The following is a 226404-nucleotide window of genomic DNA, read 5'->3' as shown; positions in this document are numbered from 1 at the left end:
TCGCCCATCATGGCGAAGCTCTCTCAGGACGACCTCCTCGCCCAGTTCGAGGAGATGACCCTCATCGAGCTCTCCGAGTTCGTGAAGGCCTTCGAGGAGAAGTTCGACGTCACCGCCGCCGCGGCCGTCGCCGTTGCCGCCCCGGGTCAGGGTGGTGGCGACGCCGCCGCCGCCGAGGAGGAGAAGGACGAGTTCGACGTCATCCTCACCGGTGCCGGCGACAAGAAGATCCAGGTCATCAAGGTCGTGCGCGAGCTGACCTCCCTGGGTCTGAAGGAGGCCAAGGACCTCGTCGACGGTGCGCCGAAGCCCGTCCTCGAGAAGGTCGCCAAGGACGCCGCCGAGAAGGCCGCCGAGGCCCTCAAGGGCGCCGGTGCGGCCGTCGAGGTCAAGTAACACCTCTGAGGCCCTCCTGGGGCCTCATCCAAGGGCGATCACCCGTAAGGGTGGTCGCCCTTTGGCGTACCCGCAGTGCCTGACTTGCCCTGGTCTCGTTGGGGAGTAGGGTGATCATCGTTGCCCCGCAGCCGGGTCCGGAGCTGATCCGCACGGAGCAGGGGGCCTTGACGAACGGCACGCGGCGCGCAATTCTCAGTCCCGTTGTGGGATCGATCGGCCCCGTGCGGGACCGGCCGAGATCCGCGGCACGGATCGAGGATCCGAGGCATGGATCGACTACGAAGAGGGCAGTACTGATACGCGCTCTGTGTGCGAGAGCCACGAGAGCCGCGTGTTGGACGCAGGGTCGCAGGGTTGGTTTAAACGACATGGGGAAGGCCTGTTGCCGGTTTCCGGAAACCTGGTCTGGACATCAGTGAGCCAAGTGGCTACACTGACCCTTTGCGCTGCCTGTTAGCTGCCCCCTGCCCGTCGCCAGGGGCATGCCCACGCTCGAGCACACTTGATCGATACGCCCTGACCAGGTCTTTTCGACCGAATCAGGCGGGCCGTCTTCTGTGTCAGCTGGGACCGGTACGCGCGTAGTGAGTCCGAGCCCTCGGAAGGACCCCCTCTTGGCCGCCTCGCGCAACGCCTCGACCAATACGAACACCGGTGCCAGCACCGCCCCGCTGCGCATCTCCTTTGCAAAGATCAAGGAGCCCCTCGAGGTTCCGAACCTCCTGGCGCTGCAGACCGAGAGCTTTGACTGGCTTCTCGGCAACGCCGCCTGGAAGTCTCGCGTCGAGTCGGCGCTTGAGAGTGGACAGGACGTCCCCACCAAGTCCGGTCTGGAAGAGATCTTCGAGGAGATCTCGCCGATCGAGGACTTCTCCGGGTCGATGTCGCTGACCTTCCGCGACCACCGTTTCGAGCCGGCGAAGAACTCCGTCGACGAGTGCAAGGAGCGCGACTTCACGTACGCGGCTCCGCTGTTCGTCACTGCCGAGTTCACGAACAACGAGACCGGAGAGATCAAGTCTCAGACGGTCTTCATGGGCGACTTCCCGCTCATGACCAACAAGGGCACCTTCGTCATCAACGGCACCGAGCGTGTCGTCGTGTCGCAGCTTGTCCGTTCCCCCGGTGTCTACTTCGACTCCTCCATCGACAAGACGTCCGACAAGGACATCTTCTCCGCCAAGATCATCCCGTCCCGGGGTGCCTGGCTGGAGATGGAGATCGACAAGCGCGACATGGTCGGTGTCCGCATCGACCGCAAGCGCAAGCAGTCCGTCACCGTTCTCCTGAAGGCTCTCGGCTGGACGACCGAGCAGATCCTCGAGGAGTTCGGCGAGTACGAGTCCATGCGCGCCACCCTGGAGAAGGACCACACCCAGGGCCAGGACGACGCGCTGCTCGACATCTACCGCAAGCTGCGTCCGGGCGAACCGCCGACCCGCGAGGCCGCTCAGACGCTGCTCGAGAACCTCTACTTCAACCCGAAGCGCTACGACCTCGCCAAGGTCGGCCGCTACAAGGTGAACAAGAAGCTCGGCGCCGACGAGCCGCTGGACGCCGGCGTGCTCACCACCGACGACATCATCGCGACGATCAAGTACCTCGTGAAGCTTCACGCGGGCGAGACCGACACGACCGGTGAGTCGGGCCGTTCGATCGTCGTCGAGACCGACGACATCGACCACTTCGGCAACCGTCGTCTGCGCAACGTCGGCGAGCTCATCCAGAACCAGGTCCGCACGGGTCTGGCTCGTATGGAGCGCGTCGTCCGCGAGCGGATGACCACGCAGGACGTCGAGGCGATCACGCCGCAGACCCTGATCAACATCCGGCCGGTCGTCGCCTCCATCAAGGAGTTCTTCGGCACCAGCCAGCTGTCGCAGTTCATGGACCAGAACAACCCGCTGTCGGGTCTGACGCACAAGCGTCGTCTCTCGGCTCTGGGTCCCGGTGGTCTGTCCCGTGAGCGGGCCGGCTTCGAGGTCCGTGACGTTCACCCGTCGCACTACGGCCGCATGTGCCCGATCGAGACCCCTGAAGGCCCGAACATCGGTCTGATCGGCTCGCTCGCCTCCTACGGCCGCGTCAACGCGTTCGGTTTCGTCGAGACCCCGTACCGCAAGGTCGTCGAGGGCGTCGTCACCGACGAGGTCGACTACCTGACCGCCGACGAGGAAGACCGCTTCGTCATCGCCCAGGCCAACGCCGGCCTGAACGACGAGATGCGCTTCACGGAGAACCGCGTACTGGTTCGCCGTCGTGGCGGCGAGATCGACTACATCGCCGGCGACGACGTCGACTACATGGACGTCTCCCCGCGCCAGATGGTGTCCGTCGCGACCGCGATGATCCCCTTCCTCGAGCACGACGACGCCAACCGCGCCCTCATGGGCGCGAACATGATGCGCCAGGCCGTTCCGCTCATCAAGGCGGAGGCCCCGCTCGTCGGCACCGGCATGGAGTACCGCTGTGCGGTCGACGCCGGCGACTCGATCAAGGCGGAGAAGGACGGTGTCGTCCAGGAGGTCTCGGCCGACTACATCACCGTCGCCAACGACGACGGCACGTACACCACGTACCGCGTCGCCAAGTTCTCCCGCTCGAACCAGGGCACCTCGGTCAACCAGAAGGTCATCGTCAACGAGGGCGACCGGATCGTCGAGGCCCAGGTCCTCGCCGACGGCCCGGCCACCGAAGAGGGCGAAATGGCCCTCGGCAAGAACCTGCTCGTCGCGTTCATGCCGTGGGAAGGCCACAACTACGAGGACGCGATCATCCTGTCGCAGCGCCTCGTGCAGGACGACGTCCTCTCCTCGATCCACATCGAGGAGCACGAGGTCGACGCCCGTGACACCAAGCTGGGCCCCGAGGAGATCACCCGGGACATCCCGAACGTCTCCGAGGAGGTCCTCGCCGACCTCGACGAGCGCGGCATCATCCGCATCGGTGCGGACGTCGTCGCCGGCGACATCCTCGTCGGCAAGGTCACGCCCAAGGGCGAGACCGAGCTGACCCCGGAGGAGCGCCTGCTCCGCGCGATCTTCGGTGAGAAGGCCCGCGAGGTGCGTGACACCTCGCTCAAGGTCCCTCACGGTGAGATCGGCAAGGTCATCGGTGTCCGCGTCTTCGACCGCGAGGAGGGCGACGAGCTTCCCCCGGGCGTGAACCAGCTGGTCCGCGTCTACGTCGCCCAGAAGCGCAAGATCACCGACGGTGACAAGCTCGCCGGCCGCCACGGCAACAAGGGTGTCATCTCCAAGATCCTTCCGATCGAGGACATGCCCTTCCTCGAGGACGGCACGCCGGTCGACATCATCCTGAACCCGCTGGGTGTCCCGTCCCGAATGAACCCGGGACAGGTCCTGGAGATCCACCTCGGCTGGCTCGCCAGCCGCGGCTGGGACGTCTCCGGCCTCGGCGAGGAATGGGCCGAGCGGCTGAAGGTCATCGGCGCCGACCGCGTCGAGCCCGGCACCAACGTCGCCACCCCCGTGTTCGACGGTGCCCGCGAGGACGAGCTCGCCGGCCTGTTCGAGCACACGATCCCGAACCGCGACGGGGACCGCCTGGTCCTCCCGTCCGGCAAGGCGCGCCTGTTCGACGGCCGCTCCGGCGAGCCGTTCCCGGACCCGATCTCGATCGGGTACATGTACATCCTCAAGCTCCACCACCTGGTCGACGACAAGCTCCACGCTCGGTCGACCGGTCCGTACTCGATGATCACGCAGCAGCCGCTGGGTGGTAAGGCGCAGTTCGGTGGCCAGCGCTTCGGTGAGATGGAGGTGTGGGCGCTCGAGGCTTATGGCGCCGCTTACGCCCTCCAGGAGCTGCTGACCATCAAGTCCGACGACGTCACCGGCCGCGTGAAGGTCTACGAGGCCATCGTCAAGGGCGAGAACATCCCCGAGCCGGGCATTCCCGAGTCCTTCAAGGTGCTCATCAAGGAAATGCAGTCGCTCTGCCTCAACGTGGAGGTGCTGTCCTCGGACGGCATGTCCATCGAGATGCGCGACACCGACGAGGACGTCTTCCGCGCGGCGGAGGAGCTCGGTATCGACCTGTCCCGGCGTGAGCCGAGCAGCGTCGAAGAGGTCTGACGGGCCTGACGGGGGGCTCGCTCAAGAGCCCCCCGTCATCCCCGGGACCGTTCAGACCATGATTGAGACTCGACCCCGAAAGAGGGATTGACGCACAGTGCTCGACGTCAACTTCTTCGACGAGCTGCGGATCGGCCTTGCCACCGCGGACGACATCCGAACCTGGTCGCACGGCGAGGTCAAGAAGCCGGAGACCATCAACTACCGCACCCTCAAGCCCGAGAAGGACGGACTCTTCTGCGAGAAGATCTTCGGTCCGACCCGGGACTGGGAGTGCTACTGCGGCAAGTACAAGCGTGTCCGCTTCAAGGGCATCATCTGTGAGCGCTGTGGCGTCGAGGTCACGCGCGCCAAGGTGCGTCGTGAGCGGATGGGCCACATCGAGCTTGCCGCTCCCGTCACCCACATCTGGTACTTCAAGGGCGTCCCGTCGCGCCTCGGCTACCTGCTGGACCTCGCGCCGAAGGACCTCGAGAAGGTCATCTACTTCGCCGCGTACATGATCACGTTCGTGGACGACGAGCGCCGCACCCGCGACCTCCCGTCGCTGGAGGCCCACGTCTCCGTCGAGCGCCAGCAGATCGAGAACCGCCGTGACGCGGACCTCGAAGGCCGTGCCAAGAAGCTCGAGACCGACCTGGCCGAGCTCGAGGCCGAGGGCGCCAAGGCCGACGTGCGCCGCAAGGTGCGCGAGGGTGCCGAGCGCGAGATGAAGCAGCTCCGTGACCGCGCCCAGCGCGAGATCGACCGCCTCGACGAGGTGTGGGCGCGCTTCAAGAACCTCAAGGTCCAGGACCTCGAGGGCGACGAGCTGCTCTACCGCGAGCTGCGCGACCGCTTCGGCACGTACTTCGACGGTTGCATGGGTGCCGCGGCGCTGCAGAAGCGCCTGGAGTCCTTCGACCTCGATGAAGAGGCCGAGCGCCTCCGCGAGATCATCCGTACCGGCAAGGGCCAGAAGAAGACCCGTGCGCTCAAGCGCCTCAAGGTCGTCTCCGCGTTCCTGCAGACCAGCAACAAGCCCAAGGGCATGGTTCTGGACTGCGTGCCGGTGATCCCGCCGGACCTCCGTCCGATGGTGCAGCTGGACGGTGGCCGCTTCGCGACCTCCGACCTGAACGACCTGTACCGCCGCGTGATCAACCGCAACAACCGCCTGAAGCGCCTTCTCGACCTCGGTGCCCCCGAGATCATCGTGAACAACGAGAAGCGCATGCTCCAGGAGGCCGTGGACGCCCTCTTCGACAACGGTCGTCGTGGTCGCCCGGTGACCGGTCCCGGCAACCGTCCGCTGAAGTCCCTGAGCGACATGCTCAAGGGCAAGCAGGGTCGATTCCGTCAGAACCTCCTCGGCAAGCGCGTGGACTACTCCGCGCGTTCCGTGATCGTCGTCGGTCCGCAGCTGAAGCTGCACCAGTGTGGTCTGCCCAAGGCCATGGCGCTGGAGCTCTTCAAGCCGTTCGTGATGAAGCGCCTGGTCGACCTGAACCACGCGCAGAACATCAAGAGCGCCAAGCGGATGGTCGAGCGCGGCCGCACGGTCGTGTACGACGTGCTCGAAGAGGTCATCGCCGAGCACCCGGTTCTGCTGAACCGTGCGCCCACGCTGCACCGCCTCGGCATCCAGGCCTTCGAGCCCCAGCTGGTCGAAGGCAAGGCCATCCAGATCCACCCGCTCGTCTGCACCGCGTTCAACGCGGACTTCGACGGTGACCAGATGGCCGTGCACCTGCCGCTCTCCGCGGAGGCGCAGGCCGAGGCCCGCATCCTGATGCTGTCCTCGAACAACATCCTCAAGCCGGCCGACGGCCGTCCGGTCACGATGCCGACCCAGGACATGGTCCTCGGTCTGTTCTTCCTGACCACCGACGGTGAGCTCCGTGACACCAAGGGCGAGGGCCGCGCGTTCGGCTCCACGGCCGAGGCGATCATGGCGTTCGACGCCGGCGAGCTCGCGCTGCAGTCGTCCGTCGACATCCGCTTCCCGGTGGGCACCATCCCGCCGCGCGGCTGGGTGGCGCCGGTCGCCGAGGAAGGCGAGCAGGAGTTCCAGCCGGGCGACAGCTTCCGTCTGAAGACCTCGCTGGGCCGCGCGCTCTTCAACGAGCTGCTGCCCGAGGACTACCCGTTCGTCGACTACTCGGTGGGCAAGAAGCAGCTCTCCGAGATCGTCAACGACCTGGCGGAGCGCTACCCCAAGGTCATCGTGGCGGCGACGCTCGACAACCTGAAGGCGGCCGGCTTCCACTGGGCGACCCGTTCGGGCGTCACCGTGGCCATCTCCGACGTCGTCGTGCCCGAGGCCAAGAAGGCCATCGTCGCGGGCTACGAGGCGATGGACGAGAAGGTCCAGAAGCAGTACGAGCGCGGTCTGATCACCAAGGACGAGCGCACGCAGGAGCTCATCGCGATCTGGACCAAGGCGACCAACGAGGTTGCCGAGGCGATGAACGCGAACTTCCCCAAGACGAACCCCATCTTCATGATGGTTGACTCGGGTGCCCGAGGAAACATGATGCAGATGCGACAGATCGCCGGTATGCGTGGTCTGGTGTCGAACGCGAAGAACGAGACCATCCCGCGTCCGATCAAGGCGTCCTTCCGTGAGGGCCTCACCGTTCTGGAGTACTTCATCTCCACGCACGGTGCCCGTAAGGGTCTGGCGGACACCGCCCTGCGTACCGCCGACTCGGGTTACCTGACCCGTCGTCTGGTGGACGTCTCGCAGGACGTGATCATCCGCGAGGAGGACTGCGGCACCGAGCGCGGCCTGAAGCTGAAGATCGCCGTTCGCGGCGAGGACGGCGTGCTGCGCAAGGCCGAGGACGTCGAGACCTCCGTCTACGCCCGCATGCTGGCCGAGGACGTCGTCATCGACGGCAAGGTCATCGCGCCGGCCAACGTCGACCTCGGTGACGTCCTGATCGACGCCCTGGTTGCCAACGGCGTCGAGGAGGTCAAGACCCGCTCGGTCCTGACCTGTGAGTCCGCGGTCGGCACCTGTGCCTTCTGCTACGGACGCTCGCTCGCCACCGGCAAGCTGGTCGACATCGGTGAGGCGGTCGGCATCATCGCCGCCCAGTCCATCGGTGAGCCCGGTACCCAGCTGACGATGCGTACCTTCCACACCGGTGGTGTGGCCGGTGACGACATCACGCAGGGTCTGCCGCGTGTCGTCGAGCTCTTCGAGGCCCGTACCCCGAAGGGTGTCGCCCCGATCTCCGAGGCCGCCGGCCGCGTGCGGATCGAGGAGACCGAGAAGACGAAGAAGATCGTCATCACGCCCGACGACGGCAGCGACGAGACGGCGTTCCCGATCTCGAAGCGCGCCAAGGTCATCGTGCACGAGGGCGACCACGTCGAGGTGGGCCAGAAGCTCACCGCGGGTGCCACCAACCCGCACGACGTGCTGCGCATCCTCGGCCAGCGTGCCGTCCAGGTCCACCTGGTCGGCGAAGTCCAGAAGGTCTACAACTCGCAGGGCGTGTCGATCCACGACAAGCACATCGAGATCATCATTCGGCAGATGCTCCGCCGCGTGACGATCATCGAGTCCGGCGACGCGGAGCTCCTGCCGGGCGAGCTCGTCGAGCGCTCGAAGTTCGAGACCGAGAACCGTCGTGTGGTCACCGAGGGCGGTCACCCCGCCTCCGGCCGTCCGCAGCTGATGGGTATCACCAAGGCCTCGCTGGCGACGGAATCCTGGCTGTCGGCCGCCTCCTTCCAGGAGACGACCCGAGTCCTGACGGATGCGGCGATCAACGCCAAGTCCGACAGCCTCATCGGCCTCAAGGAGAACGTCATCATCGGTAAGCTCATCCCGGCCGGTACGGGCCTCGCCCGCTACCGCAACATCCGGGTCGAGCCCACCGAGGAGGCGAAGGCCGCGATGTACTCGGCCGTCGGCTACGACGACATCGACTACTCCCCCTTCGGCACCGGCTCCGGCCAGGCTGTCCCGCTGGAGGACTACGACTACGGCCCGTACAACGGCTGACAGCTCGTATGAAGGAAGCCCCCCGCCGCTCCGAGAGGAGCGGCGGGGGGCTTCTTCGTGTTCCGGCCCCGGGGGACGGCCCCGGGGCCGGGGGCGACACCGTCAGGCGCGCCGGCGGCGGCGGTGGGTGGTGAGGGTGACCGAGGTGAGGGTCAGGAGGGCCAGGGCGGCTGCGGCGAGGCCGGGGGCGAGGCCCTTGGGGGTGAAGGTGCAGGAGACCTTGCCGGTGCCCGCGGGGAGGTCCACGGAGACCAGGCCGTGGAAGCTCTTCACCGGGGCCGTGCACTGCCAGCCCGGGACGGCCGTCATCGCGAAGACGGCCGTGCCCGTGGCGCCCTTCGGGAGGGCGGCCTCGATGGAGTGGCCGCCCGCGGTGACCTTCGTGGCGCCGGTGGACTTCAGCGAGGCGATCGCCGTGTCCAGGGCGGCCCGGTCCAGGCAGCCGACGGGGTGCTCGCCGGCCGTCGCGCCCTCGGTCCGGGTGTGGACCGTCACCGCCACCTTGCCGTCCGCGGGGACCTTGCCGAGGGGGACCACGCCCGTCATCCGGTCCTCCAGGGGACGGGACGTGCCGGCGTGGGCGAGGGTGCCGTAGAGCTCGGGGGAGTACCAGTACGCCTCGGAGCCCGGGGCGCACAGGGCGGCGTACGTCTGCTCGGTGGCCGTGCCCCCGCGGGTGACCTGCGGGACCTGGTGGACGGTGGCGCCGAGGACGTTCTCCTGCCTGGCGTAGACGCTGTCCGCCGGGTTGGGCGAGGTGTAGGGGCCGGAGCGGAGCGTCACCAGGGGAGGGGCCGCGAAGCGCGTGGAGGTCCAGCTGCCCGGATCGGCTCCCGGGCGGACCCGGGCGCCGATCGAGAAGATCGCGTCGAGCACCGGGTCGTCGGCGCCGAAGAAGGTCCGGCCGTCGTTCTTGAAGCCGTAGCCGAGGGGCTCCAGGGCCTGGTAGGTGGCCTCCGGCAGGTAGCTGCTGTAGTACTGCGGGCCTTCGGCGCGCAGGGCGAGGGCGTCGTTGTACGAGCTCTGCGGCGCCCCGGAGTCGGTCCGGTAGGCGGGCCAGCCGTCCACCTGCCGGACGGCGTCGACGTGCGCGTCGATCGAGCGGTTCGAGGTGGCGGCCGGCTTCGCCCAGCGTTCGCGGCTGCGGCGGGAGTCCGCACTGGCGGCCGCCACCGTGGACTCCGCGAAGACCACCCCGACCATGAGGACCGCGGCCACCGGGATCAGGTACCGCCGCTTCTCGCCCAGGGCGAGGAGGACCAGGGCCAGTACGGAGACGGCCCCGCCCACCAGCACCGCCGGCCAGGTCCAGCCGCCGAAGTCGTCGGCGCGGCGCAGTACGAAGGTGGCCGCGACCAACAGGGCGGCCGTCAGCCCGACGTGCAGCGGGCGCGGGCGGTGGGCCAGGGCCAGCCAGGCCAGGACCACCACCATGCCGCTGAAGACGAACGCCTCGCGGTACGGGTTGCCGTTCGGCACCGCCAGCCCGTGCCACACGTACTGGGTCGGCGGGAACTGGAACGAGGCGGCGACGAGCACGGTCGCCGCCGCCCACACCAGGCGGGTCCGGCGGGCGATGGCGGCGTTGAACAGGAACGATCCGGCGAGGATCAGGCCCAGCGAGGCCACGTACAGCCTGGGGCGGCCGCCCCACAGATGCGTGGCGGGGAGCATCCCGGCGAGGAACAGCTCGATCCGTACGGGCTCGAAGGCCCCGGCCCGGGTGGGCTGGGCGGCGCCGCTGGAGAGGAACGACGGAAGCAGGAGCGGGAGGGTCAGCAGGATGCCCGTCCCGGCGGCCGACCCGGCCCGCCACACGGCGCGCAGCCGCTGGCGGCCGGCCATGTCCCGGGTGACCAGGCGGATGGCGAGCAGTACGCAGGCGGCCATCGTGGCCATCATCGCGGTGTAGAAGTTGCCGAACCAGGCGAGCGCGACGAACAGCGCCGCGCCCGTCCAGCGGCGCTCCTCCAGGCACCACTCGACGGCGATGCCGAGCAGCGGGAGGGCGACCAGGCCCCACAGCCACATCGGGATGTACGAGGCGTCGCTGAGCGCCCAGCCGCAGAGCCCGTAGCAGGCGCCGAGCACCGCGCGCTGCCACCACGGCCCGGGGTGGAGCTTGCCGAGGTAGACCGTCATGACGGCGGCGGCGGTGCCCATGGTGATCGGGGTGATCGCGAAGACGGCGAGGTCGACGTGGTCGCGCGGGACCAGGACGGCCAGCCAGGAGAACGGGTTGCCGAGGTAGGTGTAGTAGTCCGACAGGAACTGCTGGCCGAAGCCTCCGCGCCAGGTGAAGAGCAGGTCACCGGCGGACTGCCCGTGGGCCAGGTCCCAGAGGGCGCGGTGGAAGGGCACGTACTGGTTGGCCTGGTCGTTGATGGCCCGGCCGGTGTTGCCGAAGGGGTAGGTCCCGCGGGCGGCCCAGGCCGAGCAGAACGCGGCCGAGGTGATCAGGAACGCCAGCAGGGGCCCGTACAGGCGGCCGCGCAGACGGGCGGGTACGCGGACGAGCCGCAGGGGTCCGCGGCGGGGAGACGGGAGGGCCGGACGGTCCGTCGCCGTCGTCTCCGGGGTGACCGTCCGCAATGTCCCGCTCCCTGGGTGCTCGTGGCTGCCGTGGATGCCCGTGGATGCCCGTGGACGTCAGTGGAAGCCCGTGGACGTCCGCGGACGCCTGTGCCGATTCGCTTGATTCGCGACGAATCAAGCGAATCGCTGGGGCAGTTTAGTTCGCGGGGGCGGCCGCCCGGTCCCGCTCCCCTTAGCACGCGTTTACCACATGCGCGAGTCGGCAGGGCCACACCGGGGCTTCGCCCAAGCGGCACATGACCGGCGGCGATATCGCGCCGGTCCCGCGCGGGCCTTTGTTTTGACCGGATGGGATGCGGTAGGTACGCTCAGACCTTGTGCCTGGGGTGTGCCTGGGCTCCTGTGCGTGTCCATCAACCGCATGAGAGCCGGATCAGCCACCGCGATCCATGCGTTTCCGTGCTTGCGCGGAGTCCCGCCGGATCCGACACACCCGACCGCGTGGGTCGGCAAAGTTCCAGGTTAGCTTCACTACACGGCACACAGAAACCGGAGAAGTAGTGCCTACGATCCAGCAGCTGGTCCGTAAGGGCCGGCAGGACAAGGTCGAGAAGACGAAGACGCCCGCGCTTGAGGCTTCGCCCCAGCGCCGTGGCGTCTGCACGCGTGTGTTCACGACCACCCCGAAGAAGCCGAACTCGGCGCTCCGTAAGGTCGCGCGTGTGCGTCTGACCTCCGGCATCGAGGTCACCGCTTACATTCCGGGTGAGGGACACAACCTGCAGGAGCACTCGATCGTGCTCGTGCGTGGTGGCCGTGTGAAGGACCTGCCGGGTGTTCGTTACAAGATCATCCGCGGTGCGCTTGACACCCAGGCTGTCAAGAACCGCAAGCAGGCCCGCAGCCGCTACGGCGCCAAGAAGGAGAAGTAAGAATGCCTCGTAAGGGCCCCGCCCCGAAGCGCCCGGTCATCATCGACCCGGTCTACGCATCTCCTCTGGTGACGTCGCTCATCAACAAGATCCTCCTGAACGGCAAGCGCTCCACCGCCGAGCGCATCGTTTACGGCGCCATGGAAGGCCTCCGCGAGAAGACCGGCAACGACCCGGTCATCACGCTGAAGCGCGCGCTCGAGAACGTCAAGCCGTCCCTCGAGGTCAAGTCCCGCCGTGTCGGTGGCGCGACCTACCAGGTCCCCGTCGAGGTCAAGCCGGGTCGCCAGTCGACCCTGGCCCTCCGCTGGCTCGTGGGTTACTCCCGCGCCCGTCGTGAGAAGACCATGACCGAGCGCCTCATGAACGAGCTGCTCGACGCCTCCAACGGTCTTGGCGCTGCCGTCAAGAAGCGCGAGGACACGCACAAGATGGCCGAGTCCAACAAGGCCTTCGCGCACTACCGCTGGTAGTCCCAACCCACATCGAGACCGAGAGAAGACTGAGCCGATATGGCTACCACTTCGCTTGACCTGGCCAAGGTGCGCAACATCGGCATCATGGCTCACATCGACGCGGGCAAGACGACCACCACCGAGCGCATCCTGTTCTACACCGGTGTGTCTTACAAGATCGGTGAAGTCCACGACGGCGCTGCCACGATGGACTGGATGGAGCAGGAGCAGGAGCGCGGCATCACGATCACGTCTGCCGCGACGACCTGCCACTGGCCGCTCGAGGACGTCGACCACACCATCAACATCATCGACACCCCGGGTCACGTTGACTTCACGGTCGAGGTGGAGCGTTCGCTCCGCGTCCTCGACGGTGCCGTCACCGTGTTCGACGGTGTCGCCGGTGTGGAGCCGCAGTCGGAGACGGTGTGGCGTCAGGCCGACCGTTACGGCGTGCCGCGCATCTGCTTCGTCAACAAGCTCGACCGCACCGGCGCCGAGTTCCACCGCTGCGTCGACATGATCAAGGACCGCCTCGGTGCGGTTCCGATCGTCATGCAGCTCCCCATCGGTGCCGAGGCCGACTTCCAGGGTGTCGTCGACCTCGTCACGATGAAGGCGTTCGTCTGGTCCGCCGAGGCGACCAAGGGCGAGATGTACGACATCGTCGACATCCCGGCCACGCACACCGAGGCTGCTGAAGAGTGGCGCGGCAAGCTGGTCGAGACCGTCGCCGAGAACGACGACGAGATCATGGAGCTCTTCCTGAACGGCGACGAGCCGTCCGTGGAGCAGCTGCACGCCGCCGTCCGTCGCATCATCCTCGGCTCCGGCAAGGGCAAGGGCGAGCCCACGATCACCGCGGTGTTCTGTGGCACGGCGTTCAAGAACAAGGGCGTTCAGCCCCTGCTCGACGCCGTCGTCCGCTACCTGCCGTCGCCGCTGGACATCGAGGCCATCGAGGGCCACGACGTCCGCGACGCCGAGGTGGTCGTGAAGCGCAAGCCGTCCGACGAGGAGCCCCTCGCGGCGCTGGCGTTCAAGATCATGAGCGACCCGCACCTCGGCAAGCTCACCTTCGTCCGGGTTTACTCGGGCCGCCTGGAGGCCGGCACCTCGGTGCTGAACTCCGTCAAGGGCAAGAAGGAGCGCATCGGCAAGATCTACCGCATGCACGCCAACAAGCGTGAAGAGATCGACGCGGTGGGCGCCGGTGACATCGTCGCCGTCATGGGCCTGAAGCAGACCACCACCGGTGAGACGCTGTGTGACGACAAGCAGCCCGTGATCCTGGAGTCCATGGACTTCCCGGCTCCGGTCATCCAGGTCGCCATCGAGCCCAAGTCCAAGGGTGACCAGGAGAAGCTGGGTGTCGCCATCCAGCGCCTGGCGGAGGAGGACCCCTCCTTCCACGTTCACTCGGACGAGGAGACGGGCCAGACCATCCTCGGCGGTATGGGCGAGCTGCACCTCGAGGTGCTGGTCGACCGTATGAAGCGTGAGTTCAAGGTCGAGGCCAACGTCGGCAAGCCGCAGGTCGCGTACCGCGAGACCATCCGCGGCACCGTCGAGCGCCACGACTACACGCACAAGAAGCAGACCGGTGGTACCGGTCAGTTCGCCAAGGTGCAGATCGCGATCGAGCCCATCACCGAGGCCGACGGCCCGGCGTACGAGTTCGTGAACAAGGTCACCGGTGGCCGCGTGCCGAAGGAGTACATCCCTTCGGTCGACGCCGGTGCGCAGGAGGCCATGCAGTTCGGCATCCTGGCCGGCTACGAGATGACGGGCGTTCGCGTCACGCTTCTCGACGGTGGCTACCACGAGGTCGACTCCTCCGAGCTCGCGTTCAAGATCGCCGGTTCGCAGGCCTTCAAGGAGGCCGCGCGCAAGGCGTCCCCCGTGCTCATGGAGCCGATGATGGCCGTCGAGGTCACCACCCCTGAGGACTACATGGGTGACGTCATCGGTGACATCAACTCCCGCCGTGGCCAGATCCAGGCCATGGAAGAGCGTCACGGTGCTCGCGTCGTGAAGGGCCTCGTGCCCCTTTCGGAGATGTTCGGCTACGTCGGAGACCTCCGCAGCAAGACCTCGGGTCGCGCCAGCTACTCGATGCAGTTCGACTCCTACGCCGAGGTTCCCCGGAACGTCGCCGAGGAGATCATCGCGAAGGCCAAGGGCGAGTAACTCTTCCGAGTACACGCTTTAGGCTTGTCACCGGAGCCTCTGGGGCAACAGGAGTAACCCTCCGTTGCCCCGGAGGGGCCGGCTTTCCAGCAAAGATCACCTGGCGCCGATGAGTAAGGCGTACAGAACCACTCTCCAGGAGGACCCCGTGGCGAAGGCGAAGTTCGAGCGGACTAAGCCGCACGTCAACATCGGCACCATCGGTCACATTGACCACGGTAAGACGACCCTCACGGCCGCCATTACCAAGGTGCTGCACGACGCGTACCCGGACCTGAACGAGGCCTCGGCCTTCGACCAGATCGACAAGGCTCCTGAGGAGCGCCAGCGCGGTATCACCATCTCCATCGCGCACGTCGAGTACCAGACCGAGGCGCGTCACTACGCCCACGTCGACTGCCCGGGTCACGCTGACTACATCAAGAACATGATCACCGGTGCCGCGCAGATGGACGGCGCCATCCTCGTGGTCGCCGCCACCGACGGCCCGATGCCGCAGACCAAGGAGCACGTGCTCCTGGCCCGCCAGGTCGGCGTTCCGTACATCGTCGTCGCCCTGAACAAGGCCGACATGGTGGACGACGAGGAGATCCTGGAGCTCGTCGAGCTCGAGGTCCGTGAGCTGCTCTCCGAGTACGAGTTCCCGGGCGACGACCTGCCGGTCGTCCGCGTCTCCGCGCTGAAGGCGCTCGAGGGCGACAAGGAGTGGGGCGAGAAGCTTCTCGGCCTCATGACCGCCGTCGACGAGTCGATCCCGACCCCGCCGCGTGACACCGAGAAGCCGTTCCTCATGCCCGTCGAGGACGTCTTCACGATCACCGGTCGCGGTACGGTCGTCACCGGCCGTATCGAGCGTGGTGTCCTGAAGGTCAACGAGACCGTCGACATCATCGGCATCAAGGAAGCCAAGACCACCACCACGGTCACCGGCATCGAGATGTTCCGCAAGCTGCTCGACGAGGGCCAGGCCGGTGAGAACGTCGGTCTGCTCCTCCGTGGCATCAAGCGCGAGGACGTCGAGCGCGGCCAGGTCATCATCAAGCCCGGTTCGGTCACGCCGCACACCGAGTTCGAGGCCCAGGCCTACATCCTGTCGAAGGACGAGGGTGGCCGTCACACCCCGTTCTTCAACAACTACCGCCCGCAGTTCTACTTCCGTACCACGGACGTCACGGGTGTCGTCACCCTGCCGGCCGGCACGGAGATGGTCATGCCGGGCGACAACACCGAGATGACGGTCGCGCTGATCCAGCCGGTCGCCATGGAGGAGGGCCTGAAGTTCGCCATCCGTGAGGGTGGTCGTACGGTCGGCGCCGGCCAGGTCATCAAGATCACGAAGTAATTCGTGCTCTGACCTGGTAGCTCGCGCGAGCGGGCACCATGTTTGACAGAAGGGCCCCTTCCCCACCGCTTCGGCGGCGGGGGAGGGGCCCTTCGTCGTACGGGCGTGCGCCATCGGTACGTACGGGAGTGCGCGCGGCACACGGAAGAGGGCCGCACCCCCGATCCGCGGGGTGCGGCCCTCTCGTGCTGCGGGGAGCCGTCAGCCGGTCACGCGCAGGGACTCGGTGAACTCCTTGCAGGCGGCGTAGTCCGGCAGCAGGCCCGACTCGATCGCCTCGGCCAGCGTCGGCGCGGCCTCGTCGCGGGCGGACAGCAGCGGCACGTCCGCCGGCCACTCGATGCCCAGGTCCGCGTCGAGCGGGTGAACCGAGTGCTCGCCGGTCGGGTTGTACGTCTCCGAGCACAGGTACGACAGCGTGGCGTCGTCGCTCAGGGCGCAGAAACCGTGGCCCAGGCCCTCCGGGATGTAGACCGCGCGGCGGTCCACGTCGTCCAGGCGGACACCCTCCCAGCGGCCGAAGGTCGGGGAGCCGACCCGCAGGTCCACGATGACGTCGAGCACGGCGCCGCGCACGCAGGTCACGTACTTGGCCTGGCCGCGCGGTACGTCGGCGAAGTGGATGCCGCGGACCACGCCGCGCGAGGACACCGAGAGGTTCGCCTGCGCCAGGTTCAGCGGGTGGCCGACGACCTCGGACAGCTTGTCGAAGCGGTACCACTCGGTGAACAGGCCGCGCGGGTCGCCGTGCAGCTGCGGGGTGATCTCGTAGGCGCCCTCCATCGAGAGCTGGCGGAACTTCACCGGGAGGACTCCTCTTCGAGCAGGGCGATCAGGTAGTCGCCGTAACCGCTCTTGAGGAGCGGCTGGGCCAGTTCGCGCAGCTGCGCGGAGTCGATCAGGCCGGCCCGCCAGGCCGCCTCCTCGATGCAGCCGATCTTGAAGCCCTGGCGCTCCTCGATCACGCGGACGAACTCCGAGGCCTGGACCATGGAGACGAAGGTCCCGGTGTCCAGCCAGGCGGTGCCGCGGTCGAGGATGGTGACATTCAGCTCACCGGCCTGGAGGTACGCGTCGTTGACCGCGGTGATCTCCAGTTCGCCGCGCGCGCTGGGCTTCAGGCCGCGGGCGATCTCCACGACGCGGTTGTCGTAGAAGTACAGACCCGGCACCGCGTAGCGGGACTTGGGCTTGACCGGCTTCTCCTCGATGGAGATGGCCTGGCCGTTCTCGTCGAACTCGACCACGCCGTACGCGGTCGGGTCGGCCACCGGATACGCGAAGACCCGGCCGCCCTTGGAGCCGGTGTGCTCCGCCAGGCGCGTGCCGAGGCCGCTGCCGTGGAAGATGTTGTCGCCGAGGATCAGGGCGACGGACTCGTCGCCGATGAAGTCGGCGCCGAGCACGAACGCCTGGGCGATGCCCTCGGGGCGCTCCTGGACCGCGTACTCCAGCCGGATGCCGAACTGGGAGCCGTCGCCGAGCAGTCGCTCGAACTGCGCACGGTCCTCCGGCGTGGTGATGACGAGAATCTCGCTGATTCCGGCCATGACCAGGGTGGAGAGCGGGTAGTAGATCATCGGCTTGTCGAAGACGGGGAGCAGCTGCTTCGAGACTGCCCGGGTCAGCGGCCAGAGTCGGGATCCGGTGCCACCGGCCAAGAGAATTCCACGCATGGCCCCAACCCTATGCGAGAGCGCGCAGGGCGCCGCGGCGCGGGCCGGGTGGGCGGTGTGCGAGCGGCTAGACTCTTCGTATTATGCGCATCCTTGTGACCGGCGGCGCCGGCTTCATCGGTTCAGAATTCGTCCGGCAGCAGCTCGGTGCGGACGCATCGGCCCAGATCACGGTCTTCGACAAGCTGACCTACTCGGGCGTCGAGGCGAACCTCGCGCCCGTCGCCGGCCACGCCGGTTACAAGTTCGTCAAGGGCGACATCTGCGACGCCGAGGCCGTCGACCAGGTGATGCCCGGGCACGACGTGGTGGTGCACTTCGCCGCCGAGTCCCACGTGGACCGCTCGATCGCCGGTGCCGGCCCGTTCGTGATGACCAACGTCGTGGGTACGCAGGTGCTCCTCGACGCCGCCCGCAAGCACGGCGTCGGCCGCTTCGTCCACATCTCCACCGACGAGGTGTACGGCTCGATCAGCGAGGGCTCCTGGACCGAGGAGTGGCCGCTGGTGCCGAACTCCCCGTACTCCGCCTCCAAGGCCTCGTCCGACCTGCTGGCCCTGGCCTACGCGCGGACGCACGGCATGGACGTCGTGGTCACGCGCTGCTCCAACAACTACGGGCACTACCAGTTCCCGGAGAAGGTCATCCCGCTGTTCGTCTCGAACCTGATGGACGGCAAGAAGGTCCCGCTGTACGGCAACGGCGGCAACGTGCGCGACTGGCTGCACGTCTCCGACCACTGCCGCGGCATCGACCTGGCGATGCGGAAGGGTCGCGCCGGCGAGGTCTACAACATCGGCGGCGGCACCGAGCTCACCAACAAGGAGCTCACCGGCGTGCTGCTCGAAGCGGCCGGGCTCGGCTGGGACATGGTCGAGCAGGTCGAGGACCGCAAGGGCCACGACCTCCGCTACTCCATCGACATCAGCAAGATCGGCTCGGAGCTCGGCTACGCCCCGCAGGTCACCTTCGAGGACGGCATCAAGGCCACCATCGACTGGTACCGCGAGAACCGCGCCTGGTGGGAGCCGCTGAAGGCGAAGGCGGCCCTGCAGAAGTGAGCACCAACCCGCTCGCCGGGCGCTGGCTCGTCACCGGTGCCGCCGGAATGCTCGGCCAGGACGTCCTGGCCGAGCTGAAGTCCGCCGGCATCGAGGCCGTGGGCCTGCGCCGCGCCGACCTCGACGTCACCGACCCCGCCGCGGTCCGCGCGGCGGTCGAGGGCGTCATCGTGGTCGTGAACTGCGCCGCGTGGACCGACGTCGACGGCGCCGAGACCGCCGAGGACGCCGCCACCGCCGTCAACGGCACCGGCGTGCGCGTCCTCGCCGAGGCCTGCGCCGCCGCCCGTGTGCGCCTGCTGCACGTCTCCACCGACTACGTGCTCCCCGGCGACGCCACGGAGCCGTACCGCGAGGACGCCGAGACCGGCCCGCTCAACGCGTACGGGCGCTCCAAGCTGCTCGGCGAGCAGGCCGTCGCCGAACTGCTGCCGCAGGACGGCTACATCGTCCGCACCGCGTGGCTGTACGGCGAGCACGGCCCGAACTTCGTCGCCACCATGCTCAAGCTGGCCGCCCAGCGCGAGACCCTCGACGTCGTCGACGACCAGCACGGCCAGCCCACCTGGTCCCGTGCGCTGGCCCGCCGGCTGGTCGAGCTCGGCCTGGCCGCGCTGGGGGGCCGGGCGATGGGCGGCATCTACCACGGCACCGCGAGCGGCCGCACCACCTGGATGGGGCTGGCCCGCGAGACGTACCGGCTGAGCGGTCTCGACCCGGAGCGCATCCGGCCGACCACCTCCGCCGCGTTCGTACGCCCCGCCGCCCGCCCCGCGTTCAGCGTGCTCGGGCACGACGCCTGGGAGGAAGAGGCGGGCCTCGCCCCGCTCGCCGACTGGCGCGAGCAGCTCGCCGAGGCGCTCGCCCGCCCCGCGTTCAGCGCTCTGGCCGCCGCGGCCAGGAACGGCAGTACGGGATGAAGTCCCTGCTGGGCAGGCTCACCGCGGCGCTGCCGCCGGGCACCGTCGCGGTGGCCGGCGGCACTGTCGTGCTCGGTGCGGCCTCGTACGTCCACCTGGGCGTGGCCGGCCACAGCCTGTCCACGGACGCCATGGCGAACGTCTCGGTGCTGTGGACGATCGTCATGGCGCTCGGCCTCGGCATCTTCTTCCCCATCGAGCAGGAGCTCACCCGGATCGTCGCCGCCCGCGTGGTGCACGGCCAGGGAGCGGCCCCCGTGCTGCGCCGGGCCACGCTGCTGACCGCCGGGATCCTGGGCGCGACCCTGCTCGTCCTCGCCCTCGGCGCGGGCCCGATCGCGGACCTGCTGTTCCGCGGCGACCGCGGCCTGGTGGCGGCGCTCGGCGGCGCGTTCACGGGCATGGCCGTCTGCTACCTGACCCGAGGGGTCCTGGCCGGCCTCGGCCGGTTCGGCGCGTACGGCACCCAGCTGGCCGTCGACGGCGGGCTGCGCATCGCCCTCGCCTTCGGCTGCGCGGTCGCCGGGCTGCACTCGGCGCTCGCCTTCAGCCTGGTCCTGGCCGTCGCGCCGATCGCCGCGACGCTGGTCACCCTGCCGGCGCTGCTGCGCGCCGTGGAGCCCGGCGAGGAGATCGCCTGGCGGGAACTGACCGCCGGACTCGGCCTGTTGATCTGCTCGACCCTGCTGTCCCAGGTCGTCGTCAACGCCGCGGTGATGAGCACCAAGCTGCTCGCCCCCACCGACAGCGTGCTGATCGCGGCGCTGCTCAACGCCCTGGTCCTGGCCCGGGTGCCGCTGTTCGTCTTCGGCTCGCTGCAGGCCTCGCTGCTCGGCGGACTGACCGCCGCCTACACGGCAGGCGACCGGGCGGCGTTCTCCGCGATGCTGCGCCGGATCGGCGTGGTCGTCGGGGCGCTCGGCCTGCTCGGGGGAGTGCCCGCGACCGTGCTCGGCCCGTGGCTGATCAAGGTCCTGTTCGACGCCGGACCCGTACTGGGCCGTCTCGACTTCTTCCTTTTGTCCGCCGGCACCGTGGCGTACATGTTCGCGATGGTCCTCGGTCAGGCGCTGATGGTATTCAAGCGGCACAACCTGCAACTGCTCTGCTGGGCCGCCGGCACCGTCGTCCTCGTCGGTGTCACCTTCGCACCGGGCGAAGTGGCCCTTCGGGTCATCCTGGCCTACGCTCTCGGCTCTCTCGCCACCGTGCTCGGTATGCTGGCCGTGCTGAGGCTGAGGTTCCCCGGAGCGGCTCCGGACGCGACCGAAGGAGCGGGGCACAAGGTCGCCGCAAGCCCACTGGGCGCCGGAGCGGTCGGGGAGTGACCATGCCGGCTTCCGACGTCCCACCGATCACCGCGCACGCGCACGTGCCACATTCCGCTGGAGCTACCGTGTCCCAATACGACGACGTCTGGCTGGTCATCCCGGCCTACAACGAGGGTCAGGTGATCGCCGATGTGGTCGAGGGAGCGCGTGAGACCTTCCCGAACATAGTCGTCGTGGACGACGGCAGCTCCGACAACTCGGCCGAGCACATCGCGACGACCGGCGCCCACCTCGTGCGCCACCCCGTCAACCTCGGCCAGGGCGCCGCCCTCCAGACCGGCCTCAAGTACGCCCTCTCGCAGCCCGGTGCCCGCTACTTCGCGACGTTCGACGCGGACGGCCAGCACCAGACGCACGACGTCGAGAAGATGGTCCAGGTGCTGCGCGACGACGAGGCCGACGTGGTCCTCGGCTCGCGCTTCATCGAGCAGAACGGCCAAGTGCCGTGGATCAAGCGCGTGGTGCTGCGTACGGCGGCGTCGGTCAGCCCGACCGCCCGCAAGCTGAAGCTCACCGACTCGCACAACGGTCTGCGCGTGCTCAGCCGCAAGGCCGCCGAGCAGCTGAACATCACCATGAACGGCATGGCGCACGCCTCGGAGATCGTCGGTTTCCTCGCCGGGTCCGGCCTGCGCGTCACAGAGGTCCCGGTGGACATCCTCTACACCGAGTACTCGCGCGCCAAGGGTCAGTCCCTGATCAACGGCGTCAACATCATCTTTGACATCACGATGCGGGAGCGAAGCCGCTGATGAAGTACTTCTGGATCCAGCTGCTGCTCATCGCGGGCTCGGTGTCGATGGCCCTCATGTTCATACGGACGTGGGGCCAGGCGAAGAACCGCGCCTGGAAGCGCATCGCGTTCTCCCTGTTCGTCATCGTCAACGTGTACGCGGTGCTCCGCCCGACGGACGTCACGTGGGTGGCGCACCAGCTCGGCGTCGGCCGCGGCACCGACCTCGTGCTGTACGTCATGGTGCTCGCGATGGGCTTCCTGACCCTCAACACCTTCCTCCGCTTCCGCTCGCTGGAGAAGAAGATCACCGACCTGGCCCGGACCGTGGCCCTGGCCGAGGGCACCCGCCACAACGACGCGCGCCTGGGTTCGGCCGTCGCCCCCGTCGTGACCGAGACCGTCGTGACCGAGACCGTCATCGCGGAGGCCGTCGTCGCCGAGGCGAAGTCCGAGCCCGCCGACTCCGACTCCGTGAAGGCCTGACGTCCCGTGGTGACCTTCGACTTCATGCTCCCCTACTACGGGGACGTGCAGCTGATGCAGGACGCCGTCCGCAGCGTCCTGGCCCAGACGGACCGGGACTTCCGCCTCGTCGTCATCGACGACGGCAAGGAGCCCGACGTCCCGGGCTGGTTCGAGGCCCTCGGCGACGAGCGGGTGCACTACACCCGCAACGAGCAGAACCTCGGCATCACCAAGAACTTCCAGAAGTGCGTACGGCTCTCCGAGGCCGACTACGTCGTCATCATGGGCTGCGACGACCTGCTGCACCCGCACTACCTGGAGACCGTCCGCGGCCTCATCGCCGACAACCCGGGCATCGGCATGGTCCAGCCCGGCGTCGAGGTGATCGACGGCACCGGCCAGGTCGCGTACGGGCTGGCCGACCAGACCAAGCGGCGGCTGTACGCGCCGCAGGTCAAGGGCCGGCGCCTGATGGGCGGCGAGGAGCTGGCCACCAGCGTGCTGCGCGGGAACTGGCTGTACTTCCCGTCCATCTGCTGGCGCGGCGAGGCCCTGCGCGGGGTCAACTTCCGCGACGAGTACTCCGTGATCCAGGACCTGGCCCTGGTGGTCGACCTCCTCGAACTCGGCGAGCAGATGCTGATCGACGAGTCCACGACGGTGTTCAAGTACCGCCGCCACGCCGTCAGCGAGTCCTCGGTGCAGGCCTTCTCCGGCACCCGCTTCACCGAGGCCGAGCGGTACTTCTCCGCGGTGGCCGACCGGATGGACGCCCGGGGCTGGCCCAAGGCCGCGCGCGCCGCCCGCTTCCACAGCGCCTCCCGCTTCCACGCCATCACGATGCTCCCCGGCGCACTGCTCCGGGGACACCGCGAGGGCCTCCGTACGCTCGCCAAGCACGCATTCACCGCAGGTCAGCGCGGAGACTGACCCCGGAGCACGACAGACAGCGGCCGACGGGCCCCGCCCCGCGGTGACACCCGCGACCCGAATTGGACTGAGATGACACACCTGGCCCCCGAGGTCGTCGGAACATCCGGCACGGCGCACAGCCGGACCGGTACCGGGACCCCGGACGCCGGACCGGTCGCCTCCTCTTCGACGGCCCGCCGCCCCTGGACGTCCCGGCGCCGCGTGCTCGCCATCGCCGAGGGCGTCGTCAGCCTCACGGCCGCCCTCGGCTACATGCTGCTGAGCCGCCGGATCGACGTGAACCCGATCGTGCGCCTCGGCCAGGTCAGCGGCCTCGCCACGCTCCAGATGTACGCCGCGGTCATCGGGCTGCCGCTGCTCGGGCTGCTCCTGTACACCGCCCACCGGGGCCCGGACCGGCGTCACCGGCTGGTCAAGCGCCTGGTCTGCGCCGCCCTGGCGGGCCTGGCCACCGGCGTGATCGCCGGCGGGGTCGTCGTCGCCCTGCACGGCACGCCGCACCCGCTCGGCGGCCAGGAGGGCGACCCGGGCGTCCTGATCGACATGGCCAACTCGTTCCTGCACCACGAGGGGATGTCGGGCATCTACCCGCCCGCCTTCCCGGCCCTGATGGCCCTGTGGGCGAAGATCCGCTACAACGGCCGCGGCGAGACCGGCTTCGCCCTGCACGACCTCCAGATCTTCTTCACCGCGGTGGCCGGCCCGATGGCCTACCTGGCCTGGCGGATACTGCTGCGGCCCTTCTGGGCGCTGCTGATCGCGGTCCCGGCCGCGGTGCTCTTCCTCGACCCGATCCGCCCGTACAGCCACATCGTCATGATCGTGCTGCTGCCGCTGCTCGGATACTGGCTGCGCGAGATGCGCCTGGCCGGGCGGCGCGGCACGCGGCACCTGGTGGTGCGCGCCCTCGTCCTCGGCGTGACCTTCGGCGCGCTGTTCCTCTGGTACTCCGGCTGGTACATCTGGGCAGCGCCGGGCGCGCTCGTGGCCGCGCTGTTCTTCTTCCCGTGGCGCCAGGGCGCGGCCACGGCCAGGAAGGCGGGCATCTACATAGGGGTCACGCTGCTCTCGGCCGCCGTGGTCGGAGCTCCGCTGCTCTACCAGATGGCCCGGCTGGGCTCGGAGAACCCCGACCGCTATGCCTTCCTGGCCGTGTACGCGGACCCCGGGTACGTCCTCGGCTGGGTCTCGGACCGCTCCGGGACGCTGACGTACCAGACCTGGCCGGTGGCCGGCGAGATGGCGGGCCAGAGCGGGTTCGCCCTGCTGCTGCTCTTCGGGGTGGGCCTCGGCCTGGGACTCGGGATGCGCAACATCATGGTGCGCACCGCGGCGGCGGTCCTGGCCGGCGCCTGGCTCGCCCGCTTCTGGTTCGCCGGGCACATGGCCCAGGACAAGGCCATCCAGCTCTACCCGCGCACCACGTGGATCATCATGTACTGCCTGATGATCCTGGCCGTCCTCGGCATGATGGCCGTGGTCGACCGGGGAGCCGGCTGGATCGAGCGCACGCTGCGCCCGCGGGTCGCCGGGGCGGGTTCCGCTTCTGATTCCGATTCCGGTTCCGTTCCCGCGGCCGGGCTCGCCCGGGTCATTCCGCAGCGGGTGGTCCGCCAGCTCGCCGCCGGGATGGTGTGCGTGGTCGCGCTCTTCGCCGCCATGGGCGCGTCCTGGTCGGTCAACCGCTACATGCCCTCGTCCGACGTCGACACGATGGGCATCGACGCCTACCGCGCCCACGTCATCAAGCAGCGGGACGGCAGCTGCCCGCGCTTCTCGCCGCGCGAGAACTGCTGGGACATCGAGAAGAACGACTGGAAGCCCGGCCCCATCCAGGACTTCATCTGGTGTGCCGGCATCGTGGCCGACGACTGGCCCGCCGTCTGCGGGATGGAGGCGCCCAAGCGGGTGCGCTCGCGGGCGGACATCGAGCGCGACGCCGAGGCCGAGCGGCAGGCCCGCAAGGAAGCCGACCGGACCGGGCAGGACGTCCGGAAGAAGTGACGGCGGGCGGCCGGCCGGCTCCCGGCCGGCCGTTTCCCGACGACCAGCCCGTACCCGCTGTCGGAACCGACCAGTAGCATCCGCTCCGAGGCCGTGTCACATTGCGCACGAGCCACAGGGGTGGGGAAAACAGACGTGAGACTGAGCCGTGTGCGCGGTACCGCTCTGGCGGCCGCGATCGGCGCCGCAGCGGTGCCGGGCATTCAGGGAATGGCCGGGGGAGCCGAACCGGCGGCCCCGGGTGGCGAGGGGGCGGCGAAGGCGTACGGCGCCGCCGCGAAGGAGACCGGGCCGGTCGAGGGCGAGGTGTACAAGCTCGCCCTCCAGCCCGAGGGCACCGGCGAGGCCGTGCTCTCCCGGCGGGGAACGCAGCCCTTCGGCCTGCTGGGCGTGTCCTGGACGGACCCCGCGGCCGAGGTGAAGGGCACCATCGAGGCCCGCGCCCGCGACGCGAAGACCGGCGCGTGGTCGAAGTGGATCGCCCTCGACCCGGTCAAGCCCGGCATGGACGGCGTACGCCCGGGCGCGCACGGCTCCACGGAGCCCGTCCGGGTCGGCGCCTGCGACGGTGCCGAGGTACGGATCAGCGGTGGCGGCGCGGTGCCCGCCGGGCTGGAGCTGAACCTGGTGGACCCGGGCGGCTCGGCGGCCCCCGCGAAGCGGAGCGGTACGAAGGAGAACGGTGCCCGGCAGGGCGGCGCCGCGCGTACCGCCGCCCTGAACGCGGCCCCGGCCGCGTCCGCCGCCACCACGATCGACCCGGGTCCGGCCTCCACGGTCCCCCGGCCGGACGTGGTCTCCCGCCTCGCGTGGGGCGCCGACGAGTCGCTGAACGACGAGGGCCCGGTCCACCTGCCCGGCGGCAAGGTCAAGGCGGTCTTCGTCCACCACACCGCCGACACGCAGACGGGCCGCACCTAGCAGCAACGTTTCAGCGGGACCCCCGGGACCTGTTCCCGGGGGCCCCGGACATTTCAGGGGTGGGACATGGGAAAGAACGACAACGACAACGGCGGACCGGAGCTCTCCGACGAGGAGTGGGCCCGGTTCATGGAGCAGGCCCAGGCGGGCGCCGGCCGGGCCCCGCGGGAGCCCTCCGCCCGCGCCCGCATGGTCACCGGGCGGCTGCGCGCCGAGTCAGCCGAGCCGCCGGGCTGGCGCACCGGACCGGCCTGGCAGGAGATGCAGGGGCGCGGCAGGGGCAAGCGGCGGGTCAAGGCCGCGGCGGCGGTGGTCTTCATCGCGGCCCTCGCGCTGATCGCCGTACGACCGGAGCTGGTCATCGACAAGATCACCGGGAAGGCCGGGCGGAACGACGCGGCCCGCGAGCCGCTGCCCGCCGAGACCGCCCGGCCCAGCGCCCCGCCCTCGGCCGTCGACCCGGACCGGCCGACGCTCAAGGAGCCCTTCAAGGGCTCCCCGGCCCTCCAGTGGGCCGACGGGGCGGCCGGGATCGAGGTCCCGGAGGCCCAGGCCGTCGGCGGGATGAGCAAGGAGCAGGTCGCCGACGCGCTGCAGAAGGCCAAGCAGTTCCTGGTCTCGGCCAACCTGGACCCGGCGACCCTGCGCGGGGAGCGGCCCGCGGCGGCGCTGGAGCTGCTCGACCCGAAGCTGGAGGACGAGCTGAGCCGCGTGGAGGGCTCGCTGACGGCTCCGACGAAGGAGAACGACCCGCTGCACCTGTTCACCCGGGTCAAGCCGACCGAGCTGAAGCCCGCGGGCGACGTGGTCAAGGTCCGCGGCCGGATGTGGGTGGAGCCCGGCAAGGAGGGCGGCCAGGCCAACGTGCTGGCCGACTACACGTTCGTCCACCCGTTCGTGAAGGCGAAGGCGGGTGCCGAGGAGGTGGAGCGCACGATCGTGCGGCGCGAGATCACCTTCTCGGTCGCCGACCCGCGCAAGTGGCAGGCCACCGCCGGCAAGATCTGGCTGGAGAAGTACAACGTCGACCTCGCCAACAGCGCCTGCGACGTCTACGACGGATACCTGCACCCCGTCTTCTCCGACGACGCGCGGACCGGTCCCGCGCCTTCCGGCTCGCCCGTGGACCCGTACGACCGGAGCAAGACCATCGACTCCGGTGCGCCGGAGGGCTGCGGGAGCCTTTCGCGTACCTGAGGCCCGTGGGACGGTCCGGGCGGACCCCAAGCGGGGCCCGGGCCGTCCCACTGCGTGGCGCAGTTTGACCACTCACCTGGGAGGGGTATTCTCTTCGGCCCGATTGGCGCAGTACGTGTCTTGTATGGCAGACTACTCAAGTTGCTCGGCTGAGTGCCGATGCTGCGCGCCTCCCGCCGGGAGGACCGGAAGCGAGTCCCACAGTACTCGTCGCCTTTATCTGCCTCTCGGGGCAGCAATGGGGCGGACGTACGGGAATCTTCTGGGAAGCGTCAGCACGGTGTTCGCCAGGCGCTCGGTGGGTGTTTCTCCCCCGAACCGCGGCCCAGGGCCGCACCCCCTTGGACGAGGGAATTTCCGTATGGGAATTTTCTGTAGAGGGAGTGCGACACGCCCGACCGCGTGGGTCGGAGAGAAGCGGTGGAGAGATCCACAGCCGCCCGAGGGCCAGAGCGTTTCCACAACAGACAGGACTACGGAGTAGCCATGGCGGGACAGAAGATCCGCATCCGGCTCAAGGCCTACGACCACGAGGTCATCGACTCCTCGGCGAAGAAGATCGTCGAGACGGTGACCCGCACTGGTGCGTCGGTCGCAGGCCCGGTGCCGCTGCCCACTGAGAAGAACGTGTACTGCGTCATCAAGTCGCCGCACAAGTACAAGGACTCGCGCGAGCACTTCGAGATGCGCACGCACAAGCGCCTGATCGACATCCTCGACCCGACGCCCAAGACCGTTGACTCGCTGATGCGCCTGGACCTTCCGGCCGGCGTTGACATCGAGATCAAGCTCTGAGAGGCGTCGAGAAGATGGCAAAGCAGATCAAGGGCGTCCTGGGCGAGAAGCTCGGCATGACCCAGGTCTGGGACGAGAACAACCGTGTCGTCCCGGTGACCGTCGTCAAGGCCGGGCCCTGCGTCGTTACCCAGGTCCGTACGAACGACATCGACGGCTACGAGTCGGTCCAGATCGCCTTCGGCGAGATCGACCCGCGCAAGGTGAACAAGCCCCTCAAGGGCCACTTCGCCAAGGCCGACGTGACCCCGCGCCGCCACCTGGTGGAGCTCCGCACCTCCGACGCCAGCGAGTACACGCTCGGCCAGGAGATCACCGCCCAGGTGTTCGAGTCCGGCGTCAAGGTTGACGTCACGGGCAACAGCAAGGGCAAGGGCTTCGCCGGTGTCATGAAGCGGCACAACTTCCGGGGCCTCGGCGCCGGTCACGGTGTGCAGCGCAAGCACCGCTCCCCCGGTTCGATCGGTGGCTGCGCCACCCCTGGGCGTGTCTTCAAGGGCATGCGCATGGCTGGTCGTATGGGCAACGAGCGCGTCACCACCCAGAACCTGACCATCCACGCGGTAGACGCGGAGAAGGGTCTGCTCCTCATCAAGGGCGCAGTCCCCGGTCCGAACGGCGGCCTCGTCCTGGTCCGTACCGCGGCCAAGGGGGCTTGAGGTTAATGAGCACCATTGACATCCTTTCGCCGGCAGGCGACAAGGCCGGTACCGTCGAGCTCCCCGCGGAGATCTTCGACGCGAAGACCAGCGTTCCGCTGATCCACCAGGTCGTCGTCGCACAGCTGGCCGCTGCCCGTCAGGGCACGCACAAGACGAAGACCCGTGGCGAAGTCCGTGGTGGTGGCCGCAAGCCGTACCGCCAGAAGGGCACCGGCCGCGCCCGTCAGGGTTCGACCCGCGCTCCGCAGTTCGCCGGCGGTGGCGTCGTCCACGGCCCGCAGCCGCGTGACTACTCGCAGCGGACCCCCAAGAAGATGAAGGTCGCCGCCCTCCGTGGTGCCCTCTCGGACCGTGCGCGTCACTCCCGCATCCACGTCGTCACCGGCGTGGTCGAGGGTGCCGTCTCCACGAAGGCCGCCAAGACGCTGTTCGGCAAGATCTCGGAGCGCAAGAACCTGCTCCTGGTCGTCGAGCGTGCCGACGAGGCCGCGTGGCTGTCCGCCCGCAACCTGCCCCAGGTTCACATCCTGGAGCCGGGCCAGCTGAACACGTACGACGTGATCGTCTCTGACGACGTGGTCTTCACCCAGGCCGCGCTCGAGTCCTTCGTGTCTGGCCCCAAGGCCGATGAGACCGAAGGGAGCGACGCCTGATGTCTGAGGCGACCGTTACCAGCAAGACCTTCACTGACCCGCGCGACCTGCTGATCAAGCCGGTTGTCTCGGAGAAGAGCTACGCGCTGCTGGACGAGAACAAGTACACGTTCATCGTCGCGCCCGGCTCCAACAAGACCCAGATCAAGCAGGCCGTCGAGGCGGTCTTCGGGGTCAAGGTCACCGGGGTCAACACGATCAACCGTCAGGGTAAGCGCAAGCGCACCAAGACCGGTTTCGGCAAGCGCGCTGACACCAAGCGCGCCATCGTGACCCTCGCTGAGGGCGACCGAATCGACATCTTCGGCGGCCAGGCCTCCTAACGGAGGTCTAGTCGTCCGGAATCGGACGAGGACTGAGAAATGGGTATCCGCAAGTACAAGCCGACGACCCCGGGCCGTCGTGGCTCCAGCGTCGCCGACTTTGTCGAGATCACGCGGTCCACGCCGGAGAAGTCGCTGGTTCGCCCGCTGCACAGCAAGGGCGGCCGTAACAACACCGGTCGGATCACCGTTCGCCACCAGGGTGGCGGACACAAGCGCGCCTACCGCGTGATCGACTTCCGTCGTCACGACAAGGACGGCGTGCCGGCCAAGGTCGCGCACATCGAGTACGACCCCAACCGCACGGCGCGCATCGCGCTCCTGCACTACGCGGACGGCGAGAAGCGCTACATCATCGCTCCCCGCGGTCTGTCCCAGGGCGACCGGATTGAGAACGGCCCCACGGCCGACATCAAGCCCGGCAACAACCTGGCCCTCCGCAACATCCCGGTCGGTACCACGATCCACGCGATCGAGCTCCGTCCCGGTGGTGGCGCCAAGTTCGCCCGTTCCGCGGGTGCCTCCGTGCAGCTGCTGGCGAAGGAGGGCACGATGGCCCACCTTCGTATGCCGTCCGGTGAGATCCGCCTGGTCGACGCGCGCTGCCGCGCGACGGTCGGCGAGGTCGGCAACGCCGAGCAGTCGAACATCAACTGGGGCAAGGCCGGCCGCATGCGCTGGAAGGGCGTTCGCCCCTCCGTCCGCGGTGTCGCGATGAACCCGGTTGACCACCCGCACGGTGGTGGTGAGGGCAAGACCAGCGGTGGTCGCCACCCGGTCTCCCCGTGGGGTCAGAAGGAGGGTCGTACTCGCTCGCCGAAGAAGGCTTCGAGCAAGTACATCGTCCGCCGCCGCAAGACGAACAAGAAGCGCTAGGAGCGGGTTTAGATGCCGCGCAGTCTCAAGAAGGGACCCTTCGTCGACGGACACCTCGTTAAGAAGGTGGACGCTCAGAACGAAGCTGGTACCAAGAACGTCATCAAGACCTGGTCCCGTCGCTCGATGATCATCCCGGCCATGCTGGGTCACACCATCGCGGTGCACAACGGCAAGACCCACGTCCCGGTGTTCGTCACCGAGTCGATGGTCGGCCACAAGCTCGGCGAGTTCTCGCCGACTCGCACCTTCCGCGGCCACGTCAAGGACGACCGGAAGTCGAAGCGCCGCTAAAGGCGGGGTGGTAACGACTATGACTTACACCGAAGGGACAACCATGGAAGCCAGGGCCCAGGCGCGGTACATCCGCGTCACGCCCATGAAGGCCCGCCGCGTGGTGGACCTTATCCGTGGCATGGATGCCACGGAGGCTCAGGCGGTCCTGCGTTTCGCCCCGCAGGCCGCGAGCGTGCCGGTCGGCAAGGTGCTGGACAGCGCCATTGCCAACGCCGCACACAACTACAACCACCCGGACGCCTCCACGCTGGTCATCAGCGAGGCGTACGTGGACGAGGGCCCGACCCTGAAGCGGTTCCGTCCGCGTGCCCAGGGCCGTGCCTACCGGATCCGCAAGCGGACCAGCCACATCACCGTGGTCGTCAGCAGCAAGGAAGGTTCCCGGTAATGGGCCAGAAGGTAAACCCGCACGGGTTCCGGCTCGGCATCACCACCGACTTCAAGTCGCGTTGGTACGCCGACAAGCTGTACAAGGACTACGTCAAGGAAGACGTCGCCATCCGTCGGATGATGACGTCCGGCATGGAGCGCGCCGGCATCTCGAAGGTTGAGATCGAGCGCACCCGTGACCGCGTGCGTGTGGACATCCACACCGCTCGTCCGGGCATCGTCATCGGCCGCCGTGGCGCCGAGGCCGACCGCATCCGCGGTGACCTCGAGAAGCTCACGGGCAAGCAGGTCCAGCTGAACATCCTCGAGGTCAAGAACCCCGAGCTCGACGCTCAGCTGGTTGCCCAGGCCGTTGCCGAGCAGCTCTCCTCCCGCGTCTCCTTCCGTCGTGCCATGCGCAAGAGCATGCAGGGCACGATGAAGGCCGGCGCCAAGGGCATCAAGATCCAGTGTGGCGGCCGTCTCGGCGGCGCCGAGATGTCCCGCTCCGAGTTCTACCGCGAGGGTCGTGTGCCGCTGCACACGCTGCGCGCGAACGTGGACTACGGCTTCTTCGAGGCCAAGACCACCTTCGGCCGTATCGGTGTGAAGGTCTGGATCTACAAGGGCGACGTCAAGAACATCGCCGAGGTTCGCGCCGAGAACGCTGCGGCCCGTGCGGGTAACCGCCCGGCCCGTGGCGCCGGCGCTGGCGACCGTCCCGCCGGCCGTGGTGGCCGTGGTGGCGAGCGCGGCGGCCGTGGTGGCCGCAAGCCGCAGCAGGCTGCTGGTGCCGAGGCCCCCAAGGCCGACGCTCCCGCCGCCGCTCCGGCTGAGAGCACCGGAACGGAGGCCTGACCGACATGCTGATCCCTCGTAGGGTCAAGCACCGCAAGCAGCACCACCCGAAGCGCCGCGGTATGGCCAAGGGCGGTACTGAGGTCTCGTTCGGCGAGTACGGCATCCAGGCGCTCACCCCCGCCTACGTGACGAACCGCCAGATCGAGGCGGCTCGTATCGCGATGACCCGCCACATCAAGCGTGGCGGCAAGGTCTGGATCAACATCTACCCGGACCGTCCGCTGACGAAGAAGCCGGCCGAAACCCGCATGGGTTCCGGTAAGGGTTCTCCCGAGTGGTGGATCGCGAACGTGCACCCGGGCCGGGTCATGTTCGAGCTGTCCTACCCGAACGAGAAGATTGCTCGTGAGGCGCTCACCCGCGCTGCTCACAAGCTTCCGATGAAGTGCCGGATTGTTCGGCGCGAGGCAGGTGAGTCGTGATGGCGACGGGAACCAAGGCGTCCGAGCTGCGTGAGCTCGGCAACGAGGAGCTCGTTGGCAAGCTGCGCGAGGCCAAGGAGGAGCTGTTCAAGCTCCGCTTCCAGGCGGCCACGGGTCAGCTGGAGAACAACGGCCGGCTCAAGTCCGTCCGTAAGGACATCGCTCGCATCTACACCCTGATGCACGAGCGTGAGCTCGGTATCGAGACGGTGGAGAGCGCCTGATGAGCGAGAAGAACGTGACTGAGACGAACGAGCGCGGCTTCCGCAAGACCCGTGAGGGTCTCGTCGTCAGCGACAAGATGGACAAGACCGTCGTCGTCGCCGTCGAGGACCGCGTCAAGCACGCGCTGTACGGCAAGGTCATCCGCCGTACGAACAAGCTCAAGGCTCACGACGAGCAGAACGCTGCCGGCGTCGGCGACCGCGTCCTCATCATGGAGACGCGTCCGCTGTCGGCGAGCAAGCGCTGGCGCATCGTCGAGATCCTCGAGAAGGCCAAGTAATCACCTGAGGGGTTTCCCTCAGGTCAGTTCCGCCAGGCTCGGTGGGGGCCTCGCTCCTCGGAGTGAAGCCCCCGCCGGGAACCGGCAGACAAACAGGAGATAGACGTGATCCAGCAGGAGTCGCGACTGCGTGTCGCCGACAACACTGGTGCCAAGGAGATCCTTTGCATCCGTGTTCTCGGTGGCTCCGGTCGCCGCTACGCGGGCATCGGTGACGTCATCGTCGCCACCGTCAAGGACGCGATCCCCGGTGGCAACGTGAAGAAGGGTGACGTCGTCAAGGCGGTCATCGTTCGCACCGTCAAGGAGCGCCGCCGCCAGGACGGCTCGTACATCCGCTTCGACGAGAACGCCGCTGTCATTCTCAAGAACGACGGCGACCCTCGTGGCACCCGTATCTTCGGCCCCGTGGGCCGTGAGCTGCGCGAGAAGAAGTTCATGAAGATCATCTCGCTCGCGCCGGAGGTGCTGTAAGCATGAAGATCAAGAAGGGCGACCTGGTCCAGGTCATCACCGGTAAGGACAAGGGCAAGCAGGGCAAGGTCATCGCGGCCATGCCCAGCGAGAACCGCGTCCTCGTCGAGGGTGTCAACCGGGTCAAGAAGCACACCAAGGCCGGTCAGACCGCTGGTGGTTCGCAGGCCGGTGGCATCGTGATCACCGAGGCGCCGATCCACGTCAGCAACGTTCAGCTGGTTGTGGAGAAGGACGGCCAGAAGGTCGTCACCCGCGTCGGTTTCCGCTTCGACGACGAGGGCAACAAGATCCGCGTTGCCAAGCGGACGGGTGAGGACATCTGATGGCTACCACTCCGCGTCTCAAGACGAAGTACCGCGAGGACATCGCGGGCAAGCTGCGTGAGGAGTTCTCGTACGAGAACGTCATGCAGATCCCCGGCCTCGTGAAGATCGTGGTCAACATGGGTGTGGGCGACGCCGCCCGCGACTCCAAGCTGATCGACGGCGCCATCCGCGACCTGACGACGATCACCGGTCAGAAGCCGGCCGTCACGAAGGCCCGCAAGTCCATCGCGCAGTTCAAGCTGCGTGAGGGTCAGCCGATCGGCTGCCACGTCACCCTCCGTGGTGACCGCATGTGGGAGTTCCTGGACCGTACGCTGTCGCTCGCGCTGCCGCGTATCCGTGACTTCCGTGGTCTGTCGCCGAAGCAGTTCGACGGCCGTGGCAACTACACCTTCGGTCTCACGGAGCAGGTCATGTTCCACGAGATCGACCAGGACAAGATCGACCGTACCCGGGGTATGGACATCACCGTGGTCACCACGGCGACCAACGACGCTGAGGGCCGCGCGCTCCTTCGTCACCTCGGCTTCCCCTTCAAGGAGGCGTAAGCGAGATGGCGAAGAAGGCTCTCATCGCGAAGGCTGCCCGCAAGCCCAAGTTCGGTGTGCGTGCGTACACCCGCTGCCAGCGCTGCGGTCGTCCCCACTCCGTGTACCGCAAGTTCGGCCTGTGCCGCGTGTGCCTTCGTGAGATGGCTCACCGTGGCGAGCTGCCGGGCGTGACCAAGAGCTCCTGGTAAATCACCCTCGTCCGCAAGGACTTGGGGGGTACCAGGCACTCTCGGTAAGCATCTGGACGGTGGGTGCCCGGCCGCGCATGCCTTAGGCTTGTGTGGTTGGGCGTCCGCCGCCCATAACGACTTACTACGCCGTAGGTCCCCGCACCGCACCCGTCCCGCCACTGAGTGGGGAGAGGGATGGTGCATACAGGAAACCCCGGCGAGAGAGGCCGAAGGCCACTTCATGACCATGACTGACCCGATCGCAGACATGCTGACCCGTCTGCGTAACGCTAACTCGGCGTACCACGACACTGTCGTGATGCCGCACAGCAAGATCAAGTCGCACATCGCGGAGATCCTCAAGCAGGAGGGTTTCATCACCGGCTGGAAGGTCGAGGACGCCGAGGTCGGCAAGAACCTCGTCCTCGAGCTGAAGTTCGGGCCGAACCGTGAGCGCTCCATCGCGGGCATCAAGCGGATCTCGAAGCCCGGTCTGCGCGTGTACGCAAAGTCCACCAACCTGCCGAAGGTCCTCGGCGGCCTGGGCGTGGCGATCATCTCCACGTCCCACGGTCTCCTGACCGGCCAGCAGGCAGGCAAGAAGGGCGTAGGTGGGGAAGTCCTCGCCTACGTCTGGTAGTCGGGAACGGAGGAAAAGCAATGTCGCGAATCGGCAAGCTCCCCATCCAGGTTCCCGCCGGTGTGGACGTCACCATCGATGGCCGCACGGTCGCGGTGAAGGGCCCCAAGGGTCTTCTCTCGCACACCGTCGCCGCGCCGATCGAGATCGTCAAGGGTGAGGACGGCGTTCTGAACGTCACCCGCCCGAACGACGAGCGTCAGAACAAGGCCCTGCACGGCCTGTCCCGCACGCTGGTGGCGAACATGATCACCGGTGTGACCACGGGGTACGTCAAGGCTCTCGAGATCAGCGGTGTCGGTTACCGCGTCGCCGCGAAGGGCTCCGCTCTGGAGTTCCAGCTTGGTTACAGCCACCCGATCCTGATCGAGGCGCCCGAGGGCATCTCCTTCAAGGTCGAGTCGCCCACCAAGTTCTCGGTCGAGGGCATCGACAAGCAGAAGGTCGGCGAGGTCGCCGCCAACATCCGCAAGCTGCGGAAGCCCGACCCGTACAAGGCCAAGGGTGTCAAGTACGCCGGCGAAGTCATCCGCCGCAAGGTCGGAAAGGCTGGTAAGTAGCCATGGCATACGGTGTGAAGATCGCCAAGGGCGACGCGTACAAGCGCGCTGCCAAGGCTCGCCGCCACATCCGCATCCGCAAGAACGTCTCGGGTACGGCGGAGCGTCCGCGCCTCGTCGTGACGCGTTCCAACCGCAACATCGTTGCTCAGGTCATCGACGACCTCCAGGGTCACACCCTGGCGTCCGCGTCGACCCTGGACGCTTCGATCCGCGGTGGCGAAGGCGACAAGAGCTCGCAGGCCCAGGCTGTCGGCGCGCTCGTCGCCGAGCGTGCCAAGGCCGCGGGTGTCGAGACCGTCGTGTTCGACCGCGGTGGCAACCGATACGCCGGGCGCATTGCCGCTCTGGCTGACGCCGCCCGCGAAGCCGGGCTGAAGTTCTAAGCCCCGGTTCCGGGACTCACGGACGTAACAGAGAGAGGTAATCCAATGGCTGGACCCCAGCGCCGCGGAAGCGGTGCCGGTGGCGGCGAGCGGCGGGACCGGAAGGGTCGCGACGGTGGCCCTGCCGCCGAGAAGACCGCTTACGTTGAGCGCGTTGTCGCGATCAACCGCGTCGCCAAGGTTGTCAAGGGTGGTCGCCGCTTCAGCTTCACCGCGCTGGTCGTGGTGGGCGACGGTGACGGCACTGTAGGTGTCGGTTACGGCAAGGCCAAGGAAGTTCCCGCGGCCATCGCCAAGGGTGTCGAGGAAGCCAAGAAGAACTTCTTCAAGGTTCCGCGCATCCAGGGCACCATCCCGCACCCGATCCAGGGCGAGAAGGCGGCCGGCGTTGTCCTGCTGAAGCCTGCTTCCCCCGGTACCGGTGTTATCGCCGGTGGCCCGGTGCGCGCCGTTCTGGAGTGCGCCGGCGTTCACGACATCCTGTCGAAGTCCCTGGGCTCCGACAACGCGATCAACATCGTGCACGCGACCGTGGCGGCCCTCAAGGGCCTGCAGCGTCCCGAGGAGATCGCGGCTCGCCGTGGTCTGCCCCTCGAGGACGTCGCCCCCGCGGCTCTCCTTCGTGCGCGTGCTGGGGCGGGTGTCTAATGGCCCGCCTCAAGATCACGCAGACGAAGTCGTACATCGGCAGCAAGCAGAACCACCGCGACACGCTGCGTTCGCTCGGGCTCAAGCGCCTGAACGACGTGGTCGTCAAGGAGGACCGCCCCGAGTTCCGCGGAATGGTTCACACCGTCCGCCACCTCGTGACGGTTGAGGAGGTTGACTAATCATGGCTGAGAACAGCCCGCTGAAGGCCCACAACCTCCGTCCCGCCCCCGGCGCCAAGACCGCGAAGACCCGTGTCGGTCGTGGTGAGGCGTCGAAGGGTAAGACGGCCGGTCGTGGTACGAAGGGCCAGAAGGCCCGTTACCAGATCCCGCAGCGCTTCGAGGGTGGGCAGATGCCCCTCCACATGCGTCTGCCGAAGCTCAAGGGCTTCAAGAACCCGTTCCGCACCGAGTTCCAGGTTGTCAACCTGGACAAGCTCGGCGCTCTCTACCCCGAGGGTGGAGAGGTCACGGTGGCCGACCTGGTCGCCAAGGGCGCGGTGCGCAAGAACAGCCTCGTCAAGGTCCTGGGCCAGGGCGAGATCTCCGTGGCGCTGACGGTTTCGGTTGACGCCGTTTCCGCCTCCGCCAAGGAGAAGATTGCCGCTGCCGGCGGCACCGTCACCGAGCTCGTCTAAGACGACCTTTGTGACAAATAGCGAGTAAAACCCGACCGGGGATGCCTCACATATGGGGCATCCCCGGTTGGTCGTTCCACGGGGGGCGCAGTCGCCGGTAAGGTGGCCTGCACCTTTGCTTGTACGTATTCGTCGATCCCTCAGACCGTCACCTCTGACGCAGTAGCGCGGGGGTCGCAGGAGGCACCGTGCTCACCGCGTTCGCCCGGGCGTTCAAGACGCCCGACCTGCGCAAGAAGCTGCTCTTCACGCTCGGCATCATCGTGCTGTTCCGGCTCGGGTCCCACATCCCGGTACCCGGCGTGAGCTACAAGAACGTTCAGATCTGTGTGGACCAGGCCGGGAGCAGCAACAGCCTCTTCGGTCTCGTCAACATGTTCAGCGGCGGTGCGCTGCTGCAGATCACGATCTTCGCGCTCGGCATCATGCCGTACATCACGGCGAGCATCATCCTGCAGCTGCTGACCGTGGTCATCCCGAAGCTGGAGAACCTCAAAAAAGAGGGTCAGTCCGGCACCGCGAAGATCACTCAGTACACGCGCTATCTGACGGTCGCACTCGCGATCCTGCAGGGCACCGGCCTCGTCGCCACCGCCCGCACTGGTGCCCTGTTCCAGGGCTGCCAGGTCGCCAGCCAGATCGTCCCGAACCGGTCGATCTTCACCACCATCGTCATGGTCATCACGATGACCGCCGGTACCTGCGTCGTCATGTGGCTCGGTGAGCTCGTGACCGACCGCGGCATCGGCAACGGCATGTCGATCCTGATGTTCATCTCGATCGCCGCCGGCTTCATCGGCGCCCTGTGGCAGATCAAGCTCCAGGGCAAGATCGCTGACGGCTGGGTCGAGTTCGGCGTGGTCATCCTCGTCGGCCTGGCCATGGTCGCGCTCGTCGTCTTCGTGGAGCAGGCGCAGCGTCGGATTCCGGTCCAGTACGCCAAGCGCATGATCGGCCGCCGCGCGTACGGGGGCACCTCGACGTACATCCCGCTCAAGGTGAACCAGGCCGGTGTCATCCCGGTCATCTTCGCCTCGTCGCTGCTGTACATCCCGGCGCTGATCGTGCAGTTCAGCGGTTCGACCGCCGGCTGGGCCGTCTGGATCCAGAAGCACTTCGTCAAGGGCGACCACCCGTACTACATCGCGGCCTACTTCCTCCTGATCGTCTTCTTCGCGTTCTTCTACGTGGCGATTTCTTTCAACCCCGAGGAAGTTGCAGACAACATGAAGAAGTATGGTGGGTTCATCCCGGGTATCCGTGCCGGTCGACCCACCGCCGAGTACCTGAGCTACGTGCTCAACCGGATCACCTGGCCGGGGTCGCTGTACCTGGGTCTCATCGCTCTTGTGCCGACGATGGCGTTGGCCGGCTTCGGAGCGAACCAGAACTTCCCGTTCGGCGGGACGAGCATCCTCATCATCGTGGGTGTGGGTCTGGAAACCGTGAAGCAGATCGAGAGCCAGCTCCAGCAGCGCAATTACGAAGGGTTCCTCCGCTGATGCGAATCGTCCTCGTCGGACCGCCCGGTGCGGGCAAGGGAACGCAGGCCGCGTTCCTTGCGAAGAACCTGTCGATCCCGCACATCTCCACGGGCGACCTCTTCCGCGCCAACATCAGCCAGAACACCGAGCTGGGCCAGCGCGCGAAGGCGTTCATGGACGCCGGTGACCTCGTCCCCGACGAGATCACCATCGGCATGGCCAAGGACCGGATGGAACAGCCGGACGCCGTGAACGGCTTCCTGCTGGACGGCTTCCCGCGCAACGTCTCCCAGGCGGAGGCGCTGGACGAGATGCTGCAGGCCGCGAGCATGAAGCTGGACGCCGTCCTCGACCTGGAGGTCGAGGAGGACGAGGTCGTCAAGCGCATCGCCGGCCGCCGGATCTGCCGGAACGACTCCGCGCACGTCTTCCACGTCGTGTACGCGGCCCCGAAGGCCGACGGCGTCTGCGACACCTGCGGCGGCGAGCTGTACCAGCGTGACGACGACTCCGAGGCCACGGTCCGCAACCGGCTCGAGGTCTACCACACGCAGACCGAGCCGATCATCGACTACTACAAGGCCCAGGGCCTGCTGGTGACGATCCCCGCCCTCGGTGAGGTCGCGGACGTCACGCAGCGTGCGATGGACGCGCTCAAGAAGTAGCGATCCTCGTGATGAGCAGTAAGGCCGCGGTGTCCCCAGGACCCCGCGGCCTTACTGTTGAGACGACCGGCACGCCGGAATGAACGCAGATCCGAAGTCCGAAGGTGGAAGGCACTACCCATGGTCCAGATCAAGACCCCCGAGCAGATCGCGAAGATGCGCGAGGCAGGGCTGGTCGTCGCCGCGATCCACGCGGCGACCCGTGAGGCGGCCGTGCCGGGCGCCACGACGCGGGATCTGGACATGGTGGCCCGCAAGGTCATCGCCGACGCCGGGGCCAAGTCGAACTTCCTCGGCTACGGCGGCTTCCCCGCGACGATCTGCACGTCCGTGAACGAGGTCGTCGTCCACGGCATCCCGGACGACAAGACCGTCCTCAAGGACGGGGACATCATCTCGATCGACGCCGGCGCGATCATCGACGGCTGGCACGGCGACGCGGCGTACACGGCGTTCGTCGGCACGGGTCACGCTCCGGAGCTCGTGGAGCTCTCCCGGGTGACCGAGGAGTCGATGTGGGCGGGCATCGCCGCGATGAAGCTCGGCAACCGCCTCGTGGACATCTCCAAGGCGATCGAGGGCTACATCAAGCGCCAGCCGCGGCCCGCGACCGGCGACCACAGCCTCGGCCGGTACGGGATCATCGAGGACTACGGCGGCCACGGCATCGGCTCCGAGATGCACATGGACCCGCACCTGCTGAACTACGTCTCGCGCAAGCGCGGCAAGGGCATCAAGCTGGTCCCGGGCGTCTGCCTGGCGATCGAGCCCATGGTCTCCCTGGGCACCCCGCAGACGGAGGTCCTGGCGGACGACTGGACGGTCATCACGACGGACGGCACCTGGTCCTCGCACTGGGAGCACTCCATCGCCCTGACCGAGGCCGGGCCCATCGTCCTGACGAGCCCGGACTGCGGCAAGGCGAAGCTGGCGGAGTACGGCGTGACCACTGCGCCGGATCCGCTTGGTTAATGATCTACGCTGTAGGGCAAACTTTCCGGATTCGTCTTTCTGGGTGCCCTGACGTAGACTGACTCGTCGGCTCCTTTGCACCCGCATGTCCTCATGCGAAGGCAGGGAGCTGATCAAGGTAGCCGATTCGAAGGGCGAAGCGTGGCCAAGAAGCAAGGTGCCATCGAAATCGAGGGCACCGTGATCGAGTCCCTCCCGAACGCGATGTTCAAGGTGGAACTGCAGAACGGTCACAAGGTCCTCGCGCACATCAGCGGCAAGATGCGTATGCACTACATCCGCATCCTCCCGGATGACCGGGTCGTTGTGGAGCTGTCTCCGTACGACCTGACGCGTGGCCGGATCGTCTACCGATACAAGTAGATCTTGTCTTCACTCCGGCCCGGACATCTCGTCCCGGCGCGGGTGGTGGCACTGACCCGGAGAACCTCACCAACATGAAGGTCAAGCCGAGCGTCAAGAAGATCTGCGACAAGTGCAAGGTGATCCGCCGTCACGGTCGGGTCATGGTCATCTGCGACAACCTGCGCCACAAGCAGCGCCAGGGCTGACGCACGCCGACCGACCTGCCTTCCGCAGTTCTTCGCGCGACGTAAGAAAACGTACATACGCAGAGCCCGCCCAGCCCTGAGAGGGGCCGGCGGCACCTCCGGCGGGGGCCGGGGACCCGGACGTACCACCACCCATCAGGTGTGGTCGGCGGTCGGGAGTGGTTCTGCGGAAGACCCCCGAACACACAGGAGCCATTGAATGGCACGCGTTTCCGGTGTTGACATCCCGCGCGAAAAGCGTGTGGAGATCGCACTCACCTACGTCTTCGGTATCGGGCGCACCCGGTCCAAGGAGATCCTCGCCTCCACCGGCGTGAACCCGAACACCCGCGTTCGTGACCTGGCCGAAGAGGACCTCGTCAAGATCCGCGAGTACGTGGACGCCAACCTCCGTACCGAGGGTGACCTCCGCCGCGAGATCCAGGGCGACATCCGCCGCAAGATCGAGATCCAGTGCTACCAGGGCATCCGCCACCGTCGTGGCCTGCCGGTGCACGGTCAGCGCACCAGCACGAACGCGCGTACCCGCAAGGGCCCGCGTCGCGCGATCGCCGGTAAGAAGAAGCCGGGCAAGAAGTAGTCCTGTTCAGCGGTCTTGCGCTGTAGGACCGACCACCTCCCGTAGGAGATTTAGATGCCCCCCAAGGGTCGTCAGGGCGCTGCCAAGAAGGTGCGCCGCAAGGAAAAGAAGAACGTCGCTCACGGGCACGCCCACATCAAGAGCACGTTCAACAACACGATCGTCTCGATCACGGACCCCTCGGGCAACGTGATCTCCTGGGCCTCCGCCGGCCACGTCGGCTTCAAGGGCTCGCGCAAGTCCACCCCCTTCGCCGCGCAGATGGCCGCCGAGTCGGCCGCCCGCCGCGCGCAGGAGCACGGCATGCGCAAGGTTGACGTCTTCGTCAAGGGTCCGGGCTCCGGCCGCGAGACCGCGATCCGCTCCCTCCAGGCCACCGGCCTCGAGGTCGGCTCGATCCAGGACGTCACCCCCACCCCGCACAACGGCTGCCGCCCGCCGAAGCGCCGCCGCGTCTGACGCAGCGGACGCACCTGTGCGTCTTTGAGTGTCCGGGCGGTACGAACCCCTTCGGGGGGACGTGCCGCCCGTACCCTTGCAGTACCTGGCTTTACCCGTCGGGCGTCAAATAGTGGGCGTCCACGACTGAAGGAACACACATGCTTATCGCTCAGCGTCCTTCGCTGACCGAAGAGGTCGTCGACGAGTACCGCTCGCGGTTCGTGATCGAGCCGCTCGAGCCGGGCTTCGGCTACACCCTCGGCAACTCGCTGCGCCGCACGCTCCTGTCCTCGATCCCGGGTGCCGCTGTCACCAGCATCCGCGTGGACGGCGTCCTGCACGAGTTCACCACCGTGCCCGGTGTCAAGGAAGACGTCACCGACATCATCCTCAACATCAAGCAGCTGGTCGTCTCCTCGGAGCACGACGAGCCGGTCGTGATGTACCTGCGCAAGCAGGGTCCCGGCCTGGTCACCGCTGCCGACATCGCGCCCCCGGCCGGTGTCGAGGTGCACAACCCGGACCTCGTCCTCGCCACGCTCAACGGCAAGGGCAAGCTGGAGATGGAGCTGACCGTCGAGCGCGGTCGCGGCTACGTCTCCGCCGTCCAGAACAAGCAGCTGGGCCAGGAGATCGGCCGCATCCCGGTCGACTCCATCTACAGCCCGGTCCTCAAGGTCACCTACAAGGTCGAGGCGACCCGAGTCGAGCAGCGCACCGACTTCGACAAGCTCATCGTCGACGTCGAGACCAAGCAGGCCATGCGCCCGCGCGACGCCATGGCGTCCGCCGGCAAGACCCTGGTCGAGCTGTTCGGTCTGGCGCGCGAGCTCAACATCGACGCCGAGGGCATCGACATGGGCCCGTCCCCGACGGACGCCGCCCTGGCCGCCGACCTGGCGCTGCCGATCGAGGAGCTCGAGCTCACCGTCCGGTCGTACAACTGCCTCAAGCGCGAGGGCATCCACTCCGTGGGTGAGCTCGTCGCCCGCTCCGAGGCCGACCTGCTCGACATCCGCAACTTCGGTGCGAAGTCGATCGACGAGGTCAAGGCGAAGCTGGCCGGCATGGGCCTGGCCCTCAAGGACAGCCCGCCCGGATTCGACCCGACCGCCGCCGCCGACGCCTTCGGCGCCGACGACGACGCGGACGCCGGTTTCGTGGAGACCGAGCAGTACTGAGCAGCACCCGTTGAACTTTCCCGCGGCAGCCGCCGCGGGGGAACTGACACCGGTACCTGACACGGCCGGTGCAGAAATGAAGGAGTAACACCATGCCGCGTCCCGCAAAGGGTGCCCGTCTGGGCGGCTCCGCCGCGCACGAGAAGCACCTTCTCGCGAACCTCGCGAAGGCGCTCTTCGAGCACGGCCGCATCACCACCACCGAGGCCAAGGCCCGCCGCCTGCGTCCCTACGCCGAGCGTCTGGTCACCAAGGCCAAGAAGGGCGACATCCACAACCGTCGCCTGGTGCTGCAGACGATCACGGACAAGAGCATCGTGCACACGCTGTTCACCGAGATCGCCCCGCGCTACGAGAACCGCCCCGGTGGTTACACGCGCATCACCAAGATCGGCAACCGTCGTGGCGACAACGCCCCGATGGCCGTGATCGAGCTGGTCGAGGCCCTCACGGTCGCCCAGCAGGCCACTGGTGAGGCCGAGGCCGCCACCAAGCGCGCCGCGAAGGACGCCGAGGCCGTGGCCGAGGCTCCCGCCGCCGAGGAGACCAAGGAGGCCTGATCCCGCTCCGGGATCGAGCTTGCTTGATCGGCTCTGAACGGGCCCGCCCCTTCCCGGGGCGGGCCCGTTCTGCGTTTTCCGACGTTCTTGAGCTTCTGAGAGGATCTGTCGCGTGAGTGACGAGGTGGAGCCCGGGCACGTCCGGGTACGGCTGGACCTGTCGTACGACGGGAAGGACTTCTCCGGCTGGGCGAAGCAGCGCGTGCTGCGCACCGTCCAGGGCGAGCTGGAGTCGGCCCTGCAGACCGTGATGCGGCTGCCGGACCCGGTCGAGCTGACCGTGGCCGGGCGGACCGACGCGGGCGTGCACGCGCGCGGGCAGGTCGCGCAGTTCGACGTACGCGACGAGGTGTGGGCCGAGCACCACGACAAGCTGCTGCGCCGCCTCGCGGGCCGGCTGCCGCACGACGTACGGGTGTGGAAGGCCGCCGAGGCACCCGAGGGCTTCAACGCCCGGTTCTCCGCCGTCTGGCGCCGCTACGCCTACCGCGTCGGCGACCACCAGGGCGGCGTGGACCCGCTGCGCCGCGGGCACGTGCTGTGGCACCAGTGGCCGCTCGACGTGGACGCCATGAACGAGGCCGCCGCCGCGCTCCTCGGCGAGCACGACTTCGCCGCGTACTGCAAGAAGCGCGAGGGCGCCACGACCATCCGCACCCTCCAGCAGCTCAGCTGGGAGCGCGCCGAGGACGGGATCGTCACCGCGACGGTCCGCGCCGACGCCTTCTGCCACAACATGGTCCGCTCGCTGGTCGGCGCCCTGCTGCACGTCGGGGACGGGCACCGGCCGACCGACTGGCCGGGGAAGGTCCTGCGGGCCGCCGTACGGGACTCCTCGGTGCACGTGGTGAAGCCGCACGGGCTCACCCTGGAGGAGGTCGGCTACCCCGCGGACGAGCTGCTCGCCGCCCGCAGCAAGGAGGCCCGCAACATGCGCACCCTCCCCGGCGCCGGCTGCTGCTGACCGGCGGGCGACCGCCGCCCGAATCCGTTTGGGCGTATCGGCGCCGGGCCTGGACAATGCCCCGCATGGGACATCTCGAAGCCAGCCACCTGGAGTACTACCTTCCCGACGGGCGGGTCCTGCTCCCCGACGTCTCCTTCCGCGTGGGGGAGGGGTCGGTCGTCGCCCTCGTCGGGGCGAACGGCGCCGGCAAGTCCACCCTGCTGAAGCTGATCTCCGGCGACCTCCAGCCGCACGGCGGCGGGACCACCGTCAGCGGCGGCCTCGGCGTGATGTCTCAGTTCGTGGGCTCCGTACGGGACGAGACGACCGTACGGGACCTGCTGGTCTCGGTGGCCCAGCCCCGGATCCGCGAGGCCGCGAAGGCCGTCGACCACGCCGAGCACCTGATCATGACGGTGGACGACGAGTCCGCCCAGATGGCGTACGCGCAGGCGCTCAGCGACTGGGCCGACGTGCAGGGCTACGAGGCCGAGACCCTGTGGGACGTCTGCACCATGGCCGCGCTGGCCATCCCGTACGACGCCGCGCAGTTCCGCGAGGTGCGCACGCTGTCGGGCGGTGAGCAGAAGCGGCTCGTGCTGGAGGCGCTGCTGCGCGGGCCGGACGAGGTGCTGCTGCTCGACGAGCCGGACAACTACCTGGACGTCCCGGGCAAGCGGTGGCTGGAGGAGCAGCTCAAGGCCACCCGCAAGACCGTGCTGTTCGTATCGCACGACCGGGAGCTGCTGTCCCGGGCCGCCGAGAAGATCATCAGCCTGGAGCCGAGCCCCACGGGCACGGACGTGTGGGTGCACGGCTCGGGCTTCGACACCTACCACGACGCCCGCAAGGAGCGCTTCGCGCGCTTCGAGGAGCTCAAGCGGCGCTGGGACGAGGAACACGCACGCCTGAAGGCGCTCGTGCTGCGGCTGCGCAACCAGGCGGCGAGCAGCCCCGACATGGCCTCGCGCTACCGGGCGATGCAGACGCGCTTCCAGAAGTTCGAGGAGGCCGGTCCGCCGCCGGAGCCGCCGCGCGAGCAGGACATCAAGATGCGTCTGAAGGGCGGGCGGACCGGCGTGCGCGCGCTGACCGTGGAGAACCTCGAACTCACGGGCCTGATGAAGCCGTTCTCGCTGGAGGTCTTCTACGGGGAGCGGGTCGCCGTGCTGGGCTCGAACGGCTCCGGGAAGTCGCACTTCCTGCGGCTGCTGGCCGGCGAGGACGTCAAGCACACGGGCGGGTTCAAGCTGGGCGCCCGGGTGGTCCCCGGTCACTTCGCGCAGACGCACGCGCACCCCGAGCTCTTCGGCCGCTCGCTCGTCGACATCCTGTGGACGGAGGCCGCGAAGCCGCTCGGCCCCGCCATGGCCGTCCTGCGCCGGTACGAGCTGGAGCGCCAGGGGGAGCAGCCCTTCGAGCGGCTGTCGGGCGGCCAGCAGGCGCGTTTCCAGATCCTGCTGCTGGAGCTGGCGGGCACCACGGCGCTGCTCCTGGACGAGCCGACCGACAACCTGGACCTGGAGTCCGCGGAAGCCCTCCAGGACGGTCTGGAGTCGTACGAGGGCACTGTGCTGTGCGTCACGCACGACCGGTGGTTCGCTCGGACATTTGACCGTTTCCTGGTCTTCGGTTCCGACGGTGTTGTGCGAGAGACTCAGGAACCCGTTTGGGACGAACGTAGGGTCGAGCGGAAGCGCTAGGGGGAGACCGGCCCCCCGGCGGGAGTGAGGGGGAGGCGTCGTGGGCCTGCGGCCTGGCATCTGGCTCGTGAAGCGGGAGAACGGCGGCCCCGGCAACCGGCTGCTCGACTGGCTGCTGCGCCCCGCGTCCCGGCCCTGGCAGCTCCTCTCCCTCGCGGTGGTGCTGGGGGTCTGCGTCTCCACGAGCCTGCGGGAGAACTGGGGCTCCGACAACGCGTTCGTGGTCAAGGCGGCGCAGACGCTGCTGGCCGGCGGGTCGCCGTACGAGGACAAGCGCTTCCTGTACCTGCCGAGCGCGGTCCTGATGGCCGTTCCCGAGGCGCTGCTGCCGACGCCGGTGCTGCGCTGGAGCCTGCCGGTGGCGATGTCGGGGCTGCTGGGCACCGGGTGGCTGGCCGCGCTGCGGATCTTCTCGGTGCCGCTGCGCTCGCGCTTCGCGGTCGTCGGGTTCCCGGTGCTGGCCCTGGCCTACAAGCCGTACGTGAACCTCGTGCTGATCGGCAACTGGACGGCGATCTCGGCGGCCGCGCTGCCGGTCGCGCTGCTCCTCGCGCACCGGCGGTCCTGGGCTGCGGCCGGGCTGGTGGTGGGGCTGGCCATCGCCTGCAAGCCCATGCTGGTGCCGATCGGGCTGGTCTTCGTACTGGCGCGGCAGTGGCGCGGGCTCGCGGTGGCCGTGCTGGTGCCGCTCGGGGTGTCGCTGCTCGGGGCGCTGATGATGCCGAGCCCGACGCTGTTCTTCACCAAGACCCTGCCGTTCCTGCTCCAGGGGCAGGACGCGTACGCGCTGCCCTGGGACGCCTCGCCCATAGCGGTGCTGCCCCGGCTGGGGGTGCCGGAGCCGGTGGCGGTGCTGGTGGCCTTCGCGGGGGCCGGGGCGGGGCTGTGGGCCGCCTGGACGCGGTGGCGGCGCACGGGGGACGAGACGGACGCGGGGGAGCTGCGGCTCGTCGAGACGGCCTGCATGGTGATGCTCACCGCATTCCTGGTCTCGCGTCCGTCCTTCGACCACTACCTGCTGGTGGTGCTCCCGCTGCTGCTGGCCTCGGCGGTGAGGCCGGGGTCGATGCCCCGCTCGCCCTGGTTCTGGCTGGCCCTGACGCCCCAGGTGGCACTGGTCCCGTGGCCCTCCGAGCTGGCCCACAAGCGGCGCGCGTTCAAGGACTGCGCCACCCTGTGCGGGCTCGCGATCCTGCTGGTGCGTCGTGCGCTGCGCTCCGGTCGGGTTACTCTTGGGCAAGTAACAACTGCGGGGTCCCCACCCAGGACCGAACCGGAGTGCGCCGCGACGCCAGCAGAATCGGCATCGCGGACCGCGTTTTGACCCGTACGGGTCTGCTTGGGTATCCTGCTGGTTTGTTATGCGTATTGGCTTTCTCATTCTCACGTGAAAGGGCCTTGCGCCGGTCCACCGGACCGATGACCAGCGGTTCACACGGGATGCGTCCCCGGCGTGAACGAGGGCTGTCGTGATCGTCCGTGGTGACCCTGTCAGGACCTTCCCGTGGGGGCTTGCGCCCTTGGGATACCACCACTGAAGAAGCGAAGGCATACGCGTGCGTACGTTCAGCCCCAAGCCCGGCGACATCTCGCGCCAGTGGCTCGTCATCGACGCCCAGGACGTTGTCCTCGGCCGTCTGGCGACCCAGGCCGCTGCCCTCCTGCGGGGCAAGCACAAGCCGACCTATGCGCCTCACATGGACATGGGCGACTTCGTCGTCATCATCAACGCCGACAAGGTTCACCTGTCCGGCAACAAGGCGACCCAGAAGATGGCGTACCGCCACTCCGGTTTCCCGGGCGGTCTGCGTTCCGTGCGCTACGACGACCTCCTGGCGAACAACCCGGAGAAGGCCGTCGAGAAGGCCATCAAGGGCATGCTCCCCAAGAACACCCTGGGCCGTCAGATGCTCTCGAAGCTGAAGGTCTACTCGGGCGACCAGCACCCGCACGCTGCCCAGCAGCCGGTGCCGTTCGAGATCACCCAGGTCGCGCAGTAGTTCCGGCCACCCCCTAAGACGTAGAAAATTCTGAGGAGCATCGTGGCCGAGACCACCGCCGAGACCCCCGTCGAAGAGTTCGAGGGCGTCGAGGAGTACACCACCGAGTCTGAGGTCGTCGTCGAGGGCGACTACACCTCCGAGTCCCTTGCCGGCCGCTTCGGCGACCCCCAGCCGGCCGCCGGCCTGGGCCGTCGCAAGAACGCCATCGCCCGCGTCCGGATCGTTCCGGGCACCGGCAAGTGGAAGATCAACGGTCGCACCCTTGAGGACTACTTCCCCAACAAGGTGCACCAGCAGGAAGTCAACGAGCCGTTCAAGCTCCTCGAGCTGGACAACCGCTACGACATCATCGCCCGCATCTCGGGTGGCGGCGTCTCCGGCCAGGCCGGCGCCCTGCGCCTCGGTGTGGCGCGCGCCCTGAACGAGGCGGACGTCGACAACAACCGCCCGGCGCTGAAGAAGGCCGGCTTCCTTTCCCGCGACGACCGTGCGGTCGAGCGCAAGAAGGCCGGTCTCAAGAAGGCCCGTAAGGCTCCGCAGTACAGCAAGCGTTAATCTGCGCCTGCTGTTCAGCAACAACCGCCCCGGCAGCACTCTCCGTGCTGCCGGGGCGGTTCGTTTACCGCCACAAGCGGCAAATACATGTCACAAGCGGTCACAAACGAAGTGTGAACTCGGGAGGACAACAGTGGGACAACTCTTCGGGACGGACGGTGTACGCGGCGTCGCCAACGCGGATCTGACGGCTGAGCTCGCGCTCGGCCTCTCCGTGGCAGCTGCCCACGTACTCGCCGAGGCGGGCACCTTCGCGGGCCACCGCGCGACCGCGGTCGTCGGCCGCGACCCGCGCGCCTCCGGCGAATTCCTGGAGGCGGCGGTCGTCGCAGGCCTCGCGAGCGCGGGCGTGGACGTCCTGCGCGTCGGTGTGCTGCCCACCCCGGCGGTGGCGTATCTCACCGGTGCGCTGGGTGCCGACCTCGGCGTGATGCTCTCCGCCAGCCACAACGCGATGCCCGACAACGGCATCAAGTTCTTCGCCCGCGGCGGCCACAAGCTCGCCGACGAGCTCGAGGACCGCATCGAGGCCGTCTACGAGGAGCACCGCACGGGCGCCCCCTGGGACCGGCCCACCGGCGCCGGCGTCGGCCGCGTCTCCGACTACGACGAGGGGTTCGACAAGTACGTCGCCCACCTCATCGGGGTCCTCCCGAACCGCCTCGAAGGACTCAAGATCGTCCTGGACGAGGCGCACGGCGCGGCCGCCCGCGTCTCGCCCGAGGCCTTCACCCGGGCGGGAGCCGAGATCGTCACCATCGGCGCCGAGCCGGACGGCCTCAACATCAACGACGGCTGCGGCTCCACCCACCTGGAGCTCCTCAAGCAGGCCGTGGTCGAGCACGCCGCCGACTTCGGCATCGCGCACGACGGCGACGCGGACCGCTGCCTCGCGGTCGACGCCACCGGCGCCGAGATCGACGGCGACCAGATCCTCGCGGTGCTGGCCCTGGCCATGCGCGAGGCCGGCCGGCTGCGCGGCAACACCGTCGTCGGCACCGTGATGTCCAACCTCGGCTTCAAGCTGGCCATGGAGGGCGAGGGCATCGAGGTCGTGCAGACCGGTGTCGGCGACCGCTACGTGCTGGAGTCGATGAAGGAGCACGGCTACGCGCTCGGCGGCGAGCAGTCGGGCCACGTGATCATCCTCGACCACGCCACGACCGGCGACGGCACGCTCACCGGCCTGCTGCTGGCGGCGCGCGTCGCGGCCACGGGCCGCTCGCTCGCCGAGCTCGCGGGCGTCATGCGGCGGCTGCCGCAGGTGCTGATCAACGTTCCCGACGTGGACAAGTCCCGGGTGGCGACCTCCGGCGAGCTGGCCGCGGCCGTCGCCGACGCCGAGCGGGAGCTGGGCACCACCGGGCGCGTACTGCTCCGTCCGTCCGGTACCGAGCCGCTCGTGCGGGTGATGGTCGAGGCCGCCGACATCGAGCAGGCCCGCGCCGTCGCCGGCCGGCTGGCGGACGCCGTGAAGTCGGCGCTCGGCTAGAGCGGCCCCGGTTCCCGTACGTCGGCCCCGTCCCGCGGCTCCCTCCGCAGGACGGGGCCGGCGGCGTTCGGGGCCGGTCCGCTCAGCTCTGCGGCCTGCGGGCCCAGCGGCCGCGCTGGGTCCGCCACAGCGCCTTCTGCCCGTACAGGGTCAGTACGCCGGCCAGCATGATGCCGCACAGGTTGATCAGAAGCTGCTCCGCCGAGCCCCACATCTGGGCGAGGTCCCCGTAGCTGAGGGCCACGGCCGCGTTCGCGCCGGCCGGAACGGTGGTCACGGAGATCGCCACGCCGACCAGCGCGCCGGACTTGGCCGAGGTCAGGGACAGGACGCCCGCCACGCCGGCGAGCAGTGACACCACGAAGGACAGCGGGTCCGGCCGCCAGATGAAGCCGGTGTTCGGGCGGGGCTGCTCCAGCATCTGCGCGTGGAACTGCCCGATCGCGTCCATCCCCAGGCTGAAGACGGTGGTGGCGAAGATCGCCAGGGCGAAGCCGGCCAGCAGGGCGCCGAGGGACCGCAGGGCGAGCCGCGGCCGCCGCTGCACCACGCCGGTGCAGACTCCGGCGAGCGGCCCGAACTCCGGGCCGACCGCCATCGCGCCCACGATCAGGATGGCGTTGTCGAGCACCACGCCGCAGGCCGCGATCATCGTCGCGAGGATCATGAACGCGACGTACGTGATGGTGAGGGTGGACTCCTCGTGGGTGGCCTCGGTCAGCTGCTCCCACAGCACCGCGTCGGCCGCCTCGCCCGGTGCCTCCTCCTCGGCCGCCTCGGCCCTCCGGGACAGCGACAGGTCGATGTTCTCGACGGCGATCGAGCCGTCCTCCTCGATGCCCAGCCCCCGGAGCTCGTTCAGCAGCTCGTCGCCCGCCTCGCGCGCCACGTCGCACAGCACCACGTCGCCCCGGGGCTCGAGGGCGGTGCCCGGCAGCACGACCAGGTGGGTGGTGCCGACCGTCGACTCGATGGCCGAGATCACGGCCTTGGTCCGGTCGGCCGGGGTGATCAACCGCAGGTGCAGCATGGCCGCACCCTAGCCGCCGGGGGATCAGAGCTTGCGGAGGCTGAGTTTCTGGACCTTGTGGTCCGGGCCCTTGCGGACGACGAGCGTGGCACGGCCGCGGGTCGGGGCGACGTTCTCCAGGAGGTTGGGCTTGTTGATCGTGCGCCACATGGTCTGCGCGTACTCCATGGCCTCCTCCTCGGAGACCTGGGTGTACTTGCGGAAGTAGGAGAACGGGTTCTGGAACGCGGTCTCGCGCAGCTTCCGGAACCGGTTGAGGTACCAGCGCTCGATGTCCTCGGGCCGGGCGTCCACGTACACGCTGAAGTCGAAGTAGTCGGCGAGCGCGACGCGCGTACGGCCGTCCGTGCCGGGCAGGGCCGGCTGCAGGACGTTGAGCCCCTCGACGATCAGGATGTCCGGGCGGCGTACGACGAGCTGCTCGCCGGGGACGATGTCGTAGATCAGGTGCGAGTAGACCGGGGCGCTGACCTCGTCCTTGCCCGCCTTGATGTCCGCGACGAAGCGGGTGAGCGCGCGCCGGTCGTACGACTCCGGGAAGCCCTTGCGGGAGGTTAGCCCGCGGCGCTGGAGCTCCTTCATGGGGTAGAGGAAGCCGTCGGTGGTGACCAGCTCGACACGGGGGTGCTCGGGCCAGCGGGCGAGCAGGGCCTGGAGCAGGCGGGCCACGGTGGACTTGCCGACGGCGACGGAGCCGGCGACCCCTATGACGAAGGGCGTGCCCTGCTGGGCGCCGTGGCCGTTGCCGGCGTCGCCGAGGAAGGTGTTGAGGGTGCCGCGGAGGTTGCTCGTGGCGCCGACGTAGAGGTTGAGGAGGCGGGAGAGCGGCAGGTAGACGTCCCGGACCTCGTCGAGGTCGATGACGTCGCCGAGGCCGCGCAGCCGCTCGACCTCCTCGGCCGTGAGGGGGAGCGGGGTCCGCTCGCGCAGAGCGCTCCACTCGTCGCGGGTGAGGTCGACGTACGGGGAGACCTCGGCCCGGCGGTGGGGTCGCTCGGGACGTCCGGGGCGCTCCGTCGCGCTGTCCGGCTGCGTGCTTCGTGGCGGCGAAGTGATCACAGGGCCATTGTCGTGGCTCGGGGGCGGTTGTGGGTGGTGGGGTCGGTCACGTGGCGGACGACCGCGGGCGGTGATCGTTTCCGCGGTGTCCCTGGCGCTGCTGTCCACCGCCTGCGGTTCCGGCAAGGCGGACGACAAGGGGGGCGGCGCCACGCCGCCCCCCTCCGGCGCGGCGGCGAAGGCGAAGACCGACGCCGAGCTGGCCGCGCTCCTGGTGACGCAGGCCGAGCTGCCGACCCACGCGGTCCGCGCGGCCACCCCGGCCGAACTCGCGGCGGCGGCCGGCGCCGACGCGGCCTTCGCCTCCGTCAAGGCCGCGGCCACGGCCTGCGCCGGCGGTTACACGGGCAGCGAGTCCGGCGACTCCCTCAAGATCTCCAAGGTGGTCCCGGGCGCCCCGGTCACCGCGGGCGACGAGGCGCTCGCCTACACCGCGCTGGCCGACGTGGACGGCGAGAGGGCTTCCACGGAGCTCGTGGTCGTGCGCAAGGGCAACATCATCGCCACCTTCTCGGCCGTGAGCCCGAGCGGCTCCGCCGAGCAGCCGAAGGCCGTCGTCGAGATCCAGGCCAAGAAGCTCGGCTGACCGTTCGAAACAGGCGTCAACCCGCTCCGGCGCATTCGCCGGGGCGGGTTTTTCGTCTTGTTCAGGTACGGGGCACGGAGCCGACATCCGCGTACGCTGCGCCGTATGTGCGGAATTGTGGGTTACGTGGGAGCGCAGTCGGCGCTCGATGTGGTCATCGCCGGACTCAAGCGGCTGGAGTACCGCGGCTACGACTCGGCGGGCGTCGCCGTGCTCGCGGACGGGGGGCTGGTCTGCGCCAAGAAGGCCGGAAAGCTGGTCAATCTGGAGAAGGAGCTGGTCGGGCATCCGCTGCCGGCCGGTTCCACGGGACTCGGGCACACCCGCTGGGCCACCCACGGCGGGCCCACCGACGTCAACGCCCACCCGCACCTCGACAACGCGGGCAAGGTGGCCGTCGTACACAACGGCATCATCGAGAACTTCGCCGAGCTGCGCGCCGAACTGGCCGAGCGCGGGCACCGGCTGGAGTCGGAGACGGACACCGAGGTCGTCGCCCACCTGCTGGCCGAGCGCTTCGGGGCCGGCGGGGACCTCGCGGAGGCCATGCGGCAGGTGTGCCGGCGGCTGGAGGGTGCGTTCACCCTGGTCGCGGTGCACGCCGACGCCCCGGACGTGGTGGTCGGGGCCCGCCGGAACTCCCCTCTGGTGGTGGGCGTCGGCGAGGGCGAGAACTTCCTCGCCTCGGACGTGGCCGCGTTCATCGCCCACACCCGGTCCGCGATCGAGCTGGGGCAGGACCAGGTCGTCGAGCTCCGCCGCGACGGGGTCACGGTCACCGACTTCGCGGGTGCGCCCGCGTCGGTGCGGGCGTACCACGTGGACTGGGACGCCTCGGCGGCCGAGAAGGGGGGGTACGACTACTTCATGCTCAAGGAGATCGCCGAGCAGCCGAAGGCCGTCGCCGACACCCTCCTGGGCAGGATCGACGGGAGCGGCACGCTGAGCCTGGACGAGGTGCGCATCCCCGTCTCGGTGCTCAGGGAGGTCGACAAGGTCGTGATCGTGGCCTGCGGTACGGCCTACCACGCGGGCATGATCGCGAAGCTGGCCATCGAGCACTGGACCCGCATCCCGTGCGAGACGGAGCTGGCGAGCGAGTTCCGCTACCGCGATCCGATCCTGGACCAGCGGACGCTGGTGGTCGCGATCTCGCAGAGCGGCGAGACCATGGACACCCTGATGGCGCTGCGCCACGCGCGCGAGCAGGGCGCCAAGGTGCTGGCCATCTGCAACACGAACGGGTCGACGATCCCGCGCGAATCGGACGCGGTGCTGTACACGCACGCCGGTCCGGAGGTGGCCGTCGCCTCGACCAAGGCGTTCCTGACGCAGCTGGTGGCCTGCTATCTGGTCGCGCTGTACCTGGGGCAGGTGCGGGGTACGAAGTGGGGCGACGAGATCGAGGCGGTGATCCGCGAACTGTCCGACATCGCCGGGGCCGTGGACACCGTACTGGAGACGATGGAGCCGGTCCGGGCGCTGGCGCGCTCCCTGGCGGACAAGAACACCGTGCTGTTCCTGGGCCGGCACGTCGGCTACCCGGTGGCGCTGGAGGGCGCGCTCAAGCTCAAGGAGCTGGCGTACATGCACGCCGAGGGCTTCGCCGCGGGCGAGCTCAAGCACGGCCCGATCGCCCTGATCGAGAAGGACCTGCCGGTGGTGGTGGTCGTGCCGTCGCCGCGCGGACGCTCCGTGCTGCACGACAAGATCGTGTCGAACATCCAGGAGATCCGGGCGCGCGGGGCGCGGACCATCGTCATCGCGGAGGAGGGCGACGACGCGGTCGTCCCGTACGCCGACCACCTGATCCGGATCCCGGCGACGCCGACGCTGCTCCAGCCCCTGGTGGCGACGGTGCCGCTGCAGGTCTTCGCCTGCGAGCTGGCGACCGCGCGGGGCAACGAGGTGGACCAGCCGCGTAACCTCGCAAAGTCCGTGACGGTGGAGTGAGAGAAGCGAGTTGGCGCCCGTGATCATCGGAGTGGGGATCGACGTTGCCGAGATCGAGCGGTTCGGTGAGTCGCTGGCCCGGACGCCGCAACTGGCGCAGCGGCTGTTCGTCGACTCCGAGCTGACGCTGCCGAGCGGCGAGCGGCGCGGCATCGCCTCGCTCGCCGCCCGGTTCGCCGCCAAGGAGGCCCTCGCCAAGGCGCTCGGCGCGCCCGGCGGGATGCTCTGGACCGACGCCGAGGTGTACGTCGAGGAGACCGGGCAGCCGCGGGTTCGGGTGTCCGGGACGGTCGAGGCCAGGGCGGTGGCACTGGGCGTGAAGTCCTGGCACATCTCCCTGAGCCACGACGCGGGCATCGCCTCGGCCGTGGTGATCGCCGAGGGCTGAGCCGCCTTTTCGGGCAGGCTGGTCCCATGCGTACTGCTTACAGCGTGGAGACCGTGCGGGCCGCCGAGCGCGAGCTGATGGCCCGGCTGCCCGAAGGCGCCCTGATGCAGCGGGCGGCGGCCGGGCTGGCCGCCGTCTGCGCGGGACTGCTGCGCCGCGTGTACGGCGCGCGCGTCGTGCTGCTCGTCGGCCCCGGGGACAACGGCGGCGACGCGCTGTACGCGGGCGCCCGCCTGGCCCGGCGCGGCGCCGGGGTGACGGCCGTCCCGATGGATCCCGAGCGGGTGCACGCGGGCGGGCTGGCCGCCCTGCTGGCCGCCGGGGGCCGGCTCGCGCGGGCCGTCCCCGGCCGGGCGGACCTCGTACTGGACGGGCTCGTCGGCATCGGCGGCCGCGGCGGGCTCCGGCCGGCCGCGGCGGCGCTGGTGGAGCGGATCCCGGACGGCGCCGTCGTCGTCGCGGTGGACCTCCCGAGCGGGGTCGACGCGGACACCGGCGAGGTGGCCGGAGCCGCCGTCCGCGCCGATGTCACGGTGACCTTCGGGGCGTACAAGCCGGGACTGCTCGTCGACCCGGGGGCCTCGCGCACCGGCGCGCTGCGCCTGGTGGACATCGGGCTGTCGCTGCCGGACCCGGACGCCGAGGCCCTCCAGCACGCCGACGTGGCGGCGCTGCTGCCGGCTCCGACGGCGTCGAGCGACAAGTACCGGCGGGGCGTGGTCGGCATCGTCGCCGGGTCGGTGCAGTACCCGGGCGCGGCGGTGCTCGCCGTCGCGGGGGCGCTGCACGGCGGCGCGGGAGCCGTGCGGTACGTCGGCCCGGCGGCGGACGCGGTGCTGGCGCGCTACCCGGAGACGCTGATCGGGCGGGGCCGGGTGCAGGCGTGGGTGGTCGGTCCGGGGCTGGGCGAGGGCCGGGCGGCGGAGGTCGCCGAGGCCCTGGCAGACCCGGTGCCGGTGCTGGTGGACGCGGACGGGCTGCGCGGGCTGGACCCGGCGGTGCTGCGGGCCCGGCCGGCCGGGACCCTGCTGACCCCGCACGCCGGGGAGGCGGCGGCGCTGCTGGGGACGGACCGGGCGGCGGTGGAGTCGGGCCGGCTGTCCTCCGTACGGTCCCTCGCGGCGCGGTACGGGGCGACGGCCCTGCTGAAGGGGTCGACGACGCTGGTGGCGCACCCGGGGGGCGGCCCGGTCCGGGTCAACCCGACGGGGACCCCGTGGCTGGCCACCGCGGGCAGCGGCGACGTCCTTTCGGGGCTGGCGGGATCCCTGCTCGCCTCGGGCCTGGCGGCCTCGGACGCCGCGTCGGTGGCGGCGTACGTGCACGGCCTGGCGGGGCGCCGGGCCGCCGGCGGAGCCCCGCTCCTCGCCCAGCGGATCGCGGAGTCCCTGCCGGAGGCCTGGCGCGACATCCGCGAGGAGGCCGACCGCCCTTGATACGTCATCAGGGGTGAAAAACATCCAATATGTCGCCGTATGAACGGCGGTCGCGCAGGCCACGGCCTCGCTCTGAGAGACTGGGGGCGATGAACGAGACACCGACGCGCGTGTACGCCGAGATCGATCTTGACGCCGTACGGGCGAACGTACGCGCCCTGCGCGCGCGGGCACCCCGGGCCGAGCTGATGGCCGTCGTCAAGGCGGACGCCTATGGCCACGGCGCCGTCCGCTGCGCCCGCGCGGCCCAGGACGCCGGTGCCACCTGGCTCGGAACCGCCACCCCCAAGGAGGCGCTCGCCCTGCGCGCCGCCGGGATCGCCGGACCGATCCTGTGCTGGCTGTGGACCCCCGGCGGGCCCTGGCAGGCGGCCGTCGAAGCCGATGTGGACATCTCCGTCAGCGCCGTCTGGGCCCTCGACGAAGCGCGCAAGGCGGCCCTCGCCGCCGGCCGCACCGCCAGGGTCCAGCTCAAGGCCGACACCGGCCTCGGCCGCGGCGGCTGCCAGCCCGCGGAATGGGCCGAGCTCGTCGGCGCGGCCGTCGCCGCCCAGGCCGAGGGCACCGTCAAGATCACCGGACTCTGGTCGCACTTCGCCTGCGCCGACGAGCCGGGCCACCCCTCCATCCCGCTCCAGCTGGCGTCCTTCCGCGAGATGCTGGCGTACGCCGAGAAGGAGGGCGTGGAGCCCGAGGTCCGGCACATCGCCAACTCGCCCGCGACCCTGACCCTGCCCGAGAGCCACTTCGACCTCGTGCGCTGCGGCCTCGCCGTCTACGGGGTCTCCCCGGCCCCCGAGCTCGGCACCGCCGCGGAGCTGGGCCTGCGCCCCGCCATGACCCTCAAGGCCTCGGTGGCGCTGGTCAAGACCGTGCCCGCCGGCCACGGCGTGAGCTACGGGCACCACTACGTCACCGAGGCCGAGACGAACCTGGCCCTCATTCCCGCCGGGTACGCCGACGGCATCCCCCGGCACGCCTCCGGCAGGGGCCCCGTCTCCGTCGGCGGCAGGATCCGCCGCGTCGCCGGCCGCGTGGCCATGGACCAGTTCGTCGTCGATCTGGGCGCCGACCTGGTGCGCGCCGGGGACGAGGCCGTCCTCTTCGGCACCGGCGAGCACGGCGAGCCCACCGCCGAGGACTGGGCTCAAGCGGCACACACGATCGCCTATGAGATCGTCACGCGTATCGGGGCACGCGTGCCCCGGGTCTACCTGGGCGGCTGACGGCTGAGTGAGGACGGCGTGAGCGAGAACTGGCGCAAGGCGGGCTGGGCCGGCGCCGCGATCGGCGTGATAGCCGCTGGCGCGGCGGCCGGGGTCGCGGTCGAACGGATCACGGTCGGGCGCGGCATGCGCCGCAAGGCGCGTCTCGCGCTGGACGCCACCGGCGACTTCGGCTCCCTGCGCGGGACGCCGGGAGCCTGCTACGCCGAGGACGGCACCGAGCTCTACTACGAGGTCGACGAGCCGCCCGAGGGCCCCAAGAAGCGGGGCCGGCTGCGCCGCAAGGACCCGGCCGCGCCGACCGTCGTGTTCTGCCACGGCTACTGCCTCGCCCAGGACTCCTGGCACTTCCAGCGCTCCGCCCTGCGCGGACTGGTCCGCACCGTGTACTGGGACCAGCGCAGCCACGGCCGCAGCGCGCGCGGCTTCGCCCAGGCCGACGGCGAGCGCGTGACCATCGACCAGCTCGGCCGGGACCTGAAGACCGTCATCGACGCCGCCGCGCCCGAGGGACCGCTGGTCCTCGTGGGCCACTCGATGGGCGGCATGACGATCATGGCGCTGGCCGAGCAGTTCCCCGAGCTGATCCGCGACCGGGTGATCGGCGTGGCCCTGGTCGGCACCTCCAGCGGCCACCTCGACCAGGTGACGTACGGGCTGCCCTCGGTCGGCATGGGCGCCGTACGCCGCATCCTGCCGCCGGTGCTCAAGGCGCTCGGCTCGCAGGTGGAGCTCGTCGAGAAGGGCCGCCGGGCCACCGCCGACCTCTTCGCGGGCATGATCAAGATGTACTCGTTCGGGGCTCCCCGCGAGGTGGACCCGGGGGTCGCGCGCTTCGCCGAGCGGCTCATCGAGGCCACCCCGATCGACGTGGTCGCCGAGTTCTATCCGGCCTTCCAGATCCACGACAAGAGCGCCGCCCTGCAGCGGTTCGCCGACATCCCCGTCACCGTCATCGCCGGCGACCGCGACATGGTCACCCCGGCCGCGCACAGCCAGGCCATCAAGGACGCGCTGCCGGCCGCGGAGCTCGTGGTCCTGGAGTCCGCCGGGCACCTGATGATGCTCGAATACCCCGACACCGTGACCGGGCTGCTGACGGACCTGCTGGCGCGCACGGGTGCGGTGCCCGCAGCGACTAACGTTGGCGGGCATGGAAGAAGTACCGCTGGAAGCGCCACGAGCGGCGCACCGTCAGGCACCGCAGCAGGGAACTGAGGCGGCCGCCGCCGAGGCGCGCATCACCGTCGGCTCGCCCGAGGCCATGCAGGAGCTGGGCCGTACCCTCGCCGGCCTGCTCCGCCCGGGCGACCTCGTCCTGCTGACCGGGGAGCTCGGCGCGGGCAAGACCACGCTGACCCGGGGCCTGGGCGAGGGGCTGGGCGTACGGGGCGCCGTGACCTCGCCGACCTTCGTGATCGCCCGGGTCCACCCCTCGCTGCGCGGCGGCCCGGCCCTGGTCCACGTGGACGCGTACCGGCTCGGCGGCGGCCTGGACGAGATGGAGGACCTGGACCTCGACGTCTCGCTGCCCGAGTCCGTGGTCGTCGTGGAATGGGGCGACGGCAAGGTCGAGGAGCTCTCCGACGACCGGCTGCACGTGGTGATCGCGCGGGCGGTCGGCCACGAGGAGGTCCTGGACGACGTACGTGAGGTCTCGGTGCGCGGGATCGGGGCGCGCTGGTCGGCGCCCGGCGCGCTGGCGGCGCTGTAGCCCGCCGGATCGGAGCGGCGGGCCCGGAGCCGCGGGCCGGAGTCACGGGCCCGGAGCCGCGGGCCGGAGCTGATGCCCGGACCCGCTGTCCCGGAAAACGTACCGACAACTCGTCGGCAAGATATTGCGCCGATGGAGTCCGGCGTGGTCACATGGTACAGAGGCTGGTTAGGTTTACCTAAGTACGGGCCGGCCCGAGCCAGGAGGAGCCATGTCCGCAGCAGGAGTGCAGCGCGACCCCCGCCCGTCCGTCGTGTCCATGGGGGCGCTGCTCGCCGCGGGCGCGGCCGCCACCGCCGTCTCGACGCCTCCCGTGCGGGAGGTCCCGGAGGCACCCGAGGCCGACCCGTCGGCCGTACGCGAACAGGCCGCCCCGGAGTCCGAGGCGGCCTGAGAGACCTGCGCGCCGATGGGGCCCTGCCCGGCGCGGTAGCCCGTACGGGTGAATCCGCGGTGTCGGTCGGGCCGACCGGCTCGACCGGCTCCACCGGCCCGGTCGGTCAGTCGGTCAGGGGACGACGACGACCTTCGAGTTGATCGTCGCGAAGCCCCACATGGCATCGCCGTCGGTCCGCGCCATCCGGATGCCGCCGGTCTTCTTGCTCTGGTCCGGCTCCGGCATCTGGCCGTCCACCCGGGCGCTGAACCCGACGACGACCCCGTCCGCCGTCGCGAACCGCACGACGTGCTCGATCGGCACCCCGTCCGAGCCGGTGACGGCGCCCGAGCGCGAGTTCACCAGGTACGTGCCCGGCTTCGGGTGCGCCGTGCTGGGCTTGACCGCGAACGACTTCGGCTCCCCGCTCTCGCCGACCAGCCACACCCGCTTCTGGCCCACCGAGTACACGACGCGCGCACCGGTGCCCGATTCGGCCGGCACGGCCACCGGCTTCGCCGGGTCGGCCGCGTGCGCGGAAGCGGCGGGGGAGGGGGCCGCGGGCTGCTGGGCCGAAGCCTTCGGGGGATGCGCGGGCGCGGTCGCCGAGGCCTGGTAACCGAGGAAGCCGACGGCGGCGATCGCCACCACGGTGAGCCCGGCCACGATTCCCGAGCTGCTGCGTGCCACCTTGCTCCACCTCTCCCGTGCTTCCCCTTGGCCGGAGCGCCTGCCGGGCAGCGCCTGCGCGCCCTGGCCCGTAGCTCGGCCGATACCTGGGTCGAAGGTAGCAGCCGGGGTGCCCCGCGACCGGCCGCGAGGGCCCGGGCCCCCGGAGTCGTAGGCTGTTCGCGTGCTCTTGCTCGCTGTAGATACCGCCACGCCCGCCGTCACCGTCGCCCTGCACGACGGCGAGTCCGTCCTCGCCGAGTCGAACCAGGTCGACGCCCGCCGCCACGGGGAGCTCCTGCTGCCCTCCGTCGACAAGGTCCTCGCGGAGGCCGGGCTGAAGCTCGAAGCCCTCACGGGCATCGTCGTCGGCGTCGGCCCCGGCCCCTACACCGGGCTGCGCGTCGGACTCGTCACCGCCTCCACCTTCGCCACCGTGCTCGGCATCCCCGTGCACGGCCTGTGCACCCTCGACGGGCTCGCGTACGCCGCGGGCGCCGCCGGGATCGAGGGCCCCTTCACCGTCGCCACCGACGCGCGGCGCAAGGAGGTCTACTGGGCCCGGTACGAGGACCCGCGCACGCGCGTCGGCGAGCCCGCCGTCGACCGGCCGGCCGACATCGCCGAGCGGGTCGCGGGCGTGCCCGCGGTGGGCCAGGGCGCGCGCCTGTACCCCGAGGTCTTCCCGGACGCCCGCGAGCCCGAGCACCAGTCGGCGGCCGCGCTCGCGGCCCTGGCCGCCGAGCGGCTCGCCGCCGGGGCGGAGTTCCTGCCAGCGACCCCGCTCTACCTGCGCCGGCCCGACGCGCAGGTGCCCAAGAACTACAAGGTGGTCACCCCGCAGTGACGGCACCGACAGCGGTACTGCGCGAGATGCGCTGGTGGGACATCGAGCCGGTGCTGGAGCTGGAACACGAGCTGTTCCCCGAGGACGCCTGGTCCGCGGGCATGTTCTGGTCCGAGCTCGCCCACGCCCGCGGCCCGCACGCCACTCGCCGCTACGTGGTCGCCGAAATCCCGCCCGACGGCGGCTCCGCCGCGGGCGGGCCGGGCCGCCTCGTCGGCTACGCCGGACTGGCCGCCGCCGGCGACCTGGCCGACGTACAGACCATCGCGGCCGCGCGCGACCAGTGGGGGACCGGGCTCGGCGCCCGGCTCCTCACCGACCTGCTGCGCGCCGCCACCGCCTTCGAGTGCGCCGAGGTGCTGCTGGAGGTGCGGGTGGACAACACCCGTGCCCAGAAGCTCTACGAGCGCTTCGGCTTCGAGCCGATCGGCTTCCGGCGGGGCTACTACCAGCCCGGCAACGTGGACGCCCTCGTGATGCGCCTGACCGACCCCGCACAAGCGACGACTGAAAGCACTGAGAGCAATGGCTGACGAACCGCTCGTCCTCGGCATCGAGACCTCCTGCGACGAGACCGGCGTCGGCGTGGTCCGCGGCACCACCCTGCTGGCCGACGCGATCGCCTCCAGCGTCGACGAGCACGCCCGCTTCGGCGGCGTCGTGCCCGAGGTGGCCTCCCGGGCGCACCTGGAGGCGATGGTCCCGACCATCGAGCGCGCCCTGAAGGAGGCCGGGGTCAGCGCCCGCGACCTCGACGGCATCGCCGTCACCGCGGGTCCCGGCCTCGCGGGAGCCCTGCTGGTGGGCGTCTCGGCGGCCAAGGCGTACGCGTACGCGCTCGGCAAGCCGCTGTACGGGGTGAACCACCTGGCCTCGCACATCTGCGTGGACCAGCTGGAGCACGGGCCGCTGCCGGAGCCCACCATGGCGCTGCTGGTGTCCGGCGGCCACTCCTCGCTGCTGCTCGCCCCGGACATCACCTCCGACGTACGGCCGCTGGGCGCGACCATCGACGACGCGGCGGGCGAGGCCTTCGACAAGATCGCGCGCGTGCTGCAGCTGGGCTTCCCCGGCGGACCGGTCATCGACCGGCTCGCCCGCGAGGGCGACCCGAAGGCGATCAACTTCCCGCGCGGGCTGACGGGGCCGCGCGACGCGGCGTACGACTTCTCCTTCTCCGGGCTCAAGACGGCGGTCGCCCGCTGGATCGAGGCGAAGCGGAACGCCGGCGAGGAGGTGCCGGTGCGCGATGTGGCGGCGTCCTTCCAGGAGGCCGTGGTGGACGTGCTGACCCGCAAGGCGATCCGTGCATGCAAGGACGAGGGCGTCGACCACCTGATGATCGGCGGCGGTGTGGCGGCCAACTCCCGGCTGCGCTCGCTGGCGCAGGAGCGCTGCGACGACGCGGGGATCATCCTGCGGGTGCCGCGGCCGAAGCTGTGCACGGACAACGGCGCGATGGTGGCGGCACTGGGCGCGGAGATGGTCAAGCGGAACCGGCCGGCCTCGGACTGGGACCTGTCGGCGGACTCCTCGCTGCCGGTGACGGACCCGCACGTGCCGGGCTCCGCCCCCGCGCACGCACACTCCCACGACCACGACCACGTGCACGAGTTGAGCAAGGACAACCTCTACTGATGAGCACCGTCGCACTGATGTGGGAGGCCCGGGCCGCCACCGGGCGGGGCAACGAGCTGCTGGAGTGGGCCCGTTCGCAGGTGCTGGAGCGCGAGCCGGTCCGCCGCGAGCTGCTGCGCGCCCCGCAGGACCGGGTGCTGGTCGTCACCTGGTGGGAGGCGGCCGAGGGCGTGGCGGCGGAGCTGCCCGAACTCCCGGAGCCCGCAGCAGATCTGATCACCCGTCCGGTGCACCGCTGGCGGTTCGAGTCGGTGGAGACCAGCGGAACCTGACATGCGCGAGGCGTGCTCCAGAGATGCGTGAGCGGGGCTGGGGCCCGCTGCCGTTATCGTCATGAGCATGCCTCGCCGTGACCTGCCGCCTCCACCGCCTCCGGCCCACTTGCGCGACTGGCTGGACGAGAACGCCGTGCGCGCCGACCGGGCCCGCTTCCTGAAGGACCTGGGCCGGCGCAGCCTGGGCCTGGGGCGGCTGCTGCTGCTCTGGGCCGTCGCCGCCGTCTTCGCGCTCGGCTGGTCCTTCGTGGCCATGGCCCTGATGTCCTTCGAGACGCCGGGCGACCCGCTCTCGTACGTCTTCGGCCTCATCTTCGGCCTGCTCGGCGCGGGCGTGCTGATCCCGGCGGGGTTCTGGTTCGCCCGCGGCGCCCGGCGGGACCGGCTGGTCCACCACCTGCTGTGCGCCTGGGCCGAATCGGACCGCGATCCGGCCGCCGACGCCCGGGTCCGCGCCCCGGGGCTGAGCCTGACCTGGCTGCTCGCCTCCTTCGCACTGGGCGCGCTCGGGCTGTACGTGACCTTCGGCACGGCGGCCTCGGCCCGCCCGGGGGCCACCACGTACGGGGAGGTCACGTACTTCATGGGCCTCGGCATGATCCTGTGGATCACCGGCCTGCTGGGCCTCGGCAAGGCCGGCGCGCACTACCGGTGGGCGGTGCGCGCCTTCCGGGGCGGCGCCGGCGGCGCTACGGCGCGCTGACGGGCGAGCCGATCAGCATCGACGGGGCTCCGGCGACCCGGGTCAGGAAGACGGTCGCGGAGTTCGGCCCCTGCGGCTTGACCTTCTTGCGCAGCTCCTCGGGCTCGATGGCCGACCCGCGCTTCTTGACGGTCAGGATGCCGACCCCGCGCTCGCGCAGCAGGGCCTTCAGCTTCTTGAGGCCGAACGGCAGCACGTCGGTGATCTCGTACGCGGTGGCGTACGGCGTCGCGCGCAGCTCGTCGGCGGTGACGTACGCGATGGTCGGGTCGATGAGCCGGCCGCCCAGCTGCTCGGCGACCTCGGCGACGAGGTGGGCGCGGATCACGGCGCCGTCGGGCTCGTAGAGGTAGCGGCCGACCGGCCCGGCCCCGGGATCGGGCAGCGGATCGGCGGTGTGCAGGGTGCGCGGTCCCGGCAGCAGGGTGGCGCGTACGGTGCCGGGCGCGGTCCCGAACCACAGCACGGCCTCCTTCACGTCCCCCTGGTCCGAGATCCACTCGGCCTCGGCCTCGGCCGGCACGGCCTCGTGCGGGATCCCGGGGGCGATCTTGACGGCGGCGTACTTGGCCGTGCGCGCGGCCTCCACGGCCCACGACAGCGGCGGCGAGTAGCCCTCGGGGTCGAAGATCCGGCCGCGGCCCCCTCGCCGGGCCGGGTCGAGGAAGACGGCGTCGTACCCGGAGGTGTCGATGTCGGTCACGTCCGCCTCGCGGACCTCGATCAGCTCCGCCAGCCCCAGCGCCCGGGCGTTGGCGCGGGCGACGGCGACGGTCAGCGGGTCGCGGTCCACGGCCAGGACGCGGATGCCGAGCCGGGCCAGGGCGAGGGCGTCCCCGCCGATCCCGCAGCAGAGGTCCGCGACGCTGCGCACGCCGAGGTCCGCGAGCCGTCCGGCGCGGTACGAGGCCACCGTGGCGCGGGTGGCCATCTCGCCGCCACCGGGCGTGAAGTACATCCGGAAGGCGTCCTCGGCCCCGAACTTCGCCACCGCGCGCTGCCGCAGCCGGGCCTGCCCGAGGGCGGCGGAGACCAGTGCGGCGGGGTGCTCGCGGCGCAGCCGGGTGGCGACGGCGAGCTCCCGGGCCGGGTCGTGGTCGCGGAGCGAGTCGAGGAGGGCGCTGCCCTCGGGGGTGAGGAGCGCGGCGAAGTCTTCGGGGGTCACGCCTCCATTGTCGGTTCCCCGGCCGGCGGGGGTGCGTGTGGGCCGGTCGGAGGAACGTGGCGGCGCGGTGCGCGGTGTCGTCCGGGCGGCGCGCGTGGCGGGTGCCAGGATGCGCTGCTATGCAGCTAGTCGGACAAACGGAACATAAGACGCTTCATGGTCACCGGTCCGCGGCGGGTCCGCGCGGCCGCGTCGGGGTGGCACTGGCCGCACTGCTGGTCGCCGCCCTCGGAACGGGATGCGGCTCCGCCGCCGACTCGGCTCCCGCCCGCAAGGGCGGCAAGGCCGCGGACGCACCCGCGGGCGCCGCGGGCGCGGTCGCGAACCCGGCCGAGCAGCAGAAGGCCGCCCAGCAGGCCCGGATCGCCGCGGCGAAGAAGTGGCGGCTGGCCAAGCCGCCGCTGGCCGCACCGGCCGCCCCGAAGACGAAGCCGGAGATCACCACCCGCGAGGGCTTCGAGGTGGAGGGCCAGGACGAGCTCCCGCCCGTCTTCACCACCGTCCCCACGGAGGACAAGGTCGTCTTCCTGACGATCGACGACGGCGCGGAGAAGGACCCCGAGTTCCTGAAGATGATGCAGGAGCTGAAGATCCCGTACACGGCGTTCCTCAGCGACTACCTCGTCCGCGACAACTACCCGTACTTCAAGCAGATGCAGGCCGCCGGCGTCTCGCTGAACAACCACACGCTCAACCACCGCTACATGCCGGCGCTCTCGTACGACGAGCAGCGCGAGGAGATCTGCGGGCAGCAGGACACGATCCAGAAGCAGTTCGGCAAGCGCCCGACCCTGTTCCGGCCGCCGTACGGCAACTACAACCAGGACACGCTGCGCGCGGCGAAGTCCTGCGGCATCAAGGCGGTCCCGCTGTGGAACGCGGAGGCCTTCGTGAACCGCATGGACTGGCGGGAATGGGACCGCGACCTCCACCCTGGAGACATCATCCTGACTCATTTCCGAGGGCGGGAGGACTGGAAGGGCACGATGCCTGACATGATCCGTCATGTCATGAAGACCGTCACGGACAAGGGGTACGCCGTGGCCCGCCTGGAGGACTACTTGTGAGGTACGCGCGCCGGTTGACAGTCGCAACGCTGGCGGCCGGCGCGCTCGCGCTGTCCCTGACGGGGTGCGGGGGCGGCGCGGACCCGGCCGGGAGGCTGGGCGGCAAGACGCCGGAGGCGACGCCGTCGCCCCCGGCGAGCGGGAAGCAGTCGGCGGCCGCCACCCCGTCGGGGGACGAGGCGTACAAGAAGTGGGGCCTGAAGGCCCCCCTGGAATTCGCCCCGAAGCCGGACCGGAAGCCCTCCCTGCCCCCGGCGGCCCCGGGCAAGGCCCAGGTGGTGAACCGAATACCCGTCGCGCCCGCCGACAAGGTCGTCTTCCTCACCTTCGACGACGGCGCGGAGAAGGACCCCGAGTTCCTCAAGATGGCGGCCGACCTCAAGCTGCCGATCAGCATGTTCCTGACGGACAACATCGCCTCGTCGGACTACGGGCACTTCGAGAAGCTCCGCGACAACGGCTCCGGCAGCACGATCAACAACCACACCCTGTCGCACCCGAACCTCCGGACCCTGCCCTTCGCGGCGCAGAAGAAGGAGATATGCGGCCAGCAGGAACACCTGGAGAAGCGCTTCGGCACCAAGCCGGTCCGCTTCCGCCCGCCGTACGGCAACTACAACGACGACACCCTGAAGGCCGCCTCCGAATGCGGCATCTCGCAGGTGATCCTGTGGCGCGTGTCGATGCAGATCAACAACTTCCAGTACGCCGAGGGCTCCGCCCTCAAGCCGGGCGACATCATCCTGGCCCACTTCCGCGGCCCCTCCGAGCTCAAGGGCTCGACGGAAATCCAGATGACCACCCGCATGCTCCAGCGCATCCAGGAGCAGGGCTACCGCATAGGCCGCCTGGAGGACTACCTCTGACCCGTCACCCGACGCGCCGCAGGGTCCACCGGCGCGAGGGGTGGTGCCGGCGGAGTGTCCGGCCGGCTCCGGGGCTCCTCCACCATCGGAGCGGGGGTCCGCTCCCGCAAGCGGCGGGCGCCGACCCTACCGCTGGTTCCCGCCCGGCAGCGCGTTCTCGGGGTTCTGAGGTACGACCATTGGAGTGATCGTGGTCTCCACCGGACCGCGGGCGTCGGCCTCGCGCTGGCGTTCCGCGCTGTCGCTGATGCGCAGCAGGAGGGCGATCATGATCCAGTTGGCCAGGAGGGACGAGCCGCCCTTCGCCAGGAACGGCAGCGCCTTGCCCGTCAGCGGGATCAGGCCCGTCACGCCGCCCGCCACCACGAAGACCTGGAGCGCCAGCGCCGCCGACAGGCCCACCGCCAGCAGTTTCCCGAACGGGTCCCGTGCGCCCAGCGCCATCCGCAGCCCCCGCTGGACCAGCAGCGCGTACAGGAGCAGCACCGCCATGACCCCGGCCAGCCCGAGCTCCTCGCCCACCGTGGTCAGGATGAAGTCGCTGCGCCCCGCGAAGCCGATCAACTCCGGGTGCCCCATCCCCAGACCCGTCCCGGAGATGCCGCCCGTGCCGAAGCTGAACAGCGCCTGCGCGGACTGGTCCGAGATGACCCCCGGCGGCCGCTCCTTCCAGTAGTACGACAGCGGCTCCAGCCACGCGGCCACGCGCCCCTTGACGTGCGGTTCCGTCGAGCCGACCACGAAGGCCCCGACCCCCGCCATGAGCAGGCCCGTCACGATCCAGCTCGTGCGCTCGGTGGCGACGTACAGCATCACCACGAACACGCCGAAGAAGATCAGCGACGTGCCCAGGTCCCGCTCGAAGACCAGCACGAGCAGCGACACGATCCACACCGTGATGATCGGCCCGAGCTGGCGCATCGGCGGCAGCCGCATCCCCAGGAACTTCCGTCCCGTCAGGGCCAGCGAATCGCGGTGGATGACCAGATAGCCCGCGAAGAAGATCGCGATCATGATCTTCACGAACTCGCCCGGCTGGAGCGAGAACCCGAACAGGATGATCCAGCGCTTCGCCCCGTAGGTGTCCGCGCCGAAGAACGCCGGCGCGATCAGCAGCACCAGCGCGACCGCCATCGTGATGTAGATGAACCGCTGGAGCAGCCGGTGGTCCCGCAGCAGCGCCACCACCGCCAGGCACGCGGCCACGCCGATGACCGTCCACTGCAACTGCCCCGGCGCGTTGGCCTCGCCGCCGTACCGCGCGATGTACGACTGGTCCAGCCGGTGCAGCAGCACCAGCCCCAGCCCCGACAGCAGCATGGCGAGCGGGAAGATCAGCGGATCCGCGTACGCCGCGAACCGGCGCACGCCCAGGTGCCCCACCAGCGCCAGCAGCGTCATGCTGATCGTGAAGCCGGTGAGGTTGGCGGGCAGCTCGCCGTTCATCGCCAGGCCGGCGCTCGCGTGGCCGAAGACGGTGAGGGCGACGACGAAGACGAGGAGCAGCGCCTCGGTCCGGCGGCGTGCGCCGGCCGTCGTGAGGGGCCTCAGTCCACGCACGGGATGCCGCCACCGTCGATGGCGGGGCCGCCGCTCGCGGCCGGGGCCGGGGCGGCGCCGCCCGGTTCCGGAGACGCCCCCGGCGCCTCGCCCGGGCTCGCGCCCGGGCTCGGAGCGGACGCGGAGGCGGAGGCCCCCGGTCCGATCTGCTCGGCAATGAGGCGCTTTATCTTCATATCGTCTACGACGTTTATGTCCTCGCCATGGTTCCTTCCGAACCGCTCCACGGGCAGTGTCGTGAACGCCACTTTCCCGCCGGACAGGTTCTTCGCCTGCTTCACGAACGACAGCAGGTCCCAGCCCTCGTCCGTCACCACGTCCTGCTTCGCGGCGTCGATCAGCTTCATCAGCTTGACCGGATCGGTGAAGGTCCCGGCCGAGTTCAGCTTCTGCGTGGCACCCGCCAGGAAGGCCTGCTGGCGCTTGGTCCGGTCCAGATCGCCCATGTCCAGGCCGTGCCTCTGGCGCACGAAGGCCAGGGACTGCCGACCGTTCAGGGTCTGACGGCCCGCCGGGAAGTCGGCGCCCGAGTACGTGTCGCGCACCGGCTTCTTCAGGCACACCGGCACGCCGCCCAGCGCGTCCGCCAGGTGGTGGAAACCGGCCAGGTTGAGCTCGGCGAAGTGATCGACCGGGACGCCCAGGAAGTTCCGGACCGTCTCGATCTGCGCCGCGCGGCCGGCCTCCCGCCCCTCGCGCTCCAGCTGTCGCCGGTCCTTGACCCCCCGGGCCGAGAGCCGCTCCTCCTCCTTGGCCTTCGCCAGCCCGTACGCCTTCTTGATCTTGTCCTTCCCCAGGCCGCCGGCCAGCTCGACGTAGTCGTCGCGCGGGACCGAGAAGGCCTTCGCCCGGCTGCCGTCGCCGGGAACGTGGAGCAGGATCAGCGTGTTCGCGTTGTAGCCGCCGATGTCGGAGCTGCCGGCGTGCAGTTCGTCGAGGACCTCCTCCGGCAGCTTCTCGCCGTTCTGGTCGCGGCGGCTGTCCAGGCCCATCAGCAGGATGTTGGTGTCCCCGTACCTCGACTTCTCGGCCCCCTGCAGGGCCTTGGAGCTGCCGATGCTGCCGGCGAGGTCCCGGTACGCGTACCAGGCGCCGGCGGCGGCCGTGACCGCCAGCGCGCAGGCGGTCACGAGCAGGGTGCGGGCGATGCGGCGGGGCCGGCGCCCCCGGCGGGGCCGGCGGACGGGGTGGCTGGTCTTCCTCCGGTGCGCGCTCATGCCAGTCGATGGTGCGGGAGGTGCGCTGAAGGAGTCCTGAGGGTCCTGAAAGGGCCTTCAGGACTCCCGGCCCGGGACTGCGGAGTCGCGGGCCACCGGTACGCGCAGGACGAGGCGGACGCCCCCGCCCGCCCCCGACGGCAGCGCACGCGCCTCGCCGCCGTGCGCGCGGGCGATCTCGCGCACGATGGCCAGGCCCAGCCCCGTACCGCCGCCCGCGCGCCCGCGGTCCGGGTCCAGGCGGACGAAGCGCTCGAAGACCCGGTCGCGGTCCGCCGCCGGGATGCCGGGGCCGTCGTCCTCGACCTCCAGCACCGCCCAGTCGCAGCCGCCGGCCGGCGGCGCCGGCTCGGTGGCCGCCCGTACGACCACCCCCGTACGGGCGTGCCGCAGCGCGTTGTCCACCAGGTTGGCCAGCGCCCGCTCCAGCCGCGCCGGATCCCCGGACGCCGGTACGGGCGCCCGCGCGTCCAGCCGCAGCGGAACCCGGGGGGCCGGGCGCCGGGCCAGGTCCTCCGCTGCCAGCAGCGCCAGGTCCACCGGCTCGGTCCGGGGCGCGGGGCAGCCGTCGAGGCGGGCCAGCAGCAGCAGGTCCGCCGCGATGCGCTGGAGCCGCTCGGTGTCGGCCAGCGCGGCCGCGACCGACTCCCGGTCGGGGCGGCCCTGGGCCAGCGCCACCTCCAGCCGGGAGCGGACCGCGGCCAGCGGGTTGCGCAGTTCGTGCGAGGCGTCCGCGGTGAACTGCCGCTGCCGGGCGTCGGACCGCTCCAGCCGGTCGAGCGTGTCGTTGACGGTCCGGGCCAGCTGGGCGATCTCGTCCGCCCCGCCGGGGTCCGGCACACGGCGGTCCAGCTCGCTGGAGGTGACCGCCGCGAGCTCGGTCCGGATCGCGGTGACGGGGCGCAGGGCGTGCCCCGTCACCCACCAGGCGAGGGCCGCCGCGAAGCCGATCAGCGGGGGTGCGCCGGCCAGCAGGCCGAGGGCGATGGCGCGGGTCGCGTCGTCCACGTCGCCGAGCACGGTGACGGCGTACACCTCGTGCCCGCCCGGCGCCTCGACCGCGACCACCGCACGGCGTTCCGCGCCGGGGCGCGCGGGCGGGAGCACGGCGGAGCGGGAGTCCTCGCCGGAGGCGCCGGGCCCACCGGACGCGCCCGGTGCGGGCGGGCGCAGGCCGCCGAGGTCGGGGGCGTCCCCGAGGTCCCCGGTGGAGGCGACGGTCCGCCCCTGCGCGTCCCGTACGAGGACCAGGTCCACCCCGCTCTCCGGCGCGGGCAGCCGCCCGCCGGGGAAGGCGTGGCCGCCGAGCTGGGCGGCGACCTTGCGGGCGGCGAGCTCGGTGCGGCCGGTGGTGTTGTCGAGGAGGTTGGCCCGGAGCAGGGTGTACAGCCAGAGCCCGCCGGCCCCGAGCACGGTGGCCATGGCGAGCGCGGCGGCCAGTGCGGCCCGCCGGCGCAGCGGTCCCCGGCTCGTCCCGGGGGGTGCCTTGCGCGGCGTGCCGGGGCGGCCCGCGGGGCGTCCCCTAACCGCCATCGGGGGCCATGCGGTAGCCGGTGCCGTGGACGGTGAGGATCGAGCGGCGGCCGAAGGGGGCGTCGATCTTCTTGCGCAGCGAGGAGACGTACACCTCGACGATGTTCGGGTCGATGGCGTGCGGGGTGTCCCAGACCTCGTCCAGGATGTCCTGCTTGGAGACGGCCCGGCCGGGCTGCTCCATGAGGCACGCGAGGACGCCGAGCTCGCGGGCGGTGAGCTCGATGTCCTGCGCGCCGCGGCGGCAGCGGCGCCCGGCGGGTTCGAGGACGAGGTCGCCGGCCTGGAGGGTGGGGTGGGGGTCGGCGGTGGCGGCCGCCCGCCGGGCCAGGGCGCGGAGCCGGGCGGCCAGAACCACGAACGAGAACGGCTTGGTGAGGTAGTCGTCGGCGCCGGAGTCGAGGCCTTCGGCCTCGTCGTGCTCGCCGTCCCTGGCGGTCAGCATGAGGACGGGCGTGGGGTCGCCGTCGGCCCGCAGCCGGGCGCAGATCTCGTACCCGCCGAGTCCGGGCAGCATCAGGTCGAGCAGGACGGCGTCGTAGGAGCCGGTGCGGGCGAGCTCCAGCCCGCGGTGGCCGTCGTGGGCGAGGTCGACCCAGTGCCCGTCGGCGCAGAGGCCGCGCCGCAGTGACTCGGCGAGGCCCTCTTCGTCTTCGACCACGAGTATCCGCACGCCCCCAACTGTCACATACCGCCCACCCGGGGCCCCGGACGGCGCCCGGGGAGGGGGTCGCGGAGCTCCGGGGAGCCCCCCGATCCGGACGACCCGGTGGCGTGTGTTGGCACTCCGCTTGACCGAGTGCTAATCGCCGGAATAGTCTCGCACCTGGCACTCGCCACCGGTGAGTGCCAACACAGCGACGGGCAGGTCCGGCACCCGCGACGACGGATCCACCTGGTCGCCACCTCAGACAGTTAGCCCCGTGAGATCTCCGAAGGGGGAGGTCGGATCGTGACGACCACCAGCTCCAAGGTTGCCATCAAGCCGCTCGAGGACCGCATCGTGGTCCAGCCGCTCGACGCCGAGCAGACCACGGCTTCCGGCCTGGTCATCCCGGACACCGCGAAGGAGAAGCCCCAGGAGGGCGTCGTCCTCGCCGTGGGCCCGGGCCGCTTCGAGGACGGCCAGCGTCTTCCGCTGGACGTCAGCGTCGGCGACATCGTGCTGTACAGCAAGTACGGCGGCACCGAAGTGAAGTACAGCGGCGAGGAGTACCTCGTCCTCTCGGCTCGCGACGTGCTCGCGATCATCGAGAAGTAATTCACCGAAGCATTGCTTTGAGCTGCGCCCCTGGTCACCCCGCTGATTGCCGGGCGGCAAGGGGCGCAGTTCGTTAAACCCGAGTTTTCGAGAGGGCTGAACCGCTCCCATGGCGAAGATCCTGAAGTTCGACGAGGACGCCCGTCGCGCCCTCGAGCGCGGCGTCAACAAGCTGGCCGACACGGTGAAGGTGACGATCGGCCCCAAGGGCCGCAACGTCGTCATCGACAAGAAGTTCGGCGCCCCCACCATCACCAACGACGGTGTCACCATCGCCCGCGAGGTCGAGCTGGACGACCCGTACGAGAACCTGGGCGCGCAGCTCGTGAAGGAGGTGGCGACCAAGACCAACGACATCGCGGGTGACGGCACCACCACCGCCACCGTGCTGGCCCAGGCGCTGGTCCGCGAGGGCCTGCGCAACGTCGCCGCCGGCGCCTCCCCGGCCGCCCTGAAGAAGGGCATCGACGCCGCGGTCAAGGCCGTGTCCGAGGAGCTCCTCGCGACCGCCCGTCCGATCGAGGACAAGTCCGACATCGCCGCCGTGGCCGCGCTCTCCGCGCAGGACCAGCAGGTCGGCGAGCTCATCGCCGAGGCGATGGACAAGGTCGGCAAGGACGGTGTCATCACCGTCGAGGAGTCCAACGCCTTCGGCCTGGAGCTGGAGTTCACCGAGGGCATGGCCTTCGACAAGGGCTACCTCTCGCCGTACATGGTCACCGACCAGGAGCGTATGGAGGCCGTCCTCGACGACCCGTACATCCTGATCAACCAGGGCAAGATCTCCTCCATCCAGGACCTCCTGCCGCTGCTCGAGAAGGTCATCCAGGCCGGCGCCTCGAAGCCGCTGCTGATCATCGCCGAGGACGTCGAGGGCGAGGCGCTCTCCACCCTCGTCGTCAACAAGATCCGCGGCACCTTCAACGCGGTCGCCGTCAAGGCCCCCGGCTTCGGCGACCGCCGCAAGGCGATGCTCCAGGACATGGCCACCCTCACCGGTGCCACCGTCATCGCCGAGGAGGTCGGCCTCAAGCTCGACCAGGCCGGTCTGGACGTACTCGGTTCCGCGCGCCGCGTGACCATCTCCAAGGACGACACGACCATCGTCGACGGTGGCGGCAGCCACGACGAGGTCGTCGGCCGCGTCAACCAGATCAAGGCCGAGATCGAGTCCACGGACTCGGACTGGGACCGCGAGAAGCTGCAGGAGCGCCTGGCGAAGCTCGCCGGCGGCGTCTGCGTCATCAAGGTCGGCGCCGCCACCGAGGTGGAGCTCAAGGAGAAGAAGCACCGTCTCGAGGACGCCATCTCGGCGACCCGCGCCGCGGTCGAGGAGGGCATCGTCTCCGGCGGTGGCTCCGCGCTCGTCCACGCCGTGAAGGTGCTCGAGGGCAACCTCGGCCTGTCGGGCGACGAGGCCACCGGTGTCGCGGTCGTGCGCCGCGCCGCCGTCGAGCCGCTGCGCTGGATCGCCGAGAACGCCGGCCTCGAGGGCTACGTCATCACCTCGAAGGTCGCCGAGCTCGACAAGGGCCAGGGCTTCAACGCCGCCACCGGCGAGTACGGCGACCTGGTCAAGGCCGGCGTCATCGACCCGGTCAAGGTCACCCGCTCCGCGCTGGAGAACGCCGCTTCCATCGCCTCCCTGCTGCTCACGACCGAGACCCTGGTCGTCGAGAAGCCGGCCGAGGACGAGGGCGACGCCGGTCACGGCCACGGCGGTCACGGCCACAGCCACTGATCGCGCCCCACATCGAGAAGGCCCCGTTCCGCATCGGCGGAACGGGGCCTTCCCGCGAGCGGGGTGCCGTCACATCGCGCCCAGTTCCCTCATCAGGCGCATGGCGTCGTAGTGCCACCAGCCTTCCTTGATCATTCCGTCCTCGCACCGGAAGACCGTCGTGCCGGTCATCGTGCAGTCCTTGCCGGTCGGTGCGATCCCCATGAACTCGCCCTTGTGCTTGCCCTTGAAGGTCCACATCGTGGTGACGTAGTCCTCCTGGGCCATCTGGGCGTCCCGCGTGAAGGTGATGTCGAAGGCGCCGCGCCACATCTGCACGTCCTCGCGGATGCCGTCGCGGCCGACCTTGTCCTCGGGCCGGCTGATGTCGTGGTCCCGGTAGTCCGCCGCGAAGATCTCGTCGATCACGGACATGTCGCCCTTCATCGCGACCTCTTCGTACATGCGGTTCGCGAGCAGCGCGTTGAGGTGCTCGTCGCGGACGACGTCCAGGTTGGTGAACCGGGGCATCCCGTCGCAGAGGGCCATCATCTCCTGGAACATCCTGTCCGTCTCCGGCAGGTGAGAGTTCTTCATGGCCGCTTCGTACGACGGGAATTCGACGACGTCCACGTAGCGCGTGTCGGATTCCCGGTCCTTGCCCACCACGGTGTGGGCCACGGTGCGCTTGCCCTTCGTCTCCGCCAGGTACCGGTCGATGACCTCGTTGACGGCCTCGGGCCTGCTGGTCTCGTAATCGACTATTTGTACGAATGTCATGGCGTACTCCCGCGCTGGATGGGACGTATCCAGTTTAGGGAGATTTCACCCGTTCGGCCGGTTCGGGGACCGGCCTACCCGCGAGTCACTCGGACTACTGGGGGCCGTACTTGCGGCCCGTGCGCGAGGACACCCCGCCCAGCAGCCCGCGCGGCGTCAGCTTCACCAGGCCCATCAGCGCCTTGTACCGCGGATCCGGGACCGAGACCGTCTTCCCGCGCGCCAGGTCGTCCAGGGCCGCCGCCACCAGCTTGTCCGCGTCCAGCCACATCCAGTTGGGGATGTTGTCCGTGCCCATGCCGGCCCGCTGGTGGAACTCGGTGCGGACGAAGCCCGGGCACAGTGCCATCAGCCGCACGCCCGATCCGGACAGGTCCCGCGCCGCACCCTGCGTGAACTGCACGACCCAGGCCTTGCTCGCCCCGTACGTCCCGCGCGGTACGAACGCCGCCACCGAGGCCACGTTGACGACTCCGCCGCGGCCGCGCGAGCGCATCGATCCGGTGGCCGCCGAGGTCAGCCGCAGGACCGCCTCGACGTGCACCTTCAGCATGGTCAGCTCGTCGGCCATGGAGACTTCGAGGTAGCGGCCCTTGTTGCCGAAGCCCGCGTTGTTGACCAGCAGGTCCACCGGGTGCGTACGGTCGCCCAGGCGCCGCTCGACCGCCGCGATGCCCTCGTCGGCGGACAGGTCGGCGGCCAGCACCTCGGCCTCGATGCCGTGCCGGTCGTGCAGCTCGGTGGCCTGCTCGGCGAGCCGCTTCGTGTCCCGGGCCACCAGCACGAGGTTGTGGCCCTGGGCGGCGAGCCGCCGGGCGAATGCGGCGCCGATGCCCGCCGTGGATCCCGTAATCAACGCAGTCGTCATGAACGCAACCTAGCCGCCCCCGGCGACAGCTCAAGGGGAGCCCGCCGGGCGGTACACCTTCGTGATCGTCGGGCCCGCGAACCGTCGCTTCCCGCTGCGGAACGGCTACTTCCGGCTACGAACGCCCTGCTCCCGGCCGTGTGCGCCCTTACTTCCCTACTACTGCCCGTACTTCTCCAGATGCGCGAGAGCCGTCTCGTGCCACTGCGCAGCCATCGCCGGGCCCGCCGCCCGCGTGCGCGCGAGGAGCGACCGGTCGGTGGTGAAGGCCCGGAACCAGAGCTCCACCGTCACGTCGTGGTCGGGGCGGTGGAGGATCTCGACGGGGTCGCCGGGGGAGACCGGCCCCTCCCGGAGCACGCGCAGGTACGCACCCGGCCGCGCGGCCAGCGTGTACCGCTTGACCCAGCCCTTCTCGCCGAGCGCGCCCTGGAAGGTGCGGCACGGGATGCGCGCCGACGCCACCTCGAGGACGAGCCCGCCCGTACCGACCCGCCAGCGCTCGCCGAGCAGCGCGCCCGTCAGCTCCAGGCCGGAGGTGGTGAGGTTCTCGCCGAAGAGCCCGGCGGGCAGTTCGCGGTCCAGCTCGCCCTCCCACCAGTCGAGGTCCTCGCGCGCGTAGGCGTACACGGCCTGGTCGTCCCCGCCGTGGTGGCGCAGGTCGCAGACGGCGTCGCCCTCGAGGCCGCTCGCGCCGACGCCCTTGGGGCCGGGCGGGAACACGTGGACCGGACCGGGTACGGGCCGCTTGCCGATGCCGGTCATCCCGCCTTCCGCGTCGGTGTGGTCGACGGCCGTCGCGCGGCCGAGGTTCACGGAGGCGACGTGCGGGGGAGCCGCGGGGAACAGAGCCATGGGGAGCACGGTAACCCAGCCGCCTCAAAGGGGCGTGGGAATATTGGCGCCGGGCTCAAAGTCGGGCTTATGCTCGAAGGATGATCGAGGCACGTCATCTCCGGGTGCTGCGCGCCGTCGCCGGCACCGGGTCCTTCTCCGCCGCCGCCCGCGAGCTCGGCTGCACCCAGCCCGCCGTCTCCCAGCAGATGAAGGCGCTGGAGCAGTCGGCCGGCACCCCGCTGCTCGTCCGGGCCGGCCGCGAGATGCGGCTGACGCAGGCCGGTACGGCCCTGGTCCGGCACGCCGCCGGCATCCTCGCCGGGCTGACCGCCGCAGAGGAGGAGGTCGCGGCCATCGCCGGGCTGCGCGCGGGCCGGGTCCGGCTGGTGTCCTTCCCCAGCGGCAGCTCCACGCTGGTGCCGACCGCGCTGGCCGCGATGCGCGCCGAGCACCCCGGCACCCGGATCTCGCTGGTCGAGGCGGAGCCGCCGCGGTCGGTGGAGATGCTGCGCGAGGGTGACTGCGACCTGGCGCTGGCCTTCCGGTACGGCTCGGCCTCCCCCTCGGGCGGCGGCTCGGCCGCCGAGGGCGAGTGGGAGGACCTCGTCGTGCGGCCGCTGCTCACGGACCGGCTCGTCGGGCTGGTCCCCGAGGGGCACCGGCTGGCGGGGGCCGAGCGGGTGGGCATGGCGGAACTGGCCGACGAGCCCTGGATCGCCGGCTGCCCGCGCTGCCGGCGCCATCTGGTGGAGGTGTGCGAGGAGGTGGGCTTCACCCCGCGCATCGACTTCGCGACCGACGACTACCCGGCCGTGGTCGGCCTGGTCGGCGCCGGGCTGGGCGTCGCCGTACTGCCGGAGCTGGCGGTGGAGTCCGTACGGGCCAAGGGCGTGAGCACGGTGGCCGTGGAGCCCGCGGTGGAGCGGGAGGTCGTCGCGCTGACCCTGCCCGACCTGGCGCGCGTACCGGCCGTGGCGGCGACCCTGGCCGAACTGGAGCGGGCCGCCACGCGTTGACCGCACCCTGTACGACGTCGGCTCGACGTACGGCGGTACGGCCAATCGCGTGACGTTCCGGGCCGGGTCCGGTCCGCGTGCAGGCTGGGGAAACGTTCCTTCGAACGTTTCGGCGAACCGTGGATCAGTGCGGCGGAAGGGGTCCGATCGTGCTCGACGCGGGGATCAGGCGGTGGCGCGCGCGTCCCATCAGTTCTTCGCGCTCGTCTTCGGTGAGGCCGCCCCACACCCCGTAGGGCTCGCGGACGGCCAGTGCGTGCGCGGCGCATTCCGAGCGCACCGGGCATCTCATGCAGACCTCTTTAGCCGAGGCCTCGCGCGCACTCCTCGCCGCGCCCCGCTCGCCTTCCGGGTGGAAGAAGAGGGAGCTGTCGACCCCCCGGCAGGCGGCCAGCAGCTGCCAGTCCCAGAGGTCGGCGTTCGGTCCGGGGAGGCGGGAGAAATCTGCCATGGGTAGTCCTCTTGGTGCCGGTACTGAGACGGATACGGTCCAAGTCTCCACACCTACTGTCGTAGTAGATGTAAATATGACTCATTGGGAATCTAGCCTCAGACACGTGCCAAACGGAAGAAAAGCCGCCAAATAGGGCATAGCTCCAGATGGAGGACACGCCGAGAGTGGCACCCGCGTCGTGATCGCTTCCTCACGTAGAGTGCCGAAGGTGTCCGTCCGACCCGTAACTCTTTCGAGTGACCATCGTTGAGAGTGCGAAGGCGGTTGAACCAAGAAGTTCTCGGACAGGTGTCCGGGGGCATCGACCGCACAGGTGACGATACGTACCAGCCTGGAGGCTCAAGGTGACGCGCATCAGCAGCTGCGGAGGGCGGTCATGACTTCCGTCCTCGTCTGCGACGACTCCCCGCTTGCCCGAGAGGCGCTCCGTCGCGCGGTTGCCACCGTGCCCGGCGTCGAGCGTGTGACGACGGCTGCCAACGGCGAGGAAGTCCTCCGCCGCTGGGGTGCCGACCGCTCCGACCTGATTCTGATGGATGTACGGATGCCGGGGCTGGGCGGTGTGGAGACGGTGCGCCGGCTGCTCTCGGCCGATCCGGGCGCCCGCATCATCATGCTGACGGTCGCCGAGGACCTGGACGGGGTGGCCCTCGCGGTCGCCGCCGGCGCCCGGGGCTATCTGCACAAGGACGCCTCGCGCGCCGAACTGCGGGCCACGGTCACCCAGGCACTCGCCGACCCGACCTGGCGACTGGCCCCGCGCCGGCTCCGCTCGGCCGAGATGGGCGCCGCGCCCACGCTCACCGCGCGCGAGATCCAGGTGCTGGAGGGCATGAGTCACGGCCGGTCCAACGCGGAGATCGGGCGCGAGCTCTTCCTCTCCGAGGACACGGTCAAGACGCACGCCCGCCGGCTGTTCAAGAAGCTGGGCGCCTCGGACCGGGCGCACGCCGTGGCGCTCGGATTCCGCTGGGGCCTGGTCCGCTGACCGCGAGGCCGCAGGCCGGACGCTGAGAGCGGTCCCGTCCGCCACCGGCGGGCGGGGCGGCAGGCCGCGCTAGCGGCCGTCCCCGGCCCTCCCGGCGCCCCTGGCCGTCCTCGCGCATGCCCGTCGTGCGCCCGTCGCGGCGTCGTCCGTTCCCGTCCCCCCGTACCCGGTGCGCACCCGGGGATGGGCGGGGCACAATCGGGGGACGTGTCGCTTCGCGCGCGATGCCGCATGCTTGAGGTGTGGCGCATTTTCTGGGATGGGGCCTCGGGGAGTATTCGGTCGAGCGGGAGGGGAGGGCGCAGTGATGAGCTCAGGCGCACCCGCTCATAACGCTTCGACGCACAACACGGGCCGTGGCGGCGCGAATGCTCCGGCGCCAAGGCACCATGGATTGATGCGCGACGACGAGGCCCAGGGGTCACCCACGGCCACAGGCTCCACCGGCGCCGCCAAAAGCGGCAGCGCCGGGGCCGTCAGCGCGCTCGTACGCAGAGCGGTCGAGGGCGACGAGCAGGCGACGCACGATCTGCTCGCCTTCGTGCACCCGCTGGCCATCCGCTACTGCAGGACCCGGCTCTCGCGGCTCCCGGGCGACGCCCGCCACTTCGTGGAGGACCTCGCGCAGGAGGTCTGCGTCGCCGTCCTGATGGCGCTGCCGCGGTACCGGGACACCGGCCGCCCCTTCGAGGCCTTCGTCTTCGCCATCGCCGCACACAAGGTCGCCGACCTGCAGCGGGCCGCCATGCGGCACCCCGGCAGCACGGCCGTGCCCTCCGACGAGATGCCGGAGCGGCCGGACGACTCGCTGGGTCCGGAGGAGCGGGCGCTGCTGAGCAGTGACGCCGCCTGGGCCAAGAAGCTGCTGGCCAACCTTCCGGAGAACCAGCGCGAGCTGCTCGTCCTGCGGGTGGCGGTCGGCCTGACGGCCGAGGAGACCGGGCAGATGCTCGGCATGTCCCCCGGTGCGGTGCGGGTGGCCCAGCACCGCGCGCTCAGCCGGTTGCGGGCGCTCGCCGAGCAGTGAGTTTCGTAGGAACAGACGAAACTTCTCCTTGACCTTGGTCGTGGAATGAGACGCGTCGGGATCCCGTTAGCATGGACATCCGCGCTGAGCAAGACCATTTGGGAAGGTGTCATGACCGCCGACGGAGTGCCCGACAAATTCGCCACGCTCGGACTGACCTACGACGACGTGCTGCTGCTGCCGGGCGCGTCGGACATGTCGCCTGACGCGATCGACACCTCTTCCCTCATCTCGCGCAACGTCCGCGTGAACGTGCCGCTGCTCTCGGCCGCCATGGACAAGGTCACCGAGGCCCGCATGGCCATCGCGATGGCCCGCCAGGGCGGCGTCGGCGTCCTGCACCGCAACCTGTCGATCGCCGACCAGGCCAACCAGGTCGACCTGGTCAAGCGCTCCGAGTCCGGCATGGTCACCGACCCGATCACGGTGCACCCGGACGCGACGCTGGGCGAGGCCGACCAGCTGTGCGCGAAGTTCCGCATCTCCGGCGTCCCCGTCACCGACGCGGCCGGCAAGCTGCTCGGCATCGTGACCAACCGCGACATGGCCTTCGAGTCGGACCGCAGCCGCCAGGTGCGCGAGGTCATGACCCCGATGCCGCTGGTCACGGGCAAGGTGGGGATCTCCGGCGTGGACGCCATGGAGCTGCTGCGCCGCCACAAGATCGAGAAGCTGCCGCTGGTCGACGACGCGGGCATCCTCAAGGGCCTGATCACGGTCAAGGACTTCGTCAAGGCCGAGAAGTACCCGAACGCCGCCAAGGACAAGGACGGCCGCCTCCTGGTCGGCGCCGCGGTCGGCGTCGCCGGTGACGCGTACGACCGCGCCCAGGCGCTGATCGAGGCCGGCGCCGACTTCATCGTCGTCGACACCGCCCACGGCCACTCCCGCCTGGTCGGCGACATGGTCGCCAAGATCAAGTCGAACTCCTCCGTCGACGTCATCGGCGGCAACGTCGCCACCCGCGACGGCGCCCAGGCGCTGATCGACGCCGGCTGCGACGGCATCAAGGTCGGTGTCGGCCCCGGCTCCATCTGCACCACCCGCGTCGTCGCCGGCATCGGCGTCCCGCAGGTCACCGCCATCTACGAGGCCTCCCTCGCCGCGAAGGCGGCCGGCGTCCCGGTCATCGGCGACGGCGGCCTGCAGTACTCCGGCGACATCGCGAAGGCGCTGGTCGCCGGCGCCGACACGGTGATGCTCGGCTCGCTGCTCGCGGGCTGCGAGGAGTCCCCGGGCGAGCTGCTCTTCATCAACGGCAAGCAGTTCAAGTCGTACCGCGGCATGGGCTCGCTCGGCGCGATGCAGTCCCGCGGCGACCAGCGCTCCTTCTCCAAGGACCGCTACTTCCAGGAGGGCGTGGGCGGCGACGACAAGCTCATCCCCGAGGGCATCGAGGGCCAGGTCCCCTACCGCGGCCCGCTCTCCGCGGTCGTGCACCAGCTCGTCGGCGGCCTGCGCCAGTCGATGTTCTACGTCGGCGGCCGCACGGTGCCGGAGCTCCAGGACCGCGGCCGCTTCGTCCGCATCACGTCGGCGGGCCTCAAGGAGAGCCACCCGCACGACATCCAGATGACCGTCGAGGCGCCGAACTACAGCCGCAAGGGCTGAGTCCACAGCGCGTGAAGGGGGCGGGTCCGGCCGGACCCGCCCCCTTGGCGTCGCGTCCGTACGGCGGTCACCGGAACGCGGGGCGCCGGGGTTCGGGGATACTGGACGGGCAGACCCAGAGGAAAGGCCACCACACGTGACTGAGATCGAGATCGGGCGCGGCAAGCGCGGCCGCAGGGCGTACGCGTTCGACGACATCGCCATCGTCCCGAGCCGGCGTACGCGGGACCCGAAGGAGGTCTCGATCGCCTGGCAGATCGACGCCTACCGCTTCGAGCTCCCGTTCCTCGCCGCCCCCATGGACTCGGTCGTCTCCCCGCAGACCGCGATCCGCATCGGCGAGCTCGGCGGCCTCGGCGTGCTGAACCTCGAAGGCCTGTGGACCCGCTACGAGGACCCGCAGCCGCTGCTCGACGAGATCACGGAGCTGGACGAGGAGGCCGCCACCCGCCGCCTCCAGGAGATCTACTCCGCCCCGATCCAGGCGGACCTGATCCGGCAGCGCATCAAGGAGGTCCGCGACTCCGGTGTCGTCACCGCCGCCGCGCTCTCCCCGCAGCGCACCGCCGAGTTCTCCAAGGCCGTCGTGGACGCGGGCGTGGACATCTTCGTGATCCGCGGCACCACCGTGTCGGCGGAGCACGTCTCCGGCGCCGCCGAGCCGCTGAACCTCAAGCAGTTCATCTACGAGCTCGACGTCCCGGTCATCGTCGGCGGCTGCGCCACGTACACCGCGGCCCTGCACCTGATGCGCACCGGCGCGGCGGGCGTCCTGGTCGGCTTCGGCGGCGGCGCCGCGCACACCACGCGCAACGTGCTCGGCATCCAGGTCCCGATGGCGACCGCCGTCGCGGACGTGGCCGCGGCCCGACGCGACTACATGGACGAGTCCGGCGGCCGGTACGTGCACGTCATCGCCGACGGCGGCGTGGGCTGGTCGGGCGACATCCCGAAGGCCGTCGCCTGCGGCGCGGACGCCGTGATGATGGGCTCCCCGCTGGCCCGCGCCACCGACGCGCCCGGCAAGGGCAACCACTGGGGCATGGAGGCCGTCCACGAGGACGTACCGCGCGGCAAGAAGGTCGACCTGGGCACGGTCGGCACCACCGAGGAGATCCTCACCGGCCCGTCGCACACCCCGGACGGCTCGATGAACATCTTCGGCGCCCTGCGCCGTTCGATGGCCACCACGGGCTACAGCGAGCTCAAGGAGTTCCAGCGCGTGGAGGTCACGGTCGCGGACTCCCAGCACCGCCGCTGACCCGCCGCACGTACGCGAGCACGAAGGGCCGGCTCCCCGCATCGGGGAGCCGGCCCTTCGGCGTCGGCTCAGGCCTTGCCCGCGGCGCCGAAGGCCGCGAAGCCGCCGATGGCGAGGAAGACGTAGTCCATCGCGCCCGCGCCCTCCTGCCAGATGCCGCTCAGGCCGCCGACGCCCGCCCCGCCGAAGACCTCGCCGAGGCCGACGTGGCTTTGGTCGGCCAGGGCCAGCGCGATGAAGAACAGCTGGCCGAGGTGGACGGCGCAGAGGGAGAAGGCCGCGCCGACCACCGGGAGCGCCGGGTGCCTGCCGCCGGCCTTGCCGGCGGCGAAGCCGACCAGCAGGCCGACGCCGACCGCCGCGTAGCCGGCCTGGCGGTCGATCGCGTTCATGATCCCGCCGTAGGCGGCGGCCGCGGCCAGGGCGGCGACCACGGCCGCGGCGATGCCCAGGCCGATGTTGCCGGTGCGGGTGGGCCCGGCGGGGTGCGGGACGGCGGGGGCCGCGACGGGTGCGCCGGACCCGGACCCGGGCGCGGGCGGCTGGATGGGCCGGCTCATGTGGTCGGCGGCGTCAGAGCCGGTGCGCCGCACCCGCGGGGCTGGCCCCGCGGGTGTCCAGCAGCAACTGCGCCTTGACCGCGAGGCCTTGGAGGTCGTACGTGCGGTGGTGCTGGAGCAGGATCGTCAGATCGGCGTTGGCGGCGGCCTCGTACAGCGATTCGGCACGGGGCACGGGCCGGTCCCTGACGCGCCATCCGGCGACGTACGGGTCGTGGTAGCTGACCAGTGCGCCGAGGTCGAGCAGTCGGCTGGCGATCTCGCGGGCCGGCGAGCCCTCCTGGTCGGCGAGGTCGGGCTTGTACGTGACGCCGAGCAGCAGGACCCGGGCGCCGCGGGCCGATTTCCCGTGTTCGTTCAGCAGGGTGGCCGAGCGCTGGATGACGTACTGGGGCATCCGGCCGTTGATCTCCTGCGCCAGGCCGACCATGCGCAGGGGGTGGCCCGGGGTGCGGGTGGTGTGGGGGAGGTAGTTGGGGTCGAGGGGGACGCTGCGGCCGCCGACTCCCGGGCCGGGCCGGAAGGCCTGGAATCCGTACGGCTTGGTCTCGGCGCAGCGGATGACGTCCCAGAGGTCGACGCCGAGGTCGTGGCAGAGCACCGCCATCTCGTTCATGAGGGCGATGTTGACGTGCCGGTAGTTGGTCTCCAGCAGCTGCACGGTCTCGGCCTCGCGCAGGCCGCGGGCCCGGACCACCTTCTCGGTGAGGCGGGCGTAGAAGGCGTGCGCGGACTCGGTGCAGGCGGGGGTGAGGCCGCCGATCACCTTGGGGGTGTTGGCGATGCCGTGCGTCCGGTTGCCGGGGTCGAGGCGGCTGGGGGAGTAGGCGAGGTGGAAGTCCCGGCCGGCGCGCAGCCCGGAGCCGGACTCCAGGATGGGGCGCAGGTAGTCCTCGGTGACGCCGGGGTGGGCGGCGGATTCGAGGATGACGGTGGTGTGCGGGCGCAGCCGGGCGGCGAGCGTGCGGCCCGCCTCGCCGACGGCGGAGAGGTCGAGCGCGCGGTCGGCGCCGAGTTGGGTGGGGGCGCAGATGACGGCGGTGCGGACCCGGCCGAGTTCGGCGGGGTTGGTGGTGATCCGGAAGCCGGCGGCCGACATGCGGCGGATCTCGGCGGCGGTGAGGGTGGAGTCCGTGGCGGTGGCCGGGGCCCCGGTGGATCCCGTGGCTGCGGCCGTCGCCGGACCGCTGTCGTAGCCGACCGTCTCGATTCCGGCGGCGACGGCCGCCTGGGCCAGCGGCAGGCCGAGGTGGCCGAGTCCGATGACGGCGAGATCTGCGGGCATGGGGTGCCGTCCCTTCCCTGACATGCATGAGGGGGCTGGGTGCGCAACTCCTGTGGACCGTGCAGGTGGAGTGTGGAGCTGGCGCGATGTCAGACTAGGCGTATATATGACCGATGTGTCGTATTACGGGGTGATGGTCGCCGTTGTGTTGTCCACAGGCGGTGGCTGATGTCGGTGCGGCGGGTCAGAATCGTGAGCGGGGGATGTGAGCGGGGTCACCCGCACCGAGCGGGAACGACCCGCACCGACGGGAGGCAGCCGTGAGGACAGCGACACTGGGGCCGGTCCAGCGTGAAGAGGCGCTCGCCCGGATGGCCGAGCGGGAACTGGACCTGCTGGTGGTGGGCGCGGGCGTGGTGGGCGCCGGTACCGCGCTCGACGCCGCGACCAGAGGCCTCTCCACGGGGCTGGTGGAGGCCAGGGACTGGGCGTCCGGCACCTCCAGCCGGTCCAGCAAGCTGATCCACGGCGGCCTGCGCTATCTGGAGATGCTCGACTTCGCCCTCGTACGGGAGGCCCTGAAGGAGCGCGGACTGCTGCTGGAGCGGCTGGCTCCGCACCTGGTGAAGCCCGTGCCGTTCCTGTACCCGCTCCAGCACAAGGGCTGGGAGCGGTTCTACGCCGGATCGGGCGTCGCGCTGTACGACGCGATGTCGGTCTCCAGCGGGCACGGGCGGGGGCTGCCGGTCCACCGGCACCTGTCGCGGGGGCGCGCGCTGCGGGTCGCGCCGGCGCTGCGCAAGGACGCGCTGGTGGGCGCGCTGCAGTACTACGACGCCCAGATGGACGATGCGCGGTACGTGGCCACGCTGGTGCGGACGGCGGCGGTGTACGGGGCCCAGTGCGCCAACCGGGCGAGGGTGGTCGGCTTCCTGCGGGAGGGCGAGCGGGTCGTCGGGGCGCGCGTGCAGGACGTGGAGGGCGGCGGCGAGTACGAGATCCGCGCGCGGCAGATCGTGAACGCGACCGGGGTGTGGACGGACGACACGCAGGCGCTGATCGGAGAGCGGGGGCAGTTCCACGTCCGGGCGTCGAAGGGCATCCATCTGGTCGTACCGAAGGACCGGATCCACTCCTCGACGGGCCTGATCCTGCGCACCGAGAAGTCCGTGCTCTTCGTCATCCCCTGGGGCCGCAGCTGGATCGTGGGCACCACGGACACGGACTGGGACCTGGACAAGGCGCATCCGGCGGCGTCGAGCGCGGATATCGACTACCTGCTGGAGCACGTCAACTCGGTGCTGGCGGTGCCGCTGACGAGGGACGACGTACAAGGGGTGTACGCGGGCCTGCGGCCGCTGCTGGCCGGCGAGTCGGACGCGACGAGCAAGCTCTCGCGCGAGCACACGGTGGCGCATCCCGTGCCGGGGCTGGTGGTGGTGGCGGGCGGCAAGTACACGACGTACCGGGTGATGGCGAAGGACGCGGTCGACGAGGCGGTGCACGGGCTGGACCAGCGGGTCGCGGAGTGCGTGACGGAGGACGTGCCGCTGGTGGGGGCGGAGGGGTACCGGGCCCTGTGGAACGGGCGGGCCGGGATCGCGGCCCGGACGGGTCTTCACGTGGCGCGGGTGGAACACCTGTTGAACCGGTACGGCTCGATGACGGACGAACTGCTGGACCTGATCGCGGCGGACCCGGGGCTGGGGCAGCCGCTGGGCGGGGCGGACGACTACCTGCGGGCCGAGGTGGTGTACGCGGCCTCGCACGAGGGGGCACGGCACCTGGACGACGTACTGACGCGGCGGACGCGGATCTCGATCGAGACGTTCGACCGGGGGACGCGGTCGGCGCGTGAGTGCGCGGAGCTGATGGCTCCGGTCCTGGGGTGGGACAAGCAGCAGATCGAGAAGGAAGTGGAACACTACGAGAAGCGGGTGCAGGCGGAACGGGAATCGCAGCGTCAGCCGGACGACCAGACGGCGGATGCGGCGCGGTTGGGGGCTCCCGACATCGTTCCGTTGTAACTCCGGGATGCGGAGGGGGGAACCGCGGACCCGGGGCGCCCGTCCGTTGCGGAGTGAGGAACAATGAGGGTTCTGCCGGGGCGGGTTACCGCACGGGTTCTCCCGGAGCGGGCCACCGGGGATACCGGGGGCAGCAGGCGGCACGATCGCAGAGGGGACGCATGTCGAAGCCGGAGCACACCGAGTCGCCCGCCGAGTCGCCTGCGGCGAAGCAGGAGGCTCCGCGTGCGGCGAAGCCTGCCGCCGCGCCCGTGGCGGAGTCGGCTGTTCCGTCGGCGGTGAAGCCGGGCACTGCGAAGCCTGCCGCCCCGCCCGCGGCGGAGCCTGACGGCGCGAAGCCCGAACCGGGCGCGGACGCGGCGGCGATCGAGGACGCCGAGCCTGCGGCGGGTGCCGCCGCCGGTGACGGCGCGTCGCCTTCGGACGCGAAGCCGGCCGACGCGAAGCCGGTGAGCCCGTCCGCGGCGAAGGCCGGCCCGTCCGCGGCGAAGGCCGGTCCGGGCAAGTCCGCAGCGTCGGCCGCCGTGTCGGCGGAGCCGAAGGCCAAGGAGCCGGCCGCGGCCAAGGCCGACACGGCGAAGTCCGACCCGGCCAAGATCGACATGGGCAAGACCGACCCGGCCGAGGCCGGCGGCGTCGCGGAGCCGGCGGCGGGTGCGGGCAGGGCCGCCGCGTCGCAAGAAGCGGAGCCTGCCCGCCCGGCCGCGGCGAAGCCGGACCTCGGCAAGCCCGCCGTGGCGGCGGACGAGAAGAAGGCCCCCGCGGCCAACCCCGTCGTCGAGAAGGCCGACGCCGTCGCCGCTGCCGTCAAGGCAGCCGCCGCCAAGGCCGCCGAAGGCGGGCAGGACGAGGGACGCCTGCTCGCGCGGCGCTACCGGCTGCGCGAGGTGCTCGGCAAGGGCGGCATGGGCACCGTCTGGCGCGCCGAGGACGAGACCCTCGGCCGGACCGTCGCGGTCAAGGAACTCCGCTTCAGCACCGGCGTCGACGAGGACGAGAAGCGCCGCCTCATCACCCGGACGCTGCGCGAGGCCAAGGCCATCGCCCGCATCCGCAGCGGCGGCGCCGTCACCGTCTTCGACGTCGTCGACGAGGACGGCCGCCCGTGGATCGTCATGGAGCTCATCGAGGGCCCCTCGCTGGCCGAGTTCATCCGTGAGAACGGCCCGCTGACCCCCCACCGCGCCGCCGAGGTCGGCCTCGCCGTCCTCGACGTCCTGCGCGCCGCGCACGGCCAGGGCATCCTGCACCGGGACGTCAAGCCGTCCAACGTGCTCATCGCCCGCACCGGTCGCGTCGTCCTCACCGACTTCGGCATCGCCCAGGTCGAGGGCGACCCCTCCGTCACCTCGACCGGCATGCTCGTCGGCGCCCCCTCCTACATCTCCCCCGAGCGCGCCCGCGGTCAGAAGCCCGGCCCGCCCGCCGACATGTGGTCCCTCGGCGGCCTGCTGTACGCCGCCGTCGAAGGCGTTCCCCCGTACGACAAGGGGTCCGCGCTCGCCACCCTCACCGCCGTGATGACCGAGCCGGTGGAGCCGCCCAAGAACGCCGGTCCGCTGACCGAGGTCATCTACGGCCTGCTCGCCAAGGACCCGGCCCACCGCCTCGACGACGACCGTGCGCGGGCGATGCTCACCGCCGTCGTCAACGCGCCGGAGCCGGTGCCCGCCCCGGTCCTCGCCCCGGCCGTCGAGGAGACCCGGCAGATCTCCCTGGCCGACGCCAAGGAGGCCGCGGCGAAGGCCGCCGCCGAGAAGGCGGCCGAACGGGCCGCCGAAAAGGCGGAGAAGAAGGAGCGCGACCGGCTCGAGCGCGAGCAGCGCGAACGGGCCCGCGCCGCGCTGAAGGCGACCCGCAAGGCGGCTGCCGCCGCGGCGGCGACCACGGCGGCCTCGGCGGCCGAGTCCCCGGTCCCCGCGCCGGTTTCGGGCCGGCCCTCGCCGGTCCCGGCGCCGCTGACCGACGTCATGTCCCGCCGTACGATCGCCCTCGCGATAGCGGGCGTGGTCGTCGCGCTCGCCGTGATCGGTTTGCTCATCGCGTACGCGTTCAGCGGTGACGACGCGGCGGACAAGAAGAAGCAGGAGGGCAAGGGCGGCCCGGGTACGACGGTCTCCGGCAGCCCGAACCCCACCCCGTCCCCCAAGAGCGGCGAGACCAACGCCACGTCGGGCAAGGGCGGCACCGGCAGTGCCGGTGGCGAGCCGAGCCAGGGCCAGTCCCCGGGCGGCCAGCAGGGCCAGGGCCAAGGGCAGGGACAGAGCCAGGGACAAGGCCAGAGCCAGGGGCAGGGCTCCACTCCGGGCGGTCCCGGAGCAGCGCTCCCCGACGGCTACGCGAAGGTGACGGACCCGGGCTTCCACTTCTCGATGGCGATGCCGTCGGGCTTCAAGGTGACGGGCATAGCCGGCGAGAACTCCGGCGCGATATACAGCCGCGACGGCGGCTTCCCGCGCATCCAGGTCGACTACACCAACAGCCCCGGCAACGACGCCCGCGCCGCATGGGCCGAGGCGGTCGCCGGAACGGCGGGCTCCAGCACCAACTACCGCACGCTCCGGATCGACACGGTGGAGTACAACGGCTACCCGACCGTCGCGGACTGGGAGTTCGAGCGGGAGCAGAAGGGCATGAAGGTCCGCGTGCTCAACCGCGGCTTCAAGGTGGACGCGAAGCACGGCTACGCCATCATGATCAGCTGTCCGGCCGACCAGTGGGACGGCCCGGAGTGCACCACGATGCGCAACACGGCGTTCGCGACCTTCCAGCCCCTCGGCTGAACCGGCCTCGCCGGGCCGGCGGGTGACGCACCGGCGGGTCCACCGGGACGACGGCCCTCGCACTGACGGGTGACGAGCCTTTCCAGCCCCGGGACGCGGGCGCCCTGCGCGACGTATCGTGGCAGTGGGGCCATGGGGGACGTGCGCCCCGGCACTCGGGGGAGGCGAAGTGGAGGACTACGCGGGCCGGATCCTGGCCGACCGCTACCGTCTGCCGCTGCCGCCGTCGGACGAGTACGAACTGGTCGAGACCCGCGCCTTCGACACGCGCAGCGGACAGGAAGTCCTGGTACGGCAGGTGCCGTTACCCGAGATCGTGGACGCCGAGCTGCTGGACGGGCAGACGCCGAGGCCTCCGGCGGCCGCCCTGGGGGAACTCCCGGCCGTGCGCCGTGCGATCGCCGCCGCACAGGCGGCCGCGTCCGTACCGGACCATCCCCGGCTGGACCAGGTCTTCGACGTGTTCGCCGAGGGCGGGTCGCTCTGGATAGTGAGCGAGTTGGTGCCGGCGCGCCCGCTGGCCGCACTCATCGCCGAGGAACCGCTGAGCCCGTACCGGGCGGCGGAGGTGGCGGCGGACGTCCTGACCGCCCTGCGGGTGCTGCACGCGCACGGCTGGACGCACCGGAACATCACGGTCCGGACCGTGTTGATATGCGATGACGGCCGGGTCGTCCTGACGGGCCTGGCGGCGGGCGCCGCGGAGGACGCCCTGTGCGGCTACGACCCGGTGCCCGCGGAGTCCGCGCGGCCCCGTGCCGAGACCTGGGACCCCCCGCCACCGGCCAAGGGCTGGAGCACGGTCCGGAGTTCCGGTGCCGCGCCGGACCCGACCGCGGACCCGGCCGCGGACCCGACCGCGGACCCGACCGCGGTGCCGGGCGTGGAGCCGCGCCCCGGCGGGGCGGAGGGGCGGGACGCGCCGCCCGCCGCGGGGTTGGCCGTACGGGGTGGCGAGCCGGCGGGCGACGGGGCGGACGGCGTTCCGGGCGGGGGCGGTTACGCGCCGCTCGTGGCGCCCGGGTACGACACGGGCCCGCGGTACTCCGACCACATCACCCCCGGCGCGACGGGGGAGCGGCCCGACCTCAAGGCGGCCGCCCGCGCCGGGGCCATCGCCGCGTACCGGGCGGGGGCGCAGGCCGCCGCGCGGGTCACCGAGCAGCGCAGGGGCGGGTCCGATCCGGCGCCGGAGCCGAGGCCGCAGGGGTCGAACCTCCCGCAGGGGTACTCGTACCCGTACGGGGGGCCGGAGAGCGGTACGGGCACGCCGTGGCACGGGGCGACGCCGCGCCGGCAGGCCGCACTTCCGCCTGCCGGGCCGTCGCAGCCGGAGCGGGAGCCGGACCGGGAGCCGCGGCCCGAGCCGGAGCCGCGGCCCGAGCCGCGGCCCGAGCCGCGGCCCGAGTCCGCGCCGGGCCGTCCCGCGCTGCCCGCGCAACTGGCCCTGCCCGAGGGCTACCGCCAGGCCGAGGCCCCGGACCCGGCCGCCCACCTCCGCACGAGCGAGCACGGCGGACCCGGTGGGCACGGCGGCCCCCGCTCCCCGCGGACCGAAGTCCCGCTCCCGTCCCTCCTCGCCGGCCGGACCCCGCCGCACGGCACCGGTGTGGCGGGCCCGAACATGGCCTCGTACCTGCCGTCCGGCGAGCCCGGCCCGCCCCGGCCGAACGGGTCCGACGCCCCGGACCCGACCGCGCACCCGCTCCCGCGGCGGCCCGGGGCCGAGGAGCCGGGCGCGGCCCCGTACGGGATCCCCGGGCAGCCGGACGACCGGCTCCGGTCAGGGAACGCCGTGCCGGACGGGGGCCCGCGGGCCGGGGCGCCGGCCGCGGGATGGGGCGAGGGCGGGCTTCGGGGACTGGGGGCCGAGCGGGCCCGGTTGACCCGGATGGCCGTCGTCGGGGCCGTCACCGAGCGGTGGGCTCCCGAGCAGGCCGGGTCCGTCACCGGGCCCTGGCAGCTGGCCGCGCCCGTCGGGCCCGCCACCGACCTCTGGGGGCTCGGCGCGCTGCTGTACCGCGCCGTCCAGGGGCACGCGCCGTACCCCGAGGACAGCGTCACCGAGCTCGTCGACATGGTCTGCGCCGAGCCCCCGGCCTTCGCCGAGGAGTGCGGTCCGCTGCGCCCCGTCGTGGAGTCGCTGCTGCGCCAGGACCCCACCGAGCGGCCCGACTTCGAGGAGCTCCGCGGCTGGCTGCGCTCGCTCGTACGGTCGGCTCCCGAGCCGGACGGCGGCGCGACGGCCCTCCCGATGCCGGAGCCGGATCCCGCACGGCTGCCCGTCGTACGCCGGCGCGGCGACCTGCACGGCCGCCACCGCAATCCCGCCGCCGCCCGAAAGCCCCGCTCCCTCGGGCGGAGCCTGCTCCTCGGCGTCCTCGTCCTGCTCTCCGGAGCGGTCGCCTACGCCCTCCTCTTCCTGCCCGAGAAGTCCGGGCAGGAGCCCGCCGCCGTCGCCAAGTCACCCACGCAGGCCCCCTCCCGCGAGCCCTCGGCCCCCGCGTCGCCGAAGCCCTCGCCCAGCCAGAGCCCCGCCGCCCCCGCCTCGGCTCCCCCCGGATACACCACCCAGCAGGATCCCGAGCACTTCGAGATCGCCGTTCCGGGCGGCTGGGAGCGGCGCGGGATGAACGAGGCGGGGCAGGTCCGGTACACCGACGGCCAGTACGTCCTGACCGTCGTCCCCGGTCGCGACAAGGTCGACGGCAATCCCGACCCGGCGACCTACCAGAAGGACAAGGAGCCGGAGCTGGCCCCCTACCGGTCCTCCACCTGGGCCAGCGGCGGCGACGTCAAGACCACCAAGGTCGGCGACCAGCTCCGCGTCACCGGCCGGTACACCTGGATCGACGGCACCGGCCGCAACGTCGTTGCCCGGAATTTCGTCGTGGCGCTCGGCGGCAGCTACCACGTCGTCATGGTGAGCGGTCCGCAGGACGGCGAAGGCAAGGTCACCGAGGTCTTCGAAAAGGCCACGGGGAGTTACAAATCGGGTGGTTGAGGCCGACTGACGGTGACTCAGTACGGCGATTGCGTCACAGTGCTGCCGGAACCGCGCCTTCACGGTTCCAGGAGCCCCAAGCGCTCCGTAATCTGGCCCGAAGTGCACAGAGTGGCGGGGTTTCGTGGAACAGCAGACAGGTGCGGGCGCGGTGCTCGCTGGCCGGTACCGGCTCGTGGAGCCCATCGGCAGCGGCGGCATGGGCAAAGTGTGGCGCGCGCATGACGAGCTGCTGCACAGGACCGTCGCCGTCAAGGAACTGACGGCGGGTCTGTACGTGGCCCAGGCCGACCGGGAGGTGCTGCACGCCCGGACCCAGAAGGAGGCCCGGGCCGCGGCCCGGATCCAGCATCCGGCGGTCGTGGTCGTCCACGACGTACTGGAGCACGACGACCGGCCGTGGATCGTCATGGAGTACATCGACGGGCCCTCCCTCGCGGACGCGGCCAAGGCGGCCGGGCGGATCGAGCCCCCCGAGGCGGCCCGGATCGGCCTCCACGTACTGGGCGCGCTGCGCGCCGCGCACGCGGTCGGCGTCCTGCACCGGGACGTCAAGCCCGGCAACGTGCTGCTCGCCAAGGACGGCCGGGTCCTGCTCACGGACTTCGGGATCGCCGCGATCGAGGGCGACTCCTCCATCACGCGGACCGGCGAGATCGTCGGCTCCATCGACTACCTGGCCCCGGAGCGGGTCACCGGCGGAACGCCCGGCACCGCGTCGGACCTGTGGTCGCTCGGCGCGACCCTGTACACGGCGGTCGAGGCGCGCTCGCCCTTCCGCCGCACCTCGCCCATCTCCAGCCTCCAGGCCGTCGTCAACGACGAGCCGCCGGCGCTGCGCCAGTCGGGCGCGCTGGGCCCGGTCATCACCGCCCTGCTGCGCAAGGACCCCGACGAGCGGCCCTCGGCGCAGGAGACCGAGCGGATGCTGATCGAGGCCATGGAGGGCCGCCAGCCGAGGGCGGCGCAGGCGTACGTACCCACGCGCGCGGTGACCCCCGAGGAGCTCGCCGACGCCGAGGCCGAGGAAGCGGAGCCGGAAGCGGCCCCCGCACCCGCCCCGGCCCCCGCGCCCGATCCGGCGCGCACCGCCGCCCTGCCCGAACAGGCCGGCCCCGCACCCGCGGCCCCGGGCGGCGGGTGGATCAAGCGGGCCGCCGCCATCGCCCTCGTGGCGGCGCTGGTCGGCGGCGGCGCCGTATTCGGCGTCCTGAAGTTCACCGGGGATGACGCGGGGGGCGGCGGCGACAAGAACGCGAGCGCCCCCGACCGGCAGGACGGGGTCGCCGATGCCGCTCCGCCCGCCGGGTACACCAAGGTCGTCGACCCCCTGGCGGGCTTCACGCTGTTCGTCCCCGAGGGCTGGACCCGCCAGGCGAACGGCGACCAGATCGACTACACGCCCGACGACGGGAAGCACTTCATCCGCATCGCCTCCGACTCCACCCCGGACTACCGGGACCCGTACGCGCACCTGCTCGACCTGGAGACGAAGGTCTCGGTGCGGATGAACTACAAGAAGGTGCGGCTGAACCAGAACACCTTCCGGGACAGCACTCGGGCCGCGCTCTGGGAATTCACCTATACGGAGAAGCAGAACCACCCGGGTCCGCGCCGGGCGAAGGAGCAGATGTACATCGCCCCGGACGGCACGGAGTACGCGATCTACATGTCGAGCCCGGCCGCGGACTGGGCCACGACCGAGCAGCAGTTCGACGTCGTGCTGAGCGGCTGGAAGCCGCCCGCCGCGAAGCCCTGATTCCGGCACCCTGCCAGCGATCGCTGGCAGAAATGGCAAAATCCGGTTACCGACGGGTACCCAAAGGCCTCCGGGCGGAATACGCTCACCGCCATGACGGACTCGCAGGCCCCGGCCCCCCTCCGCAGCGCACCGCAGCCCACCAACCCGGTCGCCCCGGCCCCGGCCGGTGCCCGCACCGCCGCCGACGTGGTGACCCCCGACCTGGTCACCCGGCTCACCCGCGGAGTGATCGGCTCCGGCCGGACCGCCAACCACAGCCCCTTCACCGGGGCGAAGCTGGCGGACCTCCCCGAGGCCACCCCCGAGGACGTCGCCGGGGCCTTCGACCGGGCCCGCGCCGCCCAGGGCGCCTGGGCCGCCGTCCCCGTACGCAAGCGGGCCGCCGTACTGCTCCGCTTCCACGACCTGGTCCTGGCCCGCCAGGCCGAGGTGCTCGACCTCATCCAGCTGGAGACCGGCAAGGCCCGTCTGCACGCCCACGAGGAGGTCCAGGCGGTCGCCGTCGCCGCCCGCCACTACGGCCGCAAGGCCCCCTCGTACCTGCGCCCCAAGGGCCACACGGGCGCCATCCCCACCCTCACCAAGGTCACCGAGCTGCGCCAGCCGCGCGGGGTCGTCGGCCAGATCGCCCCCTGGAACTACCCCCTCGAACTCTCCGTCGGCGACGCGCTGCCCGCCTTCGTCTCCGGCAACGCCGTCGTCATGAAGCCCGACACCGAGACCGCGCTCACCGCCCTGTGGGCCCGCGACCTGCTGATCGAGGCCGGACTGCCCGCCGAGGTCTTCCAGATCGTCCTCGGTGACGGACCCGTCGTCGGCCCCGAGGTGGTCCGGCACGCCGACTACGTCTCCTTCACCGGCTCCACCCGCACCGGCCGCGAGGTCGCCCGGGGCGCGGCCGCCCGCCTGGTCGGGGTCACCCTCGAACTCGGCGGCAAGAACGCCATGCTCGTCCTCGCCGACGCCGACGTCGAGAAGGCCGCGGCGGGAGCCGTCCGTGCCTGCTTCTCCTCCGCCGGCCAGCTGTGCATCTCCATCGAGCGGCTGTACGTCCACGCCTCGGTCGCCGACGCGTTCGTCGAGCGGTTCGCCGCCCGTACGAAGGCCATGCGGCTCGGCGCCTCCCTCGCGTACGGCGCCGACATGGGCTCGCTCGTCGGCGAGCGCCAGCTGGAGACCGTGCAGCGGCACGTGGACGAGGCCGTCGCCAAGGGCGCGACCCTGGTCGCGGGCGGCACCGCCCGCCCCGACATCGGCCCGCTCTTCTACGAGCCCACCATCCTGGACGGCGTCGAGGCGCCGATGGCGGTCTGCGGCGAGGAGACGTTCGGCCCGGTCGTCTCGATCTACCGGTTCACCGACGAGGACGCGGCGATCGCGCAGGCCAACTCCACCGCGTACGGGCTCAACTCCAGCGTCTGGACCAAGGACGCCCGCCGCGGCCACGCCGTCGCCGCCCGCCTGCGCACCGGCACCGTCAACATCAACGAGGGCTACGCACCCGCCTACGGCAGCGCCCAGGCGCCCATGGGCGGCATGAAGGACTCCGGCCTCGGCCGCCGGCACGGCTCCGAGGGCATCCTCAAGTACACCGAGGCCCAGACCGTCGCCCACCAGCGGCTGCTCCCGATGGCGCCCTCGCTGGGCATGGACGACGAGAAGTACGCGGCGTTCATGACCCGCAGCCTCAAGGTCATGAAGACGCTCCGATTCCGTTAGGCACCACCGCCCGGGAGGCACCGCAGTGTCGGACAACACCGACGAGTACGACAGCGAGAACGCGTACGACTACGACGTCATCGTCATCGGATCGGGCTTCGGAGGATCGGTCTCGGCGCTGCGGCTGACCGAGAAGGGGTACCGGGTCGGCGTCCTGGAGGCGGGGCGCCGGTTCACCCGCGAGAGCCTGCCCCGCAACAGCTGGGACCTGCGGAACTACCTGTGGGCCCCGGCCCTCGGGCTGTACGGGATCCAGCGGATCCACCTGCTCGGCAACGTGATGGTGCTCGCGGGCGCCGGTGTGGGCGGCGGCTCGCTCAACTACGCCAACACCCTGTACGTGCCGCCCACCGCCTTCTTCGAGGACCGGCAGTGGGCCTCCATCACCGACTGGCGCGAGGAACTCGCCCCGTACTACGACCAGGCCAAGCGGATGCTGGGCGTACGCCTCAACCCGACGATGACCGCCTCCGACGTCCACCTGAAGGCCGCCGCCGAGAAGATGGGCGTCGGGGACTCCTTCCACATGGCCCCGGTCGGCGTCTTCTTCGGCGACGGCGCGGACGCCGAGGCCGGGAGCGGACCCACGGCCCGCCCCGGCGAGGAGGTCCCCGACCCCTACTTCGGAGGCGTCGGCCCCGCCCGCAAGGCCTGCACCGAGTGCGGCGAGTGCATGACCGGCTGCCGGCACGGCGCGAAGAACACGCTGAACGAGAACTACCTCCACCTCGCCGAGCGCGCCGGAGCCGTCATCCACCCGATGACCACCGTCACCGCGCTCGCCGAGCACGCAAAGGGCGGGTACCGCGTCCGCACCGTCCCCACCGACGCCCGCCGCCGGGGCGCCTCCAAGGAGCTGCGCGCCCGGTACGTGGTCGTCGCGGCGGGCACGTACGGCACCCAGACCCTGCTGCACACCATGAAGGACAACGGGCTGCTCCCGCGCCTCTCGGCCCGGCTCGGCGAGCTGACCCGGACCAACTCCGAGGGGCTGGTCGGCGCGCAGACCGACGACCGCCGCTACCGCAGGCGCCACGGCCGCGGCCCCGGTACGCAGCAGCGGGCCGACTTCACCCGGGGCGTCGCGATCACCTCGTCCGTGCACCCCGACGCCGACACCCACATCGAGCCCGTCCGCTACGGCAAGGGCTCCAACGCGATGGGGTTCATGACCGTCCTCCAGGTGCCGTACGCCAGGCACCGGGTGCGGGCCTGGTTCGCCCGGACGGCCAGGCACCCGGTCCAGCTCGCGCGCTCGCTCTCCAACCGGCGCTGGTCGGAGCGGACGATCATCGGGCTCGTCATGCAGTCGCTGGACAACTCGCTGACGACGTACCGCAGGCCCGGCGGGCTCGGCAAGGGGCTGCTCACCGCCCGCCAGGGGCACGGCGCCCCGAACCCGGTGCAGATCAAGGAGGCCACCGAGGCCGCCACCCTGCTGGCCGAGGAGATCAACGGCTTCCCCGGCAGCAACATCGGGGAGCTGATGGGCACCCCGCTGACCGCGCACTTCCTCGGCGGGTGCCCGATCGGCGCCTCCGCGGAGGAGGGCGTGGTGGACCCGTACCACCGGCTGTACGGGCACCCGGGCATCTCGGTGGTGGACGGCTCGGCGGTCTCCGCGAACCTCGGCGTCAATCCGTCGCTGACGATCACGGCGCAGGCTGAGCGGGCGATGTCGTACTGGCCGAACAAGGGCGATCGGGACCCGCGGCCGGAGCAGGGCGCGGCCTACACCCGCCTGGCTGCGGTGGAACCGGCCCGTCCGGCGGTCCCGAAGGAAGCCTTCGGCGCGCTGCGGCTGCCGTTGCTGCTGCCGGTACCGGAGGTTCCGAAGAAGGCCTGACGGCCGCCCCGCGGGCCCGCCCGGCGCGTACATAAGTGACAGGTGATCAGTCCGGATGGTTGCATGTGATGCCCGTCACCCTCCGAAGGGGGCAACCGAGACCCGTACTCGGCGGTCTCGATCTTCATGGACAAGCGCATCTCCCTTTTGGCCGCTACGGGCTTGGCGGCGCTGAGCCTCGGCGCGGCCGCCCCCGCGCTCGCCGCGGAACCGGTCTTCCCCCTGAACGGCCCCTCCGCCCTGGTGCTCCAGCCGTACCCGGATTCGGGCGCGTCGAAGGAGCGCAGCCTCCGCTACGAGCTGGACTACGTGGGCCCCGGGAACAGCTTCCCGGGCGAGTTCACCGTTACCGTCGACCTGACCAAGGCCGCCGGGGCGGCTTCGGTCCGGCTCGACCCGGCCAAGCCCCGGCCGAACTGCACGACGAGCGCCACCGCGATCGTCTGCAAGCAGCAGGGCCTGTCGGTCGGGGGCGCCGCGAACGCCAACGCCTTCGACCTGCTGGTCTCCGCCGCCAAGGGCAGCAAGAACGGCGCGAGCGGCGAGATCGCGGTCAGCGGCCAGGTGGCGGGCGCGAGCGTCACGACGGTCACCACCAGGCTGACCGTCGGCGGCCCCGACCTGCACCTGGGTGAGCTGAGCCTCAAGTCCGAGGTGACGGCCGGCGAGCAGCAGGACCTCCCGCTGGCCTTCGCGAACCGGGGCACGCTCGCCGCCCGGTCGGTCGCGCTGGAGCTGGACGCCTCGGCCGGCGTGGAGCCGGCGGAGGCGTACGACAACTGCCGGCGCGCGGACCACGGCGGCAGGGGCGCCACCACGGTCTGCCGCGTCGAGGGCGAGTTCCTGCCGGGCGAGTCCTACCGGCTCGCCCCCGAGACCCCGCTGCACCTCAAGACCACCGAGCGCGCCCACCAGGACCGGCTGCGGTACGGGGTCGTCCCCGACCCGGCGCCGGCCAAGGACGCGAACGACGGCAAGCCGGCCACCGGCAAGACGCTGAAGCTGGTCAAGGCCTCGGCCGCGGTGCCGGTCACGGACTCCAACATGGCCCCCGGCACCGCCCGGCGCGCCGAGGACACCGACCTCGACCCCGCCGACAACGAGCGCAGCTTCGAGTTCACCGCCAAGGGCGCCCGGGCCGACTTCGAGGCGGTCACCGCCTCGCCCTCGGGCAAGGTGGGCGACACGGTCGCGGCCGAGCTCGGCTTCCGCAACAAGGGCCCGGCCGTGATCAGCAACCTGCGCTCGGGCCAGAGCGTGGCCCGTACCGACATCGTCGTGCCGGCCGGCGTGCAGGTCACCGGCGTGCCCCTGAACTGCCGCGCGGTCAACGCCGACGGCAGTGACCGCACGGACCGGCTGGGCGCGCCGCGCTACTTCTGCGACGGCGGGCTGTTCGCGGACGCCCCCGGTACGTACACCGGCCGGTTCACGATGAAGATCGAGAAGGCCGTGGCGGACGCCAAGGGCTCGGTCACCGTCGGCGAGCCGGTCGCGGGCGGCACCAAGCCGCTCTCCTTCGACCCGGTCGCGGCCAACGCCAAGGCCGTGTTCGCGGTCGAGGTCAAGGGCGGTACGGGCCCGAGCCCGTCCGGCTCGGCCTCCGCGTCGCCGTCCCCGTCGGCCAGCGCCTCCGCCTCGGCTTCGGCGTCGGCCTCGCCGAGCACGTCCGTGTCCGCCGCCGGCGGTACGGGCGGCAACCTGGCCTCGACCGGCAGCTCCGTCGGCCCGATCGCGCTGGGCGCGCTGGGTGCGGTGGCCGTCGGCGGTGCGCTGTACGTGGGGGTGCGCCGCCGCTCCGGCGGGCACGCGTAAGCACGCGGGCACGCGGGCACGCGGCCGTGCGGCCGCGCGCAGCAGCGGAAGATGCAGAACGGCCGGTCCGGGGCGTCCCCCGGGCCGGCCGTTTTTTTGGGGTGACCGGGCTGCTGTCCCCTGCCGTCCGGTCACGCGAAGGAGCGAGGTCCCACGACGTACCTCCCGAAGGGCCGTACGTCTCATCGCTCCCGAAGAGCCACGCGTGGTGCTGCGGTCCCGCGCCTGGCTGACGCGGCCATCCACACCAACGAAGGGCGCCGGGGCCGGTCACGGTCCGGACGAGTGACGAACAGGCGTAAGGCCCGGCGAGGGACCCGGACCGGGCGCGGGCCTCGGACCGGGCGCGGGCCTCAGACCCGGCCGCGGCACAGCTCCAGCAGGGTCATCGCGAGGGTGGTACCCGGCTTGCCGAGGGCGTCGCTCCAGTGCGCGAGCACCTCCATCTCGCGCGAGAGGTGCACCCGGCGGCCGCCCGAGGAGATGCGGGCCTCCTGGATGACGGTCGAGACGGCCATCCGCTCCTGGATCAGTCCGATGATCCGGTCGTCGATGGCGTCGATCCGCTCGCGGGACTCGGCGATCAGCTGCGCGGGGGTGGTGGTCACGGTCATGTTCTTACTCCTGTGGTTCGTACCGGCAGGAGCGGAAACGCCAGAGCGCCCCGGTCCTGTCGGACCGGGGCGCTCTGGGAAGTCAGCGGCTCAAGCGAGCATCACACGGACCCATGGCGACCGGACCGGCCGGTGCCATAGGTAAAGAGGAAGCTCAGCTGCTTGCGCATGAACCGGATTATGGCCCCCCGCCCCGTTCCGGACCAACCCGGCCCGGATCGTGAGACGCCCCGTCCGCCGCCCGCGTGACGTGGGCCTCGGATGGTGCGACAAAGTGGCAGCCGGCGCCACCGGTAGAATCGACAAAACAGCCACCCTCTTCCGCCGGAAGGCCGCCCCGTGCCAGAAGCACCCTCCGCCGCCCACGACAGCGCCCCGGACACGGTTCTCGTCGTCGACTTCGGCGCCCAGTACGCCCAGCTCATCGCCCGCCGCGTCCGCGAGGCACGGGTCTACAGCGAGATCGTCCCCAGCACGATGCCGGTGGCCGAGATGCTCGCCAAGGACCCGAAGGCGATCATCCTCTCCGGCGGCCCGTCCTCCGTGTACGAGGAGGGTGCCCCGCGCCTGGACGACGCGAAGGCGCTCTTCGGTGCCGGGGTCCCCGTCTTCGGCATGTGCTACGGCTTCCAGCTGATGGCGACCACCCTCGGCGGCACCGTCGACAACACCGGCGCCCGCGAGTACGGCCGTACGCCGCTCGCCGTCTCCAAGACCGGCTCCACCCTCTTCGAGGGCACCCCCGAGAACCAGTCGGTGTGGATGTCCCACGGCGACGCCTGCTCCGCCGCCCCCGAGGGCTTCAGCGTCACCGCGTCGACGAACGTCGTCCCGGTCGCGGCCTTCGAGAACGACGAGAAGAAGCTGTACGGCGTGCAGTACCACCCCGAGGTGATGCACTCCACGCACGGCCAGCAGGTCCTGGAGCACTTCCTCTACCGCGGCGCCGGCCTGGAGCCCACCTGGACCACCGGCAACATCGTCGAGGAGCAGGTCGCGGCCATCCGCGAGCAGGTCGGCGACAAGCGCGCCATCTGCGGCCTCTCCGGCGGCGTGGACTCCGCGGTCGCCGCGGCCCTCGTCCAGAAGGCCATCGGCTCCCAGCTGACCTGCGTCTACGTCGACCACGGTCTGATGCGCAAGGGCGAGACCGAGCAGGTCGAGAAGGACTTCGTCGCCGCCACCGGCGTGCAGCTGAAGGTCGTCGACGCGCAGGAGCGCTTCCTGAACGCGCTCGCCGGCGTCTCCGACCCGGAGACCAAGCGGAAGATCATCGGCCGCGAGTTCATCCGCGTCTTCGAGCAGGCCCAGCTGGAGATCCTCCAGGAGGACGGCCCCGCGGTCGCCTTCCTGGTCCAGGGCACCCTGTACCCGGACGTCGTCGAGTCCGGCGGCGGCACCGGCACCGCCAACATCAAGTCCCACCACAACGTGGGCGGCCTGCCCGACGACATCGAGTTCGAGCTCGTCGAGCCGCTGCGCCAGCTGTTCAAGGACGAGGTCCGGATGGTCGGCCAGGAGCTCGGCCTGCCCGACGAGATCGTCCAGCGCCAGCCCTTCCCGGGCCCGGGCCTCGGCATCCGCATCGTCGGCGAGGTCACCAAGGAGCGCCTGGACCTGCTCCGCGAGGCCGACGCCATCGCCCGCCACGAGCTGACCGCGGCCGGCCTGGACCGCGAGATCTGGCAGTGCCCGGTCGTCCTGCTCGCGGACGTCCGCAGCGTCGGCGTCCAGGGCGACGGCCGCACCTACGGCCACCCGATCGTGCTGCGCCCCGTCTCGTCCGAGGACGCGATGACCGCGGACTGGACGCGCATGCCGTACGAGGTGCTCGCGCGGATCTCCACCCGCATCACCAACGAGGTGCCCGACGTGAACCGCGTCGTCCTCGACTGCACGAGCAAGCCCCCGGGCACCATCGAGTGGGAGTAGTCCCCACCCTTTGCGCGCACGTGGCCGAAGCCGCCGTTCCCCCGGGGAGCGGCGGCTTCGCCGCGTGTATGGCCACTTGGCGCGGCCGCCGGTACCTTGCGCGGCGAGCCGAAGGAGGGGGTCATGCCGGATCAGCCCGCGCCCGGACCGGTGCCCGCACCCGGACCGGTGCCCGCGCGCACCCCGGCGCCCGCGCCCGTACCGGTGGACCGGCTGCGCTTCGCGCTGCCGCCCGTCCACACCGACCCGGCCGAGGAGCGCGCGTACCGCAAGGAGCGGCTCGCCGGGGCGCTGCGGCTGTTCGGCCGCCTCGGGTACGAGGACGGGGTCGCCGGGCACATCACGGTGCGGGACCCGGAGTTCGCGGACTGCCACTGGGTGAACCCGTTCGGGCAGGCCCTGTCCGCGCTCGGCGCCGACGACCTGCTGCTCGTCGACGGGGACGGGCGCGTGCGCCGGGGCGCGCGCCGGGTCAACGAGCTGGCCTTCGCCGTGCACGCGGCCGTGCACCGGGCCCGCCCCGACGCGGTCGCGGTGGTGCACGCGCACGCCCCGTACGGCAGGGCGCTGGCCGCGCTCGGCGAGCTGCTCGCCCCGATCAGCGAGGAGGCCTGCGCCTTCTACGAGGACCACGCGCTCCTGGACGGGTTCGCCGGGCCGCAGGACGCCGTGCGGATCGCCCTCGCGCTGGGCCCGTACAAGGCGCTCGTCCTGCGCAACCGGGGGATGCTGACGGTCGGCGACTCGGTGGACGCGGCGGCCTGGTGGTTCGTCGCGGCGGAGCGCGCGGCGCAGGTGCAGCTGATCGCGCGGGCCGCCGGGAAGCCGGCGGCGATCGACCACCGCGCCGCCCTCGCCGCGCGGGAGCGTTTCGGCTCGGATCTCGCCGCCTGGGTCAGCTACCAGCCGCTCTGGCAGACCGTCGCACCCTGAAAACACCGGGCCGGGCGGGTGGCGTCAACATCATGAACGGTTTATCACCTGCTCTGACATCGTGCGCAATCCGGAGCACTGCCGCAGTGGTGCACAATTCGCTGGCATTGCACCGTAGTTCAGAGAGGCGGCACGCACGTGGCTGTCCAAGAGATGTCCCGAAGCACCCACGGCGGCGCCTGCACCTGCGACGACTGCCCGCACGGCGCGCAGGAGGGGCACCGGCGCGCCGTCGTCGCGTTCACCGAGAAGCGCGACGAGTTCGCCGCCGGCCAGGGGCTGCCGGCCGCGGTGGCCCGCTCCGCCGGGGCCTCCCGGCAGTGGGTCTCCGACGAGCTGACCCTGTCGGCCCGTACGGTCGCCGACCGGGGCCGGGAGGCCGGCAACTCCTGGCTGTACCTGTTCTCGCGGCGGGCCGTGCTCGCCGTGTGGATCGCCGCCGGGATGCTGCTGCTGGTGCAGGTCGGCACCGCGCTCGGCACCGGCTGGTCCACGGCGCGCACCGCCGGACTGCTCGCGGCGGTGGTCCTGGCCGGGCTGCTCACGGTCGCCGCCCGCGCCCAGTCCCTGCGCGGCGGGCTGCTCGCCCCGCTGGTCGGCGAGGACAACCGGCTGTCCACTTCGAAGGCGGTGCCGAGCGCCTGGGTGGTGCTGACGGCGTTCGCCGCGCTGCTGCCCGCGCTGCGCCTGGCCGCCTCGCCGCCCGGCCCGGAGCGCCAGGCCCTGTACGCGGGGCTCGCGCTCGGCCGGGCGCTGCCGCTGCTGGCGGTGGTCGCGCTGACCTCGGCCGTGGCGGTGCTGGTGCGCCGGGTGGTCACCGTGAGGATCATGGGACAGCGGATGCAGAAGCTGCCGGCGGACCGGCCGCGCGGGGCGGACCTGCTGACGGACGACGCGGGCCGGGGGAGTTTCCCGGACGCGCAGTACGTGCTGGTCTCCACGGTGGTGCTGGCCTTCGCGGCGGTGTCGATGGCCCGGTTCCCGGACCGGCTGCCGCGGCTGCCGTGGGCGCTGGCCCTGTTGGTGGCCCTGTCGGCGGCGGTGTACCTGGCGGCGAAGTACGCGGAGGTCACCCGTCCGCTGATCCTGTCGGTGGTGCGCAGACGCGAGCCGGGCGACCTCGACGCGGCCATCCGGCCGGGCGACGACATCGAGATCCGCGGGGTGGGCTTCGTGCCGCCCGGGGCACAGACCCCCGAGATGCTCGCCCGGCTGGTCGTACGGGTCGGGGCCGTCCACGTGCACGTGCCGCTGGTGCCGGTCGCGGGCGGGTTCACCAACCCCTCGGACGCGACCCTGACCGTGCCGGTCCCGGCGGAAGTGGAACCCGGGCGCATCGAGGTGCAGGTGGTGACGGCCGCCGGAGTGGAATCCAACCGCTGCACCATCGACGTGGCCGAGTGAACCGGGGTACACATGGGACGTGACCCGAACTGACGTCCCTTCCGCCGGCCCTTCCGGCGCTTCCGGCCCCGCCGGTCCTTCCGGCCCGTCCGGACTGCGGGAGCAGGCCGCCCGGTACGCCCTGCTGCCGCTGCGGATCTTCCTCGGCGTGACCTTCACCTACGCGGGCCTGGACAAGCTGACCGACTCCGCGTTCCTGCACGCCTCCGGCACCGGCTCCATCGGCGAGCAGATGCACGGCGTGCGCGACACCTCCGCCATCCCCGCCCTGGTGGACTGGGCGCTGCTCTCGCCCGTCGGCTTCGGGGCGCTGCTGGCCATCGGGGAGCTCCTGGTGGGACTCGGCGTCCTGGCCGGGCTGCTGACCCGGGTCGCGGCCGCCGGCGGAGCGCTGATCTCGCTCAGCCTGTGGCTCACGGTGTCCTGGGCGGTGAGCCCGTACTACTACGGCAACGACCTGGTGTACCTGATGGCCTGGATCCCGATGGTCATGGCCGGGGCGCCCTATCTCTCGCTGGACTCGCTGATCCGGTCGCGCCGGTCCCGCCGGATCGCATAGGTCACGATCCCCACCAGCGCGGCCAGGCACAGCCCGCCCATGGTCATCGGGATGACCAGGAACCAGGGCAGGTCCGCCTCCCCGGTCGCGTCGAGCAGATACAGCACGCCCGCGGCCACCAGGATCAGGCCGGCCAGCAGCCGCCCGGGCTGGAACTCATGACGCGGCACGGGCCACCTCCACCTGTCCGTAACCTGCACTCAGGTCCAGCTCGATCGTGCCCCCGGCCTCCGTGCCGGCGGACGGTTTCAAGGTCGCCTGCCGGGTTTCCCCGCCGCTCTTGACCCGGACGTCCTGGCTGGTCTCCCCGGGCATGTGGATGTCGCCCAGCTTCACCGAGACATCGGCCTGCGCGGTGACCTCGCGGGGCACGATCACCTTGAGCCGGCCGGCCTCGACGGAGGCCCGGACGGACAGCGTGGTGCCCTTCGGCACGTCCAGCCGGCTCAGGTCCAGCGTGGCCAGCCCGGTGCCCGCCGCGTAGACGGGCCTGACGTCGGCCACCGCGGCCGGCCGCCACTCCACGGACTTCCAGTCGGTGCCGATCTGGCGCGGCAGCGCGGAGGCGCCGGCCAGCAGCCCGGCCGTGATCACCGCCAGCAGGATGGTGCCGAAGCCGGTGCGGCCCCTGACCGAGCTGACCGCGAGGCCGAGCCCGAACACGGCGAGCGCCGATGCCAGGCCCAACTGCAGCGCGTGCGAGAGGGTGCTGCCCTGCCAGACCGCGGCGGTGACACCGCCCCCGGCCAGCAGGGCCAGGACGAACACCCGGCCGCCGATGCCGCCGCGCGGGACCCTCGGGGCGGCGGCCCGCGCGGGGGCGTCCACGCCGCGGCCGCCCCCGATGTTCCGGGCGGCGTTGGCATCGGCCGAATCGTCCGGCCCCCACAGGTAGCCGGTGGATCCCACGGGGCCGGTCGTACCGTCCTTGACCAGCGGGTCCCGCCACCAGGACGGGCTGGCGGGCACGGGCGGAGCCTGGGTCTCCGGCGGGGCGGGGGCCGGCCGGTGCACCGCCTGCGGCTCGGCCTCGGGGGCGGAGCCCTTCCGGCGCCGCTGCGACCAGTACCCCGCGCCGCCGAGGGCCAGGATGACCAGGACGGAGAACACGGCCAGCCCGCCGTTGTCCAGCATCGACAGGAACAGCGCGCAGCCCACCAGGGCCGCGAACACCGCGGCGAGGGTGGCCCCCTCGACCCGGCCGGTCAGCAGCTTCTTGGCCTCGCTGTCCTCCTCGCCCTCCACCGGCAGCAGCAGCCACGCGAAGCCGTAGAAGATCAGGCCGACCCCGCCGGTGACCGCGAGGACGCCGAGCACGATCCGGAAGATCACCGGGTCCAGGTCGAAGTACCGGCCGAGGCCGCCGCACACGCCCGCGAGGACCTTGTCGCGCTTGCCGCGGCGCAGCGGCGGCCGGTCGGCGGCGCGGTCCGCGGGCCGGTCTGCGGGCCGGTCGCCGGGCGGCGGTGCCGTGGTGGCACCGGCCGGCGAAGGCGGGGAGTCGTGCTTGGTCATGGCTCCATGGTGACAACCCGCCGCGCCCCGCGGCACCGGGCCCGACCCTGGCGCAACCCTGATATCCCCCCGACGGAACTGGGGGGCTGCCCTGATGTCCCCTACCCCGCCCGCATGTGACCATCAATGGCATGCCCGTCTCCACCGCCCCCCGTCCCCCGCTCACGGCGGACGCCGACGAACCGCCGCAGCGCAAGCTCTACCGCAGCGCCGACGGACGGATGCTCGGCGGTGTCGCGCGCGGTCTCGCAGGGCACCTCGGGCTGCCGGTCGTCTGGGTCCGGCTCGCCTTCCTCGGCCTCTTCATGTGGGGCGACGGACTGGGCGTACTGCTGTATGCCGCGTTCTGGGTCTTCGTACCGCTGGGCGTCGGCGGCCGCACCGGCCACCGCTCCTTCTTCGAGACCCTCGCCGACGGCAGCCGCCGCCTGCGCAAACCGGACCGGGGGCAGATCACCGCCCTCGTCGCCCTGTGCATCGGTGCCGGCATCTTCATCTCCAAGGTCCAGCTCGGCGGCACCTCCGGCCGGTACGTGTGGCCGACGCTGCTGGTCGGCGCCGGCGTGGTCCTCGTATGGCGCCAGGCCGACAACGCCCGCCGCGCCCACTGGGGCGCCGCCGCCGGGCGCAACGCGCGGCTGCTCCAGATCGCCCGCGGCTTCGCCGGGGTCGCCCTGGTCGGCGTGGGCCTGACCGTCTTCATCGTCGTACGCGGCTCGGCGGCCCAGCTCGGCAACGTGCTGACCGCCGCCCTCGCCGTCCTCGTCGGCATAGCCCTGCTCGCCGGCCCCTGGCTGATCCGGATGACCCAGGACCTCTCCGAGGAGCGCCTGATGCGCATCCGCGCCCAGGAGCGCGCCGAGGTCGCCGCCCACGTGCACGATTCGGTGCTGCACACCCTGACCCTGATCCAGCGCAACGCGGAGGACGTCGGCGAAGTCCGCCGGCTCGCCCGCGCACAGGAGCGGGAGCTGCGGAACTGGCTCTACAAGCCGGAGGGGACCGGCAAGGACGAGGCCGAGGAGCCCGCCACCCTCGCGGAGGCCGTCAAGAAGACGGCCGCCGAGGTCGAGGACCACCACGGGGTCCCGATCGAGGTCGTCGTGGTCGGGGACTGCCCGCTCGACGAGAGGCTGGGCGCACAGGTCCAGGCCGCGCGCGAGGCGATGGTCAACGCCGCCAAGTACGGTGGCGAGGGCGGACCGGTGCAGGTGTACGCCGAGGTGGAGGGGCAGACGGTGTTCGTGTCCGTGAGGGACCGGGGGCCGGGGTTCGACATCGACGCGGTACCGGACGACCGCATGGGCGTACGAGAATCGATCATCGGCCGGATGCAGCGCAACGGCGGGACCGCACGGCTGCGGTCCGCGCCCGACGGCGGCACGGAAGTCGAGCTGGAGATGGAGAGGGCGGCGAACGCAGCATGACCGAGGAGACGACCGGCAGCGCGGCAGTGGGCAGGCACGTCCGGGTGGTGCTCGTCGACGACCACCGGATGTTCCGCACGGGCGTGCAGGCCGAGATCGGCGAGACCGCCCGGACCGGGGTCGAGGTCGTCGGGGAGGCCGCCGATGTGGACCAGGCCGTCACCGTGATCACCGCCACCCGGCCCGAGGTGGTCCTGCTCGACGTGCACCTTCCCGGCGGCGGCGGGGTCGAGGTGCTGCGGCGCTGCGCCCCGCTGATGGCGGCCGCCGAGAACCCGGTGCGGTTCCTGGCCCTGTCGGTGTCGGACGCCGCCGAGGACGTCATCGGGGTCATCCGGGGCGGCGCGCGCGGGTACGTCACCAAGACCATCACCGGGACCGACCTGGTGAACTCGGTCTTCCGGGTGCAGGAGGGGGACGCGGTGTTCTCCCCGCGGCTGGCGGGCTTCGTGCTCGACGCCTTCGCCTCGACGGACGCACCCCCGGTCGACGAGGACCTGGACCGCCTCACCCAGCGCGAGCGCGAGGTGCTGCGGCTGATCGCGCGCGGGTACGCGTACAAGGAGATCGCCAAGCAGCTCTTCATCTCCGTGAAGACCGTGGAGTCCCACGTCTCGGCGGTGCTCAGGAAGCTCCAGCTCTCCAACCGGCACGAGTTGACCCGCTGGGCGACGGCGCGTCGCCTGGTGTGACGTCTCCCATGACGTCTGATCAGGTGTGATGCGCGCGCAGGTGTGACCGACGCCGCAGGGGGCGGGGGCAACCGCGCGGTGCCGCCGCGCCCTCTTGGGTGGCGTGATGAGCTTGACGGGGTTCCCCCTGTTCGCGACGGCGATCGCCCTCACGGCGATCGCCGTTCTCCTGCCGCTGGCCGTGTGGAGCAAGGTGCGCGGCCCCGCCGTCGTACGCGTGTCGACCCGGGCCCTGATGGTGGTGTTCGCCCAGGTCACCGCAGTCGCGCTGGTGTTCGTCTCGGTGAACCGCGAGGAGAATTTCTACGCCTCGTGGGGCGATCTGCTCGGCACCGGCAAGTACGTCACGGCCGCCCCCGACCTCGGTGCGGACGGACTCGGCGGGAAGAAGGCCGCGGAGGTCAAGGCGGAGCCGAAGGTGCTCCAGGACTTCCAGCCGGTCGAGGGCCTCGGCGGCCGGGTCAAGAAGACCGAGCTCGACGGCAAGATCTCCGGGGTCAAGGGCGACGTCATGGTGTGGCTCCCGCCCCAGTACGACGACCCGGCGTTCAAGAACAAGAAGTTCCCGGTGGTCGAGCTGATCCCGGGCATACCGGGGACGGGCAAGTCCTGGTTCCAGGGGCTCAAGGCGGCCGAGGTGCTGGAGCCGCTGATGAAGAGCGGCAAGGTGCAGCCCTTCATCCTGGTCTCGCCGCGCGCCATGCTGCTGGGCAACGGCGACACCGGGTGCGCGAACATTCCGGGCAAGGTCAACGCGGACAGCTGGTTCAGCGTCGACGTCCGCAAGATGGTCACCGACAACTTCCGGGCCTCCGACGAGGCCCGCACCTGGGGCGTGGCCGGCTACTCGGCGGGCGCGTACTGCGCCGCCAAGCTGGCGATCCTGCACCCCGACCGCTACAGCGCGGCCGTCTCCCTCTCCGGCTACAACGACCCGGGCCAGGAGCCCACCTCGCTGGTCGCGCAGGACCCGGAGATGCGGCGCACCCACAACCTGAAGGCGCTGCTCAAGGGCGCGCCCACCCCGCCGGCGGTCTCGCTGTGGATGTCGGGTGCCGAGCAGGACGGCTACCTTTCCGGCACGGACCTCAAGGCCATCGCCCAGACCCCGACCGCGGTGCACGCGGAGAAGGTCACCGGCGGGCACAACCTCGACTCGTGGTCGAAGCAGCTCCCGGCGGTGTTCGCCTGGCTGACCACGCAGGTCAAGGCGCCGTAGGGCGCTCGGGCCGCCGCCTCGCGGCTCGCGGCTCGCGGCTCACGGCTCACGGCTCACGCGGGGCGGGAGGCGCCCGCCCACGGCATCGAGTCGATCGGGGCCACGCGGACCGTCGACCCGGGGCGCGGGGCGTGGATCATCTGGCCGTTGCCGACGTACATCCCGACGTGGGTGACCCCGGAGTAGAAGAACACCAGGTCACCGGGGGCCAGCTGATCGCGCGAGACCCGCTGCCCGGCGTTGATCTGGGTGTACGTGGTGCGGGGGAGGGAGACCCCGGCCGAGCGCCAGGCCGCCTGGGTCAGGCCGGAGCAGTCGAAGGAGCCGGGTCCCGTCGCGCCCCACACGTACGGCTTGCCGATCGCCCCGTACGCGAACGCCACCGCGCGGGCGGCGCGCGTGCCGTCCGACGGCGGCGGCGGGGGGGTCGTGGCGCGCGGACCGGCCGGGGCCGCGCCGCCTGACTGGGCCTCGTACGCGGCCCTTTCCTCGGCGGTGAGCTTGGCCAGCAGCCGCTTGGCGGTGTCGAGCTTGCCCTCGACGGCGGCCTTGTACCCGGCGAGCTCGCTCTCGCGGGCGCGCAGGTCGGCGACCCGGCCGGAGGCCTTGTCCCTGAGCTGCCCGACCTCGTCGAGCCCGCGTCGTACGGAGGCGACCTCGGCGGCGCTGCGGTCGCCGGTCCGGGTGAGGAAAGAGGCCTGGTCCAGGTAGTCCTGGGGGTTCTCGGCCAGGGCCAGCCGCATCGCGGGGCCCAGGCCGCCGGTGCGGTACTGGCCGGCGGCCAGGGAACCGAGCGCCCGGCGCGCGGTGTTGAGCCGGTCGGTCTTGCGGGCGGTCTCGTCGCGCAGTGCGTCGAGCCCGCGCTGGGCCTCGTCGGCCTGCTCCTTCGCCCCGTTGTACCGCTCCGCCGTCTCCTCGGCCTCCTCGTAGAGCCGGTCCACCTCCGCCTTCACCTGGGAGGGCGTCTGCTGGGGGTCGGCCTGCGAGGTGCCTTCGAAGGCGGTGGCGGTGGCAGCGCCCGCGAGGGCGAGCGTCGCTGCGGTCCGCACGGTGCCGCGGGAGAGCGGATGGAGCGGGCGCTGCCTGGGCTTTCGGTGACTGGCCACGAGGGCCTCACGTCCTTCCTCGACCGGGGGCTCGGTGCTTGGAGGAGGACGCTAGACCCGAAGGTAACGGTCGGATGACGAGATGATCGCAAGTGCCCCGACGTGAACTGATGTGGCCGGATGTGGCCGTTGTGGTTCGCTGCCGGGATCAGTGCCAGAGGACGGCGATGAAGATATTGATCACGGTCAGCCCGCCGACCGCGCCGAACAGTGCCTTCTCCACGTGCTCCTCGTCCCGCTTCACGTAGACGAGCGCGAGGATCACGAAGAGGACGGCGAGCTTCACGCCGATCTTGATGTTGTTGACGTGGCCGCCGTCCATCTCGTGGAAGCCGACCAGCAGGACGCCGGTGACGAGCATCGTCAGCGCGCCGTGCAGCATCGCGGGCACGAAGCGGGCGGTGCCGGCGCTCATCGCCTTCATCTGCGTCAGGAAACCGCCCAGGAGGGAGGCGATGCCGATGATGTGCAGGCCCACGAAGACATTGATGAGTACGTCCATGGCGCCGAGCGTACGGGGGCTCCCGGCCGGCCCCGGCGGCGGGTCCGCCCCCGTCGTACGAGAGCTTCGTATGGTCTGGCCTGGTCCGTACGAGATCTGCGTACAGTGAGGACATGCCTGCCGCCGCCGAGCCGACCCACCCCCGCGCCGAGGACCTCGACCTGGCCGAGGTCCTCGCGGCCCTGGGGCACCCCGTCCGTCTCGAGATCGTCCGCAAGCTCGCCTCCGGCGAGCGGACGTTCTGCGGCGAGGTGGTGCCTGACCTGCCCCGATCCAGCGTCACGCACCACCTCAAAACGCTCCGGGAGGGTGGGGTGATCCGCCGGCGCCCGCAAGGACGCAAGCTCTACCTCTCGCTGCGCCGCGACGATCTGGAGCTCCGCTTCCCCGGTCTCCTGGAACTCGTACTGGCGTGTCGGTCCCGACCTCTAGACTCGGAAAGCGATGAGCAGCCTCTTTGACGACAGTTTCCTGGCGGACCTCAACCCCTCCGACGAGGTCCCCCCGCCGCCCGAGGATCACCCCGCGCCGGACGAAGGCGCGGACGATCTGTTCGGGGGGCGGTTCGACGTGCCCATGAGCGGTGACGCGTACTACCGGGACGGCGCCCCCAAGCCCGTCATCGACCCCGCGACGCTCCTGGACGGGCTGAACGAGCAGCAGGCCGCGGCCGTCGTGCACGCCGGCTCCCCGCTGCTCATCGTGGCCGGCGCCGGCTCCGGCAAGACCCGGGTGCTGACCCACCGCATCGGCCACCTGCTGGCCGCCCGGGGCGTCCACCCCGGCCAGATCCTGGCGATCACCTTCACCAACAAGGCCGCCGGCGAGATGAAGGAGCGCGTCGAGGGCCTGGTCGGCCCGCGCGCCAACGCCATGTGGGTCTCGACGTTCCACAGCGCGTGCGTACGGATCCTGCGCCGCGAGTCGAAGCGCCTCGGTTTCACCTCGTCCTTCTCGATCTACGACGCGGCCGACTCGAAGCGCCTGATGGCGCTCGTCTGCCGCGACCTGGACCTGGACCCGAAGAAGTTCCCGCCCAAGGCCTTCAACGCCAAGATCTCGAACCTCAAGAACGAGCTCATCGACGAGGACGCCTTCGCCGGTCAGGCCGCCGACGGATTCGAGAAGACGCTCGCCCAGGCGTACGCGATGTACCAGGGGCGGCTGCGCGAGGCCAACGCGCTCGACTTCGACGACATCATCATGACGACCGTCCACCTGCTCCAGGCGTTCCCGGAGGTCGCCGAGCACTACCGGCGCCGCTTCCGCCACGTCCTGGTGGACGAGTACCAGGACACCAACCACGCCCAGTACACGCTGGTGCGCGAGCTGGTCGGCACCGGCTACCCGGACCTGCCGCCGGCCGAGCTGTGCGTGGTGGGCGACGCCGACCAGTCGATCTACGCCTTCCGCGGCGCGACCATCCGCAACATCCTCCAGTTCGAGGAGGACTACAAGGACGCGACGACGATCCTGCTGGAGCAGAACTACCGCTCCACGCAGACGATCCTCTCCGCCGCCAACGCGGTCATCGAGCGCAACGAGAACCGCCGCGCCAAGAACCTGTGGACCCAGGCCGGCACCGGCGCCGTCATCACCGGATACGTCGCGGACACCGAGCACGACGAGGCGCAGTTCGTCGCCGACGAGATCGACCGGCTGACGGACGCCGGGGACGCCAAGGCGGGCGACGTCGCGATCTTCTACCGGACGAACGCGCAGTCGCGTGTGTTCGAGGAGATCTTCATCCGCGTCGGACTCCCCTACAAGGTGGTCGGCGGCGTCCGCTTCTACGAGCGCAAGGAGGTCCGCGACATCCTCGCGTACCTGCGCGTGCTCGCGAACCCCGAGGACAACGTCCCGCTCCGCCGGATCCTGAACGTGCCCAAGCGCGGCATCGGCGAGCGCGCCGAAGCGATGATCGACGCGCTCGCGATGCGCGAGAAGATCACCTTCCCGCAGGCGCTGCGGCGCGTGGACGAGGCGTTCGGCATGGCCGCCCGCTCGACCAACGCGGTGAAGCGGTTCAACGTGCTGATGGAGGAGCTCCGCACGATCGTCGACTCGGGCGCGGGCCCGGCGGTGGTGCTGGAGGCGGTGCTGGAGCGTACGGGCTACCTCGCCGAGCTCCAGGCCTCGACCGACCCGCAGGACGAGACGCGCATCGAGAACCTCCAGGAACTCGCGGCCGTGGCCCTGGAGTTCGAGCAGGCGCGCGGCGAGGACGCCGGGACGTCAGGGGCTGCCGCCGCGGGCGGCACGCTCGCGGAGTTCCTGGAGCAGGTCGCGCTCGTCGCCGACTCCGACCAGATCCCCGACGAGGACGAGGACGGCTCCGGCGTCATCACCCTGATGACCCTGCACACCGCCAAGGGCCTCGAGTTCCCGGTGGTCTTCCTGACCGGCATGGAGGACGGGGTCTTCCCGCACATGCGCGCGCTGGGCCAGACCAAGGAGCTGGAGGAGGAGCGCCGCCTCGCGTACGTGGGCATCACGCGGGCGCGCGAGCGGCTGTACCTGACCCGCTCCGGCATGCGCAGCGCGTGGGGCACCCCCTCGTACAACCCGCCCTCGCGGTTCCTCGAGGAGATCCCGGCCGAGTACCTGCAGTGGAAGCGGACGGGCGCCGCGCAGAAGCCGGCGGGCCCGATGCGCAGTTCCGGCTCCGGGTACGGATCCTCCGGCTCGGGCGGCGGCAAGGCCACGTTCGGGACCTCGCCCGAGGCGTTCCTGTCCTCGTCGCGTACGAAGTCGGGGCCGTCCGGGTTCGCGACGCGCCGGGCCGCCGACAAGCCGGTCATCGCGCTGGCGGTCGGGGACCGGGTCACGCACGACCAGTTCGGACTGGGCACGGTCATGGAGGTGCGGGGCGCCGGCGCGGACGCGCAGGCCACCGTCGACTTCGGGGACGACAAGCCGAAGCGCCTGCTCCTGCGCTACGCGCCGGTGCAGAAGCTGTAACGGGGGGTGTGTGCCGGGCCCGGGCTCACGCCCGGGCCTTCACCGGGGAGGCTCAGGTCGGGTCCAGACCGTGGCTGCGGAGCCACGGCAGGGGGTCGATCGCCGAGCCGCCGCCGGGCCGGACCTCGAAGTGGAGGTGCGGGCCGGTGGAGTTGCCGGAGTTGCCGGAGTAGGCGATGACGTCGCCCGCCTTGACCTTGCCGGACCGGATCTTGGTGCTGCTGAGGTGGCAGTACCAGGTCTCGGTGCCGTCGGGCGAGGTCACTATGGCCATGTTGCCGTACGCGCTGTTCCACTGGGTGCGCACGGTGCCGTCGGTGGCGGACATGACCGGGGTGCCGTACGAGACCGGGAAGTCGATGCCGGTGTGCACGGACATCCACATGCCGCCGGCCTGGCCGAAGCTGGCGCTCAGGCCGTGCTGTTCGACCGGGATCGCGAACTTGGGGCGGGCCGCTTCCTTGGCCGCCTCCTCCTCCGCCTTCCGCTTCTTCTCGTCCTCCTGGCGCTGGCGCAGGTCGATGCGCTCCTGCGTGCGGCTCGCGCGGTCGGCGAAGTCGCCCGCGTCGGCGCTGAGCGCCGTCAGCTGGGTGTCGAGCTTGCTGTTGGCCGCCACGGGCTTCACCGAGGCCGGGTCGGGCGCGGCCATCGTGGTGGTGCCCTCGGCGGGCTTGTCCGTGCCGGTCAGCCCGCCCACGGAGGCGGCCGCGACACCGGCGACGCCCATCACGCAGGCGGAGGGAACGGCCACGGTCAGCAGGGCGGAACGCTTCGCCGGGGTGCGGCGCCGGGATGCGGCGGCAGCGGCGGGGGCCGACTTCGTCTTGGCGCCGGCGCGGCGCGAGGCGCGGGGCGCGGGCGCGGCGTCCAGGGTGACCGGCATGGCCTGGGTGGGCAGGTCGTGCACGGGCTCGGGCGCGAGGTCGAAGCCGGACTCGGACCCGGCGTCCTCGATGCCTTGGGCGCCTTCGATGCCTTCGATGCCTTCGGTGTCGAGGACTTCGAAGACGGCGGTCTCGCTGTACCCCTCGGCGGCCGGCGCCTCGTAGGCGTAAGCCGTCGCCTGCTGCTGCTCCTGGTGCTGCTGCTCCTGGTACTCGTACTGGTGGTGGTCGTACGAGAAGGTCTGGGTCTGCTGCTCGTGCTGCGGGACGGTGTTCCAGGCGGTGGCGTCGTACGCACCGGTCTCGGTGCCCGTCGTGCCGTAACCCGGCATCGCCCACTGGCCGGTCTGCTCGTAGCCGAGCGCGGTGGCCTGGTAGTCGGCGGCGCCGCCCTGCTGGTTCCAGGCGCTCGTGTCCCACTGTCCGGTGCCGGTGTCCTCGGGGACGCCGCCCTGGGCGGGGATCGTCGAGAGGTAGCCGGCGTCCTGCGCGTAACCGTCCTGCGCGGACCAGGCGGTGGAGTCGTAGGCGCCGGTCTCGTACGAGGCGTAGGAGGAGGCGTAGTCGTACCCCTGACCCTGCGTTTCATAGGAAACGTAGGCCGAGTCACCATCGAAAGTGGTGTTGGAAAGGCCGTCGTACCCGGAATCGGAGTACAGGCCCGACGAGGGGCGGTCGTTCACCAACTTCTCTTTCGCCTCGGCAGTGGGGGGCCTGGGTGGCCAGGGAACGGGAGGTTCCTTGGGGAGAGCAGTGGCGTGACTGTACCCGGCGGTTACTGGCAACGACAATCTTCCAGGGGTTTCCGGCTTTCCGGAACCGGGCATTCGGCCGTCTTTCGGTCGCGGCGAGGCCGAGCCTTGGCCTTGAGTTCGAAATCCGTTCGAGTTTCGACGGGTTGGCGTTCACGCGACGGAAGCGGTGTCCCCCAGGCTCGCCACGGCAACCGGAACGGGGCCGTCGAGGGCGCGCCGGACCGCCGCCGTGACGGCCGGGTGCGCGGGCAGGGCGAGATGTCCGATGCCGGTGACCTGCACGTTCTCCGCCCGGAGGTCCGGGTGTTCGATGCGCGCCGTCTCGGTCGGGTCCATCAGTTCGTCGAACTCGCTCCAGAACGCCACGCATCGGGTCCGGCAGCCGGGCGCGGGCGCCCGCAGCTCGGTCATCACCTCGGAGTCCGGCCGCATCTGCCGGACCAGCGGGTGGGCGTCCATGAAGGGGGCGACCCGCGTACCGGAATGCGGAGTGCCGAGCGTGACGAGCGTGCGGACGCGGGCCTCGCCGCCGAGGCGCTGGACGTAGTACCGCCCGACCAGCCCGCCCAGACTGTGCCCGACCAGGTCCACCCGCTCCTGCCCGGTGCGCTCGCACAGCTCCTCGACGCGACGGGCGAGGTGGCGGGCGGTCACCCGCAGGTCGAGCGTGAAGGGGGAGTAGTTGTACGCCTCCACGTGCCGCCGCCCGCCGGCGGCGAGGGTGCGGCGCAGCAGGACGAAGACGGACCGGTTGTCGGTGAACCCGTGCAGCAGAAGTACGGGCGGCCGGCCGAGGTCCTTTCCGCCTGTCGAGGCGGGCTTCTCGGGCCGTATCCCCGTCGGGTAGAGCAGCAGGTGGCCGCCGAGGACCACCGCCTCCAGCACGCCCGCCCGCAGCGCGGCCCCGGAAACGGGTACGGGTATCGACACCCCCATGGACGGCCCCCCTCAGCCTTCGGGGACGGAGCCTTCGGGCATGGCCCGCGGGCCGCGGCCGGCCGCGCCACCGTGCCGTGCGGCTGTCGGTACGGTGGCGCGGCGCCCCCGATGCGGCTCCCCTGGCGGTGAATCAACGCCGTCCCACGTGTGATTTCCCCCTCCTGGTTGACCGTGAAACGGGGGTGTGCGCGATGCTGTACTTAACGTTCGTTCACTCGGGAGGCAGTGCGATGGGTGTGACCGGTCCGATCCGTGTGGTGGTGGCCAAGCCGGGTCTCGACGGCCACGACCGTGGGGCCAAGGTGATCGCGCGTGCGCTGCGGGACGCGGGCATGGAGGTCATCTACACGGGCCTCCACCAGACGCCCGAGCAGATCGTGGACACCGCCATTCAGGAAGACGCCGACGCGATCGGCCTCTCGATCCTCTCGGGCGCCCACAACACGCTGTTCGCGCGTGTTCTGGAACTCCTCAAGGAGCGCGAGGCGGAGGACATCAAGGTCTTCGGCGGCGGCATCATCCCGGAGGACGACATCGCCCCCCTGAAGGCCAAGGGCGTGGCCGAGATCTTCACCCCGGGCGCCACCACCACCGCCATCGTCGACTGGGTCCGCACCCACGTCCGCCAGTAGCCCCGCAGGCGGCCGGGGCCGCCGCTGCCGATGCGCCGGCGCCCCGGGGCCGTTGCCGAAACGCCCGGGACCCGGGCCGCTGCCGATGCGCCGGCGCCCCGGGCCACCCGAGGCGCCCGGGGTGTCGGCGGCCGCGTCCCGGCGGGCGCGGCCGTGCGCGCGCCACGGTCAGACGGGGGTCAGTTCCGACAGCATCACGGCGCGCAGGCGCAGGGTGGCGACCAGGCGCTGGAAGGCCTCGGCCCAGTACGCGGCGGCGCCGGACGCGGCCTCCGCCGGGTCGCCGCAACCGGCGCCCCGCGCCAGCGCCGCCTCCAGGTGCTCCGCCTCTTCGGGATCCAGGCAGCGCTCGGCCAGTCCCATCACCCCGCTGAAGCTCCACGGGTAGCTGCCCGCCTCCCGCGCGGCGTCCAGTGCGTCGACCACCGCCCGCCCCAGCGTCCCCGCCCACGGCACCACGCACACCCCGAGCAGCTGGAAGGCCTCCGAAAGGCCGTGGGCCCGTATGAACTCCGCGACCCACCGCGCCCGTTCCCCGTCCGGCAGGACCGACAGCAGCTTCGCCCGTTCCGCGAGCGACGCGGTGCCCGGGGCCGTCGCGGGCGGCGCCGACGCCGAGCCGAGCAGCGCCTTCGACCACTCGGGATCGCGCTGGCGCACCGCCGCCCGGCACCACGCCGCGTGCAGTTCCTCCCGCCAGCTCTCACCCCCGGCCACCGGCAGCGCCACCATCTCCTCCGGGCCGAGCCCCCCGAACCGCTCGCGCCAGCAGGACAGCGGCGCCGCCTCCACGAGCTGGCCCAGCCACCAGGCCCGTTCCCCGCGTCCGGCGGGCGGCCGTTCGACCACCCCGTCGCGGAGCATCCCCGCATCGCATGCGGCCGGCGGAACCACCCCGTCCGGCCCCACGCAGGCCAGCGCCCGCTCCGCCATCCGTCCGGCCAGGGCCGACTCCGGCAGTGCGGACAGCAACTCGGCCGCCGTCGCCCGGACGTTGCGGCTCCGGTCGCCCAGGGCCGCCTCCAGGAAGGGCTCGTCCCCTCCTGACAGCCCCACCCTCAGCGAGTCGAGGAACATCAGCCGGTCCTCGGCGCGCTCCGTGGCCCAGGTCGTCGACAGCAGCCGCGTCGCAGCCGCCGCCTCGTGCGCCCGTACGGCGCCCAGGAGGGCCGCGCGCTCGGCGAACAGGCCCTCCTGCCACAGTCTTTCCACCCCCACCCGGTCCTCGGGGCCGGGCAGTTCCCCGGCGCCGCCCGCCCCGCCGCGCAGGGCGAACCGCCAGTCCGGATTCAGCCGGGCCAGCCACAGCCCCCGCGCCCCGGCCAGGGCCAGCGCGGGGGCGCGCAGGTCCGTACGGGCCCGCGCCGCGTCCAGCAGCGCGGGCACCAGAGCGTGCGGCGCCCGGTACCCGTGCCGGCCGGCAGCGGCCAGCCACTGCGGGAGCAGCTCCGTCAGGTCCGGGGCGGCCCCGCGCCGCCCGCCCCCGCTGCCCACGCCCGTCCGGCCGGACAGCAGCTGCGCGAGCCGCCGCCGGGCCGCGGCGGGCGGAGCCGGGCGCGGATCCCGCGGCGCGGGACCGGGCCGCGGCCCCGCCTCGGCGGGCCGCAGTCCGGCCCGCCGCCGTACCGTCTGCACGGCCGCCGCATCGAGCAGTGCCCCCGGACTCTCCTGCCGCCGCCCGGTCCCCAACACCGCGAGCCGGACCAGCTCCTCCCACTCCCCGTAGCGGCCCCCCGCCGCCACGACCTCGTCCGTGGCCGTCTCCTCGGGCGCGGACGTGCCCCTGGCGGCCGGGCACGTACCCGCGGCCGTGCCCGTCGTCGTCTCCGTCGTGGTCACCGTGCCCCTCCCTCTCGTCGTGCAGTGCTCCGGTCCCGCCCCCTCCGCGGGACCGGAGCCGCTTCGTGCCCCGTCTGTCGACCCTTCAGCTTGCGTGGTTGTCGTTCACAAAAGCCCCCCGGCTTCGTCGTTCGTGCACGTCGGCGCCCCCGCGCCGACGCTCCCTCCCTCAGGGGTTTCCGGTGAGGCCCCCCGGCCCCGTCACCCCAGGACGACCGGTTCCGGGCAGCCCGGATGCCATGCCGTCAACGGAGTGAATCCGCGGTGTCCGCATTCGCCGAAGACCGTGACCGGGCCGCCGCCCGAAAGCGCCGCCAGCTGCCACAGCCCCGACCGCGGGCCGCCACCGACCGGTGTGACCGGCAGTGCGGAGGTGCCCTCCGCGTCCGCCAGCTGCCAGCCCAGCTCTCCCGGTATCGGGATCACCGGGCCCAGCACCACCGGCCACGCGTCGAGCCACGGGTCCTCCCGCAGCGCCGCCCCGTACGCCTCCAGTGCCGCCCCCGTCCCGACCCCGGCCGGGGCCCGGTCCGGTGCGGCCGCAGCGGATCTCTCCCCGAGATCTGCGCGCAGCCCCGCCGTGCCGGGCCGGAAGCGGGCTTCCGCCTCCACCACCAGCCCCACGGGCAGTGCCAGAGCCGGAGGCCGCCCCGGCGGTCCGAAGTCCAGTACCAGGGCCGGGCGCTCGCTCCCCAGCCCCCGCAGCCACGTCCGGCGGGTGGTGAGCCTGCCGTCCGGTGACACCGAGTCGTACTGCGCCAGCACGAGCCAGCGGTCCCGTACGACCTCCCCCTCCGCGGCGGTACCCGGTAGCCCCACCCGACTCCGGACCGTCGCGGCGAGCGGCTGCGGCAGGCCCGCCAAACCGAGCCAACCCCGGTTCAGCAGGTGCAGCAGCGCGCCCTCCTCCAGCATCCGGGCGGGCCATCCGGGACCGCAACTGGGTATCGTCCCCAACTCCCGCACCCGCGCCGCCAGTCCCGGCGCCTGGGCGTCGACCATCCGGGCGGCCGTCTCCTCCCAGGGCGCGTACCCCGCCTGCTGCCGGCCCGCCAGGCCGCCGCGCACCGCGTCCTCCAGCCGCTGCTCCAGCTCGACCACCCCCGCGCCGATCCGGGCCGCCCTCCGTTCGGCCCGGCGCTTCGCCGCCTCCCCGTCCGCCGGGCCGCCCGCCGCGGCCGCCGGGCGCGCGGCCCTCGCCGCCTGCCCCGCCGACCACGCGGCCGCCCAGTCCGGCGCCTCGGCCGGCTCGCCGAACCCCTCCGCCGACCAGAGCAGCAGCAGCCCGAGGGCGTGCTTGCACGGGAACTTCCGGCTCGGGCAGGAGCACGTGTACGCCGGGCCGTTCACCTCCACGGCCGTCCGGTACGGCGTGCTGCCGCTGCCCTCGCACAGACCCCACACCAGACCGGAAGCGGAACCTCCGGTCTGCGACCACGGACCCGCCCTGCCCAGCTTGGCCCCCGCCGTGCGCGACGCATCGTCAGGAGCCAGGGCCAGTACCTGTTCCGCTGTTCGGCGGACCCCCTGCTCAGTCATGTGTTCCACCGTAGAGACCCCCACTGACAATCGCTCTGACCTGCAACAACGGTGCGAGGGAGGGGTGTTGTCAGTGGCGTGGTGCACGGTTGTTCCAGCAGTCGGGAACGGCTGCCGAGCATTGGAGGGGGACCATGACCATGCCCGGGAACGACAAGGGCGCGGACGCGCTGCGGCCGCACGCCGAAGACGCCTTCGCGGAAGAACTGAAAGCCCTCGCGGCCGCCGACGACAAGCCCCGCCCGACGCGTTGGAGGCTCTCCCCGTGGGCCGTCGCGACCTACCTCCTGGGCGGCACCCTCGCCGACGGCACCGTCATCACGCCCAAGTACGTCGGCCCGCGCCGCATCGTCGAGGTCGCCGTCACCACCCTCGCCACCGACCGCGCCCTGCTCCTGCTCGGCGTCCCCGGCACCGCCAAGACCTGGGTGTCCGAACACCTGGCCGCCGCCGTCAGCGGCGACTCCACGCTCCTCGTCCAGGGCACCGCCGGCACCCCCGAGGAGGCGATGCGGTACGGCTGGAACTACGCCCGCCTCCTCGCCCACGGGCCCGGCCGCGAAGCCCTCGTCCCGAGCCCCGTCATGCGCGCCATGGCCGAGGGCTCCACCGTCCGGGTCGAGGAGCTCACCCGCATCCCGGCCGACGTCCAGGACAGCCTCATCACCGTCCTGTCCGAGAAGACGCTCCCGATACCGGAGCTCGGCCAGGAGGTGCAGGCCGTGCGCGGCTTCAACCTCATCGCCACCGCCAACGACCGCGACCGCGGGGTCAACGAGCTCTCCAGCGCACTGCGCCGCCGCTTCAACACCGTCGTCCTGCCACTGCCCGCCACCGCCGACGCCGAGGTCGACATCGTCGCCCGCCGCGTCGACCAGATGGGCCGCGCCCTCGACCTGCCGGCCGTGCCCGAGGGGCTGGAGGAGATCCGCCGCGTCGTCACCGTCTTCCGCGAGCTGCGCGACGGGGTCACCGCCGACGGCCGTACGAAGGTGAAGTCGCCGAGCGGCACGCTCTCCACCGCCGAGGCCATATCGGTCGTCACCGGAGGCCTCGCGCTGGCCGCCCACTTCGGGGACGGCGTCCTGCGCCCCTCCGACGTGGCCGCCGGGATCCTCGGCGCCGTGGTCCGGGATCCGGCCGCCGACCAGGTCGTCTGGCAGGAGTACCTGGAGGCCGTGGTGCGCGAGCGGGACGGCTGGAAGGACTTCTACCGCGCCTGCCGGGAGGTGACGGCATGAGCGGGCCGGCCGCCCGGCGGCCGGGGCCGCTGCTGCTGGGCGTACGGCACCACGGGCCTGGCTCGGCCCGCGCGGTGCGGGCCGCCCTGGACGCGGTCCGGCCGGCGGCCGTACTGATCGAGGGCCCGCCGGAGGGGGACGCGCTGCTCGCGCTGGCCGCCGACCCCGGAATGCGGCCCCCCGTCGCCCTGCTCGCGCACGCCGCCGACGATCCGGGCAGAGCGGCGTTCTGGCCGCTGGCCGCGTTCTCGCCGGAGTGGGTCGCCATCCGCTGGGCGCAGGAGCAGGACGTACCGGTTCCGGTCCGCTTCATCGACCTGCCGGCCGCGCACACGCTGGCCGCGGAGACCGGCCCCGATCCGGACGAGGCCGGTTCCGTACGGCTGGACCCCCTCGCGGCGCTGGCCGGGACCGCCGGGTACGACGACCCCGAGCGCTGGTGGGAGGACGTGGTCGAACACCGCGGTCCGGGGGCGGCGGACCCGCTCGGCGCGTTCGAGGCGCTCGGGGAGGCCATGGGGGCCCTGCGCGAGGCGTACGGGGACGGCGGCCACGCCCGGGACCGGGTGCGCGAGGCGTACATGCGGCAGCGGATGCGGGCGGCCCGCCGGGAGTTCGGCGACGCGTACGCCGTGGTGTGCGGGGCCTGGCACGTGCCGGCGCTGGCCGCGCGGACCACGGCGGCCGCGGACAAGGCGCTGCTGACCGGGCTGCCGAAGGTCAAGGTGGAGACCGCGTGGGTCCCCTGGACCCACCGGCGGCTCGCCCGGGCCGGCGGGTACGGCGCCGGCATCACCTCGCCCGGCTGGTACGCGCACCTGTTCGCGGCCCGGGACCGGCCGGTCGAGCGGTGGCTGGCCAAGGTCGCCGGGCTGCTCCGGGCGGAGGACCGGCAGGTCTCCCCGGCGCACGTCATCGAGGCCGTCCGGCTGGCCGGGACGCTCGCCGCGCTGCGGGGGAGACCGCTGCCCGGGCTGACGGAGACCCTGGAGGCGGTCCGGGCGGTGATGTGCGACGGCTCCGACGTACCGCTCGCGCTGATCGAGGACCGCCTGGTCGTCGGGGACGTGCTCGGCGAAGTCCCCGACGCGGCCCCCGCGGTCCCGCTGCAGCGGGACCTGACCCGCCGGCAGCGCTCGCTGCGGCTCAAGGCCGAGGCGCAGGAGCGCGAGCTGGAGCTGGACCTGCGCAAGGACACCGACGCGGCGAAGTCCGTGCTGCTGCACCGGCTGCGGCTGCTCGGGATCGACTGGGGCACGCCGACCGCCTCGCGGGGGAGTACGGGGACCTTCCGCGAGACCTGGCGGCTGAGATGGGAGCCGGAGCTGTCGGTGCGGGTCGCCGAGGCCGGGATCTGGGGCACCACGGTGGCGGCGGCCGCCACCGCCAAGGCCGAGTCGGACGCGGCCGGGGCGACGGAGCTCGGCGAGGTGACGGCGCTGGCCGAACGGTGCCTGCAGGCCGGGCTCTCCGATGCCCTGCCCGCCGTCCTGCGGGCCCTCGCGGACCGGGCCGCCCTGGACACCGACGTGGCACGGCTGGCCAGGGCCCTGCCGGCGCTGGCCCGTGCGCTGCGGTACGGGGACGTGCGGGGTACGGACGCGTCGGCGCTGGCCACGGTCGCCGGAGGGCTCGCGGAGCGGATATGCGTGGCGCTGCCGCCCGCCTGCGCGGGTCTGGACGCGGAGGCGGCGGCGGAGCTGCGGGGCCATGTGGACGCCGTGCACGGCGCGATCGGGCTGCTGGAGGGAGAGGGCCTGCGGGAGCGCTGGGCGGCGGTGCTCCGGGTGCTGGCCGGCCGGGACAGGGTGCCGGGGCTGATCCGCGGCCGTGCGGCGCGGCTGCTCCTGGACGAAGGGCGCCTGCCGGCCGACGAGACGGCGCGCCTGATGGGCCTGGCCCTGTCCCAGGCGGCGCCGCCGTCCGACGCGGCGGGCTGGATCGAGGGCTTCGCGGCGGACGGCACGCTCCTCGTCCACGACGAGCGGCTGCTGACGCTGATCGACACCTGGCTGGTCGGGGTTGCGGAGCAGGCCTTCACGGACGTACTGCCGCTGCTGCGGCGGACGTTCGGGGCGTACGAGCCGGGCGTCAAACGGAGCCTGGGCGAGCTCGTCCGCCGCGGCGGTTCGCCGAAGCCGGTCCCGGGCGGCGCCCCCGAGGGCTTCGCCCCCGCCCTGGACCCGGCCCGCGCCGACGCGGTCCTCCCGGTCCTCGGCCTCCTCCTCTGCGGCCCGCCGCCATGACCGCCGCGGGGGCCGGGGCGGTCGGCGGCGGACAGGACGAGCAGCGGAAGGGGACGGGGAGATGACAGGTACGGAGAACCCGGCGGCGGGGAACGCCCGCGCACAGGCGCGGCTGCGGAGGTGGCGGATGGTGCTCGGAGGGGAGGAGGACGGGACCGGCTGCGCGCTCGGCGCGCGGGACGCCGGGATGGACGCCGCGCTCTCGGCGCTCTACGGGAAGAGCGGGCGGCGCGGCGCCGGGCTCGGGGGCTCCGCCCCGCACGTGGCCCGCTGGCTCGGGGACATCCGTACGTACTTCCCCGGCTCCGTCGTCCAGATCATGCAGCGGGACGCCATCGAGCGGCTCGGCCTCTCCTCCCTCCTCCTGGAGCCCGAGATGCTGGAGGCCGTCGAGCCCGACGTGCACCTCGTCGGCACGCTGCTCTCCCTCCGCGAGGCCATGCCCGAGACCACCCGCGAAACGGCCCGTGCCGTCGTCCGCAAGGTGGTCGCGCAGCTGGAGGAGCGGCTCGCGTCCCGCACCCGCGCCACCCTCGCCGGAGCCCTCGACCGCTCCGCCCGCACCAGCCGCCCCCGGCACGCGGACATCGACTGGAACCGGACCATCCGGGCGAATCTGAAGAACTACCTGCCCGAGCACCGCACCGTCGTTCCCGAGCGGCTCATCGGCCACGGGCGCGCCGCCCGGGCGGTGGAGAAGGAGGTGATCCTCTGCATCGACCAGTCCGGCTCGATGGCGGCGTCCGTCGTGCACGCCTCCGTCTTCGGAGCGGTGCTCGCCTCGATGCGCACGATCGCGACCCGGCTCGTCGTGTTCGACACCGCCGTCGTGGACTTGACGGATCAGCTGGCGGATCCGGTCGACGTTCTCTTCGGCACGCAGCTCGGCGGCGGCACCGACATCAACCGCGCCCTGGCCCACTGCCAGTCCAGGATCACCCGTCCCGCCGACACCGTCGTCGTCCTCATCAGTGATCTCTACGAGGGCGGCATACGCAACGAGATGCTGGGCCGTGTCGCGGCGATGAAGGCGTCCGGCGTCGAGTTCGTGACCCTGCTCGCGCTGTCCGACGAGGGGGCTCCCGCCTACGACCGCGAGCACGCCGCAGCCCTTGCGGCACTTGGGGTTCCGGCCTTCGCCTGCACCCCCGACCTGTTCCCGGAGGTGATGGCCGCGGCCCTGGAGAAGCGCCCCCTGCCCGTCCCCTGACCACCCCGCGGACACCCCGTCGGCCCCCTCCCGGCGCGCCCCGCCTCCCCCTCCGCCGGGCGGTCGGGAACCCTCCCGAGACGGGGTCGCGATCCACCCCCGCCGCGCCCCGCCACGCCTGGCGGATCACACGAACATCCAGCTCAACCGTGAGGGGATCTGTGACAGGTATCACCGCTCAGGTGTGATCTGCGATTTAGGGACCCACGTCCCACGGGGATAACCTGCGGGACGGACATGCCGCGTCCACGGTCACCGTGTGCGCCTCCCTAGTGACAGCGCCGTCACGTTGCCCTCCGCGGCACGCCCACGCAGACAACCGCGAATCACTGCGAATCTTTGAAGACAAGGGACGGACGCGCGTGGACCTGTTCGAGTACCAGGCGAGGGACCTCTTCGCCAAGCACGGTGTACCGGTGCTGGCCGGTGAAGTCATCGACACGCCTGAGGCGGCTCGCGAGGCCACCGAGCGGCTGGGCGGCAAGTCGGTCGTCAAGGCGCAGGTGAAGGTCGGTGGCCGCGGCAAGGCCGGCGGCGTCAAGCTCGCCGCCACCCCGGACGAGGCCGTCGCCCGCGCGACGGACATCCTGGGCATGGACATCAAGGGCCACACGGTCCACAAGGTGATGATCGCCGAGACCGCTCCCGAGATCCTCGAGGAGTACTACGTCTCGTACCTGCTGGACCGTACCAACCGCACCTTCCTGGCCATGGCCTCGGTCGCGGGCGGCATGGACATCGAGCAGGTCGCCGAGGAGACCCCGGAGAAGCTCGCCAAGGTCCCGGTGAACGCCAACGAGGGCGTGACCATCGAGAAGGCCCGCGAGATCGTCGCGCTGGCGCAGTTCCCGGCCGAGGTCGCCGAGAAGGTCGCCGAGGTCCTCGTGACCCTGTGGGCGACCTTCATCGCCGAGGACGCGCTCCTCGTCGAGGTCAACCCGCTCGCGAAGGTCGCCTCCGGCGACGTCATCGCCCTCGACGGCAAGGTCTCGCTCGACGAGAACGCCGAGTTCCGCCAGCCGGGCCACGAGGAGTTCGTGGACCACGCGGCCGCGAACCCGCTCGAGGCCGCCGCCAAGGCGAAGAACCTCAACTACGTGAAGCTCGACGGCGAGGTCGGCATCATCGGCAACGGCGCGGGTCTCGTCATGAGCACCCTCGACGTCGTCGCGTACGCCGGTGAGAACCACGGCGGCGTCAAGCCCGCCAACTTCCTGGACATCGGCGGCGGCGCCTCCGCCGCCGTCATGGCCAACGGTCTCGAGATCATCCTCGGCGACCCGGACGTCAAGTCCGTCTTCGTCAACGTCTTCGGTGGCATCACCGCCTGCGACGAGGTCGCCAACGGCATCGTCCAGGCGCTGCAGCTGCTGAAGGACAAGGGCGAAGAGGTCACCAAGCCCCTCGTCGTCCGCCTCGACGGCAACAACGCCGAGCTGGGTCGCAAGATCCTCTCGGACGCCAACCACCCGCTGGTCCAGCGCGTGGACACCATGGACGGCGCGGCCGACAAGGCCGCCGAGCTCGCGGCTGCGAAGTAAGGGCAGAGGTCACAGACTCACATGGCTATCTTCCTCAACAAGGACAGCAAGGTCATCGTCCAGGGCATGACCGGTGCCACGGGCATGAAGCACACCAAGCTGATGCTGGCTGACGGCACCAACATCGTCGGTGGCGTGAACCCGCGCAAGGCCGGCACCACCGTCGACTTCGACGGCACCGAGGTCCCGGTCTTCGGCTCCGTCGCCGAGGCGATGAAGGAGACGGGCGCCAACGTCTCCGTCCTCTTCGTCCCGCCGGCCTTCGCCAAGGCCGCCGTCGTCGAGGCGATCGACGCCGAGATCCCGCTCGCCGTCGTCATCACCGAGGGCATCGCGGTGCACGACTCCGCCGCCTTCTGGGCGTACGCGACCGCCAAGGGCAACAAGACCCGGATCATCGGCCCGAACTGCCCGGGTCTGATCACCCCCGGCCAGTCCAACGCCGGCATCATCCCGGGCGACATCACCAAGCCCGGCAAGATCGGTCTCGTGTCCAAGTCCGGCACGCTGACCTACCAGATGATGTACGAGCTCCGTGACATCGGCTTCACCTCCGCCGTCGGCATCGGTGGCGACCCGGTCATCGGCACCACGCACATCGACGCCCTGGAGGCCTTCGAGGCCGACCCGGACACCGAGCTGATCGTCATGATCGGCGAGATCGGCGGCGACGCCGAGGAGCGTGCGGCGGACTTCATCGCGAAGAACGTCACCAAGCCGGTCGTCGGCTACGTCGCGGGCTTCACCGCCCCCGAGGGCAAGACCATGGGCCACGCCGGCGCCATCGTCTCCGGCTCCTCCGGCACCGCGCAGGCCAAGAAGGAGGCCCTCGAGGCCGCCGGCGTCAAGGTCGGCAAGACGCCGACCGAGACCGCCAAGCTGGCGCGCGAGATCCTGAACGCCGCGAAGTAAAGCTTGCCGCCGCCGTACGTACGCGTACGGCTGTACGGGCGTGGCCCGCATCCCCGAGTGGGGTGCGGGCCACGCCCGTTCGCGTTGTCACTCCAGGCTGGGGGCGATCCGCTCGGGCCGGTGGGCCGGGTGCGAGCGGAGTTTCTCGCGCAGCTGCCGGGTCTCGTCGGTGAGCCGCTGGGGGCCGGCGAGCGGGGGGACCCCGGAGACGCTCGCGCCGGGCGCGATGGGGGGCTCGTACTGACGGGGCGCGGTGGCGGTGGTGTAGGCGGTCGCCACGGCGATCACGGCGGTCAGGCCGAGGAACGCGCGGGTCCAGCGCGTGGCCCGGTACTCGGCGGCCATGCGCACGGTGGCGGCCGGGCGGGGTTCCAGCGGCACGGCCGGAGTGACCGCGCCGAGCCGCTCGCGCAGCACCGCGGACTGCTTCTCGGGGGGCGCGGCGGCCAGCTCCGGGATGCGGTCGGCGAGGGCGTCGTGCGCGTGCAGGAGGCGGTTGCCGGCGGTGGGCGTGCTGGCCTCGGTCTCGGCGGCGGTGTCCGGGAGGTCGAGGCCGACGCCGTCGTAGAGCAGGACCGTACGGCGGTGGGCCGGCGGGAGCGCCAGCATGGCGTCCATCAGGATCCGGTCGGCGGGGGCGGCGGGAGCCTTGTCGGGGTGCTTGTGGGCGCGGCGGAACCCGTGCCAGGGGGAGAGGGCGTACTCGTACACGGCCGCGCGCACCCAGCCGACGGGGTCGGGATCCGCGGCCACCTCGGGCCACCGCACCCAGGCCTGCTGGAAGGCCCGCTCGACGGCCTCCTCGGCGAGCCGGCGGCGGCCGGTGAGCAGGTACGCCTGCCGCGCGAGGGCGGGCGCGGAGTACCGGTACAGCGCGTCGAACACGGCCCCGGGCCCGGGCGGCGCGGGCGCCGGCCCGGCGGTCGTGTCCCCGGTCGGGGCCGGCCCGGCGGCTTCGGCAACCGCCGGCCCGACCGAGTCGGCTCCGTCGGCCGCGGCTCCCGCAGGGACCGTCCCGGCCGCTGTTCCGGCAAGGCCCGTCCCGGCCGCGGCTTCCTCGGTGACCGGCCCGGCCGCGGCTTCCTGCGTGACCGGCCCGGCCGCCTCGCCGGGCGCGGGCCCGGCCGGGTGCGCCGGGTGCCCGCCGGCCCCGGTCGTGGTCGCTCCGGTGGGCGCCCGTCCGCCCCCGGGGCCGGACGTGTGCCCCTGGCCCTCCGGGCCGGACGGGGGCTGCTCGCACCCTCCGGGGGAGACCGCCGGGCCTTCGGCGGGCGGGTGGTCGGGCGCCGGTGGCTCCGCTTCGGCGGCGGCGCTGCGCCCGAACGTCGCGCGGCCGGGCGTGCCGATGGCCCGGGCGGTGGCCTTCACGGTGTACCTCGCCTCGTGGCGCGGCACGGCCTTGGGCGGCTTCGCGGCCCGTTTGGCCGCGACCGGCGGCCGGGTCCGCAGCCCGGCCCCGCTCATGCCGAAGGGCCGCAGCCCCAGGGGCAGCCCCACCGGGGCCCCGCCCCGGGCCCCGCCTCCGGCGCCCCGGTCGACCTCGTGGCCCGGACGACCCGCGGGCGTACCGCCGGGGGCCGCTCCGGCGGAGGCGTCCCGCGTTCCGGCGCAGGCCGCGGCTGAGGGCGCCGCGTCCTCGCCCTCGTCCTCGTCCGGGGGCGTCGGGGCAAGAGAGCTCAGGAGGGCGGCGTAGGCATCGAGCTTGCGGCCCCGGGGGTGGGTGCGGTCCGATTCCCAGGAGCGGACCGTGCTGGCCCGGACGCCCACCGCCGTCGCGACGGCCTCGTACGTCAGGCCCGCCGCCTCGCGCAGCCTGCGGCGCTCCTTGGGCGAGGGGAGCTTCGGCTCCTCGACGCTCTCTGTCATGCCTCGCTCCCGGTGACCTGCCGACGGACCTGGGCGAAAAAGTACATAAAACGTATATTGAGCGACACCACGGACATTCGCCTGTTACCCGCCCATAGCGCGTGTCGTTGGCACCATGGCGGGGTGACCCAAGTGACCGAACGCGGGACCCCGTTGCCGGCGGCCCCCCGGGCCGCCGCCGGGCGGCGCCGTTCGCCGGCCGCCGCCGCCTGCGTGCTGGGCGGGGCCGTCGCCGCCGGGCTCGGGCTCGGCTTCCTCGCCGTGCTCGTCATCGTGCTCTGGATCAGCTCCCCCTACCCCGACAGCGGCCCCGGCGGCGCCCTGCACCTGGCCGCCGGGCTCTGGCTGCTCGCCCACGGGACCGAGCTCGTCCGGTACGACACCCTCTCCGGGGTGCCGGCTCCCGTGGGCGTGATCCCGCTGCTGCTCGTCGCGCTGCCCGCACTGCTCATGCGCCGGGCGGCGCGGCTCGGCAGCGCCTCGGGGGACGGCGGGGACGGGGATGAAGTGCTGCCCGCCTCCGCCGTCTTCTCCGCCGTGACCTGCGGATATCTCACCGTCGGCTCCCTGGCGACCGTCTACGCGGCCGCCGGGCCGATGCCCGCCGACCCGCTCAGTGCCGCTTGGCACGTACCGCTCGTCGCCGTGCTCGCCGCCGCCGGCGGGGTCTGGGCGGCCAAGGGGCGCCCCGTCGGGCCGCTGCCGCACTGGGTCCCCGGTGCCGTACGCCGGGCCGCCGCCCGCCCCCGGTACCCCCTCGCGCTGCGCGCCGGAGCCGCGGGAGCCCTCGTGCTGCTGGGCGGCGGCGCGCTGCTCGTCGGGGCCTCGCTCGCCTGGCACGCCGCCGAGGTGCAGGCGTCCTTCCTGGCGCTGACCGGGGTCTGGTCGGGCCGCTTCGCGGTCCTGCTCCTGTCCCTCGCGCTGCTCCCGAACGCCATGGTGTGGGGCGCCGCCTACTCCCTCGGCCCCGGCTTCGCCCTCGGCGCCGGTGCGACCGCGACCCCGCTCGGCTTCGCCGGCTCGCCCGCGCTCCCGAGGTTCCCGCTGCTGGCGGCGCTGCCCCCGGAGGGCCCCGGAACCCTGCTGACCTGCGCGACCACCGGCGTGCCGCTGCTGGCCGGGCTGGCGGTCGGGTGGTTCGCCGTACGCCGGGCGCGTGAAGTCTCGTACAAGGAAACCGCCCTGACGGCGGCTCTGGGCGCCCTGGTGTGCGCGCTGCTGCTGGCCGGGCTCGCGGCGGCCTCCTCGGGGCCGCTCGGCTCCCGGGGGCTGGCGAGCTTCGGCCCGGTGTGGTGGGCGGTCGGCGGGGCGGCCTTCGCCTGGACCCTGCTTCCGGCGGTCCCGGTCGCGGTGGCGGTGCACTCCTGGCGGACCCGGCCCGCCCGGCAGGCGGGCGCCCTCGCGCCGGACGCGGACGACGAGTGGCACGACAGCGGCGTACGGGAACTGCGCTGGGAGGCCCTGCGCCGGGCGGCGGGCGCCCTCGTACCGGACCTGCCCCAGGACCCGCCCCGGGCCCAGGCTCCGGCCGAAGCGGTCCCGGCCGAACCGTTCCGGGCTCCGGCCGAACCGGTCCCCGCGCCGGCCGAACCGGTTCCGGCCGCCGCGTCCAAACCGCCCCGACGGCTCACCGTCGTGACGGGGATTCACCTGGACCTGACGCCCGTTCCGGTTCCGCTCCCGACGGCCCCCACGGCTCCGGCGGAGGCGGCGCCGCGGCCCCTCGTCGCGCCCGTGGCCGGCGCCCGCGTACTGCCCCGCCGCAAGCCGCAGGACTGAACCGGCGCCGCCGGTCCTACTGCTGCACCTTCAGGATCTTGCCCAGCACGTTGTCCGGCAGCAGGTTGTTGCACTGCAGTTCCGCCGACTTCGTGAGGGCGTCCTCACGGCAGACGTAGAAGTCCTTGTAGGCCAGCTGGAGGCCGTACGAGCTCAGCGCCAGCAGGATCGCCAGCGAGGCCGTGACCAGCCCGCCGATCGCCGCCGTCCGCTGCGGGCGCGCCGCCGGCCCGAGGGCGGCCAGGCCCCCCTGGGGAGCGGGGGCGGGAGCGGGGGCACGGCCCGTCAGGGCGTCCACCGCGGACGCGGGGTCCGGCGCCGCGGGCTTCGCGCGAAGCCCGCTGATCCCCCAGTACATGGCGAGCGCACCGAGCAGCAGCCCCACCGACGGGATCCCGAAGATCCCGAAGAAGAAGCCCCACATGCCGGCCAGCAGCGCGTACCGGGCCCGCCGCTGGATCGGGTCCGTCGGGTCCCAGCGCGCCGGCCCGCCGGGGCCGGATCCGGGGTCCTGGCCCGGGCGGCCGTCACCGCCGCCGCCGTCGCCGTTGCCGCGCGGCTGCCACGGCTGGTCGGGCCGGCCTTCCGGGGGAGCCGCGAAGGGGTTGTCGTCGGTGGAGGAGTCGGGCTGGCGGCGATCCGGCATCGAGTGCGTTACTTCCCCTGTGTCGTGGACGTCCTCGGGACGTCGCGGGCCTCGTGAGCGGCGTGCGTCGAAGGGCTGTTGACGTGTGGCACGGTGCGGCGCACCGTGCCGTATGCGGCTTGTACGCCAGACGCTACCTCTCGCCCGTCCCCCCGTCCCTCGGGGGCGGTCCGGTGTGCCGGTATCGTTGCAGGCGGTCGGCGGCTTCGTAGGGTCACCCGTATTCAGGGGCACCTCGCTTTCGTCCGATCACACAAGATGTACGCCCGGTGCGTGACACCACGTGACGTGCGTATGGACGCATTCCCGCAGAAAGGGCCTCCCATGGCCGCCTCCCGCCTGGTCGTGCTGGTCTCCGGTTCCGGCACCAACCTCCAGGCCCTGCTCGACGCCATCGACGCCCACCCCGGCGGATCCGAGGGCTTCGGTGCCGAAGTCGTCGCCGTGGGGGCCGACCGCGAGGGCATCGCCGGCCTGGAGCGGGCCGAGAAGGCCGGGATCCCCACCTTCGTGTGCCCGGTCAAGGCGTACGCGACCCGCGAGGAGTGGGACGCCGCCCTCACCGAGGCGACCGCCGCCCACGCGCCGGACCTCGTCGTGTCCGCCGGGTTCATGAAGATCGTGGGCGCCTCGTTCATCGGCCGCTTCGGCGGCCGCTTCGTCAACACCCACCCCGCCCTCCTCCCGGCCTTCCCGGGAGCGCACGGCGTACGGGACGCCCTCGCCTACGGCGCGAAGGTCACCGGCTGCACGGTCCACTTCGTGGACGCCGGCGTGGACACCGGTCCGATCATCGCCCAGGGTGTGGTCGAGGTCCGGGACGGGGACGACGAAGCCGCTCTGCACGAGCGCATCAAGGAAGTCGAGCGCCAGCTGCTCGTCGATGTCGTGGGGCGCCTGGCCCGGCACGGCTACCGCATTGAGGGACGAAAGGTAACAATCCAGTGACCGCCGTAGAGAGCAGCACCACCTCGTCGAGCTCGTCGAAGCGACCGATCCGGCGCGCGCTCGTCAGTGTCTACGACAAGACGGGACTGGAGGAGCTGGCACGCGGCCTGCACGAGGCGGGCGTCGCGCTCGTCTCCACCGGCTCCACCGCCTCCAGGATCGCCGCGGCCGGCGTGCCCGTCACCAAGGTCGAGGAGCTCACCGGCTTCCCCGAGTGCCTGGACGGCCGGGTCAAGACCCTGCACCCGCGCGTGCACGCCGGCATCCTCGCCGACCTGCGCCTGGAGGACCACCGCAACCAGCTCACCGAGCTCGGCATCGAGCCCTTCGACCTGGTGATCGTCAACCTCTACCCCTTCCGGGAGACCGTCGCCTCCGGCGCCACCCCCGACGAGTGCGTCGAGCAGATCGACATCGGCGGCCCGTCGATGGTCCGCGCCGCCGCCAAGAACCACCCCTCGGTCGCCGTCGTCACCAGCCCCGCCCGGTATGCCGACGTCCTCGCCGCGGCCCAGGGCGGCGGCTTCGACCTCACCGCGCGCAAGCGGCTGGCCGCCGAGGCCTTCCAGCACACCGCCGCGTACGACGTCGCCGTGGCCTCCTGGTTCACGAATGCGTACGCCCCGGAGCCGGAGGCCGTGCTCCCCGAGTTCCTGGCCGGCGCCTGGGACCGCAAGTCCACCCTGCGCTACGGCGAGAACCCGCACCAGGCCGCGGCCCTCTACACCGACGGCCAGCCGGGCGGGCTCGCCAACGCCGAGCAGCTGCACGGCAAGGAGATGTCCTTCAACAACTACGTGGACACCGAGGCCGCCCGCCGCGCCGCGTACGACCACGAAGAGCCCTGCGTCGCGATCATCAAGCACGCCAACCCGTGCGGCATCGCCGTCGGCGCGGACGTCGCCGCCGCGCACCGCAAGGCGCACGCCTGCGACCCGCTGTCGGCCTTCGGCGGCGTCATCGCCGTCAACCGCCCGGTGACCGTCGAGCTCGCCGAGCAGGTCGCGGAGATCTTCACCGAGGTCATCGCGGCCCCCGCGTACGAGGACGGCGCGGTCGAGATCCTGGCCAAGAAGAAGAACATCCGCGTCCTGAAGGTCGACGGCACCCCGCACCAGCCGGGCGACCTGAAGCCGATCTCCGGCGGCGCGCTGCTCCAGCAGTCCGACCTCTTCCAGGCCGAGGGCGACGACCCGGCGAACTGGACCCTCGCCACCGGCGACGCCCTCTCCGCGGAGGAACTCGCCGAGCTCGCCTTCGCGTGGAAGGCCTGCCGGGCCGTCAAGTCCAACGCGATCCTGCTCGCCAAGGACGGCGCCTCGGTCGGCGTCGGCATGGGCCAGGTCAACCGCGTGGACTCGGCGAAGCTGGCCGTCGAGCGGGCGGGCGCCGAGCGCGCGCAGGGCTCGTACGCCGCCTCCGACGCCTTCTTCCCGTTCCCGGACGGGCTGGAGATCCTGACCGCCGCCGGCATCAAGGCCGTGGTCCAGCCGGGCGGTTCGGTCCGTGACGAGCAGGTCGTCGAGGCCGCGAAGGCGGCCGGCGTGACCATGTACTTCACCGGGACCCGGCACTTCTTCCACTGAGTCCGGCTCCCCGCACACGGCGAAGGCCGCCACCCCTCACGGGTGGCGGCCTTCGCCGCATCTCCTGTGGCCCTGCGCGGATCAGTAGCGCGGGCGGTTGAACCAGGCCACCGAGTCCTTGTTGACCGCGGCGATCAGGATGACCACGCCGATGGCGAGGCCGATCACGCCGCCCGCAGCCGCGCCCGCGGTGCCGTTGCTGCTGACGTTCGCGAAGTTGGCGAGGCTGCTGAGCAGGAAGAGGACGGCGTACACGATCGTCGTGATCCGGGTGGCGTTGCCGCCCTTGCCGAACTTCACGCCGAGGACGATCGCCCACACGGCGAAGCCGATGGCGATCAGGGCGATGACGGCGATCAGGCCGGCGGCCATCTGGCCCGAGTCGCTGCTGCCCAGGCCGCTGGCGGAGTCCGCGCTGGAGAGGAACGCCGCCCCCAGCAGGGCGAACGCGCCGACGATCAGCTGAATGGCCGCGATGATGAAGAGGAGCACGCGCGCGGTCTTCAGCACACCCGGCATCTGCATGGGCATGCCCGGGTAGCCGCCGGGGCCGGCCGGGTAGGCCTGGTTCGGGTATCCGTAGCCTGGCTGGCCCTGCGGGGCCTGCTGCGGGTAGGCGTAGCCGCCCTGCGGCGGAATGCCCTGCGGGGCCTGGTTCGGGTATCCGTAGCCGGGCTGGCCCTGCGGGGCCGGCGGCTGCTGCTGCCCGTACGGGTTGTTCGGGTCGCCGAAGCTCATCTTGGGGTGTTCCTCCGTGGAAGTGCGGGGACGCACGGCACGCACGGAGGAATCACTGCTGTGTGCGGTACGCCCCCCGGCACTGCCCGCGGCACTCTTTACGCCATCGTGGTCCGCCCGGACCGGAGTTGTCCAGCGACGGCGCGCCGGGCCGGTGACTTGTTGTGCAAGTGCAATGAACGGGTCAAGCCCGTTGCGGAGCGCCCGCCCGGGCCCGGGACCGGGCGCCCGGCCGGGCCCGCGACTGGAAGCGAAGCCGGTCCATCCGGGAGGATGGGGCCATGACCGCCCAGATTCTCGATGGCAAGGCCACCGCCGCCGCGATCAAGTCCGAACTGACCGCCCGCGTGGCGGCGCTCAAGGCCCGGGGCATCACCCCCGGCCTCGGCACCCTGCTGGTCGGCGACGACCCGGGCAGCCGCTGGTACGTCAACGGCAAGCACAAGGACTGCGCCGAGGTCGGCATCGCGTCCATCCAGCGCGAACTGCCCGCGACGGCCTCCCAGGAGGACATCGAGGCGGTCGTACGGGAACTCAACGCGAACCCGGAGTGCACCGGCTACATCGTCCAACTCCCGCTCCCCAAGGGCATCGACACCAACCGGGTCCTGGAGCTGATGGACCCGGCCAAGGACGCCGACGGCCTGCACCCGATGTCCCTCGGGCGGCTGGTGCTGAACGAGCCGGGCCCGCTGCCCTGCACCCCGTACGGGATCGTGCAGCTGCTGCGCCACCACGGCATCGAGATCAACGGAGCGCACGTGGTGCTCCTCGGCCGCGGCATCACCGTCGGGCGCTCCATGGGCCTGCTGCTGACCCGCAAGTCGGAGAACGCCACCGTCACCCTGTGCCACACCGGCACCCGCGACCTGGCGGCCCAGCTGCGCCAGGCGGACATCATCGTGGCGGCCGCGGGCGTCCCGCACCTGGTCAAGCCGGAGGACGTGAAGCCCGGCGCGGCCGTCGTGGACGTGGGCGTCAGCCGCGACGAGAACGGCAAGATCGTCGGCGACGTGCACCCGGGCGTCGCCGAGGTGGCCGGCTGGATCTCCCCGAACCCGGGCGGTGTCGGCCCGATGACGCGGGCGCAGCTGCTCGTGAACGTCGTCGAGGCGGCGGAACGGACGTCGACCAGTGCGGGCTGAGCACGAGGCGGAGGCGACCGGCGCGGAGTCCGGCCCCGGCGCCGGGCCCGCCGGCGCCGAAGCCGGGCCCGCGGATGCCGCGGTCGGCGCCGGCTCCGGGCCCGCGGGCCCCGGAGCCGGGCCCGATGCCGCCAAGTCGCGCCGCTTCCCCTCCATCACCAAGGACACCGCCCGCCCCGAGGGGCACGGCCGTGCCGCGCCCGGTGACGCCCTCGCGGCCCGCCAGTGGCCGATGCTCAGCGTGCTCGCGGCCACCGCGGTCGGACTGCTCCTGACCGCGCTGAACCACCCCCGCTTCGGCGTCCTGGTGATCGGCGTGGCCCTGATCGCGGCCTCCGTGCTGCGGCGCGTACTGCCGCAGGTGGGGATGCTCGCGGTGCGCTCCCGGTTCACCGACATGGTCACGTACGGGCTGCTGGGCGTGGCCATCACGCTGCTCGCGCTGGTGATGGAACCCAAACCGTGGCTGGACATCCCGTTCCTGGAGGACGCGGTCCGCTTCACGGTGCGCTGACCCGGCCGCCGCCGGGGCGCCCGGCGGGGTGCCCGGCGGGGCCGCGGCACCTGACGTACTCGCACCCGCTCGTACACCCGTCCGGCGGTGTCCGGCGGTCGAAAAGAGCGGGGAAATCCCCCTCCGCGCCTTCGAACTCCCGGTCCGTGTGCCCTGCACCACACGGACCGGGGGATTGGGCCGCCGGAAGGTCGGATAGCCTGACGCCGGATGTCTCTTCACGTCAAGATTCGCAGGGGAGCGGCGTCCGCCAGCACATGGGGCAGCGACGCCCCACCGCCAGCTGTCTAACGGAGAAGGCCATGACCCGCACTCCCGTGAATGTCACCGTCACCGGCGCCGCCGGCCAGATCGGCTACGCGCTGCTCTTCCGCATCGCGTCCGGTCACCTGCTCGGCGCGGACGTGCCGGTCAAGCTCCGCCTCCTGGAGATCCCCCAGGGGATGAAGGCCGCCGAGGGCACCGCCATGGAGCTCGACGACTGCGCCTTCCCGCTGCTCAAGGGCATCGACATCTTCGACGACCCGAACGCGGGCTTCGAGGGTGCGAACGTCGCCCTGCTCGTGGGCGCCCGCCCGCGCACCAAGGGCATGGAGCGCGGCGACCTGCTCTCCGCCAACGGCGGCATCTTCAAGCCGCAGGGCAAGGCCATCAACGACCACGCCGCGGACGACATCAAGGTCCTCGTCGTCGGCAACCCGGCCAACACCAACGCGCTCATCGCGCAGGCCGCGGCCCCGGACGTACCGGCCGAGCGCTTCACCGCGATGACCCGCCTCGACCACAACCGCGCGATCTCGCAGCTGGCCGCCAAGACCGGCGCCGCCGTCTCCGACATCAAGCGCCTCACCATCTGGGGCAACCACTCGGCGACCCAGTACCCGGACATCTTCCACGCGGAGATCGCCGGCAAGAACGCCGCCGAGGTCGTCAGCGACGAGCTGTGGCTCGCCGACACCTTCATCCCGACCGTCGCCAAGCGCGGCGCCGCGATCATCGAGGCCCGCGGCGCGTCCTCGGCCGCCTCGGCCGCGAACGCCGCCATCGACCACGTCCACACGTGGGTCAACGGCACCGCCGCGGGCGACTGGACCTCCATGGGCATCCCGTCGGACGGCTCCTACGGCGTCCCGGAGGGCATCATCTCCTCCTTCCCCGTCACCACCAAGGACGGCAAGTACGAGATCGTCCAGGGCCTGGACATCAACGAGTTCTCCCGCACGCGCATCGACGCGTCCGTGGCGGAGCTCGTCGAGGAGCGCGACGCGGTCCGCGAGCTCGGCCTGATCTGACCGGTCGGACGGGACCCGGCCGGCCCTGCGAAGGGCCGGCCGGCCCGGCCGAACGCGATCCTGCGACATCTGAAAGGCCCCGGCGTGCGCGCCGGGGCTTTTTGGCGTGAAGCACCCTGTTTACGCGCGCCCCGCGCGCCGTACGGTTGCCCTCCTCCCGAGCGAGGAGAACGCGTGAGTGGCACACCCGACGGCAGGGCCCCCGTGGACCCGGCGGCGACGGAGGCGGGACGCCTCCTGTGCGCAGGCACCTACCTCGACCCCGCCTACCGCGACCGGGTGATCGAGGAGCTCTACGTCCACGAGGAGCGGTTCCCCGCACCCTCCTACGGGTTCGACGCCTCCCGCGTCCTCGCCCACGCCCTGCGCGCCCTGCGCACCGAGGTGGCCTGGTCGGCGGGGATCGTCGCGGCGTGGGCGCTCGGCCTCCTCCTCACCCGCTCGTTCTTCTTCTTCCTGCTCGTCCCGGCGCTGCTCCTGAGCGGGGCCGGCCGGATCAAGAAGCGCCGCGAGCGGACCGGCCGCGGCGGCCGGATCTTCGAGTGGATCCTGCGCGGCTGCGCAGCCTTCCTCCTCGGCAGGATCCTGTGGGGCGTGCTCCGCGGCTTGTTCACGGACGACATCAGCGGCTTCCCGGTCGAGATGGGCGGCAGGGGGAACCCCGACCTGAGCTTCCTCGGCGACTACGTGGGATACCTCTTCGAGCACGACCCGCTCGGCATCCTCATGCTGCTGCCCAGGATCGGCCAGTACTACGGGGAGGTCTACTCGTGGTCGCTCGTGCTGGTCGGCGTGCTGGTCACGGTGCTCGTCTACTTCCAGCGCGGGCACTTCGCGCAGACCATCGGCACCAAGCTCGGCCGCGCGCACTACGCGGACCAGGAGGCCGATCCGGTCGGAGGCCCGCGCTTCCACCGGGCCCAGGACCGGATCGCGCGCATGCAGCACGCGCAGGTGGTCCTGTACGACGTCGACAACCCGTTCTGCGGGGCCGGCCAGGCCCGTCTGCCGTGGCAGCTGACGGTGGAGCTGCGCGCGCGGGCCGGAGAGGAGGCCCGCCGCCTCGACAACGCGGGCATCATCGAGCGGATCCGGCCCAGGCTGGAGGCCCTGCGCGTGCCCTCGCCGGGCGGCTCCGAGGGTGCGGAGGCGAGCGTCCTGGACCGGCTGCGCGAGCTGGTCATCGACGAGTGCGTGTACCTTCCGGCCGCCGGACTGCCCGACGTGGACGCGGTCGACGTCTCGCAGGAGGCGTTCGCCGGGCACCGCGCCGCCGCGGTCGAGGAAGGCGGCGAGCGGCGCCGGCACTTCCTGCGCGTCCGGATCGGCGGCTGGGACGAGAACCTCGTCATCACCGTGTTCATCCGCGTCCACACGCAGGGCGGCATGCTCATGCTGGAGGTCGCGCCGCACGTGCTGCTGCCGGTGCGGCCCGATTTCCAGCGGGCCGACGACATCGCCCGGCGCCGCCGCCGCAACACCCCCCTCGCCAAGGTGCTGCTGGCCCTCAGCAACGCCCCCGGCTCGCTCGGCGTGGCCCTCGCCACCCTGGGCGGGGCCTGCCGGGTCCCGTGGCGGCTGGCGACCGCCGGGCACGGGGTCGCGTACGCGGCGGGACCGGCCGCGTCCGTACGCGAACTCGCCTCGCAGAGCGACCTGTCGCTGTTCCAGCTGATGGACATGGACCGGTACGTGAAGACGATCCAGGAGCGCATCGTGGGCGGTGTGACGCAGGCGCTGCACGACGCGGGCTGGCTCACCGAGGAGTTCGCGGAGCGCGCGGTCAACGTCGCGGAGGGCGGGGTGTTCATCCAGTCGGTGAGCAACAGCGCCTTCGGCATCAACGGAGTGAGCCACAACAGCACGGTGAACCAGGGCAAGGACGGCACGGACCGGAAGGACGGGCGCGTGCGTGCGGGCAAGGGGAGCAGAAGTGGCCAATAGCGAAGGCGCCGGGCCGCCCTCGGTGCGGATCGGCGACGTACGCGGGAGCGCCTTCAGCATCGGCGGCACGGACGTCAGCAACAGCACGGTCAACCAAGGCGGTTCGGGGGCTGACGCCGCCGTCGCCGGGCCGACCGCCGAGGAGCTGCTGGAGGCGGTACGGGACCTCCGCGCGGCCCTCGTACGTCTGCCCCGCAGCGACGGGAGGGCTGCCCTCGACGCCGAACTGGACGCGGCGGCAGAGGAGTTGGAGTCGGCTGGCGAGGAGGTCCGGCCGGGGCTGCCCGCCCGGCTGCGCGGGGCGCTGGAGCGGTGGGCGCCACTGGTGGACTCGGTGAGCGCGGCCACCGCGCTGGCCGCCCTGCTGACCTCGTTCGGGGGGTGATCCGTGGCCCCGGGGAGCGGCCCCGTCCGGTGGAACCCGCGGACGCAGCAGTGGGAGGGCCCGGGAGGGCCGGAAGGCCCGGAGCGGCGCCGGCGAGGGCGTCCGGAGCCCGGAACCGGGTCCGGACGTGAGGAGCCGGGGCCCGGGGGGCCGCAGCTCCCGCCGATGCCGGCCCATCCGCCGGGCACTCATCCGCCGGGCACTCATCCCCCGGACGCACACCCGCGGGGCACCGGGCCGCGGAACCCGTGGGCCGCTCCGGCGGACGGGGAGCCCCGGGACACCCCGCCCGCGCGGCGCACCGCACGCCGGTGGCGGCTGCGGCTGGGCATCGCCGCCGGCGTGGCGGTGGCCCTGGGCGGGGCCGCGCTGGCGGCCTCGTACCTGAGGGCGGATCCGGCGGAGCTGCCCGACGGGTACAAGGTGCTGCGCAGCGCCGGGGCGGGCTTCCAGGTCGCCGTCCCGGACGACTGGCAGCTCAGCACGTCCGTGGCCTCGACCGCGGCCGGCACGGTGTTCCGGCCCGAGCAGGGCCGGGACAGCCTGCTCCAGGTCCTCCCGGTCACCGGTGGCCCCGCCAACCCGTGCGAGGTCCTGGTCGAGACCACCAAGGAACTGAGCACCCGGGAGGGCTACCGGCGGATCTCCCTCGAATCGAAGGACACCACCGGCTGCGAGATCGTGTACGAGATCCCCGACGGGGACGGCGGGACCGTGTACGCCGTCGGGCGGCTGACCGTCGCGTCCGGCGGCAGCCGCTGGGTGCTGATGGGCTTCGGCCCGGCCGCCGACAAGAAGGCCGTCCGCGCGCGGATGGCGGCGGCCCTGGGCTCGTTCCGGACGGGCTGAGGCGGGACCGGGGCCGGGCGGGGGCCGGACCGGGGTCGATCCCCGGTCCGGCTGCCCGTTACTTGAACATGCCCGGGGTGTAGTGGCCCGGGACCATGCGGGTGGTGACCGCGAAACGGTTCCAGACGTTGATCGTCGAGATCACGGCGATCAGGTGGGCGAGCTCCTTCTCCTCGAAGTGCTTCGCGGCCTTCTCGTACACCTCGTCGGGAACGAATCCCTCGGTCAGGACGGTCACGGCCTCGGTCAGTTCGAGCGCGGCCACTTCCTTCTCGGTGTAGAAGTGGCGCGACTCCTCCAGGGCGGTCAGCTGCACGATCCGCTCGACGCTCTCGCCGCCGGCGATGGCGTCCTTGGTGTGCATGTCCAGGCAGAAGGCGCAGTGGTTGAGCTGCGAGGCGCGGATCTTGACCAGTTCGATCAGGGCCGGGTCCAGGCCCTTCCTCGCGGCCATCTCCAGGCTCACGATCGCCTTGTAGACCTCGGGTGCGTGCTTGGCCCAGCCCATGCGGGGGGTGTGCTCGGGTGCGTGTGCGGTGGTGTCTTCGTACGTGGTGGTCATGCGTCCACTTTAAGAAGCAGGCGGCCCGCCCGTATGGTCCATATCCATGAAGGAATCTTGGGCCACTTCCGATGCCGGGGCGGGTGGCGGGGGCGGTGCTCCCGGTGCCGATTTCGGCGCCGACCTGCACTTGGACCTCTCCGCCGGGCGCGGCCTGCGCGCCGGGCTCGTCGAAGCGCTGCGCGAGGCCGCGCGCAGCGGGCGGCTGGCGCCGGGGACCCGGCTGCCGTCCTCGCGCTCCTTCGCCGCGGACCTCGGGATCGCGCGGAACACGGTCGCGGAGGCGTACGCCGAGCTCGTCGCCGAGGGCTGGCTGACGGCCCGCCAGGGCTCGGGCACCCGGGTCGCGGAACGTGCCCGGCCGCTCCGGCCCGCGGGGTCCGCCCGCGTCCGGCACCCCTCGCCGAAGCGGCACTCGTACAGCCTGGTGCCCGGCACCCCGGACCTGGGGGCCTTCCCGCGCGCCGCCTGGCTGACGGCGGCCCGGCGGGCGCTGACGGACGCGCCGAGCGACGCCTTCGGGTACCAGGTCGACGCGCGCGGCCGGGTGGAGCTGCGGGAGGCGCTCGCCGGGTACCTGGCACGGGCGCGCGGGGTGTACGCGGACCCGGAGCGGATCGTGCTGTGCGCGGGGTTCGCGCACGCGCTGATGCTGCTGGCCGGGGTGTTGCGGGCGCGCCGGGTCCGGGACGTGGCGGTGGAGGGGTACGGCCTTTACATGCACCGGGAGACGCTGACGCGGGCGGGGCTGCGGACGCGGCCGCTCGCGGTGGACGACGCGGGCGCGCGGACGCCGGACCTGTCCGGACCGGCGGGCGCGGGCGCCGGAGCGGTGCTGCTGACCCCCGCGCACCAGTTCCCCACCGGGGCGGCGCTGACCCCGGCCCGCCGGGCGGCGGCGGTCGACTGGGCCCGGAGCACGGGCGGGATCATCGTGGAGGACGACTACGACGGGGAGTTCCGCTACGACGGCCAGTCGGTGGGCGCGCTGCAGGGACTCGACCCGGACCGGGTGGTCTACCTCGGTACGGCGAGCAAGTCGCTCGCCCCGGGGCTGCGGATGGGGTGGATGGTGGTGCCGCCGGGGCTGCTGGACGAGGTCGTCGCGGCGAAGGGGCGGACCGACTGGACGTCGAGCGCGGTGGACCAGCTGACGCTGGCGGAGTTCATCCGGTCCGGGGCGTACGACCGGCACGTGCGCGGCATGCGGCTGCGGTACCGGCGCCGCCGGGACGAGCTGGTCGAGGCCGTCTCCGGCCGGGTGGCGGTGTCGGGCATCGCGGCGGGCCTGCACGCGGTGCTGGACCTCCCGGAGGGCACCGAGGCCGCGGCCCTGCGGTCCGCGGCCTGGCAGGACCTGGCGGTGGTGCCGCTGTCCTTCTTCGCCCACCCGGACGCGGAACTCCCGCGGCGGGAGGCCCTGGTGGTCGGCTACGGAACCCCGCCGACGAGCGCCTGGTCGGCGACGCTGACGGCCCTGCTGGCCGCCCTGCCCTGAGCCGTGCCGGTCCCGCCCGGGCGGCGTCAGGCTCCGGCGGGGTCCGGGGTGCCGGGTCGCGGGGTCGCCGGCGGTTCGCCGAAGCGGGCCAGGGCCAGGGCTCCGGCCACCGCCACCGCGAAGCCGAGCACGGCCAGCCAGGTCAGGCCCGCACGGGTGGTGTCGCCGAGCCAGGCCACGCCCACCGCCGCCGGGCCGATCGTCTCGCCGAGCACCATGCCCGCCGTGGCCGTCGTCACCGAGCCGCGCTGGAGCGCCGAGGTGAGCAGCAGGAACCCGGCGGCCCCGCCCAGCAGCAGTGCGTACAGAGCCGGGTTCGCGAGCGTCGCGGGCGAGACGTCGTCGATCAGCCGGACCGACACCTCGACCACCCCGAAGCCCGTCCCCGACGCGAGGCCGAGGACCAGTGCGCGCGAGCGGTCCGGGAGCCCGCCCGCCACCACCCCCACCAGCAGCACCAGCACCGCCACCCCCAGCAGCCCCAGTTTCAGCGCGAACGACCCCGTCCCCGAGCCCTCCTCGCCCGACGACAGCGCCAGCATCGCCAGCCCCGCGCACACCGTCCCCACCGCGCCCCACTCGGCCCCGCTCAGCGGTACGTGCAGCAGCCGCGCCGAGACCACGGCCGTCACCGCGAGGCTCGCCGCCAGCGCCGCCCCCACCGTGTAGATCGGGATGTTGCGCAGCGCCACGATCTGGAGGACGAAACCGGCCGCGTCCAGCCCCAGGCCCACCACGTACCGCCACTGCCGGGCCGCCCGCAGCAGCAGCGCCGCGTCCACGCCGGACCCGGTCCCCGGCTCCGCCGCCCGCGCGGCCATCGCCTGCAGTACCGACGCCGTACCGAAACAGACCGCCGCACCGAGTGCGCAAACCATCCCAAGGAGCACGAAAAGACTCTAGGTCATGGAGGTCATGAGGGGGTTTCGACGGCCGGATTCCATCGGTTCGCCGCCCCGTTCTAGTCTGTCCGCCATGGACGACAGCAGTACGGGCAGCAGAACAGGCGACAACACCACCACGCGACGACGCATGCGCTCCGGCGGCGTCGCCCTCGGCGGCATGGGCCTGCTCGCCGCCGCCCTCGTGGCGTGCGGCAGCAGCAACGAGCCCGACAAGCGCTGCGCGGACCGCGTCACCCTGGAGAAGCTGAACACCAAGGAGTGCAAGAGCGGCGGCCGCGGCTCGTACTACTACGGCGGATCCGTGGCGAGCAACAACAGCATCAGCGGCGGCAGCTTCGACAAGTCCGCCGTCACCCGCGGCGGCATCGGCGGCAGCCACAAGAGCTCCTCGGGCGGCTGATCCAGCGTGCAGCGCCACACGATCGAGCCGCGCCCCGACTGGCAGAAGAAGGTCGAGGAGCAGGGGTTGATCTACCCCCTCACCCGCTACCCCGACGACTCCCTGCGGCCCTACTGGGACGAGAGCGCGTACTACTCCTTCACCCTCCCCGAGGTGGAGGCGCTGGAGAACGTCGTCGAGGAGCTGCACGCCATGTGCCTGGCCGCGGCCGCGCACATCGTCGAGCACGACCGCTTCGCCGACCTGGGCATCACCGACCCGAAGCTGGCCGCCCTCATCGCCGAGTCCTGGCGCCGGCGGGCCGAACAGCCCTCCCTCTACGGCCGGTTCGACCTGCGCTACGACGGAGCCGGCGGTCCGGCCAAGATGCTGGAGTACAACGCCGACACCCCCACGTCCCTCGTGGAGGCGGCCAGTCCGCAGTGGTTCTGGATGGAGGAGCGCTTCCCCGGCGCCGACCAGTGGAACTCCCTCCACGAGCGGCTCGTCGAAGCCTGGCGCCGGCAGGCGGAACTGCTGCCGCCCGGCCCGGTCCACTTCGCGCACTCCGAGACGGACGAGCTCGGCGAGGACCTGATGACGGTCGCCTACCTCCAGGAGACCGCCGAGCAGGCGGGCCTGGCGACCGTGGAGCTGTCCGTCGAGCAGATCGGCTGGGACAGCCTGTCGGGCCGGTTCGTCGACCGGGGGCTCGGCTTCATCCGCAGCTGCTTCAAGCTCTACCCGTGGGAATGGCTGGTCACCGACCCCTTCGCCCCGCAGGTCCTCGGCACGTACGACCACGGCGGCGGCTCGGGGACCACCACGTGGATCGAGCCGCTGTGGAAGATGCTGCTCTCCAACAAGGCGCTGCTGGCGATCTTGTGGGAGCTCTTCCCGGAGCACCCGAACCTGCTGCCCGCCTACCTCGACGGCCCGCGCGAGCTCGCGCGGACCACCGGGTACGCGGCGAAGCCGCTGCTGGGCCGCGAGGGCGCCGGGGTCACCCTGCACCCGGCCGGCGGCGACGAGCCGTTCACGCCGGACGAGGGGGAGACGTACGTCTTCCAGGGCCTGGCCCCGCTCCCCGACTTCGACGGCAACCGCGTGGTGCTCGGCGCCTGGGTCGTCGAGGAGGAGGCCGCGGGCCTGGGCATCCGCGAATCGGCGGGCCCGGTCACGGACGAGTACGCCCGCTTCCTGCCCCACGTCATCCTGTAGCGCCGTCCCGCCGTGGGGGGGGGGCCCCCCCCCCGGCCCCCCCCCCCCGCCGCGGGCCCCCCCCGCCGGGGGGGGGGGGGGGCGGCCCGCCCGCCCCCCCCCACGGCCGAGGCGTCAGCCCGCGGCCAGCACCTCGCGCAGCTGGTCCAGGCCCCAGTCCAGGTCCTCCTTGCCGATCACCAGCGGCGGCGCGATCCGGATCGTCGACCCGTGCGTGTCCTTGACCAGCACGCCCCGCTCCATCAGCGCCTCGGAGATCTCCCGGCCCGTGCCGTGCGCCGGGTCGATGTCGACGCCCGCCCACAGCCCCCGCCCGCGTACGGCGGTCACGGCGCCCCCGCCGACCAGCAGGTTCAGCTCCCGGTGCAGGTGGTCGCCGAGCTCGGCGGCGTGCTGCTGGTGCTCGCCGGAGCGCAGCATCGCGATCACCTCCAGGGCGACCGCGCAGGCCAGCGGGTTGCCGCCGAAGGTGGAGCCGTGCTCGCCGGGCCGGAACACCCCGAGCACGTCCCGGTCGGCGACGACGGCCGAGACCGGGACCACGCCGCCGCCCAGCGCCTTGCCGAGGATGTACACGTCCGGTACGACGTCCTCGTGCTCGCACGCGAAGGTCTTCCCGGTCCGGCCCAGCCCCGACTGGATCTCGTCCGCCATGAACAGGACGTTCCGCTCGCGCGTGAGCTCCCGTACGCCCTGCAGGTAGCCGGGCGGCGGCACGAGGACCCCGGCCTCGCCCTGGATCGGCTCCAGCAGCACGGCCACGGTGTTCGCCGTGACGGCAGCCGCCAGCGCGGTGAGGTCCCCGTACGGAACGATCTCGAACCCGGGGGTGTAGGGCCCGTAGTGGTCGCGCGCCTCGTGGTCCGTCGAGAAGCTCACGATGGTCGTCGTACGGCCGTGGAAGTTGTTGGCCGCGACCACGATCTTGGCCTGGCCGTCGGGCACGCCCTTGACCTCGTAACCCCACTTGCGGGCGGTCTTCACCGCCGTCTCCACGGCCTCCGCGCCGGTGTTCATCGGCAGCACCATCTCCTTGCCGCACAGCGCGGCGAGTTCACGGCAGAAGTCGGCGAACCGGTCGTGGTGGAAGGCCCGCGAGGTGAGGGTGACCCGCTCCAGCTGCGCCTTGGCCGCATCGAGCAGACGGCGGTTGCCGTGGCCGAAGTTGAGCGCCGAGTAGCCCGCGAGCATGTCCAGGAACCGGCGGCCCTCGACGTCGGTCATCCACGCGCCTTCCGCGGACGCCACGACGACGGGCAGCGGGTGGTAGTTGTGCGCGCTGTGCGCCTCGGCGGAACGCAGCGCTTCAGCAGTTGTCGACACGGGGTCTCCGATCGTCGGTGCGGGCGTGATGGACGTGACGAGGGCGATGGAGGTGACGGGGGTGGCGTCACCTGCGTCACGTCACCTTGTATACGGCTATACGTCGCTCGTATACCGGACGGGGAAACCTTTCTTGTGGACCGCCCGCTAAGGTGAGCGGTACGCACGGCGACTGGCGTACGGAGAACCAACTCCGGGGGAGTCGTGCGCGCACGACCGCATACAGGGCCGCTCGCCTGGGCCTCGCGGGGACGAGAACTGACATCGACCCCGGAGGAGCCGCCATGAGCGCGAGCCGCCACCCCGCCCTGACCGCAGTCGACCCCGAGCTGGCGTCCTTCGTCGCCGACGAGGAGACCCTGCAGGCGCAGACCCTGCGCCTGATCCCGAGCGAGAACTACGTGTCCGCCGCCGTGCTCGAGGCCTCCGGCACGGTGCTGCAGAACAAGTACAGCGAGGGCTACCCGGGCCGCCGCTACTACGAGGGCCAGCAGAACATCGACCGCGTCGAGGCGCTGGCCGTCGAGCGGGCGAAGGGCCTGTTCGGGGTGGATCACGCCAACGTCCAGCCGTACTCCGGCTCCCCGGCGAACCTCGCCGTGTACCTGGCCTTCGCGAAGCCGGGCGACACGGTGATGGGCATGGCCCTGCCGATGGGCGGGCACCTGACGCACGGCTGGGGGGTCTCGGCGACGGGGTCCTGGTTCCGCGGCGTGCAGTACGGGGTGTCCGCCGGGACCGGCCTGATCGACTACGACGCCGTGCGCGAGCTCGCACTGGCGGAGCGCCCGAAGATCATCTTCTGCGGCGGTACGGCGCTCCCGCGCACGATCGACTTCGAGGCGTTCTCCTCGATCGCCCGGGAGGCCGGCTCGGTCCTCGTCGCGGACGTCGCGCACATCGCCGGCCTGATCGCGGGCGGGGCGCACCCCTCGCCGGTCGGGCACGTGGACGTGGTCTCCACGACCACGCACAAGACGCTGCGCGGGCCGCGCGGCGCGATGCTGATGTGCCGGGAGGAGCACGCGAAGGCCATCGACAAGGCGGTCTTCCCGGGCCTCCAGGGCGGCCCGCACAACCAGACGACGGCGGGCATCGCGGTGGCCCTGCACGAGGCGGCGCAGCCGTCCTTCGTGACGTACGCGCACGCCGTGGTCGCCAATGCCAAGGCCCTGGCGGCGGCGCTGCTGGACCGGGGCTTCGACCTCGTGTCGGGCGGTACGGACAACCACCTGATCCTGATGGACCTGACCTCGCGGGGGGTCCCGGGGAAGGTGGCGGCCAAGGCGCTGGACCGCGCCGGGATCGTCGTGAACTACAACACGGTCCCGTTCGACCCGCGCAAGCCCTTCGACCCGTCGGGCATCCGCATCGGCACCCCGTCCCTGACCTCGCGGGGCCTGGGGACGGACCACATGCCGCTGGTGGCGGAGTGGATCTCCCGCGCCGTGGACGCCGCCGCCAAGTCGGACGAGCAGGCCCTCGCGGCGGTCCGCGCCGAGGTCGCGGACCTGATGGCGGCCTTCCCCGCCCCGGGCCTCCCGCTCTCCTGACCGGTCCCCTCCCCGGGGCCCCGGCCCCGGGGGATTTCCGGACGGGTGCGGACCGCCGCGGCCGCCGTACCTGAGAGAATGAAGCCATGGCTTCTGATCGTCCTCGCGCGCTCTCCGGCATCCAGCCCACCTCCGGCTCGTTCCACCTCGGGAACTACCTCGGAGCCATCCGCCAGTACGTCGCCCTGCAGGAGACGCACGACGCGTTCTACATGGTCGTCGACCTGCACGCGATCACCATGCCGCAGGATCCGAAGGACCTGCGCGCCAACACCCGCCTCTCCGCGGCCCAGCTCCTCGCCGCCGGCCTCGACCCGGACCGCTGCACGCTCTTCATCCAGAGCCACGTCCCCGAGCACGCACAGCTCGGCTGGGTCATGAACTGCATCACCGGCTTCGGCGAGGCCAGCCGGATGACCCAGTTCAAGGACAAGTCCGCCAAGGGCGGTGTCAACAGCGCCAGCGTCGGGCTCTTCACGTACCCGATCCTCCAGGTCGCCGACATCCTGCTCTACCAGGCGAACGCCGTTCCGGTCGGAGAGGACCAGCGCCAGCACATCGAGCTGACCCGCGACCTGGCGGAGCGCTTCAACCAGCGCTACGGCCAGACCTTCACGGTTCCCGCCGCGCACATCGTCAAGGAGGTCGCGAAGATCTACGACCTCCAGGACCCGTCGATCAAGATGTCGAAGTCCGCGTCCTCGCCCAAGGGCCTGATCAACCTCCTCGACGAGCCCAAGGCCACCGAGAAGAAGATCAAGAGCGCGGTCACCGACACCGAGGCCGAGGTCCGCTTCGACACCGAGAACAAGCCCGGCGTCAGCAACCTGCTCACGATCTACTCCACCCTGACGGGCGAGTCGATCCCGGCCCTGGAGGCCTCGTACGAGGGCAAGGGCTACGGCGCGCTGAAGACCGACCTGGCGGCCGTGATGGTCGATTTCGTCACACCGTTCAAGCAGCGCACCCAGGAGTACCTGGACGACCCTGAGACCCTGGATTCCATCCTGGCCAAGGGCGCGGAGAAGGCCCGCGCGGTCGCCGCCGAGACCCTGGCACAGGCCTACGACCGCCTCGGTCTGGTGCCCGCGAAGCACTGACCGCCGGAGGCCCTGGCAATCCGGGGGGTGCTGGCCCCACACTGGGTCGGCAGGACCCGTACGCAACCCGTACACACCAGACGACGGAGGAGACATACGTGGGGACCGTAACGCTCGGCGTTTCGATCGCGGTCCCGGAGCCGTACGGCAGCCGGCTGCAGCAGCTGCGCGCCGGCTTCGGGGACGCTGCCGCGCACGGCATCCCCACGCACGTCACCCTCGTCCCGCCCACCGAGGTGGAGGCGGACCGGCTGCCGGAGATCAGGGCCCACCTGGCCGAGGTCGCGGCCGCCTTCGGCCCCTTCGGGATGCGGCTGGAGGGGACGGGAACCTTCCGCCCGGTCTCGCCGGTCGTCTTCGTCCAGGTCGTCGAGGGCGGTACGGGCTGCACCCGGCTCCAGGGCCTGGTCCGCGACCCGGACGGGCCGCTCAGCCGCGAGCTGGCGTTCCCGTACCACCCGCACGTCACGGTCGCCCACGGGATCTCCGAGGAGGCGATGGACCTGGCGTTCGACGCCCTCGCCGACTACGCGGCGCAGTGGACCTGCACCGGCTTCGCGCTCTACGAGCAGGGCTCGGACGGGGTCTGGCGCAAGCTGCGTGAATACCCTTTCGGCGCGGGCCCGATCGCCGGGGTCCCGGCGCAGCCGGGCTCACGGGCCGATGAGGCGGCGCCCGCCGCGGGGGCTTCCGGCGACGGCGCCGCGGCGCGCTCCTGACGCAGTGGCCTGAGGGTCTTGCGGGCGTGGAAGCGGAGCGTACGTAGGACCAGAGTGGGGAATGAACAGCCCGTCGGAAGCACTTCGCGAAAAGTCACAATCGACGACCGTAGCGCCCGAACCGGGCAATCCCGGCTATTTCCGCCCCCTCATTTACCGTGACCCCATGGACTGGCTGAAGAAACTCCCGGTGATCGGCCCGCTCGTGGTCCGCCTGATGCGGACCCACGCCTGGCGTGCCTACGAACGCCTCGACCGGGTCCACTGGAGCCGCCTCGCCTCCGCGATCACCTTCATCAGCTTCCTCGCGCTCTTCCCGCTGATCACCGTGGCCGCCGCCATCGGCGCGGCGCTGCTCAGCCAGGAGCAGCTGGACCGGCTCCAGAAGAACCTCGCCGAGCAGGTCCCCGGCATCTCGGACCAGCTCGACATCAACGGCCTCGTCGCCAACGCGGGCACGATCGGTCTCGTCGCTGGCGCCCTGCTGCTCGTCACCGGCATCGGGTGGGTCGGCTCGATGCGGGACTGCCTGCGCGCGGTGTGGGAGAAGGACGACGAGGACCTGGGCAACCCCGTCCTGCGCAAGGGCAAGGACGCGCTCGTCCTCGTCGGACTCGGCGGCGTGGGCCTGGCCTCGGCGGCCGCCTCGATCCTCGGCTCCAGCGCGGTCGGCAAGTTCGGCGGCTGGCTGGGCGTGCCGCAGCACGGCGCGGGCGGCGCGCTCCTGCGCACCGGAGCCTTCCTCGTCGGCGTCCTCGCCGCCTTCCTGATCCTGCTGTACGTGCTGACCCTGCTGCCCGGCGTCGAACCGCCGCGCCGCAGCCTCGTCCAGGCCGCCCTCCTCGGCGCGGCCGGCTTCGAGCTGCTGAAACTGCTGCTCAGCGGCTATATGCGCGGGGTCGCCGCGAAGAGCATGTACGGGGCCTTCGGCGTGCCGGTCGCCCTGCTGATCTGGATCAACCTCATGGCGAAGCTGCTGCTGTACTGCTCCGCCTGGACGGCCACCCGCGCCGACGCCGGCGGCCGTCCGCAGGAGCCCGCGGGGCCCGCGGAGCCCGAAGAGCCCGGGAACCGGGCGGCGGCCCGGACTCCCTAGGCGGTGCCCCGGGGCATCCCGGGGCACCGCCTAGGACACCTGGTCGCCGCCGCCGGTGCGGCGGCCGCGCGGGCCGCGCGGCCAGCGCCGGTTGACGGCGTACGCCCCGCCCGCGATCACGGCCAGCGCTCCGCCCGCGACCCCGAGCGCGGTGCCGACACCGCCGCCCGCGCCCTCACCGGACGCCGAGGAGTTGTGCTCGTGCGACTGGGCGGGGGAGCCCAGCGAGGAGGTGTCCGCGCTCTTCGGCGGGACCAGCTCGCCCACCGGCTTGACCTTGCCGATCGCGGCGAACCCCCAGTCGAAGAGGTCGGCGGTCTCCTCGTAGACCGAGTTCAGCCCGCCCGAGGCCGGATTCATCACCGTGACCAGCAGCTTCTTGTTGCCCTGCTGCGCCGCGCCGGTGAAGGTCGACCCGGCCATGGTCGTGTTGCCGTTCTTCACACCCGCGATGCCCTTGTACGGGGAGAGCCCGCTGGAGCCCGTCATCAGCCGGTTGGTGTTCTGGATCTCGAAGTACTCGCGCGGCTTCCCGGCCTCCTGACGCCCCGGGAACTTCGCCTCCGCCGTCCCGCAGTACTCCCGGAAGTCCTGCTTCTGCAGTCCGGAGCGGGCGATGAGGGTGAGGTCGTACGCGCTCGACACCTGCTCCGGGGCGTCGTACCCGTCCGGGGACACCACGTGCGTGTCGAGGGCCTGGAGCTCCTCGGCGTGCGCCTGCATGTCCTTGACGGTCTTGTCGATGCCGCCGTTCATGGCGGCCAGCACGTGCACGGCGTCGTTCCCGGACCGCAGGAACACCCCGAGCCACAGGTCGTGCACCGAGTACTCGTGGTCCTCCTTGACCCCGACCAGGCTGGAGCCCGCGCCGACGCCCGCCATCTCCTGCTCGGTGACCTTGTGGACCTGGTCCTTCGGCAGGCTCGGCAGCACCGTGTCCGCGAAGAGCATCTTCAGGGTGGAGGCCGGGGGCAGCCGCCAGTGCGCGTTGTTGGCGGCCAGCACCTCGCCGGTCTCGGCGTCGGCGACGATCCACGAACGCCCCGTCAGACTCGTCGGCAGCGCGGGGGCCCCGGCGAGCAGGTTGACCTGCACCCCCGGCTTGCCGAGCAGGGCTCCTCCGACGGTGGACATCGACGCCGGCGGCGCGGCCGCGGCCGGCGCCTTGGGCGGCTGCCCCTTCGCGTCCGTCGGCGGCGTGGGCGCGGCGTGCGCGGGCACCACGAGCATGGCGGGGACGAGCAGCCCGGCGGAAAGGACCGTCAGCGCGGTCTTCTTTGCAGACACGCAGGTGAAAGTACATCCCGATCGGCGTTCGACCGCCAGGGACCGGCCAACGCGGCCGAACCACCGCCGGTACAGCCCACCCCGACGCGTCCGTCCTGGGGACCAAACCGATACTGGGGGCATGAAACTCAGCCGCGCCGTCTCCTGGTTCCTGCTCGCCTTCGGAGTGTGGAGCTGGTTCATCTGGGCAACTTTCGTCCGGAACCTGTGGAAGGACGCCAGTGGTCTGGCATTCGACGCGGCGGGCGAGCCGACGGCCTACTTCTGGGTACACCTTCTCCTGGCCATCGCCTCCTTTCTCCTGGGGACGGCCGTTGGTGTGATCGGGTTGCGCGGAGTCCTCGCGCTGCGGCGTGAATCACGCCGGGGCCCGGACGCATGAGAATCGTGCTCTTCGCGGGGATCGGGCTGACGGTCCTGGCCCTGCTGGTCCTGGTCCACCGCTGGCTGTGGATCCGGCTGGTCCGCGATACGACGCGCCCGCGCGGCACGGCGCGCCGCATCGGCACCGCCCTCGCCTTCGCACTCCCGCTCCTCTCGCTGGCCGCCCTCACGGCGGGCCGCGCCGGTGCCCCCTTCCGGCTCCAACAGTCGGTGGCCTGGCCGGGTTACATGTGGCTGGCGATCCTGCTGTACCTGAGCCTGGCGATGCTGGTCGCGGAGCCGGTACGGGCGTTCCTGCTCCGCCGGGAGCCGCGTACGGCGCATGCCGCCACCGGCACCGCCGCCCCCGCCGGCGACCGCGCCACCCCCGTCGCCGCCGCCTCCGCCGCCCGGCCGGCCCCTCGGGCCCCGGCGGCGCAGGCCCCCGCGGAAGCGGCCGGGCCGACCGGAGCCCCCGGCGGAGCCACCCGCCGCCAGTTCGTCGCGCGTGCGGTCGGCGGTGCGGCCGCCCTCGCGGCGACCGCCACGGTCGCCCAGGGCACGTACGGGGTGCTGCGCGGCCCCCGCGTCAAGCGCGTCCAGGTCCCCCTGGCCAAACTCCCCCGGGCCGCCCACGGCTTCCGCATCGCCGTCGTCAGCGACATCCACCTCGGCCCCGTCCTCGGCCGCGCCCACACCACCCGCATCGTCGAGACGATCAACCGGACGCAGCCCGACCTCATCGCCGTCGTCGGCGACCTCGTCGACGGCAGCGTCCACGACCTCGGCCCCGCCGCCGAGCCCCTGCGCCGGCTCTCCGCCCGCCACGGCGCGTTCTTCGTCACCGGCAACCACGAGTACTTCTCCGGCGCCGCGCAGTGGATCGACCACGTCCGCGAGCTCGGCCTCACCCCGCTGGAGAACGCCCGCCGGCCCCTGCCGTACTTCGACCTCGCCGGTGTCAACGACGTGGCGGGCGAGACGGAGGGCCACGGTCCGGACTTCACGGCCGCCCTCGGCGACCGCGACCCGTCCCGCGCGGCCGTGCTCATGGCCCACCAGCCGGTCGTCATCCACGACGCCGTCCGCCACGGCGTCGACCTCCAGCTCTCCGGCCACACCCACGGCGGCCAGCTCTGGCCCGGCAACTACCTCGCCGAGCTCGCCAACCCGACCGTCGCCGGGCTGGAGCGCTACGGCGACACCCAGCTCTACGTCTCGCGCGGCGCGGGCGCCTGGGGGCCACCGGTCCGGGTCGGGGCCCCGTCCGACATCACGGTCGTCGAACTCGCCTCATACCAGGCGTGACCGGGCGCAACCGGTAACGACCCGCCGTGAATCGGCCTTCCCGAGGCTGAAATTCCGTGATGGGATGACCGTTAATCGGACATGGGGATCCGGTGAGCGAGTCAAACCATGGCATTTTCATGGGTGGGGTGGGGTCAAGGGTGAAGTCTGTCCGCTCGAAGGTCATCGCGGCGGGGCTGGTGATCGGCGTGGCCGGTGTCGGCGCCTGGCAGCTGCTTCCGGAGGAGGGCCGCGGCAGCGGCACCGCCCTGCGGGTCGGGACGAGCGACGTGGTCTCGTCCCTCGACCCCGCCGGGGCGTACGACGCGGGCTCCTGGGCCCTCTTCAGCAACGTCTACCAGTCGCTCCTGACCATCAAGACCGGCTCCGACACCCCGGTCCCGGACGCGGCCTCCGCCTGCAAGTTCACCGGCGCGCAGCTCACCACGTACCAGTGCGAGCTCCGCCCCGACCTGAAGTTCTCGAACGGGCGGGCCATCACCGCGGAGGACGTCAAGCACTCCTTCGACCGGATCAAGGCGATCAACTCGGACCAGGGTCCGGCGCCCCTGTTCAACACCCTGCAGTCGGTCAAGGCCGACGGCCGCACCGTCACCTTCACGCTGTCCGCGCCGGACGCCACCTTCCCCTTCAAGATCGCGACGGGCGCCGCCTCGATCGTCGACAAGGAGAAGTACCCGGCGAAGTCCCTCCGTGCGGACGGCAAGGTCGACGGCTCCGGCCCCTTCACGCTCGGCGCGTACGAGGCCGGCGCCAGTGCCGAGCTGAAGCCGAACCAGGCCTACCGCGGCCAGTCCAAGCAGCCCGCCAAGACGGCCGTCACCGTCCGGTACTACAAGGACTCGGCCCAGCTCAACCAGGCCTGGACCGACCACGAGGTCGAGGTCGCCCACCGCGACATGCCGCCCGAGGTGCTCGCGGGCCTCAACCCGGGCCTGAAGGACACGAAGTACCAGGCCTCCGGCGGCTCCGAGACCCGCAGCGTGGTCTTCAACGTCCGCCCCGGCTCCACGACCGCGCCGCTCGCCGTGCGCCAGGCCATCGCCGCGGTCATCGACCGGTCCAAGGTGGCCGCCGAGATCCACCACGGCACGGTGACCCCGCTCTACTCCCTCGTCCCGGCCGGCATCTCCTCGCACAGCACGCCGTTCTTCGACACCAACCCGACGCCGAACGGCGCGGCCGCGAAGAAGCTGCTCAAGGACGCCGGGATCACCGCCCCGGTCTCCCTCACCCTCGGGGTGAACACGCGCGGCCCGAACGTGGCGGAGGCCGACGAGATCGCGAAGCAGCTCACGGCCACCGGGCTCTTCCAGATCAAGATCAAGGCCGTCGACGAGTGGGCCGACTTCCAGAAGGCGTACGCGGCCGGCGAGTTCGACGCCTACACGATCGGCTGGATCGCCGACTTCCCGGACGCGGACAACTTCCTCGCCCCGCTCGTCGGCGCCGACTCCAGCATGAACAACGGCTTCTCCGACAAGGCCGTCGACGGCCTCATCGCCCGGACCCAGTCCTTCTCGGACCGCGGCCAGGCCGCCGCCGACTTCCGCGAGCTCCAGAAGCTGGTCTCCCAGCAGGTCCCGATGCTGCCCATCTGGCAGAAGAAGGACTACGTGATGTCCCGCGACTCCGTCTCCGGAGCCCAGTACCTCTCCGACGGGACCGGCGTCTGGCGCCTGTGGGAGCTCAACTGGCTGTAGCCGCTCCGTCGGCGCCGGCCGTGGGGTCGAAGTCGGCATCCGGGTCGGACGCCCTCTTCTTCTTGGACACCGCCGCCTGTGCCATGCCCGGCAGGAAGTCCGCGAACAGCTCGTGGACCTCGCGCACCAGCGGCCGCAGCACCCGGAACCGGGCCAGGACGATGCCCCGCGTCGTCAGCTGCGCGCCGCGCTCCGCGAGCCGCCGCGTCTTCTCGCTGTTCGGGGACCGGTCGAAGACCCAGTACAGGACGAGCCCCATCTGCGAGAGCCACATCAGCTCCGGCAGTACGTCGGCCAGTTCGGCCGGGACCTTCGTCTTCGCGCCGCCCAGCACCTCGCGGTGCATCTCGATCGCCGCCTTGCGGGCGGGTTCCGATTCGGGGGAGAAGGGGCTGAGCGGGCTCTCCGGGTCCGCGGCGTTCTTGAAGAACTGCGAGGCGAACTCGTGGTACGGCGCCGCGATGTCGAGCCAGCTCGTCAGTACGCCCGCCAGCCGCTTCTGCAGATCGGTCTCGCTGTCCAGGATGGGCCGGACCGCCGCCTGGTGAGCGGCGCCGATCCGGTCGTAGAAACCCTGGACCAGGTGTTCCTTCGACTCGAAGTAGTAGTAGGCGTTGCCGACCGAGACCCCTGCCTCCTTGGCGATGGCCCGCATGGTCGTCTTGTCGAAGCCGCGCTCCTGGAAGAGACGGAGCGCGGTCTCGAGGATGAGCGTGCGGGTCTGCTCGCTCTTGGGAGCCTTCTGATCAGTCACGGTGCACGAGCCTAGCCGGGTGCGGAGCACTGGTCGCCACAGGCCGGGGCCTCCGGCTCCACTTCGCCGTCCGCGCCGGGTCCGGTCCGCACCGCCTGGCGCCATGCGGAGGCCGTGTACATGGCGGCCCGGGCGAAGGGCCGGCCCGCCGGGGTGGCGAGCCAGTTCGCCTTCGGCCGGTGCTCCGCCAGCGCCCACAGGCACACGATGAACGCGTCCGTCCCGGTCCACACCTGCCCCGAGTCCCCGATGACGGTGATCTCGCGGAGCGTCGACGCGTGGTCCAGCTGCGGGAACTTCCCCTGCGCCGCGAAGGACCCGGCCGGGATCAGCCGGAGCGGCACCAGCCAGCGCTGCCCGAGGAGCCAGTGCCGGATGTGGACGCAGAGCGGACAGTCGGCGTCGTACAGCACGGTCAGGTGCCGGGTCGCGTGCGCCGTCGTCGCCGTCGTCGCAGTCGCCGTAGTCGCCGTGGTCATCGCTCAGGCCCCGGCCGGAGCGGTCCAGGCCGTCGGGGCGACCGGCGGGGTCTGCTGGCGCTCCATGATCCCGCGACGGCGCATCTTGTTCAGCACCCAGACGTTGCCGAGGTGCATGACGCCGAGGACGAGCAGGGCGACACCGAGCTTGACCGACAGGGCCTCGAAGAGCTGGCGGGCCGAGCCGATGCCGGCGTCCGAGCGCAGGTAGAGGGTCACGAAGCCGATGTTGACGAGGTAGAACCCCACCACCAGGAGGTGGTTCACGGCGTCCGCGAGCTTCTCGTTCCCGTGCAGGACGTCGGCGATGAAGACGCGGCCGTTGCGGCTGAGCGTGCGGGCGACCCAGACGGTCAGTCCGATGCTGATGAGCAGGTAGATGACGTATGCGACGACGGTGAGGTCCATTGCCTCTGCCCCCTTGAACGTGTTCAACTCGTTGGCAGGACTGACTGTAGACCTCTTTTTGAACAGGTTCAAGCGTTCTTGGTTCCACTGGTTCCACTGGTTCCGACGCGGGCGGAGCCGCTGCGCTCAGCAGGGCGGACGGAGGCCGTTGCGGTCGGTGTGGTCCGGGTCGGCCGAGAGGACCGCGGCCTCGGGGCGGGGCAGCGGGGTGCCGTCGGGGTAGAGGAGGGGGCCGCGGTCCAAGACGATGCCGGCGTCGGCGCCGCGGCGCGTGGTGTTGGCGGCGGTGACGCGGTTCAGGGGGGCCGGGGTGAGGGTCTGGGCCTCGCGGACGTACGCGACGAAGCTCTCGAAGTCGCGCTGGTGGCGGTACGGTGCCTCGAAGCCGCTCAGCGCTCCGTAGCCGTCGTTCGCCAGGAAGGTGTACGAGGGGGCGGCGAGGCGGTAGGTGCCGGTGAGGCTGAGCGCGACGCCGTCGATGAACACGTCGGCCGGGTCCACGCGGTCGCCGACGCCGCCCAGGGTGTCGAAGGTGTAGCGGACGTTCCCGGACACGGCCAGCGGCGCGAAGAGGAGTTCACCGCTGGCCGCGGTCGTCCACTGCTGCTCCAGCGCGTCGTGGATCTGATGCCCGGTGACCGTGGCGCTGACGATCGGGTCGCCGAAGCCGACGGCCCTCCAGCAGCGGCCGAAGGTGACGGCGCCGCCGGAGGCCGCGTCCCGTACGAGATCCCCCGCGATCACGCTCACGCCGACGCGCGGAGCCACGGCCACCAGGGCGAGCTGGGCGGCGACGTTGGGATGGACGTTGGCGTCGTTCTCCGGGTCGGTCGGGCGGCTGCCCGCCCACAGGGCCCAGTCGGCGACGAGGTCGCCCATCGTGCTCTCGCCCGCGGTGTTGCGCGTACGGACGAACGAGCCGGTCTGCTTGCCGATCCTGCTGGTGTCGCGGGCCGCTGCCTGGCCGGCCCAGTGGTCGACGACCGCCTTGAGGGCGGGGTCGGGGGTGACGTCGCGGGTGTTGGGGTGGTTCGTGGACACCGTCAGCTCGCGGACCACCCTGCCGGTGGCGGGGTCGAGGCGGAGGCTGATCTCGTTGATCAGCTGGCCGTGACAGCCCGCCTCGACGAACGGCCGCGGGACGCCGTTCGGGTCCGGGAGCATCATGTTGAACCGGGTGTGCCAGTGGCCGGTGACGATGGCGTCGATGTCGGGGGAGACGCGCAGCGCCAGGTCGAGGGCGGGGCCGGAGGGGTCGGCGCCGCTGTTGAAATCGGCTCCGGCGACGGCTCCGTCGTGCATGCTCAGGACGATCGCGTTGACGCCCTGGGCCTTGAGCTCGGCCGCGTACCGGTCGGCGGTGGCGACCTCGGCGAGGGTGGCGAGGCCGGGCTGGTAGGAGCCGGGGAAGAGTTCGGTGCCGAGGGCGGTGAGGTGGATGAACCCGATCCGCAGCTCCTGGCCGGCGGCCGTCCGTACCGTCTCGATGTTGTACGGGGGAAGGACGGTGCCGCCCTGTTCGCCCGTCCGGACCACGTTGGCGCTGTGGAAGCGGAAGTCGGCGCCGTGGAAGGGGGCGCCGGAGGAGTCGGTGAAGGTGGCGTCGCGCCCCTCGACGGGGAAGGCGACTCCCTGCTCCATGTGGCGTTGGAGGAAGGCCGGGGACTTGTCGAACTCGTGGTTGCCGGCGGTCGCGAAGTCGAGGCCCAGGCGGTTGAGGGCCTCGATGGTGGGCTCGTCGGCGAAGGCTGCGGCGTCGAACTCCCAGCCCGAGAAGGCGTCGCCGGGGGTGAAGAAGAACGAGTTGGCGCGGCCGGCGCGCAACCGGGCCAGATGGGTGGCCATGTAGGCCACGCCCCCGACGGTGTAGGTGCTCCCCCCGTTCCCGCTGATGGTTGCGGTGGTGCCGGGGGCGGCCTGGAGGTAGCCGTGCAGGTCGGTGATGTTGAGGAGCTGGACGTCGACGTATTCGACGGCGGAGGCGGCGTCGCGCGCGTGCCCGGTGGCGTGGGCGGGGACCCCGGTGGCGAAGGTGGCCGCGACGGTCCCCAGGGCGGTGAGGAAACTCCGCCGCCCGAGCCGAGGTGAAATCCGGTCCGGACAGGTGGTCGTGGAGTGCGGATGCCTCGTCACGCGTGCATGTTCCCGCTCCCGGCCCCCCCTGTCGACACACCCCGCCGGGCCCGCGATGGCCGGGCGGGGCCGCGCGTGCGCGCGTTCTCAGCCGTGCGGGTGGTGGAGGAAGTCCAGGAGGAGGGGCGTGGTCTCCTCGGGGCGTTCCAGGGTGGGGAGGTGGCCGGCCCAGGGGAGTTCCGTGTGGCGGGCGCCCGGGATCCGGTGGGGGAGGGCGGCGGCGATGGTGCGGAAGTCCTCCACGTCGTGGGCGCCGCCCACCACGAGGGTCGGGGCCGTTATGGACCCCAGGTCGGCCTCGTGCTCCGGGAGTTCGTGGTCGGCGGCCGGGTGCCGGGCCTCCTCGAAGATCCGGCGCTGCATCGTGCGGACCAGTGCGCGGGCCCCCTCGTCCGCCGAGGGGCCGAGCCAGGTGTCCACCATCAGCTCCACCGCCCCCGCGATGTCCCCGGCCTCCAGCAGCGCGTCCTCCGCGTCGACGACCGCCTGCAGGGCCGGTCCGCGCCGCTGGGCCGGGACGGCCGGGCAGAGCAGGGCCAGCGCCGCCACCCGCTGCGGATGCCGGGACGCGATCAGCAGCGCGACCCGGCCGCCGTAGGAGGACCCGGCGAAGGCGGCCCGTTCGATGCCGAGGGAGTCCAGCAGGTCCAGTACGTCCTCCTCGTCGCGGTAGGGCGCGACGGCCGCCGGCGAGTCCCCGCAGGTGCGGAAGTCGGCCCGGACGACCCGGAATCCGGCGTCGGCCAGCGGTCGCCACTGCGGCTCCCACATGCGGCGGTCGCAGACCGAGGAGTGGAGCAGGACCAGGGCCGGGCCGTCCGCCGGGCCGGCCACGTCGTGCGCGAGGAGGGGGTTCACAGGGTTCATGGGGAGAGCTTCCACGACGTGGGCGCCGCGGCGCCTCCGGTTATCCGGGGGCCGGGCGCTGTCAGAGGGGGCTCGTACGCTTTCGGACATGGCAATGGTGACGTTTGTCGACGAGACGACCTCCGGCGGCCGCGCCGACGGCTGGGGGGTCGAGGTGGCCGAGGAGCGCCTCGCACTGCGCGAGTTGATCCGCCGCCGGGTGTTCCTGGAAGTGGCCGAGCGGCGCGCCGCCGGCCTGGTCCGGTCGGCCGCCCGGCCCGACCCCGAAGCGCAGACCGAGACGGCGCTCGCCGCCTTCCGGCGCAACGGGTTCCTCGTGCTCGTCGGGGACCGCCAGGTCACCGATCTCGACGAGGTGGTCGATCTGCCGCCCGGCACCGAGGTCACCTTCCTGAAGCTCGTCGCCCTGGTGGGTGGCTGACATGGCGAACCGCAGCCACGCCGAAGCCGCGTACCGCGCACTGGAGGAGGAGAACGCCCAGGAGCTCGGGACCGCGCTGCTGAAGGCGGCCCTCCAGTACAGCGGCCACTGGCGGAACAACAAGGACGCGGCGGCCCTCCTCGCCGCCGTGAACGCCCGGCCCGCCGCATTCAGGCAGCGGCTCGCGGACTCGTTCGACGCGCTCCTGCCCTCCCTGGCGGACGACTCCCCGGCCCGGGCGAACGCGCTGGCCGTCACCGCCGCCGTCGGGCGGGACCTGGCCTGGGGCGAACCGCTCACCGCCGCCCGGCGCGAGAAGCTCGCCGAGATCGGCCGCAAGGGCGAGGTCCATTACCTCGGGTGGGTGCCGGAGCTGGTCCGCGCCGAGCTCGACGCGGGCCGTCCGGTCGCGCCGGCCGTCGTCGCCACCCTGCGCCGCAGCGCCATGAGCACGTACCCCTACGCGCCGCTCACGGAGCTCGTCCCCAGGCTGACGGAGCCCGTGCTCAACGTCGGCGAGGCCTGGGCGGACCGGGCCCTGGCGGACGGGGAGCGCTGGCACGCCCTCCTCGCGCACGCCGTGACCGCGACGGCCGCGAAGCCGACGGCCAAGTGGGAGAAGAGGGGCCGGGCACTGGTCGGGGAGGCCGGGGAGGAGGCGGTGCGCGAGCGGCTGCTCGGCTGGCTCCGGCTCGTCGGCGCGCCCCGCACCCTCGCCCTCGACGGGGAGCGGTACGGGCCGAACCCGAACGACACGTACGACGCCCACAACGCCAACGCCCTGCGCGGCCTGGCCTGGCTGCTCTCCCTCCTGCCCCCGCACCCGGACACCGCGCGGGCGCTCGGCGCCCTCGTCGAGACCTCGCTGCGCAAGGTCGCGGGGCTCGGCCCGCGCGGTCCCAAGGTGGCCAACGCGGGCGTCACCGCCCTCTCCCGCATCGACGGCGAGGCCGCCCTGGCCGAGCTGGCCCGGCTGGCCACCCGCGTGACCTTCAAGGGCACCCTCAAGATGCTGGACTCCGCCCTGGAGGCGCGGGCCGCAGCGCTCGGGCTCGGCCGCGAGGAGATCGAGGAGCTCGCCGTACCGGCGTACGGACTGACCGGCGTCGGCCGCGCCGAGCACCTGCTGGGCGAGACCACCGCCCTGGTGGAGGTCCGCGGCTCCAGGGCGGTGCTCTCCTGGCGCAGCGCCGCCGGCAAGGCGGTCAAGAGCGTCCCCGCCGCCGTGCGCCGGGACCACGCCGAAGAGCTCAAGGAGCTCAAGGCCGCCGTCAAGGACATCGACAAGATGCTCGGGGCGCAGGCCGAGCGACTGGACCGGCAGTTCCTCGCCCGCCGCACCTGGTCGTACGGGAAGTGGCGCGAACGGTACGTCGACCACCCCCTGGTCGGGACCCTGGCCCGGCGCCTGCTGTGGGTCGTGGACGGCACCCCGGTCGGCTTCGCCGACGGCGAGCTGCGCACCCTCGCCGACACCCCGGTCACCGAGGGCGCCGAGGTGACCCTCTGGCACCCCGTCGACCGCGAGCCGGCCGAGGCCGCCGCCTGGCGGGACTGGATCGAACGGCACGGCATCACCCAGCCGTTCAAGCAGGCCCACCGCGAGGTGTACCCGCTGACCGACGCCGAGCTGCGCACCGGCACGTACTCGAACCGGTTCGCCGCGCACTACCTGCGCCAGCACCAGTTCCACTCGCTGGCCGCCGTCCGCGGCTGGCACAACAAGCTGCGCCTCGCCGTGGACGATTCCGTGCCGCCCGCCGTGCGCGAGCTGCCGCAGTGGGGGCTGCGCGCCGAGTACTGGATCGAGGGGGACACCGGGGACGGCGAGTACGAGGACATCACCCACTCGGGCAGCTTCCTGCGGCTGCGCACCGACCAGGTGCGCTTCTACCCGATCGGCGCCCCGCAGAACCGGGCGCACGCCTGCGGCGGCGAGTACACCATGTACCTGCGGGGCGGCGAGGACCCGGTGGACCCGGTGCCGCTGGCCGAGGTGCCGGCGCTCGTGCTCAGCGAAGTCCTGCGCGACGTGGACCTGTTCGTCGGCGTGGCCAGCGTCGGCAACGACCCGACGTGGCAGGACGGCGGACCCGAGGGCCGCTACCGCGAGTACTGGGCCTCGTACGGCTTCGGCGAGCTGGGCCAGGGCGCCGAGACCCGCCGGCTCCTGCTGGAGCGGCTGGTCCCCAGGCTGGCCATCGCCGACCGGTGCCGGATCGAGGGCCGGTTCCTGCACGTGCGCGGCGAGCTGCACGGGTACCGGATCCACCTCGGGTCGGGGAACATCCTCATGGACCCGGGCGACCAGTACCTGTGCATCGTCCCGGCGGGGCGCACGGCCCCCGGGACGGAGACCGGGTACCTGCCCTTCGAGGGGGACCGGACGCTCGCGCTGATCCTCAGCAAGGCGATGATGCTGGCTGCCGACACCGGCATCACCGACCCGACGATCACCCGTCAGATACTGAGGGAACGGGCGTAGTTGATCTGGTTCATGACCCAGTGGTAGGTGCTCGCGTCGACGGCCGGGATCATCGTGGAGTGGTGCCGGCCGCCGCTGGTGACCGTGACCTGGATGTAGCCGGTGGTGGTCTTCTCCTTCATGAGGAGGAAGAGCAGACCGAGCAGGCAGAACAGGAAGAAGATGACGGCGAGCACGATGGCGTGCGCCGGGATCTTCGTCTCGGTGCGGGACAGGTCCGAGGCGTTCCACATGGCGCCCCTGAGGGGCATCGGTCCCGAGGGGGTCATGATCTGGTCCCCGGCGATGGTGATGTCGCCGAGGGCGAATCCGGACCCGCCGCCGTACGTCTGGGGCTGCCCGGGGGCCGGCATGCCGGCGCCGCCCATGGTCGGCTGGTATCCGGGCGCGGCCGGAGTGTCCTGCGGGTATCCGTAGCCCGGCGCGGGCGGCGTGGCCGGGTACCCGTACCCGGGGGTCCCCGGCGTCGCCGGATACCCCTGCGGATAGCCATAACCGGGGCCGCCCGGAGCCCCGTTGTCGCCTGAGTACGGATTCGGCTTCTGCTCGCTCATGCGCTCGATCTTTCCACAGCGACCCCCGGCCGAGTACCCCGGTCGGAGTAGCCGCCTATTCGCTCTCGGGCTTGCGCCGCGCCGCGGCGAGGACGGCTTCGACGTCCAGGGTCACCTTGGCGCCGATGGACTCGGGGAGGGTGACGAGCTCACCGGGGGCGTGGACGCGGTGGGTGGCGTACTCGTCCTGGACCGGATCGGTGAGGACGTGCAGGCGGCTGTGCCGGCGATCCACGATCACGTAGATGGGGACCTTGGCGTTGGCGTAGGCGGTGACCTTGGTGCGGAGGTCGGTCTGGTAATTGCTGGAGGTGACTTCCAGCACCAGGCGGAAGGCGACGGGGTCGTAGCAGTTGTTCTCGACGAGGTGGTCTTCGAAATCGGCGTCTACCACGGAGAGGTCCGGGATGGCGTAGTCCTCGCGTCCGTCCGGGAGCCAGATGCCGACTCCCTGGAGGAGTTCCGTTGGCTCGTCGGCGAGCCCGGCCGTGATGAACGGGCGCATGAGCGTGGTCAGGCCCCGTGCGTGGGCGCCGTCTGCCGGTGGGGACACGAGGATCTGCCCTCCGATGATCTCGACTCGGTACCCCGGGCGCTGATCCACGATCTGGTTGGCCAGATCGATCAGTGGCCATTCACTGTGGGGACGCTCAGCGGGTGCTGCGGACATCACGTGCCTCCCGTGGGCTGCTGTCGAGAGCATCATCGTAGGACGGGACCGGGGCGTGCGGACGGAAGCCGCGCGTTCACCTGAAAGGGCGAGGCCCCGCCCCCCGGTCGGACCGGGGAGCGGGGCCTCGTACGGCGGCTGACTGCCGGGCGGTCAGAAGCGGCGCGTGATCAGGGCGCGCTTGACTTCCTGGATCGCCTTCGTGACCTCGATGCCGCGGGGGCACGCGTCGGTGCAGTTGAAGGTCGTGCGGCAGCGCCACACGCCGTCCTTGTCGTTCAGGATCTCCAGCCGCTGCTCGCCGGCCTCGTCACGCGAGTCGAAGATGAAGCGGTGGGCGTTGACGATCGCCGCCGGGCCGAAGTACTGCCCGTCGTTCCAGAACACCGGGCACGACGAGGTGCACGCCGCGCACAGGATGCACTTCGTGGTGTCGTCGAACCGCTCGCGGTCCTCCGCCGACTGCAGGCGCTCACGCGTCGGCTCGTTCCCCTTGGTGACGAGGAACGGCATGACGTCGCGGTACGCCTGGAAGAAGGGCTCCATGTCGACGACAAGGTCCTTCATCACCGTGAGGCCCTTGATGGCCTCGACGGTGATCGGCTTCTCCGGGTTGATGTCCTTGATCAGCGTCTTGCAGGCGAGCCTGTTCTTGCCGTTGATCCGCATCGCGTCGGAGCCGCAGATGCCGTGCGCGCACGACCGGCGGAAGGTCAGCGTGCCGTCGAGGTCCCACTTGATCTTGTGGAGACCGTCGAGCACGCGCTCCTTCGGGTCGATCTCGATCTGGAAGTCCTGCCACTGCGCCTCGTCCGAGATCTCGGGGTTGAAGCGGCGGATCCGGAAAGTGACCGTGATGTACGGGGAGGCCGCAGCCGCCTCTTCCATCTTTTCCAGGGTGGGGGTAGCCATCAGTACTTACGCTCCATCGGCTGGTAGCGGGTCGTCACGACCGGCTTGTAGTCGAGCCGGACCGAGTCCGAGCCATCGGCTCCGACCTCGCGGTACGCCATGGTGTGGCGCATGAAGTTGACGTCGTCGCGGTTCGGGTAGTCCTCGCGGTAGTGACCGCCGCGGGACTCCTTGCGCGCGAGCGCGGACACGGCCATGACCTCGGCCAGGTCGAGCAGGTTGCCCAGCTCGATGGCCTCCAGCAGGTCCGTGTTGAAGCGCTTGCCCTTGTCCTGGACGGACACGTTCTTGTAGCGCTCGCGCAGCTCCGCGATCTTCTCGACCGCGGTCTTGATGGTCTGCTCCGTACGGAACACCATCACGCAGGCGTCCATCGTCTCCTGGAGCTCCAGGCGCAGGTCGGCGACCCGCTCCTTGCCCGTGGAGTTGCGCAGGTGCTCGACCAGGTCGACGACCTGCTGCGCCGGGTTCTCGGGGAGCTCGACGTAGTCGTTCTCCTGCGAGTACTTCGCCGCGGCGATGCCGGAGCGCTTGCCGAACACGTTGATGTCCAGCAGCGAGTTGGTGCCGAGGCGGTTGGCGCCGTGCACGGAGACGCAGGCGACCTCGCCGGCCGCGTACAGGCCCGGGACGACGGTGGTGTTGTCCGCCAGGACCTCACCCTCGACGTTCGTCGGGATGCCGCCCATGGCGTAGTGCGCGGTGGGCTGGATCGGGATCGGGTCCGTGTACGGCTCGATGCCCAGGTACGTGCGCGCGAACTCGGTGATGTCCGGGAGCTTCGCGTCGAGCTGCTCCGGCGGCAGGTGCGTCAGGTCCAGGTACACGTGGTCGCCGGCCGGACCGCAGCCGCGGCCCTCGCGGATCTCGGTGTAGATGGAGCGCGAGACGACGTCACGGGACGCGAGGTCCTTCATGACCGGCGCGTACTTCTCCATGAAGCGCTCGCCGTCCTTGTTGCGGAGGATGCCGCCCTCACCGCGGGCGCCCTCCGTCAGCAGGATGCCCATGCGCCAGATGCCCGTCGGGTGGAACTGGAAGAACTCCATGTCCTCGAGCGGCAGGCCGCGGCGGTAGCAGGCCGCCTGGCCGTCACCCGTGAGGGTGTGCGCGTTGGAGGTCACCTTGAAGAACTTGCCGGTGCCGCCGGAGGCGTAGATGACGGCCTTCGCCTGGAACACGTGGATCTCGCCGGTGGCGAGCTCGTACGCGACCACGCCGGCCGACTTCTTGACACCGTCCTCCTCGACCAGCAGCTGGTCCAGGACGTAGAACTCGTTGAAGAACTCCACGCCCTCCTTGACGCAGTTCTGGTACAGCGTCTGGAGGATCATGTGGCCGGTGCGGTCCGCGGCGTAGCAGGACCGGCGGACCGGCGCCTCGCCGTGGTTGCGCGAGTGGCCGCCGAAGCGGCGCTGGTCGATGGTGCCGTCCGGGGTGCGGTTGAACGGCAGGCCCATCTTCTCCAGGTCGAGGACGGCGTCGATGGCCTCCTTCGCCAGGATCTCGGCGGCGTCCTGGTCGACCAGGTAGTCACCGCCCTTGACCGTGTCGAAGGTGTGCCACTCCCAGTTGTCCTCCTCCACGTTCGCCAGCGCGGCGGCCATGCCGCCCTGCGCCGCGCCCGTGTGGGAGCGGGTGGGGTAGAGCTTCGTCAGCACGGCGGTGCGGCTGCGCTTCGTCGACTCGATGGCGGCGCGCATGCCCGCGCCACCCGCGCCGACGATGACGGTGTCGTACTTGTGGATCTTCATTGGTTTCGCCTCAGCCCCGTTGCCTAGCGGATGTTCGGGTCGAAGGTGAAGATCACCAGCGTGCCCAGAATGATGGTGAACACCGTGGCGGTGTAGAGCAGGCCCTTCAGCCACAGCCGCGTGTTGGCGCGCTCCGCGTAGTCGTTGATCACGGTACGCAGACCGTTGGTGCCGTGCAGCATGGCGAGCCACAGCATCAGCAGGTCCCAGACCTGCCAGAACGGGGACGCCCAGCGGCCGGCCACGAAGGCGAAGCCGATCTTGGACACGCCGCCGTCCAGCACCAGCTGGATGAGGAGGTGGCCGATGACGAGGACGACGAGGACGATGCCCGAGAGGCGCATGAACAGCCAGGCGGCCATCTCGAAGTTGCCGCGGGTCGAGCGGGGCGTCTTGCCCGTGCGCTTGCGCGGGGCCTCGATGTACGGCGCCGGGTTGTCGACGTCGTAGAGGCTTACGCCCTCCACGTCGCCGATGGCCTGGGCGGAAGAAGTGTCAGAAGACATGGGTGTCACTTCCCGAACAGTTCGGCAGCTGCGTGGCCCAGGACGGGGTACAGGGCACCGATCATCAGGATGATCCAGATGATCATGACGCCCCAGAGCATCTGCTTCTGGAGACGGGGGCCCTTGGACCAGAAGTCCACGGCGATCACACGGAGACCGTTGAGCGCGTGGAACAGGATGGCGGCCACGAGGCCGTACTCCAGCAGCGCGACGATCGGAGTCTTGTAGGTAGCCACGACATCGTCGTACGCCTCGGGAGAGACGCGGACGAGAGCGGTGTCGAGGACGTGTACGAACAGGAAGAAGAAGATGAGGACGCCGGTGACTCGATGAGCCACCCAGGACCACATTCCTTCCCGGCCGCGGTACAACGTTCCAGCCGGCACGGAAAACCCTCCGGAAGCGGGGCGGGGGCCAGCCGGCTTCTTTGTCGGTCGGGCCCGGCCGGGTACGGTCCTCCGGCCCCGGACATCGTAGCGACGCTTTGTCGGTTCCCTCGCGCCGGGTCCATCGGTGTGATCAAACAGGCACGGACGGGCTATCCCACAGGGGCGAATAGCCCTGAATCCTCGGCGTTTACCCCGTCCTGGGAGGTCAGCCAGTGTGTCAGGTCGGCGAGCCGCACCTGGGCGAGGCGGCGCAGCTCGTCCGCGGAGATCGACCGCTCCTCGTCCGCCTCCAGTCCCATCCGCCGCCGGATCGCGGCGAGCAGCTGGTCCGCCTGCTCCTCAGGGGGGTGCCCGTCCAGGCAGATCACGAAGACGTGGCCGAAGTTGCGCTCGTACTCGGCGTGCGCGGCGTCGAGCGCCAGCAGCGCGGCGTACGGGGCCCCGTGGCCCAGCTCGACCGGGACCTCCGAGGCCAGCGCCTCGCTCAGGTCCGCCTGGGAGAGGTCGTACGAGGCCTCGTCGGCGGCGGCCAGCATCGCGTCCGGGTCCGGGTACGGGCGGTGCGCGGCCACCCGCTGCGCCCAGCGCCGGCTCCCGCAGCAGTGCAGCAGCACGGCCTCGGCGGCTTCGGGGGAGAGGGCGTTGAACCGCGCCAGTCCGGAGCCGGGGAGGGGATCGGAGCTGCCGCGGGCCTGTGCCGGAAGGTGGCTGGACAGCGGGGGGCTCCTCGGGGCGTGGCGTGGGTGCACCGCCACGCTAGCGACGCCTGGCCGGGTGTGTCGTACCGATCCGAGGTTTTCACCCGGAAGTGAGCCGAAAGGATGACGGGCGTGGCGGGGGAACGGCCTGGTGGAGGAGGGAGGAAGACGACCGAGGCCGCCACCCCCCACAGGAGAGGCCCCGGTCGCCGTCCGTACGGGCTCGTGCGACAAGCCCGTACCCCTGTCAGCGCCGCGAGTGCGTTTTGTGTCACACCCCGCTTCGCGCACGATTGGTTGCTCCCCGTACAACTCGTGGACGAAGGTACTTGAAAGCCGTAACGTGCTGATTTGCGCCACAGGTACAGGACAGTGAAACGGTTGGGGACTTTGCTGGGGGACGACGCGGAGCTGACCGCCGCGGTGCTCGCGGCACAGGGCGGCGACGAGAGCGCGTTCCGGTCTGTGTACCGCGCCGTGCACCCGCGCCTGCTCGGTTACGTACGCACGCTCGTCGGAGACGGCGACGCGGAGGACGTGACCTCGGAGGCGTGGCTGCAGATCGCCCGCGACCTCGACTCCTTCACAGGCGACGCCGACCGCTTCCGCGGCTGGGCCGCCCGCATCGGCCGCAATCGCGCGCTCGACCACATCCGCATGCGCGGACGCCGTCCCGCCATCGGCGGCGACGAGACCGAGCTGACGGGGCGCGCCGCCGACAGCGACACCGCCGGCGAGGCGATGGAGGCCCTGTCCACCGGCCGGACCATGGCACTGATCGCCCAGCTTCCGCAGGACCAGGCCGAGGCCGTGGTGCTGCGGGTCGTCGTCGGGCTCGACGCGAAGACCGCGGCCGAGACCCTGGGCAAGCGGCCCGGGGCCGTGCGCACCGCGGCCCATCGGGGCCTGAAGAAACTGGCCGAGCTGCTCGGCGCGGAGGGCGGCTTCGCGCCGGAGTCGGATCCGGGCTCGGATCCGGCGGACCCGGTCGGTCATAATGCCGGTGGCCAGGCGCGGGACGGCGGGGGCGGGAGGGATCTCGACGCGGTGCCCGCACAACGCGGCCGGGGCGGCGGTCTCGTACGGCAAACCGGTGTGACGCATTCACGTTGGCGGACGCAGAAGGACATGTGATGGCCGACGAGCGCAACAGGTGGCTGGACCGGGCCGCGGCGGAACGACTGCTCAGCGGCGGCCAGGCCGTACCCGGCGGCGACCGGAGCGCCCGCGAAGCGGAGGCCCGGCTCAGGGCCGCCCTCGACATGCTGGCCGCGCAGCCGTGCGCCGGTGCGGAACTGCCCGGCGAGGCCGCCGCGGTGGCCGCCTTCCGGGCGGCGCGCGGCGGGGCCGGAGTCCCCGAGGCCTCCGGTGCGCCGGCGACGTCGTTCGGCGGCGACACCTCCCCCCTCGTGGAACTCGGCAGGATCCTTCCTCTCGCCGCCCCCGTGTCCCCGGCCCGGCGCGGCCGCCCGGTGCGTTTCGGGCTCGTCGCCGCACTGGCGGGCGTCGCCGTCGGAGGCCTCGCGGTCGCCGCGGGGGCCGGGCTGCTGGACCGGAGCACGCACGACTCGGCGGGTCCCGTACCGGCGGTCTCCCTCAGTGCCGACGAGAACCCCTCGCCGCCCGGCGACACCGGTGGCCCGACCCCGGGCCCGCAGCTGCGCCCCACCCCGTTCCGCGGCGCCGACGGAGTGCAGCCCAGCCCGGGCGGCGGGCAGACGCCCGGCGGCCTGGACTCGGGCGCGCTGCAGGGGTTCGGAACCGGAACGGTGACGGGCCCCGACGCGGCGTCCGGCGGCGGCGCCGACCCGGACGGCCCGGACGGCAAGAGCACGAGGGACGGCAAGGACGCGCTCGCCGGCGGGACCACCTCGCTGAAGGACGGGGACCGGCAGACCCGCCTCAAGGCGGTGGACCTGTGCGAGGCCTACCGCTCGGGGGAGATGAACTCGGACCGCCGGGACAAGCTCTCGAAGCTGGCGAAGGGCCTCGCGCGCATCCCGCACTTCTGCGAGGAACTGCTCGACGGGCCGGTCCGGAGCACCACTCCGACCGTGCCGCGCGGTTCGGACATCGGGGGCGACGTGCTCAAGGCCCCGACGCTGGCTCCGGCCAGCCCGGGGATCTCTGCACCCGCCCGCCTGCCGTCGCGCTGAGGCTCCGGACGACCGGACGGCTGTTTTCGGCCACCTTTCGGGTGGTCCGTACGAGCGCACCGGGAAGGTTTCGGACGACGTCACGAGCGGGCTGTAACACTTTTCGAACCTGCGGCGCAGTACATATCGAGCCGACTGGTCATCGGCCGCGCATGAGCCGGGGTTCCCCCCGTACCCCTGGGCTCTGCGCACCCGGCGCGGGCGGGGTTCGTTCCCCCGGCCCTGCCCGCGCCCTTTACTTCACAGACCGGATCACCGGGGACACCGGGATCACCGGCGCAGCCCGGACACCGGGGATCACCAGTAGACGACGACCTTGTCGCCGACCTGCACCTGCTCGAACAGCGATGCGAGCTTGCCCTTGTCCCGGACGTTCACGCAGCCGTGCGAGGCGCCGGCGTAGCCGCGGGCCGCGAAATCGGCGGAGTAGTGCACCGCCTGGCCCTGGCTGAAGAACATCGAGTACGGCATCGGCGTGTGGTAGATCGTCGACGTCCAGTCCTTGGCCTTCCACTCCACCTTGAACTGGCCCTCACGGGTCGGGGTGTTCTCGGAGCCGAAGCGGACGTCCATCGTGGAGACGATCTTGCCGTCGATCATCCAGGCGAGCGTGCGGCTCTCCTTGCTGATGCACATGACGCGGCCCGTCATGCAGCGCGGGTCCGGGGCGTCGACCTCGTTGACGGTCGGCGGGCGCAGCTCGTCGGCGGTGGGCTTCTTGCTGACGCTCTGGATCTTCTTCCAGGTGGCGTCGTCGACCGCGCCCGAGGCCGTCAGGCCGCTCTTGGACTGGAAGGACTTGACCGCGGCGGTCGTCTTCGAGCCGTAGAAGCCGGTGGGCGCGACCGTCATGTACTTGAGCTGCTTCAGGCGGGCCTGGAGCTCGCGCACCTGCTCGCTCTCGTCCCCGTTCGCCATGACGGCCTTGACCGTCGGCGAGGGGGACGCGGACGGCGAAGCCGACTGCGAGGCGGACGCCGAGGGCGAGGGCGAGGCGTCGGCGGGCTTGTTGTCCGTGGACGGGGAGGTCTCGGGGGTGGAACCCGCCGCGGACGCGGACGGAACCTTCGAAGCGGAGCCGGCCGGCTCCGTCTTCTGGGGCCCGCAGGCGGTCGCGGCGAGCGCGACGGCGGTGGCCACCCCGAGCGTGCGGATTATGACTCTCTGGCGAAGCATTGCAGTCCCCCGATTTCTACGTCGTGTATGTAGGTGATGCCTGGCGGGCGTGGACAGTTGCAGACGGTCCAGGGATGTTGCGCCATTGTGACCAGCGGCCGTCGGACGACGGCCGGAGCCGCCGCGGGGAGTTGTATCAGCCCCGAGCCCGTTTGCTCCATGGAGGGTTTGGTCACATGGCGAGTACCGAGAGCGGGATTCCGATCGAACCCGTGTACGGGCCGGGCGATCTGACGGGGTGGGATCCAGAGGTCAAACTGGGTGAACCAGGGGCGTATCCGTACACGCGAGGTGTCTACCCGACCATGTACACGGGCAAGCCGTGGACCATGCGGCAGTACGCCGGTTTCGGGACGGCGGCCGAATCCAACGCGCGGTACCGGCAGCTCATCGAGGGCGGCGGCACCGGACTCTCGGTCGCCTTCGACCTCCCGACGCAGATGGGACACGACTCCGACGCACCCCTCGCCCACGGGGAGGTCGGCAAGGTCGGCGTCGCCGTCGACTCCGTCGACGACATGCGGGTGCTCTTCGACGGGATCCCGCTCGACCGGGTCTCCACGTCCATGACGATCAACGCGCCGGCGGCGCTGCTGCTCCTCATGTACCAGCTCGTCGCCGAGGAGCAGGGGATCACGGGTGCCCGGCTGACCGGCACCGTGCAGAACGACGTGCTCAAGGAGTACATCGCGCGGGGCACCTACATCTTCCCGCCCGGGCCTTCGCTGCGGCTTACCGCGGACACCTTCCGGTACTGCAAGGCCGAGATCCCCCGCTGGAACACCATCTCCATCTCCGGCTACCACATGGCCGAGGCCGGGGCCTCGCCCGCGCAGGAGATCGCCTTCACGCTGGCGGACGGGATCGCCTACGTCCGGACCGCCCTGGCCGCCGGGATGGAGATCGACGAGTTCGCCCCGCGCCTGTCCTTCTTCTTCGTCGCCCGCACCGCGCTGCTGGAGGAGGTCGCGAAGTTCCGGGCCGCGCGGCGGATCTGGGCCCGCATCATGCGCGAGGAGTTCGGGGCCCGGAACCCGAAGTCGCTGATGCTGCGCTTCCACACCCAGACGGCCGGGGTCCAGCTGACGGCGCAGCAGCCCGAGCTGAACCTCGTACGGGTGGCCGTACAGGCACTGGCGGCGGTGCTGGGCGGCACCCAGTCGCTGCACACCAACTCCTTCGACGAGGCGATCGCCCTGCCGACGGAGAAATCGGCGCGCCTCGCGCTGCGCACCCAGCAGGTGCTCGCGTACGAGACGGACGTGCCGCACACCGTCGACCCCTTCGCCGGCTCGTACGCGGTGGAGCGGATGACGGACGAGGTGGAGGAGGCGGCGCTCGCTCTGATGCGGCGGGTCGAGGACCTGGGCGGGGCGGTGGCCGCGATCGAGGCCGGCTTCCAGAAGGGGGAGATCGAGCGGAACGCCTACCGCATCGCGCGCGAGACGGACGGCGGCGAGCGCGTCGTGGTCGGCGTCAACCGCTTCGCGCTGGAGCAGGAGGAGCGGTACGAGCCGCTGCGCGTCGACCCGGAGATCGAGAACCGGCAGCGGCAGGCCCTGGCGGTGCTGCGCTCGGAGCGCGACGGCGAGGCGGTGGCGGCGGCGCTGGACGCCCTGCGCGAGGCGGCGGCGGGCACGGCGAACGTGCTGTACCCGATGAAGGAGGCCCTGCGCGCCCGGGCCACGGTGGGCGAGGTCTGCAACGCGCTGCGGGAGGTGTGGGGGACGTACGAGCCGACGGATTCCACATGGTGACGCATTTAATGGAAAACGTCGGACACGACAGGAGCAACCCTATGGGACACTCCTGCTCATGCTGGGAGTCACCGATCTGCCGACCTATCTCGTCGGGCTCATATTGATCATTCTGCTGCCGGGGCCGAACTCGCTGTACGTGCTCTCCGTCGCGGCCCGCCGCGGGGTGCGGACCGGGTACAAGGCCGCCGCCGGGGTGTTCACCGGCGACGCCGTGCTCATGGTGCTCTCCGCCGCGGGCGCCGGGGCGCTGCTGAAGACCAGTCCGGTGGCCTTCGGCATCGTCAAGCTGCTCGGCGCCGGGTACCTGACCTGGCTCGCCGTCGGCATGATGCGCGGGGCGTGGGCGCTGTGGCGCTCGCGGGCCGAGCGGGAGGAAGAGGCGGCGGCCCCGCCCGCGGGAGAGGCCGCCGAGGGGGAACGGCCGTACCGCCGGGCGCTGCTGATCAGCCTCTTCAACCCCAAGGCGATCCTGTTCCTCGTCTCCTTCTTCGTGCAGTTCGTGGATCCCTCGTACGCCTACCCGGCGCTCTCGTTCCTGCTGCTGGGCGCGCTGCTCCAGCTCGGCAGCTTCCTGTACCTGACCCTGCTGATCTTCAGCGGGACCCGGCTGTCCGCCGCCTTCCGCCGCCGCAAGCGGCTCTCGGCCGGGGCCACCTCGGCGGCGGGCGTGCTGTTCCTCGGCTTCGCCGCCAAGCTCGCCGTCAGCTAGCCCGCCCGGGCGGGCGGCCGCCGGTCACCGGGTGCCGGCCGCGCGCAGCCGCTTCAGCCGGCGCACCACGCGGCGGACGGCAGGGCTGTGCGGCAGGAAGGACAGCTGGGCCGGGATGCCGCCGGGCAGCCCGAGGGTGGTCAGCCGGCGGCGCTTGAAGTAGCGCCGGGTCCGGTCGTCCAGATGCGCGGCCAGGTGGCGTTCGGCCTCGGTTCGCCGCGCCGCCAGGATCTGCGGCTGCATGGTGAACCCGACGGCGGTCAGCAGCCCGGCCAGCCGGTCCCGGTTCTCCTCGGGGCCGGGCGCGGTCCAGCCGGCCACGGCCCCGGCGTCCGCGAGCGGGGGGAGCAGCGCGTCCACGATCGTCAGCGGGATCCGGTTGCTGTTCTGGTAGGGCGTGAGGCGGGCCAGTATGGCCTCGGTCCCGGTACGCGCGACGGGCAGTCCGTACAGGGCGGCGGCGGTCAGCAGCCCCGTCGAGAAGCAGCCGACGACCAGCGCCGGGCGCAGCCGTTGGTAGAGGGTCTCGGCCAGGACCGGGGTGGCCATGACCGTGAGCCGGGCGCCGAGCCGCTCGGCCTCCTCCTCGGCGCGGCGCGAGTACGCGGCCGGGGCGCTGGGGTGCGGTTTGAAGACGAGCTCGCGGTGGCCGAGGGCGTGCGCGCCCCGGACCATCTCCACGTGGAGCTCCTCCTCTTCCTGAGGGGAGAGGAGTTCGAGCGCGGAGAGGTACTGGCCGAGCAGCAGCGCCGGGGCCTCGCCGACCCCGTCGAGCTCGGGCCCGTACGAGGGCAGCTCGGCGAGCACCTTCAGGAACTCGGGGGTCGGGACCAGCTCCGGCCGTACGCCGAACTCGGTGAGCAGCAGCGGTTCCAGACCCGGCACCAGGTCCAGGTGCAGTACGCGGCGCACGCGCATGCCGAGCTGCGGGTCGAGGCGGAAGCGGGTGGGCCCGTAGCTCATCAGCCCGTCGGCGTAGACGTCGACGGCGGCGCCGGGGAACAGCGTGCACAGGGTCCGGGCGGGCGGGACCTGGATGGACTCCACGATGATCTCGACGCGGTCCCCGCCCAGTCCCCAGACCGCCCGCAGCTGCCGCTCCCACAGCGGGACGTCCTCGGGGCGCGGGGCCCAGGCGCTCGGGTGCTGCGGGGCGATGGCGGCGTTCCAGTCGAGCACCTCGTCGAAGCGGGTGCGCAGCGCGGCGAATCCCGGCGTGTCGGCGAGGCCGGGGGAGACCTCGGCGGTGAGGGCGTGGTTGCTGGTGAGCAGGATGCGGCGGCCGGCCGGCGGGAAGGCGCCCGCGTCGATGCCGGCGGCGAGCGTGGCCATCCCGTAGAGGGTGGAGGCGAGGAAGATCTGCGTGCAGGGGATGTCCCGGGCCGCCATCAGAGCGCGGCTCCCGCTCGTGCGGGCCGGCGGCGCAAGCGGCGCAGCACTCCGGCCCGTTCGGCGTCCATCGCGTTCAGGGCCTGATCGAGTACGTCCTGCGGCATGCGTCCGAGCGCGGCCGTGCTCATCGAACGGAGTTTCTTGGCCACGGCCGGTTCATACCTTTCAATGGTCCCGATATGGTGCGCGATAATTGCACAATATGTTCGGACTGCTTTCGGAAGCAGAAGATCACTTTCCCGGTCTTCGGCCGTATCGGCCAGGACCTGGTCGAAAGCCTTGATGAAATCGAGCTGGCGCTCGTCCTTGATCTGCGTGAGCGAGGTCGCGACCCCCCGCCGGTAGAAGATGCCCGGCAGGCCGACCGCCGCGAAGGATCCGGCCCCCCGGTGCAGGCGCCAGATCCACGGCCGGTCCTCCGCCGTCCGCAGACCGTCGGTGAAGTGCAGCAGTCCGCGGTCCAGCAGCCGCCGGTGGTACATGCCGGCCCAGGCGTACGGGTAGTCGACCGAGGTGGCCCGGGAGGCGGGCAGGATCCCGGCGCGCGGATCGCCGACGACCAGCTGCGGGCCGTACGGGACGCGCTGCACGCTGCGGGTGCGGCCGGTCACCTGGACATGGTCGTTGCGGACGAAATCACAGTTCAGAGCCTCTATGGCGGCCAGCGTGCGGGCCAGGTGGCCGGGTGCCAGCCAGTCGTCGCCGTCCAGGAACGCGACGTATTCGCCGCGCGCCGCGTCCAGGCCGGTGTTCCGGGCGGTGGCCAGGCCGCCGTTCCGTTCGTGTCTGAGGAGCACCGCCCCCGGCAGCTCGCGCGCCGCCCGCTCCAGGAGTTCGGGCGTGCCGTCCGTCGAGCAGTCGTCGACGAGCAGGAACTCGAAATCGTCCCGGGCGTTCAGTTCGAGGCTTTTCAGGGCATCCGGTGCGTATGTCTGCACGTTGTAGAACGGCACGACAACAGAGAGCTTGGGCACCCGCGAGACATTAAGGCGTTGGCCGGCATTCACCATGGCCCGTACGCGGATTCCATGTGAACGAAGCGGGGCGGGCGCGTTAACCGGTGCGGTTTCGCATGACGTAGACGGGTTGTTAACCCGCTGTTGTGCATTCGTTGGGCCGATCACCGAAATTGCGGAATAGCTTCTGCCGGGTGCCAGCCAGTAATCGCGCAGCATCTCGCAGTCATCCCCGGACCGCCCTTCGCGTCGCCGTACTCGCCGATTCCGATACGCGGTGGAAATGGGGCGCACTCACCGCCCGCCGCCTCGCGGCGCAGCCGCACCTTACCGGGTTCCTGCTCCGCGGCCGGGCCACCCCGACCGCACGCCAGCTCGGTGAAGTGGGCGTCCGGGCGGACCGGCTCTCCGAGGTGACCTGCGCGCAGTTCCTCGCGGAGATCGAGCGCGAGGAGTACGACGTCGTCGTCCTCGCCCTCGTCGGCGGGGCCGTCCAGGCCGTCCTGCACGGGGTCCGCGCGCTGTGGCCCGAGCCGGCCGGCCGTCCCGTGCTCGTCACCGGGTACGTCGGCGTCGTATACGAGAAGCTCGCCGACGGGCTGCTGCTGCGCCACGGGGCCGACCTCGTCCTCGCCAACTCCCGGTACGACGCCGGACGCTTCCGGGCGGTCTACGAGGGCGTCGGCGCGGACGCCGCAGCCGTCACGCAGACGGCACTGCCCTTCCTGGACGGAGCGGCGTACGAGAAGGCCGGCAGCCGCGCGCACACCGTGGTCTTCGCCGTCCAGCCCTCCGTCCCCGAAAGCCGCGCCGACCGCGCCCACCTGCTGGAACGGGCCGCCCGGCACGCCCGGCTGCACCCGGAGCGCGAGGTGCTGATCAAGCTGCGCAGCCGGCCCGGGGAGCACACCACACACCTGGAGGAGCAGCCGTACCAGCGGCTCGCCGAGCGGATCCCGGGCGGACTGCCCGCCAACTGCCGCCTGGTGTACGGGAACATGGGCGAGGTCTTGGACGGCACCGACCTGCTGGTCACCGTCTCCTCCACGGCCGCCCTGGAGTCCCTGCACCGCGGCATCCCGACCGCGGTCCTCACCGACCTCGGCATCCGCGAGGTGCTCGGCAACCACCACTTCCTCGGCTCGGGCTGCCTGGCCTCCTGGGACCAGCTCGACGCGGGCCTGCTGCCGCAGGGCGACCCGCAGTGGCTGGCCGACCAGGGCGTGACGGGGGCGCCCGGCGCATCCGGCGCCCAGGACCCCTTCGCCGCCGCCCGCGCCCGGCTCGGCGAACTGCTGGACCTCCCGGTGCTCCCCGCCGTAGCCCCCTACTACACGCAGGTCACCGCGCCCGGGTACCTGCCCGGGATCCTGGCCCGCCACCACCTCGCCCCCGACGGCACCCCGCTGCCCGGCGCCGTCCGCGAGAGCCGCGGGGAATCCCGGCTGCGCCGCCGGCTCCGCGCGCACCTGCGCGACGCCGCCCGCGGGGCGTACCGGCACGGCGTCCAGCGGGTGGCCCCGGTGATCCGCCGGATGGGGGAGCTGTGAGCCCCCGCACGGACGCCGCCGCCCGCCCCCGCGTACTGGCCGTGATCCCGGCCCGGGGCGGCTCCAAGGGGGTTCCGGGCAAGAACCTCGCCGAAGTGGCCGGAGTCCCGCTCGTCGTACGGGCCGTCCGGGCCTGCCGGGGTGCGGCCACCGTCACCGACGTCGTGGTCTCCACCGACGCCGACCCCATCGCCGACGCCGCCCGCACCGCCGGCGCCTACGCGATCCGCCGCCCCGCGGCGATCTCCGGGGACACCGCGAGCAGCGAGGCCGCCGTGCTGCACGCGCTCGACGCCTTCGAGGAACTGCACTCCCTCACCGTCGACGTCGTCCTCCTCGTCCAGTGCACCAGCCCCTTCCTGACCTCCTCCGACGTCGAGTCGGTCGCCGCCGCCGTCGCCACCGGCGCGGCCGACTCGGCCCTGACCGTCGCGCCGTTCCACGGATTCCTCTGGCGCGAGGCGGCCGACCCCGACGGGGGGACCGGCATCGGCGTCAACCACGACAAGGCCGTCCGCCCCCGCCGTCAGGACCGGCCCCGGGACCTGCTGGAGACCGGCGCCGCCTACGCCATGGACGCCGCCGGCTTCCGCGGCGCGCGGCACCGCTTCTTCGGGCGGACCCTCCCCGTCGCCACCGACCCCGCACGGGTCCTGGAGATCGACGACCCGCACGACCTGGCGCGCGCCCGCCTCCTCGCCCCGCTGTTCACCTCCCCCGGCCACCCCCACGCACCGAACGAAGGACCTCAGCTGCCATGACCGTCGCCACTCCCCACTCCCGCCTGCGCACCTTCGGCTCCCGCACCGCCGGGCCCGGCCGCCCCGTGTACGTCGTCGGTGAGATCGGCATCAACCACAACGGCGACCTCGGCAACGCGTTCGCCCTCATCGACGCCGCCGCCGAAGCGGGCTGCGATGCCGTGAAGTTCCAGAAGCGCACCCCGGAGATCTGCACCCCGCGCGACCAGTGGGACATCGAGCGCGACACCCCCTGGGGCCGGATGACGTACATCGAGTACCGCCACCGCGTGGAGTTCGGCGAGGCCGAGTACCGCTCCATCGACGAGCACTGCGCCAAGCGCGGCATCGACTGGTTCGCCTCTCCGTGGGACACCGAGGCCGTCGCCTTCCTGGAGAAGTTCGACGTCCCCGCCCACAAGGTGGCCTCCGCCTCCCTCACCGACGACGAGCTGCTGCGCGCCCTGCGCGCGACCGGCCGCACCGTCGTCCTGTCCACCGGCATGTCCACCCCGAGGCAGATCCGCCACGCGGTGGAGGTGCTCGGCAGCGACAACATCCTGCTCTGCCACGCCACGTCCACGTACCCGGCCAAGGCGGAGGAGCTCAACCTGCGGGTGATCAACACCCTGCAGGAGGAGTACCCCAACGTCCCGATCGGCTACTCCGGCCACGAGACGGGCCTGCAGACCACCCTCGCGGCCGTGGCCCTCGGCGCCACCTTCGTCGAACGCCACATCACCCTCGACCGCGCCATGTGGGGCTCCGACCAGGCCGCCTCCGTGGAGCCCGGCGGCCTGGCCCGCCTGGTCCGCGACATCCGCACCATCGAGACCGCCCTCGGCGACGGAGTCAAGCGCGTCTACGACTCCGAGCTCGGCCCCATGAAGAAGCTCCGCCGGTTCCAGGGCGAACTCGCCTCGGTCTGAACCGGTACGACGCCCCGCCCCCGCACCTGACGAGGAGTACGTGGTGACCCCCTCTGCCTCCAGCCTGGCTTTCGTCGAGAGTCCGGTCCAACTCCTGAACGTGCTGGAGTGGGCGCACGCCGAAGCCGCGACCGCCCCGGGCGGCGCCCCGCTGCTCGGCGCCGTCCCGCGCCAGCCCGGCCGGGGGGCGGCCCGCGGTCCGGCCGGGACCGCCGCGAGCGCCGCGGTCCCGGCGGTCCCGGCGGGGGCCGGGTCCTGGCTGCGGATCGTCGTACTGCCTCCCACCGACCCCATGTCCCGCGGCCAGCTGCGCCGGATGGCCGGCCTCGCCCGGGACGAGGGGTACGAGGTCGTCTGGCAGGAGGCCCGCGGCGGACGGCTCGCCCCGCTCAAGGCGCTCGCCAGGCTCGCCGGGGACGTGCGCGCGGCCCGCCGCGTCGTCGTCGGCGACCCCTTCTCCCGCTACGTGCAGCTCCTGCTCACCCTCGTACGGGCCGAAGAGGTCGTGGTGGTCGACGACGGCACCGCCACCATGGAGTTCGTCGCCCAGACCGCCCGCGGCGAGCGCCTCGTGCGCTGGCACCGGGTCGGCGGCGGCGGGCTGCCCGGCCGCGTCCGCGAGCTGGCGTACGCGCCCGTCTCGGCCACCGCCCGGCGCCGCTTCACCCCGGCGGCGGGCACCGGCCGCCGCGTCGAGGTGTTCACCTCGATGCCGGTGACCGTCCACAGCGGGATGACCCTGCGGGTCAACGAGTTCGCCTGGACCCGCGCCCGGTTCGGCCCGCCGCGCCTGACCAAGGGCACCGACCTCGTCGGCACCTCCCTCGTGGAGACCGGAGTCGTCGACCCGGACCGCTACCTGGACGCCGTACGGGCCCTGACGCTGGAACACGGGGCGACCCGCTACTTCGCGCACCGCCGCGAGTCCGCGGAGAAGCTGCGCACGCTCAGCGAGGCGACCGGACTGGAGATCGTCCGCCCGGACCTGCCGCTGGAGCTGATCGCCCGGCGCGGACCGGTCGGCCGTACGATCGTCAGCTTTCCGTCCACCGTCGTCCACACCCTGCCGTACGCGCTGACCGGAACCGGTGTGACCGTCGCCGTATGCGATGTCGACCCGGCCTGGCTCACCGGCTCCGCCTCGCCGCGGGCCCGCAGCTTCCTCGCGGGGGTCACCGAGACCGCCCGTGATGTGCACAGACTGCCTGCCCAGACCGCCTCCGCGGCCGGATGAGCGCGCGAGTTTACCCCCGGGTGCATCCGGTCATGCGTCCAGAGGTCTGGTTTTTTTCCCCTAACGGCATGAACTTTTGGTGATCTACAGCCAGTTGGGCCATTCGTGCGCCTACCCTTCAACGGGTGAACCAGTTGATGTCCCGCGAGTCCCAGACCGCCCTGCCCGGCACGCCTGACCGGCCCGAGCTGCCCGGCAAGATTCCGGACCACCTGCGTGCCGAACTGATCGAGTTCCGCCGGGACTTGCACATGCACCCCGAGCTAGGACACCAGGAGTTCCGCACCACGGCGGCGATCAAGGCCCGGCTGGAGAAAGCCGGACTGCGGCCCCGCGTGCTGAAGTCCGGAACCGGCCTGATCTGTGACGTGGGCACGTGGGACGGGGGCCGGCCGATGCTGGCCCTGCGCGCGGACATCGACGGCCTGCCCATTCCGGACACCAAGACCCACGTCGCGTACCGCTCGACCTTCCCCGACCGCGCCCACGCCTGCGGCCACGACGTGCACACCGCCGTCGTCCTCGGCGCCGGCCTGGTCCTCGCCGACCTCGACCGGCAGGGCCTGCTGCCCCGCCCGGTGCGGCTGCTGTTCCAGCCCGCCGAGGAGGTGCTCCCCGGCGGAGCCACCGACGCGATCGCCTCCGGCGTGCTGGACGGCGTGGGCCGGATCATCGCGGTGCACTGCGACCCGCGGGTCGACGCCGGGAAGATCGGACTGCGCACCGGCCCCATCACATCCGCCTGTGACCGGCTGGAAGTCAGCCTGTCCGGCCCCGGCGGGCACACCGCCCGGCCGCACCTGACCACCGACCTGGTGACCGCCGCCGCCCGGGTCGCCGTCGACCTGCCGGCCGTCCTGTCGCGCCGGATGGACGCCCGCTCGGGCATGTCGGTCACCTGGGGCCGGATCGAGGCCGGGCACGCCTGCAACGTGATCCCGATGCACGCCGAGCTCTCCGGCACGATCCGCTGCCTGGACATCAACGCCTGGCACGAGGCGCCCGACCAGATCCACGCGGCGATCGACGAGATCGCCGGGATGCACCGCGCCAAGTCGGAGATCACCTACGTGCGCGGGGTGCCGCCCGTCGTCAACGACCCGGTGGTCACCGAGCTGCTGCGCGAGGCGATGGCGGCCCGGCTCGGCAAGGAGTCGATCGAGGACACCGAGCAGAGCCTCGGCGGCGAGGACTTCTCCTGGTACCTGGAGCACGTGCCCGGAGCCATGGCCCGGCTCGGCGTGCACACCCCGGGCGCGAGCGCCAAGAGGGACCTGCACCGGGGCGACTTCGACGTGGACGAGTCCGCGATCGGGGTCGGCGTGGAGTTCTTCACGGCCGCCGCGCTGCTCGACGGGCGGCGTTCCAGGCCGGTCGGGTAGCGATCGGGCAAAAATTTGTACAACATCTGAGCGCTTCCCTTCACACCTGTCCAGCCCTTGGTACACAAGGGCTGGACGGTCGGGGAGTTACCGATCGGTCACTGTCCGATTCGCGACGATCCGATAACGACTCATGAACGGCCCTTTAACTGACATCTACGCGCGTTACGATCGCCGCGAAACCAGCGCCGGTCGTGGCGCTTCGGTCAGGTTTTGAAGGAGCCTCCCCTTGCGCCGGATCACCAGGATCGCCACCGTGGGCATCGCGTCCGCGGCGCTGGCCCTCTCGGCCACCGCCTGTGGCGGAAAGAAGTCTTCCGACTCCACCGCTTCCTCTTCGGAGTCGGCCGGTTCGTCGGCGAAGTCCGCAGCCATCGCCTATGACATCGGCGGCCGCGGCGACCAGTCGTTCAACGACGCCGCCTTCGCCGGCCTGGAGAAGGCCGAGAAGGACCTGAAGGTCAAGGGCGCCGAGGCGGAGCCCACCGAGGGCGAGAGCGAGGCGGACAAGGTCCAGCGCCTCACCGAGCTCGCGCGCAAGGGCAACAACCCGGTCATCGGCGTCGGCTTCGCCTACGCGCCGGCGATCAAGAAGGTCGCCGAGAAGTTCCCGAAGACCACCTTCGGCCTCATCGACGACACCTCGGTGACCGGTCCGAACATCGCGAACCTGGTCTTCAACGAGGAGCAGGGCTCCTACCTGGCCGGCGTCGCCGCCGCCAAGGCGTCGAAGACCGGCACGGTCGGCTTCATCGGCGGTGTCGAGGTCCCGCTGATCAAGAAGTTCGAGGCGGGCTTCACGCAGGGCGTCAAGGACACCAACCCGAACGCCAAGGTGCTGTCGGCCTACCTGACGCAGCCGCCGGACTTCTCGGGCTTCGCCAAGCCCGACCTCGGCAAGGCCACCGCCAAGGGCCAGCTCGACGGCGGCGCCGACGTGATCTACTCCGCGGCCGGCCTCGCCGGTTCGGGTGCGATCGAGGCCACCGCCAACGCGGGCAAGTGGGCCATCGGCGTCGACTCCGACCAGTACAACCAGGCCGGTCTGTCGAAGTACAAGGACAAGATCCTGACCTCGGTCACCAAGGACGTCCCGGACGCGGTCTACAACCTGATCAAGTCGGTCGAGGACGGCAAGCCGCAGACCGGTGAGATCCGCTACGGCCTCGACAAGAACGGTGTCGGCCTGGCCGACTCCAACCCTGCGTACAAGCAGATGGCCGACATCACGGCCGCGGTCGAGAAGGCCAAGGCCGACATCATCGCGAAGAAGATCACCGTCAAGACCGCCCCGTAAGGCCGTCTCTGACATGCAGTAGTGGTCTCCGGGGTCCGGGAAGCGGTCTCTATCGCTCCCGGACCCCGAGCCGTGTTCTGTGATCTTGTGGCCACTTGGCCGCAAGTTTTCACTTTCGACAGTGCTACGCGCGTAGAGGCATCGTGGACGCGATACCTTCTCTCCCCCGCCCTGTCCCCCCTGCCGACTTGGCATTTCCAGCTCCTTCCGCGCCAAGGAGAGTGCGTCATCAACGCGTCCAGCCCCCCTCTCGCCGTAGAACTGAACGGCATTACCAAGCGTTTCCCCGGCGTCGTCGCCAACAAGGACATCGCGATCAGCGTCCGCAAGGGCACGGTCCACGCCCTCATCGGTGAGAACGGTGCCGGCAAGTCGACCCTGATGAAGATCCTCTACGGCATGCAGAAGCCGGACGAGGGCACCATCGCCGTCGACGGGGAGCAGGTCACCTTCTCCAGCCCCGGCGATGCCATCGCCCGCGGCATCGGCATGGTGCACCAGCACTTCATGCTCGCCGACAACCTCACCGTCCTGGAGAACGTGGTTCTCGGCGGCGAGAAGCTCTACGGCATCGGCTCCAAGGCCCGCAAGAAGATCCTGGAGATCTCGGACGCGTACGGCCTGGGCGTGCGTCCGGACGCCCTGGTCGAGGACCTCGGCGTCGCCGACCGCCAGCGCGTGGAGATCCTCAAGGTCCTCTACCGCGGCGCCCGCACCCTCATCCTCGACGAGCCCACCGCGGTGCTCGTGCCGCAGGAGGTGGACGCACTCTTCGACAACCTGCGCGAGCTCAAGGCCGAGGGCCTGACCGTCATCTTCATCTCGCACAAGCTGGGCGAGGTGCTGAAGGTCGCCGACGACATCACCGTCATCCGCCGCGGCACCACCGTCGGCACCGCCGACCCGAAGACCGCGACGACCAAGCAGCTCGCCGAGCTGATGGTCGGCAGCGAGCTCCCCACGCCGGAGACCCGCGAGTCGACGGTCACGGACGTCGCGATGCTCAAGGTCGAGGACCTGCGGCTGGCCGCCACCGACCCCGACGGCGTCGTCCGCGAGGTGCTCGCCGGCATCGGCTTCACCATCCACAAGGGCGAGGTCCTCGGCATCGCGGGTGTCGAGGGCAACGGCCAGACGGAGCTCATCGAGGCCCTCATGGGCATGAGCATCCCGGACGGCGGCGTCATCACCCTGGACGGCAAGGACATCTCCAGCACGCCGACGCGGGCGCGCCGCGAGGGCGGCATCGGCTACATCCCCGAGGACCGCCACCGCCACGCGCTGCTGCTGGATTCCCCGCTCTGGGAGAACCGCATCCTCGGCCACGTCACCGAGGCGCCCAACTCCAAGCGCGGCATCCTCGCCCCGAAGGCCGCCCGCAAGGACACCGAGCGGATCGTGCGCGAGTACGACGTCCGCACCCCCGGCATCGAGGTCACCGCGGCCTCCCTCTCCGGCGGCAACCAGCAGAAGCTGATCGTCGGCCGCGAGATGAGCCACAGCCCGAAGTTCCTCATCGCCGCCCACCCCACCCGCGGCGTGGACGTCGGCGCGCAGGCGCAGATCTGGGACGCGATCCGCGAGGCCCGCCGCGAGGGCCTGGCCGTGCTCCTGATCTCCGCCGACCTGGACGAGCTGATCGGCCTGTCCGACACCCTGCGCGTCATCTACCGCGGCCGCCTGGTCGCGGACGCCGACCCGGCGACCATCACGCCCGAGGAACTCGGCACCGCCATGACGGGTGCCGCCCGCGGACACCTGGACGCCACCGACAACCCTTCCGCCGCTGCCGACGGTGACACGACGGAGGACGAGGCCCGATGAAGAAATTCGACAAGGACCGGCTGCTGCTCGCGGCGGCCGGACCCGCGCTCGCACTGGTCAGCGCCTTCGTGCTGACCATGATCGTGCTGGCCGCCTCGGGCGTGGACCCGATCGACCCGCTGCGCATCATGATCGACCAGGCCGGTTACGAGGACGTCCAGGTCCTGATCGTCAACCAGGCCGGCATCTACTACCTGGCAGCCCTGGCCGTGGCCATCGGCTTCCGGATGAACCTCTTCAACATCGGCGTCGACGGCCAGTACCGCCTCGCGGCGATGATCTCGGCCGTGGTCGGTGCGAAGGTCGCCCTGCCCGGGCCGCTGCACATCCTGCTGATCGTGCTCGTGGCCATGGCGACCGGTGCCTTCTGGGCCGGCATCGCGGGCATCCTGAAGGCCCGCCGCGGTGTGAGCGAGGTCGTCTCCACGATCATGCTCAACGCCATCGCGACCTCCGTGATCGCATGGCTGCTGCTGCCGAAGAACCTCGGCGTCCAGCCGGCCGGCTCGAACGACCTGACCACCGGTGACATTCCCGACTCGGGCTGGTTCCCGGCCCTGTCGCTGCCCGGCGGCGACATCTACGGCTTCACCTTCGTGGCCTTCGCGCTCGGCATCGTCTACTGGTTCGTGCTGAACCGCACCCGCTTCGGCTTCGACCTGCGCGCCTCCGGTGCCAGCGAGTCCGCCGCGCAGGCCTCCGGTGTGGAGCCCAAGAAGATGATCATGACCGCGATGCTCATCTCGGGCGCGGTCGCCGGTCTGACGGGCATGCCGCTGCTGCTCGGCGAATCCCACACGTACAACCTGTCCTTCCCGCTGGGCATCGGCTTCACCGGCATCACCGTCGCGCTGCTCGGCCGCAACAACCCGGTCGGCATCCTCTTCTCGGCCTTCCTGATCGCCTTCATCGACAAGTCCTCGGCCGGCCTCGACCAGAACGGCTACGCCAAGGAAATCGGCACGATCATGCAGGGCCTGATCGTCATCGCCGTCGTCGTCAGCTACGAGCTCGTCCGCCGCTACGGCATCCGCCGCCAGCAGCAGAAGGTCGGCGAAGAGCTGGCCGCCGGCCACGCCCTCAAGACCGACAACAAGGAGGTCGCGGCGTGAGCACCAGCACCGTTTCCGCGACGAGCGCCGCACCCAAGAAGGGCGGAGGCCGCCGCAAGGTCACCCTCCCCTGGATCCTGCTGATGATCGCGGGCGGCCTCGCCCTGATCTCCCTGGCCCGGGTCATCTCCGGTGCCGACGACCTGACCTCCGTCGGCCAGGTCTCCGGCGCCCTCCAGCTCGCCGTGCCGATCGCCCTCGCGGGCCTCGGCGGCCTGTGGGCCGAGCGTGCGGGCGTGGTCAACATCGGCCTCGAAGGCATGATGATCCTCGGCACCTGGTTCGGTGCCTGGGCCGGCTACCAGTGGGGTCCGTGGACCGGTGTCCTGATGGGCATCGTCGGCGGCGCCCTCGGCGGCCTGCTGCACGCGATCATCACGGTCACGTTCAACGTGAACCACATCGTCTCCGGTGTGGCGGTCAACATCCTGGCCGTCGGCTTCACCCAGTACCTGTCGAACTTCACCTTCGACAAGGCCCCGGGCGGCTCCTCCAAGCAGTCCCCGCGCATCGACCCGATCACCGAGATCACGATCCCAGGGGTCTCGGACTGGCTGGCCACGCTCCAGGGCAAGCACTGGTTCCTGATCTCGGACCTCGCCGGCGTGCTCGGCGGCCTCGTCACCAACCTGTCGCTGCTGACGATCGTGGCGGTGCTGCTGGTCCCCGCCACCTGGTGGGTGCTGTGGCGGACCTCCTTCGGTCTGCGCCTGCGCTCCTGCGGTGAGAACCCCGTCGCCGCCGAGTCCCTCGGCGTCAACGTCTACAAGTACAAGTACATCGCCGTGGTCGTCTCCGGTGCCATGGCCGGCCTCGGCGGCGCGTTCCTCGCGATCGTCTCCACCGGCATCTACCAGGAGGGCCAGACCGGCGGCCGCGGCTACATCGGTCTCGCCGCGATGATCTTCGGCAACTGGATGCCGGGCGGCATGGCCCTCGGCTCGGGCCTCTTCGGCTTCACCTACAGCCTCCGGCTGCGCGGCGGCTCCGAGAACGTCCACGCGATGCTGCTGCTCCTCGCGATCCTGCTCGTGATCGTCCTCGTATGGCAGCTGTACAAGAAGAAGTACGTCCAGGGCGCCATCGCCGCGGCCTGCGCGGCCGGCCTCTTCCTCTGGTACGCGCTGACCGACTCCGTCCCGAGCCAGTTCGTCGACGCCGCCCCCTACGTCACCACGCTGCTGGTGCTCGCGCTGTCCGCGCAGCGGCTGCGGATGCCCAAGGCGGACGGCCTGCCGTACCGCAAGGGCCAGGGCAAGTGACGACGGCGATCCAGCCCGACTGGGAAGCCCTGCGGGAGGCCGCCCGGGACGCCATGTCCCGGGCGTACGCCCCCTACTCGCACTTCCCGGTCGGGGTGGCGGCCCTCGTGGACGACGGCCGGATCGTCGTCGGCTGCAACGTGGAGAACGCCAGCTACGGGCTCAGCCTGTGCGCCGAGTGCGGCCTGGTCTCCTCCCTGCAGGCCACCGGTGGCGGCCGCCTGACCCACTTCACCTGCGTGGACGGCAAGGGCGACATCCTCGTCCCGTGCGGCCGCTGCCGCCAGCTGCTCTTCGAGTTCGGCGGACCGGAACTGCTCGTGGAGACCCCCAAGGGGGTCCTTCCGCTGGCCGAGATGCTGCCGCAGGCCTTCGGGCCGGACCACTTGGGATAGCCGTGCCGACGGCCCTTCGCCCCGCCGGGCGAGGGGCCGTCGCGGTTCCCTCTTCTTCTCTTCTCTCTCCACCCCCTCTATGCGCGTAGAAGGAAGCACCACATGGACGTCATCTCCGTCATCCGAACGAAGCGGGACCGCGGTGAGCTGAGCCCCGAGCAGATCGACTGGGTCATCGACGCGTACACGCGCGGTGTCGTCGCCGACGAGCAGATGTCGGCGCTGGCGATGGCCATCCTGCTGAACGGCATGAACCGCGCCGAGATCAAGCGCTGGACCGCCGCGATGATCGCCTCGGGCGAGCGGATGAACTTCGACTCCCTGTCCCGCCCGACCGCCGACAAGCACTCCACCGGCGGCGTCGGCGACAAGATCACCCTGCCGCTGGCCCCGCTCGTCGCCGCCTGCGGCGCGGCCGTACCGCAGCTCTCGGGCCGCGGCCTCGGCCACACCGGCGGCACCCTGGACAAGCTGGAGTCCATCCCCGGCTGGCGCGCCCTGCTCTCCAACGAGGAGATGCTGCACGTCCTCGACACCACGGGCGCGGTCATCTGCGCGGCGGGCGACGGCCTCGCCCCCGCCGACAAGAAGCTGTACGCGCTGCGCGACGTGACCGGCACCGTCGAGGCCATCCCGCTGATCGCCTCCTCGATCATGTCGAAGAAGATCGCCGAGGGCACGGGCTCGCTCGTCCTCGACGTGAAGGTCGGAACCGGCGCCTTCATGAAGAACATCGAGGACGCGCGCGAGCTCGCCTCGACGATGGTCGCCCTCGGCACGGACAGCGGCGTCAAGACGATCGCCCTGCTCACCGACATGTCCACCCCGCTCGGCCTGACGGCCGGCAACGCGCTGGAGATCCGCGAGTCGGTCGAGGTCCTGGCCGGCGGCGGCCCCTCCGACGTCGTCGAGCTGACCCTGGCCCTGGCCCGCGAAATGCTGGACGCGGCGGGCATCAAGGACGCCGACCCGGCCAAGGCCCTGGCCGACGGCTCCGCGATGGACGTGTGGCGCCGGATGATCGCGGCCCAGGGCGGCGACCCGGACGCGGCCCTCCCGGTCGCCCGCGAGCAGCACGTGGTCACCGCCCCGTCCTCGGGCGTCCTGACCCGCCTGGACGCGTACGGCGTCGGCGTGGGCGCCTGGCGCCTGGGCGCCGGCCGCGCGCGCAAGGAGGACCCGGTGCAGGCGGGCGCGGGCATCGAGCTCCACGCCAAGCCGGGCGACACCGTGGTGGCCGGCCAGCCGCTGATGACCCTGCACACGGACACCCCGGAGAAGTTCGAGTACGCCCTGGCCTCCCTGGAGGGCACCTACGACATCGCCCCGGCCGGTACGGCGTTCTCCGCCACGCCGATCGTCCTGGACCGCATCGCCTGACCCGCGGCCCCCTGCGCGCCGGCGCGGCTCCCCGTCCGGAGCCGCGCCGGCGTTTTTCCTTCAGAGCCGGGGCATGGCCTCCCCGGGCGCCGGCTCCCGCCGCAGCTCCAGCCAGAACAGGTAGCCGCGCAGGTAGGCCTCCAGCCCGTCGTCGATGTACGCGACGAAGTCCCGGTGGCCGTCTGCGGCGTCGTGGTAGTGCGGGACGTACTGCGGGTTCTCCGCGTAGGAGGACCACTCCGCGGCCGCGGCCACCGCCCACTCCCGCACCCGCCCGCGCTCCCGCCACCACGTGCGGACGCCCTCGGGGGTCCAGTGGTCGTCGCCGTCCCAGGCGTAGTTGTTGTACAGCTCCCAGCCGGCGGCGGTCACGAGGGCCTCGGTCTCCCGTTCGTTCACCGGCTGGCGGAAGACGAACTCGTGGAAGTCGTCGAAGGCGACGTGGTCGGGTGCATGGTGGCGTCCGAACTGCATGCAGTCGGTGTCGGCCCCGTAGAACGGGCCCGGGACGTTGCGCCAGTTCCGGTCGGCCCACCCGCCCTGGAAGACGGGCGTGCCGAAGACGGCGTAGGGCGAGCCGTCGAGCGAGAGGAGACGGCGGGCCGTGGGCACCGGGTCCCAGTAAGGCGTGATCACCGGGCCCATTCTGTGCGGCGACCGATGAGTCGGTCGAGGCCCGCAGGTCAACATCTCGTGGAGACCACCCGACTCGTGCTGCCCGGATCCGGACCGACCGCGCGCGACACCGCCGCGCTGTGCGCACGCCTGGCCCGGCTCTACGAGGACGGGGCCGCGGCCGTGGAGTGCGACGCCTCCGCCGTCACCGCCCCGGACCTCGCCGTCGTCGAGGCGCTGGCGCGGCTGCGGCTCGCCGCGCGCGGGCGGCCGCTGCGGGTGACCGGGGCCGGGCCCGCGCTGCGGGCCCTACTGGCCCTCGCCGGACTCCTCCAGCTGCTCGGGGAGGCCGAAGAGCGGGAACCAGCGGTCGGTGTCCAGGAACGCGTTGAGCCCGGCGATCCGCCCCTGTGAGATCTCCAGGACCTGCAGCGCCCACGGAGTCCAGCCCGGGGCCCCGTCCTCCCGCGGCCGGTACTGCCCGAAGGCCGGCAGGCCGTTCGCCGTGGTCGGGACCAGGCGGGAGCCCTTGCAGCCGATGCCCTGGTTGAGGTGCCAGGCGGCGATGTCCTCGTGGCCCCGGAGCCACAGGTCGAACGGCGGCATCGACAGCACCGCGTCCTCGTGCAGCAGGGTGGTCAGCCGCGAGATGTCGTACGCCTCGAAGGCGGAGAGGTACTGCTCCAGCAGCTTCGCCTGCTCCGCGTCCAGCGGGTCCGCCGTCTCGCTCTCGCGCATCCGGGTCGCCGACATCGTCGCCCGGGCCCGCTGGAGTGCGCTGTTCACCGAGGCCACCGTCGTGTCCAGCAGGGTCGCGACCTCGTCCGCCTTCCACGCCAGCACCTCTCGCAGGATCAGCACCGCGCGCTGCTTCGCCGGCAGGTGCTGCAGCGCCGCCACGAACGCCAGCCGCACGGACTCCTTCGCCAGCGCCATCTCCGCCGGATCGGCGGTCTGCGGCAGCACCCGCCCGTCCGGCACCGGCTCCAGCCACGTCACCTCCGGCCGCTCGTTGAGCACGGCGGACGCCTGGTGCTGCGGGGCGCCGAGGTCCATCGGGCGGGCCCGCTTCTTCCCCGCGCTCAGCAGGTCCAGGCAGACGTTGGTGGCGATCCGGTACAGCCACGAGCGCAGCGAGGATCTGCCCTCGAACTTCCCGAAGCTGCGCCAGGCGCGGACGTACGTGTCCTGCACCGCGTCCTCGGCGTCGAAGGAGGATCCGAGCATGCGGTAGCAGTAGCCGGTGAGCTCGACCCGGTAGCGGTCCATCGCCGCGTCCAGGTCGGATTCGATGTCCGTGGCGACGTCAGTCATGGCTGTCTTCCCCCAGTCGGTCCGATATCTCGAAGCTACCCGAGGGGTCTGACAACGGCAGCCGCACGGAGCCCGCTACGTACCCGGCTTGCGGCCGTAGACGTACACGTCGTCGCCCTTGGCCAGCAGGTTCCAGTACGCCTTGGCGTCCGCGGACCGCATGTTCACGCAGCCGCCCGACCCCGGCGGGTTCCACATGCTCTTCTCCACCGAGTGGAAGGCGATCCCGCCGTCGAAGAACTGCGCGTACGGCATCGACACGTCGTAGATCGTCGACCAGTGGTCGATGCTGCGGTAGTAGATCCGCTTCAGCCCGGTCCTGGTCTCGGTGCCGTCCTTCCCGGTGCGCACCGGGACCGGCCCGTACCTGAGGGTGGCCCCGTCCTGGACCCAGCTGAGCTGGCGGGTCAGGTCGACGCAGGCGATCCGGCCCAGGTTCACCGGGCACTGCCCGTCCTTGTTCGGGGTCGTGCCCGCCGCCCGCTGCGCCAGCATGGTGCTCATGGTCTGCCAGGTCAGCGGCCCGGCGTACCCCGCGGTCGGGGTGATCCCGTGCTGCGCCTGGAAGGCCTTGACCGCCTGGCAGTCGGCCGCGGACTGCCACCCGTCGACCGGCCGCCCCAGGAACTGCTCGACCTGCCGCTGGTACGGCCCCGTGGTCGCGTTGCAGGAGCCGGCGGCCCGCGCCGTCCCGCCCCCGCCGGCCGCCAGCGGGACCGCGAGCACCAGCGCCCCGCAGAACACCGCCGCCGCACGCCTCCCGGCACGCCGTGGTCCCGGACGAACCCGTCCCGTACGCATCCACCCCGTACGCATCCGCATCAATGTCACGTCGTACTCCCTCCCACCCCCACTCCTTCCCGGCGGGGAGGGGCAACGCGCCGGAGCCCGGGGCGGCTTGCGCCTCCGGGCTCCGTAATTCCGCTCGTACCGATGCCGTACGCACCGGTCCCCGGGCGGTCGTATCAGCGTGCGGCGGCCAGCGAACCGTGGCGCCGCTCGGCGCGCGCCGCGTGCGAGCCGTACAGGGTGATCGACACGACGCCGAGCACGGCCAGCAGCGCGATGCCCACCGTCGCCGCCCAGCCCGCCGAGTGGTAGGCGAGCGCCCCGAGCGTGCCGCCCGCGCTGGAGCCCAGGTAGTACGCCGACTGGTACAGCGCCGAGGCCTGGGCGCGCCCCGACGTCGCCGTCCGGCTCACCGCGGCGGACGCCACCGCGTGGCCCGCGAAGAACCCCGCGGTGATCAGCACCAGCCCGACCAGGATCGCGGCCAGCGAGTCCGCCAGCGACAGCAGCAGGCCCAGCGCGGTCGTGGTCACCGCCAGGTACAGCGCCCCGCGCCGCCCCGCCCGCGCCACCAGCTGCCCGGCCGCCGCCGAGGAGACCGTACCGACCAGGTAGATCAGGAAGATCGACCCGATCACGCCCTGCCCGAGGGAGAACGGCTCGTCGACCAGCCGGTAGCCGATGACGGTGTACACGGCCCCGAAGACGGTCATGAACAGCGCGCCGATCCCGTACAGGCGCAGCAGCAGCGGATCCCGCAGGTGCCCGGCGACCGTACGGCCCACCGCGCGCGGGTTCAGCGACGCCGGGCGGAAGAACCGGGCCCGGGGGAGCAGGACGAGGAAGGCCGCCGCGCAAGCCAGCGCCATGACGCCGACGGCCAGCAGACCGCCCCGCCAGCCCCACGCCTGGGCCGCCCAGCCGGTGACGAGCCGGCCGCTCATGCCGCCGATGGAGTTGCCCGCCACGAACAGGCCGATCGCGCCCACCAGCGCCTTCGGCTTGACCTCCTCCGCCAGGTACGCCATCGCGGAGGCCGGGATGCCCGCGATCGCCGCGCCCTGGACGGCGCGCAGCACCACCAGCCACTCCAGGTTCGGCGCGAAGGGCACGAGCAGGCCGACGCCGACGGCGACCAGCATGGAGACCGTCATCATCCGGGTCCGGCCGAAGCGCTCGGAGAGCGCGCTGAGCGGCAGGACGAACAGGGCGAGGGCGCCGGTGGCCGCGGACACGGTCCAGCTGGCCTGACCCGCGGTCACCCCGAACCCGTCGGAGATCGCGGGCAGCAGCGCCTGGGTGGAGTAGAGGAGGGCGAACGTCGCGAGTCCGGCGGCGAAGAGCGCGAGGCTCATCCGGCGGTAGCCGGGGCGGCCGGGGGCGTGGGCTTCCGGTGCGGCAGGAGACGACGGGGTGGAGGCACCCGTGGTGACAGGTGCCCCGGTATGAACGGGAGGCATGCAAAGACCGTAGACCCGCCCCGTTTCATGCGTCCAATGCACAGAATCGCGATAATCGATCCACTGGTGCATGACCGCAGCTCAGAAGGGTGCCTGTCAATGAACCGTTACGAAGAAGACATGGCAGTGACAGGTTTGCTGGCTCCGCGCCTGGCGTATTTCGCCGCCGTCGCCCGCCACGAGCACGTCACCCGGGCCGCGCACGAGCTGGGCGTCCCGCAGTCCACCCTCTCCCGCGCCATGGTCCGGCTCGAACAGGACCTCGGCGTCACGCTGTTCGCCCGCAAGGGCCGCACCGTCGCCCTCACCACCGCCGGCCGGACCTTCCTCTCCTCGGCCGAGCGGGCCCTCGCCGAGATCGCCCGCGCCGCCGAGTCGGTGCAGCTGGACGCCGATCCGGCCCTCGGCAAGGTGGCGTTCGGCTTCCTGCACACCCTCGGCTCCGAGACCGTGCCCGGGCTGATCCGCGCCTTCCGCGTCGACCACCCGCGCGTGCGCTTCTCCCTGGTGCAGAACTACGGCGAGGCCATGCTGGAGAAGCTGCGGGCCGGCGAGCTCGACCTCTGCCTGACCTCACCGGTCCCGGACGCCCCCGACCTGGTCGCCCGCCGCCTCGACGAGCAGCGGCTGCGCCTCGTCGTCCCCGACGACCACCGGCTGGCCGGCCGCAAGCGCATCCGCCTCGCCGAGGCCGCCGACGAAACCTTCGTCACCCTGGAGGCCGGGTACGGCCTGCGGCGCATCACCGACGACCTGTGCGCGGAGGCCGGGTTCACCCCGCGGGTGGCCTTCGAGGGCGAGGAGGCCGAGACCCTGCGCGGCCTGGTCGCGGCGGGGCTGGGCGTGGCCCTGCTGCCGCCCCCGGCCGTGGCCCGCCCCGGCGTGGTCGAGCTGACGGTGACGGCTCCCCGTGCGGTCCGCGAGATCGGCGTGGCCTGGCTGGACGGCCACCCCGACACCCGCCCGGTGGCCGAGTTCAAACGCTTCCTCCTCTCCCGCCGCGGCCGGCTCATCCCGGAGCTGTAGGCCGGGCCCGCACCCCGAAATCCGTTGGACCGTCCGCCACTCGGGCCGCGACAATGCGCGGACACCGGTGGCGAGGGAGAGCTTGTTTGGACGTGTTCGTGTGCGCCGGGTGCGGTGCGGAGCTGACGGCGCCGGTCTCCCGGGTCGCCCTTCCCGTCCACACCCGTTACGGGGCACGGGAGAAGCTGCATCCCCCGCTCATGGAAGCGGCGACGTACGCCGTGGACCCCGAACCCTCCGGAGCGCCCTGGCGGTTGCCGGACGGGGCGGAGGCCGCCGCCGGCGGGCCGGCGCACCCGGTCCCCTTCGCGGCGCGCGACCGGATCGTCATCGCACCGGGCGACTCCCGGGGCATGGCCCTGATCCCCGAGAAGTACGCGGGCTACTGCTGCGGCGTGGACGGCCGCGAAGGCCCCAACCTGGCCTGCGAGGGCTGCGGGCGCGCCGTGGCCACCCGGATCGACGACTGCGGGTCCTGGCAGGCGGTGTGGCTGGAGCCCGACGCGGTGCACCGCCTGACCTCAGGCCCGCCCGCCGCCGCGCCGCCCGACTGGGACGACCTGGCGCGCGACCTGCGGCGCGTCCCGCCCCTCGAAGAGGACGGGTGGTGGAGCCCCCGCTGGGAGGCGGCGGTCGGGGTGGCGCTGGCCCATCTGGTGGTGGCCTGCGAGCGCCGGCCCGTGGTCCTCCCCGCCGGTCCCGTCGCGGAGTTGCTGGCCGGAGCCGTCGCCTCGGTCCTCCCGGCCGAGGTCCCCGCCGGAGCCGGAGCCGGAGCCGGCGCCGCCGCCGGACTCCCGCCCCTGACCCTGGGCCTCGCCGGGCCGGGGATCCCCGCACCCCGGCCCGCCCCCGACGTCCTCCTCGTCCCGCGCCACCCGCTGAGCGGGGAACCGTGGCGGCCCCCGTCCGGCGCGCCGGCCGTCGTACCGCTGGACACCGGGGTCTGGGCGTACCTCGCCCAGCCCGGAGAGACCTCGCCGACACCGGTGACCGGCACCCTGCCGGCGGGAGTCCTGCGCGACGACTACCCCGTGCGGCCCCGGCCGAAGTGGCGCCTGGAGGTCCACCGCCGCGCCTTCGCGGACACCCTCGCCCGGCTGACCGCCGCACGGCCCCACCCGGCCGCGGCCGCTCAGTCCGCTCAGCCCGCCCCGCCCGGATCGCCGGCACCGGCCGCACCGGCCGCACCGGCCGGATCGGGAGCGGGAGCCGCCGTCGGGGCGAGCAAGTAGCCTGCCTGGAAGCGGGACTTGGCGCCCGCCGCCCGCATGATCTCCGCGATGTGGCGCTGGCAGGTGCGCTCCGACATGCCGAGCCGACGGGCGATCACCTTGTCCTCCAAGCCCTCCGCGAGCAGCCGCACGATCATCTGCCGCAGCTCGTCCGAGAGCGAGCGCGCCGCCTCCGGACCGACCGTCGTCGGGAACGGCTCCGCCGCCACCCACGACCGCTCGAACGCCGCCGCCATGAAGTGCACCACCGCCGGCTCCCGCACGACCAGCGCCGCCCCGGCGCGGTCCGGCACCGACATCAGTCCCGTCCGCCCGTCGAAGACCAGCATCCGCATCAGCCCGTCGCCCAGCGTCCGCACCTGCGCGCCCAGCGCCGTCACCCGCTCCACGTACGCCGCCGTGGGCCGCGAGTAGCGCGCCGTGTGCTGGTAGATCGTGCGCATCCGCACCCCGCGCGCCAGCAGCGACTCGTCCCGCCCGATCGCCTCCTCCAGCGTCTCCACCGCCCGGCCCCCGCCCGGCTGCGAGGTCAGCAGCTCCCGCCGGCACCCCGCGACCAGCTCCGCGATCAGCCCGCGCACCGCCCCCAGGTCGGTGACCAGCTCCAGCCCGTCCGGCCCCGAGCCGTTCCGTTCGAGGTGCGCCGCCCCCGCCTCGTACGCCGGGACCAGCGCCTCCAGCCGCCCGCGCAGCCGGTCCATCTCGTCGTGGGTCTCCCGTACGAGCAGGGCCAGCGGGGCCAGCGCCCGGGCCGCCGCCGCCCGCGGCGCGACCGCGCTCCACCGGTCCGCGCCGCCGCCGGGGGCCCGCTGCAGCAGATGCGCGGCCGCCAGCTCGGTGATCGCCGCGGCCGCCCGCGCCCCGAGGTCCCCGGTCGCCTCCGCCTCGGCGAACGAGTGCCGCTCCACGGCGTACGCGTACAGCCGCCGGGCGGCGCGGCTCAGGTCGCCTCCGGACGGCGGGTCGGCTTCGTCGGCTGGCATATGCATATTCGTCCCGGCTTGTGGATGTTTATAAACCCCTCGTGTTCCCGCAAGGCGGCAAGACGACGCCCGATCGGGCGACGAGGGCATATGCCGAACCGGCACAGTGGTGACACCGGGTGAAGGGGGAACGCGGTGACGGGGGAGCGGGAGCGGGCAAGGCGGACCGGGCGGGGGCCCATGGCGGTCCTGCTGAGCCCGCGCCCCGCCGTGGTGGCCGCCGCCCGACGGGCGGGCGTGCGCACCGTGGTGGTCGCGCCGGGTCCGCCGGCGCCCTCCGACCGTGAGGGGGCGGAGCGGCGGGTGCCGGCGGACTGGCGCGACCACGGCCGGCTGGTCGGCGCCGTCGGCCGGCTGGACGACGTCCGCCGCGGGCGGGCCCGCGTCTTCGGCTTCGACCCCGCCGCGGCGCTGGCCGCCGCCCGTGCCAACGAGGAACTCGGCCTGCCCGGCACCCCGGCCACCGCCGTCGCCGCCCTCATGGACAAGGCCGTCCTGCGGGCCCGATCCAACGCGTTACACGCAGCCAGGCCCGTCTCCTTCGTCCGCTGCGGCCGCGCCTCGCTGATCCCCTTCCTCGCCGCCCTCATCGGCTTCCCCTGCGTGGTCAAGCCCCGGTCGGGCTTCCTCGGCGAGGGGGTGCGGCTGGTGGCCGGACCGGCCGAGGCGCAGGCCGCCGTCCACGACTACCCCGAGGTCACCGACCTCCTCGTCGAGGAGTACCTGGAGGGCCCCGAGCTCGCCGTCGAGGCCCTCTCCCGCGGGGGCCGCCACCGCGTCCTCGGCTGGACGCGCCGGATCCCCGGGCCGGGGCCGGCCGCCACCACCGCCACCGGGCACGAGCTGCCCGTCGCGCTCCCCGCCGACACGGCCGCGTCCGTACGGGCCCTCGTGCGCGGGGTCCTCGACCTCGCCGGACACCGCGACGGCCCCTCCCACACCGAGCTCGTCCTCACTCCGCACGGCCCCCGCCTCATCGAGGCCCACGCCCACCCCGGCGCCGAGGAGCTCGTCCAGCTGCTCAGGCTCGCCCACGGCACCGACGTGCTCTCCCTCGGCCTCGCCGCCGGGCTCGGGCTGCCCGAGCCGGTGCGCCACCCGCGCGCCGCGCACGCCGGGCTGCGGTACGTCGACTTCCCGCCCGGCACCCGCGCCGAGCGGGCCGGCTCCGGGGCGGCCGCCGCCCGCGCCGTGCCGGGCGTGTTCCGGGTGGGGCTGGAGGTGCCTCAGGGGGCCACGGTGCGCGGGGCGCCGACCGGCTCGCTCCACCACGCCCACATCCTCGCCACCGCCGCGACGGCGGGCTCCCTGGCCCGCGTACTGGACCGGGCCGCGGCCCTGCTCGGCGGCCGACCGGGGCCCCTCACCCCCGATTCACGCGGGATTCACGTACCGCCGCCACCCTGGAGGCATGGCCCTCACGAGGCGTGAAGCTCTGGCGACCGGGGTGTCCGGCGCCGCCGCGGTCACCACCCCGCACCTGTCCGCGCCCTCGGCGGACACCCGGATCCTGACCGGCACGATTCCCCCCGGCGCCCCGGACTTCGTGGAGGTACCCCTCGACGTACCGCGCGGCGTGCGCGAGTTGAGAGTGGCGTACACCTACGGCAAGCCGCCGGTACCGCCCGGCACCCCCGGGAACGCCCTCGACATCGGGATCTTCGACGAGCGCGGCACGGCCCTCGGCGGCCGCGGCTTCCGCGGCTGGTCCGGCGGCGCCCGCGGCGAGTTCTTCCTCCGCGCCGACGACGCCACCCCCGGCTACCTGCCCGGCCCGATCGGCGCCGGCCGCTGGCACGTCCTGCTCGGCCCCTACACCGTCGCCCCGCAGGGGCTCCCGTACGAGATCACCGCGCGCTTCGCCTTCGGCGAGCCGGGCCGCACGCCCCGCCCGGTCTACCCGCCCGGGCGGGCCCGGGGCCGCGGCCGGGCCTGGTACCGCGGTGACTGCCACATCCACTCGGTGCACTCCGACGGGCGGCGCACCCCGGCCGAGATCGCGGCCCTGGCCCGCGCGGCCGGCCTGGACTTCATCAACTCCTCTGAGCACAACACCCACAGCGCGCACGCCGCCTGGGCCGACGCGCTCGCACCGGACCTGCTGATCATGACCGGCGAGGAGATCACCACCCGCACCGGCCACGTCCTGGCCGTCGGCACCGACCCCGGCACCTTCGTCGACTGGCGCTACCGGGCCCGCGACAACCGCTTCGGCCGGTTCGCCCGTACGATCCGGGGCGCCGGCGGCCTGGTCGTACCGGCCCACCCGCACGCCACCTGCATCGGCTGCGCCTGGAAGTTCGGCTTCGCGGACGCCGACGCCGTGGAGGTGTGGAACGGCCCCTGGACCCCGGACGACGAGGTCTCCCTGGCCTCCTGGGACGCCACCCTGCGCGGAGCCGACGGCGAGCGGTGGCTGCCGGCCGTGGCCAACAGCGACCACCACCGCGATCCGGACCGCGTCGGCGGCCCGCAGACCGTGGTCCTCGCCGAGGACCTGACCCGGGAGGCGGTCCTCGCGGGGATGAGGGCCGGGCGTGCCTACGGGGCCGAGTCCGCGCAGGTCTCGGTCGCCTTCGAGGCGGTGGGCCCGCGCGGGGAGCACGCCGGGATCGGGGAGTGCCTGCGGGCGGCCCCGGACGCGGACGTGACCGTACGGCTCGCGGTCACGGGCGCCCCGGGCTGCGAACTGCGGCTGGTCACCGACCAGGGCCTGGCCGTGGCCTCGTCGGACGCCGCGCTGGAATGGCGCACCACACCGGCCCGCTCGGCCTACGTACGGGCCGAGGTCCGCCACCCCGCAGCCCTCCCGCCGCTGCCGGGCGCCCTGGCGGCGTTCACGAACCCGGTGTGGCTGCCCGCGGGGTGAGGCGGGCGCGGTGGGAGCGGCGGGTTGGGAACGGCGGGGGTCAGGAGGCCGGCTTCGCGTACTGGGCGAAGCCGGTCCAGTCGACCGCCACGCACGGCTCGTCGCCGACGACCCAGGCGTCGTGCCCGGGGTCGATCTGCATGAAGTCGCCGGGCCCGTACTCCTCGCCGGTCCCGTCGTCCATGACGACCTTCATCCGGCCGCTCACCATGTAGCCCGTGTGCGCGGCCTGGCAGCTGTCCGTGCCCGCCAGCGGCTTGACGTGCTCCGACCAGCGCCAGCCCGGCTCGAAGACCGCGCGGCCCACGGCGCCGCCGTCGGTCCGGATGAGGTCGAGCCTGCCCATGCCGTCCGCGAAGGGGCGGGTCTCGTCGGCCCGGTCGAAGCTCTTGCGCACGATCGCGGCCATACCGCATCGCCTCCCGCAGACATGTGCCCCGAGTCCACTCCTCACTCTACGCCCGGCCGGCCCGCCGGCCCGTCCTGCGCTCCCGCCCGCTCAGCCCCGCAGCGAACACCCGAAGCCCGTCGCGAGCGGCATCCGCAGCCCCAGCGGCGGCGGCGCCGCCAGGGCGTCCGTCACCGGGCGTGAGAACCGCCCGGAGAACATCGCCCCCAGGACGAAGTCCACGGACAGCGCCACGACTTCGGCCCGGTGCTCGCGCAGCCGGTGGCCGTCCGAGTGCACCTCGAACCGGCAGGTGGAACGGTTCGCCTTCTTCGCCTGCGCCGCCAACCGAAACGATGCTTCGGGGTCGCTGTGCGCGTCGTTCGTCCCGTGCACGATCAGCACCTGGCGGCCCGACAGCTGTTTCACCGGTTCCGGGGAGTCCGGCGAGACCACCTCACCCAAAGAAGGGGCGAGCGCCAGCACCGCGTTGACGGCTTCGTGGCCCGCCGCCCGCAGCGCCGCCCGGCCGCCCGCGTCGTACCCGGCGAGGCAGACCGGCACGTCCCCGTACCTGCGCACCGCCTCGTCCGCCGCCCACCGGGCGTCGTCCTCCCGGCAGGCCCCCCTGCCGTGCAGCACGGTGTGCGTGACCAGCCCGTCCGGCCCGCCCGCCCGGACCAGCGCCCGCGCGAGCGGACGCACCGGACCGGTGGAGAATCTGGAGGTGCCGGGGAGTAAGAGGACGACTCCGTTGACCGTGTTGCCTTCTGAGACCGACCCGTTCGCGCCGGCCGCCCGCCCCAGGCGGGCCCCGCGCGCCGGCGGCGCATGCTGTGCCATGGCGGAACAGTCTCAGACTGACAGGTGTACGCGACCCGTCCGTACGGTCTCTGTTACGTATCGACCCCTGTCGCCGACGCGTTGCTCTACGCGCGTAGGAGTAGAGTGCCCGGATGACGAGCGAGACCCTCAACCTGCCGACCCCGGATCAGATCCGCCGCTCCCCGAAGGTGCTGCTCCACGACCACCTCGACGGTGGCCTGCGCCCCGGGACCATCATCGAGCTGGCCCAGGAGGCCGGCTACGAGAACCTTCCCGAGACCGATGCCGACAAGCTCGGCATCTGGTTCCGCGAAGCCGCCGACTCCGGCTCCCTGCCGCGCTACCTGGAGACGTTCGCGCACACGTGCGCCGTCATGCAGACGAAGGCGGCCCTGTTCCGCGTCGCCGCCGAGTGCGCCGAGGACCTGGCCGAGGACGGCGTCGTGTACGCCGAGATCCGCTACGCGCCCGAGCAGCACCTGGAAGCCGGCCTGACCCTCGAAGAGGTCGTCGAAGCCGTCAACGACGGTTTCCGCGAGGGCGAGCGCCGCGCGAAGGCCAACGGCCACCGCATCCGCGTCGGCGCCCTGCTCACCGCGATGCGCCACGCCGCCCGCGCGCTGGAGATCGCCGAGCTGGCCAACCGCTACCGCGACAACGGCGTGGTCGGCTTCGACATCGCCGGCGCCGAGGCCGGGTTCCCTCCCACCCGCCACCTGGACGCGTTCGAGTACCTCAAGCGCGAGAACAACCACTTCACCATCCACGCGGGCGAGGCCTTCGGCCTGCCGTCGATCTGGCAGGCCCTGCAGTGGTGCGGCGCCGACCGCCTCGGTCACGGCGTGAAGATCATCGACGACATCGAGGTCGCCGCCGACGGCTCGGTGAAGCTGGGCCGGCTGGCCTCGTACGTCCGGGACAAGCGCATCCCCCTGGAGATGTGCCCCACCTCGAACCTGCAGACCGCCGCGGCCGCCTCGTACGCCGAGCACCCGATCGGCCTGCTGCGAAAGCTGCACTTCAGGCTGACGGTCAACACCGACAACCGCCTGATGAGCGGCACCAGCATGAGCCGCGAGTTCGAGCACCTGGTCGACACCTTCGGCTACACGCTCGACGACATGCAGTGGTTCACCGTCAATGCGATGAAGTCCGCGTTCATTCCTTTCGATGAACGACTGGCCATGATCAATGAGGTCATCAAGCCCGGTTATGCGGAGCTGAAGTCGGAATGGCTGTTCCAGCAGACCGCTTCGACCAGCGGTTCTGTCCTGGCCTAGGCCATGGCGTAACAGACGGAAAGCGCCCGGGAGGATCAATTCCCGGGCGCTTTCTCGTATTTACGTATGTTTGCGGGCGGGGGTTTGAAGTGACTAGTTTGCGGAGCCGCTCAATTCCCCGTCGCAAGGACTAAATCTTCATGAAGAAGTCAGCTGCCAAGACCCTCGGTGCCGCCGCCCTCGGCGCCGCCTTCGTCGCCGCCGCCGCGGGCTCCGCCTCGGCCGCCGTACCGGCCATCGGGCTCTCCGACGCGCTGGGCACCGTGACCGGCGCCGCTCAGGGACTCACGAGCCAGCAGCAGGTGAGCCCCGAGGGTGGTCAGCAGCAGAGCGACCCCGCCGCCCCCCTCAACCAGCTCACCGACGCGGTCGGCCCGACCCTCGGCGGCCTGCCCATCGGCGCCCTCGGCGGAAGCTGATCCCCGCCTGATCGGTCCGCGGATCCGTCCGCGGATTTTCGTACGCGCACGCACGTGGCGCACGCCGGTTCGATCGGGTGTGTGCCACGTCGTGGCGTGTGCCACGATCACCACCAACTGCCCGCCGACGCACTGGGTATGAGGTCATCGGTCATGCGCTTGAAGGCACGAGTCACGGTCGGAGCGGCCACCGCCGCCCTGCTCCCCGCCCTCCTCCTGGGGGCCGTGGGATGCAGCAGCAACAAGGAAGCCGCCCCCGCGGCGGGCAAGACGCCCGACCCCAAGGGCTCCGCCCCCGCGGGCTCCGCCTCCGCGTCCCCGGGCTCCGCCCCGAGTGGCGCCGCCGCGCCCAAGGCCGGGGCGAGCAAGCTGGAGCGCTCCGCGCTCGAACAGGGCGATCTGCCCGGCTACCAGGTCTCCGCACAGGGCAAGAACCCGAACGCCCCCGACGGTCAGCCGCAGGCCGACCGCAAGGCCTGCCAGCCCCTGGCCGACATCATGGGCGACAAGCCGGACCCGGCTGCCCGCGAGACCGTCAACCGCGGCATCGGCTCCCAGAAGCAGGTCGGACTCGCCGTCTCCGCCTCCGTCAGCTCCTACGCCGAGAGCGACGCCAAGGCGCTCATCGCCCGTCTCAAGAGCGCCGTCGGCGCCTGCGGCACGGGCTTCTCCGCCACCGTCGACAAGCAGAGCGGCAGCTACCGCGACGTGCGGGCGAGCGAGTACAAGACGGCCGGCGACGAGACCGTCAGCTGGACCACCACCGCGGCCGCCCAGGGCGTCTCGGCCCAGGTGCACGTGGTCGTCGTCCGCCAGGGCGCCACCGTCGTCCGGCTGATGGCACTCAACGTCGCAGGGGCCCAGCAGAAGGCGCTGGTCCCGCAAGAGGTGGCCGACAAGCAGCTGGAGAAGGTCCGCGGCGCGAGCTGACGGCGCCGGCTTCACGGCCCGGCCCGGCGGCCCGTCCCGACCCGGCGGCCCGTCCCGTCCCGGCCCGACTCCGACCGTCCCGGCCCGACCCTGACCACCCCGGGTGTCCGCCTCTGCCGCTTCACCAGGCGTTCGAGGCGGACTTCTCGTTGGGCAGGAGCAGCCACAGCGCCAGATAGATCAGGAACTGCGGTCCCGGCAACAGGCACGAGACGACGAATATGACGCGCATCGTGTTCGCGGATATTCCGAAGCGGCGCGCCAGTCCGGCGCAGACGCCGCCGATCCAGCGGCCTTCACGGGGGCGGACAATGGCGCTCATGGGGTCTCCTCTGTGGCATCCGGCGGGAGGTTTCCCGCGATGCCTCAATACTCCCGCGGCACCGCCGACAGAACGTCGGTCCAAGGTCCGAGCCCGACCCTGGGAATTCTCGGGGTGGACCCCTGAGAGGACTGCTCGGAGCGGCGCGAGCGCCGCAGCCGCGCCCGCAGCGCCGGTACGACGGCCACGTGCGCGAGGACGACGCCCAGCCCGTTCAGCAGCACCGAGTCCACGTCGACCACCTGCCCGGGCACGGAGCTCTGGAGCATCTCGATGAGGAGCGAGACCAGCACGCCCGCGGCGGCGGTCCGGCCCAGCGAGGACCACGCGGCCAGCGGCGAGGGCGCCAGGTTCCCGTTGGCGAGCGGCAGCAGCACCCCGAGCGGGGCCAGCAGCGCCAGCGCCTCCCCGATCCGCCGGGCCGCCTCGAGCGGTCCGTACGAGAGGTCCGCCCGGATCCCCTCCAGCGGGGTCAGATTTGCCGCGGCCGCCCAGGGCACGTCCAGGGGGCGCAGAGTGAGCCAGCCGACGAGCAGGAGGTGGGCGATCAGCAGCCCCCCGCCCAGGAGCCGGAGCCGGAGGTGAATGGCGGTGGCGGCACTGCGGCCGACCTCGTTGCGCTGCACATGTGCGAGGACGCAGGCCCCGGTGGCCGCGGTTCCGGTCGGATCCTGTGAGCGGGCTCGCATCCCCCCGTACGGGGGCCGGTCCGGGCCCGCGGAGCCCCTCGGCGCCGGTCGCAGGCCGCCGGCGCCCGCCCGCCGCCGGCGTCAGCCGATGACGAGCAGCACGATCAGGAACACCGCGCCGAGGGCGGCGGGGGCGAGGACCTCGTACGACCACCGCACGCGCACGCCGCCCTGGGCACCGGCCCGCGAGGCGCCGCGCTCGGCCAGCTCCCGCAGCTCGTTCACGACCTGGTCGGCCTGGGCCCGCTGCGGTTCGGCGGAGGCGGCCGGACCGGACGCGCCGGGCGAGCCCTTGCCGGTGGCCCCGCCGCGGCGGGAGAGCTCCTGCTTGGTCTGCTGCCGGCTCGCCTTCTTCCGCTCGCGCAGCGAGACGGGGACGGACCACAGCTGGTACTTCGACCCCCCGGCCAGCACCTCCGCCGAGTACCCGGCGCGCACCGCGTCCACGGCGCCCCAGGGCAGCTCGATGACCCGGAAGGGGTTGCGCACGCGCAACCGGTCGTCATTGGCGAAGACGGCCGGGCGGATGGTGAACGCCACGATCAGCGGTACGGCCAGCAGGGCGATCGCCGCGGCGAACCACGGGGCGCTCCCCGATCCGCGCACGATGGCGTCCCCGCACAGCCACGCGATGAGCGCGAGCAGCAGGACCCCGGTGACCACGGCCATGGGGGAGCGGTAGACCCGGTCTTCGTACGCCGGCTCTTCAGGGGGCTGCTGGCTGCTCATGAGGCCGATTCTGCCTCACGTCATCTCAGCCGACGAGATCGGCGTACACGATGATGTTGTCCGGCCGGTGGCCGTCGGTGATCTCGCCGCCGCAGGTGATCAGCCGCAGCTCCGGGCGCGCGGTGTTCCCGTACACCTTGTCGGTCGGGAAACGCTTCTTGTCGACCTGTTCCAGCGCGCGCACCCGGAAGACGGCGGCGCCGCCGTCGGCCCGGGAGACGGTGATCTCGTCGCCGGGGTGGATCTTCGCCACGTCGCGCAGGACGGCCGGGCCGCGCACGGTGTCGAAGTGCCCGATGAGGACGGCCGGGCCCGTCTCGCCCGGGGTCACGCCCTTGGAGTACCAGCCGATCCGGTCCCCGTCCGCGACGGAGGGCACCTCGACGCTGCCGTCGGCGGCCAGGCCCAGCTTCAGCAGCGGGCCCGTGTCCACCCCGGCCGCGGGGATCCGTACCCGTACGGGCTCGGAGGCGGGCATCGGGGCCGCGGGCGCGGCCGGAGCCGTCGGGGCGGGCGGGGCCGGCGCCCCGGTCGCGGCGATGCGGGGGGCCGGCGGGAGCGCCGGGGCGCCCGCCGCGCCCGCGCAGCCGGTCAGGGCGGCGAGGGCGAGCGGAGCGAGCAGCACGGCGGCGAGGGGGGTGCGCAGGCGGCGGGACATGGGGATGCTCCGGGGAAACGTGCCCGGCGGGCCACCGTGGAGGCGGCCCGCCGGAAGGGGTGTGGTGGGTGCGGTGGTGCGTGGCCCGAGGAGGGGCGTGATGTCCTGCGGTGCTGCACGTGCTGCCTGCGCTGCACGCACGGCACGTGCTGTCCGCGCAGCCGGTGATGCGGGGGAGGCGCAGGGGGCGTGCCTCCCGGCCGTCACCGGAGTGGGTCAGGCGCGGTGGTGGGCGCGGCGGTTGCGGGCGGCCCATGCAGCGCCGAGCCCGGCGAGGATCGCGACCAGACCGGCGCCGGCCGCCAGGGTGGTGGTGTCGTCGGTGTCCTCGGCGGCGATCTCGGCCCCGGCGGCCACGCCGCCCTGCGGCACGACCAGGGTCTGGGCCCCGCCCTGGGGCTTTGCGTCGACGACGGGCTTGGCGGCGGCCGTCACCGTCGGCGTCGGCTTCGGCGCGGGCTTGTCGGTTCCCTTGTCCTCGACGACCTCGTAGTTCGGCTTGCAGCCCTTGGGCAGCGCCGGGAAGGAGGTCCGGCCGAGCGGGGTGCCGCCGCCCTGGGTCTTCCACTCGAAGCCGGGCGCGGCGCCGCTCGGGTTCACGATGCGGGCGATGATGCCGGCCGACTCGGGCAGCGACGGGTGGCTCCGGTCCAGGATCCGCCAGGCGGTGTCCTCGCCGGCGCCCCACAGCTCGGCCCGCGGGCCGTCGGGGGACATGAACAGCTTGGCGCTCATGCCGGCGCCGATGTTCTGCGACTTCTCGGCCGAGCAGACCTGGCCGGCCTTGCCCTCGGGCAGCGGGTAGGACTTGGCCACGCCCTTCGTGGTGACCACGAGCACCGGGGCGGCCGTCTCCGCCTTGGTGAGCTCGAAGGAGGCCCCGTACGCCTCGGCGGTGGTCTGCCCGCGGGTCAGCAGGCCCACCACGTGCAGCATGTAGTTGTCGCCCGGCTTCCACTGGTCGCCGACGTAGCGGATCCAGGCCTCCGGGCCCTCGGCCTCGTTGCGCAGCACCGCGACCATCCCGTTGCCCACGTAGACCGCCCGGCCCTCGTAGCGCCCGTTGTCCTCGGAGGACGCGACGGCCTGGGGTGACGCCGCCGGCTGCGGTGCGGTCGCGGCGATGGCGGTCGCGGCCGGCGCGAGGAGGGCCCCGGCGAGGGCGGCGGTGACGATCGAGGTGCGGAGGGCGGAACGCATAACGACTCCTTGAAGCATGTGTCGCGGGCAGGTGGGAGAGTCGCATGCCGCGTTTTCTCTTTCGGGGCGTTCATCCGGTGAGGTCTGGCGGGCTGCTGAAGAGAAATTTACGTTTCCTGTTCGACTGGACCATGAGGTTCCTGTCTTCGCCACGTAACAGGAAAAGCGGAGGTCAGCGGTCCGGAGATGGGGCCGATCGGTGATCCCGGCCGCGCCCGGATGTGCCGGAGTCCGCACATATGTGCGCCGGCGGGGGGTGACAGGCAGCTACGCGCGTAGATATGCTCATCTGGTGACCATGCCCACCACCCTCACCGCATTCGCTGACGTGACGACGTCCGACAGCGCGCTGCGCCGCTTCCTGCACGGGCTGCCCGGCGTAGACGCCGTCGGCCTGGAGGCCCGCGCGGCCGCGCTCGGTACCCGTTCGATCAAGACCACGGCCAAGGCGTACGCCATTGACCTGGCCATTTCGATGATCGACCTGACCACGCTTGAGGGTGCGGACACCCCGGGCAAGGTCCGAGCGCTCTCCGCCAAGGCCGTCAACCCCGACCCGACCGACCGCACGACTCCCATGACCGCCGCGGTCTGCGTCTACCCCGACATGGTGGCCACCGCCAAGGCCGCCCTGAACGGCGCCGACGTCAAGGTGGCCTCCGTCGCGACCGCCTTCCCGGCCGGCCGCGCCGCGCTGCCCGTCAAGCTCGCGGACACCCACGACGCCGTCGCCGCGGGCGCCGACGAGATCGACATGGTCATCGACCGTGGCGCCTTCCTCGCCGGCCGCTACCTGGAGACGTACGAGCTGATCAAGGCCGTCAAGGAGGCGTGCGTACGCCCCGACGGCACCGCCGCCCGCCTCAAGGTCATCTTCGAGACCGGCGAGCTGTCGACCTACGACAACATCCGCCGGGCCTCCTGGATCGGCATGCTCGCGGGCGCCGACTTCATCAAGACCTCCACCGGCAAGGTCGGCGTCAACGCCACCCCCGCCAACACGCTGCTGATGCTCGAAGCCGTCCGCGACTTCAAGGAGCAGACTGGAATCCAGATCGGCGTGAAGCCGGCCGGCGGCATCCGGACCACCAAGGACGCCATCAAGTTCCTGGTCCTGGTCAACGAGACCGTGGGCGAGGACTGGCTGTCCAACCACTGGTTCCGCTTCGGCGCCTCCAGCCTGCTCAACGACCTGTTGATGCAGCGCCAGAAGCTGAGCACCGGCCGTTACTCCGGTCCCGACTACGTGACGGTGGACTGATCACCATGGCATCCCTTTTCGAGTACGCACCGGCCCCCGAGTCGCGTTCCGTCGTCGACATCGCCCCCTCGTACGGGCTCTTCATCGACGGCGAGTTCACCGACGCCGCCGACGGCAAGGTCTTCAAGACCGTCTCCCCGTCGTCCGAGGAGGTCCTCTCCGAGGTCGCCCAGGCCGGCGCCGCCGATGTGGACCGCGCCGTCAAGGCCGCCCGCAAGGCCTTCGCGACCTGGTCCGCGCTGCCCGGCTCCGAGCGCGCCAAGTACCTCTTCCGCATCGCCCGGATCATCCAGGAGCGCAGCCGCGAGCTGGCCGTCCTGGAGACCCTGGACAACGGCAAGCCGATCAAGGAGACTCGCGACGCGGACCTCCCGCTCGTCGCCGCGCACTTCTTCTACTACGCGGGCTGGGCCGACAAGCTCGACCACGCCGGCTACGGCGCCAACCCGCGCCCGCTCGGCGTGGCCGGCCAGGTCATCCCGTGGAACTTCCCGCTGCTGATGCTGGCGTGGAAGATCGCCCCGGCGCTCGCCACCGGCAACACCGTCGTCCTCAAGCCCGCCGAGACGACCCCGCTCACGGCCCTGTTCTTCGCGGACATCTGCCGCCAGGCGGGCCTGCCCAAGGGTGTCGTCAACATCCTCACGGGTTACGGGGACGCGGGCGCGGCCCTCGTCGAGCACCCGGACGTCAACAAGGTCGCCTTCACCGGCTCGACCGCGGTCGGCAAGGCCATCGCCCGCCAGATCGCCGGTACGGACAAGAAGGTCACCCTGGAGCTGGGCGGCAAGGGCGCCAACATCGTCTTCGACGACGCCCCCATCGACCAGGCCGTCGAGGGCATCGTCAACGGGATCTTCTTCAACCAGGGCCAGGTCTGCTGCGCCGGCTCGCGCCTGCTGGTCCAGGAGTCGATCCACGACGAGCTGCTGGACTCCCTCAAGCGCCGCCTGAGCACCCTGCGCCTGGGCGACCCGCTCGACAAGAACACCGACATCGGCGCGATCAACTCCGCCGAGCAGCTGGCCCGGATCACCGCGCTCGCGGAGACCGGCGAGGCCGAGGGCGCCGAGCGCTGGTCCCCGGCGTGCGAGCTGCCGTCCTCCGGCTACTGGTTCGCCCCGACGCTCTTCACGAACGTCACCCAGGCGCACACCGTCGCCCGCGACGAGATCTTCGGCCCGGTGCTGTCCGTGCTGACGTTCCGCACGCCCGACGAGGCCGTCGCCAAGGCCAACAACAGCCAGTACGGCCTGTCCGCCGGCATCTGGACGGAGAAGGGCTCGCGCATCCTCGCGGTCGCGAACAAGCTCCGCGCCGGCGTCGTCTGGGCCAACACGTTCAACAAGTTCGACCCGACCTCGCCCTTCGGCGGCTACAAGGAGTCGGGCTTCGGCCGCGAGGGCGGCCGCCACGGCCTGGAGGGCTACCTCGATGTCTGATCAGTCAGCGGCGTCCCGCCTGCATGTCTTCAAGACCTACAAGCTGTACGTCGGGGGCAAGTTCCCCCGCTCCGAGAGCGGCCGGGTGTACGAGGTGACGGACTCCAAGGGCAAGTGGCTGGCCAACGCCCCCCTGTCCTCCCGCAAGGACGCGCGTGACGCGGTCGTCGCGGCCCGCAAGGCCTTCGGCGGCTGGGCGGGCGCGACCGCGTACAACCGCGGGCAGATCCTCTACCGCATCGCCGAGATGCTGGAGGGCCGCCGCGAGCAGTTCGTCCGCGAGGTCGGCGAGGCCGAAGGCCTGTCGAAGTCGAAGGCGGCCGCGGTCGTCGACGCGGCCATCGACCGCTGGGTCTGGTACGCGGGCTGGACCGACAAGATCGGCCAGATCGTGGGCGGGGCCAACCCGGTCGCGGGCCCGTTCTTCAACCTCTCCACCCCGGAGCCGACGGGCGTCGTCACGGTCGTCGCCCCGCAGGACTCCTCGTTCCTGGGCCTGATCTCGGTGATCGCCCCCGTCATCGCGACGGGCAACACGGCGGTCGTGATCACCTCGGAGAAGTCCCCGCTCCCCGCCCTCTCCCTGGGCGAGGTGCTGGCCACCTCCGACCTGCCGGGCGGCGTCGTCAACATCCTGTCCGGCAAGGCCGCCGAGATGGGCCCGCACCTGGCGTCGCACCAGGACGTCAACGCGATCGACCTGGCGGGCGCCGACGCGGCGCTGGCCAAGGAGCTGGAGGTCGCGGCCGCCGACAACCTCAAGCGCGTCCTGCGCCCACAGCCTGTGGACGACTGGAGCGCCGACCCGGGCACGTCGCGCATGACGGCGTTCCTGGAGACGAAGACGGTCTGGCACCCGACGGGTTCGCTGGGCTCGGGCGGATCCTCGTACTAGGAGATCCCCCTCCGGAACCGGCCCCGGCAGCGTCCTCGCTGCCGGGGCCCTTTCGCGCCCCGGCAGCGCCGCGGCTACGGCTGCTTCTTCGGCGTCAGCGGGCCGAGCAGCGAGGAGGCGGCCGCACCCGGCAGCTCGCCGACGGACGGACCCTGCGTCAGGATCCCCGTGACCATGGTCGTGCCGACCGCGGGGAAGTCGGCGACCCGGGTGGCCACGCCGTTGTCGAGCGGGTCCACGCCGGTGTGGGCCAGCGGGTTCACCTTGAGGTTCGCGATGGGGTCGGTGACCCCCGCGAGGGCCGCCGGAACCGAGAGCTCGCCGGCCTGGGCGCCGCCGGCGGCCATGGCCAGGGCCGCGCCCGCCATGGAGAGCGTGAGGCCTGCGGGGCGCAGCGTGGAGCTGCCGGGGGCTGCGTGACGTGCCATGGGGATCCCACCTGAGGTCGTAGTCGCGTGCGCACGCAGCGTAGTTGAGGTGTGATCCTCGATACCAACCGGGCACCGGAGGCATCCCCTGCGCGGGGGAATGGTTCACACTGGTGTCCCGTGAGCTCCTCCTCTCCTTTGCCTACGCGTGTCGTCCTGTTGACCGGACCCTCGGGCTCCGGCAAGTCCCGGCTGGCCGCCCGTTCGGGGCTGCCCGTGCTGCGCCTGGACGACTTCTACAAGGAGGGCGACGACCCGACCCTCCCGCTGGTCGAGGGCAGTTCCGACATCGACTGGGACTCCCCGCTCTCATGGGACGCGGACGCGGCGGTCTCGGCGGTGGCCGACCTGTGCCGGTCCGGGCGCACCGAGGTCCCGGTGTACGACATCGCCACCTCCTCCCGCCGGGGTACGGAGACGCTGGACATCTCCCGCACCCCGCTGTTCATCGCCGAGGGGATCTTCGCGGCCGACGTGGCGGCGCGCTGCCAGGAGATGGGCCTGCTCGCCGACGCGATCTGTCTGCGGGGACGTCCTTCCACGACGTTCCGCCGCCGCCTCGCCCGCGACCTGAAGGAGGGCCGCAAGTCGGTGCTCTTCCTGCTGCGCCGCGGTCTGCGCCTGATGAGGGCGGAACGGGGCATCGTGGCCCGCCACATCGCCCTGGGCGCGCACGCCTGCGGCCGCGACGAGGCGCTGGGCCGGCTGGCGGCCTGCGCGGCGGGCCGCCACCGCACGGCTGCCCCGGCCCAGGCGGCGTAACCGGCCCCGCCGGCACCCCGGACATGCGAGAAGGCGGGACCACGCGGACCCCCGGCCGCCCGATCCCGCCTTCTCCCCCCGCAGGCCCCCGCCCCACCCCCGTAGGACGGGCCCCCTGGCCCATGGTCTGTGGTGTGCCGCGTTACGCGACGAGCTCCTCGAAGGACTCCGCCTCGTCGCGGCCGAAGCTCAGCACCTCGTCGTCCCGCAGCCGCCGCAGCGAGCGCCAGATGCTCGACTTCACCGTGCCGACGCTGATGCCGAGGATCTCCGCGATCTCCGGGTCCGTACGGCCCTCGTAGTACCGCAGCACCAGCATCGTGCGCTGCGGCTCCGGGATGCGGGCCAGCGCCTGCCACAGCACCGCGCGCAGCTCCGTGCCCCGCATCGCGTCCGTGTCGGAGGCCGTCTCCGGCAGCTCCTCCGTCGGGTACTCGTTCAGCTTCCGGCGGCGCCAGGCGCTGATGTGCAGGTTCGTCATCGTGCGCCGCAGGTACCCGCCGACCGCGGCCTTGTCGCTGATCCGGTCCCAGGCGCGGTACGTGGAGAACAGCGCGCTCTGGAGCAGGTCCTCGGCCTCGTAACGGTCACCGGTCAGGTGGAAGGCCGTCGCGTAGAGGGCGGCCCGCCGCTCCTGGACGTACGCCGTGAACTCGGCCTCCGAGGTGGCGGAGAGTTCGGGCGTGCGCTGCACCGGGACGGCGGATGCCGACTGGTACGTGTTCGCGTCGATGGCCACCGTGTGCGCCGGCCGCGGACGGGCGACCGTCACCGTACGGACACCTGCCCGGCGGTTCACATCGTGCAGCCGCGTGACAATCGCGCTGGTGGTGGTGCTGTGCAGCGTGTTCATCTCGCGCCCCCCGTCGTGGAGTCTGCTTCGGATCCTGCTCGGTTTCGTTGGTAAAAGACTGCCCGGCCGACTTAACCGGGGTGTCCGCCGACTGTCACAGGCCTGTCACAGCGACTCCGGCGGGTCCCCCCGTGCGAGCCCCCGCAGGATCCCCCGCCCCCGACGGTCGAACTCCGAACGGTCGATGGGACAGAATGAGCCCGTGCCTTTCCTGTTGCTGATCGAGGACGACGACGCCATCCGCACGGCCCTCGAACTCTCCCTGTCTCGCCAGGGCCACCGTGTGGCCACTGCGGCGACGGGCGAGGACGGCCTGAAGCTGCTGCGCGAGCAGCGGCCGGACCTGATCGTGCTCGACGTCATGCTGCCCGGGATCGACGGCTTCGAGGTGTGCCGGCGGATCCGCCGCACCGACCAGCTGCCGATCATCCTGCTGACCGCCCGAAGCGACGACATCGATGTCGTCGTGGGCCTGGAGTCGGGGGCCGACGACTACGTCGTCAAGCCCGTCCAGGGCCGGGTGCTCGACGCCCGGATCCGGGCCGTCCTGCGCCGCGGGGAACGGGAGGCCAGCGACTCCGCGATGTTCGGCTCCCTGGTCATCGACCGGGCCGCGATGACGGTCACCAAGAACGGCGAGGACCTCCAGCTCACGCCCACCGAGCTGCGGCTGCTCCTGGAGCTCAGCCGCCGGCCCGGCCAGGCGCTCTCCCGCCAGCAGCTGCTGCGCCTCGTCTGGGAGCACGACTACCTCGGCGACTCCCGGCTCGTGGACGCCTGTGTGCAGCGGCTGCGCGCCAAGGTCGAGGAAGTGCCGTCCTCGCCCACCCTCATCCGTACCGTCCGTGGTGTCGGCTACCGGCTGGACTCGCCGCAGTGATCAAAGCCCTGTTCGCGGGCCGGCGGTGGACCAGCCTGCGGCTGCGGCTCCTGATGGTCTTCTCCCTGGTCGCGCTGGTGGCCGCGGTCTCCGCGTCCGGGATCGCGTACTGGCTCAACCGCGAGGCCGTGCTCACCCGTACCCAGGACGCGGCCCTCGGCGACTTCCGCCAGGAGATGCAGAACCGGGCCGCGGCGCTGCCCGCCGACCCGACGCCCGAGGAGATGCAGCGCACCGCCGAGCTGATGGCGGGCAGCAGCCCCGGCTACAGCGTGCTCCTGGTCGACGAGCGCAAGGACGGCCGCAAGGTGTTCGGCGCGGCCGGCCCCGACTCGTTCGGGCTGGACGACGTACCGGGCTCGCTGCAGCGCGCGGTGAACGACCGGCAGAAGGCCACGGCCGCCAACGACGCCGAGTACCACGTGTACTGGCAGCGGACGAAGCCGCGCGGCAATCCGTACCTGGTCGGCGGTACGCGGATCGTGGGCGGCGGGCCGACCGGCTACATGTACAAGTCCCTGGCGCAGGAGCGGGACGACCTGAACGCGCTCGGCTGGTCGCTGACCATCGCGACGGGCCTCGCGCTGCTCGGGTCCGCGCTGCTGGCCCAGGCGGCCGCCCGGACCGTGCTCAAGCCCGTACAGCGGCTGGGGGACGCGGCGCGGCGGCTCGGCGAGGGCGAGCTGGACCACCGGCTCGACGTGTCGGGGACGGACGAACTCGCCGATCTCTCGCACACGTTCAACAAGACGGCCGAGGCGCTGGAGAAGAAGGTCGCCGACATGAGCGCGCGGGAGGAGGCCAGCCGGCGCTTCGTCGCGGACATGTCGCACGAACTGCGCACCCCGCTGACGGCGCTGACGGCGGTCGCCGAGGTGCTGGAGGAGGAGGTCGAAGACCTCGATCCGATGATCGCACCGGCGGTGGCGCTGGTGGTCAGCGAGACCCGGCGGCTGAACATCCTGGTGGAGAACCTGATGGAGGTCACCCGCTTCGACGCGGGGACGGCCAAGCTGGTCCTGGACGACGTGGACGTCGCCGACCAGGTCACGGCCTGCATCGACGCGCGGGCCTGGCTCGACGCGGTCGAACTGGACGCGGAGCGGGGCATCGTGGCGCGGCTCGACCCGCGCCGGCTCGACGTCATCCTCGCCAACCTGATCGGCAACGCGCTCAAGCACGGCGGCTCGCCGGTGCGGGTGTCGGTGGTCGTCGAGGGCGAGTGGCTGGCGATCGCCGTCCAGGACAACGGGCCGGGCATCCCCGAGGAGGTGCTGCCGCACGTCTTCGACCGGTTCTACAAGGCGAGCGCCTCGCGGCCGAAGTCGGACGGCAGCGGGCTGGGCCTGTCGATCGCAGTGGAGAACGCGCACATCCACGGCGGTGACATCACCGCGGCCAACGGGCCGCAGGGCGGTGCGCTGTTCACGCTGCGGCTGCCGGTGGACGTGGGGAAGGTGATCGCCGGTGACGCGGACGCGTAGGGCGGCAGTGCTGTTGGCCGTGGCGGGACTCGTGTCCGGGTGCGGGATCAGGGCGACGACGGTGCCGGTGGACGTCGGCGCGGCGCCCTCGCGGGTGTCGTGCGACACCCCGCAGCCGCAGACCGGGGTGCAGGGTTTCCGGGCCACGGTGGAGCTGGTCTGCGGATCGCAGCTGGTGGGCGTGGAGCGGGTGGTGCCCGTACCGGAGAAGAAGCCGGTACGGGACCCCGTGGTGCTGGTCGCCGAGGCGCTGCTGGAGGCGCTGGAGCGGGACCCGTCGGCGGAGGAGCGGGACGCGGGGTTCACGACCGGGGTCCCGGGCGGGCTGACGGTCGCGCCGGCGCGCACGGGCGACCCGGCCGGGACGATACGCATCAGCCGCAAGCCGGAGGACCTGCCGCCGGTGGCGCTGTCGCAGGTGGTGTGCACGCTGGCGGGCAGCGAGGCCGTCTCGGCGGGCCCGGGCCCGGTGGTCCTGGGCGGCCCGGACGCGGACCCGCCGCGGGCCTGGGAGTGCACGGAGGCCGTCCGCTCCCGCCCCGAGTCCGTCCCGACCCTGGGCGAACTGGTCCGCCCCACCCCGACCCCTTCCTGAGGCCTCGCCCGCAGGGCTCGGTCCCCGGAAAAGCCGGCGGCCCCCCGAGACGGGCTCGGGGGGCCGGGCGGGGGCCGGAGCCCCGGGGACTGCACCCGATGGACGGAATCCGGTGCAGGGGCGCGAGCGGCGCCTGACGGATCAGATGCCTGCGGCCGCCGAGAGGTCCTTCTTGATCGCGTCCAGGATCTCCTGGCCGCGGCTGCGGGCCGGCGCGAGGTCCGGGGCGTCCGCCACCGGCACCACGACCTCCAGGTAGCACTTCAGCTTCGGCTCCGTGCCGGACGGGCGCACGATCACCCGGGCCTTGTAGTCGCCCTCCAGGTGGTAGCGCAGGCCGTCCGTCGGCGGCAGCGACGCCGTGCCCAGGGTCAGGTCCTCCGCGGAGGAGACCCGCAGGCCCGCCAGCGACACCGGCGGCTCCGCCCGCAGCGCGGCCATCGCGTCGGCGATGATCGACAGGTCCTCCACGCGGACCGAGAGCTGGTCGGTGTGGTGCAGGCCGTGCTCGATCGCCAGGTCGTCCAGCAGGTCGGTCAGCGTACGGCCCTGCTCCTTGAGCTCCGAGGCCAGCTCCGCCACCAGCAGGGCGGCCGTGATGCCGTCCTTGTCGCGGACGCCCTCGGGGTCCACGCAGTAGCCGAGCGCCTCCTCGTAGCCGTACCGCAGGCCCTCGACGCGGGCGATCCACTTGAAGCCCGTCAGGGTCTCCTCGTAGCCGACGCCCGCCGCCTGCGCGATCCGCCCCAGGAGGGACGAGGAGACGATGGACTCCGCGAAGACGCCTTGGGCGCCCTTGTGGACCAGGTGGGCCGCGAGCAGCGCGCCGACCTCGTCGCCGCGGAGCATCCGCCAGCCGTCCGCGGTGGGGACGGCCACCGCACAGCGGTCGGCGTCCGGGTCGTTCGCGATGACGATGTCCGGGTTCACCCGGGCGGCCGTCGCGAAGGCCAGGTCCATCGCCCCCGGCTCCTCCGGGTTCGGGAAGGCCACCGTCGGGAAGGCCGGGTCCGGCTCCGCCTGCTCGGCGACCAGCACCGGCTCGGGGAAGCCGGCCCGGGCGAAGGCCGCCAGGACGACGTCCTTGCCGACGCCGTGCATGGCCGTGTAGACGGTCCGCACGCCCCGGGGGGAGCCGGGGGTCAGGACGGCGTCCGTACGGGCCAGGTAGGCCTCCAGGACCTCGTCGCCGAGCTCCTCCCAGCCGGACTCCGGACGGGGGACCGAGGCGAGGGTGTCCACGCGGCCGATCTCGGCCGCGATCTCGACGTCCGCGGGGGACACGATCTGCGAGCCGTCGCCGAGGTAGACCTTGTAGCCGTTGTCCCGGGGAGGGTTGTGGCTCGCGGTCACCTCGACGCCGGCGACGGCACCCAGGTGCCGTATGGCGTACGCGAGGACGGGCGTCGGCAGCGGGCGGGGCAGGACGGCCGCGCGCAGGCCCGCGCCGGTCATCACGGCGGCGGTGTCGCGGGCGAAGTCCGCGGACTTGTACCGCGCGTCGTAGCCGACGACGACCAGGCCCCCGGCGTGGCCCTGGGCCTTGAGGTAGGCCGCGAGGCCCGCCGCGGCCCGGATGACCACGGAGCGGTTCATCCGCATCGGGCCCGCGCCGATCTCGCCCCGCAGGCCGGCCGTGCCGAACTGCAGGGTGCCGGCGAACCGGTCCGCGAGCCCGGTGACGTCCCCGGCCTCGATGATCTTGGCGAGCTCCGCCGCCGTCTCCGGGTCCGGGTCCTCCGCCAGCCAGGCCTGCGCCCGGGCGATCAGCTCGTCCTGTTCCTGTACTGCCACTGCTTCCGCCTTGTCTCTCGTACGGCTTCTTCTCGTACGGTGCCGGTTCCGGTGCCCGTGCCTCAGATGCGGGCGAGGACCTGGGTCAGCAGCTTGCCCATGCGCGAGGCCGAGTCGCGGCCGGCCTGGAGCACCTCTTCGTGGTTGAGCGGCTCGCCGGAGATGCCCGCCGCCAGGTTGGTGACCAGCGAGATGCCGAGCACCTCGGCGCCGGCCTCACGGGCGGCGATGGCCTCCAGCACGGTGGACATGCCGACCAGGTCGGCGCCCATGACGCGGATCATGTTGATCTCGGCCGGGGTCTCGTAGTGCGGGCCGGGGAACTGGACGTAGACGCCCTCTTCGAGGGTCTCGTCGATCTCCTTGCACATCGCGCGCAGGCGCGGCGAGTACAGGTCGGTCAGGTCCACGAAGTTCGCGCCGACGATCGGCGAGGTGGCCGTCAGGTTGAGGTGGTCGCTGATCAGGACGGGCTGGCCGGGCTTCATGCCCTCGCGCAGGCCGCCGCAGCCGTTGGTCAGCACGACGGTCTTGCAGCCGGCGGCGACGGCGGTGCGCACGCCGTGGGCGACGGCGGCGACGCCGCGGCCCTCGTAGTAGTGGGTCCGGCCGAGGAAGACCAGGGCGCGCTTGTCGCCGATCTTGTACGAGCGGATCTTGCCGCCGTGGCCCTCGACGGCGGCGGGCGGGAAGCCCGGCAGCTCGGTGACGGGGAACTCGGCCTCGGGGGCGCCCAGCGCCTCTGCGGCGGGGGCCCAGCCGGAGCCCATGACGAGGGCGACATCGTGGGATTCGGCGCCGGTCAGCTCACGCAGGCGGGCGGCTGCGGCGGTGGCGTCGGCGAAGGGGTCGGTAACAGATGCGTTCACGCTGACGAGCGTAGCCGAGCATTGCCTACGCGCGTAGATGGCGCAGCTCACGGTGTTCGGATCGTTGCCTTGTCGTTTCCGCCGAAATGCCCCCCGCGGTTCACGCCCGGCGGTTCGCCCCCGGCGGCTCGCCCCGGTGGTTCGCCCCCGGCGGGGCCGCCCGCTAGCAGGGGCGCTTGCGCAGTTCCATCACGTAGTCGTGCGGGGCCCCCGCCGATTCGGCCGCGTCGGCGATCTCGCCCAGGTAGCGCGCCGAGGGCAGGCCGCCCTCGTACCCGTTCAGCACGTAGCACCACGCCGGCTCCTCGCCGTCCAGCGTGTGGACGCGGATCCGCATCCGGCGGTAGATGTCGAGCCCGACGCCCTCCCACCGGTCCATGGAGTCCTCGTCCAGCGGCGCGATGTCGTACAGGGCGACGAACACCTGGTGGCGCGGGGCCTCGACGATCGTGGCCAGGGCGCCCTCCCACCCCATCTGCTCACCGCCGAAGGTCAGCCGCCAGTCGTTGATCCAGCCCGTGCCGCGCAGCGGCGAATGGGGAGCGCGGCGCGTCATCAGCCGCGGGTCGAGGTTGCCGGCGTACGCGGCGTAGAGCGACATGAGGTCGAGGGTACGGGAGGGGCGGGGCGGGCCGCGTGCCCGGCCGTCCTCACGGATGGCCGGACCGGGGGAGAAGCACCTTGAAGCGTGCGGGACAATGGGGCACGGAATGCATCCCCCGGGGAGACCCGGAAGCCCCGGCCGGGGCGGCAGCCGGCCGGGTAGACGTGAGGCGGAGTTTTCGTGACCCGGATCGTGATCATCGGCGGCGGACCCGGCGGGTATGAGGCGGCCCTCGTGGGGGCCCAGCTCGGCGCGGAGGTGACCGTCGTCGACTGCGACGGCCTCGGTGGCGCGTCCGTCCTCACCGACTGCGTGCCCTCCAAGACCCTCATCGCGACCGCCGAGGTCATGACGACCTTCGACTCGTCGTACGAGGAGCTCGGCATCGTCGTCGCCGACGACACCCCGCCCCTCGAGCAGGCCGCGCGCGTCGTCGGCGTCGACCTCGGCAAGGTGAACCGGCGCGTCAAGCGCCTCGCGCTCGCCCAGTCGCACGACATCACCGCCTCCGTCACCCGGGCCGGCGCCCGCGTCGTACGGGGCCGCGGCAAGCTCGGCGGCCCGCAGGGGATCGACGGCACGCGCGACGTCATCGTCACGGCCGCCGACGGCACCGAGACGATCCTTACGGCCGACGCCGTGCTGATCGCGACCGGCGGCCACCCCCGCGAGATCCCGGACGCCATGCCCGACGGCGAGCGGATCCTGAACTGGACCCAGGTCTACGACCTCGACGAGCTCCCCGAGGAGCTCATCGTGGTCGGCTCCGGCGTCACCGGCGCCGAGTTCGCCGGCGCGTACCAGGCCCTCGGCTCCCGGGTGACGCTGATCTCCTCGCGCGACCGCGTGCTGCCCGGCGAGGACCCGGACGCGGCGGCCGTGCTGGAGGACGTCTTCCGGCGCCGCGGCATGAACGTCGTCGGCCGCTCGCGCGCCGAGTCCGCCAAGCGGGTCGGCGACCGCGTCGAGGTCACGCTGTCGGACGGCCGCGTCATCACCGGCACGCACTGCCTGATGGCGGTCGGCGCGATCCCGAACACCAAGGACATGAACCTGGAGGAGTCCGGGGTCCGGCTCAAGGAGTCCGGACACATCTGGACGGACAAGGTCTCCCGTACCTCCGCGCCCGGCGTGTACGCGGCCGGCGACGTGACCGGGATCTTCGCGCTGGCCTCCGTCGCCGCCATGCAGGGCCGCATCGCGATGTACCACTTCCTCGGCGACGCGGTGGCCCCGCTGAACCTCAAGACGGTCTCGTCCAACGTGTTCACCGACCCGGAGATCGCCACTGTCGGTTACACCCAGGCCGATGTGGACTCCGGCAAGATCGACGCCCGTGTCGTGAAGTTGCCCCTGCTGCGCAACGCGCGCGCCAAGATGCAGGGCATCCGGGACGGGTTCGTGAAGCTGTTCTGCCGTCCGGGCACCGGAATCGTGGTCGGCGGCGTGGTGGTCTCCCCGCGGGCGAGCGAGCTGATCCACCCCATCTCGATCGCGGTCGACAACAACCTGACCGTCGAGCAGATCGCAAACGCGTTCACGGTGTACCCCTCGCTGTCGGGTTCGATCGCCGAGGTGGCGCGCCAGCTGCACACGCGCAAGGCCGCCGGCGAGGCCTGAGGCAGGCAACCGCCCCACGTCAGAGGCGACTTGGGGCGGGCTCCCGGAAGGTGGAGTGACGTTCACTCAACCGACCCGCCGCGTATACCACTAGTCGCCCTGTTTTATGGACAACTTCGGTATTCCGGCGCAAGGAGCTGAAACAAGACGGTCGTTGGGGTTACTGTCAGTTTCGTGTTCGCTGCAGAACGTCGCCAATTGATTCTCGAAATGGTGCGGGCCAACGGAGCGGTATCGCTCCGGGAGCTCGCCCGCGTCGTCCAGACCTCCGAAGTGACCGTACGGCGGGACGTGCGGGCGCTGGAGGCCGAAGGACTCCTCGACCGCCGGCACGGCGGTGCGGTGCTGCCGGGCGGGTTCACCCGCGAATCCGGCTTCCCGCAAAAGTCCCATCTCGCGACGGCGGAGAAGACCGCCATCGCCGATGTCGCGGCCTCCCTCGTCGAAGAGGGCGAGGCCGTCGTCGTCGGCGCGGGCACCACGACCCAGGAGCTGGCCCGCCGGCTCGCCCGGGTGCCCGGCCTCACCGTCGTGACCAACTCGCTGCTGGTCGCCCAGGCGCTGGCCCACGCCAACCGGGTGGAGGTGGTCATGACGGGCGGCACCCTCCGCGGCTCCAACTACGCGCTGGTCGGCAGCGGGGCGGAGCAGTCCCTCCAGGGGCTGCGGGTCTCCCGGGCCTTCCTGTCCGGGAGCGGCCTGACCGCGGAACGCGGCCTGTCCACGTCCAACATGCTGTCGGCGAGCGTGGACCGGGCCCTGGTCCAGGCCGCGGCGGAGGTGGTGGTCCTCGCGGACCACACCAAGCTGGGCACCGACACCATGTTCCAGACGGTGCCGACCGATGTGATGACCCGTCTGGTCACGGACGAGCCGCCGCCGCACGACGACCGTGCGGCCACGGAGCTCCAGGCCCTGGCCGACCAGGGCGTCCAGATCACGATCGCCGGGGCCGTGGCCTCCGGCGGGAGCGGTGAGGGCATGGCGGGCCGCCGCCCGCGCCGGGAGTCCCCGCTGCCGGTGCAGCGGCGGGGAGGGCCGTCCGCGCAGCTGCGCAGCGCCCCCGCGTCGATGCTGGAGCAGCAGTCCGCGGGGGACCGGCCCCGCGTCGCGGACATGCGCCGCCGCTAGGGGGTGTCCGCAAAGCCCCGCCTTCGGGGCGCGGAACGCGTGAGGCCCGGAAACCCCGCAGGGGTTCCGGGCCTCAGCGGTCCGGGGACCTCGGTCCTCGGACGCGGACGTCAGTCCTTGATCTCGCAGATGGTGGCGCCCGAGGTGAGGCTGGCGCCGACTTCGGCGGTGAGGCCGACGACGGTGCCGGAGCGGTGCGCGTTCAGCGGCTGCTCCATCTTCATGGCCTCGAGTACGACGATCAGGTCGCCCTCGTTGACCTGCTGGCCCTCCTCGACCGCGACCTTGACGATCGTGCCCTGCATCGGGGACGCGAGCGTGTCGCCCGAGGCGGCCGGACCGGACTTCTTCGCCGCGCGGCGCTTCGGCTTCGCGCCGCCCGCCGCTGCCGTGCGGGCCAGCGTCATGCCCAGCGAGGACGGGAGGGAGACCTCCAGGCGCTTGCCGCCGACCTCGACGACGACGGTCTCGCGGCCCGGCTCGTCCTCGGCGTCCTCGGCCGCCGGGGCGACGAAGGCGGGGATCTCGTTGACGAACTCGGTCTCGATCCACCGGGTGTAGACCGTGAACGGGCTGCCGTCGGCGGGGGCGAACGCGGGGTCGACGACGACGGCGCGGTGGAACGGGATGGCCGTGGCCATGCCCTCGACCTCGAACTCGGCCAGGGCGCGCGCCGCACGCTGGAGGGCCTGCTCGCGGGTGGCGCCGGTGACGATCAGCTTGGCCAGCAGGGAGTCCCAGGCCGGGCCGATGACGGAGCCGGACTCGACACCGGTGTCGAGGCGGACGCCCGGGCCGGTGGGCGCGGCGAACTTGGTGACGGTGCCGGGGGCGGGCAGGAAGCCGCGGCCCGGGTCCTCGCCGTTGATGCGGAACTCGATGGAGTGGCCGCGCAGGACCGGGTCGCCGTAGCCGAGCTCCTCGCCGTCGGCGATGCGGAACATCTCGCGGACCAGGTCGATGCCGGAGACCTCTTCGGTGACCGGGTGCTCGACCTGGAGGCGGGTGTTGACCTCCAGGAAGGAGATCAGGCCGTCGGCGGAGACCAGGAACTCCACCGTGCCCGCGCCGACGTAGCCGGCCTCCTTCAGGATGGCCTTGGACGCCGCGTACAGCTCGGCGTTCTGAGCCTCCGACAGGAACGGCGCGGGGGCTTCCTCGACCAGCTTCTGGTGGCGGCGCTGGAGCGAGCAGTCACGCGTGGAGACCACGACCACGTTGCCGTGCGAGTCGGCCAGGCACTGGGTCTCGACGTGGCGCGGCTTGTCGAGGTAGCGCTCGACGAAGCACTCGCCGCGGCCGAAGGCGGCGACGGCCTCGCGGACGGCCGAGTCGTAGAGCTCGGGGACCTCTTCGAGCGTACGGGCGACCTTCAGGCCGCGGCCGCCGCCGCCGAAGGCGGCCTTGATCGCGATCGGCAGGCCGTGCTCCTTGGCGAACGCGACGACCTCGTCGGCACCGGAGACCGGGTCCGGGGTGCCCGCGACGAGCGGGGCGCCGGCGCGCTGGGCGATGTGGCGGGCGGCCACCTTGTCGCCGAGGTCGCGGATGGCCTGCGGGGGCGGGCCGATCCAGGTCAGGCCCGCGTCGATGACGGCCTGCGCGAACTCGGCGTTCTCGGAGAGGAAGCCGTATCCGGGATGGATGGCGTCCGCGCCGGAATCGGCTGCGGCCTGCAGGACCTTGGAGATGTCCAGGTAGCTCGCGGCCGGGGTGTCACCGCCCAACGCGAAAGCTTCGTCGGCCGCGCGGACATGCAGAGCGTCCCGGTCCGGATCGGCGTAGACGGCTACGCTTGCGATTCCGGCATCCCGGCAGGCCCGAGCAACGCGGACAGCGATTTCGCCACGGTTGGCGATGAGCACCTTGCGCACGATGGCTCCCTCCTTGAAACAAGCTGAGTTTAGGGACAGCCCACACGGCGTTTCGACCCTTCCCTAGAGGTGACCTTGCCCACACGGAGTGTGATTCGAGTCCGCCTCGAGTGAGGAAAGCCCTTGTGGCGCCCCAGGTCAGGGGGATCCCCAACTGCACAGTAACCCTGTCACCCGTCCGAGGTCTCTGTTCGCCCGGTCAGCGGCCCCCGGTGATTCTTTGTCGAGTCCC

Annotated in this window: 213 protein-coding genes, 2 pseudogenes and 1 riboswitch; of the genes and pseudogenes, 149 read left to right on the top strand and 66 right to left on the bottom strand. The window is 71.7% G+C overall.

Annotation, left to right across the window (positions count from 1 at the left end; genetic code table 11):
• Nucleotides 1-9: 9 nt before the first annotated feature.
• The 3 genes from rplL to ACFY1T_RS03455 all read left to right on the top strand — a co-directional run bounded on the left by rplL (nucleotide 10) and on the right by ACFY1T_RS03455 (nucleotide 8493).
• Nucleotides 10-396 (top strand): 50S ribosomal protein L7/L12, encoded by a 387-nt coding sequence (rplL, locus tag ACFY1T_RS03465; RefSeq protein WP_048474779.1) that lies wholly within the window; start codon nucleotides 10-12, stop codon nucleotides 394-396.
• A gap of 617 nt (nucleotides 397-1013) precedes the next feature.
• Entirely contained in the window at nucleotides 1014-4496 is a 3483-nt protein-coding gene (gene rpoB / locus ACFY1T_RS03460) for a DNA-directed RNA polymerase subunit beta (RefSeq protein WP_030870161.1), read from the top strand.
• A 97-nt stretch (nucleotides 4497-4593) separates the two neighbouring features.
• A complete protein-coding gene (locus ACFY1T_RS03455) occupies nucleotides 4594-8493 on the top strand; it encodes a DNA-directed RNA polymerase subunit beta' (protein WP_030870163.1) in 3900 nt (1299 codons plus the stop codon).
• Nucleotides 8494-8595: 102 nt separating this feature from the next.
• Here ACFY1T_RS03455 and ACFY1T_RS03450 read toward each other — a convergent pair whose 3' ends face one another.
• Nucleotides 8596-11085, bottom strand: coding sequence for a YfhO family protein (locus tag ACFY1T_RS03450; RefSeq protein ID WP_390786750.1), 2490 nt, complete (start codon nucleotides 11083-11085; stop codon nucleotides 8596-8598).
• A 503-nt stretch (nucleotides 11086-11588) separates the two neighbouring features.
• Between ACFY1T_RS03450 and rpsL the strand changes: the two genes are divergently transcribed.
• The 4 genes from rpsL (at nucleotide 11589) to tuf (ending at nucleotide 15947) form a co-directional block, all read left to right on the top strand.
• Nucleotides 11589-11960: a 30S ribosomal protein S12 gene (rpsL, locus tag ACFY1T_RS03445; protein ID WP_007265893.1), complete on the top strand. Its 372-nt coding sequence runs from the start codon at nucleotides 11589-11591 to the stop codon at nucleotides 11958-11960.
• A gap of 2 nt (nucleotides 11961-11962) precedes the next feature.
• Nucleotides 11963-12433, top strand: a complete 471-nt coding sequence (gene rpsG, locus ACFY1T_RS03440; RefSeq protein WP_007265894.1) for a 30S ribosomal protein S7 — start codon at nucleotides 11963-11965, stop codon at nucleotides 12431-12433.
• Between the two features lie 39 nt (nucleotides 12434-12472).
• Nucleotides 12473-14605, top strand: coding sequence for an elongation factor G (gene fusA / locus ACFY1T_RS03435; protein ID WP_030873555.1), 2133 nt, complete (start codon nucleotides 12473-12475; stop codon nucleotides 14603-14605).
• Between the two features lie 148 nt (nucleotides 14606-14753).
• The gene (tuf, locus tag ACFY1T_RS03430) at nucleotides 14754-15947 is read left to right on the top strand and encodes an elongation factor Tu (RefSeq protein WP_390082235.1); all 1194 of its coding nucleotides are present in this window, start codon (nucleotides 14754-14756) and stop codon (nucleotides 15945-15947) included.
• Between the two features lie 201 nt (nucleotides 15948-16148).
• Here the strand turns inward: tuf and rfbC are convergent, their stop codons facing one another.
• Nucleotides 16149-16730 (bottom strand): dTDP-4-dehydrorhamnose 3,5-epimerase, encoded by a 582-nt coding sequence (gene rfbC, locus ACFY1T_RS03425; RefSeq protein ID WP_267502091.1) that lies wholly within the window; start codon nucleotides 16728-16730, stop codon nucleotides 16149-16151.
• Nucleotides 16731-16747: 17 nt separating this feature from the next.
• Entirely contained in the window at nucleotides 16748-17623 is an 876-nt protein-coding gene (gene rfbA, locus ACFY1T_RS03420; protein WP_229337000.1) for a glucose-1-phosphate thymidylyltransferase RfbA, read from the bottom strand.
• Between the two features lie 83 nt (nucleotides 17624-17706).
• Between rfbA and rfbB the strand changes: the two genes are divergently transcribed.
• The 45 genes from rfbB (at nucleotide 17707) to glmM (ending at nucleotide 50485) form a co-directional block, all read left to right on the top strand.
• Nucleotides 17707-18684, top strand: coding sequence for a dTDP-glucose 4,6-dehydratase (rfbB, locus tag ACFY1T_RS03415; protein ID WP_030873560.1), 978 nt, complete (start codon nucleotides 17707-17709; stop codon nucleotides 18682-18684).
• Complete coding sequence (rfbD, locus tag ACFY1T_RS03410) at nucleotides 18681-19604, top strand: dTDP-4-dehydrorhamnose reductase (RefSeq protein WP_390786749.1); 924 nt, start codon at nucleotides 18681-18683, stop codon at nucleotides 19602-19604. The genes rfbB and rfbD overlap by 4 nt, the downstream gene beginning before the upstream one ends.
• The gene (locus tag ACFY1T_RS03405; protein ID WP_390786748.1) at nucleotides 19601-20932 is read left to right on the top strand and encodes a lipopolysaccharide biosynthesis protein; all 1332 of its coding nucleotides are present in this window, start codon (nucleotides 19601-19603) and stop codon (nucleotides 20930-20932) included. Before rfbD ends, ACFY1T_RS03405 begins: the two co-directional genes overlap by 4 nt.
• 68 nt (nucleotides 20933-21000) lie before the next feature.
• Complete coding sequence (locus ACFY1T_RS03400; protein ID WP_390786747.1) at nucleotides 21001-21687, top strand: glycosyltransferase family 2 protein; 687 nt, start codon at nucleotides 21001-21003, stop codon at nucleotides 21685-21687.
• A complete protein-coding gene (locus tag ACFY1T_RS03395; RefSeq protein WP_390786746.1) occupies nucleotides 21687-22154 on the top strand; it encodes a DUF2304 domain-containing protein in 468 nt (155 codons plus the stop codon). The genes ACFY1T_RS03400 and ACFY1T_RS03395 overlap by 1 nt, the downstream gene beginning before the upstream one ends.
• Nucleotides 22155-22163: 9 nt before the next feature.
• Nucleotides 22164-23066 carry a glycosyltransferase family 2 protein gene (locus ACFY1T_RS03390; protein ID WP_390786745.1) on the top strand — a complete coding sequence of 301 codons (903 nt, stop codon included), beginning with the start codon at nucleotides 22164-22166 and terminating at the stop codon, nucleotides 23064-23066.
• Nucleotides 23067-23138: 72 nt separating this feature from the next.
• The gene (locus ACFY1T_RS03385; protein ID WP_390786744.1) at nucleotides 23139-25073 is read left to right on the top strand and encodes a hypothetical protein; all 1935 of its coding nucleotides are present in this window, start codon (nucleotides 23139-23141) and stop codon (nucleotides 25071-25073) included.
• A gap of 150 nt (nucleotides 25074-25223) precedes the next feature.
• The gene (locus ACFY1T_RS03380; RefSeq protein ID WP_390786743.1) at nucleotides 25224-25994 is read left to right on the top strand and encodes a hypothetical protein; all 771 of its coding nucleotides are present in this window, start codon (nucleotides 25224-25226) and stop codon (nucleotides 25992-25994) included.
• A 66-nt stretch (nucleotides 25995-26060) separates the two neighbouring features.
• Nucleotides 26061-27191 (top strand): hypothetical protein, encoded by a 1131-nt coding sequence (locus ACFY1T_RS03375; protein WP_390786742.1) that lies wholly within the window; start codon nucleotides 26061-26063, stop codon nucleotides 27189-27191.
• 486 nt (nucleotides 27192-27677) lie between these two features.
• Entirely contained in the window at nucleotides 27678-27986 is a 309-nt protein-coding gene (gene rpsJ, locus ACFY1T_RS03370; protein ID WP_003948644.1) for a 30S ribosomal protein S10, read from the top strand.
• Between the two features lie 14 nt (nucleotides 27987-28000).
• Complete coding sequence (gene rplC, locus ACFY1T_RS03365) at nucleotides 28001-28645, top strand: 50S ribosomal protein L3 (RefSeq protein WP_008739720.1); 645 nt, start codon at nucleotides 28001-28003, stop codon at nucleotides 28643-28645.
• 5 nt (nucleotides 28646-28650) lie between these two features.
• Nucleotides 28651-29301: a 50S ribosomal protein L4 gene (gene rplD, locus ACFY1T_RS03360; RefSeq protein WP_030298210.1), complete on the top strand. Its 651-nt coding sequence runs from the start codon at nucleotides 28651-28653 to the stop codon at nucleotides 29299-29301.
• Entirely contained in the window at nucleotides 29301-29624 is a 324-nt protein-coding gene (gene rplW / locus ACFY1T_RS03355) for a 50S ribosomal protein L23 (protein WP_030154694.1), read from the top strand. Before rplD ends, rplW begins: the two co-directional genes overlap by 1 nt.
• Before the next feature lie 39 nt (nucleotides 29625-29663).
• The gene (rplB, locus tag ACFY1T_RS03350; protein WP_030298213.1) at nucleotides 29664-30500 is read left to right on the top strand and encodes a 50S ribosomal protein L2; all 837 of its coding nucleotides are present in this window, start codon (nucleotides 29664-29666) and stop codon (nucleotides 30498-30500) included.
• A gap of 12 nt (nucleotides 30501-30512) precedes the next feature.
• Entirely contained in the window at nucleotides 30513-30794 is a 282-nt protein-coding gene (rpsS, locus tag ACFY1T_RS03345) for a 30S ribosomal protein S19 (RefSeq protein ID WP_030154697.1), read from the top strand.
• A 43-nt stretch (nucleotides 30795-30837) separates the two neighbouring features.
• A complete protein-coding gene (rplV, locus tag ACFY1T_RS03340) occupies nucleotides 30838-31185 on the top strand; it encodes a 50S ribosomal protein L22 (RefSeq protein WP_007265904.1) in 348 nt (115 codons plus the stop codon).
• A complete protein-coding gene (gene rpsC, locus ACFY1T_RS03335; protein WP_007265905.1) occupies nucleotides 31185-32024 on the top strand; it encodes a 30S ribosomal protein S3 in 840 nt (279 codons plus the stop codon). The genes rplV and rpsC overlap by 1 nt, the downstream gene beginning before the upstream one ends.
• A 5-nt stretch (nucleotides 32025-32029) precedes the next feature.
• A complete protein-coding gene (gene rplP, locus ACFY1T_RS03330; protein ID WP_030026326.1) occupies nucleotides 32030-32449 on the top strand; it encodes a 50S ribosomal protein L16 in 420 nt (139 codons plus the stop codon).
• A complete protein-coding gene (gene rpmC / locus ACFY1T_RS03325; RefSeq protein WP_008739703.1) occupies nucleotides 32449-32673 on the top strand; it encodes a 50S ribosomal protein L29 in 225 nt (74 codons plus the stop codon). The genes rplP and rpmC overlap by 1 nt, the downstream gene beginning before the upstream one ends.
• Nucleotides 32673-32954 carry a 30S ribosomal protein S17 gene (gene rpsQ / locus ACFY1T_RS03320; protein WP_030026328.1) on the top strand — a complete coding sequence of 94 codons (282 nt, stop codon included), beginning with the start codon at nucleotides 32673-32675 and terminating at the stop codon, nucleotides 32952-32954. Before rpmC ends, rpsQ begins: the two co-directional genes overlap by 1 nt.
• Before the next feature lie 105 nt (nucleotides 32955-33059).
• A complete protein-coding gene (gene rplN / locus ACFY1T_RS03315; RefSeq protein ID WP_003956455.1) occupies nucleotides 33060-33428 on the top strand; it encodes a 50S ribosomal protein L14 in 369 nt (122 codons plus the stop codon).
• Nucleotides 33429-33430: 2 nt separating this feature from the next.
• Nucleotides 33431-33754, top strand: coding sequence for a 50S ribosomal protein L24 (gene rplX / locus ACFY1T_RS03310; RefSeq protein ID WP_030154701.1), 324 nt, complete (start codon nucleotides 33431-33433; stop codon nucleotides 33752-33754).
• Entirely contained in the window at nucleotides 33754-34305 is a 552-nt protein-coding gene (gene rplE / locus ACFY1T_RS03305; RefSeq protein ID WP_030154702.1) for a 50S ribosomal protein L5, read from the top strand. The genes rplX and rplE overlap by 1 nt, the downstream gene beginning before the upstream one ends.
• A 5-nt stretch (nucleotides 34306-34310) precedes the next feature.
• Nucleotides 34311-34496, top strand: coding sequence for a type Z 30S ribosomal protein S14 (locus ACFY1T_RS03300; protein WP_003956452.1), 186 nt, complete (start codon nucleotides 34311-34313; stop codon nucleotides 34494-34496).
• A 223-nt stretch (nucleotides 34497-34719) separates the two neighbouring features.
• Nucleotides 34720-35118 carry a 30S ribosomal protein S8 gene (rpsH, locus tag ACFY1T_RS03295; RefSeq protein WP_007265911.1) on the top strand — a complete coding sequence of 133 codons (399 nt, stop codon included), beginning with the start codon at nucleotides 34720-34722 and terminating at the stop codon, nucleotides 35116-35118.
• A 20-nt stretch (nucleotides 35119-35138) separates the two neighbouring features.
• Nucleotides 35139-35678 carry a 50S ribosomal protein L6 gene (rplF, locus tag ACFY1T_RS03290; RefSeq protein ID WP_030154703.1) on the top strand — a complete coding sequence of 180 codons (540 nt, stop codon included), beginning with the start codon at nucleotides 35139-35141 and terminating at the stop codon, nucleotides 35676-35678.
• A 2-nt stretch (nucleotides 35679-35680) separates the two neighbouring features.
• Complete coding sequence (rplR, locus tag ACFY1T_RS03285) at nucleotides 35681-36064, top strand: 50S ribosomal protein L18 (protein ID WP_030008471.1); 384 nt, start codon at nucleotides 35681-35683, stop codon at nucleotides 36062-36064.
• 45 nt (nucleotides 36065-36109) lie between these two features.
• The gene (gene rpsE, locus ACFY1T_RS03280; protein ID WP_030864431.1) at nucleotides 36110-36712 is read left to right on the top strand and encodes a 30S ribosomal protein S5; all 603 of its coding nucleotides are present in this window, start codon (nucleotides 36110-36112) and stop codon (nucleotides 36710-36712) included.
• Entirely contained in the window at nucleotides 36712-36894 is a 183-nt protein-coding gene (rpmD, locus tag ACFY1T_RS03275; RefSeq protein ID WP_005313525.1) for a 50S ribosomal protein L30, read from the top strand. The genes rpsE and rpmD overlap by 1 nt, the downstream gene beginning before the upstream one ends.
• Nucleotides 36895-36896: 2 nt before the next feature.
• Nucleotides 36897-37352, top strand: coding sequence for a 50S ribosomal protein L15 (gene rplO, locus ACFY1T_RS03270; protein WP_030154704.1), 456 nt, complete (start codon nucleotides 36897-36899; stop codon nucleotides 37350-37352).
• Between the two features lie 188 nt (nucleotides 37353-37540).
• Nucleotides 37541-38854, top strand: a complete 1314-nt coding sequence (gene secY / locus ACFY1T_RS03265; RefSeq protein WP_030864428.1) for a preprotein translocase subunit SecY — start codon at nucleotides 37541-37543, stop codon at nucleotides 38852-38854.
• Nucleotides 38854-39501 (top strand): adenylate kinase, encoded by a 648-nt coding sequence (locus ACFY1T_RS03260; RefSeq protein WP_030864425.1) that lies wholly within the window; start codon nucleotides 38854-38856, stop codon nucleotides 39499-39501. Before secY ends, ACFY1T_RS03260 begins: the two co-directional genes overlap by 1 nt.
• Before the next feature lie 120 nt (nucleotides 39502-39621).
• A complete protein-coding gene (gene map / locus ACFY1T_RS03255) occupies nucleotides 39622-40473 on the top strand; it encodes a type I methionyl aminopeptidase (protein WP_030864422.1) in 852 nt (283 codons plus the stop codon).
• Nucleotides 40474-40614: 141 nt separating this feature from the next.
• Nucleotides 40615-40836 (top strand): translation initiation factor IF-1, encoded by a 222-nt coding sequence (gene infA / locus ACFY1T_RS03250; protein ID WP_003956442.1) that lies wholly within the window; start codon nucleotides 40615-40617, stop codon nucleotides 40834-40836.
• A gap of 74 nt (nucleotides 40837-40910) precedes the next feature.
• Nucleotides 40911-41024: a 50S ribosomal protein L36 gene (rpmJ, locus tag ACFY1T_RS03245; protein WP_003956441.1), complete on the top strand. Its 114-nt coding sequence runs from the start codon at nucleotides 40911-40913 to the stop codon at nucleotides 41022-41024.
• A 199-nt stretch (nucleotides 41025-41223) separates the two neighbouring features.
• Nucleotides 41224-41604 (top strand): 30S ribosomal protein S13, encoded by a 381-nt coding sequence (gene rpsM / locus ACFY1T_RS03240; protein WP_007265919.1) that lies wholly within the window; start codon nucleotides 41224-41226, stop codon nucleotides 41602-41604.
• Between the two features lie 54 nt (nucleotides 41605-41658).
• Entirely contained in the window at nucleotides 41659-42063 is a 405-nt protein-coding gene (gene rpsK / locus ACFY1T_RS03235) for a 30S ribosomal protein S11 (protein ID WP_003956432.1), read from the top strand.
• A gap of 140 nt (nucleotides 42064-42203) precedes the next feature.
• Nucleotides 42204-43226 carry a DNA-directed RNA polymerase subunit alpha gene (locus ACFY1T_RS03230; protein ID WP_007265920.1) on the top strand — a complete coding sequence of 341 codons (1023 nt, stop codon included), beginning with the start codon at nucleotides 42204-42206 and terminating at the stop codon, nucleotides 43224-43226.
• Nucleotides 43227-43318: 92 nt separating this feature from the next.
• Nucleotides 43319-43786: a 50S ribosomal protein L17 gene (rplQ, locus tag ACFY1T_RS03225; RefSeq protein WP_030298228.1), complete on the top strand. Its 468-nt coding sequence runs from the start codon at nucleotides 43319-43321 to the stop codon at nucleotides 43784-43786.
• 112 nt (nucleotides 43787-43898) lie between these two features.
• The gene (truA, locus tag ACFY1T_RS03220; RefSeq protein WP_134072017.1) at nucleotides 43899-44750 is read left to right on the top strand and encodes a tRNA pseudouridine(38-40) synthase TruA; all 852 of its coding nucleotides are present in this window, start codon (nucleotides 43899-43901) and stop codon (nucleotides 44748-44750) included.
• 65 nt (nucleotides 44751-44815) lie between these two features.
• Nucleotides 44816-46435, top strand: coding sequence for an ABC-F family ATP-binding cassette domain-containing protein (locus tag ACFY1T_RS03215; RefSeq protein WP_390786741.1), 1620 nt, complete (start codon nucleotides 44816-44818; stop codon nucleotides 46433-46435).
• Nucleotides 46436-46475: 40 nt separating this feature from the next.
• The gene (locus ACFY1T_RS03210; protein ID WP_390786740.1) at nucleotides 46476-47759 is read left to right on the top strand and encodes a glycosyltransferase family 87 protein; all 1284 of its coding nucleotides are present in this window, start codon (nucleotides 46476-46478) and stop codon (nucleotides 47757-47759) included.
• A 232-nt stretch (nucleotides 47760-47991) separates the two neighbouring features.
• The gene (gene rplM / locus ACFY1T_RS03205) at nucleotides 47992-48435 is read left to right on the top strand and encodes a 50S ribosomal protein L13 (protein ID WP_030864410.1); all 444 of its coding nucleotides are present in this window, start codon (nucleotides 47992-47994) and stop codon (nucleotides 48433-48435) included.
• Between the two features lie 42 nt (nucleotides 48436-48477).
• Entirely contained in the window at nucleotides 48478-48993 is a 516-nt protein-coding gene (rpsI, locus tag ACFY1T_RS03200) for a 30S ribosomal protein S9 (RefSeq protein ID WP_030864407.1), read from the top strand.
• A 133-nt stretch (nucleotides 48994-49126) separates the two neighbouring features.
• Nucleotides 49127-50485, top strand: coding sequence for a phosphoglucosamine mutase (gene glmM, locus ACFY1T_RS03195; protein WP_390786739.1), 1359 nt, complete (start codon nucleotides 49127-49129; stop codon nucleotides 50483-50485).
• An 82-nt stretch (nucleotides 50486-50567) separates the two neighbouring features.
• Here glmM and ACFY1T_RS03190 read toward each other — a convergent pair whose 3' ends face one another.
• Together ACFY1T_RS03190 and coaA are read right to left on the bottom strand one after the other, a co-directional pair.
• Nucleotides 50568-51515, bottom strand: coding sequence for a DUF389 domain-containing protein (locus tag ACFY1T_RS03190; RefSeq protein WP_390786738.1), 948 nt, complete (start codon nucleotides 51513-51515; stop codon nucleotides 50568-50570).
• A 24-nt stretch (nucleotides 51516-51539) separates the two neighbouring features.
• On the bottom strand, nucleotides 51540-52574 hold the full coding sequence (gene coaA, locus ACFY1T_RS03185) for a type I pantothenate kinase (RefSeq protein ID WP_030864396.1): 1035 nt from the start codon (nucleotides 52572-52574) through the stop codon (nucleotides 51540-51542).
• A gap of 70 nt (nucleotides 52575-52644) precedes the next feature.
• On the opposite strand from coaA, the gene ACFY1T_RS03180 reads away from it, so the two are divergent.
• The 8 genes from ACFY1T_RS03180 to ACFY1T_RS03145 all read left to right on the top strand — a co-directional run bounded on the left by ACFY1T_RS03180 (nucleotide 52645) and on the right by ACFY1T_RS03145 (nucleotide 60271).
• The gene (locus ACFY1T_RS03180; RefSeq protein WP_390786737.1) at nucleotides 52645-53160 is read left to right on the top strand and encodes a hypothetical protein; all 516 of its coding nucleotides are present in this window, start codon (nucleotides 52645-52647) and stop codon (nucleotides 53158-53160) included.
• A gap of 105 nt (nucleotides 53161-53265) precedes the next feature.
• A complete protein-coding gene (glmS, locus tag ACFY1T_RS03175) occupies nucleotides 53266-55113 on the top strand; it encodes a glutamine--fructose-6-phosphate transaminase (isomerizing) (protein ID WP_390786736.1) in 1848 nt (615 codons plus the stop codon).
• Nucleotides 55114-55132: 19 nt separating this feature from the next.
• A complete protein-coding gene (locus tag ACFY1T_RS03170; protein ID WP_053687981.1) occupies nucleotides 55133-55501 on the top strand; it encodes a holo-ACP synthase in 369 nt (122 codons plus the stop codon).
• A 26-nt stretch (nucleotides 55502-55527) separates the two neighbouring features.
• The gene (locus ACFY1T_RS03165) at nucleotides 55528-56937 is read left to right on the top strand and encodes an NAD(P)H-hydrate dehydratase (RefSeq protein ID WP_390786735.1); all 1410 of its coding nucleotides are present in this window, start codon (nucleotides 55528-55530) and stop codon (nucleotides 56935-56937) included.
• Nucleotides 56938-57026: 89 nt separating this feature from the next.
• Nucleotides 57027-58163 carry an alanine racemase gene (gene alr, locus ACFY1T_RS03160; RefSeq protein WP_390786734.1) on the top strand — a complete coding sequence of 379 codons (1137 nt, stop codon included), beginning with the start codon at nucleotides 57027-57029 and terminating at the stop codon, nucleotides 58161-58163.
• Between the two features lie 18 nt (nucleotides 58164-58181).
• On the top strand, nucleotides 58182-59381 hold the full coding sequence (locus ACFY1T_RS03155) for an alpha/beta fold hydrolase (RefSeq protein WP_390786733.1): 1200 nt from the start codon (nucleotides 58182-58184) through the stop codon (nucleotides 59379-59381).
• Entirely contained in the window at nucleotides 59317-59877 is a 561-nt protein-coding gene (gene tsaE / locus ACFY1T_RS03150; protein WP_384709567.1) for a tRNA (adenosine(37)-N6)-threonylcarbamoyltransferase complex ATPase subunit type 1 TsaE, read from the top strand. Before ACFY1T_RS03155 ends, tsaE begins: the two co-directional genes overlap by 65 nt.
• Nucleotides 59878-60088: 211 nt before the next feature.
• Complete coding sequence (locus tag ACFY1T_RS03145; RefSeq protein WP_390786732.1) at nucleotides 60089-60271, top strand: hypothetical protein; 183 nt, start codon at nucleotides 60089-60091, stop codon at nucleotides 60269-60271.
• Nucleotides 60272-60385: 114 nt separating this feature from the next.
• Here ACFY1T_RS03145 and ACFY1T_RS03140 read toward each other — a convergent pair whose 3' ends face one another.
• Nucleotides 60386-60943: a hypothetical protein gene (locus ACFY1T_RS03140; RefSeq protein ID WP_390786731.1), complete on the bottom strand. Its 558-nt coding sequence runs from the start codon at nucleotides 60941-60943 to the stop codon at nucleotides 60386-60388.
• Between the two features lie 163 nt (nucleotides 60944-61106).
• On the opposite strand from ACFY1T_RS03140, the gene tsaB reads away from it, so the two are divergent.
• The 5 genes from tsaB to ACFY1T_RS03115 all read left to right on the top strand — a co-directional run bounded on the left by tsaB (nucleotide 61107) and on the right by ACFY1T_RS03115 (nucleotide 64385).
• Nucleotides 61107-61769, top strand: coding sequence for a tRNA (adenosine(37)-N6)-threonylcarbamoyltransferase complex dimerization subunit type 1 TsaB (gene tsaB / locus ACFY1T_RS03135; protein ID WP_030864363.1), 663 nt, complete (start codon nucleotides 61107-61109; stop codon nucleotides 61767-61769).
• Nucleotides 61766-62302, top strand: a complete 537-nt coding sequence (gene rimI / locus ACFY1T_RS03130; RefSeq protein WP_390786730.1) for a ribosomal protein S18-alanine N-acetyltransferase — start codon at nucleotides 61766-61768, stop codon at nucleotides 62300-62302. The genes tsaB and rimI overlap by 4 nt, the downstream gene beginning before the upstream one ends.
• Nucleotides 62295-63407, top strand: coding sequence for a tRNA (adenosine(37)-N6)-threonylcarbamoyltransferase complex transferase subunit TsaD (gene tsaD, locus ACFY1T_RS03125; protein WP_390786729.1), 1113 nt, complete (start codon nucleotides 62295-62297; stop codon nucleotides 63405-63407). The genes rimI and tsaD overlap by 8 nt, the downstream gene beginning before the upstream one ends.
• Nucleotides 63407-63679, top strand: a complete 273-nt coding sequence (locus ACFY1T_RS03120) for a hypothetical protein (RefSeq protein WP_030864357.1) — start codon at nucleotides 63407-63409, stop codon at nucleotides 63677-63679. Before tsaD ends, ACFY1T_RS03120 begins: the two co-directional genes overlap by 1 nt.
• Before the next feature lie 67 nt (nucleotides 63680-63746).
• Complete coding sequence (locus ACFY1T_RS03115) at nucleotides 63747-64385, top strand: hypothetical protein (protein WP_390786728.1); 639 nt, start codon at nucleotides 63747-63749, stop codon at nucleotides 64383-64385.
• Here ACFY1T_RS03115 and ACFY1T_RS03110 read toward each other — a convergent pair.
• A complete protein-coding gene (locus ACFY1T_RS03110) occupies nucleotides 64372-65550 on the bottom strand; it encodes a methyltransferase domain-containing protein (RefSeq protein ID WP_390786727.1) in 1179 nt (392 codons plus the stop codon). The two genes, ACFY1T_RS03115 and ACFY1T_RS03110, sit on opposite strands and share 14 nt — an antisense overlap.
• Before the next feature lie 119 nt (nucleotides 65551-65669).
• Here ACFY1T_RS03110 and ACFY1T_RS03105 point away from each other — a divergent pair, with 119 nt between their 5' ends.
• Entirely contained in the window at nucleotides 65670-66617 is a 948-nt protein-coding gene (locus tag ACFY1T_RS03105; protein WP_037846356.1) for a polysaccharide deacetylase family protein, read from the top strand.
• A gap of 14 nt (nucleotides 66618-66631) precedes the next feature.
• Nucleotides 66632-67483, top strand: coding sequence for a polysaccharide deacetylase family protein (locus tag ACFY1T_RS03100; RefSeq protein ID WP_390786726.1), 852 nt, complete (start codon nucleotides 66632-66634; stop codon nucleotides 67481-67483).
• Nucleotides 67484-67609: 126 nt separating this feature from the next.
• Here the strand turns inward: ACFY1T_RS03100 and ACFY1T_RS03095 are convergent, their stop codons facing one another.
• The 4 genes from ACFY1T_RS03095 to ACFY1T_RS03080 are packed head-to-tail and all read right to left on the bottom strand — an operon-like array spanning nucleotide 67610 to nucleotide 72466.
• A complete protein-coding gene (locus ACFY1T_RS03095; protein WP_390786725.1) occupies nucleotides 67610-69043 on the bottom strand; it encodes an FtsW/RodA/SpoVE family cell cycle protein in 1434 nt (477 codons plus the stop codon).
• A complete protein-coding gene (locus ACFY1T_RS03090) occupies nucleotides 69031-70260 on the bottom strand; it encodes an LCP family protein (RefSeq protein ID WP_390786724.1) in 1230 nt (409 codons plus the stop codon). The genes ACFY1T_RS03095 and ACFY1T_RS03090 overlap by 13 nt, the downstream gene beginning before the upstream one ends.
• A 57-nt stretch (nucleotides 70261-70317) precedes the next feature.
• Nucleotides 70318-71793 (bottom strand): sensor histidine kinase, encoded by a 1476-nt coding sequence (locus tag ACFY1T_RS03085; RefSeq protein WP_390786723.1) that lies wholly within the window; start codon nucleotides 71791-71793, stop codon nucleotides 70318-70320.
• Nucleotides 71783-72466 (bottom strand): response regulator transcription factor, encoded by a 684-nt coding sequence (locus ACFY1T_RS03080; RefSeq protein WP_390786722.1) that lies wholly within the window; start codon nucleotides 72464-72466, stop codon nucleotides 71783-71785. Before ACFY1T_RS03080 ends, ACFY1T_RS03085 begins: the two co-directional genes overlap by 11 nt.
• A gap of 279 nt (nucleotides 72467-72745) precedes the next feature.
• On the opposite strand from ACFY1T_RS03080, the gene groES reads away from it, so the two are divergent.
• Entirely contained in the window at nucleotides 72746-73054 is a 309-nt protein-coding gene (gene groES / locus ACFY1T_RS03075; protein WP_030154760.1) for a co-chaperone GroES, read from the top strand.
• 109 nt (nucleotides 73055-73163) lie between these two features.
• Entirely contained in the window at nucleotides 73164-74795 is a 1632-nt protein-coding gene (gene groL, locus ACFY1T_RS03070) for a chaperonin GroEL (protein WP_030864329.1), read from the top strand.
• Between the two features lie 69 nt (nucleotides 74796-74864).
• On the opposite strand, the gene ACFY1T_RS03065 is transcribed toward groL, so the two are convergent.
• From ACFY1T_RS03065 to ACFY1T_RS03055, 3 genes are all read right to left on the bottom strand, one after another.
• Nucleotides 74865-75554 (bottom strand): ester cyclase, encoded by a 690-nt coding sequence (locus ACFY1T_RS03065; RefSeq protein ID WP_390786721.1) that lies wholly within the window; start codon nucleotides 75552-75554, stop codon nucleotides 74865-74867.
• Nucleotides 75555-75648: 94 nt separating this feature from the next.
• A complete protein-coding gene (locus ACFY1T_RS03060; protein ID WP_390786720.1) occupies nucleotides 75649-76422 on the bottom strand; it encodes an SDR family NAD(P)-dependent oxidoreductase in 774 nt (257 codons plus the stop codon).
• Between the two features lie 159 nt (nucleotides 76423-76581).
• A complete protein-coding gene (locus ACFY1T_RS03055; RefSeq protein WP_390786719.1) occupies nucleotides 76582-77277 on the bottom strand; it encodes an MOSC domain-containing protein in 696 nt (231 codons plus the stop codon).
• An 80-nt stretch (nucleotides 77278-77357) separates the two neighbouring features.
• On the opposite strand from ACFY1T_RS03055, the gene ACFY1T_RS03050 reads away from it, so the two are divergent.
• Nucleotides 77358-78275 carry a LysR family transcriptional regulator gene (locus ACFY1T_RS03050; RefSeq protein WP_030864320.1) on the top strand — a complete coding sequence of 306 codons (918 nt, stop codon included), beginning with the start codon at nucleotides 77358-77360 and terminating at the stop codon, nucleotides 78273-78275.
• A gap of 124 nt (nucleotides 78276-78399) precedes the next feature.
• On the opposite strand, the gene ACFY1T_RS03045 is transcribed toward ACFY1T_RS03050, so the two are convergent.
• Nucleotides 78400-78726, bottom strand: a complete 327-nt coding sequence (locus ACFY1T_RS03045) for a WhiB family transcriptional regulator (RefSeq protein WP_030864318.1) — start codon at nucleotides 78724-78726, stop codon at nucleotides 78400-78402.
• Between the two features lie 379 nt (nucleotides 78727-79105).
• On the opposite strand from ACFY1T_RS03045, the gene ACFY1T_RS03040 reads away from it, so the two are divergent.
• The 4 genes from ACFY1T_RS03040 (at nucleotide 79106) to ACFY1T_RS03025 (ending at nucleotide 83616) form a co-directional block, all read left to right on the top strand.
• A complete protein-coding gene (locus tag ACFY1T_RS03040) occupies nucleotides 79106-79717 on the top strand; it encodes a response regulator transcription factor (RefSeq protein ID WP_003948568.1) in 612 nt (203 codons plus the stop codon).
• Between the two features lie 397 nt (nucleotides 79718-80114).
• Nucleotides 80115-80744, top strand: coding sequence for a sigma-70 family RNA polymerase sigma factor (locus ACFY1T_RS03035; protein ID WP_030864315.1), 630 nt, complete (start codon nucleotides 80115-80117; stop codon nucleotides 80742-80744).
• 111 nt (nucleotides 80745-80855) lie between these two features.
• Entirely contained in the window at nucleotides 80856-82355 is a 1500-nt protein-coding gene (gene guaB, locus ACFY1T_RS03030) for an IMP dehydrogenase (protein WP_030864313.1), read from the top strand.
• A 136-nt stretch (nucleotides 82356-82491) separates the two neighbouring features.
• Nucleotides 82492-83616 (top strand): GuaB3 family IMP dehydrogenase-related protein, encoded by a 1125-nt coding sequence (locus tag ACFY1T_RS03025; protein WP_030864311.1) that lies wholly within the window; start codon nucleotides 82492-82494, stop codon nucleotides 83614-83616.
• A 68-nt stretch (nucleotides 83617-83684) separates the two neighbouring features.
• Here the strand turns inward: ACFY1T_RS03025 and ACFY1T_RS03020 are convergent, their stop codons facing one another.
• Together ACFY1T_RS03020 and ACFY1T_RS03015 are read right to left on the bottom strand one after the other, a co-directional pair.
• Nucleotides 83685-84176, bottom strand: a complete 492-nt coding sequence (locus tag ACFY1T_RS03020; protein WP_390786718.1) for a hypothetical protein — start codon at nucleotides 84174-84176, stop codon at nucleotides 83685-83687.
• A 13-nt stretch (nucleotides 84177-84189) separates the two neighbouring features.
• A complete protein-coding gene (locus tag ACFY1T_RS03015) occupies nucleotides 84190-85461 on the bottom strand; it encodes a nucleotide sugar dehydrogenase (RefSeq protein WP_390786717.1) in 1272 nt (423 codons plus the stop codon).
• Nucleotides 85462-85721: 260 nt separating this feature from the next.
• Between ACFY1T_RS03015 and ACFY1T_RS03010 the strand changes: the two genes are divergently transcribed.
• The 7 genes from ACFY1T_RS03010 (at nucleotide 85722) to ACFY1T_RS02980 (ending at nucleotide 100357) form a co-directional block, all read left to right on the top strand.
• Complete coding sequence (locus ACFY1T_RS03010; RefSeq protein ID WP_390786716.1) at nucleotides 85722-87428, top strand: glycerol-3-phosphate dehydrogenase/oxidase; 1707 nt, start codon at nucleotides 85722-85724, stop codon at nucleotides 87426-87428.
• A gap of 161 nt (nucleotides 87429-87589) precedes the next feature.
• Complete coding sequence (locus tag ACFY1T_RS03005) at nucleotides 87590-90211, top strand: serine/threonine-protein kinase (protein WP_390786715.1); 2622 nt, start codon at nucleotides 87590-87592, stop codon at nucleotides 90209-90211.
• A 169-nt stretch (nucleotides 90212-90380) separates the two neighbouring features.
• A complete protein-coding gene (locus ACFY1T_RS03000) occupies nucleotides 90381-93215 on the top strand; it encodes a serine/threonine protein kinase (RefSeq protein WP_390786714.1) in 2835 nt (944 codons plus the stop codon).
• Between the two features lie 124 nt (nucleotides 93216-93339).
• The gene (locus tag ACFY1T_RS02995) at nucleotides 93340-94974 is read left to right on the top strand and encodes a serine/threonine-protein kinase (RefSeq protein WP_390786713.1); all 1635 of its coding nucleotides are present in this window, start codon (nucleotides 93340-93342) and stop codon (nucleotides 94972-94974) included.
• A gap of 93 nt (nucleotides 94975-95067) precedes the next feature.
• Nucleotides 95068-96696, top strand: coding sequence for a succinic semialdehyde dehydrogenase (locus ACFY1T_RS02990; RefSeq protein ID WP_390786712.1), 1629 nt, complete (start codon nucleotides 95068-95070; stop codon nucleotides 96694-96696).
• A gap of 25 nt (nucleotides 96697-96721) precedes the next feature.
• Nucleotides 96722-98542: a GMC oxidoreductase gene (locus tag ACFY1T_RS02985; protein WP_390786711.1), complete on the top strand. Its 1821-nt coding sequence runs from the start codon at nucleotides 96722-96724 to the stop codon at nucleotides 98540-98542.
• 126 nt (nucleotides 98543-98668) lie between these two features.
• Nucleotides 98669-100357: a peptidase gene (locus ACFY1T_RS02980; protein ID WP_390786710.1), complete on the top strand. Its 1689-nt coding sequence runs from the start codon at nucleotides 98669-98671 to the stop codon at nucleotides 100355-100357.
• A 353-nt stretch (nucleotides 100358-100710) separates the two neighbouring features.
• Here ACFY1T_RS02980 and ACFY1T_RS02975 read toward each other — a convergent pair.
• Nucleotides 100711-101007, bottom strand: a pseudogene (locus ACFY1T_RS02975) (chorismate mutase); the annotation flags it as partial.
• 303 nt (nucleotides 101008-101310) lie between these two features.
• Between ACFY1T_RS02975 and guaA the strand changes: the two are divergent.
• The 4 genes from guaA (at nucleotide 101311) to ACFY1T_RS02955 (ending at nucleotide 105799) form a co-directional block, all read left to right on the top strand.
• Nucleotides 101311-102903 carry a glutamine-hydrolyzing GMP synthase gene (gene guaA, locus ACFY1T_RS02970; RefSeq protein WP_030864279.1) on the top strand — a complete coding sequence of 531 codons (1593 nt, stop codon included), beginning with the start codon at nucleotides 101311-101313 and terminating at the stop codon, nucleotides 102901-102903.
• A 123-nt stretch (nucleotides 102904-103026) separates the two neighbouring features.
• Nucleotides 103027-103836 (top strand): class II aldolase/adducin family protein, encoded by an 810-nt coding sequence (locus ACFY1T_RS02965; RefSeq protein WP_390786709.1) that lies wholly within the window; start codon nucleotides 103027-103029, stop codon nucleotides 103834-103836.
• A 153-nt stretch (nucleotides 103837-103989) separates the two neighbouring features.
• Entirely contained in the window at nucleotides 103990-105240 is a 1251-nt protein-coding gene (locus ACFY1T_RS02960) for a hypothetical protein (protein ID WP_390786708.1), read from the top strand.
• Between the two features lie 94 nt (nucleotides 105241-105334).
• Entirely contained in the window at nucleotides 105335-105799 is a 465-nt protein-coding gene (locus tag ACFY1T_RS02955) for a TQO small subunit DoxD (protein WP_390786958.1), read from the top strand.
• On the opposite strand, the gene ACFY1T_RS02950 is transcribed toward ACFY1T_RS02955, so the two are convergent.
• Nucleotides 105745-105969 (bottom strand): hypothetical protein, encoded by a 225-nt coding sequence (locus ACFY1T_RS02950; RefSeq protein ID WP_030864274.1) that lies wholly within the window; start codon nucleotides 105967-105969, stop codon nucleotides 105745-105747. The genes ACFY1T_RS02955 and ACFY1T_RS02950 overlap by 55 nt on opposite strands.
• Nucleotides 105956-107314 (bottom strand): PspC domain-containing protein, encoded by a 1359-nt coding sequence (locus ACFY1T_RS02945; RefSeq protein ID WP_390786707.1) that lies wholly within the window; start codon nucleotides 107312-107314, stop codon nucleotides 105956-105958. Before ACFY1T_RS02945 ends, ACFY1T_RS02950 begins: the two co-directional genes overlap by 14 nt.
• 131 nt (nucleotides 107315-107445) lie before the next feature.
• Between ACFY1T_RS02945 and ACFY1T_RS02940 the strand changes: the two genes are divergently transcribed.
• The 3 genes from ACFY1T_RS02940 (at nucleotide 107446) to ACFY1T_RS02930 (ending at nucleotide 110652) form a co-directional block, all read left to right on the top strand.
• Nucleotides 107446-108741, top strand: coding sequence for a PspC domain-containing protein (locus tag ACFY1T_RS02940; RefSeq protein WP_390786706.1), 1296 nt, complete (start codon nucleotides 107446-107448; stop codon nucleotides 108739-108741).
• Nucleotides 108738-109433 (top strand): response regulator transcription factor, encoded by a 696-nt coding sequence (locus ACFY1T_RS02935; RefSeq protein WP_030864264.1) that lies wholly within the window; start codon nucleotides 108738-108740, stop codon nucleotides 109431-109433. The genes ACFY1T_RS02940 and ACFY1T_RS02935 overlap by 4 nt, the downstream gene beginning before the upstream one ends.
• Before the next feature lie 106 nt (nucleotides 109434-109539).
• Nucleotides 109540-110652, top strand: coding sequence for an alpha/beta hydrolase (locus tag ACFY1T_RS02930; protein ID WP_390786705.1), 1113 nt, complete (start codon nucleotides 109540-109542; stop codon nucleotides 110650-110652).
• Nucleotides 110653-110705: 53 nt separating this feature from the next.
• On the opposite strand, the gene ACFY1T_RS02925 is transcribed toward ACFY1T_RS02930, so the two are convergent.
• Nucleotides 110706-111758 (bottom strand): NlpC/P60 family protein, encoded by a 1053-nt coding sequence (locus tag ACFY1T_RS02925; protein WP_390786704.1) that lies wholly within the window; start codon nucleotides 111756-111758, stop codon nucleotides 110706-110708.
• 148 nt (nucleotides 111759-111906) lie between these two features.
• The gene (locus tag ACFY1T_RS02920) at nucleotides 111907-112260 is read right to left on the bottom strand and encodes a hypothetical protein (RefSeq protein WP_390786703.1); all 354 of its coding nucleotides are present in this window, start codon (nucleotides 112258-112260) and stop codon (nucleotides 111907-111909) included.
• A 113-nt stretch (nucleotides 112261-112373) separates the two neighbouring features.
• Between ACFY1T_RS02920 and ACFY1T_RS02915 the strand changes: the two genes are divergently transcribed.
• Together ACFY1T_RS02915 and pcrA are read left to right on the top strand one after the other, a co-directional pair.
• Nucleotides 112374-112721, top strand: a complete 348-nt coding sequence (locus ACFY1T_RS02915) for an ArsR/SmtB family transcription factor (RefSeq protein ID WP_390786702.1) — start codon at nucleotides 112374-112376, stop codon at nucleotides 112719-112721.
• Nucleotides 112705-115221, top strand: a complete 2517-nt coding sequence (pcrA, locus tag ACFY1T_RS02910) for a DNA helicase PcrA (RefSeq protein WP_390786701.1) — start codon at nucleotides 112705-112707, stop codon at nucleotides 115219-115221. The genes ACFY1T_RS02915 and pcrA overlap by 17 nt, the downstream gene beginning before the upstream one ends.
• A 52-nt stretch (nucleotides 115222-115273) precedes the next feature.
• Here the strand turns inward: pcrA and ACFY1T_RS02905 are convergent, their stop codons facing one another.
• Both ACFY1T_RS02905 and ACFY1T_RS02900 read right to left on the bottom strand, forming a co-directional pair.
• A complete protein-coding gene (locus ACFY1T_RS02905) occupies nucleotides 115274-116788 on the bottom strand; it encodes a M23 family metallopeptidase (protein WP_390786700.1) in 1515 nt (504 codons plus the stop codon).
• Nucleotides 116789-117010: 222 nt separating this feature from the next.
• On the bottom strand, nucleotides 117011-117796 hold the full coding sequence (locus ACFY1T_RS02900; RefSeq protein ID WP_390786699.1) for an esterase/lipase family protein: 786 nt from the start codon (nucleotides 117794-117796) through the stop codon (nucleotides 117011-117013).
• Nucleotides 117797-118029: 233 nt separating this feature from the next.
• Between ACFY1T_RS02900 and ACFY1T_RS02895 the strand changes: the two genes are divergently transcribed.
• The gene (locus tag ACFY1T_RS02895) at nucleotides 118030-118431 is read left to right on the top strand and encodes a cobalamin B12-binding domain-containing protein (protein ID WP_030864249.1); all 402 of its coding nucleotides are present in this window, start codon (nucleotides 118030-118032) and stop codon (nucleotides 118429-118431) included.
• Nucleotides 118432-118599: 168 nt separating this feature from the next.
• Here the strand turns inward: ACFY1T_RS02895 and ACFY1T_RS02890 are convergent, their stop codons facing one another.
• Complete coding sequence (locus ACFY1T_RS02890) at nucleotides 118600-120270, bottom strand: DUF5691 domain-containing protein (RefSeq protein ID WP_390786698.1); 1671 nt, start codon at nucleotides 120268-120270, stop codon at nucleotides 118600-118602.
• A gap of 201 nt (nucleotides 120271-120471) precedes the next feature.
• Nucleotides 120472-121809: an SWIM zinc finger family protein gene (locus ACFY1T_RS02885; RefSeq protein ID WP_390786697.1), complete on the bottom strand. Its 1338-nt coding sequence runs from the start codon at nucleotides 121807-121809 to the stop codon at nucleotides 120472-120474.
• Between the two features lie 134 nt (nucleotides 121810-121943).
• Here ACFY1T_RS02885 and ACFY1T_RS02880 point away from each other — a divergent pair, with 134 nt between their 5' ends.
• The 5 genes from ACFY1T_RS02880 (at nucleotide 121944) to sucD (ending at nucleotide 128959) form a co-directional block, all read left to right on the top strand.
• A complete protein-coding gene (locus ACFY1T_RS02880) occupies nucleotides 121944-123050 on the top strand; it encodes an AAA family ATPase (RefSeq protein WP_390786696.1) in 1107 nt (368 codons plus the stop codon).
• Nucleotides 123047-125296 carry a DUF5682 family protein gene (locus ACFY1T_RS02875; protein WP_390786695.1) on the top strand — a complete coding sequence of 750 codons (2250 nt, stop codon included), beginning with the start codon at nucleotides 123047-123049 and terminating at the stop codon, nucleotides 125294-125296. The genes ACFY1T_RS02880 and ACFY1T_RS02875 overlap by 4 nt, the downstream gene beginning before the upstream one ends.
• A gap of 61 nt (nucleotides 125297-125357) precedes the next feature.
• The gene (locus tag ACFY1T_RS02870) at nucleotides 125358-126506 is read left to right on the top strand and encodes a VWA domain-containing protein (RefSeq protein ID WP_390786694.1); all 1149 of its coding nucleotides are present in this window, start codon (nucleotides 125358-125360) and stop codon (nucleotides 126504-126506) included.
• Nucleotides 126507-126868: 362 nt separating this feature from the next.
• A complete protein-coding gene (gene sucC / locus ACFY1T_RS02865; RefSeq protein WP_030864234.1) occupies nucleotides 126869-128047 on the top strand; it encodes an ADP-forming succinate--CoA ligase subunit beta in 1179 nt (392 codons plus the stop codon).
• A gap of 21 nt (nucleotides 128048-128068) precedes the next feature.
• Nucleotides 128069-128959 (top strand): succinate--CoA ligase subunit alpha, encoded by an 891-nt coding sequence (gene sucD, locus ACFY1T_RS02860; RefSeq protein ID WP_030154828.1) that lies wholly within the window; start codon nucleotides 128069-128071, stop codon nucleotides 128957-128959.
• Nucleotides 128960-129046: 87 nt separating this feature from the next.
• Here sucD and ACFY1T_RS02855 read toward each other — a convergent pair whose 3' ends face one another.
• Nucleotides 129047-130825, bottom strand: coding sequence for a helix-turn-helix domain-containing protein (locus ACFY1T_RS02855; RefSeq protein WP_390786693.1), 1779 nt, complete (start codon nucleotides 130823-130825; stop codon nucleotides 129047-129049).
• 123 nt (nucleotides 130826-130948) lie between these two features.
• On the opposite strand from ACFY1T_RS02855, the gene ACFY1T_RS02850 reads away from it, so the two are divergent.
• Entirely contained in the window at nucleotides 130949-132604 is a 1656-nt protein-coding gene (locus tag ACFY1T_RS02850) for a DUF6350 family protein (protein ID WP_390786692.1), read from the top strand.
• Nucleotides 132605-132620: 16 nt separating this feature from the next.
• Here ACFY1T_RS02850 and ACFY1T_RS02845 read toward each other — a convergent pair whose 3' ends face one another.
• Nucleotides 132621-133250 (bottom strand): hypothetical protein, encoded by a 630-nt coding sequence (locus ACFY1T_RS02845; RefSeq protein ID WP_390786691.1) that lies wholly within the window; start codon nucleotides 133248-133250, stop codon nucleotides 132621-132623.
• A 324-nt stretch (nucleotides 133251-133574) separates the two neighbouring features.
• On the opposite strand from ACFY1T_RS02845, the gene purN reads away from it, so the two are divergent.
• Both purN and purH read left to right on the top strand, forming a co-directional pair.
• The gene (gene purN / locus ACFY1T_RS02840; protein WP_390786690.1) at nucleotides 133575-134198 is read left to right on the top strand and encodes a phosphoribosylglycinamide formyltransferase; all 624 of its coding nucleotides are present in this window, start codon (nucleotides 133575-133577) and stop codon (nucleotides 134196-134198) included.
• Nucleotides 134195-135784, top strand: coding sequence for a bifunctional phosphoribosylaminoimidazolecarboxamide formyltransferase/IMP cyclohydrolase (gene purH, locus ACFY1T_RS02835; RefSeq protein ID WP_390786689.1), 1590 nt, complete (start codon nucleotides 134195-134197; stop codon nucleotides 135782-135784). Before purN ends, purH begins: the two co-directional genes overlap by 4 nt.
• Nucleotides 135785-135865: 81 nt before the next feature.
• Here purH and ACFY1T_RS02830 read toward each other — a convergent pair whose 3' ends face one another.
• Complete coding sequence (locus tag ACFY1T_RS02830; protein ID WP_390786688.1) at nucleotides 135866-136522, bottom strand: hypothetical protein; 657 nt, start codon at nucleotides 136520-136522, stop codon at nucleotides 135866-135868.
• A gap of 281 nt (nucleotides 136523-136803) precedes the next feature.
• On the opposite strand from ACFY1T_RS02830, the gene ACFY1T_RS02825 reads away from it, so the two are divergent.
• The 6 genes from ACFY1T_RS02825 to ACFY1T_RS02800 all read left to right on the top strand — a co-directional run bounded on the left by ACFY1T_RS02825 (nucleotide 136804) and on the right by ACFY1T_RS02800 (nucleotide 142651).
• Nucleotides 136804-137667, top strand: coding sequence for a bifunctional methylenetetrahydrofolate dehydrogenase/methenyltetrahydrofolate cyclohydrolase (locus tag ACFY1T_RS02825; protein ID WP_390786687.1), 864 nt, complete (start codon nucleotides 136804-136806; stop codon nucleotides 137665-137667).
• Nucleotides 137657-138181 carry a DUF3017 domain-containing protein gene (locus ACFY1T_RS02820; protein ID WP_390786686.1) on the top strand — a complete coding sequence of 175 codons (525 nt, stop codon included), beginning with the start codon at nucleotides 137657-137659 and terminating at the stop codon, nucleotides 138179-138181. Before ACFY1T_RS02825 ends, ACFY1T_RS02820 begins: the two co-directional genes overlap by 11 nt.
• 302 nt (nucleotides 138182-138483) lie before the next feature.
• A complete protein-coding gene (locus ACFY1T_RS02815) occupies nucleotides 138484-139473 on the top strand; it encodes a malate dehydrogenase (RefSeq protein WP_030864208.1) in 990 nt (329 codons plus the stop codon).
• A 174-nt stretch (nucleotides 139474-139647) separates the two neighbouring features.
• Nucleotides 139648-141417, top strand: coding sequence for a hypothetical protein (locus tag ACFY1T_RS02810; RefSeq protein WP_390786685.1), 1770 nt, complete (start codon nucleotides 139648-139650; stop codon nucleotides 141415-141417).
• Nucleotides 141407-141802 carry a hypothetical protein gene (locus ACFY1T_RS02805; RefSeq protein WP_390786684.1) on the top strand — a complete coding sequence of 132 codons (396 nt, stop codon included), beginning with the start codon at nucleotides 141407-141409 and terminating at the stop codon, nucleotides 141800-141802. Before ACFY1T_RS02810 ends, ACFY1T_RS02805 begins: the two co-directional genes overlap by 11 nt.
• A 165-nt stretch (nucleotides 141803-141967) precedes the next feature.
• Nucleotides 141968-142651, top strand: a complete 684-nt coding sequence (locus ACFY1T_RS02800; RefSeq protein WP_390786683.1) for a hypothetical protein — start codon at nucleotides 141968-141970, stop codon at nucleotides 142649-142651.
• Nucleotides 142652-142709: 58 nt separating this feature from the next.
• On the opposite strand, the gene ACFY1T_RS02795 is transcribed toward ACFY1T_RS02800, so the two are convergent.
• Nucleotides 142710-143213 carry a carboxymuconolactone decarboxylase family protein gene (locus ACFY1T_RS02795; protein WP_030864199.1) on the bottom strand — a complete coding sequence of 168 codons (504 nt, stop codon included), beginning with the start codon at nucleotides 143211-143213 and terminating at the stop codon, nucleotides 142710-142712.
• 46 nt (nucleotides 143214-143259) lie between these two features.
• Between ACFY1T_RS02795 and ACFY1T_RS02790 the strand changes: the two genes are divergently transcribed.
• Nucleotides 143260-144711: a PLP-dependent aminotransferase family protein gene (locus tag ACFY1T_RS02790; RefSeq protein WP_390786682.1), complete on the top strand. Its 1452-nt coding sequence runs from the start codon at nucleotides 143260-143262 to the stop codon at nucleotides 144709-144711.
• 26 nt (nucleotides 144712-144737) lie between these two features.
• Here the strand turns inward: ACFY1T_RS02790 and ACFY1T_RS02785 are convergent, their stop codons facing one another.
• On the bottom strand, nucleotides 144738-145589 hold the full coding sequence (locus ACFY1T_RS02785; protein WP_390786681.1) for a hypothetical protein: 852 nt from the start codon (nucleotides 145587-145589) through the stop codon (nucleotides 144738-144740).
• A 97-nt stretch (nucleotides 145590-145686) separates the two neighbouring features.
• On the opposite strand from ACFY1T_RS02785, the gene ACFY1T_RS02780 reads away from it, so the two are divergent.
• Complete coding sequence (locus ACFY1T_RS02780) at nucleotides 145687-146016, top strand: hypothetical protein (RefSeq protein WP_390786680.1); 330 nt, start codon at nucleotides 145687-145689, stop codon at nucleotides 146014-146016.
• A gap of 6 nt (nucleotides 146017-146022) precedes the next feature.
• Nucleotides 146023-147216: a glutathionylspermidine synthase family protein gene (locus ACFY1T_RS02775; protein ID WP_030865191.1), complete on the top strand. Its 1194-nt coding sequence runs from the start codon at nucleotides 146023-146025 to the stop codon at nucleotides 147214-147216.
• Between the two features lie 114 nt (nucleotides 147217-147330).
• Here the strand turns inward: ACFY1T_RS02775 and rocD are convergent, their stop codons facing one another.
• Complete coding sequence (gene rocD / locus ACFY1T_RS02770; protein ID WP_030865193.1) at nucleotides 147331-148539, bottom strand: ornithine--oxo-acid transaminase; 1209 nt, start codon at nucleotides 148537-148539, stop codon at nucleotides 147331-147333.
• Nucleotides 148540-148697: 158 nt separating this feature from the next.
• Nucleotides 148698-148788, top strand: a riboswitch (ZMP/ZTP riboswitch).
• Between the two features lie 35 nt (nucleotides 148789-148823).
• Here rocD and glyA point away from each other — a divergent pair.
• The 4 genes from glyA (at nucleotide 148824) to ACFY1T_RS02750 (ending at nucleotide 153007) form a co-directional block, all read left to right on the top strand.
• Complete coding sequence (gene glyA, locus ACFY1T_RS02765; RefSeq protein ID WP_390786679.1) at nucleotides 148824-150092, top strand: serine hydroxymethyltransferase; 1269 nt, start codon at nucleotides 148824-148826, stop codon at nucleotides 150090-150092.
• 86 nt (nucleotides 150093-150178) lie between these two features.
• Nucleotides 150179-151192: a tryptophan--tRNA ligase gene (gene trpS / locus ACFY1T_RS02760; protein WP_030865198.1), complete on the top strand. Its 1014-nt coding sequence runs from the start codon at nucleotides 150179-150181 to the stop codon at nucleotides 151190-151192.
• A gap of 98 nt (nucleotides 151193-151290) precedes the next feature.
• Nucleotides 151291-151911, top strand: coding sequence for a 2'-5' RNA ligase family protein (locus tag ACFY1T_RS02755; RefSeq protein WP_390786678.1), 621 nt, complete (start codon nucleotides 151291-151293; stop codon nucleotides 151909-151911).
• A gap of 166 nt (nucleotides 151912-152077) precedes the next feature.
• Entirely contained in the window at nucleotides 152078-153007 is a 930-nt protein-coding gene (locus tag ACFY1T_RS02750; RefSeq protein WP_390786677.1) for a YihY/virulence factor BrkB family protein, read from the top strand.
• Between the two features lie 30 nt (nucleotides 153008-153037).
• Here ACFY1T_RS02750 and ACFY1T_RS02745 read toward each other — a convergent pair whose 3' ends face one another.
• A complete protein-coding gene (locus tag ACFY1T_RS02745; protein WP_390786676.1) occupies nucleotides 153038-154294 on the bottom strand; it encodes a D-alanyl-D-alanine carboxypeptidase family protein in 1257 nt (418 codons plus the stop codon).
• Between the two features lie 121 nt (nucleotides 154295-154415).
• On the opposite strand from ACFY1T_RS02745, the gene ACFY1T_RS02740 reads away from it, so the two are divergent.
• The 3 genes from ACFY1T_RS02740 to ACFY1T_RS02730 all read left to right on the top strand — a co-directional run bounded on the left by ACFY1T_RS02740 (nucleotide 154416) and on the right by ACFY1T_RS02730 (nucleotide 157668).
• Entirely contained in the window at nucleotides 154416-154676 is a 261-nt protein-coding gene (locus ACFY1T_RS02740; protein ID WP_030154873.1) for an SCO4848 family membrane protein, read from the top strand.
• Nucleotides 154673-155965 carry a metallophosphoesterase gene (locus ACFY1T_RS02735; RefSeq protein WP_390786675.1) on the top strand — a complete coding sequence of 431 codons (1293 nt, stop codon included), beginning with the start codon at nucleotides 154673-154675 and terminating at the stop codon, nucleotides 155963-155965. The genes ACFY1T_RS02740 and ACFY1T_RS02735 overlap by 4 nt, the downstream gene beginning before the upstream one ends.
• A 140-nt stretch (nucleotides 155966-156105) precedes the next feature.
• Nucleotides 156106-157668: an ABC transporter substrate-binding protein gene (locus ACFY1T_RS02730; protein WP_390786674.1), complete on the top strand. Its 1563-nt coding sequence runs from the start codon at nucleotides 156106-156108 to the stop codon at nucleotides 157666-157668.
• On the opposite strand, the gene ACFY1T_RS02725 is transcribed toward ACFY1T_RS02730, so the two are convergent.
• From ACFY1T_RS02725 to ACFY1T_RS02705, 5 genes are all read right to left on the bottom strand, one after another.
• Nucleotides 157655-158422 (bottom strand): TetR family transcriptional regulator, encoded by a 768-nt coding sequence (locus tag ACFY1T_RS02725; protein ID WP_390786673.1) that lies wholly within the window; start codon nucleotides 158420-158422, stop codon nucleotides 157655-157657. The genes ACFY1T_RS02730 and ACFY1T_RS02725 overlap by 14 nt on opposite strands.
• Nucleotides 158423-158433: 11 nt before the next feature.
• Nucleotides 158434-158901, bottom strand: coding sequence for a thiol-disulfide oxidoreductase DCC family protein (locus tag ACFY1T_RS02720; RefSeq protein ID WP_390786672.1), 468 nt, complete (start codon nucleotides 158899-158901; stop codon nucleotides 158434-158436).
• A gap of 3 nt (nucleotides 158902-158904) precedes the next feature.
• A complete protein-coding gene (locus tag ACFY1T_RS02715) occupies nucleotides 158905-159309 on the bottom strand; it encodes a hypothetical protein (protein ID WP_390786671.1) in 405 nt (134 codons plus the stop codon).
• A 126-nt stretch (nucleotides 159310-159435) separates the two neighbouring features.
• The gene (locus ACFY1T_RS02710) at nucleotides 159436-161442 is read right to left on the bottom strand and encodes a bifunctional metallophosphatase/5'-nucleotidase (RefSeq protein WP_390786670.1); all 2007 of its coding nucleotides are present in this window, start codon (nucleotides 161440-161442) and stop codon (nucleotides 159436-159438) included.
• Between the two features lie 87 nt (nucleotides 161443-161529).
• Nucleotides 161530-162309, bottom strand: a complete 780-nt coding sequence (locus ACFY1T_RS02705; protein WP_390786669.1) for an alpha/beta fold hydrolase — start codon at nucleotides 162307-162309, stop codon at nucleotides 161530-161532.
• Between the two features lie 88 nt (nucleotides 162310-162397).
• On the opposite strand from ACFY1T_RS02705, the gene ACFY1T_RS02700 reads away from it, so the two are divergent.
• Both ACFY1T_RS02700 and ACFY1T_RS02695 read left to right on the top strand, forming a co-directional pair.
• Nucleotides 162398-162730, top strand: a complete 333-nt coding sequence (locus ACFY1T_RS02700; RefSeq protein ID WP_390786668.1) for a hypothetical protein — start codon at nucleotides 162398-162400, stop codon at nucleotides 162728-162730.
• A 1-nt stretch (nucleotide 162731) separates the two neighbouring features.
• On the top strand, nucleotides 162732-165215 hold the full coding sequence (locus tag ACFY1T_RS02695) for a DUF4132 domain-containing protein (protein ID WP_390786667.1): 2484 nt from the start codon (nucleotides 162732-162734) through the stop codon (nucleotides 165213-165215).
• Here ACFY1T_RS02695 and ACFY1T_RS02690 read toward each other — a convergent pair.
• The 7 genes from ACFY1T_RS02690 to ACFY1T_RS02660 form a co-directional block, all read right to left on the bottom strand.
• Nucleotides 165191-165769 (bottom strand): hypothetical protein, encoded by a 579-nt coding sequence (locus ACFY1T_RS02690; protein WP_390786666.1) that lies wholly within the window; start codon nucleotides 165767-165769, stop codon nucleotides 165191-165193. The two genes, ACFY1T_RS02695 and ACFY1T_RS02690, sit on opposite strands and share 25 nt — an antisense overlap.
• Before the next feature lie 55 nt (nucleotides 165770-165824).
• Nucleotides 165825-166439, bottom strand: a complete 615-nt coding sequence (locus ACFY1T_RS02685) for a Uma2 family endonuclease (RefSeq protein ID WP_390786665.1) — start codon at nucleotides 166437-166439, stop codon at nucleotides 165825-165827.
• A gap of 153 nt (nucleotides 166440-166592) precedes the next feature.
• Nucleotides 166593-167351: a succinate dehydrogenase iron-sulfur subunit gene (locus ACFY1T_RS02680; protein WP_030865238.1), complete on the bottom strand. Its 759-nt coding sequence runs from the start codon at nucleotides 167349-167351 to the stop codon at nucleotides 166593-166595.
• Nucleotides 167351-169105, bottom strand: coding sequence for a succinate dehydrogenase flavoprotein subunit (sdhA, locus tag ACFY1T_RS02675; protein WP_352213570.1), 1755 nt, complete (start codon nucleotides 169103-169105; stop codon nucleotides 167351-167353). The genes ACFY1T_RS02680 and sdhA overlap by 1 nt, the downstream gene beginning before the upstream one ends.
• 23 nt (nucleotides 169106-169128) lie before the next feature.
• The gene (locus ACFY1T_RS02670; protein WP_030865242.1) at nucleotides 169129-169611 is read right to left on the bottom strand and encodes a succinate dehydrogenase hydrophobic membrane anchor subunit; all 483 of its coding nucleotides are present in this window, start codon (nucleotides 169609-169611) and stop codon (nucleotides 169129-169131) included.
• A 5-nt stretch (nucleotides 169612-169616) separates the two neighbouring features.
• Nucleotides 169617-169997, bottom strand: coding sequence for a succinate dehydrogenase, cytochrome b556 subunit (gene sdhC / locus ACFY1T_RS02665; protein WP_078621959.1), 381 nt, complete (start codon nucleotides 169995-169997; stop codon nucleotides 169617-169619).
• A gap of 152 nt (nucleotides 169998-170149) precedes the next feature.
• On the bottom strand, nucleotides 170150-170755 hold the full coding sequence (locus ACFY1T_RS02660; RefSeq protein ID WP_390786664.1) for a 2-oxo-4-hydroxy-4-carboxy-5-ureidoimidazoline decarboxylase: 606 nt from the start codon (nucleotides 170753-170755) through the stop codon (nucleotides 170150-170152).
• 333 nt (nucleotides 170756-171088) lie between these two features.
• On the opposite strand from ACFY1T_RS02660, the gene ACFY1T_RS02655 reads away from it, so the two are divergent.
• Nucleotides 171089-171832, top strand: coding sequence for an RNA polymerase sigma factor (locus tag ACFY1T_RS02655; RefSeq protein WP_390786957.1), 744 nt, complete (start codon nucleotides 171089-171091; stop codon nucleotides 171830-171832).
• Entirely contained in the window at nucleotides 171832-172854 is a 1023-nt protein-coding gene (locus tag ACFY1T_RS02650; RefSeq protein WP_390786663.1) for a hypothetical protein, read from the top strand. The genes ACFY1T_RS02655 and ACFY1T_RS02650 overlap by 1 nt, the downstream gene beginning before the upstream one ends.
• A gap of 297 nt (nucleotides 172855-173151) precedes the next feature.
• Here ACFY1T_RS02650 and ACFY1T_RS02645 read toward each other — a convergent pair whose 3' ends face one another.
• Nucleotides 173152-174030, bottom strand: coding sequence for a L,D-transpeptidase family protein (locus ACFY1T_RS02645; protein ID WP_063755627.1), 879 nt, complete (start codon nucleotides 174028-174030; stop codon nucleotides 173152-173154).
• Between the two features lie 176 nt (nucleotides 174031-174206).
• Here ACFY1T_RS02645 and ACFY1T_RS02640 point away from each other — a divergent pair, with 176 nt between their 5' ends.
• Together ACFY1T_RS02640 and leuE are read left to right on the top strand one after the other, a co-directional pair.
• Complete coding sequence (locus tag ACFY1T_RS02640; RefSeq protein ID WP_390786662.1) at nucleotides 174207-175787, top strand: methylmalonyl-CoA mutase; 1581 nt, start codon at nucleotides 174207-174209, stop codon at nucleotides 175785-175787.
• Between the two features lie 58 nt (nucleotides 175788-175845).
• Nucleotides 175846-176499 carry a leucine efflux protein LeuE gene (gene leuE, locus ACFY1T_RS02635; RefSeq protein ID WP_390786661.1) on the top strand — a complete coding sequence of 218 codons (654 nt, stop codon included), beginning with the start codon at nucleotides 175846-175848 and terminating at the stop codon, nucleotides 176497-176499.
• Between the two features lie 24 nt (nucleotides 176500-176523).
• Here leuE and ACFY1T_RS02630 read toward each other — a convergent pair whose 3' ends face one another.
• A complete protein-coding gene (locus ACFY1T_RS02630) occupies nucleotides 176524-177888 on the bottom strand; it encodes a polysialyltransferase family glycosyltransferase (protein ID WP_390786660.1) in 1365 nt (454 codons plus the stop codon).
• Complete coding sequence (locus ACFY1T_RS02625) at nucleotides 177888-178865, bottom strand: glycosyltransferase family 2 protein (protein WP_390786956.1); 978 nt, start codon at nucleotides 178863-178865, stop codon at nucleotides 177888-177890. Before ACFY1T_RS02625 ends, ACFY1T_RS02630 begins: the two co-directional genes overlap by 1 nt.
• Before the next feature lie 176 nt (nucleotides 178866-179041).
• Between ACFY1T_RS02625 and ACFY1T_RS02620 the strand changes: the two genes are divergently transcribed.
• From ACFY1T_RS02620 to ACFY1T_RS02570, 11 genes and pseudogenes are all read left to right on the top strand, one after another.
• The gene (locus ACFY1T_RS02620; protein ID WP_390786659.1) at nucleotides 179042-180397 is read left to right on the top strand and encodes a DUF6716 putative glycosyltransferase; all 1356 of its coding nucleotides are present in this window, start codon (nucleotides 179042-179044) and stop codon (nucleotides 180395-180397) included.
• Nucleotides 180394-181107: pseudogene (locus tag ACFY1T_RS02615) on the top strand (cytidylyltransferase domain-containing protein); the annotation flags it as partial. The gene ACFY1T_RS02620 and the pseudogene ACFY1T_RS02615, both read left to right, overlap by 4 nt.
• 47 nt (nucleotides 181108-181154) lie before the next feature.
• Nucleotides 181155-182066 (top strand): N-acetylneuraminate synthase family protein, encoded by a 912-nt coding sequence (locus tag ACFY1T_RS02610; protein WP_390786658.1) that lies wholly within the window; start codon nucleotides 181155-181157, stop codon nucleotides 182064-182066.
• 43 nt (nucleotides 182067-182109) lie between these two features.
• A complete protein-coding gene (locus ACFY1T_RS02605; RefSeq protein ID WP_390786657.1) occupies nucleotides 182110-183300 on the top strand; it encodes a hypothetical protein in 1191 nt (396 codons plus the stop codon).
• A gap of 137 nt (nucleotides 183301-183437) precedes the next feature.
• A complete protein-coding gene (locus ACFY1T_RS02600) occupies nucleotides 183438-184682 on the top strand; it encodes an amidohydrolase (protein WP_390786955.1) in 1245 nt (414 codons plus the stop codon).
• 229 nt (nucleotides 184683-184911) lie between these two features.
• Nucleotides 184912-185979, top strand: coding sequence for a BMP family protein (locus ACFY1T_RS02595; protein WP_390786656.1), 1068 nt, complete (start codon nucleotides 184912-184914; stop codon nucleotides 185977-185979).
• Between the two features lie 261 nt (nucleotides 185980-186240).
• Nucleotides 186241-187803 carry an ABC transporter ATP-binding protein gene (locus tag ACFY1T_RS02590; RefSeq protein ID WP_390786954.1) on the top strand — a complete coding sequence of 521 codons (1563 nt, stop codon included), beginning with the start codon at nucleotides 186241-186243 and terminating at the stop codon, nucleotides 187801-187803.
• Nucleotides 187800-188915, top strand: coding sequence for an ABC transporter permease (locus ACFY1T_RS02585; protein WP_384710138.1), 1116 nt, complete (start codon nucleotides 187800-187802; stop codon nucleotides 188913-188915). The genes ACFY1T_RS02590 and ACFY1T_RS02585 overlap by 4 nt, the downstream gene beginning before the upstream one ends.
• Nucleotides 188912-190177 carry an ABC transporter permease gene (locus ACFY1T_RS02580; RefSeq protein WP_390786655.1) on the top strand — a complete coding sequence of 422 codons (1266 nt, stop codon included), beginning with the start codon at nucleotides 188912-188914 and terminating at the stop codon, nucleotides 190175-190177. The genes ACFY1T_RS02585 and ACFY1T_RS02580 overlap by 4 nt, the downstream gene beginning before the upstream one ends.
• Nucleotides 190174-190572: a cytidine deaminase gene (locus ACFY1T_RS02575; protein WP_390786654.1), complete on the top strand. Its 399-nt coding sequence runs from the start codon at nucleotides 190174-190176 to the stop codon at nucleotides 190570-190572. The genes ACFY1T_RS02580 and ACFY1T_RS02575 overlap by 4 nt, the downstream gene beginning before the upstream one ends.
• Nucleotides 190573-190674: 102 nt before the next feature.
• Entirely contained in the window at nucleotides 190675-191952 is a 1278-nt protein-coding gene (locus ACFY1T_RS02570; protein WP_030865301.1) for a thymidine phosphorylase, read from the top strand.
• A 60-nt stretch (nucleotides 191953-192012) separates the two neighbouring features.
• Here ACFY1T_RS02570 and ACFY1T_RS02565 read toward each other — a convergent pair whose 3' ends face one another.
• Nucleotides 192013-192588, bottom strand: a complete 576-nt coding sequence (locus ACFY1T_RS02565) for a ferredoxin (protein ID WP_390786653.1) — start codon at nucleotides 192586-192588, stop codon at nucleotides 192013-192015.
• 57 nt (nucleotides 192589-192645) lie between these two features.
• Between ACFY1T_RS02565 and ACFY1T_RS02560 the strand changes: the two genes are divergently transcribed.
• Entirely contained in the window at nucleotides 192646-192981 is a 336-nt protein-coding gene (locus ACFY1T_RS02560) for an STAS domain-containing protein (RefSeq protein ID WP_051805545.1), read from the top strand.
• On the opposite strand, the gene ACFY1T_RS02555 is transcribed toward ACFY1T_RS02560, so the two are convergent.
• The 3 genes from ACFY1T_RS02555 to ACFY1T_RS02545 form a co-directional block, all read right to left on the bottom strand.
• Entirely contained in the window at nucleotides 192877-193881 is a 1005-nt protein-coding gene (locus ACFY1T_RS02555; RefSeq protein WP_390786652.1) for a sigma-70 family RNA polymerase sigma factor, read from the bottom strand. The genes ACFY1T_RS02560 and ACFY1T_RS02555 overlap by 105 nt on opposite strands.
• A gap of 75 nt (nucleotides 193882-193956) precedes the next feature.
• Nucleotides 193957-194682, bottom strand: coding sequence for a L,D-transpeptidase family protein (locus ACFY1T_RS02550; protein WP_390786953.1), 726 nt, complete (start codon nucleotides 194680-194682; stop codon nucleotides 193957-193959).
• Between the two features lie 164 nt (nucleotides 194683-194846).
• On the bottom strand, nucleotides 194847-196130 hold the full coding sequence (locus tag ACFY1T_RS02545) for an MFS transporter (protein WP_229336804.1): 1284 nt from the start codon (nucleotides 196128-196130) through the stop codon (nucleotides 194847-194849).
• A gap of 63 nt (nucleotides 196131-196193) precedes the next feature.
• On the opposite strand from ACFY1T_RS02545, the gene ACFY1T_RS02540 reads away from it, so the two are divergent.
• Together ACFY1T_RS02540 and ACFY1T_RS02535 are read left to right on the top strand one after the other, a co-directional pair.
• The gene (locus ACFY1T_RS02540) at nucleotides 196194-197156 is read left to right on the top strand and encodes a LysR family transcriptional regulator (protein WP_390786952.1); all 963 of its coding nucleotides are present in this window, start codon (nucleotides 196194-196196) and stop codon (nucleotides 197154-197156) included.
• A gap of 92 nt (nucleotides 197157-197248) precedes the next feature.
• Entirely contained in the window at nucleotides 197249-198388 is a 1140-nt protein-coding gene (locus ACFY1T_RS02535) for a hypothetical protein (protein WP_390786951.1), read from the top strand.
• Here the strand turns inward: ACFY1T_RS02535 and ACFY1T_RS02530 are convergent.
• Complete coding sequence (locus ACFY1T_RS02530; RefSeq protein ID WP_390786651.1) at nucleotides 198298-199371, bottom strand: helix-turn-helix domain-containing protein; 1074 nt, start codon at nucleotides 199369-199371, stop codon at nucleotides 198298-198300. The genes ACFY1T_RS02535 and ACFY1T_RS02530 overlap by 91 nt on opposite strands.
• Nucleotides 199372-199551: 180 nt before the next feature.
• On the opposite strand from ACFY1T_RS02530, the gene ACFY1T_RS02525 reads away from it, so the two are divergent.
• Both ACFY1T_RS02525 and ACFY1T_RS02520 read left to right on the top strand, forming a co-directional pair.
• Nucleotides 199552-200802 carry an ATP-grasp domain-containing protein gene (locus ACFY1T_RS02525; RefSeq protein WP_390786650.1) on the top strand — a complete coding sequence of 417 codons (1251 nt, stop codon included), beginning with the start codon at nucleotides 199552-199554 and terminating at the stop codon, nucleotides 200800-200802.
• Nucleotides 200783-202240, top strand: coding sequence for a CehA/McbA family metallohydrolase (locus ACFY1T_RS02520; RefSeq protein ID WP_390786649.1), 1458 nt, complete (start codon nucleotides 200783-200785; stop codon nucleotides 202238-202240). The genes ACFY1T_RS02525 and ACFY1T_RS02520 overlap by 20 nt, the downstream gene beginning before the upstream one ends.
• Before the next feature lie 40 nt (nucleotides 202241-202280).
• Here ACFY1T_RS02520 and ACFY1T_RS02515 read toward each other — a convergent pair whose 3' ends face one another.
• Both ACFY1T_RS02515 and ACFY1T_RS02510 read right to left on the bottom strand, forming a co-directional pair.
• Complete coding sequence (locus ACFY1T_RS02515; RefSeq protein ID WP_390786648.1) at nucleotides 202281-202649, bottom strand: cupin domain-containing protein; 369 nt, start codon at nucleotides 202647-202649, stop codon at nucleotides 202281-202283.
• 90 nt (nucleotides 202650-202739) lie between these two features.
• Complete coding sequence (locus tag ACFY1T_RS02510; RefSeq protein ID WP_390786647.1) at nucleotides 202740-203471, bottom strand: alpha/beta hydrolase; 732 nt, start codon at nucleotides 203469-203471, stop codon at nucleotides 202740-202742.
• A gap of 113 nt (nucleotides 203472-203584) precedes the next feature.
• On the opposite strand from ACFY1T_RS02510, the gene ACFY1T_RS02505 reads away from it, so the two are divergent.
• The 3 genes from ACFY1T_RS02505 (at nucleotide 203585) to ACFY1T_RS02495 (ending at nucleotide 206082) form a co-directional block, all read left to right on the top strand.
• Nucleotides 203585-204733 (top strand): adenosine deaminase, encoded by a 1149-nt coding sequence (locus tag ACFY1T_RS02505; protein ID WP_030865341.1) that lies wholly within the window; start codon nucleotides 203585-203587, stop codon nucleotides 204731-204733.
• A gap of 140 nt (nucleotides 204734-204873) precedes the next feature.
• Nucleotides 204874-205152: a hypothetical protein gene (locus ACFY1T_RS02500; protein WP_030865344.1), complete on the top strand. Its 279-nt coding sequence runs from the start codon at nucleotides 204874-204876 to the stop codon at nucleotides 205150-205152.
• Between the two features lie 153 nt (nucleotides 205153-205305).
• Entirely contained in the window at nucleotides 205306-206082 is a 777-nt protein-coding gene (locus ACFY1T_RS02495) for a hypothetical protein (RefSeq protein WP_030865348.1), read from the top strand.
• 121 nt (nucleotides 206083-206203) lie between these two features.
• Here ACFY1T_RS02495 and ACFY1T_RS02490 read toward each other — a convergent pair whose 3' ends face one another.
• The 5 genes from ACFY1T_RS02490 to ACFY1T_RS02470 form a co-directional block, all read right to left on the bottom strand.
• Nucleotides 206204-206404: a PspC domain-containing protein gene (locus ACFY1T_RS02490; protein ID WP_030865353.1), complete on the bottom strand. Its 201-nt coding sequence runs from the start codon at nucleotides 206402-206404 to the stop codon at nucleotides 206204-206206.
• Between the two features lie 44 nt (nucleotides 206405-206448).
• Nucleotides 206449-207030 (bottom strand): VanZ family protein, encoded by a 582-nt coding sequence (locus ACFY1T_RS02485; protein WP_390786646.1) that lies wholly within the window; start codon nucleotides 207028-207030, stop codon nucleotides 206449-206451.
• 144 nt (nucleotides 207031-207174) lie between these two features.
• Nucleotides 207175-207822: a PH domain-containing protein gene (locus ACFY1T_RS02480; protein WP_390786645.1), complete on the bottom strand. Its 648-nt coding sequence runs from the start codon at nucleotides 207820-207822 to the stop codon at nucleotides 207175-207177.
• A gap of 25 nt (nucleotides 207823-207847) precedes the next feature.
• Nucleotides 207848-208480, bottom strand: a complete 633-nt coding sequence (locus ACFY1T_RS02475) for a class F sortase (protein WP_390786644.1) — start codon at nucleotides 208478-208480, stop codon at nucleotides 207848-207850.
• Nucleotides 208481-208696: 216 nt separating this feature from the next.
• On the bottom strand, nucleotides 208697-209680 hold the full coding sequence (locus ACFY1T_RS02470; RefSeq protein ID WP_390786643.1) for a hypothetical protein: 984 nt from the start codon (nucleotides 209678-209680) through the stop codon (nucleotides 208697-208699).
• 298 nt (nucleotides 209681-209978) lie between these two features.
• Between ACFY1T_RS02470 and deoC the strand changes: the two genes are divergently transcribed.
• From deoC to ACFY1T_RS02455, 3 genes are read left to right on the top strand one after another with little or no spacing between them, the layout of a single operon-like run.
• The gene (deoC, locus tag ACFY1T_RS02465; RefSeq protein ID WP_229345139.1) at nucleotides 209979-210941 is read left to right on the top strand and encodes a deoxyribose-phosphate aldolase; all 963 of its coding nucleotides are present in this window, start codon (nucleotides 209979-209981) and stop codon (nucleotides 210939-210941) included.
• Nucleotides 210942-210946: 5 nt separating this feature from the next.
• On the top strand, nucleotides 210947-212383 hold the full coding sequence (locus ACFY1T_RS02460) for an aldehyde dehydrogenase family protein (RefSeq protein ID WP_390786642.1): 1437 nt from the start codon (nucleotides 210947-210949) through the stop codon (nucleotides 212381-212383).
• Complete coding sequence (locus ACFY1T_RS02455) at nucleotides 212376-213278, top strand: aldehyde dehydrogenase family protein (protein ID WP_390786641.1); 903 nt, start codon at nucleotides 212376-212378, stop codon at nucleotides 213276-213278. Before ACFY1T_RS02460 ends, ACFY1T_RS02455 begins: the two co-directional genes overlap by 8 nt.
• Before the next feature lie 74 nt (nucleotides 213279-213352).
• On the opposite strand, the gene ACFY1T_RS02450 is transcribed toward ACFY1T_RS02455, so the two are convergent.
• Nucleotides 213353-213706: a hypothetical protein gene (locus ACFY1T_RS02450; RefSeq protein WP_390786640.1), complete on the bottom strand. Its 354-nt coding sequence runs from the start codon at nucleotides 213704-213706 to the stop codon at nucleotides 213353-213355.
• A 54-nt stretch (nucleotides 213707-213760) separates the two neighbouring features.
• On the opposite strand from ACFY1T_RS02450, the gene ACFY1T_RS02445 reads away from it, so the two are divergent.
• Complete coding sequence (locus tag ACFY1T_RS02445) at nucleotides 213761-214468, top strand: uridine kinase (protein ID WP_390786950.1); 708 nt, start codon at nucleotides 213761-213763, stop codon at nucleotides 214466-214468.
• A 142-nt stretch (nucleotides 214469-214610) separates the two neighbouring features.
• On the opposite strand, the gene ACFY1T_RS02440 is transcribed toward ACFY1T_RS02445, so the two are convergent.
• The gene (locus ACFY1T_RS02440; RefSeq protein ID WP_030865377.1) at nucleotides 214611-215321 is read right to left on the bottom strand and encodes a SigE family RNA polymerase sigma factor; all 711 of its coding nucleotides are present in this window, start codon (nucleotides 215319-215321) and stop codon (nucleotides 214611-214613) included.
• A gap of 202 nt (nucleotides 215322-215523) precedes the next feature.
• Between ACFY1T_RS02440 and afsQ1 the strand changes: the two genes are divergently transcribed.
• Genes afsQ1 through ACFY1T_RS02425 form a run of 3 tightly spaced genes read left to right on the top strand, consistent with a single transcriptional unit; the run spans nucleotide 215524 to nucleotide 218280 of the window.
• A complete protein-coding gene (afsQ1, locus tag ACFY1T_RS02435; RefSeq protein ID WP_199813692.1) occupies nucleotides 215524-216201 on the top strand; it encodes a two-component system response regulator AfsQ1 in 678 nt (225 codons plus the stop codon).
• Nucleotides 216202-216254: 53 nt separating this feature from the next.
• Complete coding sequence (locus ACFY1T_RS02430; RefSeq protein WP_234435545.1) at nucleotides 216255-217685, top strand: HAMP domain-containing sensor histidine kinase; 1431 nt, start codon at nucleotides 216255-216257, stop codon at nucleotides 217683-217685.
• Nucleotides 217669-218280 carry a hypothetical protein gene (locus tag ACFY1T_RS02425; RefSeq protein ID WP_351770212.1) on the top strand — a complete coding sequence of 204 codons (612 nt, stop codon included), beginning with the start codon at nucleotides 217669-217671 and terminating at the stop codon, nucleotides 218278-218280. Before ACFY1T_RS02430 ends, ACFY1T_RS02425 begins: the two co-directional genes overlap by 17 nt.
• A gap of 141 nt (nucleotides 218281-218421) precedes the next feature.
• Here the strand turns inward: ACFY1T_RS02425 and ACFY1T_RS02420 are convergent, their stop codons facing one another.
• The 3 genes from ACFY1T_RS02420 to ACFY1T_RS02410 form a co-directional block, all read right to left on the bottom strand.
• On the bottom strand, nucleotides 218422-220074 hold the full coding sequence (locus ACFY1T_RS02420) for a phospho-sugar mutase (protein ID WP_390786639.1): 1653 nt from the start codon (nucleotides 220072-220074) through the stop codon (nucleotides 218422-218424).
• 62 nt (nucleotides 220075-220136) lie between these two features.
• Nucleotides 220137-220943, bottom strand: coding sequence for a purine-nucleoside phosphorylase (locus ACFY1T_RS02415; protein WP_030865390.1), 807 nt, complete (start codon nucleotides 220941-220943; stop codon nucleotides 220137-220139).
• Between the two features lie 163 nt (nucleotides 220944-221106).
• The gene (locus ACFY1T_RS02410) at nucleotides 221107-221544 is read right to left on the bottom strand and encodes a gamma-glutamylcyclotransferase (protein ID WP_030865395.1); all 438 of its coding nucleotides are present in this window, start codon (nucleotides 221542-221544) and stop codon (nucleotides 221107-221109) included.
• A 183-nt stretch (nucleotides 221545-221727) separates the two neighbouring features.
• On the opposite strand from ACFY1T_RS02410, the gene ACFY1T_RS02405 reads away from it, so the two are divergent.
• Both ACFY1T_RS02405 and ACFY1T_RS02400 read left to right on the top strand, forming a co-directional pair.
• Nucleotides 221728-223167 carry an NAD(P)H-quinone dehydrogenase gene (locus ACFY1T_RS02405; protein ID WP_030865397.1) on the top strand — a complete coding sequence of 480 codons (1440 nt, stop codon included), beginning with the start codon at nucleotides 221728-221730 and terminating at the stop codon, nucleotides 223165-223167.
• Between the two features lie 174 nt (nucleotides 223168-223341).
• Nucleotides 223342-224298 (top strand): DeoR/GlpR family DNA-binding transcription regulator, encoded by a 957-nt coding sequence (locus ACFY1T_RS02400; RefSeq protein ID WP_390786638.1) that lies wholly within the window; start codon nucleotides 223342-223344, stop codon nucleotides 224296-224298.
• 110 nt (nucleotides 224299-224408) lie between these two features.
• On the opposite strand, the gene ACFY1T_RS02395 is transcribed toward ACFY1T_RS02400, so the two are convergent.
• Nucleotides 224409-226172: a biotin carboxylase N-terminal domain-containing protein gene (locus ACFY1T_RS02395; RefSeq protein ID WP_030865401.1), complete on the bottom strand. Its 1764-nt coding sequence runs from the start codon at nucleotides 226170-226172 to the stop codon at nucleotides 224409-224411.
• Nucleotides 226173-226404 lie beyond the last annotated feature (232 nt).

The organism is Streptomyces sp. NPDC001194 (assembly GCF_042896985.1).
GTDB lineage: Bacteria > Actinomycetota > Actinomycetes > Streptomycetales > Streptomycetaceae > Streptomyces.
The sequence above is the reverse complement of the archived record's forward strand: the minus strand, read 5'-3'. Positions and strand labels throughout refer to the sequence as shown.

Coding starts and splice junctions, on each gene's coding strand:
- fusA (WP_030873555.1), top strand. CDS start 12,473: ATGGCTACCACTTCGCTTGACCTGGCCAAGGTGCGCAACATCGGCATC.
- ACFY1T_RS02570 (WP_030865301.1), top strand. CDS start 190,675: ATGGACGTCATCTCCGTCATCCGAACGAAGCGGGACCGCGGTGAGCTG.
- rplE (WP_030154702.1), top strand. CDS start 33,754: ATGGCTACCACTCCGCGTCTCAAGACGAAGTACCGCGAGGACATCGCG.
- ACFY1T_RS03115 (WP_390786728.1), top strand. CDS start 63,747: ATGCCTCGCCGTGACCTGCCGCCTCCACCGCCTCCGGCCCACTTGCGC.
- ACFY1T_RS03090 (WP_390786724.1), bottom strand. CDS start 70,260: ATGAGCGCGCACCGGAGGAAGACCAGCCACCCCGTCCGCCGGCCCCGC.
- ACFY1T_RS02505 (WP_030865341.1), top strand. CDS start 203,585: ATGACGAGCGAGACCCTCAACCTGCCGACCCCGGATCAGATCCGCCGC.
- alr (WP_390786734.1), top strand. CDS start 57,027: ATGAACGAGACACCGACGCGCGTGTACGCCGAGATCGATCTTGACGCC.
- rplQ (WP_030298228.1), top strand. CDS start 43,319: ATGCCGCGTCCCGCAAAGGGTGCCCGTCTGGGCGGCTCCGCCGCGCAC.
- ACFY1T_RS02915 (WP_390786702.1), top strand. CDS start 112,374: ATGCCTGCCGCCGCCGAGCCGACCCACCCCCGCGCCGAGGACCTCGAC.
- ACFY1T_RS02895 (WP_030864249.1), top strand. CDS start 118,030: ATGGGTGTGACCGGTCCGATCCGTGTGGTGGTGGCCAAGCCGGGTCTC.
- ACFY1T_RS02815 (WP_030864208.1), top strand. CDS start 138,484: ATGACCCGCACTCCCGTGAATGTCACCGTCACCGGCGCCGCCGGCCAG.
- ACFY1T_RS02530 (WP_390786651.1), bottom strand. CDS start 199,371: ATGCCAGCCGACGAAGCCGACCCGCCGTCCGGAGGCGACCTGAGCCGC.
- ACFY1T_RS03035 (WP_030864315.1), top strand. CDS start 80,115: ATGCGCGACGACGAGGCCCAGGGGTCACCCACGGCCACAGGCTCCACC.
- ACFY1T_RS02460 (WP_390786642.1), top strand. CDS start 210,947: ATGGCATCCCTTTTCGAGTACGCACCGGCCCCCGAGTCGCGTTCCGTC.
- ACFY1T_RS03385 (WP_390786744.1), top strand. CDS start 23,139: ATGACACACCTGGCCCCCGAGGTCGTCGGAACATCCGGCACGGCGCAC.
- ACFY1T_RS02525 (WP_390786650.1), top strand. CDS start 199,552: ATGGCGGTCCTGCTGAGCCCGCGCCCCGCCGTGGTGGCCGCCGCCCGA.
- ACFY1T_RS02610 (WP_390786658.1), top strand. CDS start 181,155: ATGACCGTCGCCACTCCCCACTCCCGCCTGCGCACCTTCGGCTCCCGC.
- rplV (WP_007265904.1), top strand. CDS start 30,838: ATGGAAGCCAGGGCCCAGGCGCGGTACATCCGCGTCACGCCCATGAAG.
- rpsC (WP_007265905.1), top strand. CDS start 31,185: ATGGGCCAGAAGGTAAACCCGCACGGGTTCCGGCTCGGCATCACCACC.
- ACFY1T_RS02780 (WP_390786680.1), top strand. CDS start 145,687: ATGGACGACAGCAGTACGGGCAGCAGAACAGGCGACAACACCACCACG.
- ACFY1T_RS02695 (WP_390786667.1), top strand. CDS start 162,732: ATGGCGAACCGCAGCCACGCCGAAGCCGCGTACCGCGCACTGGAGGAG.
- ACFY1T_RS02960 (WP_390786708.1), top strand. CDS start 103,990: ATGTCCCGAAGCACCCACGGCGGCGCCTGCACCTGCGACGACTGCCCG.
- rfbB (WP_030873560.1), top strand. CDS start 17,707: ATGCGCATCCTTGTGACCGGCGGCGCCGGCTTCATCGGTTCAGAATTC.
- ACFY1T_RS02440 (WP_030865377.1), bottom strand. CDS start 215,321: ATGAACACGCTGCACAGCACCACCACCAGCGCGATTGTCACGCGGCTG.
- ACFY1T_RS02495 (WP_030865348.1), top strand. CDS start 205,306: ATGCGCTTGAAGGCACGAGTCACGGTCGGAGCGGCCACCGCCGCCCTG.
- ACFY1T_RS02965 (WP_390786709.1), top strand. CDS start 103,027: ATGCCGGATCAGCCCGCGCCCGGACCGGTGCCCGCACCCGGACCGGTG.
- ACFY1T_RS02410 (WP_030865395.1), bottom strand. CDS start 221,544: ATGTCGCTCTACGCCGCGTACGCCGGCAACCTCGACCCGCGGCTGATG.
- ACFY1T_RS02500 (WP_030865344.1), top strand. CDS start 204,874: ATGAAGAAGTCAGCTGCCAAGACCCTCGGTGCCGCCGCCCTCGGCGCC.
- rpsQ (WP_030026328.1), top strand. CDS start 32,673: ATGAGCGAGAAGAACGTGACTGAGACGAACGAGCGCGGCTTCCGCAAG.
- ACFY1T_RS03230 (WP_007265920.1), top strand. CDS start 42,204: ATGCTTATCGCTCAGCGTCCTTCGCTGACCGAAGAGGTCGTCGACGAG.
- rpmJ (WP_003956441.1), top strand. CDS start 40,911: ATGAAGGTCAAGCCGAGCGTCAAGAAGATCTGCGACAAGTGCAAGGTG.
- ACFY1T_RS03050 (WP_030864320.1), top strand. CDS start 77,358: ATGATCGAGGCACGTCATCTCCGGGTGCTGCGCGCCGTCGCCGGCACC.
- ACFY1T_RS03005 (WP_390786715.1), top strand. CDS start 87,590: ATGTCGAAGCCGGAGCACACCGAGTCGCCCGCCGAGTCGCCTGCGGCG.
- ACFY1T_RS02990 (WP_390786712.1), top strand. CDS start 95,068: ATGACGGACTCGCAGGCCCCGGCCCCCCTCCGCAGCGCACCGCAGCCC.
- ACFY1T_RS02680 (WP_030865238.1), bottom strand. CDS start 167,351: ATGGCTACCCCCACCCTGGAAAAGATGGAAGAGGCGGCTGCGGCCTCC.
- ACFY1T_RS02550 (WP_390786953.1), bottom strand. CDS start 194,682: ATGCGTACGGGACGGGTTCGTCCGGGACCACGGCGTGCCGGGAGGCGT.
- sucD (WP_030154828.1), top strand. CDS start 128,069: ATGGCTATCTTCCTCAACAAGGACAGCAAGGTCATCGTCCAGGGCATG.
- ACFY1T_RS03405 (WP_390786748.1), top strand. CDS start 19,601: ATGAAGTCCCTGCTGGGCAGGCTCACCGCGGCGCTGCCGCCGGGCACC.
- ACFY1T_RS02830 (WP_390786688.1), bottom strand. CDS start 136,522: ATGAGCTTCGGCGACCCGAACAACCCGTACGGGCAGCAGCAGCCGCCG.
- ACFY1T_RS02480 (WP_390786645.1), bottom strand. CDS start 207,822: ATGAGCAGCCAGCAGCCCCCTGAAGAGCCGGCGTACGAAGACCGGGTC.
- ACFY1T_RS02750 (WP_390786677.1), top strand. CDS start 152,078: ATGGACTGGCTGAAGAAACTCCCGGTGATCGGCCCGCTCGTGGTCCGC.
- ACFY1T_RS03040 (WP_003948568.1), top strand. CDS start 79,106: ATGACTTCCGTCCTCGTCTGCGACGACTCCCCGCTTGCCCGAGAGGCG.
- rpsE (WP_030864431.1), top strand. CDS start 36,110: ATGGCTGGACCCCAGCGCCGCGGAAGCGGTGCCGGTGGCGGCGAGCGG.
- ACFY1T_RS02885 (WP_390786697.1), bottom strand. CDS start 121,809: ATGACTGAGCAGGGGGTCCGCCGAACAGCGGAACAGGTACTGGCCCTG.
- ACFY1T_RS03215 (WP_390786741.1), top strand. CDS start 44,816: ATGGGACATCTCGAAGCCAGCCACCTGGAGTACTACCTTCCCGACGGG.
- ACFY1T_RS02785 (WP_390786681.1), bottom strand. CDS start 145,589: ATGGTTTGCGCACTCGGTGCGGCGGTCTGTTTCGGTACGGCGTCGGTA.
- ACFY1T_RS03395 (WP_390786746.1), top strand. CDS start 21,687: ATGAAGTACTTCTGGATCCAGCTGCTGCTCATCGCGGGCTCGGTGTCG.
- ACFY1T_RS03120 (WP_030864357.1), top strand. CDS start 63,407: ATGAGCACCGTCGCACTGATGTGGGAGGCCCGGGCCGCCACCGGGCGG.
- sdhA (WP_352213570.1), bottom strand. CDS start 169,105: ATGAAGATCCACAAGTACGACACCGTCATCGTCGGCGCGGGTGGCGCG.
- ACFY1T_RS02920 (WP_390786703.1), bottom strand. CDS start 112,260: ATGGACGTACTCATCAATGTCTTCGTGGGCCTGCACATCATCGGCATC.
- ACFY1T_RS02670 (WP_030865242.1), bottom strand. CDS start 169,611: ATGTCTTCTGACACTTCTTCCGCCCAGGCCATCGGCGACGTGGAGGGC.
- ACFY1T_RS03145 (WP_390786732.1), top strand. CDS start 60,089: ATGTCCGCAGCAGGAGTGCAGCGCGACCCCCGCCCGTCCGTCGTGTCC.
- ACFY1T_RS02880 (WP_390786696.1), top strand. CDS start 121,944: ATGACCATGCCCGGGAACGACAAGGGCGCGGACGCGCTGCGGCCGCAC.
- rfbA (WP_229337000.1), bottom strand. CDS start 17,623: ATGCGTGGAATTCTCTTGGCCGGTGGCACCGGATCCCGACTCTGGCCG.
- ACFY1T_RS02455 (WP_390786641.1), top strand. CDS start 212,376: ATGTCTGATCAGTCAGCGGCGTCCCGCCTGCATGTCTTCAAGACCTAC.
- rplO (WP_030154704.1), top strand. CDS start 36,897: ATGGCTGAGAACAGCCCGCTGAAGGCCCACAACCTCCGTCCCGCCCCC.
- ACFY1T_RS03020 (WP_390786718.1), bottom strand. CDS start 84,176: ATGAGCCGGCCCATCCAGCCGCCCGCGCCCGGGTCCGGGTCCGGCGCA.
- ACFY1T_RS03260 (WP_030864425.1), top strand. CDS start 38,854: ATGCGAATCGTCCTCGTCGGACCGCCCGGTGCGGGCAAGGGAACGCAG.
- ACFY1T_RS03060 (WP_390786720.1), bottom strand. CDS start 76,422: ATGACGACTGCGTTGATTACGGGATCCACGGCGGGCATCGGCGCCGCA.
- rplC (WP_008739720.1), top strand. CDS start 28,001: ATGGCAAAGCAGATCAAGGGCGTCCTGGGCGAGAAGCTCGGCATGACC.
- ACFY1T_RS02855 (WP_390786693.1), bottom strand. CDS start 130,825: ATGACAGAGAGCGTCGAGGAGCCGAAGCTCCCCTCGCCCAAGGAGCGC.
- ACFY1T_RS02700 (WP_390786668.1), top strand. CDS start 162,398: ATGGCAATGGTGACGTTTGTCGACGAGACGACCTCCGGCGGCCGCGCC.
- rplD (WP_030298210.1), top strand. CDS start 28,651: ATGAGCACCATTGACATCCTTTCGCCGGCAGGCGACAAGGCCGGTACC.
- ACFY1T_RS02790 (WP_390786682.1), top strand. CDS start 143,260: ATGAAGGAATCTTGGGCCACTTCCGATGCCGGGGCGGGTGGCGGGGGC.
- ACFY1T_RS02555 (WP_390786652.1), bottom strand. CDS start 193,881: ATGACTGACGTCGCCACGGACATCGAATCCGACCTGGACGCGGCGATG.
- leuE (WP_390786661.1), top strand. CDS start 175,846: ATGCTGGGAGTCACCGATCTGCCGACCTATCTCGTCGGGCTCATATTG.
- rpsG (WP_007265894.1), top strand. CDS start 11,963: ATGCCTCGTAAGGGCCCCGCCCCGAAGCGCCCGGTCATCATCGACCCG.
- ACFY1T_RS02600 (WP_390786955.1), top strand. CDS start 183,438: ATGTCCCGCGAGTCCCAGACCGCCCTGCCCGGCACGCCTGACCGGCCC.
- ACFY1T_RS02735 (WP_390786675.1), top strand. CDS start 154,673: ATGAGAATCGTGCTCTTCGCGGGGATCGGGCTGACGGTCCTGGCCCTG.
- ACFY1T_RS02520 (WP_390786649.1), top strand. CDS start 200,783: ATGGCCCTCACGAGGCGTGAAGCTCTGGCGACCGGGGTGTCCGGCGCC.
- ACFY1T_RS02825 (WP_390786687.1), top strand. CDS start 136,804: ATGACCGCCCAGATTCTCGATGGCAAGGCCACCGCCGCCGCGATCAAG.
- glyA (WP_390786679.1), top strand. CDS start 148,824: ATGAGCGCGAGCCGCCACCCCGCCCTGACCGCAGTCGACCCCGAGCTG.
- ACFY1T_RS02795 (WP_030864199.1), bottom strand. CDS start 143,213: ATGACCACCACGTACGAAGACACCACCGCACACGCACCCGAGCACACC.
- rpmC (WP_008739703.1), top strand. CDS start 32,449: ATGGCGACGGGAACCAAGGCGTCCGAGCTGCGTGAGCTCGGCAACGAG.
- ACFY1T_RS02650 (WP_390786663.1), top strand. CDS start 171,832: ATGGCCGACGAGCGCAACAGGTGGCTGGACCGGGCCGCGGCGGAACGA.
- rpsS (WP_030154697.1), top strand. CDS start 30,513: ATGCCGCGCAGTCTCAAGAAGGGACCCTTCGTCGACGGACACCTCGTT.
- rplW (WP_030154694.1), top strand. CDS start 29,301: ATGTCTGAGGCGACCGTTACCAGCAAGACCTTCACTGACCCGCGCGAC.
- ACFY1T_RS03065 (WP_390786721.1), bottom strand. CDS start 75,554: ATGACATTCGTACAAATAGTCGATTACGAGACCAGCAGGCCCGAGGCC.
- ACFY1T_RS02930 (WP_390786705.1), top strand. CDS start 109,540: ATGAGCTTGACGGGGTTCCCCCTGTTCGCGACGGCGATCGCCCTCACG.
- ACFY1T_RS02935 (WP_030864264.1), top strand. CDS start 108,738: ATGACCGAGGAGACGACCGGCAGCGCGGCAGTGGGCAGGCACGTCCGG.
- ACFY1T_RS03165 (WP_390786735.1), top strand. CDS start 55,528: ATGCGTACTGCTTACAGCGTGGAGACCGTGCGGGCCGCCGAGCGCGAG.
- ACFY1T_RS02800 (WP_390786683.1), top strand. CDS start 141,968: ATGCCGGCCCATCCGCCGGGCACTCATCCGCCGGGCACTCATCCCCCG.
- ACFY1T_RS03375 (WP_390786742.1), top strand. CDS start 26,061: ATGGGAAAGAACGACAACGACAACGGCGGACCGGAGCTCTCCGACGAG.
- ACFY1T_RS03300 (WP_003956452.1), top strand. CDS start 34,311: ATGGCGAAGAAGGCTCTCATCGCGAAGGCTGCCCGCAAGCCCAAGTTC.
- rplR (WP_030008471.1), top strand. CDS start 35,681: ATGGCATACGGTGTGAAGATCGCCAAGGGCGACGCGTACAAGCGCGCT.
- ACFY1T_RS02470 (WP_390786643.1), bottom strand. CDS start 209,680: ATGCGTTCCGCCCTCCGCACCTCGATCGTCACCGCCGCCCTCGCCGGG.
- rplP (WP_030026326.1), top strand. CDS start 32,030: ATGCTGATCCCTCGTAGGGTCAAGCACCGCAAGCAGCACCACCCGAAG.
- ACFY1T_RS03015 (WP_390786717.1), bottom strand. CDS start 85,461: ATGCCCGCAGATCTCGCCGTCATCGGACTCGGCCACCTCGGCCTGCCG.
- ACFY1T_RS02720 (WP_390786672.1), bottom strand. CDS start 158,901: ATGACCACGGCGACTACGGCGACTGCGACGACGGCGACGACGGCGCAC.
- map (WP_030864422.1), top strand. CDS start 39,622: ATGGTCCAGATCAAGACCCCCGAGCAGATCGCGAAGATGCGCGAGGCA.
- ACFY1T_RS02875 (WP_390786695.1), top strand. CDS start 123,047: ATGAGCGGGCCGGCCGCCCGGCGGCCGGGGCCGCTGCTGCTGGGCGTA.
- tsaD (WP_390786729.1), top strand. CDS start 62,295: ATGGCTGACGAACCGCTCGTCCTCGGCATCGAGACCTCCTGCGACGAG.
- ACFY1T_RS03190 (WP_390786738.1), bottom strand. CDS start 51,515: ATGCTGCACCTGCGGTTGATCACCCCGGCCGACCGGACCAAGGCCGTG.
- ACFY1T_RS02690 (WP_390786666.1), bottom strand. CDS start 165,769: ATGAGCGAGCAGAAGCCGAATCCGTACTCAGGCGACAACGGGGCTCCG.
- ACFY1T_RS02870 (WP_390786694.1), top strand. CDS start 125,358: ATGACAGGTACGGAGAACCCGGCGGCGGGGAACGCCCGCGCACAGGCG.
- rplF (WP_030154703.1), top strand. CDS start 35,139: ATGTCGCGAATCGGCAAGCTCCCCATCCAGGTTCCCGCCGGTGTGGAC.
- deoC (WP_229345139.1), top strand. CDS start 209,979: ATGCCCACCACCCTCACCGCATTCGCTGACGTGACGACGTCCGACAGC.
- ACFY1T_RS02705 (WP_390786669.1), bottom strand. CDS start 162,309: ATGAACCCTGTGAACCCCCTCCTCGCGCACGACGTGGCCGGCCCGGCG.
- ACFY1T_RS02945 (WP_390786707.1), bottom strand. CDS start 107,314: ATGACCAAGCACGACTCCCCGCCTTCGCCGGCCGGTGCCACCACGGCA.
- trpS (WP_030865198.1), top strand. CDS start 150,179: ATGGCTTCTGATCGTCCTCGCGCGCTCTCCGGCATCCAGCCCACCTCC.
- ACFY1T_RS03055 (WP_390786719.1), bottom strand. CDS start 77,277: ATGGCTCTGTTCCCCGCGGCTCCCCCGCACGTCGCCTCCGTGAACCTC.
- rplX (WP_030154701.1), top strand. CDS start 33,431: ATGAAGATCAAGAAGGGCGACCTGGTCCAGGTCATCACCGGTAAGGAC.
- rpsK (WP_003956432.1), top strand. CDS start 41,659: ATGCCCCCCAAGGGTCGTCAGGGCGCTGCCAAGAAGGTGCGCCGCAAG.
- purN (WP_390786690.1), top strand. CDS start 133,575: ATGGCCGCCTCCCGCCTGGTCGTGCTGGTCTCCGGTTCCGGCACCAAC.
- guaB (WP_030864313.1), top strand. CDS start 80,856: ATGACCGCCGACGGAGTGCCCGACAAATTCGCCACGCTCGGACTGACC.
- tsaE (WP_384709567.1), top strand. CDS start 59,317: ATGGAAGAAGTACCGCTGGAAGCGCCACGAGCGGCGCACCGTCAGGCA.
- ACFY1T_RS02585 (WP_384710138.1), top strand. CDS start 187,800: ATGAAGAAATTCGACAAGGACCGGCTGCTGCTCGCGGCGGCCGGACCC.
- rpsJ (WP_003948644.1), top strand. CDS start 27,678: ATGGCGGGACAGAAGATCCGCATCCGGCTCAAGGCCTACGACCACGAG.
- ACFY1T_RS02515 (WP_390786648.1), bottom strand. CDS start 202,649: ATGGCCGCGATCGTGCGCAAGAGCTTCGACCGGGCCGACGAGACCCGC.
- ACFY1T_RS02640 (WP_390786662.1), top strand. CDS start 174,207: ATGGCGAGTACCGAGAGCGGGATTCCGATCGAACCCGTGTACGGGCCG.
- ACFY1T_RS02740 (WP_030154873.1), top strand. CDS start 154,416: ATGAAACTCAGCCGCGCCGTCTCCTGGTTCCTGCTCGCCTTCGGAGTG.
- ACFY1T_RS03045 (WP_030864318.1), bottom strand. CDS start 78,726: ATGGCAGATTTCTCCCGCCTCCCCGGACCGAACGCCGACCTCTGGGAC.
- rpsM (WP_007265919.1), top strand. CDS start 41,224: ATGGCACGCGTTTCCGGTGTTGACATCCCGCGCGAAAAGCGTGTGGAG.
- groL (WP_030864329.1), top strand. CDS start 73,164: ATGGCGAAGATCCTGAAGTTCGACGAGGACGCCCGTCGCGCCCTCGAG.
- ACFY1T_RS02900 (WP_390786699.1), bottom strand. CDS start 117,796: ATGGGGGTGTCGATACCCGTACCCGTTTCCGGGGCCGCGCTGCGGGCG.
- ACFY1T_RS02545 (WP_229336804.1), bottom strand. CDS start 196,130: ATGCCTCCCGTTCATACCGGGGCACCTGTCACCACGGGTGCCTCCACC.
- pcrA (WP_390786701.1), top strand. CDS start 112,705: ATGAGCAGCCTCTTTGACGACAGTTTCCTGGCGGACCTCAACCCCTCC.
- ACFY1T_RS02845 (WP_390786691.1), bottom strand. CDS start 133,250: ATGCCGGATCGCCGCCAGCCCGACTCCTCCACCGACGACAACCCCTTC.
- ACFY1T_RS02430 (WP_234435545.1), top strand. CDS start 216,255: ATGGTCTTCTCCCTGGTCGCGCTGGTGGCCGCGGTCTCCGCGTCCGGG.
- rplB (WP_030298213.1), top strand. CDS start 29,664: ATGGGTATCCGCAAGTACAAGCCGACGACCCCGGGCCGTCGTGGCTCC.
- ACFY1T_RS02475 (WP_390786644.1), bottom strand. CDS start 208,480: ATGTCCCGCCGCCTGCGCACCCCCCTCGCCGCCGTGCTGCTCGCTCCG.
- ACFY1T_RS02645 (WP_063755627.1), bottom strand. CDS start 174,030: ATGCTTCGCCAGAGAGTCATAATCCGCACGCTCGGGGTGGCCACCGCC.
- ACFY1T_RS02940 (WP_390786706.1), top strand. CDS start 107,446: ATGCCCGTCTCCACCGCCCCCCGTCCCCCGCTCACGGCGGACGCCGAC.
- ACFY1T_RS02490 (WP_030865353.1), bottom strand. CDS start 206,404: ATGAGCGCCATTGTCCGCCCCCGTGAAGGCCGCTGGATCGGCGGCGTC.
- ACFY1T_RS02685 (WP_390786665.1), bottom strand. CDS start 166,439: ATGTCCGCAGCACCCGCTGAGCGTCCCCACAGTGAATGGCCACTGATC.
- ACFY1T_RS02630 (WP_390786660.1), bottom strand. CDS start 177,888: ATGGCGGCCCGGGACATCCCCTGCACGCAGATCTTCCTCGCCTCCACC.
- ACFY1T_RS02510 (WP_390786647.1), bottom strand. CDS start 203,471: ATGGCACAGCATGCGCCGCCGGCGCGCGGGGCCCGCCTGGGGCGGGCG.
- rpsH (WP_007265911.1), top strand. CDS start 34,720: ATGACCATGACTGACCCGATCGCAGACATGCTGACCCGTCTGCGTAAC.
- rpmD (WP_005313525.1), top strand. CDS start 36,712: ATGGCCCGCCTCAAGATCACGCAGACGAAGTCGTACATCGGCAGCAAG.
- glmS (WP_390786736.1), top strand. CDS start 53,266: ATGTGCGGAATTGTGGGTTACGTGGGAGCGCAGTCGGCGCTCGATGTG.
- ACFY1T_RS03105 (WP_037846356.1), top strand. CDS start 65,670: ATGCAGCTAGTCGGACAAACGGAACATAAGACGCTTCATGGTCACCGG.
- ACFY1T_RS02450 (WP_390786640.1), bottom strand. CDS start 213,706: ATGGCACGTCACGCAGCCCCCGGCAGCTCCACGCTGCGCCCCGCAGGC.
- rfbC (WP_267502091.1), bottom strand. CDS start 16,730: ATGGAGGGCGCCTACGAGATCACCCCGCAGCTGCACGGCGACCCGCGC.
- ACFY1T_RS02715 (WP_390786671.1), bottom strand. CDS start 159,309: ATGGACCTCACCGTCGTCGCATACGTCATCTACCTGCTCATCAGCATC.
- ACFY1T_RS03085 (WP_390786723.1), bottom strand. CDS start 71,793: ATGGCGGTTAGGGGACGCCCCGCGGGCCGCCCCGGCACGCCGCGCAAG.
- ACFY1T_RS02980 (WP_390786710.1), top strand. CDS start 98,669: ATGGACAAGCGCATCTCCCTTTTGGCCGCTACGGGCTTGGCGGCGCTG.
- rplL (WP_048474779.1), top strand. CDS start 10: ATGGCGAAGCTCTCTCAGGACGACCTCCTCGCCCAGTTCGAGGAGATG.